At 70.3% G+C, this 230,686-nt stretch carries 181 protein-coding genes, 1 pseudogene and 1 riboswitch (2 of these 183 only partly in view); of the genes and pseudogenes, 85 read left to right on the forward strand and 97 right to left on the reverse strand.

Annotation, left to right across the window (positions count from 1 at the left end; genetic code table 11):
• Nucleotides 1-533 carry the final stretch of a 2-oxoacid:acceptor oxidoreductase family protein gene (locus tag H6693_07670; GenBank protein MCB9516057.1) on the forward strand. It extends 892 nt beyond the left edge of the window, so 533 of the gene's 1,425 nt are visible here — the last part of the coding sequence; the start codon falls outside the window, past its left edge; it ends in the stop codon at nucleotides 531-533.
• Nucleotides 534-682: 149 nt separating this feature from the next.
• Complete coding sequence (locus tag H6693_07675) at nucleotides 683-2,740, forward strand: (Fe-S)-binding protein (GenBank protein MCB9516058.1); 2,058 nt, start codon at nucleotides 683-685, stop codon at nucleotides 2,738-2,740.
• Between the two features lie 13 nt (nucleotides 2,741-2,753).
• Here the strand turns inward: H6693_07675 and H6693_07680 are convergent, their stop codons facing one another.
• On the reverse strand, nucleotides 2,754-3,446 hold the full coding sequence (locus tag H6693_07680; protein ID MCB9516059.1) for a VIT family protein: 693 nt from the start codon (nucleotides 3,444-3,446) through the stop codon (nucleotides 2,754-2,756).
• A 109-nt stretch (nucleotides 3,447-3,555) separates the two neighbouring features.
• Here H6693_07680 and H6693_07685 point away from each other — a divergent pair, with 109 nt between their 5' ends.
• Nucleotides 3,556-4,296, forward strand: a complete 741-nt coding sequence (locus H6693_07685) for a hypothetical protein (protein MCB9516060.1) — start codon at nucleotides 3,556-3,558, stop codon at nucleotides 4,294-4,296.
• On the opposite strand, the gene H6693_07690 is transcribed toward H6693_07685, so the two are convergent.
• The 4 genes from H6693_07690 to H6693_07705 form a co-directional block, all read right to left on the reverse strand.
• On the reverse strand, nucleotides 4,293-6,518 hold the full coding sequence (locus tag H6693_07690; GenBank protein MCB9516061.1) for a protein kinase: 2,226 nt from the start codon (nucleotides 6,516-6,518) through the stop codon (nucleotides 4,293-4,295). The genes H6693_07685 and H6693_07690 overlap by 4 nt on opposite strands.
• 5 nt (nucleotides 6,519-6,523) lie before the next feature.
• Nucleotides 6,524-6,967, reverse strand: coding sequence for a hypothetical protein (locus H6693_07695; GenBank protein ID MCB9516062.1), 444 nt, complete (start codon nucleotides 6,965-6,967; stop codon nucleotides 6,524-6,526).
• Between the two features lie 134 nt (nucleotides 6,968-7,101).
• Nucleotides 7,102-7,791, reverse strand: coding sequence for a response regulator transcription factor (locus H6693_07700; protein MCB9516063.1), 690 nt, complete (start codon nucleotides 7,789-7,791; stop codon nucleotides 7,102-7,104).
• Nucleotides 7,784-9,445: a HAMP domain-containing histidine kinase gene (locus tag H6693_07705; protein ID MCB9516064.1), complete on the reverse strand. Its 1,662-nt coding sequence runs from the start codon at nucleotides 9,443-9,445 to the stop codon at nucleotides 7,784-7,786. Before H6693_07705 ends, H6693_07700 begins: the two co-directional genes overlap by 8 nt.
• Before the next feature lie 216 nt (nucleotides 9,446-9,661).
• On the opposite strand from H6693_07705, the gene H6693_07710 reads away from it, so the two are divergent.
• From H6693_07710 to H6693_07725, 4 genes are all read left to right on the forward strand, one after another.
• Nucleotides 9,662-10,153, forward strand: a complete 492-nt coding sequence (locus H6693_07710) for a PDZ domain-containing protein (GenBank protein MCB9516065.1) — start codon at nucleotides 9,662-9,664, stop codon at nucleotides 10,151-10,153.
• Between the two features lie 129 nt (nucleotides 10,154-10,282).
• Nucleotides 10,283-11,044, forward strand: coding sequence for an SDR family oxidoreductase (locus H6693_07715; GenBank protein MCB9516066.1), 762 nt, complete (start codon nucleotides 10,283-10,285; stop codon nucleotides 11,042-11,044).
• 61 nt (nucleotides 11,045-11,105) lie between these two features.
• Entirely contained in the window at nucleotides 11,106-11,786 is a 681-nt protein-coding gene (locus H6693_07720; GenBank protein ID MCB9516067.1) for an OmpA family protein, read from the forward strand.
• Nucleotides 11,787-11,920: 134 nt separating this feature from the next.
• Complete coding sequence (locus tag H6693_07725; GenBank protein MCB9516068.1) at nucleotides 11,921-13,219, forward strand: hypothetical protein; 1,299 nt, start codon at nucleotides 11,921-11,923, stop codon at nucleotides 13,217-13,219.
• Here the strand turns inward: H6693_07725 and H6693_07730 are convergent.
• The 6 genes from H6693_07730 to H6693_07755 all read right to left on the reverse strand — a co-directional run bounded on the left by H6693_07730 (nucleotide 13,191) and on the right by H6693_07755 (nucleotide 21,314).
• A complete protein-coding gene (locus H6693_07730) occupies nucleotides 13,191-16,745 on the reverse strand; it encodes a hypothetical protein (GenBank protein ID MCB9516069.1) in 3,555 nt (1,184 codons plus the stop codon). The genes H6693_07725 and H6693_07730 overlap by 29 nt on opposite strands.
• Before the next feature lie 46 nt (nucleotides 16,746-16,791).
• Nucleotides 16,792-17,643, reverse strand: a complete 852-nt coding sequence (locus tag H6693_07735) for a glycosyltransferase family 2 protein (GenBank protein MCB9516070.1) — start codon at nucleotides 17,641-17,643, stop codon at nucleotides 16,792-16,794.
• Complete coding sequence (locus tag H6693_07740) at nucleotides 17,640-18,887, reverse strand: CDP-glycerol glycerophosphotransferase family protein (protein MCB9516071.1); 1,248 nt, start codon at nucleotides 18,885-18,887, stop codon at nucleotides 17,640-17,642. Before H6693_07740 ends, H6693_07735 begins: the two co-directional genes overlap by 4 nt.
• The gene (locus H6693_07745) at nucleotides 18,884-20,188 is read right to left on the reverse strand and encodes a lipopolysaccharide biosynthesis protein (protein ID MCB9516072.1); all 1,305 of its coding nucleotides are present in this window, start codon (nucleotides 20,186-20,188) and stop codon (nucleotides 18,884-18,886) included. Before H6693_07745 ends, H6693_07740 begins: the two co-directional genes overlap by 4 nt.
• A gap of 10 nt (nucleotides 20,189-20,198) precedes the next feature.
• On the reverse strand, nucleotides 20,199-20,918 hold the full coding sequence (locus H6693_07750; GenBank protein MCB9516073.1) for a phosphocholine cytidylyltransferase family protein: 720 nt from the start codon (nucleotides 20,916-20,918) through the stop codon (nucleotides 20,199-20,201).
• A gap of 66 nt (nucleotides 20,919-20,984) precedes the next feature.
• Nucleotides 20,985-21,314, reverse strand: a complete 330-nt coding sequence (locus tag H6693_07755) for a helix-turn-helix transcriptional regulator (GenBank protein MCB9516074.1) — start codon at nucleotides 21,312-21,314, stop codon at nucleotides 20,985-20,987.
• A 255-nt stretch (nucleotides 21,315-21,569) separates the two neighbouring features.
• On the opposite strand from H6693_07755, the gene H6693_07760 reads away from it, so the two are divergent.
• The 5 genes from H6693_07760 (at nucleotide 21,570) to H6693_07780 (ending at nucleotide 27,267) form a co-directional block, all read left to right on the forward strand.
• Nucleotides 21,570-23,612, forward strand: a complete 2,043-nt coding sequence (locus H6693_07760) for a chloride channel protein (GenBank protein ID MCB9516075.1) — start codon at nucleotides 21,570-21,572, stop codon at nucleotides 23,610-23,612.
• Nucleotides 23,613-23,715: 103 nt separating this feature from the next.
• Nucleotides 23,716-24,195: an Lrp/AsnC family transcriptional regulator gene (locus tag H6693_07765; GenBank protein ID MCB9516076.1), complete on the forward strand. Its 480-nt coding sequence runs from the start codon at nucleotides 23,716-23,718 to the stop codon at nucleotides 24,193-24,195.
• A 30-nt stretch (nucleotides 24,196-24,225) separates the two neighbouring features.
• Nucleotides 24,226-25,263, forward strand: a complete 1,038-nt coding sequence (locus tag H6693_07770) for a homoserine dehydrogenase (GenBank protein MCB9516077.1) — start codon at nucleotides 24,226-24,228, stop codon at nucleotides 25,261-25,263.
• The gene (locus H6693_07775) at nucleotides 25,260-26,279 is read left to right on the forward strand and encodes an aspartate-semialdehyde dehydrogenase (GenBank protein ID MCB9516078.1); all 1,020 of its coding nucleotides are present in this window, start codon (nucleotides 25,260-25,262) and stop codon (nucleotides 26,277-26,279) included. The genes H6693_07770 and H6693_07775 overlap by 4 nt, the downstream gene beginning before the upstream one ends.
• A gap of 7 nt (nucleotides 26,280-26,286) precedes the next feature.
• A complete protein-coding gene (locus H6693_07780; protein ID MCB9516079.1) occupies nucleotides 26,287-27,267 on the forward strand; it encodes an aspartate kinase in 981 nt (326 codons plus the stop codon).
• A 281-nt stretch (nucleotides 27,268-27,548) separates the two neighbouring features.
• Here H6693_07780 and H6693_07785 read toward each other — a convergent pair whose 3' ends face one another.
• From H6693_07785 to H6693_07810, 6 genes are all read right to left on the reverse strand, one after another.
• On the reverse strand, nucleotides 27,549-28,055 hold the full coding sequence (locus H6693_07785; protein MCB9516080.1) for a hypothetical protein: 507 nt from the start codon (nucleotides 28,053-28,055) through the stop codon (nucleotides 27,549-27,551).
• Between the two features lie 16 nt (nucleotides 28,056-28,071).
• Nucleotides 28,072-29,283, reverse strand: coding sequence for an HD domain-containing protein (locus tag H6693_07790; protein MCB9516081.1), 1,212 nt, complete (start codon nucleotides 29,281-29,283; stop codon nucleotides 28,072-28,074).
• A gap of 27 nt (nucleotides 29,284-29,310) precedes the next feature.
• Nucleotides 29,311-30,747: a type I glutamate--ammonia ligase gene (glnA, locus tag H6693_07795; GenBank protein ID MCB9516082.1), complete on the reverse strand. Its 1,437-nt coding sequence runs from the start codon at nucleotides 30,745-30,747 to the stop codon at nucleotides 29,311-29,313.
• 118 nt (nucleotides 30,748-30,865) lie between these two features.
• The gene (locus H6693_07800; GenBank protein ID MCB9516083.1) at nucleotides 30,866-31,252 is read right to left on the reverse strand and encodes a MotA/TolQ/ExbB proton channel family protein; all 387 of its coding nucleotides are present in this window, start codon (nucleotides 31,250-31,252) and stop codon (nucleotides 30,866-30,868) included.
• On the reverse strand, nucleotides 31,249-32,040 hold the full coding sequence (locus H6693_07805; protein ID MCB9516084.1) for a hypothetical protein: 792 nt from the start codon (nucleotides 32,038-32,040) through the stop codon (nucleotides 31,249-31,251). Before H6693_07805 ends, H6693_07800 begins: the two co-directional genes overlap by 4 nt.
• On the reverse strand, nucleotides 32,037-32,381 hold the full coding sequence (locus H6693_07810) for a helix-turn-helix transcriptional regulator (protein MCB9516085.1): 345 nt from the start codon (nucleotides 32,379-32,381) through the stop codon (nucleotides 32,037-32,039). Before H6693_07810 ends, H6693_07805 begins: the two co-directional genes overlap by 4 nt.
• Nucleotides 32,382-32,557: 176 nt before the next feature.
• On the opposite strand from H6693_07810, the pseudogene H6693_07815 reads away from it, so the two are divergent.
• Nucleotides 32,558-34,049: pseudogene (locus H6693_07815) on the forward strand (fumarate hydratase).
• Nucleotide 34,050: 1 nt separating this feature from the next.
• Nucleotides 34,051-35,010: a cysteine synthase family protein gene (locus tag H6693_07820; GenBank protein ID MCB9516086.1), complete on the forward strand. Its 960-nt coding sequence runs from the start codon at nucleotides 34,051-34,053 to the stop codon at nucleotides 35,008-35,010.
• Here H6693_07820 and ltaE read toward each other — a convergent pair.
• On the reverse strand, nucleotides 35,007-36,047 hold the full coding sequence (gene ltaE / locus H6693_07825; protein ID MCB9516087.1) for a low-specificity L-threonine aldolase: 1,041 nt from the start codon (nucleotides 36,045-36,047) through the stop codon (nucleotides 35,007-35,009). The two genes, H6693_07820 and ltaE, sit on opposite strands and share 4 nt — an antisense overlap.
• A 134-nt stretch (nucleotides 36,048-36,181) precedes the next feature.
• Here ltaE and ggt point away from each other — a divergent pair, with 134 nt between their 5' ends.
• A complete protein-coding gene (ggt, locus tag H6693_07830; GenBank protein MCB9516088.1) occupies nucleotides 36,182-37,963 on the forward strand; it encodes a gamma-glutamyltransferase in 1,782 nt (593 codons plus the stop codon).
• Nucleotides 37,964-38,107: 144 nt separating this feature from the next.
• Nucleotides 38,108-41,134, forward strand: coding sequence for a S8 family serine peptidase (locus tag H6693_07835; GenBank protein ID MCB9516089.1), 3,027 nt, complete (start codon nucleotides 38,108-38,110; stop codon nucleotides 41,132-41,134).
• A 66-nt stretch (nucleotides 41,135-41,200) separates the two neighbouring features.
• On the opposite strand, the gene ade is transcribed toward H6693_07835, so the two are convergent.
• A complete protein-coding gene (gene ade, locus H6693_07840) occupies nucleotides 41,201-42,913 on the reverse strand; it encodes an adenine deaminase (protein ID MCB9516090.1) in 1,713 nt (570 codons plus the stop codon).
• 87 nt (nucleotides 42,914-43,000) lie between these two features.
• On the opposite strand from ade, the gene H6693_07845 reads away from it, so the two are divergent.
• The 6 genes from H6693_07845 (at nucleotide 43,001) to H6693_07870 (ending at nucleotide 57,454) form a co-directional block, all read left to right on the forward strand.
• Nucleotides 43,001-44,413, forward strand: coding sequence for an aminotransferase class V-fold PLP-dependent enzyme (locus H6693_07845; GenBank protein ID MCB9516091.1), 1,413 nt, complete (start codon nucleotides 43,001-43,003; stop codon nucleotides 44,411-44,413).
• Nucleotides 44,414-44,715: 302 nt separating this feature from the next.
• A complete protein-coding gene (locus H6693_07850; GenBank protein MCB9516092.1) occupies nucleotides 44,716-48,621 on the forward strand; it encodes a hypothetical protein in 3,906 nt (1,301 codons plus the stop codon).
• 85 nt (nucleotides 48,622-48,706) lie between these two features.
• Nucleotides 48,707-53,134: a hypothetical protein gene (locus tag H6693_07855; protein ID MCB9516093.1), complete on the forward strand. Its 4,428-nt coding sequence runs from the start codon at nucleotides 48,707-48,709 to the stop codon at nucleotides 53,132-53,134.
• Between the two features lie 64 nt (nucleotides 53,135-53,198).
• The gene (locus H6693_07860) at nucleotides 53,199-53,975 is read left to right on the forward strand and encodes a hypothetical protein (protein MCB9516094.1); all 777 of its coding nucleotides are present in this window, start codon (nucleotides 53,199-53,201) and stop codon (nucleotides 53,973-53,975) included.
• An 89-nt stretch (nucleotides 53,976-54,064) separates the two neighbouring features.
• Nucleotides 54,065-55,186, forward strand: coding sequence for an aspartate--ammonia ligase (locus tag H6693_07865; GenBank protein MCB9516095.1), 1,122 nt, complete (start codon nucleotides 54,065-54,067; stop codon nucleotides 55,184-55,186).
• 297 nt (nucleotides 55,187-55,483) lie between these two features.
• Nucleotides 55,484-57,454 (forward strand): hypothetical protein, encoded by a 1,971-nt coding sequence (locus H6693_07870; GenBank protein MCB9516096.1) that lies wholly within the window; start codon nucleotides 55,484-55,486, stop codon nucleotides 57,452-57,454.
• Between the two features lie 78 nt (nucleotides 57,455-57,532).
• Here the strand turns inward: H6693_07870 and gatD are convergent, their stop codons facing one another.
• A complete protein-coding gene (gatD, locus tag H6693_07875) occupies nucleotides 57,533-58,963 on the reverse strand; it encodes a Glu-tRNA(Gln) amidotransferase subunit GatD (GenBank protein MCB9516097.1) in 1,431 nt (476 codons plus the stop codon).
• Complete coding sequence (gene gatE / locus H6693_07880; protein MCB9516098.1) at nucleotides 58,960-60,909, reverse strand: Glu-tRNA(Gln) amidotransferase subunit GatE; 1,950 nt, start codon at nucleotides 60,907-60,909, stop codon at nucleotides 58,960-58,962. Before gatE ends, gatD begins: the two co-directional genes overlap by 4 nt.
• A gap of 424 nt (nucleotides 60,910-61,333) precedes the next feature.
• Between gatE and H6693_07885 the strand changes: the two genes are divergently transcribed.
• The 5 genes from H6693_07885 (at nucleotide 61,334) to H6693_07905 (ending at nucleotide 65,937) form a co-directional block, all read left to right on the forward strand.
• Complete coding sequence (locus H6693_07885; protein MCB9516099.1) at nucleotides 61,334-62,206, forward strand: T9SS type A sorting domain-containing protein; 873 nt, start codon at nucleotides 61,334-61,336, stop codon at nucleotides 62,204-62,206.
• Between the two features lie 416 nt (nucleotides 62,207-62,622).
• Nucleotides 62,623-63,483, forward strand: a complete 861-nt coding sequence (locus H6693_07890) for an Omp28-related outer membrane protein (protein ID MCB9516100.1) — start codon at nucleotides 62,623-62,625, stop codon at nucleotides 63,481-63,483.
• Nucleotides 63,484-63,604: 121 nt separating this feature from the next.
• Complete coding sequence (locus tag H6693_07895) at nucleotides 63,605-64,399, forward strand: hypothetical protein (protein ID MCB9516101.1); 795 nt, start codon at nucleotides 63,605-63,607, stop codon at nucleotides 64,397-64,399.
• A gap of 59 nt (nucleotides 64,400-64,458) precedes the next feature.
• On the forward strand, nucleotides 64,459-64,833 hold the full coding sequence (locus H6693_07900; protein ID MCB9516102.1) for a dUTP diphosphatase: 375 nt from the start codon (nucleotides 64,459-64,461) through the stop codon (nucleotides 64,831-64,833).
• A 231-nt stretch (nucleotides 64,834-65,064) separates the two neighbouring features.
• Nucleotides 65,065-65,937, forward strand: a complete 873-nt coding sequence (locus H6693_07905; GenBank protein ID MCB9516103.1) for a hypothetical protein — start codon at nucleotides 65,065-65,067, stop codon at nucleotides 65,935-65,937.
• A gap of 6 nt (nucleotides 65,938-65,943) precedes the next feature.
• Here the strand turns inward: H6693_07905 and H6693_07910 are convergent, their stop codons facing one another.
• From H6693_07910 to H6693_07935, 6 genes are all read right to left on the reverse strand, one after another.
• On the reverse strand, nucleotides 65,944-67,635 hold the full coding sequence (locus H6693_07910; GenBank protein ID MCB9516104.1) for a hypothetical protein: 1,692 nt from the start codon (nucleotides 67,633-67,635) through the stop codon (nucleotides 65,944-65,946).
• An 816-nt stretch (nucleotides 67,636-68,451) separates the two neighbouring features.
• Nucleotides 68,452-70,068: a hypothetical protein gene (locus H6693_07915; GenBank protein ID MCB9516105.1), complete on the reverse strand. Its 1,617-nt coding sequence runs from the start codon at nucleotides 70,066-70,068 to the stop codon at nucleotides 68,452-68,454.
• Between the two features lie 168 nt (nucleotides 70,069-70,236).
• Nucleotides 70,237-71,643: a T9SS type A sorting domain-containing protein gene (locus tag H6693_07920; GenBank protein ID MCB9516106.1), complete on the reverse strand. Its 1,407-nt coding sequence runs from the start codon at nucleotides 71,641-71,643 to the stop codon at nucleotides 70,237-70,239.
• A gap of 47 nt (nucleotides 71,644-71,690) precedes the next feature.
• A complete protein-coding gene (locus tag H6693_07925) occupies nucleotides 71,691-73,241 on the reverse strand; it encodes a T9SS type A sorting domain-containing protein (GenBank protein ID MCB9516107.1) in 1,551 nt (516 codons plus the stop codon).
• A 71-nt stretch (nucleotides 73,242-73,312) separates the two neighbouring features.
• Entirely contained in the window at nucleotides 73,313-73,831 is a 519-nt protein-coding gene (locus H6693_07930) for a DUF456 domain-containing protein (GenBank protein ID MCB9516108.1), read from the reverse strand.
• Nucleotides 73,832-73,858: 27 nt separating this feature from the next.
• On the reverse strand, nucleotides 73,859-74,644 hold the full coding sequence (locus H6693_07935; protein ID MCB9516109.1) for a VOC family protein: 786 nt from the start codon (nucleotides 74,642-74,644) through the stop codon (nucleotides 73,859-73,861).
• A 126-nt stretch (nucleotides 74,645-74,770) separates the two neighbouring features.
• On the opposite strand from H6693_07935, the gene H6693_07940 reads away from it, so the two are divergent.
• The 3 genes from H6693_07940 to H6693_07950 all read left to right on the forward strand — a co-directional run bounded on the left by H6693_07940 (nucleotide 74,771) and on the right by H6693_07950 (nucleotide 78,469).
• A complete protein-coding gene (locus tag H6693_07940; protein ID MCB9516110.1) occupies nucleotides 74,771-75,208 on the forward strand; it encodes a thioesterase family protein in 438 nt (145 codons plus the stop codon).
• A gap of 139 nt (nucleotides 75,209-75,347) precedes the next feature.
• On the forward strand, nucleotides 75,348-77,336 hold the full coding sequence (locus H6693_07945; protein MCB9516111.1) for a TonB-dependent receptor: 1,989 nt from the start codon (nucleotides 75,348-75,350) through the stop codon (nucleotides 77,334-77,336).
• 35 nt (nucleotides 77,337-77,371) lie between these two features.
• A complete protein-coding gene (locus H6693_07950) occupies nucleotides 77,372-78,469 on the forward strand; it encodes an HmuY family protein (GenBank protein ID MCB9516112.1) in 1,098 nt (365 codons plus the stop codon).
• Nucleotides 78,470-78,837: 368 nt separating this feature from the next.
• Here H6693_07950 and H6693_07955 read toward each other — a convergent pair whose 3' ends face one another.
• A complete protein-coding gene (locus H6693_07955; GenBank protein MCB9516113.1) occupies nucleotides 78,838-79,386 on the reverse strand; it encodes a winged helix-turn-helix transcriptional regulator in 549 nt (182 codons plus the stop codon).
• A 123-nt stretch (nucleotides 79,387-79,509) separates the two neighbouring features.
• Between H6693_07955 and H6693_07960 the strand changes: the two genes are divergently transcribed.
• Complete coding sequence (locus H6693_07960) at nucleotides 79,510-79,890, forward strand: VOC family protein (GenBank protein MCB9516114.1); 381 nt, start codon at nucleotides 79,510-79,512, stop codon at nucleotides 79,888-79,890.
• Between the two features lie 78 nt (nucleotides 79,891-79,968).
• Here the strand turns inward: H6693_07960 and H6693_07965 are convergent, their stop codons facing one another.
• The 5 genes from H6693_07965 to H6693_07985 are packed head-to-tail and all read right to left on the reverse strand — an operon-like array spanning nucleotide 79,969 to nucleotide 83,829.
• The gene (locus tag H6693_07965; protein ID MCB9516115.1) at nucleotides 79,969-81,183 is read right to left on the reverse strand and encodes a DUF4384 domain-containing protein; all 1,215 of its coding nucleotides are present in this window, start codon (nucleotides 81,181-81,183) and stop codon (nucleotides 79,969-79,971) included.
• Nucleotides 81,184-81,199: 16 nt separating this feature from the next.
• Nucleotides 81,200-82,135 (reverse strand): hypothetical protein, encoded by a 936-nt coding sequence (locus tag H6693_07970; GenBank protein MCB9516116.1) that lies wholly within the window; start codon nucleotides 82,133-82,135, stop codon nucleotides 81,200-81,202.
• A 31-nt stretch (nucleotides 82,136-82,166) separates the two neighbouring features.
• Nucleotides 82,167-82,694: a hypothetical protein gene (locus H6693_07975; GenBank protein MCB9516117.1), complete on the reverse strand. Its 528-nt coding sequence runs from the start codon at nucleotides 82,692-82,694 to the stop codon at nucleotides 82,167-82,169.
• A 15-nt stretch (nucleotides 82,695-82,709) separates the two neighbouring features.
• The gene (locus H6693_07980; protein ID MCB9516118.1) at nucleotides 82,710-83,279 is read right to left on the reverse strand and encodes a hypothetical protein; all 570 of its coding nucleotides are present in this window, start codon (nucleotides 83,277-83,279) and stop codon (nucleotides 82,710-82,712) included.
• A complete protein-coding gene (locus tag H6693_07985; GenBank protein ID MCB9516119.1) occupies nucleotides 83,251-83,829 on the reverse strand; it encodes an RNA polymerase sigma factor in 579 nt (192 codons plus the stop codon). The genes H6693_07980 and H6693_07985 overlap by 29 nt, the downstream gene beginning before the upstream one ends.
• 346 nt (nucleotides 83,830-84,175) lie before the next feature.
• On the opposite strand from H6693_07985, the gene H6693_07990 reads away from it, so the two are divergent.
• From H6693_07990 to alr, 13 genes are all read left to right on the forward strand, one after another.
• Nucleotides 84,176-85,282 carry a hypothetical protein gene (locus tag H6693_07990; protein MCB9516120.1) on the forward strand — a complete coding sequence of 369 codons (1,107 nt, stop codon included), beginning with the start codon at nucleotides 84,176-84,178 and terminating at the stop codon, nucleotides 85,280-85,282.
• Nucleotides 85,283-85,486: 204 nt separating this feature from the next.
• Complete coding sequence (locus H6693_07995) at nucleotides 85,487-86,371, forward strand: 4Fe-4S dicluster domain-containing protein (GenBank protein MCB9516121.1); 885 nt, start codon at nucleotides 85,487-85,489, stop codon at nucleotides 86,369-86,371.
• Nucleotides 86,368-87,561: a Ni/Fe-hydrogenase cytochrome b subunit gene (hybB, locus tag H6693_08000; GenBank protein MCB9516122.1), complete on the forward strand. Its 1,194-nt coding sequence runs from the start codon at nucleotides 86,368-86,370 to the stop codon at nucleotides 87,559-87,561. The genes H6693_07995 and hybB overlap by 4 nt, the downstream gene beginning before the upstream one ends.
• A complete protein-coding gene (locus tag H6693_08005) occupies nucleotides 87,558-88,664 on the forward strand; it encodes a cytochrome c3 family protein (protein ID MCB9516123.1) in 1,107 nt (368 codons plus the stop codon). Before hybB ends, H6693_08005 begins: the two co-directional genes overlap by 4 nt.
• 147 nt (nucleotides 88,665-88,811) lie before the next feature.
• Complete coding sequence (locus H6693_08010; protein MCB9516124.1) at nucleotides 88,812-90,269, forward strand: HAMP domain-containing protein; 1,458 nt, start codon at nucleotides 88,812-88,814, stop codon at nucleotides 90,267-90,269.
• A complete protein-coding gene (locus tag H6693_08015; GenBank protein MCB9516125.1) occupies nucleotides 90,251-91,606 on the forward strand; it encodes a sigma-54-dependent Fis family transcriptional regulator in 1,356 nt (451 codons plus the stop codon). Before H6693_08010 ends, H6693_08015 begins: the two co-directional genes overlap by 19 nt.
• 114 nt (nucleotides 91,607-91,720) lie before the next feature.
• Nucleotides 91,721-92,221: a response regulator gene (locus H6693_08020; GenBank protein MCB9516126.1), complete on the forward strand. Its 501-nt coding sequence runs from the start codon at nucleotides 91,721-91,723 to the stop codon at nucleotides 92,219-92,221.
• 23 nt (nucleotides 92,222-92,244) lie between these two features.
• Nucleotides 92,245-93,144: a response regulator gene (locus H6693_08025; protein ID MCB9516127.1), complete on the forward strand. Its 900-nt coding sequence runs from the start codon at nucleotides 92,245-92,247 to the stop codon at nucleotides 93,142-93,144.
• A gap of 5 nt (nucleotides 93,145-93,149) precedes the next feature.
• Nucleotides 93,150-94,622: a BON domain-containing protein gene (locus H6693_08030; protein ID MCB9516128.1), complete on the forward strand. Its 1,473-nt coding sequence runs from the start codon at nucleotides 93,150-93,152 to the stop codon at nucleotides 94,620-94,622.
• Nucleotides 94,623-94,734: 112 nt separating this feature from the next.
• Complete coding sequence (locus H6693_08035) at nucleotides 94,735-95,253, forward strand: DUF309 domain-containing protein (GenBank protein MCB9516129.1); 519 nt, start codon at nucleotides 94,735-94,737, stop codon at nucleotides 95,251-95,253.
• A gap of 105 nt (nucleotides 95,254-95,358) precedes the next feature.
• Complete coding sequence (locus tag H6693_08040; protein ID MCB9516130.1) at nucleotides 95,359-95,715, forward strand: PilZ domain-containing protein; 357 nt, start codon at nucleotides 95,359-95,361, stop codon at nucleotides 95,713-95,715.
• Nucleotides 95,716-95,805: 90 nt separating this feature from the next.
• Nucleotides 95,806-96,975: an amidohydrolase gene (locus tag H6693_08045; protein ID MCB9516131.1), complete on the forward strand. Its 1,170-nt coding sequence runs from the start codon at nucleotides 95,806-95,808 to the stop codon at nucleotides 96,973-96,975.
• Nucleotides 96,972-98,135: an alanine racemase gene (gene alr, locus H6693_08050; protein MCB9516132.1), complete on the forward strand. Its 1,164-nt coding sequence runs from the start codon at nucleotides 96,972-96,974 to the stop codon at nucleotides 98,133-98,135. The genes H6693_08045 and alr overlap by 4 nt, the downstream gene beginning before the upstream one ends.
• On the opposite strand, the gene H6693_08055 is transcribed toward alr, so the two are convergent.
• The 15 genes from H6693_08055 to H6693_08125 form a co-directional block, all read right to left on the reverse strand.
• The gene (locus tag H6693_08055; GenBank protein ID MCB9516133.1) at nucleotides 98,132-99,565 is read right to left on the reverse strand and encodes a sodium:solute symporter family protein; all 1,434 of its coding nucleotides are present in this window, start codon (nucleotides 99,563-99,565) and stop codon (nucleotides 98,132-98,134) included. The two genes, alr and H6693_08055, sit on opposite strands and share 4 nt — an antisense overlap.
• A 1-nt stretch (nucleotide 99,566) precedes the next feature.
• Nucleotides 99,567-100,724 carry an alanine racemase gene (locus H6693_08060; protein MCB9516134.1) on the reverse strand — a complete coding sequence of 386 codons (1,158 nt, stop codon included), beginning with the start codon at nucleotides 100,722-100,724 and terminating at the stop codon, nucleotides 99,567-99,569.
• Nucleotides 100,721-101,197 (reverse strand): GNAT family N-acetyltransferase, encoded by a 477-nt coding sequence (locus tag H6693_08065; protein ID MCB9516135.1) that lies wholly within the window; start codon nucleotides 101,195-101,197, stop codon nucleotides 100,721-100,723. The genes H6693_08060 and H6693_08065 overlap by 4 nt, the downstream gene beginning before the upstream one ends.
• Before the next feature lie 378 nt (nucleotides 101,198-101,575).
• Nucleotides 101,576-103,021, reverse strand: coding sequence for a hypothetical protein (locus tag H6693_08070; protein MCB9516136.1), 1,446 nt, complete (start codon nucleotides 103,019-103,021; stop codon nucleotides 101,576-101,578).
• A 165-nt stretch (nucleotides 103,022-103,186) separates the two neighbouring features.
• Nucleotides 103,187-105,448, reverse strand: a complete 2,262-nt coding sequence (locus H6693_08075) for a hypothetical protein (protein ID MCB9516137.1) — start codon at nucleotides 105,446-105,448, stop codon at nucleotides 103,187-103,189.
• A 139-nt stretch (nucleotides 105,449-105,587) separates the two neighbouring features.
• Complete coding sequence (locus tag H6693_08080) at nucleotides 105,588-107,231, reverse strand: PQQ-binding-like beta-propeller repeat protein (protein ID MCB9516138.1); 1,644 nt, start codon at nucleotides 107,229-107,231, stop codon at nucleotides 105,588-105,590.
• A 168-nt stretch (nucleotides 107,232-107,399) separates the two neighbouring features.
• Nucleotides 107,400-108,164: a hypothetical protein gene (locus tag H6693_08085; protein MCB9516139.1), complete on the reverse strand. Its 765-nt coding sequence runs from the start codon at nucleotides 108,162-108,164 to the stop codon at nucleotides 107,400-107,402.
• Between the two features lie 159 nt (nucleotides 108,165-108,323).
• A complete protein-coding gene (locus tag H6693_08090; protein MCB9516140.1) occupies nucleotides 108,324-108,881 on the reverse strand; it encodes a hypothetical protein in 558 nt (185 codons plus the stop codon).
• 14 nt (nucleotides 108,882-108,895) lie between these two features.
• Nucleotides 108,896-110,311, reverse strand: coding sequence for a DUF2190 family protein (locus H6693_08095; GenBank protein MCB9516141.1), 1,416 nt, complete (start codon nucleotides 110,309-110,311; stop codon nucleotides 108,896-108,898).
• A 167-nt stretch (nucleotides 110,312-110,478) separates the two neighbouring features.
• A complete protein-coding gene (locus H6693_08100) occupies nucleotides 110,479-111,888 on the reverse strand; it encodes a DUF2190 family protein (protein MCB9516142.1) in 1,410 nt (469 codons plus the stop codon).
• A gap of 117 nt (nucleotides 111,889-112,005) precedes the next feature.
• Nucleotides 112,006-113,334, reverse strand: coding sequence for a YeeE/YedE family protein (locus tag H6693_08105; protein MCB9516143.1), 1,329 nt, complete (start codon nucleotides 113,332-113,334; stop codon nucleotides 112,006-112,008).
• A gap of 9 nt (nucleotides 113,335-113,343) precedes the next feature.
• The gene (locus H6693_08110; GenBank protein ID MCB9516144.1) at nucleotides 113,344-113,856 is read right to left on the reverse strand and encodes a YeeE/YedE family protein; all 513 of its coding nucleotides are present in this window, start codon (nucleotides 113,854-113,856) and stop codon (nucleotides 113,344-113,346) included.
• Complete coding sequence (locus H6693_08115) at nucleotides 113,853-116,108, reverse strand: cytochrome b/b6 domain-containing protein (protein ID MCB9516145.1); 2,256 nt, start codon at nucleotides 116,106-116,108, stop codon at nucleotides 113,853-113,855. The genes H6693_08110 and H6693_08115 overlap by 4 nt, the downstream gene beginning before the upstream one ends.
• Complete coding sequence (locus H6693_08120; protein MCB9516146.1) at nucleotides 116,105-117,523, reverse strand: tetrathionate reductase family octaheme c-type cytochrome; 1,419 nt, start codon at nucleotides 117,521-117,523, stop codon at nucleotides 116,105-116,107. Before H6693_08120 ends, H6693_08115 begins: the two co-directional genes overlap by 4 nt.
• 145 nt (nucleotides 117,524-117,668) lie before the next feature.
• Nucleotides 117,669-118,238 carry a sigma-70 family RNA polymerase sigma factor gene (locus H6693_08125; protein MCB9516147.1) on the reverse strand — a complete coding sequence of 190 codons (570 nt, stop codon included), beginning with the start codon at nucleotides 118,236-118,238 and terminating at the stop codon, nucleotides 117,669-117,671.
• A 106-nt stretch (nucleotides 118,239-118,344) separates the two neighbouring features.
• On the opposite strand from H6693_08125, the gene H6693_08130 reads away from it, so the two are divergent.
• The gene (locus H6693_08130) at nucleotides 118,345-119,826 is read left to right on the forward strand and encodes a hypothetical protein (protein MCB9516148.1); all 1,482 of its coding nucleotides are present in this window, start codon (nucleotides 118,345-118,347) and stop codon (nucleotides 119,824-119,826) included.
• Between the two features lie 16 nt (nucleotides 119,827-119,842).
• Nucleotides 119,843-121,315, forward strand: coding sequence for a hypothetical protein (locus H6693_08135; GenBank protein ID MCB9516149.1), 1,473 nt, complete (start codon nucleotides 119,843-119,845; stop codon nucleotides 121,313-121,315).
• On the opposite strand, the gene H6693_08140 is transcribed toward H6693_08135, so the two are convergent.
• The 4 genes from H6693_08140 to H6693_08155 all read right to left on the reverse strand — a co-directional run bounded on the left by H6693_08140 (nucleotide 121,312) and on the right by H6693_08155 (nucleotide 124,934).
• Entirely contained in the window at nucleotides 121,312-123,957 is a 2,646-nt protein-coding gene (locus H6693_08140) for a serine/threonine protein kinase (GenBank protein ID MCB9516150.1), read from the reverse strand. The two genes, H6693_08135 and H6693_08140, sit on opposite strands and share 4 nt — an antisense overlap.
• A gap of 69 nt (nucleotides 123,958-124,026) precedes the next feature.
• Entirely contained in the window at nucleotides 124,027-124,290 is a 264-nt protein-coding gene (locus H6693_08145) for a hypothetical protein (GenBank protein MCB9516151.1), read from the reverse strand.
• Between the two features lie 21 nt (nucleotides 124,291-124,311).
• Entirely contained in the window at nucleotides 124,312-124,533 is a 222-nt protein-coding gene (locus H6693_08150) for a helix-turn-helix transcriptional regulator (protein MCB9516152.1), read from the reverse strand.
• On the reverse strand, nucleotides 124,530-124,934 hold the full coding sequence (locus H6693_08155) for a hypothetical protein (protein MCB9516153.1): 405 nt from the start codon (nucleotides 124,932-124,934) through the stop codon (nucleotides 124,530-124,532). Before H6693_08155 ends, H6693_08150 begins: the two co-directional genes overlap by 4 nt.
• 169 nt (nucleotides 124,935-125,103) lie before the next feature.
• On the opposite strand from H6693_08155, the gene H6693_08160 reads away from it, so the two are divergent.
• Nucleotides 125,104-125,694, forward strand: a complete 591-nt coding sequence (locus H6693_08160) for a hypothetical protein (protein MCB9516154.1) — start codon at nucleotides 125,104-125,106, stop codon at nucleotides 125,692-125,694.
• Nucleotides 125,695-125,772: 78 nt separating this feature from the next.
• On the forward strand, nucleotides 125,773-126,513 hold the full coding sequence (locus H6693_08165; GenBank protein MCB9516155.1) for an HAD-IB family hydrolase: 741 nt from the start codon (nucleotides 125,773-125,775) through the stop codon (nucleotides 126,511-126,513).
• Between the two features lie 60 nt (nucleotides 126,514-126,573).
• Here H6693_08165 and H6693_08170 read toward each other — a convergent pair whose 3' ends face one another.
• From H6693_08170 to acs, 3 genes are all read right to left on the reverse strand, one after another.
• The gene (locus tag H6693_08170) at nucleotides 126,574-128,982 is read right to left on the reverse strand and encodes a hypothetical protein (protein ID MCB9516156.1); all 2,409 of its coding nucleotides are present in this window, start codon (nucleotides 128,980-128,982) and stop codon (nucleotides 126,574-126,576) included.
• A gap of 183 nt (nucleotides 128,983-129,165) precedes the next feature.
• On the reverse strand, nucleotides 129,166-130,698 hold the full coding sequence (locus tag H6693_08175; GenBank protein ID MCB9516157.1) for a T9SS type A sorting domain-containing protein: 1,533 nt from the start codon (nucleotides 130,696-130,698) through the stop codon (nucleotides 129,166-129,168).
• 255 nt (nucleotides 130,699-130,953) lie between these two features.
• On the reverse strand, nucleotides 130,954-132,963 hold the full coding sequence (gene acs / locus H6693_08180) for an acetate--CoA ligase (GenBank protein ID MCB9516158.1): 2,010 nt from the start codon (nucleotides 132,961-132,963) through the stop codon (nucleotides 130,954-130,956).
• A 215-nt stretch (nucleotides 132,964-133,178) separates the two neighbouring features.
• On the opposite strand from acs, the gene H6693_08185 reads away from it, so the two are divergent.
• Genes H6693_08185 through H6693_08195 form a run of 3 tightly spaced genes read left to right on the forward strand, consistent with a single transcriptional unit; the run spans nucleotide 133,179 to nucleotide 136,517 of the window.
• Entirely contained in the window at nucleotides 133,179-133,904 is a 726-nt protein-coding gene (locus H6693_08185; protein MCB9516159.1) for a nucleotide-binding protein, read from the forward strand.
• A gap of 30 nt (nucleotides 133,905-133,934) precedes the next feature.
• Nucleotides 133,935-135,131 (forward strand): hypothetical protein, encoded by a 1,197-nt coding sequence (locus H6693_08190; protein MCB9516160.1) that lies wholly within the window; start codon nucleotides 133,935-133,937, stop codon nucleotides 135,129-135,131.
• The gene (locus H6693_08195) at nucleotides 135,132-136,517 is read left to right on the forward strand and encodes a cation:proton antiporter (protein ID MCB9516161.1); all 1,386 of its coding nucleotides are present in this window, start codon (nucleotides 135,132-135,134) and stop codon (nucleotides 136,515-136,517) included. It abuts the gene before it with no gap.
• On the opposite strand, the gene H6693_08200 is transcribed toward H6693_08195, so the two are convergent.
• Nucleotides 136,514-139,117 carry a lamin tail domain-containing protein gene (locus H6693_08200; protein MCB9516162.1) on the reverse strand — a complete coding sequence of 868 codons (2,604 nt, stop codon included), beginning with the start codon at nucleotides 139,115-139,117 and terminating at the stop codon, nucleotides 136,514-136,516. The two genes, H6693_08195 and H6693_08200, sit on opposite strands and share 4 nt — an antisense overlap.
• Nucleotides 139,118-139,232: 115 nt before the next feature.
• Nucleotides 139,233-139,323, forward strand: a riboswitch (TPP riboswitch).
• A 75-nt stretch (nucleotides 139,324-139,398) separates the two neighbouring features.
• On the opposite strand from H6693_08200, the gene H6693_08205 reads away from it, so the two are divergent.
• The 3 genes from H6693_08205 to H6693_08215 are packed head-to-tail and all read left to right on the forward strand — an operon-like array spanning nucleotide 139,399 to nucleotide 144,058.
• Nucleotides 139,399-141,900: a TonB-dependent receptor gene (locus H6693_08205; GenBank protein ID MCB9516163.1), complete on the forward strand. Its 2,502-nt coding sequence runs from the start codon at nucleotides 139,399-139,401 to the stop codon at nucleotides 141,898-141,900.
• Nucleotides 141,901-141,958: 58 nt separating this feature from the next.
• A complete protein-coding gene (locus H6693_08210) occupies nucleotides 141,959-142,672 on the forward strand; it encodes a thiamine diphosphokinase (GenBank protein ID MCB9516164.1) in 714 nt (237 codons plus the stop codon).
• Nucleotides 142,673-142,678: 6 nt separating this feature from the next.
• On the forward strand, nucleotides 142,679-144,058 hold the full coding sequence (locus H6693_08215; protein ID MCB9516165.1) for a sodium:solute symporter family protein: 1,380 nt from the start codon (nucleotides 142,679-142,681) through the stop codon (nucleotides 144,056-144,058).
• Here the strand turns inward: H6693_08215 and H6693_08220 are convergent.
• Nucleotides 144,015-144,737, reverse strand: a complete 723-nt coding sequence (locus tag H6693_08220) for a hypothetical protein (protein ID MCB9516166.1) — start codon at nucleotides 144,735-144,737, stop codon at nucleotides 144,015-144,017. The genes H6693_08215 and H6693_08220 overlap by 44 nt on opposite strands.
• A gap of 67 nt (nucleotides 144,738-144,804) precedes the next feature.
• On the reverse strand, nucleotides 144,805-146,913 hold the full coding sequence (locus H6693_08225; GenBank protein MCB9516167.1) for a hypothetical protein: 2,109 nt from the start codon (nucleotides 146,911-146,913) through the stop codon (nucleotides 144,805-144,807).
• Nucleotides 146,914-147,088: 175 nt separating this feature from the next.
• On the opposite strand from H6693_08225, the gene H6693_08230 reads away from it, so the two are divergent.
• Nucleotides 147,089-147,523 (forward strand): transcriptional repressor, encoded by a 435-nt coding sequence (locus H6693_08230; protein MCB9516168.1) that lies wholly within the window; start codon nucleotides 147,089-147,091, stop codon nucleotides 147,521-147,523.
• Entirely contained in the window at nucleotides 147,520-148,128 is a 609-nt protein-coding gene (locus H6693_08235) for a peroxiredoxin (GenBank protein MCB9516169.1), read from the forward strand. Before H6693_08230 ends, H6693_08235 begins: the two co-directional genes overlap by 4 nt.
• 63 nt (nucleotides 148,129-148,191) lie before the next feature.
• Here H6693_08235 and H6693_08240 read toward each other — a convergent pair whose 3' ends face one another.
• From H6693_08240 to H6693_08250, 3 genes are all read right to left on the reverse strand, one after another.
• On the reverse strand, nucleotides 148,192-149,565 hold the full coding sequence (locus H6693_08240) for a hypothetical protein (GenBank protein ID MCB9516170.1): 1,374 nt from the start codon (nucleotides 149,563-149,565) through the stop codon (nucleotides 148,192-148,194).
• Nucleotides 149,566-149,585: 20 nt separating this feature from the next.
• Nucleotides 149,586-150,962, reverse strand: a complete 1,377-nt coding sequence (locus H6693_08245) for a right-handed parallel beta-helix repeat-containing protein (protein ID MCB9516171.1) — start codon at nucleotides 150,960-150,962, stop codon at nucleotides 149,586-149,588.
• A gap of 72 nt (nucleotides 150,963-151,034) precedes the next feature.
• Nucleotides 151,035-152,417 (reverse strand): right-handed parallel beta-helix repeat-containing protein, encoded by a 1,383-nt coding sequence (locus H6693_08250; protein MCB9516172.1) that lies wholly within the window; start codon nucleotides 152,415-152,417, stop codon nucleotides 151,035-151,037.
• 215 nt (nucleotides 152,418-152,632) lie between these two features.
• Here H6693_08250 and modA point away from each other — a divergent pair, with 215 nt between their 5' ends.
• From modA to H6693_08280, 6 genes are all read left to right on the forward strand, one after another.
• Entirely contained in the window at nucleotides 152,633-153,421 is a 789-nt protein-coding gene (modA, locus tag H6693_08255; protein ID MCB9516173.1) for a molybdate ABC transporter substrate-binding protein, read from the forward strand.
• Nucleotides 153,421-154,107, forward strand: a complete 687-nt coding sequence (gene modB, locus H6693_08260; GenBank protein MCB9516174.1) for a molybdate ABC transporter permease subunit — start codon at nucleotides 153,421-153,423, stop codon at nucleotides 154,105-154,107. Before modA ends, modB begins: the two co-directional genes overlap by 1 nt.
• Entirely contained in the window at nucleotides 154,107-154,799 is a 693-nt protein-coding gene (locus tag H6693_08265) for an ATP-binding cassette domain-containing protein (protein MCB9516175.1), read from the forward strand. The genes modB and H6693_08265 overlap by 1 nt, the downstream gene beginning before the upstream one ends.
• Before the next feature lie 87 nt (nucleotides 154,800-154,886).
• A complete protein-coding gene (locus H6693_08270) occupies nucleotides 154,887-156,542 on the forward strand; it encodes a phosphoenolpyruvate carboxykinase (ATP) (protein ID MCB9516176.1) in 1,656 nt (551 codons plus the stop codon).
• A 7-nt stretch (nucleotides 156,543-156,549) separates the two neighbouring features.
• Nucleotides 156,550-157,257: a hypothetical protein gene (locus H6693_08275; protein ID MCB9516177.1), complete on the forward strand. Its 708-nt coding sequence runs from the start codon at nucleotides 156,550-156,552 to the stop codon at nucleotides 157,255-157,257.
• A gap of 93 nt (nucleotides 157,258-157,350) precedes the next feature.
• On the forward strand, nucleotides 157,351-159,810 hold the full coding sequence (locus H6693_08280) for a M28 family peptidase (protein MCB9516178.1): 2,460 nt from the start codon (nucleotides 157,351-157,353) through the stop codon (nucleotides 159,808-159,810).
• A 71-nt stretch (nucleotides 159,811-159,881) separates the two neighbouring features.
• Here the strand turns inward: H6693_08280 and H6693_08285 are convergent, their stop codons facing one another.
• Nucleotides 159,882-160,784, reverse strand: a complete 903-nt coding sequence (locus H6693_08285; protein MCB9516179.1) for an HNH endonuclease — start codon at nucleotides 160,782-160,784, stop codon at nucleotides 159,882-159,884.
• Between the two features lie 411 nt (nucleotides 160,785-161,195).
• On the opposite strand from H6693_08285, the gene H6693_08290 reads away from it, so the two are divergent.
• From H6693_08290 to H6693_08300, 3 genes are all read left to right on the forward strand, one after another.
• Nucleotides 161,196-162,713 (forward strand): aldehyde dehydrogenase family protein, encoded by a 1,518-nt coding sequence (locus tag H6693_08290; GenBank protein MCB9516180.1) that lies wholly within the window; start codon nucleotides 161,196-161,198, stop codon nucleotides 162,711-162,713.
• 354 nt (nucleotides 162,714-163,067) lie between these two features.
• A complete protein-coding gene (locus tag H6693_08295) occupies nucleotides 163,068-163,730 on the forward strand; it encodes a hypothetical protein (GenBank protein ID MCB9516181.1) in 663 nt (220 codons plus the stop codon).
• 741 nt (nucleotides 163,731-164,471) lie between these two features.
• Nucleotides 164,472-165,137, forward strand: a complete 666-nt coding sequence (locus tag H6693_08300) for a hypothetical protein (GenBank protein MCB9516182.1) — start codon at nucleotides 164,472-164,474, stop codon at nucleotides 165,135-165,137.
• Between the two features lie 79 nt (nucleotides 165,138-165,216).
• Here the strand turns inward: H6693_08300 and H6693_08305 are convergent, their stop codons facing one another.
• The 4 genes from H6693_08305 to H6693_08320 are packed head-to-tail and all read right to left on the reverse strand — an operon-like array spanning nucleotide 165,217 to nucleotide 168,760.
• On the reverse strand, nucleotides 165,217-165,948 hold the full coding sequence (locus H6693_08305; GenBank protein MCB9516183.1) for a hypothetical protein: 732 nt from the start codon (nucleotides 165,946-165,948) through the stop codon (nucleotides 165,217-165,219).
• Between the two features lie 13 nt (nucleotides 165,949-165,961).
• Nucleotides 165,962-166,960, reverse strand: coding sequence for a 50S ribosome-binding GTPase (locus tag H6693_08310; GenBank protein ID MCB9516184.1), 999 nt, complete (start codon nucleotides 166,958-166,960; stop codon nucleotides 165,962-165,964).
• A gap of 51 nt (nucleotides 166,961-167,011) precedes the next feature.
• Complete coding sequence (locus tag H6693_08315) at nucleotides 167,012-167,779, reverse strand: 3-oxoacid CoA-transferase (GenBank protein MCB9516185.1); 768 nt, start codon at nucleotides 167,777-167,779, stop codon at nucleotides 167,012-167,014.
• Nucleotides 167,780-167,785: 6 nt separating this feature from the next.
• A complete protein-coding gene (locus H6693_08320; protein ID MCB9516186.1) occupies nucleotides 167,786-168,760 on the reverse strand; it encodes a CoA transferase subunit A in 975 nt (324 codons plus the stop codon).
• A 233-nt stretch (nucleotides 168,761-168,993) separates the two neighbouring features.
• Between H6693_08320 and H6693_08325 the strand changes: the two genes are divergently transcribed.
• Together H6693_08325 and gdhA are read left to right on the forward strand one after the other, a co-directional pair.
• Entirely contained in the window at nucleotides 168,994-170,415 is a 1,422-nt protein-coding gene (locus H6693_08325) for an O-acetylhomoserine aminocarboxypropyltransferase/cysteine synthase (protein ID MCB9516187.1), read from the forward strand.
• Between the two features lie 191 nt (nucleotides 170,416-170,606).
• Nucleotides 170,607-171,938 (forward strand): NADP-specific glutamate dehydrogenase, encoded by a 1,332-nt coding sequence (gene gdhA, locus H6693_08330; protein ID MCB9516188.1) that lies wholly within the window; start codon nucleotides 170,607-170,609, stop codon nucleotides 171,936-171,938.
• Nucleotides 171,939-172,013: 75 nt separating this feature from the next.
• On the opposite strand, the gene H6693_08335 is transcribed toward gdhA, so the two are convergent.
• Nucleotides 172,014-174,962, reverse strand: a complete 2,949-nt coding sequence (locus H6693_08335) for a histidine kinase (protein MCB9516189.1) — start codon at nucleotides 174,960-174,962, stop codon at nucleotides 172,014-172,016.
• Between the two features lie 107 nt (nucleotides 174,963-175,069).
• On the opposite strand from H6693_08335, the gene H6693_08340 reads away from it, so the two are divergent.
• The 4 genes from H6693_08340 to H6693_08355 all read left to right on the forward strand — a co-directional run bounded on the left by H6693_08340 (nucleotide 175,070) and on the right by H6693_08355 (nucleotide 179,072).
• Nucleotides 175,070-176,176 carry an IS1 family transposase gene (locus H6693_08340; protein ID MCB9516190.1) on the forward strand — a complete coding sequence of 369 codons (1,107 nt, stop codon included), beginning with the start codon at nucleotides 175,070-175,072 and terminating at the stop codon, nucleotides 176,174-176,176.
• A 118-nt stretch (nucleotides 176,177-176,294) separates the two neighbouring features.
• The gene (locus H6693_08345; protein ID MCB9516191.1) at nucleotides 176,295-177,011 is read left to right on the forward strand and encodes a cytidylate kinase-like family protein; all 717 of its coding nucleotides are present in this window, start codon (nucleotides 176,295-176,297) and stop codon (nucleotides 177,009-177,011) included.
• Nucleotides 177,012-177,097: 86 nt separating this feature from the next.
• Nucleotides 177,098-178,213 (forward strand): glycosyltransferase, encoded by a 1,116-nt coding sequence (locus H6693_08350; GenBank protein ID MCB9516192.1) that lies wholly within the window; start codon nucleotides 177,098-177,100, stop codon nucleotides 178,211-178,213.
• A gap of 4 nt (nucleotides 178,214-178,217) precedes the next feature.
• Nucleotides 178,218-179,072, forward strand: a complete 855-nt coding sequence (locus H6693_08355; protein ID MCB9516193.1) for a polysaccharide deacetylase family protein — start codon at nucleotides 178,218-178,220, stop codon at nucleotides 179,070-179,072.
• A 140-nt stretch (nucleotides 179,073-179,212) separates the two neighbouring features.
• On the opposite strand, the gene H6693_08360 is transcribed toward H6693_08355, so the two are convergent.
• From H6693_08360 to H6693_08370, 3 genes are all read right to left on the reverse strand, one after another.
• Nucleotides 179,213-181,558: a choice-of-anchor J domain-containing protein gene (locus tag H6693_08360; GenBank protein MCB9516194.1), complete on the reverse strand. Its 2,346-nt coding sequence runs from the start codon at nucleotides 181,556-181,558 to the stop codon at nucleotides 179,213-179,215.
• A gap of 160 nt (nucleotides 181,559-181,718) precedes the next feature.
• Nucleotides 181,719-183,845: a ferrous iron transport protein B gene (gene feoB / locus H6693_08365; GenBank protein MCB9516195.1), complete on the reverse strand. Its 2,127-nt coding sequence runs from the start codon at nucleotides 183,843-183,845 to the stop codon at nucleotides 181,719-181,721.
• A gap of 2 nt (nucleotides 183,846-183,847) precedes the next feature.
• Entirely contained in the window at nucleotides 183,848-184,624 is a 777-nt protein-coding gene (locus H6693_08370; GenBank protein MCB9516196.1) for a DtxR family transcriptional regulator, read from the reverse strand.
• A 157-nt stretch (nucleotides 184,625-184,781) separates the two neighbouring features.
• Here H6693_08370 and H6693_08375 point away from each other — a divergent pair, with 157 nt between their 5' ends.
• The 4 genes from H6693_08375 to H6693_08390 all read left to right on the forward strand — a co-directional run bounded on the left by H6693_08375 (nucleotide 184,782) and on the right by H6693_08390 (nucleotide 188,019).
• The gene (locus H6693_08375; protein ID MCB9516197.1) at nucleotides 184,782-185,084 is read left to right on the forward strand and encodes a hypothetical protein; all 303 of its coding nucleotides are present in this window, start codon (nucleotides 184,782-184,784) and stop codon (nucleotides 185,082-185,084) included.
• A gap of 83 nt (nucleotides 185,085-185,167) precedes the next feature.
• Complete coding sequence (locus H6693_08380; GenBank protein ID MCB9516198.1) at nucleotides 185,168-186,262, forward strand: hypothetical protein; 1,095 nt, start codon at nucleotides 185,168-185,170, stop codon at nucleotides 186,260-186,262.
• A 14-nt stretch (nucleotides 186,263-186,276) separates the two neighbouring features.
• Nucleotides 186,277-187,164: a zinc ABC transporter substrate-binding protein gene (locus tag H6693_08385; GenBank protein MCB9516199.1), complete on the forward strand. Its 888-nt coding sequence runs from the start codon at nucleotides 186,277-186,279 to the stop codon at nucleotides 187,162-187,164.
• A gap of 15 nt (nucleotides 187,165-187,179) precedes the next feature.
• Nucleotides 187,180-188,019 (forward strand): metal ABC transporter permease, encoded by an 840-nt coding sequence (locus H6693_08390; GenBank protein MCB9516200.1) that lies wholly within the window; start codon nucleotides 187,180-187,182, stop codon nucleotides 188,017-188,019.
• Here H6693_08390 and H6693_08395 read toward each other — a convergent pair.
• On the reverse strand, nucleotides 188,016-189,209 hold the full coding sequence (locus H6693_08395; GenBank protein MCB9516201.1) for a class I SAM-dependent rRNA methyltransferase: 1,194 nt from the start codon (nucleotides 189,207-189,209) through the stop codon (nucleotides 188,016-188,018). The two genes, H6693_08390 and H6693_08395, sit on opposite strands and share 4 nt — an antisense overlap.
• 160 nt (nucleotides 189,210-189,369) lie before the next feature.
• Between H6693_08395 and H6693_08400 the strand changes: the two genes are divergently transcribed.
• Nucleotides 189,370-189,969 (forward strand): hypothetical protein, encoded by a 600-nt coding sequence (locus tag H6693_08400; GenBank protein MCB9516202.1) that lies wholly within the window; start codon nucleotides 189,370-189,372, stop codon nucleotides 189,967-189,969.
• 53 nt (nucleotides 189,970-190,022) lie between these two features.
• Here H6693_08400 and H6693_08405 read toward each other — a convergent pair whose 3' ends face one another.
• Nucleotides 190,023-190,634 (reverse strand): superoxide dismutase, encoded by a 612-nt coding sequence (locus tag H6693_08405; protein ID MCB9516203.1) that lies wholly within the window; start codon nucleotides 190,632-190,634, stop codon nucleotides 190,023-190,025.
• Nucleotides 190,635-190,881: 247 nt separating this feature from the next.
• Between H6693_08405 and H6693_08410 the strand changes: the two genes are divergently transcribed.
• The 3 genes from H6693_08410 (at nucleotide 190,882) to H6693_08420 (ending at nucleotide 193,828) form a co-directional block, all read left to right on the forward strand.
• Complete coding sequence (locus tag H6693_08410) at nucleotides 190,882-191,787, forward strand: hypothetical protein (GenBank protein ID MCB9516204.1); 906 nt, start codon at nucleotides 190,882-190,884, stop codon at nucleotides 191,785-191,787.
• Nucleotides 191,788-191,994: 207 nt separating this feature from the next.
• Nucleotides 191,995-192,735, forward strand: coding sequence for a hypothetical protein (locus tag H6693_08415; protein MCB9516205.1), 741 nt, complete (start codon nucleotides 191,995-191,997; stop codon nucleotides 192,733-192,735).
• A 190-nt stretch (nucleotides 192,736-192,925) separates the two neighbouring features.
• Nucleotides 192,926-193,828 carry a hypothetical protein gene (locus H6693_08420; GenBank protein MCB9516206.1) on the forward strand — a complete coding sequence of 301 codons (903 nt, stop codon included), beginning with the start codon at nucleotides 192,926-192,928 and terminating at the stop codon, nucleotides 193,826-193,828.
• Here the strand turns inward: H6693_08420 and H6693_08425 are convergent.
• From H6693_08425 to H6693_08460, 8 genes are all read right to left on the reverse strand, one after another.
• Nucleotides 193,812-196,010 carry a butyrate kinase gene (locus H6693_08425; GenBank protein MCB9516207.1) on the reverse strand — a complete coding sequence of 733 codons (2,199 nt, stop codon included), beginning with the start codon at nucleotides 196,008-196,010 and terminating at the stop codon, nucleotides 193,812-193,814. The genes H6693_08420 and H6693_08425 overlap by 17 nt on opposite strands.
• A 147-nt stretch (nucleotides 196,011-196,157) precedes the next feature.
• A complete protein-coding gene (locus tag H6693_08430; protein MCB9516208.1) occupies nucleotides 196,158-198,440 on the reverse strand; it encodes a T9SS type A sorting domain-containing protein in 2,283 nt (760 codons plus the stop codon).
• 204 nt (nucleotides 198,441-198,644) lie between these two features.
• A complete protein-coding gene (locus H6693_08435; protein ID MCB9516209.1) occupies nucleotides 198,645-199,361 on the reverse strand; it encodes a hypothetical protein in 717 nt (238 codons plus the stop codon).
• Nucleotides 199,362-199,383: 22 nt separating this feature from the next.
• Nucleotides 199,384-200,061 carry a hypothetical protein gene (locus tag H6693_08440; protein ID MCB9516210.1) on the reverse strand — a complete coding sequence of 226 codons (678 nt, stop codon included), beginning with the start codon at nucleotides 200,059-200,061 and terminating at the stop codon, nucleotides 199,384-199,386.
• A 17-nt stretch (nucleotides 200,062-200,078) separates the two neighbouring features.
• A complete protein-coding gene (locus H6693_08445) occupies nucleotides 200,079-200,771 on the reverse strand; it encodes a hypothetical protein (GenBank protein ID MCB9516211.1) in 693 nt (230 codons plus the stop codon).
• The gene (locus H6693_08450; protein ID MCB9516212.1) at nucleotides 200,755-201,495 is read right to left on the reverse strand and encodes a hypothetical protein; all 741 of its coding nucleotides are present in this window, start codon (nucleotides 201,493-201,495) and stop codon (nucleotides 200,755-200,757) included. The genes H6693_08445 and H6693_08450 overlap by 17 nt, the downstream gene beginning before the upstream one ends.
• Nucleotides 201,467-201,679: a hypothetical protein gene (locus H6693_08455; GenBank protein ID MCB9516213.1), complete on the reverse strand. Its 213-nt coding sequence runs from the start codon at nucleotides 201,677-201,679 to the stop codon at nucleotides 201,467-201,469. Before H6693_08455 ends, H6693_08450 begins: the two co-directional genes overlap by 29 nt.
• Nucleotides 201,680-201,733: 54 nt before the next feature.
• The gene (locus tag H6693_08460) at nucleotides 201,734-203,146 is read right to left on the reverse strand and encodes a T9SS type A sorting domain-containing protein (protein ID MCB9516214.1); all 1,413 of its coding nucleotides are present in this window, start codon (nucleotides 203,144-203,146) and stop codon (nucleotides 201,734-201,736) included.
• A 185-nt stretch (nucleotides 203,147-203,331) separates the two neighbouring features.
• On the opposite strand from H6693_08460, the gene H6693_08465 reads away from it, so the two are divergent.
• From H6693_08465 to H6693_08475, 3 genes are all read left to right on the forward strand, one after another.
• Nucleotides 203,332-204,354 carry a type I glyceraldehyde-3-phosphate dehydrogenase gene (locus tag H6693_08465; protein ID MCB9516215.1) on the forward strand — a complete coding sequence of 341 codons (1,023 nt, stop codon included), beginning with the start codon at nucleotides 203,332-203,334 and terminating at the stop codon, nucleotides 204,352-204,354.
• Nucleotides 204,351-205,352 carry a type I glyceraldehyde-3-phosphate dehydrogenase gene (gene gap / locus H6693_08470; protein MCB9516216.1) on the forward strand — a complete coding sequence of 334 codons (1,002 nt, stop codon included), beginning with the start codon at nucleotides 204,351-204,353 and terminating at the stop codon, nucleotides 205,350-205,352. The genes H6693_08465 and gap overlap by 4 nt, the downstream gene beginning before the upstream one ends.
• Nucleotides 205,353-205,472: 120 nt before the next feature.
• On the forward strand, nucleotides 205,473-206,048 hold the full coding sequence (locus H6693_08475) for a hypothetical protein (protein ID MCB9516217.1): 576 nt from the start codon (nucleotides 205,473-205,475) through the stop codon (nucleotides 206,046-206,048).
• An 84-nt stretch (nucleotides 206,049-206,132) separates the two neighbouring features.
• Here H6693_08475 and H6693_08480 read toward each other — a convergent pair whose 3' ends face one another.
• Genes H6693_08480 through H6693_08495 form a run of 4 tightly spaced genes read right to left on the reverse strand, consistent with a single transcriptional unit; the run spans nucleotide 206,133 to nucleotide 209,279 of the window.
• Entirely contained in the window at nucleotides 206,133-207,761 is a 1,629-nt protein-coding gene (locus H6693_08480; GenBank protein MCB9516218.1) for a hypothetical protein, read from the reverse strand.
• Nucleotides 207,758-208,648, reverse strand: coding sequence for an ABC transporter ATP-binding protein (locus H6693_08485; protein ID MCB9516219.1), 891 nt, complete (start codon nucleotides 208,646-208,648; stop codon nucleotides 207,758-207,760). The genes H6693_08480 and H6693_08485 overlap by 4 nt, the downstream gene beginning before the upstream one ends.
• Nucleotides 208,645-209,007, reverse strand: a complete 363-nt coding sequence (locus H6693_08490) for a GntR family transcriptional regulator (GenBank protein MCB9516220.1) — start codon at nucleotides 209,005-209,007, stop codon at nucleotides 208,645-208,647. Before H6693_08490 ends, H6693_08485 begins: the two co-directional genes overlap by 4 nt.
• Before the next feature lie 56 nt (nucleotides 209,008-209,063).
• On the reverse strand, nucleotides 209,064-209,279 hold the full coding sequence (locus H6693_08495; GenBank protein MCB9516221.1) for a hypothetical protein: 216 nt from the start codon (nucleotides 209,277-209,279) through the stop codon (nucleotides 209,064-209,066).
• A gap of 226 nt (nucleotides 209,280-209,505) precedes the next feature.
• Between H6693_08495 and H6693_08500 the strand changes: the two genes are divergently transcribed.
• The 3 genes from H6693_08500 to H6693_08510 all read left to right on the forward strand — a co-directional run bounded on the left by H6693_08500 (nucleotide 209,506) and on the right by H6693_08510 (nucleotide 213,203).
• A complete protein-coding gene (locus tag H6693_08500; GenBank protein ID MCB9516222.1) occupies nucleotides 209,506-211,335 on the forward strand; it encodes a DUF4153 domain-containing protein in 1,830 nt (609 codons plus the stop codon).
• A gap of 132 nt (nucleotides 211,336-211,467) precedes the next feature.
• Complete coding sequence (locus tag H6693_08505; GenBank protein MCB9516223.1) at nucleotides 211,468-211,848, forward strand: hypothetical protein; 381 nt, start codon at nucleotides 211,468-211,470, stop codon at nucleotides 211,846-211,848.
• 5 nt (nucleotides 211,849-211,853) lie between these two features.
• Entirely contained in the window at nucleotides 211,854-213,203 is a 1,350-nt protein-coding gene (locus H6693_08510; GenBank protein ID MCB9516224.1) for a BNR-4 repeat-containing protein, read from the forward strand.
• 50 nt (nucleotides 213,204-213,253) lie between these two features.
• Here H6693_08510 and H6693_08515 read toward each other — a convergent pair whose 3' ends face one another.
• The 13 genes from H6693_08515 to H6693_08575 form a co-directional block, all read right to left on the reverse strand.
• Nucleotides 213,254-214,339: a hypothetical protein gene (locus H6693_08515; protein ID MCB9516225.1), complete on the reverse strand. Its 1,086-nt coding sequence runs from the start codon at nucleotides 214,337-214,339 to the stop codon at nucleotides 213,254-213,256.
• Nucleotides 214,340-214,366: 27 nt separating this feature from the next.
• Nucleotides 214,367-214,720 (reverse strand): P-II family nitrogen regulator, encoded by a 354-nt coding sequence (locus H6693_08520; protein MCB9516226.1) that lies wholly within the window; start codon nucleotides 214,718-214,720, stop codon nucleotides 214,367-214,369.
• Complete coding sequence (locus H6693_08525; protein ID MCB9516227.1) at nucleotides 214,717-218,631, reverse strand: efflux RND transporter permease subunit; 3,915 nt, start codon at nucleotides 218,629-218,631, stop codon at nucleotides 214,717-214,719. The genes H6693_08520 and H6693_08525 overlap by 4 nt, the downstream gene beginning before the upstream one ends.
• Nucleotides 218,628-220,589, reverse strand: a complete 1,962-nt coding sequence (locus H6693_08530) for an efflux RND transporter periplasmic adaptor subunit (protein ID MCB9516228.1) — start codon at nucleotides 220,587-220,589, stop codon at nucleotides 218,628-218,630. The genes H6693_08525 and H6693_08530 overlap by 4 nt, the downstream gene beginning before the upstream one ends.
• A complete protein-coding gene (locus H6693_08535) occupies nucleotides 220,586-221,878 on the reverse strand; it encodes a TolC family protein (GenBank protein MCB9516229.1) in 1,293 nt (430 codons plus the stop codon). The genes H6693_08530 and H6693_08535 overlap by 4 nt, the downstream gene beginning before the upstream one ends.
• Nucleotides 221,879-221,881: 3 nt before the next feature.
• Complete coding sequence (locus tag H6693_08540) at nucleotides 221,882-222,283, reverse strand: cupredoxin domain-containing protein (GenBank protein ID MCB9516230.1); 402 nt, start codon at nucleotides 222,281-222,283, stop codon at nucleotides 221,882-221,884.
• 12 nt (nucleotides 222,284-222,295) lie between these two features.
• Entirely contained in the window at nucleotides 222,296-224,596 is a 2,301-nt protein-coding gene (locus H6693_08545; GenBank protein MCB9516231.1) for a copper-translocating P-type ATPase, read from the reverse strand.
• A 1-nt stretch (nucleotide 224,597) separates the two neighbouring features.
• Nucleotides 224,598-225,089, reverse strand: coding sequence for a hypothetical protein (locus tag H6693_08550; protein ID MCB9516232.1), 492 nt, complete (start codon nucleotides 225,087-225,089; stop codon nucleotides 224,598-224,600).
• 173 nt (nucleotides 225,090-225,262) lie between these two features.
• Nucleotides 225,263-226,597, reverse strand: a complete 1,335-nt coding sequence (locus H6693_08555; protein ID MCB9516233.1) for a sigma-54-dependent Fis family transcriptional regulator — start codon at nucleotides 226,595-226,597, stop codon at nucleotides 225,263-225,265.
• Nucleotides 226,594-228,408: a sensor histidine kinase gene (locus tag H6693_08560; protein MCB9516234.1), complete on the reverse strand. Its 1,815-nt coding sequence runs from the start codon at nucleotides 228,406-228,408 to the stop codon at nucleotides 226,594-226,596. The genes H6693_08555 and H6693_08560 overlap by 4 nt, the downstream gene beginning before the upstream one ends.
• 3 nt (nucleotides 228,409-228,411) lie before the next feature.
• A complete protein-coding gene (locus tag H6693_08565; GenBank protein ID MCB9516235.1) occupies nucleotides 228,412-228,852 on the reverse strand; it encodes a DUF302 domain-containing protein in 441 nt (146 codons plus the stop codon).
• A 56-nt stretch (nucleotides 228,853-228,908) separates the two neighbouring features.
• Entirely contained in the window at nucleotides 228,909-229,193 is a 285-nt protein-coding gene (locus H6693_08570) for a hypothetical protein (GenBank protein ID MCB9516236.1), read from the reverse strand.
• Between the two features lie 88 nt (nucleotides 229,194-229,281).
• Nucleotides 229,282-230,686 carry the end of a T9SS type A sorting domain-containing protein gene (locus H6693_08575; GenBank protein ID MCB9516237.1) on the reverse strand. Its footprint extends 1,862 nt past the window's final position, so only the last 1,405 of its 3,267 coding nucleotides appear in the window; its start codon lies beyond the right edge, outside the window; it ends in the stop codon at nucleotides 229,282-229,284.

Below are 230,686 nucleotides of genomic sequence, written 5' to 3' on the forward strand. Positions count from 1 at the left end.
ACCCCAGCATCAAGCTGGCGGGCTTCGGCGGGCAGGGCATCCTGTCGGCCGGTGCGATGCTGGCCAACGCGGGCATGGAGCAGGGCTTCCACACGAGCTGGATTCCGAGCTACGGCCCGGAGATGCGCGGCGGCACGGCCTACTGCTTCGTGAACATCAGCGAGACGTCCATCGGCAGCCCCACGGTCTCGCACCCGGACGTGCTGATGGCCTTCAATCGCCCCAGCCTCGAGAAGTTCGAGCCGGATCTCCGCGCCGGCGCGCTGCTGCTCTACGACTCCACGATCATCGACATCGCGCCCCAGCGCGGCGACATCGAGGTGCTCGCGGTGCCGGCCACCAAGATGGCCGACGACCTCGGCAACACGCGCATGGCCAACACCATCATGGTGGGCGCCTACCTCGCCAAGACCGGGCTCATGAGCCTCGAAGCCCTGGAGCAAACCCTGCCCCTGGCTCTCAAGCGCAAGAACCTGGTGGACGCCAACCGCAAGGCCCTGGCCTCCGGCTTCGAGTTCGCGAAGAGCATGTAGACGGCCCAAGCCGCTCGATTTCACGCATATCCCGCCGGGGCCTCGGCCTTGGCGGGTTATTGTTGCACACCATGGAAATCTCGCTTGAGCACGGGCCTTGCTCACTATAGGGTTTCTTCTCGGACCCTGAATTCAGCGAAGGAGTGCCCATGCTGCCCGGTCAGTTCCCCACGAACCTGATCTTCGCCATCGTGCTGCTGGCGACCCTGGTCTTCTTCGTCTGGACCCTGCGCCGGCTCATCGCGATCCTGCGCCTGGGCAAGCCGGCCGAGCGCGGCGCGCGCTGGAGCGCCATCTTCGTCTACTTCTTCGGGCAGCGCAGCGTGCTCCGCGAGCCGGCGGGCCTGGGGCACTTCTTCATCTTCTGGGGCTTCATGATCCTGAGCCTCGGCACGCTGGAGACCTTCATCCGCGCCTTCGCCGGCGACTGGACCTACGAGCGCATCGTGGGCGCGGGGCTCTACCGCGTCTACGGCCTCATGCTCGATCTGCTCGGCATCGCGGTGCTGGTGGCCATCGCCGTGGGGCTCTTCCGCCGCTGGGTACTGAAGCCGAAGCGCCTGGAGAGCGACGACCCCGGCACCAAGAAGGACGCCACGCTCATCCTGAGCTGGATCGTCGCCCTGGTTCTGCTCATGTGGATCGGCCGCGGCGCCGAAGGACGGCTGCACTACCTGCGCCAGGTGGCGGGGACGATCCCCGGCCCGCCCAACTGGACCAGCGGCATGCAGTGGGCGCCGGTGAGCCAGGGCTTCGACCAGCTGCTGCGCGCGCGGGGGCAGCATGGGCTGGAGGTCATCATCGCGGCGAGCTGGTGGATCCACACGCTGCTGATCCTGGGCTTCCTGGCCTACATCCCCTACAGCAAGCACCTGCACATCCTGATGGCCGCGCCGAACATGATCCTGCGCCGGCCGCCGGACGCGCCGCGCGCCAGGCTCAGCACCATCGACTTCACGGATCAGTCCGCCACGAAGTTCGGCAAGGACGAGATGGCCGACCTCACGTGGAAGCAGATGCTCGACCACTACGCCTGCACCGAGTGCGGCCGCTGCCAGAACGAGTGCCCGGCCTACGCCACCGGTAAGCCGCTGAGCCCCTACATGATGGTGCACCACGTCAAGGAACACATCATGGCCAAGGGAGGCGCGCTGATCGGCACGGCGGACGGCGCGCTGCCCGAGGACGCGCCGGCCAAGGCCAAGGCGAGTCTCGTGGGCGACGTCTTCGGCATCGACGCCATCTGGTCCTGCACCACCTGCGGCGCCTGCGAGCAGGCCTGCCCGGTGTTCATCGAGCACATCCAGGAGATCGTGGACTACCGCCGCGGCCTCGTGATGATGCAGGGCGCCATGAGCCCCGAAGTCCAGCTCGCCATGAAGAACCTGGAGACGAACAGCAATCCCTGGCAGATCTCCCACACCGAGCGCGGCGCCTGGGCCGACGGCCTGGGAATCCCGACCTACGCCGAAAAACCCGACGCCGAGTACCTCTTCTACGTGGGCTGCATGGGCAGCTTCGACGACCGCAACAAGAAGATCAGCGTGGCGTTCGCCGAGCTGCTGAAGCAGGCCGGCGTGGACTTCGCCATATTGGGCCATAGTGAGAAGTGCTGCGGCGACCCGGCGCGGCGCATCGGCAACGAGTACCTGGGCGACATGCAGGTGCGCGCGAACGTGGAGCAGTTCAACGGGCTCGGCGTGAAGAAGATCCTCACCGCCTGCCCCCACTGCTTCAACACGCTCGCCCACGAGTATCCCGAGTTCGGCGGCGACTTCGAGGTGCATCACCACACGGAGTTCCTCGCCGAGCTGATCCGCGCGGGCAAGCTGAAGCCGGCGAAGACGCTGGCCGGCCAGACCGTCACCTATCACGACTCCTGCTACCTGGGACGTCACAACGGCAACTACGACGCCCCCCGCGAACTCCTCGAAGCCGCTGGCGCGAAGGTGATCGAGATGGAGCGCAGCCGCGAGAAGGGCTTCTGCTGCGGCGCCGGCGGCGGCCGCATGTGGATGGAGGAGACGCTCGGCACGCGCATCAACGAGAACCGCGCGGCGGAGGCCGTCGGCACGGGCGCGGGCACGATCGCCAGCGCCTGCCCCTTCTGCATGACGATGATGTCCGACGGCGTGAAGGCCCACGGGGCGGAGACGGCGACGAAGGATGTCGCTGAGCTGCTGGTGGGGGAAACGTCGGCGATCTAGCCGACGCTCCTCCTTACCCGAGTCCGCCGAAGGCCGTGCCCAGCGCGGCCGTCGCCGCCATCGCCAGGCTGCCCCAGAGCGTGACCCGCAGCGATCCCTTCGCCACGCCCGCACCGCCCGCGCGCGCCGCCATGCCGCCGAGAAGCGCCAGGCTCAGCAGTGAGGCCGCGGCCACGCTCGGGATCAGCGCCCGGCCCGTCGCGAAGCCTGCGATCGCCAGGGGCAGCGCGGCGCCCACGGCGAAGGTTGCCGCCGAGGCCAGCGCGGCCTGCAGGGGACGCGCGCTGTGGACCTCGGTCAGTCCCAGCTCGTCGCGTGCGTGGGCGCCGAGGGCGTCGTGCCGCGTGAGCTGCTCGGCCACCTCGCGGGACAGCTCCGGCGTGAGGCCGCGCTCCTCGTAGATCGCCGCCAGCTCCTTCAGCTCGAACTCGGGATCGGTCTCGAGCTCGAGCCGCTCCCGGGCCAGATCGGCTTTCTCGGTGTCGGACTGCGAGCTGACGGAAACGTACTCCCCCGCCGCCATGGACATCGCCCCGGCCACCAGACCCGCCAGCCCCGCCACCAACACCTCCCGGTGCCCCGCGCTGGCCGCGGCCACCCCCACCACCAGGCTCGCCGTGGAGACGATGCCGTCGTTGGCGCCCAGCACGGCGGCGCGGAGCCAGCCGATTCGCTCGGCGTAGTGACGTTCTCGGTGTGCGTCCATCCATCCCCTCCCGCCCCGTGGGCGCTATTTCTCAGAACCTGTGATATCCTTGACGCGCCGTTCCGGATCCCCCAGGATGCCCATTCCCGACAGCCAGGAGGCCACGCCGATGCGCCGCACCATGCCACGCACCCGTCTGCTCGTCATCGCCCTGTCGCTCGCCGCGCTCGCGGCCGTCTGCGCCTGCAACGATGATGGCCCCTCCGGGCCCGGCGCGCAGGACGAGCCCTTCGTCGTGACCTACACCTTCACGTCGGGTCCCAAGCCGGATGGCGACGGCATCACCTGGCCGCCTTCGCCCCCCGGCCTCATCGACGACACGCCCAGCAACACGAGCTACAGCACCGACGAGAGCGTGGTCTTCCTCAACGACATCGGCAACCCCGTCTACTTCAACGACTCCACGCTCCTGCCCGACGACGCCTCCGTGGGCAACGGCATCGTGGACGACTGCCTCTGGGGCAACCCGCGGCCGATCAACTTCCCCATCGTCGAGACCTTCCGCGTCGATCTCCCGACGCAGGTGGACAGCATCGCCTTCGACTTCGCCTGGGCGCTGGGCGGGGCCACCGTGACCGACTCGCTGGAGCTTGCGCTCAGCCCGAGTCTCGGCGGCGGCGAGGCCCAGGGCCTCATCGTCCGCCTGCCCGACACCTGGGACGCCGGCGCGCCCTACCAGAACTCCCTCGGCCGGTCGGGACATGTCGAGCTGTCGCTGGAGATTCTGGCCAATCAGTACGACGTCCATCTCACCGGCATCCGCTCGATCTTCGTCTTTCTCTCGCCCGTGAGCGACGAGGGCACGAACGGGGCCTTCGCCATCGACAACCTGACTCTCGCGAAGTTCTAGCACCGGTCCAGTCGCATGCGCGCCAGCAGCGCCGCGTAGCGCGGATGCCCGTGCAGCGGATCCAGGCGCGGGTGCACCTTGAGCAGCACGAGGGTCTGGTCGTGCTCGTCGAAGGCGCGCTCCAGCCAGTCCAGCGCGGTCTCCACCTCGCCCAGGCTCGCGTAGATCGACCCGATCCCGTAGGGCGAGATGTAGCGCTCGGCCCGCATGGCGAGGAGCTGCTCCAGGATCGCGAGGGCGTCGTCGCGGCGGCCCATGCGCGCGTAGACGTGCGCCAGCCCCGACGACGGATCCGGCGCCGCGCCCGCCGCGATCACGCGCCCGCGCGTGTACTCGGCGATCGCCTCCTCGTAGCGGCCGGAGAGCTCGAGCGCGCGGGCGAGGTCGGTGTGCCCGGCCAGGCTCTCGGCATCCATGGCGATGGCCGCGCGATAGTGCTCCATGGCCTCCTCGTAGCGCCGCGCGTAGAAGTAGACGTCCCCCACCGACGTGCGCAGGATCACCGAGCTTGGCTCCAGCTCGCGCGCGCGGTGGATCAGGGGCAGCGCCGCGTCGTGGCGGGCGAGCCCCGTCAGCAGCAGGGCGTACCAGCGGTGGGCCGTGGCGTAGTCCGGATTGGCGGCGATCGCCCGCTCGTAGGACGCCGCCGCGGCGTCCCAGTCCCAGTCCCAGTGGCGATGGATGAAGCCCAGCGAGGTGTGCAGCTCGGCCAGCTCGGGATCCACCGCCAGCCCCTGCTCGGCCGCCGACTTCGCGCGCGGATAGGCCTGCTCGGGCGGCAGCGCCTTCACGTTGCCGAGGACGCTGTAGCTGTCGGCCAGGCCGGCGAAGGCGCGCGCGTAGAGCGGGTCGAGGGCGAGGGCCTTCTCGAAGAAGCCGATCGCCGTCTTCATGCCATCGGCCGTCTTCCAGCGGTTCCAGACGAAACGCCCCTGCAGGTAGGCCTCGTGCGCCTCCGCGTTCTCGGTGTGGCCGCGGGCGAGGCGCGCGCGCTGCTCGCGGCTCAGCTCGAGCCGCAGGTTCTCGCCGATCTCGCGGGCGATCTCGTGCTCGATCGCGAGCAGGTCCGCCGCCGGGCGCTGGTAGTGGGCGCCCCAGAGGCGCGTGCCGTCGCGGGCGTCCACCAGCTCGGTGCGCACGATGAGCCGGTCGCGATGGCGGCGCAGCCGTCCCGCCAGCACGGCCCGCACGCCGAGGGACTGGCCCAGCTCGCGCAGATCGCCCCCGGCACGCGACGCGCGCAGCACCGTGCTGCTGGCCATGACGCGCAGGCCCGGCAGGCGGCAGAGGTTGTCGATCAGCGTGTCGGCGATGCCCTCGCTCAGGTACTCGGCGTCCTCGTCGTCGCTCTCGTTGACGAAGGGGAGCACGGCCAGCGAGTCCAGGGCCTCGGCCTCGGCCGTGGGCGCCTGCGCCAGCAGGTCGAGGATGGCCGCCGCATCCAGCGCGCGCCGAGCGGCGGACTTGTCGAGGCAGCTGGCGAGAATGCGCCGAAGCCCTGCCGGCAGCGACGGCGCCGGGGCGGGCGGGGCGTCGCGCAGGATGGCGCTCGTGGTCTCGGGGAGGGACGCCCCGCGAAAGGGGTGCGCGCCGGTGAGCATCTCCTGGAGCATGACGCCGAAGGCGAAGAGGTCCGCCGCCGCTCCCACCGCCTCCCCCCGCAGCTGCTCCGGGGCCATGTAGGCGGGCGTGCCGACGAGCGCGCCGGGCCGCGTGTGCGCGCTCTGGGTGCTGTCGTCGTCCGTGGGCGCGAGCTGCACCTTGGCCAGGCCGAAGTCGAGGATCTTCGCGCCGGCCGCCGTCACGAAGACGTTCTCCGGCTTCAGATCCCGGTGCACGATCCCTCGCGCGTGGCTGGCGGCGAGGCCGGCGGCCACGTCCCGCGCGATCGCCGACGCCCGCGCCGGCGGCAGGGCGCCCTCGCGCGCGAGCAGCGCGCGCAGCGTTTCGCCCTCTAGCAGCTCGGTGACGACGAAGGTCAGGTCCGCGTCCCGCCCCAGCTCGAAGATCGCGAGGATGTTCGGGTGCGACAGCGCCGCCACCGCCCGCGCCTCCTGCTCGAAGCGCGCGAGGGCGGCGGCGTCCGCGGCCAGCCCCTCGGGCAGGAGCTTGATCGCCACCTGCCGCCGGAGCCGCGTGTCCTCGGCGCGATAGACCTCGCCCATGCCTCCCGCGCCCAGGGCTTCGAGGATGCGGTAGTGCGACAGGCTCCGGCCGATCATGCCGCTCAGGCCAGCACGCCGCGGCGGCCCATCGCCCGCGCATAGAGCCAGAGCAGCACGCAGATCACGAAGATCACCAGGCTGAACATGGCCGGCCCGACGCCGCCCATTGCTTCGAGCCCATTCGTGAACCCGTAGCTGTAGATCGTGGTGATGATCATCGCGATCAGCGAGACCAGAAACACCGGCGTGGCCAGCCGCCGCGCGAGCAGCAGCAGCACCGAGCCCAGCAGGCCGCCCCAGACCGCGATGGCCCAGGTCGACACGGCCCAGGCGGGGAAGCCGTTGTAGTACTCCAGCTGCTCCGGAGTGAACTTGGCCATGTAGGCCTCGTTGCTGGTCTCGGTCATCAGGTAGTCGACCGAGCCCATGGCATTCCAGAACAGCGAGACGATGCCCACCACCCACAGGTGCCAGGGGCGGCGTCGGCCGGCTGCGCTTGCGCTCATCGGAGCCTCCACGGTGAGGGGTCGGGAGAAGGCCCGCGGCGCGGGCGTCCGTGGAGTCTAGCGAGCCGGCAAGCGCGGGCCAAGAGCAAGGGCGGTAGCACGCATTCCGAATCCGCGACTCCGGTATCGGAAGCCTACCCCGTGAACTTGTAACCCACGCGATGCACGGTGACGATCCAGCGCGGATCGGCCGGATCCTCCTCGAGCTTGGCGCGCAGCTTCGAGACGTGCATGTCCACCGTGCGCGTGATGGGCGCGGTGTCGTAGTCCCAGACCGCGTCGAGGATCTGCTGCCGGCTCAGCACCTGCCCGCTGTGGCGAAGGAAGTACTCCAGCAGGCGCAGCTCGCGCCGGCTCAGCTCCTGGGACTCGCCCGCCCGGCGCAGCGTGCCCGCCTCGAAGTCCACCTCCACGTCGCCGAAGCGCCGGCGCCCCAGCGCGCTCTCCGCGGGCTCGCCGCTCGACGCGCGGCGCAGCACCGCCTCCACCCGGGCCAGCAGCTCGGCGAAGCTGAAGGGCTTGGTGACGTAGTCGTCCGCCCCCAGCTTGAGCCCGAGCACCTTGTCCAGCTCCTGGCTGCGCGCGGTCAGCATGATGATCGGCAGCGCGCTCCCGGCCGCCCGCAGCTCCTTGCAGACGTCGAGGCCGCTCTTTCGCGGCAGCATGAGGTCGAGGATCATGAGATCCGGCGGCGCTTCCTCCACCGCCACCAGGGCGGCCTCGCCGTCCTCCGCGAGCTGGATCTTGTAGCCCTCGAAGCTGAAGCCGTCCATCAGCGCGGTGGCCATGGCGGGCTCGTCCTCAACGATCAGGATTCTAGGCATGCTCCTCCTTACGGGGCCCGGCGGCGCCCGTTTCCTTCCCCGCGCCTGCCAGCGGGAGACAGAGCGTGAAGACGCTGCCGGCGCCGGGCTCGCTCTCCACGCCCACCCGGCCGCCGTGGGCCTCGGCGATGTGCCGCACGATCGCCAGGCCCAGGCCGCTGCCCTTGACGTCGTGCACCAGTCCCTTGCTCACGCGGTGGAAGCGGTCGAAGATGCGCGCCAGCTCCTCGCGCGGAATGCCGATGCCGCGATCCCGCACGGCGATGCAGACCTCGTCGGCCGTGCGGCGCAGCGTCACGTCGATCTCGCGGCTGGCCCCCGAGTACTTGAGCGCGTTGTCGAGCAGGTTGCCCAGCGCCCGGCTCAGGGCTTCGGCGTCGGCGAGCAGCGGCTCGAGCGCGGCGTCGGGGCCCGCGTAGTTAACATCGAAGTCGCGGGCGGCGGGACGGCGGCGGAAGGTCTCCACCGCGGCCTCCACCACCGACTCGAGCTGGGTCGGCGCGAGCCGGTAGCTCTTGCGGCCGCTCTCGATGCGCGAGAAGTCGAGGATGTTCTCGATCAGCAGGGACAGCCGGCGCGACTCGGATTCGATCGTCTCGCCGTAGTGCCGCACCTGCTCCCCGCCCTGGACGCGCCCGCTGCGCAGCAGCTCGGCGTAGACGCGGATCGACGCCAGCGGCGTCCGCAGCTCGTGGCTGACGTTGGAGACGAAGTCGCTCTTCATCGCGCTGAGCCGCACGGCCCGCCGCGCGGCGCGCAGCGCGAAGAGCAGCCCGCCCATGAGCACGAGGGCGAGCGCGAGCGAGAGCGCCAGGTTCAGCGCGAAGTTCGTCCGCGCCCAGGCCTCCTCGGCGCGCACCGACTGAGCGAGGTAGAGCGTCCAGTCGGTGTAGAGGAAGGGCAGGGCACGGTGCACCGTCGAAGCCTCCACCACGCCGATGCTCCCCAGCACGGGGGTGCCGGCGCGGTCCGTCACCAGCACGCCGATGTCGCTCGACTCGCCGTTCGACTGGGGGAAGTAGGCGAAGAAGGCCTTGCGGACGATCTTCGGCAGCAGGCGCTGGCGCAGGAAGTCCTCGTCGACGATGAAGCCGGCGATCCCCACCAGGTCGCCGCGCTCGTTGGCGACGGGGTTGAGGACGATGCGGTTGGCCGGGTCGCCTTCGTCGACGCGCAAGGGGCCAGAGCCCTGCACGGTGCGCTGGGCGCCGCGCACCTGCCACGGCGCGCAGGCGAGGATGATGGCGAGGCTCTCGTCCGAGGAGGGCGGCGTGACCAAGCGCTGCTCGTCGGGGTGGTAGACCAGGAAGTTGCCGAACTCCGCCCGCGTGAAGTCCACGACGAAGAGCGTGCGCGTGCCTTCGAGCTCCTGGCTTCCCCAGCTGCCGGCCATCTTCTGCAGCCGGCCCTCGGTGAAGAGCTCGGCCGGCACGTTGAGCAGGCGCTCGGCCCGGCTGCGATAGTAGTACTCGTACTCGGTGCTGACGGCCTCGACGAAGTTGGTGAGGGTGGCCTGGCGGAGGACGTCGCCCGCCTCGCCCAGACGCCGCAGCCAGCGGTACTGAAGACCCAGCAACAGGATCAGCGGCGCCAGCACGGCCACCAGACCCAGCCAGAAGGCGGAGCTGCGGGCGATCTTGCGCAAGGTGTCCATCGGCCATCCCCTTCGATGGGGAAAAGCTAGCGGACGCGGGGGTCCGAGGGCGAGGACGATCGGCGGCGATTTTACAGACCGGATACAGCTTTGACAGCATTTTACCCCCCTCCTCACCCCTTTTACTCGACCCCGACGTACACTTCTCCCAGCAGCGGGCCGCGAGGAACCCCACACCGACGACGGCTCCCCACACCGCTACGAGAGGAGACTCCGATGCAGCGACTCGCCTTTACCGTGTTGCTGGTCCTGACGCTCTTCACCGCCGCCGTCTGGTACGCCCCCGCCTGGGCCGGGGAGTACGAGAAGTGCACGATGGACACGCAGGCCTGCCTCAACAAGATGACCGAGATGCTCAAGACCACCGGCTGGGTGGGCATCGAGTACGAGCCCCGCGAGGAGGGCGGCCTGGACGTGAAGCGCGTCGTCCCCGAGAGCCCCGCGGCGGCCGCCGGCCTCGAGCCCGGCGACCTGATCACCGCGATGTACGGGATCGAGTTCAAGAAGGGCAACGACGACAAGCTGAAGAAGGCCCGCAAGGACTTCGCGCCCGGACAGGAAGTTGTCTACACGGTGCTCCGTGACGGCGCGAACAAGACGATCACGCTGACGCTGGCGCCCATGCCCGCGGACGTCATGGCCCAGTGGATCGGCCGCCACATGATGGATCACGCGCAGGTGGCCGACGTGGCCTCCGCCAACCCCTAGCGCATTCATCCTGCCAATCCCGGCGAAGTGCCGCCCCGGCCGCCCCACGCGGCCGGGGCTTTTCTCGTTTGCGCCCGCTCGCCCGAGGCGTTATTCATGTAGACCCTCGACCGGACGGAGGAGCGGACCGTGGCCGCAGCCGAATGCAAGCGAGTCCTGATCACGGGAGCCTCCCGCGGCATCGGCCGGGCCTCGGCCGAGGCCTTTGCCGCGGCGGGACATCGCGTGGCCATCCACTACCAGCGCGCCGGCGACGCCGCCCGCGAGCTGGCGGAGCGCCTGCCCGGCGGGCCGCACCCCGTGGTGCAGGCGGACCTCGCCGACGCGAGCGCGGTCCTCGCCCTGGAGGAGATGGCGGCCGACGCGCTGGGCGGCCTGGACGTGCTCGTCAACAACGCCGGCATCTACGAGGAGCACCCGCCCCTCGCAACGCGCCCCGCCGACTGGCGGCGCGCCTGGGAGCGGACCCTGGCGGTGAACCTGATCGCGCCGGCGCTGCTCAGCCAGCTCGCCGCCCGGCGGATGGCCGCGGCAGGGGGCGGGCGGATCGTCAACGTGAGCAGCCGCGGCGCCTTCCGCGGCGAGCCGACCGCGCCGGCCTACGGCGCGAGCAAGGCCGGCCTCAACGCCTGCGGCCAGTCGCTGGCCAGGGCGCTGGCGCCGGCCGGCGTGCTGGTCTTCACCGTGGCCCCGGGCTGGGTGGAGACGGACATGGCCGCGGACTTCCTGGCGGGGCCCGAGGGCGCCGCCATCCGCGGGCAGAGCCCGCTGGACCGGGCCGCGAGCCCGGCCGAGATCGCCGCCGCCGTGCTGTGGCTCGGCACCGACGCGCCGGCCTATGCCACCGGTGGCATCGTGGACGTCAACGGGGCCTCCTACCTGCGCAGCTAGGGGCGGCGCAGAAGGGCCTCAGCCAGCGCGGGCGCTCCCGCGCGAGACCCGTGAGGTGATCATGAATCGCAGATTCGTCGGAGCCGTTCACATCGTGCTGCTCGCCGCGCTCATCGTGGGCCCGCTGGGCTGCGCCTCCATGTCGCGGCAGGAGAAGGGCGCCGCCATGGGCGGCACCGCGGGCGCCGTGATCGGCGGAGTCATCGGCAAGCAGCTGGGCAACACGGCCGCGGGCGCCATCATCGGCGCTGCGGTCGGCGGCGCGGCCGGCGCCTACATCGGCAACTACATGGACAAGCAGGCCGCCGAGATGGAGCGCGACCTCGAGGGCGCGAAGATCGAGCGGATCGGCGAGGGCATCAAGGTGACCTTCGACTCGGGCATCCTCTTCGCCGTGAACAAGGCCGACCTCAGCGCCCCCGCGCAGGAGAACCTGACCAAGCTCAGCGCGATCCTGCAGAAGTACGATGAGACGAACATCCTCATCGAGGGGCACACCGACTCCGACGGCACCGAGGAGTACAACCAGGCGCTGAGCGAGCGCCGCGCCGGCTCCGTGGCGGCCTTCCTGGCCGAGCACCAGGTGGCGTCCGGGCGCATGAGCCCGGTGGGCTACGGCGAGATCCAGCCCATCGCCAGCAACGACACGGCCGAGGGCAAGGCCGCGAACCGGCGCGTGGAGGTGGCGATCATGGCCAACGACAAGCTCAAGAAGGCCGCCGAGCAGCAGGTGGGCGGCTGATCGCTCCACCGGATCGAGATCGACCGCAGGGGTTCCGGCGCGCGCTGGAACCCCTTTTTGCTGCGAACGTATTCGATCCCGCCGGTGTCGAACCCGGTGGCTTCCCCGCCCACACCCTGCCAAGGAGACTCCCGATGCCCCTGCGCGAACGCCTGCCTGCGCTGACCCTGACGACGCTCGCGACCCTCGCCCTCGCCTTCCCCGCCGCCGCCTCGCCCTGGCGAGGCAGCGTGACGCAGGAGGACGGCGTCGAGGTGGTCCACAACCCCGCCGAGCCGTCGGGCGGCGAGAAGGCCCTCGCCCCCACCGAGCTCTGGCACCTGGGCGCCGACGAGGACGCCCCCGAGTCCGAGCTCTTCGGCATGATCACCAACATCCTCGTGGACGAGGACGGCAACAGCTACCTCCTCGACATGCAGCTGAACGAGATCCGCGTCTTCTCGCCCACCGGCGAGTACCTGCGCAGCCTCGGGCGCAATGGCGAGGGCCCGGGCGAGTTCAGAAACGGCATGCACGAGTTCTTCCTGCCCGAGGGCCGGATCGGCGTGGCCCAGATGATGCCCTCGCGCATCGCCGTGCTCGGCCGCGAGGGCGACGGCTTCGCCGACCTCACGATCCCCGGCCCCGCCGGCGCGGGCCTGCAGATGGTCAACGGCGCCAGGGGTGCCGGCGACCACTGCGTGCTGGCGCTCATGACGCCCATTCAGGGCGACGGCCGCTCGGAAACCCGACGCAGCCTCATCGCCGTGGCGCCGGACGGCGCGCTGAAGGCCACCTACAACGAGCTGTCCGAGTTCTTCGAGGGCGGCGGGATGCGCTTCAGCTTCGGCACCGGCGAGGGCGAGGACTTCACCGGACAGTGGGACGTTGATGGCGCCGGCCGCGTCTACACGGCGCCCATGTACGACCAGTATCTGCTCCGGGTCTACGCGCCGGACGGCAAGCTCATCCGCCGCGTGCTCACGGACTACGAGCACCTGAAGCGCACGAAGGACGAGATCGCGGAGATCGAGGAGCGGCAGGCGGGGCTGCCCGAGGGCTTCCCGCGGCCGGAGATCAACCCCTACCTCCGCGATGTGCGCGGGATCGTCGTGCGCCCGGACGGCAGCGTCTGGGTCGACAGCAGCCGGAACTCGCGGCGGCGCGAGGCCGGCGCGGTGGGTCCCTTCGACCGCTACGACCCCCAGGGCCGCTTCGTCGAGCGCGTCACCCTGAAGGCCGACTACGATCCCGAGCGCGACGACGTGGTCGTCGCCGGCGATCGCCTCTTCGTGATCAAGGAGGCCCAGATGACCTCCGGCACCTTCCAGGCGAGCTCCGGCGCCATGAACATGGTGATCACGATGGGTGGCGGCGACGAGGAGGACGAGGACGAGGAACTCGACCCCGCCCCCCTCTCGGTGATCAGCTACCGCCTGCCGGCGGGCTACTGACGAGCCAGAAGTCGCGCGGCGCGAGGCGCTCCACCACGGTGGGCGCCTCCGTCTGTGCGATCAGCGCCTCCAGCGACGTGAACTGCGCCTCCGGCCCGATCAGGAAGAACACGCCGTCGGGGCTCTTGGCCAGCGGCTCGCCCAGCCCCACCATCACGCGGCCGTAGATCGACGGGAAGCGCGCCAACAGCGTATCCGCCAGCCCGGGCTCGCCCGCCACCGCCAGCTGCGCCTCGCGGAAGGCTCGCACGCGGTCGGGGCCGAGGCCGTCGGCCAGATCCTCGGCCATCGCTTCGCCGCGCTGCTCGTAGGGACCGGCGGCGCGGCTCGAGTTGAACGCCACCGCCAGCGCGTAGCGCAGCAGGGCGGGATCCACGGTGCCGCTCTCGATCACGCCGGTGATGAAGCGCATCGTCTCGGCCACGTCGGGGCAGCGCTCGGCGTAGTAGCTCGCCATGCCGCTGCGCTCGCGATAGCGATAGCCGTTGCTGTAGGCCAGTCCCGCCGCCCAGGTGCGCATGAAGAGGCCGTGGCCGCCTCCGCCCGCGTAGACGTTCCCCGCCAGCGCATCGAGCACGTTGTCCCGCGAGGCGTCCCAGGGCTCGGCGCCCCGCGAGGTGAAGAGCAGCGTGCCGTTGCGCGTGTTCGCATTGAGCAGGCCGACGTAGACGGGCGGTGCCGCCAGGCCACGCCGCGCGGCCAGGCGCGCCTCCACGCGGCGCTCGCGCGAGGGGCGCTGCCGGATGGACGGCGCCGCGGCCAGCGTCTCGGTCCACGCGTTCAGCGCGGGCAGCAGGACCTCGCGCGAGGCGCTGCTGGAGATCAGGAAGACGCGCAGGTTGTCCTGGTGCAGCAGGGCCGCGAGCGTCTCGTTCAGGGCGTCCAGGGTCTCGGCGGGCGGCGTGAAGAGGCCAGCGCGCGCCGTCTCGCAGAGCTGTGCCCAGTCACCGGGCAGGCTGTCGTCCGGCAGGTCGGGCAGCAGGCCGCCGAGGGCCGCGAGCAGCTCCGTGGCCAGGGCCGTGGCCGCGTCGCTGGCACCGTTCGCCAGCACGGGCGGCGACGAGCAGCGCGCGGCCAGCGCGTCGCGGCTCTCGTTCGCCGCGGCCACCAGGGCGTCGACGAAGTCGTCCAGCGCCGCGCGGTCGGCGGCGTCGCCGGGGTCGGCGAGCAGCCACTTGAGGCGATAGATCTGCTCGATCTGCGTGAGGAAGCTGCCCGTGCTCAGGTAGAGCGGACTGTCCTGGAAGCGATAGGCCGACGCGGGGTCCTGCACCCAGGACTCCTCGCTGCCCTGCATCCGCGTGCGCAGCCCGCTGAACTCCTGGTCGACGAGATCGCGCAGCCGCGGCAGGTTCTCCGGCGCGAGGTAGGCGTGACGCAGCGTCGCGTCGAGCCAGGGCATCACGCGCGGCAGCTCCGCGCTGCCGGCGGTGACGCGCAGCACCAGCTCCACGCGATCGGCGAGCATGTTGCTGTCGAAGTAGGCCGCCAGCGAGGTCAGCTCGCGGCGGCGGCGCTCGAGCATCGCCTGCGCGCCCAGGAGCTCGCCGTCGAGCGTGAGACCCGTGCGGGTGAGCAGGTCGGGCAGGATCGGCAGCAGGTGCAGCCGCGACTCCGGGAGCACGTCGAGCCGGAAGGCCAGCCCGAGGGTGGCCGAGCTCATGTTCTCGAAGGTGGAGGCCACGAGAGGCGCGCCGCCGGCCAGCGCGAGTTCCTCGTAGTCCAGGTTGTCGTCCAGGGTGAGCGGCGGGTTCTTGACGAAGGCCGGAATCGCGTCGCCGGCGGCGTCGGCTTCGATCGCCGCGGTGGCGGCGTCGAAGTCGCGCTTGTAGTCGGCCAGGGCCGCCTGGGGCAGCGTCTGGCCGTAGCGCGCCTCGAGCTCGGCGGTGAAGGCCGCGAGACGGTCCGTCTTCTCCTGCTCGGCGGCGAGCAGCAGCGCGGGGTCGGGACGCACGCCGAGGCCGATGGGCAGCGCGTCGAGCAGCCCCCAGCGGTCGATGGCGTCGCGCCAGAGGTTCCGCTCCGTGTCGATGTCGCGCGCCAGCGCGTCGTAGAGGTTCTCGAGCACCAGCGACTTGTGGAAGCCGGGCTCGCGCTCCAGCAGGCCCAGCAGGTCCTGCCAGTAGCCCGCGCTGCCCTGACGGAAGCCGAACATCGGCGGACGGTCCAGGGCCTGCCGCGCGTCCTTGCGCCGCGCCTCGAGCCGGCTCGCCGCCTCGCGGTCGAAGGCCGCCAGGGCCGGATCTCCGTCCGCCCAGTCGTGCACCGTGCGCAGCTTGGCGAGGATGAGCTCGCGCAGCGCGGCGAGCTGGTCCAGGTCCAGGGTCTCGGGGTTGAGGCCGGCGAGGCCGATCATCACCGGGTTGCCGGGTTCGTCGCTGTGGTAGCCGTAGACGCTCGTCGCGCCCGTCTCCAGCTCGCGCGTCTCCGAGGCCACGAGGGCGTCGTAGAGCGGTGTGCCCGCGACGCCGGCGAAGGTGTCGAGGAAGAGCTCGAGCAGGCCGATCTCCTCCACGTCCAGATCCAGGGCCGCCGGCCAGGCGAAGAGCGCCTGCGCGGGGCTGGCGGCGTTTTCGCTGGCGTAGGGAACGACACGCAGCTCGCCGGGCGCGGCCGCCGGGGCCGGGGCGGGCAGCGCGTGGGAGTGGATGCCCGGCGTGTCGCTCGCGTCCGCGCCGGTCCAGACGCGGCCCAGGATGCCGTCCAGCCGCTCGAGGAACTCGAGCGGACTCATGGCGTCCGGCAGGCTGGCGATGATGCCCATGCCGCTCGGACGGTAGAACTCCTGGTGGAAGCAGCGCAGCTCCTTGGGCGTCATGTGGCGCATCGCCGCCGGGCGTCCGCCCGCGTTGTTGGCCTGCACGTGGTCGGCGCCGTAGAGCATCTCGGAGACGCCCGTCCACAGCGGATAGCTCGGGCCCTCGAAGGAGCTCACCATCTCGGTGAAGACCGTGCCCTTCTCCTCGAGGCTCAGCTCGCCCGTGCCGGCGTCCTCGCTCACCGCCACGTGGGCCACCTCGCGGCGGATCTCCTCGTCGCTGTAGTCGGGGTTGAGCAGCGCGTCCAGCCGCGCCTCCAGCGTGCGGTAGAAGCCCTCGGGGCCGGCCAGGGTGTTGAAGTGGTAGACGGTGTTCAGCTGGCTGGTCCAGGCGCTGCTGCTGCCGAGGGTCATCTCCTCCAGCGCCGCCACCGCGCGCCCCTTGGCGCCCTTGCCGAGCAGCAGGTGCTCGCAGGCGTGGGGCTCGCCCTGGTCGCTGTAGGGCAGGGTCTTCACCCACATGAAGCCCTGGGGCACGGACTGGATGTCCAGCAGGTCCACCAGGAAGCCGGTGCGCTCGTGGATGAGCCGCCCGCCCACCACGTGGCCGCCGGCCGCGTCGTAGAGATTGAGCAGCCGGAAGCCGCTCAGCGTCTGGCCCTCCTCGAGCCGGGCCAGCGCGGTGCCGCGTTCGCGACAGCCGCTCATGCCCAGCACCGCGCCGAGCGCGACGACGAGAACCGAGAGCGCAGCCAGATGATGCCGCATGGGGACTTCCTTTCGGGACGCCGGCCGGGCCGGCGGTGGATGTTCGTCACGGGCGCAGCCCCCGGTAGCCTTCCCAGCGGCCCCGCAGCGCCGCCAGGTAGAGACGGGCCCGCCCCCCCCGCCCACGCAGCGCCGACAGCAGCGCGCCGCCCAGCGCGCGCAGGAGCTGCTGCGCCACCAGGCGCCGCGGCAGCGCGTGCCGCCGCAGCACCTCCCCCATCCCGCGGCCATAGGCGCGGGCGCGGGCGAGGCCGGTGGCGTCGGCGAGGGCTGAGGGCGCCGGATGGACCACGTGCATCGCAGGATCGTAGACCAGCGCGCGGCCGGATTCCAGCAGGCGCAGAAGCAGGTCCGTCTCCTCGCCCGAGCCCCAGGGCGTGCCCGCGCCGGCCCCCAGGCGCTCGTCGAAGCCGCCCGCTGCCGTCACGGCGTCCCTGCGGAGGAAGAGGCCGATGGAGATGCCCTGACGCCACACCTGCAGACGGCGCAGCGGCCCCGGGGTTTCGGGCGAACCCGTGAGCAGCGGGCGGCCCGTCGGGTCGACGCCGCGCACGCAGAGCCCCGCCAGCTCCGGCGCCGCCGCCAGGCGCTGCGCGATGCGGGGCAGCAGCCCGTCGGGGTACCAGCAGTCGTCGTCGGGGAAGGCCACGATCTCCCCTCGCGCCGCCGCCAGGCCCGCGTTGCGCGCCCGCGACAGCCCGCGCTCGCAGCGCAGGTGCGCGATCGGCATCCGCGCGCTCCAGTCGGCGACGAGGGGCGCGAGACGCTCGTCCGGGTTCTGATCCACCAGCAGGACTTCCCAGTCGGGCTCGCCCTGCGCCGCGAGCGAGGCCAGGAAGCGCGCGGGCTCGTCCACGCGGCCCACGGTGGCGACGATCAGCGAGAAGCGGGGCGTCACGCGCGCGCCTCCGGGGCGAAGCGGCGGAGGATCTCGGCGGCGAGGCGGCCGGCGGCGTCGGCGTCGCGATGGCTGTGCCAGAGCGCGATGGCCTCGCGCCGCCGCGGGTCCGGCGCGTCCTCGGCGAGCGCGCGTTCCAGCGCGGCCAGGAGGCGCGGGAAGTCCGGCGCCTTCTCCCCCGGGGTGAGCGCGTCGTAGTCGCCGTAGAAGCTGCGGCTGTGGGCCTCGTAGTCGGCCTGGTCGAAGTTGAAGAACACGATGGGCCGGTCGAGCAGCAGGTAGTCGAAGTAGATCGACGAGTAGTCGGTGACCAGCACGTCGAAGAGCCCGAGCAGCGGGTAGAGGTCCGCCGCGGCCGGCAGGGCGACGAGGCGCGGGAGCGCGCCGAGGTCGGGCAGGCGCAGGACGTCGTTGCCGTGCAGCTTCACCACGACAGCGAGGTTTCGCGCCGCGCAGAACGCGTCCAGCGCGGGCCAGTCGATGGGCAGCGGCGCCGCCGTGCCGCGGCGTGCGTCGCGGTCCCGAAAGGTCGGCAGGTAGGCGACGAGCCGCCGCCCGTCGGCCTTGAGCCGGCTCAGCGCCGCGTGGGCCTCCGCGTCCCAGGGGCCGGGCGGCGCGTCGGCGAGGATCGCGTCGTTGCGCGGGAACCCGGTGACGGCCACGCGCTCCGCCGGCAGGCCGAAGGCGCCCGCCAGCAGCGCGGCGCAGCGCGGCGAGCTGGCCGGCATGAGGTCGAAGCGGTTGGCCATCCACGGGAAGCCGAGACGAAAGGCCAGGCGCTGCAGCGCGCTGCCGCCCGTGCCCCGCCGGATGAAGTGCTCCGGGTTCTCGATGTCCCGTTCGATTCGCTTGAGCGGAATGCCGTGCCAGAGGTTCACGAGCTTCGCGCCCCGCGTGAACCAGTAGTTGAGGTCGTTGGTGTAGACGTCGAAGACGCAGACCCCCGCCGCCAGCTGCGCGCGAATCCCGCGCAGGCTCCAGCCGTGCGCGGCGGGCAGGCCGGCCGCGCGCAGCGACGCCACGAGCCGGCGGTCCGCGCTGATCCAGGTGACGTCCACGCCCGCGGGCCGCGCCGCCACCAGATGGAGGAAGAGCCACTTGCTGTTGTCGGCGAAACGCCGTCCGTACCAGGAGCCGAAGACCCAGCGACGCGGATCGCGGCGCCCGAACCCCGACAGCAGCCACAGGCCGAGCAGCGGCGGACGGGCGAGCAGCTTGAGCGCGCGGCGCAGGGCGCGTCTCACGAGGACCTCCCCGCCAGCACGAAGGGGTCGAACCCCAGGCGCCGCCGCGCCGCCACGCGCAGCGCCAGACTCCAGACGACGAGCGCCGCGGTGGTGGCCACCGCGGCTCCCGGCAGTCCGAACCGCGGGATGAGCATCCCGTTCAGCAGCAGGTTCAGCGCCGCGGCGCCGGCCAGTAGCGAGGCGCTGAGCCGCTCGTGGCCGGTCAGGTTGAGCAGGCTGCCGGCGAGGCCCACGCTCGCCGCGGCAAGCTGACCGCCGCACAGGATCAGGAGCGGCAGGTAGGCGCGCGTGAACTCCGCGCCGAAGAAGCCCAGCACCACCTTCCCCGCGAGGGCAAAGCCCAGCGCGATGGCCAGCGCCGGCCAGAAGGTCCAGCGACTCGTCGCGGCGAGCAGGCGCGCCAGCTCCTCCCGTCGCCCGGTGGCGTGGAGCGCCGCGAGGCTGGGCGCGGCGGCGGCGTTCACCGCGAAGAGCGCGAAGCCCACCGTGGCCGCCGTGCGGCTGGCCGCGTTGTAGACGCCGACGGCGTCGTCGCCCAGCATGCTGCCCACGAGCAGCACGTCGGCCTGCGCCATCAGGTTCATGAAGACGAGAATCAACAGGAGCGGCGTGCCGACGCGCATCCACTCGCCCAGCAGGCCGGCGGCGCTCTCGCCGTCCGGCAGCGCGGCCCGCGAGCGGCGCAGCGCGAGGCCCTGGCCGAGCACGAGCAGGGCCATCGAACCCGCGAAGACGGCGAGCAGCTGACGCGCCGAGGGCCCTCCCGTCACGGCGAGCAGCGCCCCCGCGCTCAGGATCAGCAGCGCGTACTTGAGCAGGTTGGGCGGCGCCATGGCGAGCACCAGCCGTCCCTGGGTGCGGCCTTCCTGGGTGTGCAGGTTCATCATCGCGAAGACGGGCACCAGCCACGCGCCGGCCAGCCACGCCTCGCTGTACTGCCCCAGCGCGCCGGCCCGGGCCAGCGCGAGAATCGCCAGCGCGATCAGCAGGGACAGGCCGAGCGCCCAGCCGCACGCCTGCGCCAGGAAGCGGGCGTAGCGACGGCCCTCGCCCCGCTCGATGTAGGTGGGCAGGAAGCGCAGCGCCGCCGGCGTGAGCCCCAGGCCCGCGAGGTTCGCCAGCAGCAGCGACCAGGTGTGGACGTAGGCGAAGCGCCCGTAGCCAGACACGCCCAGCCAGCGGGCGAGGGCGAGCTGGCCGAGGTAGCCGAGCGCCGTGCCCGCCACCTGGACGGCGAAAACGGTGCCCGCGCCGCGCAGCAGGCGTCGGGCCAGGCTCGGCGGGGCGCCGGGAGTCATCTCGCGCGACTCAGCGATCCCAGTCCTCCAGCATGGCGTTGGCCTGATCCAGGTCGGCGGGGAAGTCCACTTCGATGCAGGCGGCCGGATCGACGTCCACCGCCATCAGCTCGAGACCACCCTGTACGGCCAGCTCGAGGCCGCGCTCGAAGTAGTCCGTGTCGCCACAGCGCTCCAGCCCGGCGACGAAGAGCGGCAGGTCGCGCCGGCGGCAGAAGTTCACGCCCACGGCCTCGCCCTCGCCGTCCCCACCAGGAAGGCGCTTGCCCAGGGCGAGAATGCGGCCGTCGGCGTCGCTCGTGAACTTCACTTCCTCGTCGCCCACGGCCTTGCGCTGCACGGCCATCGCGCTCGAGCCCGCGCCGCAGACCGCCTCGGCGATGCCGGGCGCGAGCACGACGTCGCCGTTGAGCCAGAGGACGTCGTCGTCCAGCTTGCGCAGCGCGCGCAGCAGGCTGCCGGCAGTGTTCTCGGTGGAAAAGTTCGGGTTGTAGACGAAGCCCAGCTCCGGGTGGCGCTCCATGATGAGGTCCTTCTTGTAGCCCACCACGGCGTAGACGTCGTGCACGCTGACCAGCGGCGCCAGCACCCGGAGCTGCTGCTCCATGATGCTGCGGCCGTTGACCAGGGGGATGAGGGGCTTGGGCAGTTCGCCGCCCCCCATGCGCGAGCCCATGCCCGCCGCGAGTATGACGACCTTCACGTTGCGCTCCCTTCCGTTGCGCGCCATTCGCGGCGCCCTCGGCGGCCGCGGCGCATTATCGCCACTCCCCCACGCACCCGCAAGCGCGCCGCCTCACGGCTCGAGCCCGCCCAGCCGGCCGCGCAGGTGCGCCTTCAGAGCGCGTTCGGCGGCGGTGAGCAGCGTCGGCAGCTGGGGATCGGCGAGCGCGTAGAAGACCCGGGTGCCGTCCTTGCGACGGGTGAGCAGGCCCTCGGCGGCCATGCGGCCGAGTTGACGGGACACGTGAGACTGCCCCAGCCCCGTCGCCGCGACGATCTCGAGCACGCTGAGTTCGCCCTCGGCGAGGACGTCGAGGATCTTCAGCCGCGCGGGCTCGGCGAGCAGACGGAAGTACGCCGCCAGCTCCTGGAGCGCGGACTCGGGGCGTGGGGTTGGGGCCATGGCACGTCACCGCGAAGGGTGCCGGGGAGGGGCGAACCCCTCCCCGGTTTTCTCTCACCATCTCCTGCGTGCATGCGGGAGACGTTCCCAGAGCCAACTATATGCGTCTCTCGCCATATTGTCAAGTAGGCATATTCGGCTCGCCGCGGCCGCCCCCGGGGCTGTGCTTGCGCAAATCCAGACCGGCTGCTAGCTTGGCCGCACCTTGCCGTCTGAGGGCCATTGCGCCCGCGTCCCCGGAAGGAAACCACCAGCATGTCGGGTTCGCGCGTCGAAAGAGTGCTCGGGGAGTTCCGTTCCCACGACTACCGGTACACCATCGTGCTGGCGCTTCTGATCGGCGTGCTGGGCGGCCTCGGCAATCTGGGCTTTCAGGCGCTCATCGACCTCTTCCGCCACATCTCCTGGGGCGGCGCCGACAACTTCACGACGCGCTTCGTGGCGGCGCCCGTCTGGCTGAAGCTCGGCGCGCCGACCCTGGCGGGCCTGATCGGCGGTCTCGTCATCTATTACTTCGCGCCGGAGGCCAAGGGGCACGGCGTGCCCGAGGTGATGAAGGCCGTGGCGCTCAAGGGCGGCGTGCTGCCGCGCAGCACCGTGCTGGGCAAGGCCGTGGCGAGCGCCATGTGCCTGGCGACGGGCGGCAGCGTCGGGCGAGAGGGTCCCATCGTGCAGATCGGCAGCGCGATGGGCTCGACCGTGGGGCGGCTGCTCAAGCTGAACACCCCGCGGATGCGCACGGTGGTGGCCTGCGGCGCGACGGCGGGCATCGCCGCCACCTTCAACGCCCCCATCGCTGGCGCGTTCTTCAGCGCGGAGGTCATCCTCGGCGACTTCGGCGTGGGCCAGTTCGCGCCCCTGGTGGCGTCGGCCGTGGTGGCGACGCTGGTCAGCCAGATCACCGCCGGCGGCAACGACCCGGCCTTCCACCTGCCGGAGAACCTGACGCTCAACGACGGCCGCGAGCTCATCCTCTACGCCCTGCTCGGCCTGGCGGCGGCCCTGGTCGCCGTGGGCTTCATGAAGGCGCTGCACTGGGCCGAGGACTTCTTCGACGGCCTGCCCATCTGGCCCCCGCTGCGGGTGACGCTGGGTGGGCTGGGCGTCGGCCTGGTGGGCATGGTCGCGCCCGAGGTGCTGGGCAACGGCTACGGATCGATCACCGCGGTCATGCACGGGGAGCTGCTGCTGGGCACCATGGGCCTGCTGCTGCTGGTGAAGGTCCTCGCCACCAGCACGACCCTGGGCTCGGGCAACTCGGGCGGCATCTTCGCGCCCAGCCTCTTCATGGGCGTCATGATGGGCGGCTTCCTCGGCCGCATCTTCCACGCCTGGTTCCCGGCCTGGACCGCCGCCCCGGGCGCCTACGCGCTGGTGGGCATGGGCGCGGTGGTGGGCGCGGCGATCCACGCGCCGATCACGGCCATCATCATGATCTTCGAGATGACCCGCGACTACGCGCTGATCCTGCCGCTCATGCTCTCGGTGGTGATCGCGACGCTCTTCAGCCAGAAGCTCCAGCGCCACTCCATCTACACCTTCAAGCTGGCGCGGCAGGGCATCGACCTGCTGCGGGGCAAGGACTTCAACGTCCTGCGCCGGCTCAAGGTCGGCGACGTGATGGACCGCCGCTACGACGCCATCGACCAGTGCACGCCGCTGATGGACGTCCTCGGCCACCTCGCCGCCAGCTCCCACCACGAGAGCCTGGTGCTCGACGGCGAAGGCCGCCTCACGGGCATCCTCACCGTGGACGAGGTGAAGCGCGCGCTGCCGCAGATCCAGCAGCTGGGCACCGTGCTCATCGCCCAGGACATGGCCCTGGACAGCCCGCCCACCCTGCGCAGCGACGACGACCTCGACTTCGCCATGCGCACCTTCGGCAAGCAGAACATCGAGGAGATCCCGGTGATGGACCCCGAGGATCCCAGCCGCCCCATCGGGCTCCTCGTGCGGCACGACGTGATCAAGGCCTACAACCGCGCCGTGCTCGAGGACAACCTCGCCGAGAGCGCGTCCAGCCGCATCCAGGCCTCCATGGGCGGGCGGCGCGTCACCGAGACCCTGGGCGGCTACGTCCTCGAGGAGATCGAGGCGCCGGTGTCCATGCGCGGTCGCAGCCTGGGCGAGCTGGACTTCCGCGGTCAGACCCGCTGCCAGGTCCTGCTCCTGCGCCGCAAGGGCGGCGACGGCGACGGCGCCTTCGAGTTGCCGGCCCGGGACACGGTGCTGGGCGAGGGGGACAACCTGCTGGTCTTCGGCAAGAGCGGGGACGTCCAGCGGGTCCGCAATCTCTGAGGCCGTTCGGCTCACCCCCCTCCACGGCTAGGATTCTTCGGCGATTCGGCCGGCTCACCTGCGAATCTTGCATTCGGCAGTACCTTCTCCTATTCTGACGCCCATGGAGACGGTCCGCATCGACGCCACCGACCGCAGGATCCTGGAGATCCTGCAAGGTGAGGGCAGGCTGCCCAACGCCCGCATCGCGGAGCGCGTGGGACTGAGCCCGCCCAGCGTGCTCGAACGCATCCGCAAGCTGGAGGAGAAGGGCGTCATCCGCGGCTACACGGCGCTGGTGGACGGCCGCCGGCTGGGCCTGCGCACGGAGGTCTACGTGGCCGTGGCGCTGAGCTTCCACCGGCAGGAGTGCATCGACGAGTTCCGCGAGGCGATCCTGAGCACCCCCCAGGTGCTCGAGTGCCATCACCTCACCGGCGAGGACGACTTCCTGCTCCGCGTGGTGGTCCCCGAGATCGAGGACTACGAGGACTTTCTCCTGCACACGCTCACGCGCATCGAGTGCGTGAGCAAGGTGAAGAGCGCCTTCGTGCTCTCCACCCTCAAGCGCGAGGCCCGGCTGCCCCTGCCGGAAAGCCCCTAGCCGGGGACGTCACCCATCGGGAGGTTGTGGATGCAGAGAATCGCCATGATCGGTTTCGGCAACGTGGGCCAGGGCCTGGCCGAGATCCTGCTGCGCAAGAAGGCCGAGCTGAAGCGGCAGCAGGGCTACAGCTTCGCGGTGGTGGCGGTGAGCGACGTCAAGCTGGGCTCGGTCTACCACCCGGACGGCCTGAACCTGCAGCGCCTGCTCGCGGCCCTGCGCGAGAAGGGCAGCCTCGAGGCCTACCGCGGCGCCGGTGTCGTCAAGGGCTGGGACGCGCTGCGCACCATCAAGGAGAGCAACGCCGACACCGTGGTGGAGCTGGCCTGGACCGACCTCGCCACCGGCCAGCCGGCCATCAAGCACTGCGAGGCGGCGCTGAAGGCCGGCAAGCACGTGGTGACGAGCAACAAGGGCCCGGCGGCGCTCGCCTACCCGAAGCTCTCCCGTCTCGCGGCGCGCCACGGGGCGCAGCTGCGCATCGAGGGCACGGTGATGAGCGGCACGCCCGTGCTCAACCTGGGCCTGCAGGACCTGGCCGGCAACCGCTTCGAGGCGGTGGAGGGCATCCTGAACGGCACCACCAACTACATCCTCAGCGAGATGGAAGCGGGCGCCGACTACGCCGCCGCGCTGGCCAAGGCGCAGTCGCTGGGCTACGCCGAGGCCGATCCCACGGGCGACGTGGAGGGCATCGACGCCGCGGGCAAGGTGGCCATCCTGGCCAACCTGCTCATGGGTGGCGCGCTCACCCCGGCGGACGTGAAGCGCAAGGGCATCACCAAGATCACCGCCGCCGACGTGGCCAAGGCCAAGGCCGACGGCAAGCGCTGGAAGCTGATCGGCAGCGTGAAGCGCAGCGCGAGCGGCGGCCTCGACGCCCGCGTGCAGCCCGTGGCCCTGCCGCTGAGCGATCCCCTGGCCGCGGTGATGGGCCCCACCAACGCCGTCTCCTTCACCACCGACCTGCTGGGCAAGGTCACCATGGTCGGCCCGGGCGCCGGCCGCGTGGAGACCGGATTCGCCATCCTGAGCGACCTGCTCGCCATCGATCGGAGCCGCGCATGAAGCAGTACACCTTTGGCGTCGTGGGAGCCCTGGGCAACGTGGGCACCGAGATGCGGAACATCCTGGAGACCAGCGAGCTGCCCATCGGCAAGCTCGTGCTGATGGACATCCCCGCCAACGCGGGCAAGACGGTCACCTGGCGCGGCCAGCCGCTGACCGTGGTCGCCGCGGAGCCGGACGCCTTCGCCGGCGTGGACATCGCCCTCTTCAGCGCGGGCGAGGCGGCGGCCAAGGCGCTGGCGCCCGAGGCCGTGAAGCGTGGCTGCATCTGCATCGACAACAGCACCGCCTTCCGCATGGACCCGGAGCACCCGCTGGTCATCCCCGAGGTGAACCCCCGGGCGCTCGACGCCCACCGCGGCATCGTAGCCAACCCGAACTGCTCCACCATCCAGATGCTCGTGGCGCTCAAGCCGCTGCACGCGGCCTACGGCATCCGCCGCGTCGTGGTGAGCACCTACCAGGCGGTGAGCGGCACGGGGCAGGCGGCCGTCGAGGAGCTGCACAACCAGGTGCGCGCCTTCGCGGCGGGCGAGCCGGCGCCGGTGGCCGTCTACCCGCACCAGATCGCGTTCAACGCCCTGCCCCACATCGACTCCTTCACCGAGAACGGGTACACGAAGGAGGAGATGAAGATGATCAACGAGACCGCGAAGATCCTCGACCCGGCGATCAAGGTGACGGCCACCACCGTCCGCATGCCGGTGGTCAACGGGCACAGCGAGAGCCTCAACGTGGAGTTCGCAAAGCCCTACGAGCTGTCGGAGCTGCGCAGCCTCCTGGAAAGGGCGCCGGGGGTGGTCGTGGAGGACGACCCCGCGGCCAACGTCTACCCGCTCGCCCTGCGCGCCAGCGGCAAGGACCCCGTCTACGTGGGGCGCCTGCGCCGGGACTTCAGCGTGGAGAACGGCCTGAACTTCTGGTGCGTCTCGGACAACCTCCGCAAGGGGGCGGCGCTGAACACCGTCCAGATCGCCGGCGAGCTGATCGCCCGCGACCTGGTGCGGATCCCCTAGGAGCGGCATGGCCGGGACGCGGCTGCTCAAGTTCGGCGGCACCAGCGTGCGGGACGACGCCGCCCGCCGCGCCGCCGTCGCCAAGGTGCGCGCCCGCGCGGCGGCCGGCCACCGCGTCGCCGTGGTGGTGAGCGCCATGGGCCGCGCCGGCGAGCCCTACGCCACCGACACGCTGATCGGCCTGCTGACGGCCCTCGGCGAGCCCGTCGCCCCCCGCGAACTGGACCTGGCCATGAGCGCGGGCGAGCTGCTGTCGGCCGCGCTCTTCGCCCACCTCCTCAGCCGTGAGGGACTCCCCGCCGAGGCCTTCACCGGCCAGCAGGCGGGCGTGCTCACCGACGGCCACGCCGGCGCGGCGGAGATCCTCGACGTGCGGCCGGCGCGCATCGAGGCCTGCCTCGCGGCGGGGCGCGTGGCGGTGGTGGCCGGCTTCCAGGGCGCGGACGCGTCGGGCGAGATCCGCACCCTCGGCCGCGGGGGCAGCGACACCAGCGCCGTGGCCCTGGGCGCGGCGCTGGGCGCCGACGAGGTGGAGATCTTCACCGACGTCCCCGGCGTCGCCACCTGCGACCCGCGCCGCGTCCCCGAGGCGCGCTTCCTCGCGGAGCTCGCCGCGCCGGTGATGCTGGCCATGGCCGAGGAGGGCAGCAAGGTCCTCCACCCGCGGGCCGTGCGGGCGAGCCAGCCCACGTCCACCGCGCTGCGGGTGCTGAGCACCTTCGACGACACGCCCGGCACCCTCGTCCACCACCGGCCGCTGGCGGGCGACGCACGTCCCGTGGCCCTGGCCCACAGCGAGGCGGCGTCCACGGTGTCGCTGATCCACGGCGGTCCGCTTGCCGCGCCCGTCGCGCTCGCGCTGCCCGGCGCCGAGGCGCTGACGTCGACCGCGGGGCCGGTGGGGGTCCAGCGCTGGCGGGTCCCCGAGGGCGCGCTGGACGCGGCCCTCCGGGTCCTCCACCGGGAGCTGGCTCTGCCCTCCGGCTAGGCCGTGCGCCGCCTCACTTTTTTGAGGCCCGGTGACGATTCCATCTTGCGTCTAGGGTTCCACGGAGCGATAGTGCGCGCGTTCGAACGCACCGGGGGAGTCCCGGCGTTCCTCTTCCCTCTACGCGGAGAGATTGCCAAATGGCTGGCAAGAAGAGCACCCCGAAGAAGTCGACCAAGTCGACCACCAAGAAGAAGTAACTTCGCGTGGCCGCTTGTCGGCCATCGAAGCGGTTAAGAGGGGAGGGACTGGTGCCCTCCCTGTTTCGTTTCAGGGGGGTGCTAGCGGACGGCGACGACCTGCGCGTGCGTGCTGTCTAGAGCACAGGCAACGCAGCGTATCGCCCACTCCCGGAGCTCAGCTTCGATACCGGTTTGGGGAGTATCCAGCGGGTACTGGCGGCTCGCCAGGGTGGAATCATCGCCTGTGTGGAAGTCGAACACCGCGGTCTCGCCACCATCCTGCCGAGTGATTCTGACCTCGAGCCGCCCGCGGACTGACCAGCCATGCGTGCGCTCGCGGTCGCGGATGCTCAAACCTCGTTGCATCCGAGGGGCGAACTTCCGCTCCTTTCCCTCCACGATCGAGTAGCTGCCGCTGACTTGCAGGAACCAGGCCGCGACACTCAGCGGCGCGTGCTCCCAAGGAGGGGGCAACGGCAGATCCTCGCCCGGGAGGATCATTGGCTTGATCGCGTCCCACGAGAAGGAGACTCCCCAGTCCTCCTGCGCGGTGGCCGCACCTGCCAGCAGACTCAGGGTCAACGTCAGCATCGCGATTCGCCCCATCGCGTCTTCCTTCCCGCTACAGCCCCAGCCAGGTCTCCGTGACGGCGCGCGCGCGATCGCGGTTCTCGGGATCGGTGTAGACGGCAAAGACCGTGTGGCTGGACTCCTTCTCCGCCAGCGCGCGCGCCAGGGTGGACAGCTCGTAGAGGTCCACGCGCTCGCCGTTCTTCCGCAGCACCGACAGCTCCACGCGCTTGAGGCGCGGCTCGCTGAAGGCGAGGACGTCCACCGGCATGTCCACCAGCAGCGCGCCCGGCCCGAAGCCGCAGCGCTCCGTCAGCAGCGCCTCCACCTCCTGCCGCCCCTGCGCGCCCACGGTCTCGGTCAGCGCGGCGCGCAGCTGCGCCTCGCCGCGGCTGGCCACGCTGAAGGCGGTCTTGTAGAGGTCGCGGTACTGGATCTTGTCGATGAGCTCGGCGCTCACCCCGCCGGCGACGCGCAGGCGGGCGAGCAGCTCGCCGTCGGTCATCTCGTACCAGCCCTCGATGCTGCTCACGGCCAGCTCCATGGCGCGCAGCAGCATGGTCTCGGCGATGCGCCCGGTCCGGTGGGCGTAGACGGCCGAGTACATGTGGTCGCGGGCGACCAGCATCTCCTCGATGGCGTCGATCCCCTTCTCCAGCAGGATCAGCCCGCCTATCCCCCGATCGGGCTTGAGCGTGTGCAGGATGCGGTAGAGGTCGATGTTCCCGTGCGCGATGCCGGTGAAGTAGCTGTCGCGGAGCAGGTAGTCGAGCTGGTCGGCGTCGATCGGCCCGTGGATCACGTGCTGGAGGATGGGATCGGGGTGGTCCCCCGTCACCAGGTCCCCCACCTCCTCCGGGTCCAGGCCGTAGCGGCGGAGCATCTCCGGGATCCAGCCCGCCCGCGGGAAGGTGTAGCGCGCCTGTCCGGTGATGAGGTTCCGCGTCAGCTCCATGTGGTCCTCGGGCAGGAGCGACTCGAGGGCGTGGCTGAAGGGCGTGTGGCCGACGTCGTGCAGCATGCCCGCCGCCTGGACCATCCACTTCTGCTCGGGCAGCAGGTCCAGCGTGTCGGCCATGAGGCCCGCCACGTGGCTGACGCCGATCACGTGGCAGGCGCGCGTGTGCGCCCCGCCCGGGTAGCTCAGGAAGCTCAGGCCGAGCTGCTTGATCCACTGCAGACGCTGCAGCTCGGGCAGCTCGAGCAGCGAGCTCTGCAGCTCGTTCAGCTCGATAAAGCCGTGGATGGGATCGTTGACGAACATGCCGCTCGCTTCCCGGCGCCCGCGCGCCTAGGCGTCGAAGTATAGCGAAATCTCGTAGGGATGCGGCCGGTTGCGCACCTCGTTGTACTCGTTCTCGATCTTGGTCTCGATCCAGGTGTCGATGAGCTCGCGGCTGAAGACGTCCCCGGCCAGCAGGAACTCGTGGTCGGCCCTCAGCGCCACCATCGCCTCGCGCAGGCTGGTGGGCAGGCTGCCGATCTTCTCGCGCTCGGCGGCGGGCAGGGAGAAGACGTTCACGTCGTAGGGCCCGAAGCCCATGGCCGTGGGATCGAGCTTGCGGCGGATGCCGTCGAGGCCCGCGAGCAGCTGCGCCGCCATGGCGAGGTAGGGGTTGCAGGTCGCGTCGGGCGGGCGGAACTCGATGCGCTTGGTGGCCGCCGTGTCCGCGTACTTGGGGATGCGCACCGACGCGCTGCGGTTCGCGAGGCCGAAGATCGTCCGCACCGGCGCCTCGAAGCCGGGCACCAGGCGCTTGTAGCTGTTGGTGCTGGGGTTCGTGAAGGCGAGCAGCGCCGGCGCGTGGGCCAGCAGCCCGCCGATGTAGTGCAGCGCCAGCGCGCTCAGCCCGGCGTAGCCCTTGGGGTCCCAGAACAGGTTGCGCTTGCCCCCCAGAAGCCGCTGGTGGAAGTGCATGCCGCTGCCCGCCTCGTTGTAGAGCGGCTTGGGCATGAAGGTGACGGTCTTGTGGTGCCGCGCCGCCACCATCTTGATCAGGTACTTCACGCGCAGCGTGGTGTCCGCCGCCTGGCGGATGGGCTGCTCGAGGATCTCGATCTCGCTCTGGCCCGGGCCGCCCACCTCGTGGTGGTGGTAGCGGACGGGAACCCCCGCCTCCTCGATGCGCGCCACCATCTCGGCGCGCAGGTTGTAGAGCTGGTCCAGCGGCGGGATCGCATGGTAGCCGCCCTGCCGGGGGATCTTGTGGCCCAGGTTGTTGTCGGGGCCGATGCCGCTGTTCCAGTCCGCCTCGGCGCTGTCGATGCGGTAGCTCGCCGTGTTGATGTCGTTCATGTAGGTGACGGCGTCGAAGATGTAGAACTCGAACTCCGGCGACCAGAGGCTCGCCGTCGCCACCCCCGTGCTCTTCATCAAGGCCTCGGCCTTGCCGAGGATCGCCCGCGGGTCGCGCGCGAAGGGCGCGCGCGTGTCGGCCTCGGCCGGCTGGGCGATCATGGAGAGCGTGGGGCGGTCCCAGAAGGGATCGCGCGTGGCGGTGTCCGGGTCGGGCAGGAGCACCATGTCCCCCGCCTCGAGGCGCTTGAAGCCGGGGACGCTGGAGCCGTCGAAGGCGATGCCCGCGCTGAAGAGCTCCGGCCCCACCTGGCTCAGCGGCACGCTGATGTGGTGCCAGCCCCCGTAGAGGTTCACGAACTTGAGGTCGATGACCTCGATCCCTTCCTTCTTCACCCGCGCGAGGACGCGCTCCACGGCTGTGGCGGGCATGGGTCTCCTTGCTCGAAATGCGGCGAGCCTTGGGGTTGGGCAGTCGGGGGATTCTGCCTGAGGGCGTGCGGGGATGCAAGCCCCCGGCCCGCGGCGGCGGACCGGGGGCGAGGGGAAGTCAGTGCGCCGCGCTCGCCGCCAGCAGGCGGCCGTGCCACGCGCGCAGGACGAGCCAGGCTAGCCCCGCCAGCAGCAGCAGGGTCATGCCGAAAAGCGTCGTCGTGAAGGACTCCGCGAAGCCCGCCGCCAGGAGCGCCGGCGACACCGCCTTCGCCGCGCGGATCACCTGCATCGCGTTGTAGATGCCCGTGCACTGACCGAGCACGCCCAGCACCGCGGCCACGGCGCCCCAGAAGAGGATCGTGTTGATGAGCCCCGCCGCGGACGGCCCGCTCTCGCCGGTGCCGAGCCGCCGCGCGGCACGGATCACCTGCACCAAGACGAGCGCAGTCAGCAGCAGCAGCGGCCACAGGTAGACCCCGCAGGCCAGCAGGAATTCTCTCATGGGTGTCTCCCTTCGTCGGTGTTCTCGTCCTCCGCCAGGATCCCCTGGAGCAGGAGGGCTTCGTGCATCTCCGCGGCGCGCACGCGCCGCTCGAGGATGAACCAGGCCAGACCCGCCAGCAGCGCGCAGACCTGCGCGACGATGGCGAGGGCCACGCCGGCCTGGAAGGCGTCGGCCATGCGGGGGCCCACCTGGCTCGGCTCGACGCGCCCGGCCCAGGCGCCGCGGCCCAGTTCGAGCCAGGCCCCCAGGCCGCCCAGGGCGAGCTGGGCGACGGCCAGGGCGGGCAGCGCGTTCAGTTCGCGCCGGAGCAGCCGAAGCTCGCGGGTGCCGCGCGTGAGGATCCGCCAGCCGTGGCGCAGGGCGAGCGCGAACGCGACGAGGGCGAGCGCCAGCACCGGCCAGAGGAAGGGGCCCCTCAGCGCGAAGAAGTCGCGCGTCAGCAGGAGTTGCCCGGCGGCCAGCGCGGCGAAGGCCAGCAGGCCCAGCAGCAGGCCGCGCTCCCAGAGGCTGCGCGTCTGGGCGGAGAGGCCGTCGAGGAGGCGGCGCAGCGGCCCGCCGTGGAGGGCCGCGAGGTCGGCGAGGGCGTCGTCCGAGAGCGCGTACTCGGTGCGGAGGCGGCGGAGCGCGGCCGCGTCGTCCAGGCCCTCGGCCAGGTAGTGGGCGTGGAGGTCCTCCAGGTCGCCGGCGATCTCCAGGAGCACACGGCTGCGCGCGGGCTGAGGCAGGTTGAGGCGGTCGGAGGCGTGGCGGAGGACGTCGCGGTAGCGGTGCAGAGTGGCGCTCATGACGCCCCCTCCAGGACGGCGAAGAGGTGTTCGGTGAAGCGGTGCCAGGCGGCGCGCTGGTCGTCCACGTGTCGGCGGCCCTTGCGGGTGAGTGTGTAGAGCTTGCGCTTGCCGCGAGGGCCCTCCTCGGACCAGCTGCCGCGCAGGAGGCCGTCGTGCTCGAGCTGGTGGAGAATCGGGTAGAGCGTGCCGTGCCGGAAGCGGAAGTAGCCCGCCCCCCGCCGCTCGATCTCCAGGGCGATCTCGTAGCCGTGGCGGGGGCCGTCCACGAGCGTGGCGAGGATCAGCGCCTCGTTGCAGCTGCGGCTCAGGGTCTGGGTCTCGAGGGCCTGGCGGGCCATGGCGTCTCACTTTGTCTAGAGGCTCGATATATCGACTGTCGATATATAGGCGGGGCGTCCGGCGAGGGCAAGGGGAATCGCCGGGAACCGGGGCCGGGACCTGTCATTGAAGGCCGGACGCCGCTGCCGTATATTGGCGCCGTGGTCCGCGGCGCGGACCGGGAAGCGAGGCCAGCATGAAGACGATTCCCGACCTGGAGGCACAGGTCCTGGAGCTGATCCGCCGGGCGAGCACGAAGCTGCCGGTGGACGTCACCGCCGCCCTGGGCGCCGGCCGCGCCCGCGAGAAGGCCGGCTCGGCCGCCGCGGCCACCCTGGACACGATCCTGGAGAACGTCGATCTGGCCGCGCAGGCCTCGACGCCCATCTGCCAGGACACGGGCACGCCGGTGTTCTTCGTCAAGCACCCCTGGGACTTCCCCCAGCGGCCCATGATCGAGGCGGTGAAGGCCGCCGTGAAGACGGCCACCGAGAAGAACTACCTCCGCCCCAACGCCGTGGACCCCGTGACCGGGGCCAACAGCGGCAACAACACGGGCACGCACTTCCCCAGCTTCTACTTCGAGCAGTGGGACGCGCCGGGCGTCCGCTTCGATCTGCTGCTCAAGGGCGGCGGCAGCGAGAACCAGAGCGCGCAGTACAGCCTGCCCCACGCGGGGCTGAAGGCCGGGCGCGACATGGAGGGCGTGAAGCGCGTCATCCTGGACGCGGTGGTGAACGCCCAGGGCCAGGGCTGCGGGCCGGCGATCCTCGGCGTCTGCATCGGCGGCGACCGCGCCAGCGGCTACGCCATGGCCAAGGCGCAGCTGCTGCGTCCGCTGGAGGACGCCAGCGACGACCCCACCCTCGCCGCCATGGAGGCCGAGATCACCGAGAAGGCCAACGGCCTCGGCGTGGGCCCCATGGGCTTCGGCGGCGAGACCACGGTGCTGGCCACCAAGATCACCAAGGCGCACCGCGTGCCGGCGAGTTACTACGTGTCCGTGAACTACATGTGCTGGGCCTCGCGGCAGGCCGGCATGACCTACGAGAACGGGGAGATGCGCCATGATTGACCTGGCCACACCCATCGACGAGGCGGCCATCCGCGCCCTCAAGGTCGGCGACGTGGTGTCGATTTCGGGCACCGTGGTCACGGCGCGCGACGCCGCCCACAAGTACATGGTCGAGACCTGGATCGAGGCCGAGCCCTTCCCCGAGAGCGAGGACGGCAAGCTGCGCCAGACCCTCGGGAAGGTGCTGAAGGGCGGCGTGATCTACCACTGCGGCCCCGTGGTGCACCAGGACGAGGACGGCAAGTGGCACTTCGTGGCCGCCGGCCCCACCACCTCGAGCCGCGAGGAGCCCTACGCGCACAAGGTCATCAAAGCCCTGGGCGTGCGCGCGGTGATCGGCAAGGGCGGCATGGGCCCGAAGACGCTCGAGGCCTGCCGCGAGCACGGGGCCGTCTACCTGCACGCCGTGGGCGGGGCCGCGAGTCTGATCGCCCAGCGGGTGCAGGAGGTGGAGGACGTCTACAAGACCGAGTTCGGCCTGCCCGAGGCGTTCTGGCGGATCCGCGTGGAGGACTTCCAGTGCGTGGTGACCATGGACAGCCACGGCGAGAGCCTGCATGCGCAGGTGCTGGCCGACAGCCGCGCGCGCTTCAACGAGATCTACGGGCTGTAGGATGATCGTCGACAACATCCTGCAGGCCGTGGGCAACACCCCCGTGGTTCGCCTGAATCGCGTGGGCGACACGCTGCCCGCCGGCACCACGCTCTACGGCAAGTGCGAGTTCCTCAACCCGGGCGGCTCGCTCAAGGACCGCATCGCCGTGCGCATGGTCGAGCGCCTGGAGCGCGAGGGCGTGCTCAAGCCGGGCGCGACCATCGTGGAACCCACCAGCGGCAACACGGGCATCGGCCTGGCCATGACCGCGGCGGTGAAGGGCTACCAGATGGTCGTCACCATCGCCCAGAAGATCAGCGAGGAAAAGGAGATCATCCTCGAGGCGCTGGGCGCGGAGGTGCACCGCTCCGACGACGACTCCGCCCCCCACACCGACCCCCGCAGCCAGTACGGCAAGGCCGCCTGGCTGGTGGAGCAGCGCCCTGGCGCGGTGATGCCCAACCAGTACAAGAACCCCGAGAACGCCGCCACGCACTATGCCAGCACGGCGGCCGAGATCTGGGACGACTTCGGCGAGCGCCTCGACGCCATGGTGGTGGGCGTGGGGACGGGCGGGAGCATCATGGGCATGGCCCGCTACCTGCGCGAGCGGAACCCCAAGATCCTGATCGTGGGCGTCGAGCCTGTGGGCTCCCTGCTCGGCGGCGGCAGCCAGACCAGCCCCTACCACGTCGAGGGCATCGGCTACGACTGGATCCCCGACATCTTCGACGCCAAGGTGGCCGACCGCTTCCTCTCCGTGCACGACCGCGACAGCTTCCGCATGGCGCGGCGGCTCATCCGCGAGGAGGGCCTGCTGGTGGGCGGCAGTTCGGGCACGGTGGTGCACGCCATGGTGGAGGTGGCGCGCACGCTGCCGCCGGGGTCTACGGTCTGCGGCATCCTGGCCGACGGCATCCGCAACTACCTGCGCAAGTTCCCCGACGACGCCTGGCTGGCGCGGAGGGACCTGCTCTAGTCCTCCGCCACCGCCTCGGCGAGCAGCGCGAGGGCGCGGTCCATGTCGGCCATGCTCAGGCCGAAGTGCGTCACCATGCGCAGACGGCGACCCTTCTCGCCGAGGAAGAACAGGCCGCGCTGCTTGCAGCGGCGCACCAGCTCCTCGGCCGTGAGACCCTTCCGCGTGATGTCGAAGTAGACGATGTTCGTCCGCACCCGCGCCGGCTCGGTGCTGAGTCCTTCGATGGCGACGATCCCCTCGGCCAGCCGCTTCGCCATGGCGTGGTCGTCGGCGAGGCGCTCGACGCGGTGGTCCAGCGCGTAGAGCCCCGCCGCCGCCAGGACGCCCGCCTGCCGCATGCCGCCGCCGAGCTGCTTGCGCAGCCGGTGCGCCCGCTTGATGAACTCCTTGCAGCCGCAGATCAGCGAACCCACGGGCGCGCCGAGCCCCTTGGACAGGCAGAACGACAGCGAGTCGGCCGTGGCCGCGAGGTCACGCACCTTCACGCCCTCGGCCTCGGCCGCGTTGAAGATGCGCGCGCCGTCCAGGTGCAGCTTCAGGCCGCGCTTCTCGCAGAGCGCGCCCACGGCGTCCAGGTAGCCCAGGCCGATGGGGCTGCCCCAGCAGCGGTTGTGCGTGTTCTCCAGGCAGAGCAGGCGCGTGCGGGGAAAGTGGCTGTCGTCGGGACGGATCGCCGCCTCGATGCGCTCCAGGTCCAGCGTGCCGTCCGGGTGGTTGGGCAGCGTGTGCGGGTGCAGCCCGCCCACCGCCGCGCTCGAGCCCGCCTCGTAGACGAAGATGTGCGCGCTGTCGCCCACGATGAACTCGTCCCCCCGCTGGCAGTGCGTCAGCAGGCTGATCAAGTTTGCCTGCGACCCGCTCGGCACGAAGAGCGCCGCCTCCTTGCCCGTGAGCTGCGCGGCGCGGTCCTGCAGCGCGTTGACGGTGGGGTCCTCGCCGAAGACGTCGTCGCCCAGGGGCGCGTGGGCCATGGCCTCGCGCATGGGCTCGTCGGGCAGGGTGAAGGTGTCGCTGCGCAGCTCGATCGTGTTCATCGGGGTGGAACCTCCCAGGCTTCCGGCGGTTGACGGGCGAGTGTAGCGAGCCGCGGCGGCGGAGGAAAGCCCCTGGCTCCGGCGATGCCGCTCCGCTAGACTGGGGCGGAACCGACCCCAGCCCTGGAGCATCCATGACCCTGGCCACCGCCTTCGCCCTAGCCGCCGCCCTCTGGACCGGCGGCGACACGCCCCCCGACAGCCTGCAGGTCATCCGCACCCTTCCGGCCGCGGACAAAGCGGCGTTGACCACCGACACGGCCATGGTCGCGGCCGCCCACCCCCTGGCCAGCGAGGCCGGCCGCCGCGCCCTGGCCGCCGGCGGCAACTTCGCCGACGCGGCCGTGGCCGTGCAGGCCATGCTCGCCGTGGTGGAGCCCGAGAGCAGCGGCCCCGGCGGCGGCTGCTTCCTGCTCTTCCACGACATGGCCACCGACAGCCTCTACGCCATCGACGGCCGCGAGGAGGCCCCCGCCTGGTTCCGCGCGAGCATGTTCGTCAACGAGCATGGCCAGCCCGTGGACGACATCATGACCGGCGGCATGCCGGTGGGCGTCCCCGGCACGCTGGCGGCGATGGCGCTCCTGCACCAGGACTTCGGCCGGCTGCCCTTCGCGGAACTCATGGAAGCGGCCATCGCCGTGGCCGACACGGGCTTTCCCGTGCCGCCGGACATGGCCCGGGGCATCGTCAGCGAGGCCGACCGCCTCGCCCGCTTCGACGCCAGCGTGGACCTCTACTTCCACCCCGACGGCACGCCCTATCGCGAGGGTGAGACCTTCCGCAACCCCGACCTCGCCAAGACGCTGCGCCTCTGGGCCGACGACCCCGCCGCCCAGTTCTTCTACCGCGGCGAGCTGGGCCTCGCCATGTCCGGCGTCGTCGGGAGCAACAGCTTCCGCAAGGGCCGGCTCCGCATCAGCGACCTCGCCAACTACAAGGCGCTCTATCGCGAGCCCATCCTCGGCAGCTTCCGCGGCCACACGCTCGCGGTGATGCCCCCGCCCACCAGCGGCGGCATTGCCCTGCTCGAGATGCTCGGGCTCTACGCCACACAGCCGAAGCTTGGCGGCGACCCGCACGACGCCGCCACGCTGATCCCCCACCTGGACCGCCTCGCCCGCGCCTCGCGCACCGCCTACGCCGATCGCGACAGGTGGCTCGGCGACCCGGACTGGAGCCCCGAGATCCCCATGCGCGCGCTCTGCAGCCCCGAGTGGGTGGCCTCTCGCGCGCCCGCGGCCTTCGCGCCCGACGCGGATCTCACCCTGGCCGCAGACCCCGGCGACCTGGCGCGGCACACGACGCACTTCTCGATCGTCGACGCAGACGGCAGCATGCTCGCCTGCACCAGCACCATCGAGACGATCTTCGGCTGCGCCCAGGTGGTGCCAGGCTACGGCTTCCCGCTCAACAACGAGCTGACCGACTTCAACTGGATCGCCGCCGAGGACGACCCCGCCCCCAACGATCCCCAGACCGGCCGCACGACCCGCGCCAGCAGCCTCAACTACCCGCAGAGCCAGGGCGGCAAGCGTCCGCGCAGCAGCATGTGCCCGGTGATCGTCTACGGCGCGGACGGCCGCCCGGCCATGGCGCTGGGCTCGCCCGGCGGCTCGCGGATCATCGGCACCGTCGCCGACGTGCTGCTCGGCGTACTCGAGTTCGACCTCGACCTGCAGGACGCGGTGGACTTCCCCCGCCTGCACTGCCGCAACCAGCCGGTGGAGCTGGAGACCTTCGGCTGGAATCGCGACGTCGTCGCCGACTCGCTCGCCGCGCGCGGCTGGACCGTGGCGCCGCTCGCCTACTGGCCGCTGCTGCAGGGCGACGTCAACGCCGTGCGCGTGCTGAAGGACGGCAGGCGACAGGGCGTCAGCGATCCGCGACACGACGGCGGCCCGGCGGGGTACTGATCGGCGACATCGCCCTGTCGCCGACCGTTTACATAATGTTTTCTCCTTGAGTCCGCGCGACCGGCGTGTCAGTACGGAGGTGATGCCACACTCCCATGCTGCCGGATCGCTCGTGCGTCTCGTCTGAACTCAAGGAGGAAGATCATGCGAAGTCACTGCAGAGCGAGACTGCTTACACTGCCCATCGCGCTGGTCCTGCTGCTGCTCGGAGTGCTTTCCGCCTGGGCGGCGGACATCACGCCTGCGCTCCAGACCCGGTTGCTCGAACGCGCCGACGACGATGCCGTCAGCGTGCTCGCGATAATGAGCGACCAGGCCGACCTTCAGGGCCTCGACCGCCATCTCCGCCAGACCGAGGCAACGCGCGCGGAGCGGCACGAGGCGGTGGTCAAGGCGCTTCAAGCGTCGGCGTCGAGCCAGGCGGATCTGCTGCGCGCGCTCGAAGACGGGATCGCCCGCGGCAGCGTGGGCGGCTACACGAGCTACTGGATCACCAATGCGGTGGTGATCGAGGCGACGAAGGCCGAGGTCATCGCGCTGAGCGGGCGCGCGGACATCGCCAGCCTCGATCTCAACTTCCAGCCGGAGCTCATCGAGCCTTCCCTCGAGCCCATGCTTGACAACGGGCTCAACGACCGCGACACGATCGAGCACAACATCGAGACCACCCGGGCGGACGAGGTCTGGAACACCTTCGGCGTCACCGGGGCGGGAGCGCTCGTGGCCAATCTCGACACGGGCGTCATGGGCACGCACCCCTACCTGGACGAGAAGTGGCGCGGCTACGGCGGCGCGCACCCGGCCAGCGAGTGCTGGCTGGACCTGCTGCAGAACCCTTCGTCCACGCCCGAGGACTGCAACTCGGACTACGGCCACGGCACCGTCACCATGGGGCTGATGGTGGGTCAGTCGGGCACGCACTACATCGGCATGGCGCCCGACGCGCAGTGGATCGCCTGCCAGGGCATCGGGTCGAGCTACTGCCCCGGCTACCAGTACAGCTTCGACAACACGATCCTCGCCGCCTACCAGTGGTTCGCGGATCCGGACGGCAACCCCGCCACGGTGGACGACGTCCCCGACGTCGTGAACAACTCCTGGCGCCTGACCCTGGACTGCTATCAGGCTTGGTCAGGAGCGATCTACGGCGCCGAGTACGCCGGCGTGGTCACCATCTGGGGCGCGGGCAACGAGGGCTTCGCCAACAACGTGCCCGTGTGGAACTCGGTCGGCTCTCCCGCCGAGATCCCCTACACGCAGACCAGCATGTTCGCGGTCGGCGCGGTGAAGACCTGGATCGACGAGTGGAACGACGGCATCTTCCCCCACCCGATCTGGGTGCAGTGGGCCGCGCCCCAGCAGGGCTCGAGCCGCGGGCCCAGCAACTGCAGCTGGGCCAGCGGCGGGCTGGAGATCAAGCCCGAGGTGGTGGCGCCAGGCGCGGGGATGGTGTCGAGCAAGGCCAACGGCGGCGTCGGCTGGGCGGGCTCGGGCACGTCGCTGGCGTCCCCGCACGCCGCCGGCGTGATCGCGCTCATGCGCAGCGCGAACCCGGACATCCTCGTGGACACGGCGCGGCAGATCATCATCGATACGGCGCGCGACGAGGGAGATCCCGTGGGTGAGGACAACACCTACGGCTATGGCTTCATCGACGCCTACGAGGCCGTCCGGCTGGCGAAGCCGCTTCCTGGACCTTCGCTGAACAGCCCGGCCAATCACGCCGTCTTCTTCGCCCCGACGAACGTCACCTTGAGCTGGGCGCCCCTCACGGACGCCATGGCCTACCACGTCCAGATCTCGCGCAACGCGGCGTTCACCGATCTCGTCTACAACTGGAGCAACTGGACCACGTCCTACACCTTCACCGATCCGGACGACGGCCTCTACTACTGGCGTGTTCGCGCCTACAACGACTACAACATCGCCGGCGAGTGGTCGCTGGTCCGGGACTTCAGCGTGATCACCATCGTCTCCTGCCCGGTGCTGTTCAGCCACGACGGCAACGGCTACCGGGAGGAGAACCCGCTGCTGACGGCCTGCGAGGCGTCGAACTACCAGGACGACGTGGAGGACTACTACCTCGTCGAGCACGCCAGCCCCGACGGCGCGGGCACGCTGCGCTTCGAGCTGCGCGAGCTCGAGGACGAGATCACCCGTCTTCAGGGACTCGAGCTGCTGGTCGTGGATGCCGAGGCCGGCGCGCAGGTCTCCTGCAGCGTCGACGGCCGCGTGTCCAGCTATCGCGCCACGGTGTCCCCGCTCTCCGCGGTGGATCACCAGGGCAGCGACGTGCTCGCGGCCCTCGCGGAGGCGGATGGCAGGCGCGTCCACTACGAGGGGCCCGGCAGCATCACGCTGCAGTTCGCGGCGGAAGGATCGGCGCTCGGCTTCAACTTCACCGGCGACCGCAAGCCGGACTGTCCGATCGAGCGCGGCGAGGACGGGCCCGTCATCGTCACCCAGGATCTTCGCGTCGAGCAGCTCGACGCCAACGGCAACTGGGTTGATCTGGGCCAGCTGCCGACGCGGGAGCACCTGACTCAGGAAACCGTGCTGCTCGCCCCCGTGGACGGACAGCTGACGGTTCGGCTGAGCTGGAAGCACAACTACGAGGCGGATCAGGTCATCGGCTTCGTGCCCACGGAGCGGGCGCCGCGTGTCGCTGCGCTCGCGGTGGACGCAGCGAACTTCCGCCCCGTGGACAGCGCCCGGGCGCGGGCGTGGAGTCAGGTCAGCGCCGAGCGTCCGCTGCTGCTGCTCAAGGGCGACGTCCTCGCGTTCAGCTTCGCCGACGCCACGCGGCCGGCGGAGGGCTGGGAGCGTCACTACGTGCTGCACGCCGCGGGCCGCTACGCCCCGGATCCCGACGCCGAGAAGCGCGCGAGCGCCTTCGGCAGTTCGCTCGGGGACAACTTCCCGAACCCCTTCAACCCCTCGACCACCATCAGCTACCAGCTGCCGTCCGCGCAGCGGGTGACGCTGGCCGTCTACGACGAGTCCGGCCGCCTGGTCCGCTCCCTCGTGAGCGCCACGCAGGCCGCGGGCCCGCACGAGGTGGTCTGGGATGGCCGCGACAACCGCGGCAGCAAGGTGAGCAGCGGCATCTACTTCTACCGTCTCGGCACCGACAACCAGGTGCTTTCGCGCAAGATGACGCTGGTCAAGTAAACCGCTCCGCTTCGCGGGCAAGGGGAGGAGCGTCGGCTCCTCCCCTTTCTTCACAGTCCAGCCGCGTCAGAACTGAAGCGCCACCGCCTCGAAGCGCTCCACGTCCACCAGGCCCAGATCCGTGAGCTTGAGCTTGGGGATCACCGGCAGCGCCATGAAGCTCAGCGTCATGAAGGGCTCGGGCAGCGTGCAGCCGAGTGCGCGGGCGGCCTCGGCGAGCGCGGCCAGGCCCTCGGCGGTCTCCTCGATGGGCGCGTCGCTCATCAGTCCCCCCACGGGCAGGGGCAGCGCCGCGAGCAGCTGGCCCGACCCGTCCACGGCCAGCTTGCCGCCGCCGAGCTTCCGCATCGCCGCCACGGCCGCCTCCATGGCGGCGTCCGACGCCCCCAGCACGATCAGGTTGTGCGAGTCGTGCGCCACGGTGCTGGCCAGCGCGCCGCGCGCGAGCCCGAAGCCGCGCACGAAGCCCAGGCCCACGTTGCCCGTGCCGCGGTGCCGTTCGATCACCGCCAGCTTCAGCAGGTCGCCGGCCGGGTCGGCAACCAGCTCGCCGCCCTCGCGCCGCGGCGACTCCAGCGCTTCGCCGGTGAGGAGCTGATCCCCCTGGGCGACGATCACGCGCACCCGCTCGCCGCCCCGGTCCGGGATCGCGAAGGGGTGCGCGGCCACCGCGCCCAGGTTCATGCCGCCCGGCGGCGGCTTGGGACCCGCGGCCGGTTCGCGCAGCAGCGCGCCGTCCTCGGCCACGAGCCGCCCGGCGTGGTAGACGCGCCGCGCGCGGAAGCCCTTCAGATCGTCCAGGAGCACCAGGTCCGCGAGGCGGCCGGGCGCGATCGCGCCGCGATCGCCGAAGCCGAAGTGGTCGGCGGCGTTCAGCGTGGCCATCTGCAGGGCGGTCATGGCGTCGAGGCCTTCGGCCACGCAGCGGCGCAGGAGATGGTCGACGTGGCCTTCATGCAACAGGTCGCTGGGGGTGCGGTCGTCGCTGCAGAGCAGCCAGCGGCGGCTGTTGGCGGGCGTGACGCCCCGCAGCAGCGCGGCCAGGTTGCGCGCGCTGGAACCCTCGCGGATCATCACCACCATGCCGAGGGCCAGCTTGGCCTTGGCCTCCGCGAGCGTGGTGCACTCGTGGTCGGTCTGGATGCCGGCGGCAGCATAGGCCGCCAGGTCGCGGCCGGCGAGTCCGGGCGCGTGGCCGTCCACGGGGCGGCCCTCGGCGGCGGCGAGCTTGGCCAGGACCTCGGGGTCACGGTGGATCACGCCGGGGAAGTTCATCATCTCGGCAAGGCCGAGGATGCCGTCCTCCTCCAGCAGCTTGCGCACCCCCGACGCGCCGATCGATGCTCCGGCCGTCTCGAGATGCGTGGCCGGCACACAGCTCGGCGCCATGACCTCGAGGCGCAGGGGCAGGCCCCAGGCGGCCTGGAGCATCCAGCGCACGCCGGCCGCGCCGTGGACGTTCGCGATCTCGTGGGGATCCACCACCGCCGTGCCCGTGCCGCGCGGCACCACCGCCCGCGCGAACTGCCGCGGCGTGGCCATGCTGCTCTCCACGTGGATGTGCGCGTCGATGAAGGCCGGCGCCAGCACGCCCCTCAGCGCGTGGGTCTCGCGGCCCTCGTAGCCCTCGCCCAGGGCGGCGATGCGGCCGTCCACGATGGCCACGTCGGCGGCCTCGACCCTGCCCGAGAGCACGTTGGCCACGCGCGCGCCGCGCAGGACCAGGTCGGCGGGTTCGTCCCCGCGGGCCACCGCGATGCGGCGGGCGAGGTGATCCATGCTTTCCCCTTTCAATTCAGGCGGACGCTGACTAGAATCCACCCATCGAGGCTAATCCCACGCCCCCCAAAGGACAAGAGTGTGCCGATGAATCCCGTCGAACAGCGCGAACTGGAGGCCACCCTGCCGCCCATCCTGGGCTCGACCCATCCGGTGCCCCTGCTCGACGGCCGCACGGTGGACGGCATCTACTTCGACAACGCCGCCTCCACCAAGCCCTTCGCCGAGGTGAGCGAGTTCGTCAAGTCCATCGAGCCCTACTACTCGAACATCCACCGCGGGACGGGCTTCGACTCGATCTACTGCACGCACCTCTACGAGGAGGCGCGCAAGATCATCCTCGCCTTCGTGGGCGGCAAGCCCGGCAAGCAGATCGTGATCCCGGTGCGCAACACGACCGAGGGGCTCAACCTGCTGGCCATGACCGTGGACTTCGACCGCGAGCGCGACGTGGTCATCACCAGCATCCTCGAGCACCACAGCAACGACCTGCCCTGGCGCGGCAAGGCCAAGGTCGAGTACCTGCCCGCCGACGCCGGCGGCCAGCTCGATCTGGACTACCTGGAGTCGCTGCTGGTGAAGCACGCCGGTGCGGTGAAGCTGGTGTCGGTGACCGGCGCGAGCAACGTGGTGGGCACCGTGACGCCCATCCATGCCATCGCCCGGCTGGCGCACGCGCACGGCGCGGAGATCTGCGTCGACGCGGCGCAGCTGCTCCCCCACCGCCGGGTGAACATGCTGCCCGAGGACGACCCCGGCCACCTGGACTACCTCGTCTTCAGCGCACACAAGCTGAATTCGCCCTACGGCGAGGGCGCGGTGATCGGCGACTACAGCCACTTCCAGGCGGCGGCGCCCTACCTGCAGGGCGGCGGGACGGTCTACTCGGTCGGTCTCGATCACGTGATCTGGGCGGATCCGCCGGACAAGCAGGAGGCCGGCACGCCGAACATCTTCGGCATGCTGGCCATGGCCAAGGCGCTGCAGATCATGGACCGCTTCGGCATGGACCGCCTCGTGGCCCACGAGCGGCACCTGACGAAGCGGCTGCTGGAGGGCATCCGCGAGATTCCGCGCATCGCCGTCTACGGCATGAACGACCCGGACGACCTGGACGAGCGCCTCGGCGTGGTGAGCTTCACCGTCGCCGGGCTGCACCACGCGCTGGTGGCGGCCATCCTCAGCTACGAGGGCGGCATCTGCGTGCGCAACGGCTGCTTCTGCGCGCACCCGTTGATCAAGCACCTCCTCAACGTGACGCCCGAGCAGGAGGCGGACTTCGAGGCCGCGATCCGGGCGGGCGACCGCAGCGCAGTACCCGGCGCCGTGCGCGCGAGCATCGGACTGCACAACCGGCTCTGGGAAGTGGACCACCTGCTCGAGCAGCTGCGCGTGATCGCCGACGAGAAGTGGCAGGGCGACTACGAGCTGGACAGCCGCAGCGGGGAGTTCCGCCCCCGCGGCTACCGCTTCGACTTCGGCGGGCTGCCGCGCTTCTAGCCGGGGCGCACCCCATCAACTGAAACATTGTGGCGGGGAAACGTCGTTAACCCGTCGCGCGAGGCCGCGTCGTTTCGTGGCGCGGCCCATCGCAACCCGTTGTCTCCCATTTCATTGCGCGGCCCCCTTCCGGCTATTTGGACTATCAGTTGTAGACTGTCACGCACATGAGACAGCGCGCTGTCGCCCATATTGTAAATGTGTCTCGGATCGGTTACACTCGACGCGTCGAGCCCCGGCCGGCCCTGCGCGGCGTGGGTGGGCGTCGACACCGCCGTGAACATCCGCATCGGGGGGTCACCATGTTCGAGCGCATGCGCGCCTCGGTCGTCCTCGTCCTCAGCCTCCTCCTCCTCACCCTCAGCCTGTCGAGCCACGCCGCCGTGATCACGGTGCCGGGCGACTACGTCACGGTCCAGGAGGCCGTGGACGCGGCCGCGCCGGGCGACACCGTGGACGTCGCCGCCGGCAGCTACGAGGAGCAGGTGGTGATCGCCAAGGATCTGCTGCTCCGCGGCGCGGGCGCCGGCAGCACGGTGCTGCTCTCCCCCGTCAGCCTGACGGCCTTCTTCAACTCCGGCAGCGACGACAACTACCCCGTCCTCTATATCCACGACGCCACCGTGCAGGTGGCCGGCCTCACCATCGACGGCGCCGGCCGCGGCAACGGCAACAGCCGCTTCATGGGCGTCGCGTTCTGGAACGCCGGCGGTAGCGTGGCGGCCGCGGCCATCACCGGCGTGCGCGAGACGCCCTTCAGCGGCGCGCAGCACGGCCTCGGGCTCTACGCGGGCAACGACAGCGGCGGGCCCTACAGCCTGACCCTCAGCGACCTCACGGTGGACGACTATCAGAAGAACGGCGTCACCCTGACCGGCGCGGGCCTCGGCGTCGCGCTCAGCAACGTGAGCTGCGCGGGCGCCGGCGTGACCAACGTCATCGCCCAGAACGGCATCGAAATCGCCGACGGCGCCGGCGGCACGCTCACGGGCTGCAGCGTGAGCGGGCACCACTGGGATGGGGCGAGCTGGACGTCCACGGGCCTGCTGCTCGTCGCCGCCGCTCCCACCACCGTCACGGGCCTGGACGCCAGCGTGGACCAGGTCTGCGTCTACGCCTACGACAGCGACCTGAGCCTGGACGCCAGCACCATCCTGCACACGGGCGCCGATCCCGCCTACGACGGCATCACCGCCTGGAACAGCACCGAGTTCTCCAAGCGCGGCGGCCCGCGGGTGCAGCCGTCGCCGCTGAGCGCGCTCACGCCGGCCGGCGGCCGCGCGCTCATGACCGTCGCGGTGACGAACAGCACGATCACCGGCCAGAACCGCCCCGGCGCCTGGGGCGTGGACGCCTACGTGGAAGAGGACGCGCTCGACCTGGACGTCCACGGCTGCACGATCACCGGCTTCGAGACGGGCTGCTGGCTCGAGGAGGCCGGCGGAGCGCTCGACGCCGACTGCACGGACAACCGCATCAGCGGGAACGACGTCGGCGGCATGTGGTCCAACGCCACGAGCCCCGTCGACGCGCGCCAGGTCTGGTGGGGCAGCCATCTCGGCCCCTACCACGCGGCCAACAACCCCGACGGCCTCGGCGACGCGGTGGAGGGCAACGTGCTCTTCACGCCCTGGCTGGGCATGGGCACGCTCGGCCCGCTCCCGGCCAGCAGCGGCCCCATCAACTGCAGCGGCAGCGTGACCCTGGCCTTCCACTACGCCCCCGACGCCGACACGCCGGCGCTGCGCGGCTACGAGATCACCGTCGACTCCGACTTCCGCCTGGGCTTCGGCGAGGCGGACATCGTCGAGGGCGGCGCGCTGGCTTCGGTGGGCGACCCCACCTTCTTCGACATCGTGGACAACCTGGACGGCACCTTCACCGTCTCCGGCGCGATCCTCGGCGCCACCGGCGGCCTCACCGACCCCGGCGACCTCTTCAGCGTCACCTTCCACGGCCAGGCCACGGGCCAGGGCGTGGTGACGATCCCGCACTACAAGCTGCGCGACCTGATGAACGCCGACATCTACGCCACGCTGGCCGACGCCACCGTGGACGTGGACTGCACGCCGCCCGACGTGCCCGCGCTTTTCGCCGAGCCCGGCTACACGCAGGGCACCGAGAACACGCTGGACTGGTCGGACCAGAGCGCGAGCGGCGCGGTCGAGTACCTCGTGCAGCGCGCCACCGACGCGGGCTTCGGCACGGGCCTCGCCGACAGCGGCTGGATCCCCGGTCTCAGCTTCACCTTCACGGGCCTCGCCGACGCCCAGCTCTACCACTACCGCGTGCGGACCCGCGACGCGCTGGCCAACGAGTCCAACTGGTCGGCGGCGGAGTCGTCCACCCAGGACGACACCAAGCCAGTCAGCAGCGCCGGCCCGCTCTCGACCTACCAGGGCGCGCTGAGCTTCAACGTCCCCTACACCGCCTCGGATGCGACCAGCGGCCTCGCCCAGGTCGAGCTCTTCGTGGACGTGGACGGCGGCGGCTACGCCTCGGCGGGCGTCTACACCGCGAGCCCCATCGCCTTCACGGCGGGCGGCGACGGCGTGTACAGCTTCTACACCGTGGCCGCGGACAACGTCGGCAACGTGGAGGACACGCCCGGCGGCGCGGATACCAGCACCACCGTGGACACCACCGCGCCGGCGGGGACCTTCGTCATCAACAGCGGCCTGGCCTTCACGAACAACCTCGCCGTCAACCTGAACAACGCGATCACCGACGCCCACCCGCCCCTCGAGATGCGCTTCAGCAACGACGACGTCACCTACAGCGCCTGGGAGCCCTACCAGAGCTCGAAGGCCTGGACGCTGGCCGCCGGCGGCGACGGTCCCCGCGTGGTCTACGCGCAGTTCCGCGACGTGGTGGGCAACGTCTTCCCGACGCAGGATCAGATCGTCTACGACGCCACCGCGCCCGGCCCGGCGGCGGGCCTGAGCGTGCTGCGCGGCCATCAGCAGGTGGAGCTGACCTGGACCGACCCCGGCGACGGCGACCTGGAGGGCGTCGAGATCTACCGCGGCATGTGGCACGACGCCGCGAACGCCTCCGCCTACCCGGAGTACGACGACCTTCCCGACGACGTCCTGCCCACCCGCCCGGCGAGCCGCGCCGCCGCCGTGGCCAGCCCCGAGTGGGTGCTGGCGGGCAGCGTGTCCGCCGGCGTGGGAACCTTCGTCGACGCCTGGGCGCCCCGCGGCTACTACTACTATGAGGTGTTCCCGCGCGACGCGGCCTTCAACTTCGGCCCGCCGCTGGCCCAGAACGCCGGCCCCGTGGCGAACTACTGGCTCGGCGACATCGCCGACGCGGGCACGGGCGACGGCTTCTACGACGGCCTGGTCAACCTCACCGACATCACCGTCATGGGCGCGAGCTTCGGCGTCTGCGAAGGCGACGGCGCCTACAACAACGAGGCGGACATCGGTCCCACCGACAGCGGCCTGCCCGACGGCATCCCCGTCACCGACAGCTGCGTGGACTTCGAGGACCTCATCCTCTTCGCCATCAACTACGGCCAGGTGGCGCCGCTCAGCGCGCCGCCGGCGCTCGCCGAGACGGTCCAGCTCAGCTGGTATCGCCTCGATGACGGGATCTGGGGCCTCGGCCTCCTCGCCCCCAACCACGCGCTCAAGGGCATCCGCCTGAGCGCGGCGTTGCCGGACGGGGTCGTCCCCCGGATCGAAGCGGGGGCGGCGCTCGCCGCGCAGGGCCCCAGCTTCTTCGCGAACATCGATGCCAACGGCATCGACGTGAGCCTCGTGATCCTCGGTACGGATCGCGCGTTTGCCGCCGACGGCGAACTCCTGCGCGTGATCCTGCCGGCGGGCGTCGAGCCCGGAGCGGTCTCCATCGATGCGCGTTCGCTCGCGAACACGCCGCTGGAGCTCGCGCTGGATGACGAGGTGATTCCCGACCTGCCTCAGTCCTATCGCCTGGGCCAGAACTTCCCGAACCCCTTCAACCCGAAGACGCGGATCGACTTTGATCTGCCGTCGCCCCAGCCGACGCGGGTGGCGATCTTCGGCGCCGACGGACGTCTCGTCCAGGTCCTCCTGGATCGGGCCATGCCGGCGGGCTACCACTCCGTGATCTGGGACGGGCGCGACGCCAACGGGGGGCAGGTCGCATCGGGGGTCTACTTCTTCCGCGTGCAGGCTGGGCCGCTCGACGAGACCCGCAAGATGCTGCTGCTGAAGTAGCGCCTCCAAGGCCCCGGGCCGCTCGACGGTCCGGGGCCTTCTGCTTTCGATCGCAACAACAACTCAAGCGTGGGGGGGAACACGGATGACACGACGCGTAGCGGTGGCCTTGGCCATCCTGGTCCTGGGCGCGCTGCCGGCACTGGCGGCCACCATCACGGTACCGGGTGATCAGCCCACGATTCAGGACGCCATCACGGCGGCCAGCGCCGGCGACATCATCGCGGTGGATGCGGGCACCTACCAGGAGCAACTCTACATCGACAAGACCGTCGACCTGGTGGGCGCTGGCGCGGGCGTGTGCACGATCGAGGCGCCGGACGCCGTCGATCGCAGCACCTACACCGTGACCCAGTGGAACGGCGCCGTGCGGACCGTCGACGCGGTCGTCGGCGTCAACGGCGCGGGGACGGTGAACATCTCCGGCTTCACCGTGGACGGGCGCGACACCGGCCCCGACAACTTCTACGGCATCCACTACTTCGACACGAGCGGCGCGATCACCGCCTGCACCGTCAGCGGCATCACCTACCCCGCCGCGCCGGGCGCCCAGCGCGTGGTCAGCATCGTGGCCGCGCACAGCGACGGCACGCCGATCGTCGTCGACGTGAGCGGCAACCAGCTCCCGGACTTCCAGAAGGGCGGCATCCTGGTGATGGGCCCCGACTGCAGCTTCACCGTGAACGGCAACACCGTGATGGACGTGGCGACGGGCGACATCGCCGGCAACGGCATCCAGCTCGCCTACGGCGCCAGCGGCAGCACCGCGGGCAACGTGGTGCAGGGCGTCGGCTACACGGGCTCGAGCTGGGCCGGCACGGGCATCCTGCTCTTCGAAAGCGGCGACGTCAGCATGGACGGCGACGAGGTCTTCGATTGCCAGAGCGGCGTCAACTACTCCGACTGGCGCTGGGTCTACAGCCATCCGGTGCCCGTCAACATCCAGATGGACAGCCTGAACCTGCACGACAACGAGTGGTCGCTGGGCGCGCAGCTCAGCGGCGACGAGAGCGACCTCAACATCGACATCACCGGCTGCACGATCACGGGCAGCGCGGCCGACGGCCTCGACCTCTTCGGCACCGACGCCTGGACCGGCTACTACACCGGCTGGCAGAACGGCGATCTCGTGGCGACCGTCACCGACTGCGTGATCTCCGGCACGGCCGCCGGCTACGACGGCCTCTGGACCGGCGACTTCTCCGGCAACACGAACAACGCCAGCGTGACCGTGCGGAACACGTCCTTCGTGGACAACGGCAATTCGGGGATCAACAACGACTTCCCCACCGCCGCCGTCGACGCGCGCGAGTGCTTCTGGAACAGCGCGACCGGCCCCGTGGACGGCGGCCCCGCGCCCCTGCTGCCGCGCGCCACGCGCCCGCGGGTCGCGCCCATCGGCGTGGACCTGCCGCGGAACGCGCCGGTCGTCGAGGTGCTGGCGGAAGCCGGCGACCGCGCGGCGGAGACCTTCTTCGGCAGCGTCATGGTCTCGCCCTTCCTCGCCCTGCCTCCGGGGACGACCCCGATGACCTGGGGCGTCGCGCCGGGCGCGACCATCCAGGCCGCGATCGACGCGGCCGCGCCGCTGGACGTCATCGACGTGGCGGCCGGCACCTATCCCGAGCAGCTGCACATCACCACCGACGATCTCACCATCACGGGCGCGGGCGCCGGCCTCACGATCGTGCAGGCCTTCGCCGGCATGCCGGCCTTCTTCACCACCGGCGCCTACGACAACTACCCGCTTGTCTTCGTCGACGGCGCCACGGGCGCAGCGCTCAGCGCGCTGACCCTCGACGGCGCCGGCCTCGGCAACAGCAACAACCGCTTCGTCGGCCTCGGCTTCTGGAACGGCGGCGGCTCGCTGAGCGACGCCGAAGTGCTCAACGTCATGGACACGCCGTTCAGCGGCACGCAGCACGGCGTGGGCGTCTACTCGGCCAACGACACCGGCGGCCCCTACACGATCGCCCTGAGCAACGTCCAGGTGCTGGACTTCCAGAAGACCGGCGTTGCGCTCACCGGCGCGGGACTCACGGTGGACCTCGATGACGTCACCACGGTGGGTCAGGGGCCCACGAACGTCACCGCGCAGAACGGCATCCAGATCAGCGGCGGCGCTGGCGGCACGGTGGACAACTGCGCCATCAGCGACATCGCCTGGACCGGCGGCACCTGGACGGCCACGGGCTTCCTGCTCGATGGCGCCGCGACGGTGACCGCCAGCGGCGTCGACATCGACAACTGCCAGACCAGCGTCTACTGGATCGACACCGACGGCAGCTACGGCGACGCCACGATCTCGAACCCCATCGGCGACGCCTACTACGCGTACAGCACGGCGCCCGACCGCGCGAGCGGCCAGGTGAAGGTGCTGCCGCAGCCGGTGGAAGGCCTGGACTTCGCGAGCGGCGACCGGGCCAGCGTGACGGCGACCGTGAGCAACTGCGTCGTCACGGGCACGGGCCTGACCGACAGCTGGGGCGTGAGCGCGTTCAGCGATCTGGACGGTCCCATCGACTTCACGGTGACGGGCTGCACGATCACGAACTGGGACTGGGGCGTCGTGGTCTACGATTTCGACGCCACGCTCGACCCGGTGATCACGTCGCAGATCCACGGCAACACGATCAGCGGCAACACCAGCTACGGCGCCTTCGCCTACACGGCCAACGCGCAGGACGCCACCGACAACTGGTGGGGCGCCGCCTCCGGCCCCTACCATCCCACGCTCAATCCTCTCGGCCTCGGCAACGCCGTGAGCGACAACGTGGCCTTCGAGCCCTACGCCGGCCAGGTGGTCTTCGGGATCGCGGCCAGCGACAACGGCCCGATGAACTGCAGTGAGTCGAGCGCGCTGACCTTCAGCTACACGCCCGACGCGCTCACGCCGGCCATGCGGGGCTACTCGCTGCGCATTCCGATCACCGCGGCCGCGACCTTCGACAGCACCAGCTTCGTCCCCAACCCGGCGCTCTATCCCACGGGCCCGGGCAGCGCTCCCAGCTTCTTCGACGTGAGCCTGGCCCCCGGCGGCACGGCTTACACGGTCGACTACAGCATCCTGGGCACGACGCCGGGCATCCTCGCTCCGGTGAACCTGTTCACGCTCACCGTGGACGGCGCCACCGACGGCACGGCGGTCATCGGCGCGGACTCCTGCTCCGTGCGCGACCTGAGCAACCAGCCCATCGGCGCGGACTGCTCGGCCAGCCAGAGCATCGTGGTGGACTGCACGTCGCCGGCCTCGGTGACGGGCATCACCGCCGCCCCCGGCCACCAGAAGGTCGAGCTGAGCTGGACCAACCCCGGTGACGCCGACCTGGCGGGCACGGAGATCTGGCGCGCGCTGTCCCACGACGCGGGCCTCGCCTCGACCTATCCCGAATACGGGAGCGAGGCGGGGAACATCGAGCCCACGCGTCCCGCGGACCGCGACGGCGCGGACGCCAGCGCCGAGTGGACGCTGGTCCACACCGCTCTGGCCGGCGAGACGAGCTGGACCGATCCCGTCGCCGACCGCGGCATCTACTACTACGAGCTCTTCGCGGTGGACACGGCGAGCAACATCGGCCCGCTGGCCCCGGCCAACGACCGCGCCACGAACTACTGGCTCGGCGACGTGAACCCCACCGTCACCGGCGACGGCGACGTGGACCTGGTGGACATCACCGTGCTCGGCGCCGCCTACGGCACGGCCTCCGGCGGGCTCGGCTACGACAACACCTGCGACGTCGGCCCCACGGACAGCGCCCTCGGCGACGGCATCCCGCTGCCCGACAACCTGGTCGGCTTCGAGGACCTGATGATCTTCGCGCAGAACTACGACAACGTCGCACCGCGGCCCGTGCAGGGCAGCGACATCGCGCTGCTCAGCTGGTTCCGGCAGGAGGACGGCGCCTGGGCGCTCGCCCTCACCGAGCCCTGCGCGAACCTGAAGGCCCTGCGCCTCAGCACCAGCCTGCCGGACGGCGTGTCGGCCACGGTGAGCGAAGGTAGCCTGCTCGGCCAGCAGGCGGGTCCCGTCTTCCTGCGCCAGCTGGACGGCGAGTCGCTCGACGTCAGCCTCGCGCTCATGGGACGTGGCCTCGCCGTCGCGGGACGGGGCGTGCTGTTCACGGTGCGCCTGGAGGGCGACGCGCAGCCGGTCGACCTGGAGCTGACCGTGCGCGACACCCGGAACGCCGCTCTCGACTTCACGCTGAGCGACACCTCGGTGGCCGAGCTGCCGTCGAGCTACCGCCTGGTGGGCAACTTCCCGAACCCGTTCAACCCGAAGACCAGCATCGCCTTCGATCTGCCCGAGGCGCAGTTCGTGTCGCTGTCGGTCTTCAGCGCCGACGGGCGCCTCATCCGCACCCTCGTGGACCGGCGAATGGACGCGGGACATCAGGTGGTCACCTGGGCGGGCCGTGACGCGAACGGCGCCCCGGTGGCCTCGGGCATCTACTTCGCGCGCATCGAGGCGGGTCCGCTCGCGGCGACCCACAAGATGCTGCTGATGAAGTAGGGCGGATCGCGCTATACTTGTACGCAGGGGGGCTCCGGCCCCCCTGCCTTTATCGGAGGTCACCATGCGACGCCTGCTCCTCGCGCTGCTCCTCCTCGCGCTGGCCTCCCCCGCCGGCGCCGCGGTCACCCTGCGCTGGTCGCCGGCCGACTCGACGGTGTCCACGGGTGACGGCGCGCGGCTGTCGGTCATGCTCGACGACGTGGTGGACGTCCGCACCATCGAGCTGCGCGTGAGCTACGACCCCACGCTGCTCGCCAGCGTGCACGGCGCCCCTGGCGCGCTGTTCAGCGGCGCCGGCTGCTCGCTCTTTCCCGACTTCGACGACTCCACGCCCGGCGAGTGGTATGGCGGTGTCGTCACCCTCGGCTCGACCTGCTGGGTGACCGGCCCCGGCGAGCTCTACCACTGGGACTTCGACACGCTCGCTCCCGGCACCTGCCCCATCGGCACGGTGATGGTGCGGCTCTACGATCCCTTGGCGAACGCGATCGCGGACGTCACGCTGCCCGCCACGACCGTCCTCGTGGGCGAGGGCACGGCGGCGCCGCCGCCCGCGGCGCCCGGGCTCAGGCTCGGCATCGCCCCCAACCCCTTCAATCCGCGTTGCCGTCTCAGCCTCGGCGCCTCCGCGCCGGGTCCCGCGCGCCTCGAGCTCTTCGACCTCGCCGGGCGGCGGCTCGCCCTGGCCTGGACGGGCGTGCTGGGCGAGGGCGTCCATACGCTGGACTGGACCGCCGCCGACGCCGAGGGGCGCCCCCTCGCCAGCGGGGTCTACCTCTTCCGTCTCACCGACGCCGCCGGGCGCAGCGCCACGCTCCGGGCCACCCTCCTCAAGTAGCCCCCCTCTTGCGCGGGCCGAGTGGCCCTGCTAGCTTAGTGGTGTTTCGGCTCCGATTTACCCATTACCCGCGCCCAGGATGGATGGCCATGGCAGACAAGACCGCAGACCTCGCCGGACCCGGCGTCAGCACCTACGAGGAAGTCGCCAAGGCGCTGCCCACCGACTACAGCTCGGTGCTCAGCCCCAAGGAGACGCAGAAGGCTCTCTACGCGGTGAAGCGCGCCATCGAGGACGGCCTGGCGCGCGAGCTCAACCTGATGCTGGTCCAGTGCCCGCTGATCGTCGACAAGCACAGCGGCATGAACGACTACCTGGACCGCGACGGCTCGCGCACCCCCGTGGACTTCCTGGCCGGGCTCGGGCTCGACAAGCGCATCGAGGCGCAGGTGGTGCAGGCGGCCACCAAGTGGAAGCGCTTCGCGCTGAAGCAGTACGGCTGTCAGCCGGGCGAGGGCATCAACACCGACATGCGCGCCGTGCGCAAGGACTACTTCCTCGACCACGACCACAGCAGCTACGTGGATCAGTGGGACTGGGAGCGTGTGATCACGGCCGAAGAGCGCAACCTCGACTTCCTGACCGGCGTCGTGAAGAAGATCTGGAAGGTGCTCGTGGAGGCCGAGGAACTGGCCCACGACATGTTCCCCGCCCTGAACAAGTTCGAGAAGATGCCGCGCGAGCTGGTCTTCCTGCACGCCGAGGAGATCCTCGAGCGCTACCCCGACCTGCCGCGCAAGCAGCGGGAGACGCGGATCATCCAGGAGCATCCGGCGATCTTCATCTACGGCATCGGGCACACGCTCGACGACGGCTACCCCCACGAGATGCGCGCCGCCGACTACGACGACTGGGTCACGCCGTCCGTCGTCAAGAACGGCAAGCAGATGCACGGCCTCAACGGCGACATCCTGGTGTGGAACAAGGTGACGAAGCGGCGCCACGAGCTGAGCAGCATGGGCGTGCGCGTCACGAAGGACACCCTGCGCCAGCAGCTCAAGATCACGGGGCAGGAGGACTTCCTCAACATGCCCTACCACAAGATGATCCTGAACGACGAGATCCCGCTCAGCATCGGCGGCGGCATCGGCCAGAGCCGCGTCTACAGCTACATCCTCAAGAAGGCCGCCCTCGGCGAGGTGAGCGTGACGATCTGGCCCGAGCAGCTGCACTCCATCTGCGCGGAGCGCAACATTCACCTGCTGCGCTAGACCGTCATCGGTTCGCGAACACGAATCCCCTCCGCTCGACTTCACACTGCGTGAGGCGCTCGCGGAGGGGATTCGTGTTCACGGACCGGCGCGGCCTCGGGCGAGCGCAAGGCGTTCTGACGTCTACACGGCCACGCCACGCGGAATGGCGCAGCAGGTGGGCGCCCGCCTGTCGAGCGCCGCGGCGCCATTAGGACAACGCCGTCGGCTGGCGGCGCGGCGATGCGCCCGCCAACAGCGATTGCTTGACCCTGGCGGCGCCGGCTTCTAGGATCGGCCGATCGGAAGGAGCCGATCATGAAGCGAGCCCTGCCCCTCCTCGCCGTCCTCGCGCTCGTGGCCAGCGCCCTCCCGGCCGCCGCCTACACTCCGGAGGAGACGAGCTACCTTCGGCGTCACGTCGTGCTGGTCGACGGCCGCGGACGCCCCCTCGATCCGGCCACCGGAAGGCGACTCGACGCGCCCGGTTCGACGCTGACCTTCGAGAGCCATCTGGACAGCCTGCTGGGCAACATTCGCCGGCAGGGGGAGTCCGGCCACCGCGACGTGCTGCTTTTCGTCCACGGCGGCCTGAACAGCTTCGACGGATCGCGCGAACGGGCCCTGCGCGTGGGCCCGGCCATGGAGGAGGCAGGCTACCAGCCGCTCTTCCTGATCTGGTCTTCCAACCTCCTGGTCGGCCTCAAGGATCAGGCTGCCCGCGCGCGCAACGACGTCCACGTCAACCCCGTCCTGAACGGACTCTACTTCGTGTCGTTGCTGCCCAGCGTCGTCGTTCGCGGCGTCGGGCGCATGCCCGAAGTCTATCCGCTGCAGCTCTCCGAGGACTTGTCGACCATGTCCTCCACGTTCTTCACCTGGCAGACGGACGTGAGGCGAATCTACGAAGCGGCCATGGAGGACGCGAAGCGCGGCGAGGCGGACCGCCTGGAGATGTCCTGGCCCATCGACGACAGACCCGGCAAGGTGCGGATGTTCGGTCGCGGCGCGCTGTGGGCGCGCACCTTTCCCCTGCGCATCGTCACGTCGCCGTTCATCACGGAGCTGGGAGCGAGCGCCTGGCACAGCATGCGATCGCGGTCCCAGGCCATGTTCCGCCGCCCGGATGAGTTCACCTATCAGAAGGGCGACTCGAGCGGGTTGCGGCGCTACGACGGCGGCGGCGGCGGAGGCCTCACACGTTACGTCAACGCCTTCGCGGACTCCCTCGCCTCCGCGCGCCAGCAGGGGCGCGACTACTCGCTGACCCTGGTGGGGCACAGCATGGGCACGATCATCATCAGCGAGGTGCTGCGCCGCTGGCCCGAGCTGCCCTACTCGCGGATCATCTTCATGGCGGCGGCCTGTTCGATCCGCGAGGCCGAGGTGGGCTTGATCCCCGCGCTGCGCCGCAATCACTCGCTGGAGTTCTACAACCTCAGCCTTCACCCGGAGGCCGAGTCACGCGAGATGAACTACGGCGATCTCCCCCACCGCGGCACGCTGCTCACCTGGATCGACAACTTCTACAGCACGCGGGAGAGCTTTCCCGATCGCACGCTGGGCCGATGGAACAACATCGCGCTGGCCACTTCCATCTTTCCCGACGACGTGCGCGGCCAGGTCCATCTCAAGGCCTTCGGTCTCGGCCGCAACCCTTCTCCCCGGCCTGACGACAGGCTCCTGCCCTACGCGCCAGGGTATCCCGGCCCGCAGCGCCACGGTGACTTCAGCGATTACGCCTTCTGGTCGGACGACTTTCTCGCGCCGGAAGGGCGCAGGACGACCTCGAGTCCCCGCGCCTGGCGCCTCGCCACGCGGGCCGGATTGCAGCGCTGCTACCGCGAGGGCGACTGGGGCTGGATGGGTGAGCTGGGCGTCGGCGCGCGCGTCGACCAGGGGCTGACGGTGGCCCTCACCGGGCGCATGGCGCTCGGCAGCAGCGGCTATCCCGAGCCTCCGCTGCCCACCGCCGGCGAGAGCAGCTGGCGCAGCCTCGGCCTGAACTTCGACTACGAGAACAAGCGGATCAGCTCCGACACCTTCGTCGGCTGGGGACGCCGCGGCTGGAAGGACGGCGGCGAGAGCCGGCACTGGAACTGCCTGGTCATCGCCCCGGCGGAGAGCTACGTGCATCCCCTGTTCGGGTCCCTGGCCGCGCAGCTGGGGCTGGGCTACCGCTTCGTGTGGATGGAAGGTCGCCACGGCTTCCGCGAACACGGCCAGAGCGGCTGGACCTACCGCCTCGCGCTGCAGCTCGGCAGCCGCGGTCCGGCCTGGAGCCCTTGATCAGCGCGGCCCGTCATCCTTCCGCGAGTGCCTCACGAAGTGTGAAGCGAGCGAGAGGGCACCGGGTCCCCAAGCGTGTCACTTGCGATGGTCGCGCACGAAGGCGTCCAGCTCTGGCAGCCCGCCCTGGAAGACGAGGTAGCCGTCGTGGGGCTCGCGCTCGGTGATGTCGTCGGCCACCGGCGTCGTCATGATGCCGCGCAGGGTCTCCAGGTCGTCCGTCTGCCCCAGCGCCCAACCCAGCTTCATGTAGGCCACCTCGGGCAGCATGTTGGCCAGCGGCACGACGCCCATCTCCATGATCTCGCGACCGGTCTCGTAGACGTACATCTGCACGTAGCCCCAGAGCGTCTGCACCGTCATGAAGACGGCCACGCCGGCCTCGCGCGCGCGCTTCAGCGCGGGATAGACGGGGCGGTTCACGTGGCCGAGGCCCGTCCCCGCGATCACGATCCCCCTGTAGCCATGGTCGATGAGGCTGTCGAAGACGTCCGACTTCATGCCCGGATAGTAGTAGACCAGGGCGACGCGCTCGTCGAAGACGGGCGTCGCGCGGAAGTTCGCCAGCGCCGCCTCGCTCGCCGCGGGATCGCGCCCCTCCACGCGCGTGCGGAAGCGGCGCGGGTGGTAGTCGCGGCGCAGCGGCGTCACGCCCTCGCGGCTGACCGTGGCGAGCGGCGTGTCGCTGAGCGTGCGGAAGGTGCTGCGGTAGCTGGAGTGCATCTTGCGGACGCGCGTGCCGCGGTGCAGCAGGCCGTACTGGTCGCTGGTGGGCCCGAACATGCAGACCATCACCTCGGCGATGTCCCCCTGCCCCGCCGTCAGCGCCGCATGGATCAGGTTGAGCGCCGCGTCCGAGCTGGGGCGGTCGCTGCTGCGCTGGCTGCCCACCATCACGATGGGCACCGGCGGGTTCTGCAGCATGAAGCTCAGCACCGCCGCCGTGTGGTGCATGGTGTCCGTGCCGTGGCCGATGACGATGCCGTCCACGCCGCTTCGAATCGCCGCCTCCACGGCGCGCGCCGTGCCGATCCACTGCTCGGGACCCATGTTCTCGCTGAAGACGCCGTAGAGCTTCTCGGTGTCCAGGTTGCAGACGTCCGCCAGCTCGGGCACCGAGCCGTAGAGCTCGCCCGGCGTGAAGGCCGGGATCACCGCGCCCGTGCGGTAGTCGAGGCGGCTGGCGATGGTCCCACCCGTCCCGAAGAGCTTGACGTAGGGCTTGCCCGCGTCGTGCGGAAAGGCCTGCTCGGGGATCTTGTAGTGGGCCTCCTTGCGGCCGGTCTCGTGCAGCGCGGTGACCGTGTCCACGTGCAGGCCCACGTTGTAGCCGCTGGCCAGCTTGAGGACGAGATGCTCGGCGTCGGCCGTCTCGCTGCGCGGCAGGATCGTGCCCTGGTAGGTGCCCTGGGTCGTCTCCGCGTCGACGACGCTCCACACGCCGACGCCGTGGGTCTCCAGCAGCGCGCGGCCCGGGCCGCGGTAACCCTTGAAGCGATCGTCGCTCATCGGGCCTCCTTTTCGGTCCGGTTCCGGGACCCGGCTTCGGACGCCCGGGCGTCCAGCAGGGCCGCCACGCGCAGGCCGGGGCAGGTGGCCCCCAGCCGCTCGCGCAGGCGTCCGAGGCGGTAGCGTCGCAGGGCCGCGCTCGCGAGCGGACGCGCCGGCGCCGGCAGGGAGGCCAGCGCGGCGTCCACGCGTTCGCGCAGCGTCTCCTCGCCCAGGGGCGGCGGCGGCACGGGACGCTCCCGCCCCTCGCTGCGGGCCCAGCGGGCCAGGGCGGGACGGTCGGCCTCGCGCGGCGCGCGCGCGATGAACTCGGGCAGCCAGTCCAGGGACCCGGCCTCCCGGGCGCGAGCGAGGCGCAGGCCGCCGCGCTCGAGCGAACGCCAGTGCGAGGTCAGCAGGATCGCCAGGCGGCGCCGCGCCGCGGGGTCCAGCGGAGTCGCGAGCGCGAGGAAGTCCTCGGCGCGCTCCTGCCGCAGCAGCTGGCCGACGAGCTCGTCGCCAAGGCCGGCGGCCTCCAGCTTCGCCGACAGGTCCCAGGGCCGGGCGGGCAGGCTGGCGCGCAGGTCGTTCCAGCGCTGGATGGGCAGCGGCAGCGGCGGCAGGTCGGTGTCGGGGTACATGCGGTCGGGGCCGGGCAGGACGCGCTCGAAGCGCGTGGTGCCGTCGGGCTGGGCCTGGCGCGTTTCGCTGGGGACGCCGCACAGCGCCTCCTGTGCGCGCAGCTCGATCTCGCCGAGGGCGGTCTCGAGGTCGCGGGCGCCGCCCCAGACCATCAGGATCGGCGCCTCTTCCGGCGCGCCGAGGAGCTGGCGGACGCGCTGCCACTCGCTCCAGGTGGGGCCGTCGTCCAGCTGTTCGCTGGAGACCAGATTCGGGTTGCGGTCGAGGCAGGCCACCACGCGGACGCGGTCGCGGAACTCGCCGAGGAAGCGCACGCCAGGCTGCAGCTCGCGGCGCAGCACGCCCTCGAAGCCGGGCATGGCGATGGCCCCGAGCTTGTCGCCGCGGGCGAGGGCCTTCTGGACCGGGCGGTACTGGCAGCTCTTGAAGAGGCCCGTCACCTCGCCCTGCAGCCCGTGGTAGCCCACCGCGGGCAGGCCGCGCGCGAGCAGCGCGTCGCGGATCTCGAGGAGACCCCTCTGCCGCAGCGCCTCGTTGTGCACCAGCCGGCCGATGGCGGGGATGCGCGAGACGCCCTTGATCTCGATGCGGGTGCCGCCGCGGACGCTGACGTTCACGTCCTGCCGCGCCGCGCCCGCCCCCCGGCGCACCTTGCCGGTGGCGCGGGTCAGGCGCCGCACCACCTGGGCGCAGGCCTCCACCTCGGCCGGCGTGCGCAGGTCCGGCCCGGTGACGACCTCGATGAGGGGCATCCCCAGGCGATCCGTGCGGTAGACGCGCAGGTGCCCGCGGTCCAGCAGCTCGCGTGAGGAGTCCTCCTCGATGCTGAGCTGCAGCACGCTCACGGGGCGTCCCTCCACCCGGATCTCGCCCTGCACTCCGAGGATCGCCGTGCGCTGGAACCCCGTGGGGATGGACCCGTCCAGGTACTGCTTGCGGATCACGTGCACCTCGCCCACCGGCTGCAGGCCGAGGAGCAGCGTGATCTCCATGGCGATGTCCAGCGCCTCGCGGTCCATCTCGAAGGGCGGGGCGTCGTCCATCTCGTAGGTGCAGACGCTCTCCTTGTTGAGGCGGTAGAGGATCTCCTTGCGCGTCTTGAACTCCATGAGCGCGGTGCCGTCGTACTCGCCGAGCTCGGAGAGGGTGGGCCGCATGTGGCGGAGGATCTCGGCGTCGAAGGCGCCGGTGTAGCGCCCGGCCGGGCAGCGGCAGAAGAGCTTGCGGCGGGTCAGCAGCTGCTGGTGGACCTCCAGGCCGGCCACCAGGCCCAGGTCGGCATAGTCCTGGGCCGACAGCTCGCCGTACTCGGGGAGATGGGGCATCGCGCGCTCCGGGACGGGGTTAGGGACGGATGCCGAGGAAGGTACAGGAGCCGGCCCGGCTTTTCCAGCCCCGGAGAGGCGCTTTGACGCCGCCGGGGAAGTAAACGGACTTCACATTCCCGCCTAAAGCCGCTACAATTGTCCTGTTTGATCAAACCCGGCGGGGGCAGTGCCCTGTCGGTTTTCTCTGTCCCGGACGCGCGAGCTCCGGGGCGGCCCTCACCACTGTCGACAGGGGGATTCCATGCACCACAAGATCAAGATCGGAGTGGCATTGCTCATGCTGCTCTGCGCGAGCACGGCCTGGGGCGTGCAGCGCGCCGTGCTGGTAGAGCTGTTCACCAACGCTGGCTGACCCTACTGCCCGGCTGCGGACGCAGCCTTCGAGAACCTCGACGCCGCCTACGGCGACGACCTGCTGACCATGGTCTCTTGGCACGTTTACTGGCCCGGCTACGATCCCTTCTGGTACTACAACACTCCCGACTGCCAGGGGCGGATCGACTTCTACAACGTCTCCGGCGTGCCCTTCTTCAGGACCGATGGCTGGCTCCCTTCCAACGCCAGCACGCTGCCCCTCCACTTCGACTACGAGACCGCCATCGACACGCCCGTGAGCATGACGATCACCGGCCTCTTCGACACCAACACGGGGCACCTGGACTTCAACGTGACGGCCAGCACCGGCGAGGCGCTGCCCACCGGCAGCTACCGTCTCTACGTGACGCTCACGGAGACGGACCTCTACTTCGCCGGCTCCAACGGCGTGACGAACCACCCGAACACCATGCGTGACTGCTTCCCGGACTACAACGGAACGGTGGCCAACTTCACCGGCGGCTTCCCGCAGACGGTGAACTACGCCGGCAGCACCGACCTCGACCCGACCTTCGACTGGGACAAGTGCCGCCTGGTCGCCTGGGTCCAGGACACATCCGGCCAGAAGAAGGTGCAGCAGTCCATCGCGAAGTTCGTCACCGATATGGGCGACCTGACCGCCGTGGACAGCGCGCTGCCCGAGGCCATGCTCCTGGGTCAGAGCTACCCGAACCCCTTCAACCCCAGCACGACGATCCCGCTCAACGTGAAGCGGGCCGGCGCGGCGCGCCTGGACATCGTGGGCGCGGACGGCCGCCTGGTGCGCACGCTGCTCCAGGGCGACCTGCCCACGGGCACGCGGAACGTCACCTGGGACGGCACCGACGCCGAGGGCGTCGGCGTGGCCTCGGGCGTCTACCTCGCCCGGCTCCACAGCGCCGACGGCGTGCAGAGCAAGCGTCTGATTCTCATGAAGTAGAGCGCTCGCAAGGTCTTTGCCTCGCTTCGCACTGCGTGAGGCGCCCGGCCAAAGACCTCGCTCGCCAGCATGGCAGTAGCAGAAGGGGGAGCCTGACGGCTCCCCCTTTTCGTGTGAGCGTGGGCGCTACAATTCCGGGGTGACTTGTCCTGAATTATCGGCTATCCTTTGGGGGCTCGACTCGCCCCTTGGGCGCACAACCACCCACCTGGGAGGATCTCTCCATGAGACTCATGCGAATGACCGGACTCGCGCTGGCGCTGCTCGTGCTGGCCGGTGTGAGCGTCGCGGCGGACCGCAACGTCCTGCTCGAGCTCTACACCAACTGTGGCTGACCCGGCTGCCCGACCTCGGACGAGGCCGTTGATGAGTTCATCAACCTGCATCCCGACGACGTCGTTTCCATCCAGTATCACATGAGCTGGCCGGGCTACGACCCCTTCTACAACTACAACATCGCCGACAACAACGCGCGCCGCGGCTTCTACGCCGTCAACGCCGTTCCCGACATCTTCGTCGACGGTGTCTACGAGACCAACTTCCCGCCCTTCGCCCAGTACTACGACAGCCGTATCGTCGTGCCCACGAGCGTGACAGTGGACATCACGGGTGACTACGACAACGTCAGCGGGGCGATCAGCGTCACCGCCACCTCCACCACCGACGCGGCGCTGCCCGGTGGCACCGTGCAGTACCGCCTCTTCGTGGCCCTGGTAGAGGACAACTGCGTTTACGTGGGATCGAACGGCGTGATCGTCCACCGCCACGTGCTGCGCGACTTCGCGCCCAGCGCCTACGGCACCGTGGTCACCTTCGCCGGCGACCTGCCGCAGTCGGCCTCCGTGGACGCCAGCTTCACCATGGATTCGAGCTTCGAGGAGTCCGAGTGCATGATCGTCGCCTGGCTGCAGGAAGCGATCAGCAAGGAGGTCTACAACGCGTCCTGGGTGCACGTCACCGATATGGGCGACCTGACCGCCGTGGACAGCGCGCTGCCCGAGGCCATGCTCCTGGGCCAGTGCTACCCGAACCCCTTCAACCCCAGCACGACGATCCCGCTCAACGTGAAGCGGGCCGGCGCGGCGCGCCTGGACATCGTGGGCGCGGACGGCCGACTGGTGCGCACGCTGCTCCAGGGCGACCTGCCCGCGGGCACGCGGAACGTCACCTGGGACGGCACCGACGCCGAGGGCATCGGCGTGGCCTCGGGCGTCTACCTCGCCCGGCTCCACAGCGCCGACGGCGTGCAGAGCAAGCGGGTGGTCCTCCTCAAGTAGGACACTCGCCAGCGGAGCAGAAGCAGACGGGGGAGCCGCAAGGCTCCCCCTTTTCGTCGCCGGCCGCAAGGACTGCGTGACGGCGGCGCGGGGCCCTGCTACCCTGCCCGCGGAGGTAGCCGTGGCCAGCATCAAGCTCTCCCCGTTCAGCATGTGGCTCCTGGCGCTGGTGTTCACCGCGATGGGGCTGGTGGTCCAGCGGAGAACCGGCGAGAGGATGCCGCTCGAGCTGGACACCCCGTGGCAGGGGCGGAACGTCAGCACCGTGCTCGCCCGGAACCACGTCGGGCCGGGCGGCCAGCGCCTGGTCGTCGAGGGCGTGGATCCGGACTGGACCGGCACCGTGATCTGGCGCCGCTACGGCGGGGGTGGCGAGTACCGCCGGGAGAGTCTGCGCAACCTGGGGAGCATGCTGTCGGGCGAGCTGTCGCCGCAGCCCCGGGGCAGCGCGCTGGAGTACCGCGTGGAGGTGGAGGCCCAGGGCGGGAAGCTGCTGCGGCTTCCCGAGCGCGGGACCGTCATCACGCGCTACAAGGGCGCGATCCCGCTCTGGGTGAGCCTACCCCACCTGCTCCTGCTCTACCTGGGGCTCTTCCTGGGTGTCCGGGCCGGCCTGGAGGCGCTGGCACTGGGCTCCGGCTCGCACACGCTCGCAGGCGTGGCGCTGATCTGCTTCCTCTTCGGGGGCCTGCTCTTCGGCCCGCTGATGAAGGTGAACGCCTACGGCATCCTCTGGAAGGGCCCGCCGCTGGGCCTGGACAGCACCGACACGAAGACCCTCGTGCTCGTGCTGGCCTGGCTGGCGCCGGTGATCCTGCGTGCGCGGGGGCGTCGCGCGCGGCGCTGGATCGTCCTCGCGGCCGTGCTCAGCGTGATCGCCTTCCTGATTCCCCACAGCGTCTTCGGCGTGTCCTGACGCGCTGCCAATCGATTGGAGGGAGAGCCGTGACCGACAGGCTCGAGGAAATCTTCGCCATGCAGCGGGAGCTGAACCGCTACACCTTCGAGCAGAACGCGCTGGGGGAGGGCTACGACGCCATCGCCGGCAACCGCGACCTGCAGAACACCTGGCTGCGCAACTACGCCCTGGCCATGAGCCAGGAGCTGTCCGAACTGGTGGACTCCACCAACTGGAAATGGTGGCGCACCAAGGTGGACCTCTTCGACGAGCAGAACATCAAGGTGGAGCTGGTGGACATCCTCCACTTCTGGGTGAGCGCCTGCCAGGTGATGGGGCTGAGCGCCGAGGACGTCCACCGCATGTACATGCAGAAGAACGCCGTCAACCGGAAGCGGCAGGACAGCGGCTACCTGAAGAAGGACGAGGCCGACAACCGCGGCATCGGCTAGCGGAGCAGCCCCCGGGCGGGGCGGCCGGCGTTCCCTGTGACTTCCCACAGTGCCTGGCAGGGTCGCAGCGTGGCCCGTGGCGCACCCCTGGCTGGCTGTGCGTAGCTTCAATCACCACATTCCCAACCGGTTGCGGTCGACTGCAACAAGCGTGCGACCCTGGCGAGTCTCCGGGGGATCTGCTAGAATAATGGCGCTCCTCACTTCCCCACTCCACGCCGGGAGCGTGCCATGCGTCGCCTAGTTCTGACACTCGCCATCCTGCTCTTGCCGTCCCTCTCCTTCGCCGCCGTGGGCTACTCGATCGACATCAACCCCGCCCAGAGCGCGCTCGTCATCATCTTCCTGAACCAGTCCTTCCCCGGGACGATGGACGGCACCCTGCACTGCACGGTGGATCCGGGCTTCGAGGACGGCGCCACGGCCGTGATCTCCGACTTCAACGCCACGGTGACCGACATCAACTCGATCTTCGTGACGCTGCGGAACATCACGCTCACCAGCGACCCGCTCCTGCCCAACAGCGGCAGCATCGTGGACGCCACGCCCGGCGACGGCCACGTCAACCTGAACCAGGTGCTCCACCTGACCATGGACGCCACCTACGACCCGATCTTCGGCGCCGACGTGCCCTTCACCACGAACACCGAGCTCTGCATCGGCAGCACCACGTTCTGCGGCGGCGCGGCGGACGGCAGCGGGAACATCGACACCAACGCCCTCTTCTTCCAGATCCTCGCCACGGGCGTGATCCCGGGCGCCGAGAACCCCACCGGCGAGGACATCCCCTTCCGCCTGGTGCTGCGCGGCCTGGGCACGCAGGACGACGTCTCCGTGGAGACGCCCCTCGACGCGCCCCTCGCCCTCAACGTGTGGCCGAACCCCTCGGCCGACACGGTGGCCTTCGCCAGCAGCTCGCCGGCTCCCCTCGCCGTCGCGATCTACGACGTGGCCGGCCGCCACATCGTCTCGCTGAGCGGCGCCGACCGCGTGGACTGGGACGGCCGCGACGCCGCCGGGCAGCGCGCCGGCGCGGGCGTCTACCTGGCTCGCTATCGCAGCGGGGAGATCGAGGGCGCGGCCAAGGTGCTGATGCTGCGCTAGGGGCGCCTACTTGAGCAGCACGAGCTTCGTCTCCGTGAGCTGGCCGGCCGCCATCAGGCGCGCCAGGTAGACGCCGCTGGCGGCCTGCCGACCCCTGGCATCTCGGCCATCCCAGGTGGCCGCGTGCCGTCCGGCGGGCCGGCGCTCGTGGACCAGGCCGGCGACGCGACGTCCCGCCAAATCGTAGATCGCGAGATCCACCGCCGACGCCTCGGCCAGCACGAACTCCAGCTCCGTGGACGGATTGAACGGATTGGGATGTGCGGAGAGACGCCGCGCGGCGGCCGGCACGTCGACGACGGCCGTCCGCAAGAGCATCCAGTCCTCGCCGGGCAGGCGGCCGTGGAGCCGGTAGGTCACCGCCCCGCCGGCGGCCAGCGCCGGGCTGGCATCGGCGGCGGCGTAGCGCCCCTCCCCCTCATCTTGCCAGGGCACATCCCACGACGCGCCGTCCCGCGCGCCCTCGAGCCGGAACTGGCCCTCCGCCGAGGCTTGCCAGGTCAACGTCACCAGCCCGAGGCTTGCGGCGGCCCTGAAGCTGGCAAGGAAGACCGGCGTGTCGCCGCAGCCGGGCCCGAGCCCCCCGATGAGGGCACCGCAGTCGTTGCCCTCGGGCAGGCAGGGTGAGCCGGGCGCGAGGCGGTAGTCCCGCGTCGGGTGATAGCAGAAGAACGGGTCGGCCGAGAAGTTGCCGTTGACGCCCCCCTGACCCGCCAACGCGCCGATCCAGAGCGGATTGAACGGATCGCTGTACAGGTCGCAGCACAGCGCCGTGGCAGCGGCGTTTTCGGTGATGACCGGAGCGCTGCCATAGTGATAGGCGATGATGCAGTGGTCCAGGGTGATGTCGCCATCTCTCACGTAGATCGCGCCGGGTCCGCCGTTCTCCACCAGGGTCGTGCGCTCCAGGACGATGCTGCCGCCCGAGCCCAGCGCCCCACCGTAGGCCCGGCCTCCAGCAGCGCCGTACTGCTCGGCACTGTTGCCATAGAACAGGCAATCGCGAATCACCGGACTGCAGTCGCCGAAGTACGCGCCGCCGCCTACGGCCCAGGGGCAGCACTCTCCCGTCGAACTCCCCGCGAACACATGGTTGTTCGCGAAGACCACGCGCTCCAGGACGGGTGACGACTCGAAGGCCGCAAGACCCGCCCCCAATCCATTCCAGCCGTCCCAGGTGTGTCCGGCCTCGTTGTCGACAAACTGGACGTCCGACAGCCGGGCATTGCTGCGCTTGAGGTACATCCCGCCCCCGGCACCGCCGCCGTAGTTTGCGCTACTGCAGTCCGACAGCGTGACGTTGCGGAAGGTGGGCGAAGCGTCCTCGCAGTAGATGCCACCGCCCAGCGACGCGCCGCAGCGCGAGATGGTGAAGCCATCCACAAGGCTGGTGCTGTCCTCGCCGGACGTGAAGCTCAGACCCTGTCCGCTGCGCTCCCCATCGATGATCGTCGCCTCGCTGCCCGCCTCGGAGGTGAGCACGAGATTGACGCCATGGAAATCGAGGTTCTTGTTTCCCGCGCCGGTGTAGGTCCCCGGCAGCGCAAGCACGGTGTCACCCGATGCCGCCGCGTCGATGGCCGCTTGCAGCGTGGGATACTCGCCGAGGCCGTCGGCCTGGACGGTGAGAGTCGCGGCCCGAACGTCTGTAGCGCTGACGCAGCAAAGGGAAATTAGCAGGCAGGCGACTCTGGCCACGGCTTCCCTCCCGGTGCTCACCACGTATCAGTATAGCAGTTGGGAGGCGGGGCGTCAGGGAAGATCTGCCGTCAATGCGTGCGCAGGGTCCCCTGGGTTGGGGAAGTGGACACTGCGGCGGTCCCTTGGGGCGCCTTCTTGACCAGCAACATCGGGCCCAACCCCAATCAACCACCAAACCGCTAGTGGGCGTTGGGCCCGATCCAGGAGTCCCCGTTGCCGTGGAGTTGGCGCGGATAGACGGGGACAAGGTCGCCGCCAAGCCCGTCCGCAATCAAGCCAAGCCAAGACCGGCCGACCGGCGCGCCGGTCACCCAGAACTGCAACGTGTAGATTCCGCCCGGGACCGATCCGAGGTCAAACTGGTCCACAAGGACCCCTGCGTCGGAGTAGAGCCGCAGCTGGAGAGCACGCTTCGCATCGACCCGAAGATACGCGTTTGGCGGCGTAGGGCCAAGAGGCCAAGGGTGAGACGGCATGCAGAGCGACGCGTGCGCATCTCGACTGACTCCAGCCTGGGGAGGCTTGATGTGGTCAGTCAGGCTGGGCAGATCGAAGGACCTGACCACGAGGCCATGACCTGGCCCAGTCATGACTCGAAGCGGGGTGAAGGTGCGGCCAGCGCGTGATGGCTGGTCGTTGGCTCGCACAGGTTCCCCCGCCCGCGCGGAGACGGAGTCGAACAGGCACAACAGTCCCAGCGTTGTACTGAGCACAACTGCCATCTGTCGCATCGCACTCCCCTAATCCCAGCCAACGTGTCGCACCCCCCAGAGGGTCACCAGGGAACGACTTCTCCAGCTCTCGGGGCTCGCCTCACTTCACCAACAGCATAGGCCTGGCCGTCGCGCCAGCAGGCACCTCCAGGCGGTAGAAGTACATGCCGGACGGCATTGCCTGCCCCGCGGCGTCGAGTCCATCCCAGCGCACGGCGTGGGACCCGGCAGAGTAGGCCTGCCCGTCTGTCAGCGTGGTGACAAGACGCCCGGTCACGTCGAGGACGATCAGGCGGATAGTAGCCGGCGCGTCCATGCTGAATGGGATCGTCGTGCTGGGGTTGAAGGGGTTGGGGTAGTTGGCGCCGAGCATCGGGTATGGTGGCGAGGCTTCTTCAACACCTGTCAACGTGCAGCCCAACCCGAAGGCGCCCATCTGCACGCCGCAGTCGTTGTTCCCCGGCAGGCAGGGAGACAGACTCGCCACGGTGAGGTCCTCCCCCTCGGCAACGCAGAAGAGCGGATCCTGGGAGATGTTCCCGTCGAGACCTGTCTGATCGGTCAGGTCACCGCCGTAGTTCCACGGGGTGTTGCCGTACACGTCACAGCAACTCAGGTCGATGTCGGCGCCGTGGTTCGAGTAAATGCCGACGCCACCGGGGTTGTAGGCCAGAAGGCTGCCCTGGATGGCCAGCAGTCCACCCCAGTTGGCGCACACCGCGCTCCCTGCACCGCCAGAGGCCAGATTGCCGCGAAAGCTGCATCCCATGACGGTGCTGACCGGACCCTGGTTTGGGGCCTCACCGATGTAGATTGCCCCGCCAGCCGCCGCCGCATTCTCCACGAATGCACAATCGACGATCGAAGTGCCGTAGTCCCACAGGAGACAGACGGCCCCGCCCACGCCATCCGTGCTGTTGCCGACAAACAGGCAGCGATTCAACGTCACGCCTCCACCGCGTACAGCCCCGCCGTAGTGACCTGAATGATTGTCGACGAAGGTGCAGTCCTCGAAGACCGTTCCACCGGAGCAATGCGCCGCTCCCCCTTGGAATCCTGCCGCGTTGCCAACGAAGCCCACATTCCGGAAAGCTACCGTCGAGTTGCAGACCTCCACCCCGCCACCGCAAAAACCGGTGTTTCCCACGAACTCCACGTCCTCAAACTCAGCGGTACTTCCATTACATACCATCGCACCCCCGCCGTAGTCTGAGGTGCTGCAGCCCCTGATCGAGACACCCTTGACCAGCGGCGATCCCCAATTGATCGAGAGCCCGCCCGTGTAGTTGGCCTGGCAATCCTCGATCACAAGATCCAGGAGCGAGGGGTCCGACTCGCAGCGAATCCCCGCCCCTTTGCTCTCGTCGATGGAGAGTCCATTGCGGATTGTGAACCCTTGCAACACAGCTGCCCGGCTTTCACCGTTCCCAAAGTACGCGCCGCGCCCTTCGAACTCGCAGTCAATGATCGTCTCCTCTGGCCCCCCGGCGCCGATCAGGCAGAGGTCCTTCCCCTGAAAGTCGAGGTTCTTGTTCCCCTCGCCCGTGTAGGTCCCCGGCATGGCCAGGACAGTGTCCCCAACGGCCGCCGCATCTATGGCAGTCTGCAAGGTGGGGTACTCGCCCAGCCCATCCGCTTGCACCCTTAGCGTCGCGGCCTGCGCCTGGCCCGGCAGCAGCGCGGCGAGGAGGGCGATAGCGAGCCAGCTGCGCAGCATCACGGCGCCTCCCTCACTTCACAAGCAGCATCGGCCTGGCGGCCGTCTCTCCCGGCTTCTCCAGCCGGGTAGGCTGGGAGCGTGAGGCCGTCAGCGATGCTGGACTCGAACCGGCAACGCCACCAGGCAGGCGCAAGCGTCGAGGTGCTCCTTTGCAGCATCAGATCCTCACTTCAGCAACATCAGCTTGCCCTGCGTGGAGCGCTCTCCCGCCTGCACACGGTAGAGGTACACGCCACTAGGTAGTAGGCGTCCGGAGTCGTCCGTGCCGTCCCACGCGATGCGGACTTCACCGGCAGACTTGGGCACATCCGCGAGCAGCGTGCGCGCGAGTCGGCCCGCGAAGTCGTGAATCTGTAGAGTGACCCGTTCATCGGATGCCAGGACAAAGCGAATCTCCGTCCGAGGATTGAAGGGATTGGGATGGCAGGTCGATCGCAATCCCATCGGGCCGACCGGTTCGCCCGCATCGACGACCTCGCACCCCTGACCATGAGCGCCCATTAGCACGCCACAGCCGTTGTTGTCAGGCAGGCAGGGCGAACCGGCCTCCAACTCGTACGAGTATTCGGGGTCGTTGATCGCTCCGCAGAAGACAGGATCCTCCGAGATGTTGCCGAAGAGCCCGGTCAGATCGTTCAATTCTCCCCCGTACTCCCCAAGTTCGTTCCCGTAGACATCGTTGCACTCAATACCGGGAACTTGGCCGATGCCATTCCACGAGACGCCCGCCAAACCGCCATTGCGGGCGATCAGGTTTCGCCGCAACAGGGTCGGGCCGGTGTAGGTGAGCATGACAGCGCTGGCCAATGAGCCGGTATGCCGCGAGTCCGCGATCGTGTTCCCGACCATTGTCAAGGTCGACGATTCGACATGGACCGCATATGCCCACCCTCTCGAGAATGTGCAGTTGGTTACTGCGAGGCTCCCGCCCTCACAGAAGATGTCGCCCGCGTTCGATTCGAAGCGGCAGTCTTTCAGGCTTACGGTGCCCGGATAGTAGGCCGCCAGGGCTCCACCTGGGCCATAGCTGACATTCTCGCGAAAGAGCACGCGGACGAGGTCCGGAGATGACCCGCCCTCAAAGTACATTCCTCCTCCCCCGCCAATGTCGGATACATTGCCGATGAACGCGACATCGATGAAGAGGGGAGAACTGCTCTGGCACGCCACCGCCCCGCCGACGGACCAGAACTGTCCGGCGACGTTCTCCCGGAAGACGACATCGGCCACCACGGGAGAGGACCCCGCCAAGGCGACCATCGCCCCACCCTCTAGCGGCGAGTAGCAATGCAGGAAGGTGAAGCCTTCCAGGCGCGAAGCCCGGCTCACTCCGCCGGTGTAGTTGATTCCGTCGCGGGAGAACTCCCCGTCGATGACAGTTGAATCGGGCCCAGCTGCGGCGCGCAACACGAGGTCGTGCTCGGGCATGAAGAGGTGGGTATTCCCGGTGCCGCTATAGGTACCCGGCGCCACCAGCACCGTGTCGCCCGCGGATGCAGCGTCGATGGCCGCCTGGATCGTGGCCTGATCTGCTGGCACGTGGATCGTGGCGGCTGCGGCAGGCAGCGCCACCAGGAGAACAACAAGCGCAACTGAGCATCGGCGCATAGTCAGACTCCTCACTTCACCAGCAGCATCGGCCTGGCCGTGGCCCCAGCTGGCGTCTCTAGGCGGTAGAGGTAGACGCCTGACGGCATCGCCCTCCCAACACCATCCCGCCCGGCCCAAAGCAGCTCATGGCGACCGGCCGGGTAGTCCTGCTCGCGAGCCAGGGTTGTCACGAGGCGCCCGGTCACATCGAGGACCGACACGCTGACGGTTGCCGGTGCATCCAGGCTGAAGGGGATCGTCGTGCTGGGGTTGAAGGGGTTGGGGTAGTTGGCGCCGAGCATCGGGTATGGTGGCGAGGCTTCTTCAACACCTGTCCACGTGCAGCCCATCCCGAAGGCGCCTATCTGCACGCTGCAGTCGTTGCCCCCGGGAAGGCAGGGTGAGCCTTCTGCTAGCGTGAAGTTCCTGTCATCGAAGTCACAGAAGAGCGGATTCTCACTGATGTTTCCGTAGAGACCCGTCTGGTCGCTCAATTCACCGCCGACATTTCCACCTTCATTGCCGAAGACGTCTGAGCAGGACATCGCTACGCTAGCCCCGTTGATCCCGTGGAGCCCGCTTCCGCCAGCGTTGAACGCGATCACGCACATCTCCGCGACCGTGGTGCTGTCTCCGGCCACGGATAGCCCTGCGCCAAGGGCAGAGAAGTTTTCAACAATTGTGCTGGCCACAATCCTCGGCGAAGACTTGAAGCAGGAGATTCCGCCGCCGTACTGAGTTGCGGAGTTGCTACTGATGAGACACTGGGAGACGACGGCGTCCCCGCCAAACTGGCATCGGATCGCCCCGCCACCCAACTCCGCGACATTGTCCAAAAACATGGTCTCACTTATGGTCGTACCCGTAGCATCCCTTATCCAGAGCCCGGCACCCAAATCGGCACTCCCTCCATTGATCGAGCAACCTTGGATCTTGGAACCTTGGTCGTGGTCAAGGTAAAAGGCCCCTCCCAATCCGCCTGTGTTCCCTTCGAACCCACAGTCGAGGACATGCACAGTAGACGAGAGGCCGCCAATGGCACCGCCCCAGATGGCTTCGTTGCCGATGAACTCACAGTCGCGGATCAGTGGCGCGGCCATGTAGCACATCAGCGCCCCGCCCAGGTAGTAACTGGCGACATCTGTTGCAGTGTTGTTCAGGAAGATGCAGCGTTCAATGGTCGGGCTTGAGCCCTCACAGTAGACGGCACCACCGAGTTGCATCCCCTCTCGGACTGTCACACAGGACAGAACTGCGCTTTCGTCTTCGCCAGAGTCGAATGTGAATCCACGTGCCGGACTGCGTACCTCCGCCTGACAGTCGATGATACAGGTCGCGGGATCGCTGTCCTCCGAGGTCACGGTAATGCCCTTGCCAAGGTAGCTGACGTTCACATTGCCGCCGCCCATGTACACCCCAGGCGCAAGAAGCACGGTGTCTCCAGGCAACGCTGCGTCGACGCCCGCCTGGATAGTCGGGTAGTCGCCGAGGCCGTCGGCCTGGACGGTGAGAGTCGCGGCCTGGGCTGCGCCGGCGGCAATGGCGCCGAAGGCAATTAACAGGCAGGCGACTCTGGCCACGGCTTCCCTCCCGGTGCTCACCACGTATCAGTATAGCAGTTGGGAGGCGGGGCGTCAGGGGAGATCGGCTATCAATGCGTGCGCAGGACGATCCACGCGGCGATGCCCATGCCGATGGACATCTTGAACAGCGACGCGAGCAGCTTGCCCAGGAAGGCGCCCCAGCCGGCGCGCAGCGCGCCCTGGTCCACCTTGCGCGCGTGCCAGGCCTCCAGCGCCACCGCGCCGGCGGCCGCGCCGAGGAAGGCCCCCACCAGCGTTCCGAGCAGCGGGATCACCGCCGACCCGAGCATCGCGCCGACGATCCCGCCCACGAACGCGCCGCCCACGCCCCACCACGACGCGCCGAAGCGCCGCGCCATCGCCGAGCCCAGCAGCGCCTCCACCACCTCGCCGAGCACCGCCGCCGCGAGCATCAGCACCAGCGCCAGCCAGCCGATGGACTGGAACCCGCCGATCCACGCCGCCAGCAGCGCGAGGCCGATCATGATGAAGTTCCCCGGCACGCCCAGGGGGACGAGCAGCAGGCAGACCACGAGCCCCAGATCGAGCCCGATCAGGCCGACGATCCGCAGCACGTCCTGCCACATGCCCGTCCCCCCTGCGTTCGCGCGGCGCTAGGCGCCGGTCAGGGTGATGGCGCCGAAGACCGCGCCCTGGGGATCCTGGATCACCGAGAAGCGTCCGACCTTGGGGATGTCCTGCGGCGGCACGATCAGCTTGGCGCCGGTCTCGCCCGCCGTCTTGGCGAAGTCGTCCACGGCCGCGACGGCGAAGTAGAGCATCCAGTTCGGCGGGACCGGGCCCATTTCGGGACCGATGGCCATCATGCCGGCCACCGAGCGATCGCCCTGCGTGAACTCGGTGTACTTCATGCCCGGCACGTTGCTGGTCTTCGCGCCCCAGTCGAAGAGGCCGCGGTAGAAGGCCTCGGCGGCGTCGGTGTCGGTGGTCATGAGCTCGTTCCAGCACAGCGACACCGGCTCGTTCAGCACCTGCGCGCCGATGTGCTGCTTCGGCTGCCACAGGTTCAGCACCGCGCCCGTGGGATCCTGCAGGGTGGCCATGCGGCCGAACTCCATGACGTCCATGGGCGCGAGCAGCAGCTTGCCGCCGAGGGACGTCACCTTGGCCGCGCTGGCGTCCAGGTCCGCAACGCTCACGTAGCTGCCCCAGTGCGGCGGGATGCCCTGCTGGCGCATCTGCTCGTTCAGCGTGTAGAGCGCGCCGAGGTGGCGGTCGCCGACCATCAGCATGGTGTAGACCGCGTCCGGGCCCATGGGGTCGTCGCGATGCTTCCAGCCGCAGAGCGGGAGGTAGAACTTCTTGGCGGCGTCGCCGTCGCTGGTGGCCAGCTCGACCCAGCAGAAGGTGCCGGGCGCGTGGCTGTCGTGTGTCGACATTCGTGGCTCCTGTGCGTTGGAGGGGAGGGTCAGTCTACCCGCCAGCGCCGGGCGAGGCAAGCCGGCCCGGCCTTGCCGCCGGCCCCTGCGCATGCTTGACTGGGGCATCCCGACCCGGAGGTCGCCATGCCCCGCCTTCAGCTCCAGCCGCTCGCCGCCTACGACTTCCACTGCGAGCTCACCGTGCGCACCACCGACCTCAACTACGGCGGGCACCTGGGCAACGACCGCCTGCTGGCCCTGGTCCACGAGGCGCGCGTGGCCTTTCTCGCCGCGGCCGGTCTCAGCGAGCTGGACGCCGGCGGCGCCAGCCTGATCATGGCCGACGCGGCGGTCGTCTACCAGGGCGAGGCCTTTGCCGGGGACGTCCTCCGCTTCGACATGGCCGCCCGCGAGCCCGGCCGTCTGGGCTTCCGGCTCTGCACGCGGGTCACGCGAGTCGGCGACCGCGCCCCCGTCGCTATAGTTGAGACGGGGCTCGTCTGCTTCGACTACCGCGCGCGCGAGGCGCGTCCCCTAGCTCCCGCCCTACGCGCGCTTTGCGTGCCCGCCGGCGGTGAGTGAGGCCAGCAGTTTCGGGTTTTCGAAATCACATTTTCGCCGATTCAGACCGGAATTGTGACAGCCCAGTGACAACCGCCAAACGCCATTAACATAGATTCCTGCCGCGGTTCTCCGATTTACCCTCCCGCGGCAGGTGACCATGAACGCGCGACGCTGGCTCCCCGTCCTCCTCACGCTGCTTCCCGCCACCGCCCTCGCGGCCAACGCCGACGGCGACTCGCTGCCGGCCCCGTCGCCCACGCGGTCCGACTACGTGGCCCTGGACGACAGCACCTACATCCCCATGTACCAGCTCGACACGGTGGTGGTCACGGGCTCGCGCACGGAGCAGCGCCTGGCGGACGTGACCGTGGCCACCGAGCTCATCCAGCGCGAGGATCTCGAGCGCTCCGGCGCCGTGGACCTGGCCGACTTCCTCGACAAGCAGGCCGGCGTGGTGGTGAGCCACAGCATCTTCGGCAGCGGCGTGCAGCTGCAGGGCCTGGGCAGCGAGTACGTGCTGGTGCTGGTGGACGGCGAGCGCGTCCTCGGCCGCAAGGGCGGCGTGATCGACCTGTCGCGCTACGCCACGGACAACATCGAGCGCATCGAGGTGGTCAAGGGCAACCAGTCGGCGCTCTACGGCGCGGACGCCATCGGCGGCGTGATCAACATCATCACCCGTGGCAGCCGCCACCCGCTGGAGATGGACTTCCACGGCGACTTCGGCGAGGGCGGCAACCGCGACCTGGGCGCGAGTCTCGGCTACCGCGGCAAGGCCTGGACCAGCCGCTTCACCGGCAGCTGGGACGAGGCCGACCCCTACGACATCAACACGGCCGACCCCGAGACCAGCGTCGACGGCTTCAAGGAGTTGAGCTTCGCCAACCACAGCGAGTGGCAGCTCGGCGAGCGCAGCAAGTTCAAGGGGCAGGCGAGTTACATCTCCCGCGATCAGAACGGCATCGACGGCGGCACCACCGCCTCGCCCGCCGTCTTCGATCGCAGCAACAGCACCGAGGTCTTCAGCGTCTCGATGGGCCCGGACATCCACGCCGCCAGCGGCAACCGCACCCGCGCCAGCCTGCAGTTCAGCTTCTACCTGGACCAGTACCTCGAAGACCAGCGCCTCTCCAACGAACTGGACCAGTACCAGGAGACGCGCCAGCGCCTGCTGCACGGCTCCGCGCAGCACGACCGCCTGCTGCCGGCGCGCAACCTGCTCTCCACGGGCGTCGAGGCCTTCCAGGAGTGGATCGAGACCGAGCGCCTCGAAGACGGCCAGAGCGACCGCGAGCGCCTCGGCGTCTTCCTGCAGGACCAGTGGGAACACGGCGACCGCGGCCAGTTCAAGCTCATCGGCGGCCTGCGCATGGACTACGACTCGCAGTTCGGCTCGCACTTCACGCCGAAGCTCAGCCTCCGCCGCGACCTCACCGAGTCGCTGATCCTGCGCGGCGGCGTGGGCGAAGGCTTCCGCGCCCCCGACTTCAAGGAGCTCTACGTCTACTTCGCGCACCCGGCCGTGGGCTACGTGGTCTACGGCAACCCGGACCTGGAGCCCGAGGTCAGCCGCAGCGCGAACCTCGGCCTCGAGTGGCGCAGCAACCAGGGCTTCTGGTTCTCGGTGAACGGCTTCTATCACGACTTCGACAATCTCATCCAGGGCCTGATCACCGACGAGCTCGTCGGCGGCCTGAACAAGGCCGTCTACGTGAACGTCGCGCGCGCCACGATCCGCGGCGCCGAGGCGACGCTGCGCCTTCGCCCGCTGCCGCCGCTCGAGTGCGAGCTCAGCTACGCCTTCCTCGACAGCCGCGATCAGGACACGGGGTCCATCCTCGACGGCCGCCCCCGCCACCGCGGCACCGTGAACCTGGACTATCGCTTCGTGCGCCTGGACGCCGACCTCTCCCTGCGCGCCTCGCTCGTGGGCTCGCGCGCCTTCACGGAGGAGACCAGCGGCGTCGAGACCACCAAGGCCGATCCCTACGCCCTGCTCGACCTGCGCCTGCGCAAGAACCTGGGCACGCACCTGGGTCTGTCGTTCGGGATGAACAACGTCACCGACGCCGGCGACCACGACTACCTGCGGGTCCCGCCGCGACGTCTCTTCGCGGGATTCCACATTCGTCGCAACCACTCGTGAACGCTAGACCTCACCACCTCCGAAAGGAGCCACCGATGAAGCTCGTCCGCCTGTTGCCGCTTCTCCTGATGCTCACCGTGCTGAGCATGGGCTGCAGCGACGACTCGCTCGGCCCCACGGGCGACAACAACAACACCAACCCCGCGATCACCACCACCGACAACGGCGATGGCACCTTCACCACCGTCGTCGACGCCGGCTATCTCGACGCTGACCACTACGTCTACCTGAGCTTCGCCACGGGCGAGGAGACGACGCCGGACACGCCCGAGAACAGCGCGGACTGGGACATGGCCTTCAAGTTCGCCAACATCCTCGTGAACGGCGGCGCCAACGGCACCGGCGGCGTGGGCATCGTGGCCTACGACGACGCCGGTTTCGCCGCCCTCACCGCCGCGCCCAACGCGGTCTATCTCACCGACAGCGGCGAGGACGACCCCGGCCAGTGCTTCAACACCGGCCAGGGCTGGTACACGTACAGCGGCCCGCCCGACCACGACTTCAGCATCAACGCCGATCGCTACTACGTCCTGCGCCTGACCGACGGCAGCTACATCAAGTTCCAGATGACGGCCTTCGTCGACGGCGCCGGCACGCCCGGCTACCCCACCTTCACCTGGGCGCCCATCGCGGGCGACTTCCCGGTGATGACGGCCCAGGTCGGCAACATCGAGTACCAGACCCTCGTGGCGGCCACGTCGCCGAGCGCGTGGGTCTACTTCAGCTTCGGCAGCGGCCTCGAGGCGACGCCCGCGAACCCGGCCGACTCCGACGAGTACGACCTGGCCTTCAGCTACGCGAGCGTCGCGCTCAATGGCGGCGCCAACGGCACGGGCGGCGTCGAGGTCATGGCCATGGACGACGCCGGCTATGACGCCCTCACCCAGGCCCCGGCCGGCAGCTACGCCACCGACGGCGCCAGCGACCTCGCCTTCGACGTCGCCGGCGGCTGGTACACTTACAGCGGCCCGCCCGACCACATCTTCAGCATCAACCCGGACCGCTACTACGTGGTTCACGCGGTCGACGGCAACTACTACAAGCTGCGCATGACGACCTTCCGCAACCCCGCGGGCGACGCCGGCTACCCCGGCTTCGAGTGGGACATGGTGGATCCTCCCCTGCAGCCCTAGCGCCGCAGCGCGACCCACCGACAAGATCTGCGCCCCGGCCCGTTGGGTCGGGGCGTTTTCGTGGCCCGATCCGCCCCCGGGGGCGGGTCGAGTCGCGTGGCCACCGCGCTGCCGAGCCCTGCGCGCACCCCCGACCAGCTACGACATTCGCCGCGCTCCCCCCTTGACGGCAGGCCCAGAATACTATACATTTGATCCATGCGCAAGACCCGAGAGGCCCCTCTGTCCGCAATGGTGCGCGGCCCGAACCCCGCCGGCGGGACCGAGCGGCGCCGGCTGCCGGAGAATCAAGACCCGGCGGGCCTACTCGCCCCCGGGGGCGGAGTGGGGAAGCGGCGCGACCCGCCCCCGGGGGCGTGTTCGTGCTGCTAGCGCGCGAGCGCCCGCAGCAGCGCACGGAGCCCCGGCCGCAGGGCTTCGGCGCGCCGCGCCAGCGCGTAGCTCACGGCCGGCGGGTGCCCCGCGCTCACGTGACGGCTGATCAGCCCCGCGGCCACGAGCTGCTTCAGCGCGAGCGTCAGCGCGCGCGGGTTGACGCCGCCGAGAGCGGCGGCGAGCGCAGCGAAACGCGCCTCGCCCGCCGCGAGAGCCGCGATCAGGGGGAGGGTCCACTTGCGCGTCAGGACGTCCACCTGGCCCGCGGGCTCCGCGACGGACAGCAGTGACGCGGCCGCGGCGGCCATCGGCCTGCCCGCGGGCGTGAGCACGTACTCGGGTCGCAGCGGGTGGCCGTGCCCGCCATGGCGTGCCAGCCAGCCCCCGTCGATGAGCGCGTCGAGATTGTCGCGAAGCGGCTGCGCGCTCACGCCCACGCCGCGCTGCAGCTCGACGAAGCGCGCCCCGCCCCGCGCGTGCAGCGCCGCCAGCAGTGGCAGCGCCCAGCGGCGGTGGCAAAGGGTGACGAGCCTCTGGGGCACGGGCTTGGGGTAGGGCACGTGATCGCTTTCCGCTTGACCTTGTTTTTATAGCTGCTATACTAATCCTACACCTCACCGAGCATCCCGCCAAGGGAAAACCCCTCGCCAAGGAGATCCGAGACCATGAGCGCAGCCATCCGCTACAAGGGCGACGTGACGCTGTCCTTCGGCGTCACCAGCCTCGACGCCGCCATCGACTGGTACCAGCAGGTGCTGGGCTTCACCCTGCTCTACCGTCTCGACGACATGGGCTGGTGCGAGCTGCAGGGCCCCGACAAGAACATCACCGTGGGTCTCGGGGTGCGGGAGGAAGTGAAGCCCGGCGGCGGGTCCGTTCCCGTCTGGGGCGTGCTCGACATCGCCGAGGCGCGCGCTGCGCTCGAGGCCAGGCAGGTGCGCTTCGACGGCGACACCGTGGAGATCCCGAACATGGTGAAGCTCGCCACCTTCTTCGATCCCGACGGCAACGCCATGATGCTCGTCGAGAGCCTGCCGAAGGCCTGACCTGCCCCGATCAAAACAGCCCCCGTCCAGCAGGACGAGGGCTGTTCGCTTCTGCCGCTGACTAGCGCGGCGGCAGGACTAACGGCGCTTGGGGCGCGAGTCCGGCTTCTGCTCGGGCTTGCTCGCGGGCTTGGACTCCTGCTTGCGCTCCTGGCGCTGCTCGGGCTTCGCCTGCGGCTTGGGCTCCGGCTTCGACTCGGGCTTGGCCTTGGGACGCGACTCCTCGCGCGGCTTCTCGGGCCGGGCCTTGGGCTTGGACTCCTCGCGCGGCTTGTCGGGGCGCGCGCTGGGACGGTCGCCCTTGCGGCTGGTCCGGGTGCTCGTCCGGTCCTCGTTGCGGCTGGGGCGGTCATCCACGCGGATGTCCCCGCGCGAGCTGGGCACCCGCGGCGGACGCACCACGCTCGGCGCCCGGGTGGGCTTGCCGCTGCGGGGCTCGTCGCGCAGGGCGACCGGCGGCCGCGTGGGCTTGCTGCGCACGAAGTCGCTGGGCTTGTACACCTCGTGGACGCTCTTCCAGCGCTCCCGCGGCCCGTGGTCGCTCACCCGATACCAGTGGTCGTAGGACGGCCGGTGGCCCCAGTGATACCAGCGCGCGGAGCACCAGTGGTTGTTCCAGTGCCAGTCGAACCACAGGTGGACGCTCACGTAGGGATCCCAGTACGGGTCCCAGTAGCGCTCGGGATACCAGTCGTAGACGAGATAGCGCGGGTAGGGCACCTGCTCGCGAGTGTAGAAGTAGGCGACGTCGCTGGCATAGCCCTCGGGCTCGCGGCCCTCGCCGTTCCAGGTGAGCTGCTCGTTGATCTCCCAGATCGCGTCGCTGGGGTCGCCCGTGATGCGCAGCCCGAGTCCGGCCGGCTTGTTCCAGTTGGACGTGTCCGGCTCCAGCACCGAGAGCTGCAGCGGGTAGCGCGAGGCCACGCCCACCACGTACTCGATGCCCTTGGGTCCGTCCACGACCAGGTCGTAGCCGGCGTTCTGCGCAGGGATGCTCAGCACGCGGCCGCCCGGCACCCACTGCGTGTCGCCGTAGCGCGGGTAGAGAAGGTTCACCTCCCCCATGCTGTCCACGTTGTAGATGGCCACGTAGGCGTCCGCGCTGGTGCGGAACTCGATCTGCAGGCGCTGGCCGTCGCGGTAGACGGCGCCGTCCTCGTGGTCGAGCCAGACGTCCATCTCCACCGGATCGGCGGGCGGCGCGTCGTGCGGAGTCACCGTGGCGGCCAGGGTCGGCCCCGCGCCCAGGAGCGCGGTGACCAGTGCGAGTGTCAGTGTCTTGGTGGCGGTCATGGCAGCACCTCCTTGCCTATCGGCTCTCGCCGGCGCTGCCGGCGACGGAACCGCGCTGCCCGCGGCTCCCGAGTGTTTTCTTGGCGATCGCCCCGGCGCCACGCGGCGACTTGGCGAGGGTGGCGGAGCGGCCGCCGGTGCCGCCGGCGATCACGTCCAGTTCGGGATTGCCCTCGGCGGGCTGGTAAACCCAGTCCAGCACGACGTAGTCGTAGCCCAGCTCACGCACGCGGAAAGCGGCGAAGTGGTTGTCCCAGGTCCAGACCAGGTAGGCGTGGCCCTGGGCCAGCGCCACCTCGTCGGCGTGATCCGTGGTCCAGCCGCCCTCGGGCGCCCAGCCGATCTCGCCGAGGCTGGACACCCAGCCGGCGTCCTGCAGGTCGGTGCCGTAGACGTCCTGGCCGATCATCACGTCGGTGCTCTGCATGGCGTAGTGGTCGCCGGCCCAGAACAGGTACATGTCGGCGTAGGGATCGTCCCAGGGCAGCGTCATCTGCGTCGTGCCGTAGGCCGAGAAGTCCACGCCGGCGAGGCTGTCGTAGTCCTCGACCGTCACGATGCCGTGGGGCCGCGGGGTGTCGAAGACCGTCTCGTAGCTCAGTTCGCTTTCGCGCCCGCGCCAGTCGTAGGCGGCCACCGCGTAGAAGTAGGTGATGCCGTTGCTCACCCGCTCGTCGAGGTAGCCGTTGTCCACGCTGTAGCCGATGCGCGAGTAGGGCCCGTCGGCGTGCAGGCTGCGGTAGACGCTGTAGCCGGACAGGTCCGCGTCGTGGACGTCGTCCCAGTACAGCGCGATCTCGCCGTCGCCGGTCACGGAGTACACCCCCGACGGCGCCGGCAGCCGGTCGTAGGATCCGGTGACGTGCCCCGAGCGGCAGCCGCCGAGCAGGGGGAGCAGGATCAGGCCCGTCACGGCGATCCAGGTTCTGTTCAGTGGACGTCTCGTACGCATGGCGACGACCTCCTTTCCCCGGTGGGTCATGCTAGCCGCGCCCCCGCGACCGTGCTTTGGCGTCCGGACCGGGCGCGGGCGGCGCATTCTGCTCCCGCTCCTGCCGGATCTCCTTGATCAACTCCTTGAGCCGCGTGCTCCAGCGCTTCTCGAAGAGCTCGAAGCGCGCCTGCTGTTCCACGCTGAGCAGCGGGAAGGCGCGGCCGCGGAAATCCGTCTCGTTCTGCTGGAGGCGCTCGTCGATGCCGCGCATGTCCAGCATGACGCTGCGGATCCGCGGGGCGTTGCCCGTGCTGTCCTTGACCAGCTCCTCGAGCGTGCGCTCGAGGCCGCGGCGCTGGTGCTTCAGCTTGCCGCGCACCCGGTCGTAATCCTCGAAGACGGGCACGAAGCTCTGGGCCGTCCGCTCGTCGAGACCCAGGTCCCGCACCAGCTCCCAGGACTTCACGCTGCGGATGCGCTCCCGCACTTCCTCCCGCCCCAGCTCGCCGTCGGCCAGCGCCGGCAGCGCCGCCGTCAGTGCGCTCAGGGCGATGAGGATGAATCCGAGTCTCCGCATGGTGTACCTCCCCGCTCAGCCGTTCAGGCCTTCGAGGCGCGCGTAGAGCTCGTCCAGCTCCGCGGCCGTGAGATCCTCGAGCATCAGGTCCTCGTCGGGAGCCTGCGCGGCTTCCTCGTCGACGACCGCGTTCACCGTGCCGGCGTCCGCCAGCAGGTCCGCCCGCAGTTCGCTGCGGCTGGCCGCCTGCATGCGCGCCAGCCAGGTCGCGCCGTCGGTGGGACGCGGCCCGCGATCCATCCACCAGCCCAGGGCCGCCACCAGGAGCAGCAGCGCGGCCACGCCGCCCCAGGCGGGACGCGGCGCGAAGAGGGAGCGGCGCGGGGCGGGCGCTTCGTCCAGCGCGCGACGCACCCGCGCGTGCAGCCCGTGCCAGTAGTCCTCGTCGGGCTCGGGGGCGCGGTAGGCGTCCAGCGTGCCCAGCGTGTCTCGCAGGGACTCCAGCTCCGCCGCGCAGCCCTCGCAGTGCGCGAGATGCTCGGCCAGCGCCTCGCGGAGCTGCGGGCCGAGGCGGCCCTCGAGGGCGTCGAGCAGTCCCTGACGCCAGGAGGGGCAGCTAGCTGGGGTCGTCGAGCGCGTCTTCATGGTCACTCAGCTCCCGTTTGAGCTTCTGCAGCGCTTGAAAGTAGTTGGCTCTCACGCCGCCCTCGCTGCGGTCCAGCGCCGCGGCGATCTCCGCGTAGGCCAGTCCCTCGCGATGCCGCAGCAGGAACACCGCCCGCTGCTTCGGCGGCAGCGCGGCCACGGCGGCCTCGATGCGCGCCGCGAGGTCCTTGCGCGCCAGGTCCTCGGCCGGCCGGCCCCGTCCCGAGCGCAGGCTGCGGACCACGTCGCCCAGGGCCACCAGCGGATGCCGCCGCGACGAGCGCAGGCGGCTGAGACAGAGGTTCACCGCGATGCGATGCAGCCAGGTGCCGAACTGCGAACGGAACTGGAAGCTCGCCAGCGAGCGGAAGGCCTTGATGAAGGTCTCCTGCGTGACGTCGTCCGCCGCGTCCGCGTCGCCCAGCATCCCCAGGGCCAGTCGATGGATCCGTCGCTCGTGGCGCTGCATCAGTACGTCGAAGGTCCATCGCTCACCGTCCAGGAAGCGCCGCGCGAGTTCGTGATCGTCCATGTCCTCGTAACGGCTCACCATCGTTCTCCGGTGACTTGGACGCCGGCGGCGCCCTGGCGTTTAAGCCGCGAGACGGTCTCCTGGATCCCGCGCGGCTCTCACCCGCAAGCCGTTGTCCTGAAGCGGCTTGCGGACGAGACTCACGGGGCCCGCCGGGCGGGCGCGGACGGACCCGGGGAGTATGCGGTCTGGCGGGGCATCGCTCAACTGCGGAAGGCCGGGGCCGGGCGGCGCAGTCTGCACACGGGGACCTGCGCCCGTCCTTCCCGAGCGCGGCGCAGGGCGGCGCCCCCTGGAGGGCATGCCCCTTGCCCCCGCGCAATCGTAGGCGACCGACCCCCCATCGAGCACACGGAGGCATCCCATGGCGCCCAGCGACAGCAAGCGGCAGGTTTGGATCATCCCGGAGGACGCCGCGCCAGTCCTCCCCCAGGAGACGGGCCCCGAGGCGCCCGGGCACCGGCTGCAGGCCGCGCCGCTCGTGGCCCGCCGTCGCAAGCCCGAACCCAGGCCGCTGCGGCTCCTGGCGCGCGCCTACGGACTGGGGCCGGCGGGCACGCTGCTCGGCCGCTCCACCCTGCAGGACCAGATCGGCGCCGTCCTCGCCCTGGCGGCCGGGGTCGTCTGGCTCGTGCTGCAACTGCCCCCGGTCGCGGCGCACGTGGCCGCCGGGCTGCGGCTGACCGTGAGCGCGGTCAGCGCGCTGATCTTCCTGCTGGCCTGGTGCCGCGAGCTGCGTCTGGCCGCGGGCGACCGGCGTTTCCTGCCCGAGAAGCTGCCGGGCTGGATGCGCAGCATGCCGGCCGTGGCGGGGCTCGGCCTGCTCGTGCCGGGACTCGGCCTCATGGTGGCCGGGCGGGTGCGTCGCGCGGCGCTGGCCCTGCTGGGCGCGGGGCTCACCGTTCACGCGCTGGTGGCGCTGGGAGGCTTCATGCGCTTCCAGGGCGTGGATCTCGGCCTGCGGGCCCGCACGCCCCTGCCGCTCTCCATGGAATTGTGGCTGGGAGGGACCGTGGTCGCCGCGGCCTTCGGCCTGCTCTTCTGGGTGGGTACTGCCCTGGACGGGGCGCGCCTGCTCGGCGCCGCCGAGCGCCGACCGCGGACCATCCCGGCCGACCGCTACGGACTCGCGCTGCTCTTCGCGCTGGCCATCTTCGGCGCCGGCTTCCGGCCCGCGGAGTTCGCCCGCGACCTGGACTCGCTCTCCACGGCGCTCGAGGGACGCGGGTTCCGTCACCTGCCGCTCGCCCTGGACCTCGCCGCGCTGCGCCTGGACGCGGGACGTCCCGAGTACGCCTTCCACGCGGCGTCGCTGGCCGAGTCCACCGACCGGGACGTCCTCGCCGCCGCCCTGCGCTACGACGTTCGCGAGCGCTGGCAGGCCTGCGCCACCCTCTTCGACCGGCAGCCAAGGACCCACACCTCCATGGATCTGCGCGTGGGTCTGATCGGGCCGGAGCTCCCCCGCTAGCACCCTTCACGAAGAAAGCGTTTGCTCACTCCGCCGAAGGCGCCGCGAAATCTCGCGGCGCCTCTTCTAGTTAGCAGCTTTTCAAGCACTTAGAGATAGGTTCAAGATCTTGACATTCTTCCCGTTGTGAATATCTTCACATAGGACAACATTGTCCTAAACTCGGCAATGTCCTTGCACCCACCTCTCGACGGAGGTGCCGCCATGACCCAAGATCGACGCGACTTCCTGAAGACACTGGGGCTCGTGGGACTGGGCGGCGCCCTGCCGTCCGGCGCGCTGGCGAGCCACGCCACCCGCTCGCACGACCAGGACGTGGGCGTCCTCGTCGACAGCACCTACTGCGTGGGCTGTCGCAAGTGCGAGTGGGCCTGCCGCGACAGCAACGGCATGGACAACCTGCCCATCGAGGACTACGCGAACGCGGGCACGCTGCCCGGCGCCCGTCGCCCCGACGCCGGCCTCCACACCGTGGTGAACGCTTACCCCAACCCGGACGGCGAGAACCCGCGCTTCGTCAAGTTCCAGTGCATGCACTGCCTGGAGCCGGCCTGCGCCTCCGCGTGCATCGTCGGCGCGCTGAAGAAGACCGACGGCGGCCCCGTGCACTACGACGCGTCCAAGTGCATCGGCTGCCGCTACTGCATGGTGGCCTGCCCCTTCCAGATCCCCACCTACGAGTACGACCGCGCCCTCGCGCCCCGCGTCATGAAGTGCACGCTCTGCTTCGAGCGCACCATGGAGCGCGGCGAGCGCCCGGCCTGCGTGAGCATCTGCCCCGAAGGCTGCCTGATCTACGGCACGCGGGAAGAGCTGCTGGACTACGCGCGCGCGCGCATCGCCCAGAAGCCCGAGCGCTACCACGATCACATCTACGGCGAGCACGAGGCGGGCGGCACCAGCTGGCTCTACCTCGCCGCCGCGCCGCTCACGACGCTGGGCTTTCCCGAGCTGGAGGACGTCGCGCCCGGCCACTACACCGAGCGGGTGCAGCACGGCGTCTTCAAGAACTTCTTCCCGCCGCTGGCGCTCTACGCGCTGCTGGGCGGGATCATGTGGCTCAACAAACGGCAAGGAGGCGAGGAATGAGCGACCATCCCTCGCGACCGCTCTTCTACCCCCTGCGCACCCGCGGGATGCTGATCACCCTGGCCGTGATGGCCGTCGGCGCCTTCTTCGGGGCGAAGCGTTTCCTGGTGGGCATCGGCAGCGTCACCAATCTGAACGACCAGTACCCCTGGGGCCTGTGGATCGGCTTCGACGTGGCGACCGGCGTGGCCCTGGCGGCCGGCGGGTTCACCACGGCGGCGCTGGTCTACATCTTCGGGAAGGAGCGCTTCCACGCCGTGATCCGGCCGGCGCTGCTGACGGCGGCGCTGGGCTACACCTTCGTCGTGCTGGGGCTGCTGGCCGATCTCGGGCGCTACTGGGCCGTCTGGCATCCGATCCTGCCCTCCATGTGGCAGGGCAACTCGGTGCTCTTCGAGGTGGGCATGTGCGTCATGATCTACCTCTCGGTGCTCTACGTGGAGTTCGCGCCCATCGTCCTCGAGCGCCTGCGGGAGGTGGTTTCGCCCCGCGGCCGCGCGCGCCGCATGGTGGACGGGCTCAAGGCCCTGCTGGACCGCGTGCTCTTCCTGTTCATCATCGCCGGCGTGGTGCTGTCCTGCCTGCACCAGTCGTCGCTCGGCAACCTCATGGTGATCGCGCCGAGCAAGGTGCACCCGCTCTGGTGGACGCCCATCCTGCCCCTGCTCTTCCTGCTCTCGGCCTTCGCGGTGGGGCTGTCCATGGCGATCTTCGAGTCGCTGCTCGCGTCCAAGGGCTTCCGCCGCGCGCCCGAGATGGACGTGCTCGCGCCCCTGGCGCGCGTGGCCGCCCCGCTGATCGCGCTCTACCTGGCCTTCAAGCTGGGCGACCTGACGCTGCGCGAAGCCTGGCACTACGCCTTCGTCCCCGGCGGCACGGCGCTGGCCTTCTGGATCGAGATCCTCGGCGGCCTCGTGCTGCCCATCGCCATCTTCGTCAACAGGCGCCTGCGCAGCGATCCGCGCTGGCTGCTGCTGGGTTCGGCGGCCATGGTCCTGGGCGTGGCGCTGAACCGGATCAACGTCTTCATCGTCGCCTATCACCCGCCCTACGCGGAGCATGCCTACCTGCCGTCCTTCGGCGAGTTCGCCGTGTCGGCGGGGCTGGTGGCGACCTTCATCTTCATCTATCGCCTGGCGGTGACCTACCTGCCCGTGATGCCCGTGAACGAAGAGGAGACGCACGCATGAACGCCGCCCGCACGCTCGTGATCGCACTCGCCGCGCTCGTCCTGACCGCGGCGGGCGCAGTGGCCGCCCCGGACTGCACGAAGTGCCACACCTGCGCCGCGCCGACCATGGAGCAGCCCTGCCTCAGCGACTGCCCGCGCGAGGGCGGGCATCAGCCGACCTACAAGGACTTCACCGAGATGGCGCTGCCCGACAGCTGCATCCTGGATCAGCTCGTGGACCGCTACGAGCCGGTGGTGTTCAACCACGCCAAGCACGCCAAGATGTCCGGCATGGGCGGCGCCAGCTGCCGGCTCTGCCACCACGCCAACGAAGAGGGCTGGGTGGGCAACTGCTTCGGCTGCCATCCGGCGCACCTGTCCGGGCGGCAGGTGGGCGTCCCCGATCTCAAGACGGCCTATCACCGCCAGTGCATGTTCTGTCACCGGGACTGGAGCCACGAGACCAACTGCGAGATCTGCCACGCCCCGCGCGGCAGCGGATCGCCGTCGGCCATGCCGCCCAAGAAGACCCTGGACGCCATGCACAGCTTCCGCCACCGCGAAGAGCCCAAGGTGGTGAACTTCAAGACCAGCTACGATCCGGCGCCCTACGTGGCCTTCGACCACAAGACGCACACCGAGACCTACGGGCTCAGCTGCATGGACTGCCACAGCAACGACACGTGCACCTCTTGCCACGACACCGACGGCACCCGCTTCTCGCCGCGCCTGCACGAGTACAGCAACCTGAACATCTGCACGCAGTGCCACAACGTGGGCCGCTGCAGCACCTGCCACGCGCAGGAGAAGGGGCGCAAGTTCGATCACAAGCTCACGGGGATGCCCCTCAAGCACTACCACAAGGGCCTGAGCTGCGAGCGCTGCCACGAGGACAAGCTCACGCACGGCTACATGCCCCGGGAGTGCAACGGCTGCCACGGCGAGTGGGGGCGCGACGACTTCGACGCCACGGGGTTCAACCACGCCGCGAAGGTCGGGGTGGATCTGCGCGAGTTCCACGAAGGTCTGGTCTGCTCCGACTGCCACGCGGGCAGCGACTACGGAACGACGCCCGTCTGCAGCAGCTGCCACGACGACAAGTCGCCCCGCGATCTCCGCTGATCGCCACTCCAGAGGGACGATTCGCCCCCGCCGGCCGTCGGCGGGGGCTTTTGCATGCCTGAACCGGGGCATTCGGGAACACGGCGGGCCGCGAGGCGTTAGCCCCCCCGCGACGCCCGGCGCCGCCAACCCGGACAGGTTCAGGCCATGCGTCTGCTATTCAAGACCTTCGCGTTCATCTTCGTCGGCATTCTCGCCCTCCTCACCCTGAACGGCGCGCTCATGGTCCGCCGTGAGATGCGCCTCTTCGACGGGGACATGCGCGGCGACGCCCTCCTGCTCGGCCACGCCATGGAGCAGCTCGTGCAGGACGCCTGGCGCAGCAGCGGCGAGTCGCGCATGCTCGAGCTGGTCGACGCCGCCAATCGCGATCAGACCAAGGTGCGCATCCGCTGGGTCTGGCTCGACGTCCCCGCCGGCACGCCGCAATCCCCGCAGCTGGGCGCCAGCGACCTCGCGGCGCTCCGCGGCGGCCAGGACGTGTCGATCAAGCAGCCCGCCGCCGGCGACGGCCACCGCCTCACCTATGTCCCCGTCGAGGTCGGCGACCGCCACGGCGCCCTCGAGCTGCGCGAATCGCTCGGCCCCCTGCGCGCCTACACGCATGAGACCGTCCTCCGCGTCACGCTGCTCGCGGCGATCATGGCGCTGCTGGTGCTGGTGCTGATGTGGATCTTCGGCCTGAAGTTCGTGGGCCGTCCGCTGGCCGCTCTGATGGACAAGATCCGCCGCACGGGCGGCGGCGACTTCGGCGGCGACGTCCACCTGCGCGGCCACGACGAGCTCGCCCGCCTGGGCGAGGCCCTGAACACCATGTCCGCCCGGCTCGACGGCGCGCATGCCGCGCTGATCCAGGAGACCGAGGCGCGGATCGAGGCGCTCGAGCACCTGCGGCACACCGAACGTCTGGCCAAGATCGGACACCTCGCCTCGGGCATCGCCCACGAGCTGGGCACGCCGCTCAACGTGGTGGCCGGCCGGGCCAAGCTCATCGCCATGGACGCTCTCGAACCCGCGGAGGCGCGCGAGTCGGCGGCCACCATCGGCGCGCAGGCCGAGCGCATGACGGCGATCATCCGCCAGCTGCTCGACTTCGCCCGGCGCAGCCCCTCCCAGCGGACGCGCGGCGATCTGGAGGGCGTCGCGCGGCAGTCCCTCGACCTGCTGCGCTCGGCCGCCCAGAAGGCCCGCGTGTCGCTCGACCTCGACGTCGACGACGCGCTGCCCCAGGTGGAGATCGACGCCACGCAGATGCAGCAGGTGCTGATCAACCTCATCATGAACGGCATCCAGGCCATGCCGGACGGCGGCCGGCTCACCGTCCGCCTCGGTCGCCGCGAGGCCGGTCAACCCCCGCGCGACTGCGCCGTGGTGGAGGTCGTCGATCAGGGCCAGGGCATCGACGCCGAGCACCTCAAGCTCATCTTCGACCCGTTCTTCACCACCAAGGACGTGGGCAAGGGCACCGGACTCGGTCTCTCCATCACCCACGGGATCGTGGCGGAGCACGGCGGCTGGATCGGCGTGGAGAGCAAGCCCGGGGCGGGCAGCCGGTTCAGCGTCTTCCTGCCGGCCGAGGAGGCGACATGCACGGCAGACTCCTGATCGTGGACGACGAGCGCAGCATGCTCGACCTGCTGCGCGACGACCTGGGCCGCCGCGGCTTCCGCACCCACTGCGCGGAGAGCGCCGAGGCGGCGCTCGACCTGCTCGAGAGCGAGGACGTCGACGTCGTGCTCACCGACATGCACCTGCCCCAGCTCGACGGCATCGCCTTCTGCCGCCATCTCGCCGACAGCGGCCGCGAGCTGCCCGTGATCGTGATGACGGGCTTCGGCAGCATCGACGCCGCCGTGTCCGCCATGCGGGCCGGCGCCTACGACTTCATCACCAAGCCGGTCAGCCTGGACATCCTCGCCCTCGCCCTCGAGCGCGCCGTGGAGCGCCGCCGGCTGACCGAGCAGGTGAAGCGTCTCAGCGAGTCGGAGCGCGGCGAGCCGGGACGGGAGACGCTCATCGGCGAGAGCCCGGTGATGCGGCGCCTGCGCGCGCTGGTGGCGCGCGTGGCCGAGACCGAGGCGACGGTGCTCGTCACCGGAGAGAGCGGCACCGGCAAGGAGCTGGTGGCGCGGATGCTCCACGAGCGGAGCCACCGCGCGCGCGGTCCCTTCCAGGCCGTCAACTGCGCCGCGCTGCCGGGCGCGCTGATGGAGAGCGAGCTCTTCGGCCATCGTCCCGGCGCCTTCACCGACGCGCGCGCGCCGCGCGCCGGCCTCTTCCAGCAGGCGTCCGGAGGTACGCTCTTTCTCGACGAGGTGGGCGAACTCCCCGCCGAACTCCAGCCCAAGCTGCTGCGCGCGCTCGAGACGCGGCGCATCCGCCCGCTCGGCGCCGAGCGCGAGCTGGAGGTGGACGTCCGCCTGGTGGCCGCCACCAACAGCGACCTGGAGGCCGCCGTCGCCGCGGGCCGCTTTCGCGAGGACCTCTACTACCGGCTGAACGTGATCCGCGTCGAGGTGCCGCCCCTGCGCGAGCGCGGCGCGGACATCCTGCTCCTCGCGCGGCACTTCGCCGCGCAGTTCGCCCGGGCGGCGGGCAGGCCGGCGGCCGATCTCGCGCCCGCCGCCGCCCGGCGCCTGCTGGAGCACGGCTGGCCCGGGAACGTGCGCGAGCTGCGCAACGGCATCGAGCGCGCGGTGGCGCTCGCCGACGGCGAGAGCCTCACCGTGGGCGACCTACCCGCCGCGCTGCGAAGCCCCCAGGCCACGCCGGGCCTGCCCGAGCCCGAGCGCCTCCTGCCGCTGGCGACGGTGGAGCGCCGTTACATCGCCCAGGTGCTCGAGATCACCAAGGGCAACCGCAGCGCCGCCGCGCGCATCCTCGGTCTGGACCGCAAGACGCTCTGGCGCAAGCTGGGCGCGGCCACGCCGAGCGAGCACTGAATCGGGGCAGGACGCCCCAGCGGGGCAAGTCGCCCCACCGCTCCAGGCCCATAACCCACGCAGTGTCAACGGTTCGTCGTGGCACGCCGGCTGCCTAGGCCGGGGTGACGCGGCGTGCTGCCCGCGGGGAACCCCGGCGGCCAGCTCGCCCACGCGAAGGAGGACATCATGGTGAACGCCGTCCAACCCGCCGGATTCAAGTCCCCGCAGGCCGAGCCGGGGCTCCGCACCGAGCCCCCCGTGGTCCTCGTGGCCGAGGACGACGCCGCCATGCGCACGCTGCTCGGCCGCGTCCTGCGCACGGCGGGCTACGACGTGCTCGAGTGCCGCGACGGCTGGGAGCTGCTCGACGTCATGGACGCGTCGCTGCCCGACACGGCGCGCGCCCGGGTCGACCTGGTCATCACCGACAACCGCATGCCGGGCATCACCGGCCTCGACCTGCTCGCGCTGGGCCAGGCGACGCGCGACTTCCCGCCGACCATCCTGATCACTGCCTTCGGCGACGTCGACACCCACGCCGAGGCGCGCGCCAGCGGCGCGGTCTGCGTCTTCGACAAGCCCTTCGATCTGGATCGCCTGCTCGACCGGGTGAAGTCCGTCGTCCCCCTCTAGCCCGCAGCGGAAAGGAACGCACCATGTCCGACGCAGCAACCACAGCCACAGCACCCGCTCGGCGGCCCCACCTGCTCCTCGCCGACGACGACTACGAGATGCGCAAGCTCCTGCGCTGGTCCCTCGAGCACGCGGGCTACCGGGTGACGGAGTGCCCGGACGGCCACACCCTGCTGAAGAAGCTCGAGGCCGAGACGGGCGGCGGCGACGGCGAGCGCTACGATCTCATCGTCACCGACGTCCGGATGCCCGGGGTGACGGGCACCGAGGCCCTGCGCCAGGGCTGGCTCCGCGGCGACTGGCCGCCGGTGATCCTGATCACCGCCTTCCCCGATCCCGAGCTGCGCGAGCGCGCGCTGCGGCTGGGCGCGCAGGCTGTGCTCGCCAAACCCTTCGACGTGGACCTGCTCGTCGCCCTGGCCGGCCGGATCCTGCCCGCCCGGTCCCTCGCCCGCGCCGACGACGCCCAGGGCGCCGCCCCCCCCACCCCCGCGGAACCGCGCCTCCCCTTCCCCGTGGAGATCACTTGCCGGCACGGCTCGCTGGCCGCGCCGCTGCGCGACTACATCCACGAGGCGGCGGCGCGCTTCGCCGACTGCGGCGGACAGATCCGCGACCTGAGCGTGGTCGTCGACGAAACGCGGCCCGACGAACACCGCAGGCGCCAGTTCCGCGTGAGCCTGCGCGTCCGCAGCGACGCCGGCAACATCGCCGTCAGCCTCGACGCCGACCGCGCCGGCGCGCATCCGAATCCCTATCTCACCCTGCACGCGGCCTTCAGCACGGCCTGGCATCGCCTGCAGCGTCGCCTGGAGCGGCGCGCGAACGGCAAGCCCGCGCCCGCCGGAGCGCGCGTGCGGCGCGCGAGGGAACAGCTGGCCAGCGCGGCCGCCGGGCCCTTCGCGCCGCTGCGAAAGGAGTAGCAGCCATGAAGCACGTCAACCGAGCCGTCGAGAGCCTGCTGATCCTCGCCCTGTCCGCGACGCCCGCGCTGGCCGCCGTGCGATCGGAGTCCTCGATGAGCATCCCCGACGACCAGATCACCGGCGCCATCGAGACGGAGCTCCTGGTCAACGACGCCGTGCCGGCCGAGGACATCAACGTGATGACGCGCGACGGCATCGTCACCCTGGACGGCAGCGTGAACAACCTGCTGGCCCGCGAGCGCGCGTCCGAGGTGGCCGAGAGCATCAAGGGCGTACGCGCGGTGGTGGACGAGATCGAGGTCAAGCCCGTGCCCCGCAGCGACCTCGAGATCCAGGGCGACGTGACCGCGGCCTTCGCCAGCGACCCGCTCACGCGGGACGACGGCATCGCCGTGAGCGTCCACGACGGGCACGTGACCCTCGACGGCCGCGGCGACTCCTTCGCCAAGCAGCGGCTCGTCACCGAGATCGCCGAGGGGGTGCGCGGCGTGAAGAGCGTGGAGAACGACATCACCGTGGAGCTGGAGCACGAGCGGCCCGACGCGGACATCGCCACCGAGATCCGCGCGCTGCTGCGCGACGACGTCCGCATCGACCCGGGCGCGGTGGGCGTCGCCGTGAAGGATGGCAAGGTCACGCTCAGCGGCGACGTCAGCAGCGCCTGGGAGCGCACGCTGGCCAAGCGCAAGGCCTGGGTGGCGGGCGTGCGGGCCGTGGACGTCTCCGGGCTGGAGATCGCCTGGTGGCGCGCGGACGATTCGCTCCGGCAGGACGCGGAGACGGCGGACCTGAGCGACGCGGACATCGACCGCGCCGTCGCCGGCGTGCTGGCCCAGGATCCCCGCGTCCAGGCCTTCGACGTGATCGCGGACGCGAGCTACGGCACCGTCACGCTGACCGGCGAGGTGGACAACCTCAAGGCCAAGCAGGCGGCGGCCGAAGACGCGCAGAACACCATCGGCGTCTGGCGCGTCGAGAACCACCTCCGCGTCCGGCCCGACAGCGCCTTCAGCGATGCGGAGCTCGTGACCCGCGTCTACGACGCCCTGGGCCGCGACCCCTTCGTGGGCTGGCACGACATCAGCGTCGCCGCCACGAACGGCACGGTGCGGCTCTACGGCGACGTGGACACCGACTTCGAGAAGCGCGAGGCCACGGACGTGGCCTACCGCGTGGGCGGCGTGCTGGCGGTGGACAACGCGCTCAACGTGAGCGCCGAACAGCCGCTCAAGAGCGACACGGCCATCCGCGACGACGTGGAGTCGCAGCTCTACTGGGATGCCGCGGTGAACGGCGGCGAGGTCCAGGTGAGCGTGGATGGCGGGGCCGTCACCCTGACCGGCGCGGTGGACACCTGGTACGAGTACACCCAGGCCGCCCAGGACGCCTACGAGGGCGGGGCGACCTCGGTCCGCAACGATCTCCAGGTGCGGAGCACCCCCGCGAAGGGCGCGCCGCTCGCGACGAATTCCTGACCCCCTGCAAGCCACGGCGGGGCGGGCGGCGACGGCCGCCCGCCCCCTGCGTTCCGCCGTGGACGCCCCCGCGCCTCCCCGCTATGCTGGCGGCTCGAAAGGAGCCGCGCGCATGGCCGATCCCCCGCGCTACACCGACCGCCCGCTGCCGCGCTACCGGCACCTGCTCGGACGCACGCCGCATCCGGTTCGGCATCCCGACGGACACTCCTACGGCGTCACGCCGCCCCTGCCGACCCCCATCCGGGGCGACGACTGGCAGGGCAACGAGGAGTTCCTCTACGGGATCGACCTCTTCAACCTGGGCTTCTGGTGGGAGAGTCACGAGGCGCTGGAGGGGCTCTGGCACGTCAGCGGCCGGCGCTCGCCGGTGGGGCACTGCCTCCAGACCGTGATCCAGTGCGCGGCGGCCCACCTGCAGGCGGAGCTGGGACGCGCGCGCGGCGGCGAGGCCCTGCTGCGCCGGGCGCGGGTCCACGCCGCCTCGGCCGGCGAGACCCGCCTGGGCCTCGACCTGGATGCGCTGCTGCGCGGCACCCGCGACTTCGTCCACGATCCGACCGGACCCGCCGCCCGCCTGCGGCTCGCCTGGCCAGACGGCGGCGAGGCCGACCCTTCGCGCGCAAGTTAGGGCTCAACTCCGCGCCGACGGTTGCCGATACGTCCCTGCAAGGGAGCGACCCCAGGGAGGGAACCCGGGGCTCGCCCGCTCAGCGCCACCTCTGGGAGGCAGATCATGGAAAACCGCCGCAAGTACGCGCGCAAGCTCATGTTCGACATGCTGCCGGTGTCGATCGCCGGCCTTGGCGACTGCATCGGCTACCTCGTGGACCTCACGCCGGCCGGCCTGATGCTGCGCTCCACCTGCCCGGTGGAGCCCGGCACCCGCTACGTCATCCAGGTCGAGCTGCGCGAGCCCGTGGACGGCCGCGAGACGCTCGAGATCGACGGCGAGTGCGTCTGGTGCCGGCGCGCCCCGGTGATGAACGGCTTCAACGCGGGCTTCCAGCTCGCGGACGACAGCGCCAACAGCAAGCGGTTGATCGAAGCGCTCAGCCGACCGCCGGTGCCTCTGCCCGACGACGAGGACTGACCCTCGACGCAGTCCGAACTGGCCGCAGCGCGCTGGGCGTGCTAGGGTGCCCAGGTTCGCCGTTGATTCCGTCTTCAGCCGTCTGGATCGATGTCCTCTCCGCCCGCAGAACTGCTAGCGCTCCGTCACCGCCTGCATCGCCTGGCGGAGCGGTCCGGTGAGGAGCGACGGACCGCCGACGCGGTGCGCGAGTTCCTGTCCCGGCAGTCTCCCGGTCGGATCGAAGCCGATCTCGGCGGCCACGGCGTGGCGGCCGTGTGGGACGGCCCGTCGCCCGGGCCCACGGTGCTCCTGCGCGCGGATCTCGACGCCCTCCCCCTCCCCGAATCGCTGGCGCTCCCCCACGGGTCGCTGACCGAAGGCGTCGCCCACAAGTGCGGCCACGACGGACACATGGCCATGCTGGCCGGCGTCGGCGTCGCCCTCGCGCAGCGCCCGCCCGCGCGTGGGCGCGCCGTGCTGCTCTTCCAGCCGGCGGAGGAGACGGGGGCCGGCGCGCGAGCCGTCCTCGACGACCCCCGCTTCGCCGCCATCGCGCCCGACCGGGTGCTGGCGCTGCACAACCTCCCGGGCTTTCCCACGGGCAGCGTGCTCCTGCGCGACGGGGTCTTCGCGAGCGCGTCCCGCGGCCTCGCCGTGACCCTGCGCGGCGTGACGTCCCACGCGGCCGAACCCGCCGCAGGTCGCAGTCCCGCGCTCGCCGTCGCGCAGCTCATCGCCGACTGGAGCGCCGCCCCGCAGCTGCACAGCGCGCTCGCGGAGGCCGCCCAGGTGACGGTGATCCACGCCCGCGTGGGCGAGCGCGCCTTCGGCACGAGCCCGGGCGAGGGCTGCGTCATGGCGACGCTCCGCGCCCACGAGACGGCCGTCATCGAGCGCCTGGCCGCTCACTGCGAGGAGCGCGCGCGGGGGCTCGCCACGGCCCACGGCCTCGAGATCCAGGTGGACTGGGTCGAGCCCTTTCCCGCCACCTGCTGCGATCCCGGCACCAACGCGGTGCTGGAAGCGGTGGCCCGGGAGCGAGGGCTCGTCGTGCGGCGCCTCGAGCATCCCTTCCCGTGGTCGGAGGACTTCGGCCACTTCACAGCCGTCGCGCCCGGCGCGCTCTTCGGGCTGGGGGCCGGGCCGGAGCAGCCCGCCCTGCACCATCCCCGTTACGACTTCCCCGACGCCCTGCTGGCCATCGGACCGCCGCTTCTCGAGGCCGCGCTGCGCCGTCTGCTCGCCCTGGACAAACCCGCCACGGGGGGAACCCCGTGAGCGATGGCGGCGTCACCTCCTCGTGGATCACCTTGCGCGCCGGCGCGCTCGAGGGCAACCTGCGCTGGCTGCGGCGACGGCTCGGCAGCCAGACGCAGCTCTGCTCCGTCGTCAAGGGCAACGCCTACGGCCATGGCATCGAGACCTACGTGCCGCTGGCCGAGCGCTGCGGCGTGCGGCAGTTCGCGGTCTTCTCCGCCCGGGAAGCCCAGCGCGTGCACGCCTGCTCCGGCAAGCGCAGCGAGATCATGATCATGGGCGACCTGCCGGACGCCGCCGTGGACTGGGCCGTCGCCGAGGGCGTGTCCTTCTTCGTCTTCGATCTCAGCCGCCTGGACGCCGCCCTGCAGGCGGCCCGGCGCGTGGGACGGGCGGCGCGCGTCCACCTGGAGGTGGAGACCGGCCTCAATCGCACGGGGCTCTCCGCGCGCTCCCTCGGCCGGGCGCTGGAGCGCATCGCGGCGCATCCCGAACAGCTGCGGCTCGACGGCGTCTGCTCGCACCTGGCCGGCGCGGAGTCGTCCACCAACCACTACCGCATCCAGCGGCAGCTCGCCGTCTTCCGGCAGCGCGTGGAGCAGGTGCGCGCGTCGGGGCAGGCGGACTTTCGCCGCCACGTCGCCTGCTCGGCCGCGGCGCTCCTGCGCCCGGAGACGCGTCTGGACATGGCGCGCGTGGGCATCGCCCAGTTCGGCTACTGGCCCAGCGAGGAGGTGCGCCTGGGCGTCCTCGGGGCGCGGCAGCGCAAGCGGCCCGTGCTGCGACGGCTGCTGACCTGGCGCAGCCGCGTCATCAACGTGAAGCGCGTGCCGAGCGGCGAGTTCATCGGCTACGGGCACCACAGCCAGGCGCTGCACACGATGCGCGTGGCCGCCGTCCCTGTGGGCTATGCCGACGGCTTCCCTCGCGACCTGGGCAACCGGGGGCGCGTGCTGGTCCACGGCGAGCCCTGCCACGTGATCGGCGCCGTGAACATGAGCATTCTGCTGGTGGACGTGTCCTACCTCGCCGGGGTCCGCAACGGTGACGAGGTGGTGCTCATCGGCCACCAGGGTGAGCGGGAGATCACGGTGGGCGCCTTCGGCGAGATGTTCCACGCCCTCAACTACGAGGTGCTCCTGCGGCTCTCCGCGGACATCCCCCGCATCGTCGTCGACTAGGCGGCGGCCGGACGCAGGCGCCGCGTCAGCACCATCGACGCGAAGGCCACCGTCGCGACCAGCACCCCGAACACGGCGGGATCGAAGGTCTCGGCCCAGGGTGTGAAGCGGTAGGCGAAGGTAACCGCGATCGCGATCAGCATGGTCGTGAGGATCATGCGGGTGAGTCCCGGCGAGCGCTCCTTCGAGAAGACCCCCACCACCACCGGCACGATGATCGCCGGCGCCCACAGGTGATAGGTGAAGAGCAGCAGACTGATGATGTCCGGCCACAGCACGGCGATCGCCGTGGCCGCGATGCCGAGCCCCGCCGAGCACCAGCGCGCCAGGCGGAGGATCCGGCCGTCGCCCTTGTCCTCCCAGCCCAGCTGGTGCTCGAAGAGGTCCTTCACGAAGATGGCCGTGGACGAGTTCAGCGCGCTGTCGGCCGAGGACATGACCGCGCTGAGCAGTGCGGCGATCAGGATCGCGCCGATGATCGGGTTGTTCAGGTCCTTCACGACCACCGGCAGGGCCTGCTGCGCGGTGATGTCGCCGTGCCACATGCGGCCGTAGAGCGCGATGACGAAGATGATCACCGGGAAGGTGAGCATGAGGAAGCCGCCCACCCCGGCGATGCCCAGCTTGGTATCGCGGATGCTCCGCCCCACGCAGTAGCGAGTGGCGTAGCCAGGGGCGAAGGTCTCGCCGAAGAGAAAGGCCAGGAAGGTGGTCACCAGGAAGAGCCAGCCCTTGCCGCCCTCGGGGCTGAAGAAGCCGTCGGGCACGGTGGTGGTGATCGTCCCCCAGTTGGCGCTCAGCTCGGGTAGGCAGATGGCCGCCGTGACCAGAAAGCCGATGTACAGCACCACGAACTGGATGATGTCGGTGTAGATCACGGCCATCAGGCCGCCGGCGGTGCTGTAGATCACCACCATGGCCCCACCCACGATGATGGCCCAGCGCAGCACCTGCACGTTGTCGGCGAAGTTGGGCAGCAGCGTGGACAGCACCGTGCCGAAGGCCGCCATCTGCGCCGCGATGATGAAGACGCTGAAGAGCAGCGACACGACCAGCACCACGAAGCGCGGCCCCTCGCCGAAGCGGTGGCCGAAGTAGCCGGCCACCGTGTAGAGCTCCGCCCTGCGGAAGTGCGGGGCGACGAAGAGCCCCGAAAAGAGGAAGTGCAGGTAGCCGGCCGTGGAGACCAGCACCATGAGCAGGCCCCACTCGTAGGTCTTGCCCACGGCGCCGATGGAGTAGCCACCGCCGATCACCGTGGCGCCCATGGTGGCGAAGAGCATCCACCACGGCACGTTGCGCCCGGCGAGCAGGAAGTCGTCCGCCTCGCCGATCTTGCGGGCCTTGAGCGTGCCCTTGACGAAGATGAAGCCCAGATAGGCGGCGATGATGCCTAGGCGCAGCAGCTCGCTTCCGCTGTAGCCGAACACGCTAGCTCAGCAGCCCGTCGAGGACGCTGGGGACGCGCTCGGCGTGGCTCCCGTCGTCGTGCGCGGCCATGAACGCGCCCAGCGGCGGCACGAGCACCTTCTCCATGTAGCGGTTCGTCATGAGGCGCAGGGTGGCGCCGTAGTTGGGACGGAAGCGGATGGACTGCCCCACCTCCAGCTCGCCGGGGCTGCCGCCCACGTTCACGACGGTGAGATCGCTCGTGGCGCCGGCCAGCACGTGCCCCGGCGCGATGGGTGTGAGCCCCTGCACCTCGGTGTCGAGCTGGCCGAGGGTCACAATGGCGCGCTGCCCCCGCTGGCCCGGGCTGATCTCGTCCTCCGTCTGGAGGCTCTCGAAGGGCGTGACCGCCGACAGCTCGCCCACCGGGACCAGGCTCTTCTCGCGGAGTTCCACGATCTCGGCCTCCACCGTGATCGCGTCGCTCCGGAATCCCGGCAGCGTGCCGCCGTTCACCAGATCCGTCCCCAGGAACACCGCCTCGCCGATGCGGAAGTGGTTGATGCTCTTCGGCAGCGTCTTCGACTGCAGCAGCGGCAGCACCACGCTGGTGCCGGCCGAGATCAGCGGCAGCTCGTGCTCGAACTTCAGCTCCAGCAGTTCGCGGTAGAGGATGAGCTGCATGAACTGGTCGATGTTGGGCACCGTGCCCGACAGGCAGCCCAGGTTCGCGCCGATCCCGAGCACCTCGATGTTCTCGAGCTCGAACACCCGCCGGTAGAATCCCACCAGCGCCCCAGGCAGCACGCCCTCGCGCAGATCGCCCAGCTCGATCATGATGATCACGCCGTGCCGCTTGTCCCGCGTCGCCGCCTCGGCGTTCAACGCCTCGATGGTGGCGATCTCGCTGTTCAAGGTGACGTCCGACACGGCCACGATCTCGCCGATGGCCGACATGTGCGGCAGGCGCAGGTACCAGGTCTCGAACTCGGTCTTCAGTTCGCGCGCCGCCGTCAGGTTCGCGATGCGCGAGTCGGCGATCGACCGCACGCCGAGCGCGCCGAGCGCCTGCAGGGACTCCGAGTGGCCGCAGAGCACCTTGGTGACCAGCGACCAGCTCGCCCCGTGCTCGGCCATCAGCGTGTTGACGCGGCCGATGTTGTGCTGCAGCGCTTCCAGGTCGATCAGGACGCGATTCATGGCGTGTACCGCATCTCGGCGTACTTCGTGCTGAAGCCGATGCGCTCGTAGAGCCGCTTGGCGGGATTGTCGTACTCCACGTGCAGCTTGACCGCGCCGTCCAGGCCGCCGCACGCCTCCTCGATGATGCGCCGGCCGAGGCCCTGGCCGCGCAGGTCCGGACGCACCGTGACGAAGAGCAGCAGATGCTCGGGCACGTAGCCGCCCATGCCCGTCGAGAGCATGAGCAGCGCGCCGGCCAGCCCGTCCCCCTGCTCCGCCAGCATCAGGAAGCCGCCCTTGCCCGGCTCGGCGCTGAAGGCGTAGTCCAGGGCGCGCTCCACGTCGGGGATGCTGTCGTGGTAGGGCTTCATCGTCTCGTGGAAGAAGCGCGCGAGCTGCGCACGGCCGGCCCAGGCGGGCAGATCGCCCTCCCGGTCCACGCGATGGAGGGTGGCCGCGCCTGGCGGCGTGGCGGCGCTGGGGCGTGTCATGGCGGTCGTCCTTTCCCCGTGGAGTGGAGCGGGAGTGCGCGTCGAGCCCTGCGGCAGGCCGGGGCATGCCAAGGACCCTGCCTGACCTGGGCCGGCAGGTTCCGTGCGCGAGCGAATCCACAAAGGGGGAGAGGCGGAGTCGGAGACTCCCCAGACGCAGATTGCACACACTTTCCGATCGGGGGCTCGCGAGCGCGGGCCCGTCCCACTTCGATTGTGTGAGGCGTTAACCGTAACAAGACATCCGCGCGCTGGCAAGGCCGGTTTCGAAAAGATGTGCGGGCGATGCGCCGCCGCACGGGTCCGAAAACGAAGGTCCCCCCCGGCGTTGGTCGAACCGGGGGGGACGTTGCGCGCGATGCGCTGCGGGCGGGCCCGCTAGAAGCTGACGGTCTCCAGCGCCTCGTGACGGCCGTTGACCAGCGCCACGAGGCCCTCCGCGATGCCCTGCATCTCCTCGGCCTGGGCCGAGAGCTCCTCGGACGCGCTGGCCGACTCCTCCGCGTTGGCGGCATTGTCCTGCACCACGTGCTCGATCTGCGAGAAGGTCCGGCGGATGAGATCGATGCCCGTGGCCTGCTCCTGCGACGAGGCCGCGATGTCCGAGACGAGCGCCTGCACGGTCTGCGTCGCGCTGGCCACCTCGGCGAAGCGGGTCGACGTGCTGTCCACCAGCTCGGAACCCCGGCGCACGGTGCTCCCCGTGCCCTCGATCAGCGTCGCCGTCTCGCGGGCGGCGTCGGCCGCGCGCATGGAGAGCGTGCGCACCTCGTCGGCCACGACCGAGAAGCCCGCCCCGGCCTCGCCGGCGCGCGCGGCCTCGACGGCCGCGTTGAGGGCCAGGAGGTTGGTCTGGAAGGCGATGTCGTCGATGGTCTTCACGATCCGCGCCGTCCGCTCGCTGGCGGCGGCGATCTCGTGCATGGACTCGAGCAGCTCGGCCATCGTGGCGCTGGCCGACTCCACCACGCGGTTCGCCTCTTCCACGCTCCCCTTGGCGTGGTCGGCGTTGGCCGCGTTCTGGCTGGTCATCGCGGAGATCTCGGTGAGCGACGCGGTGGTCTCCTGCAGCGAGCTCGCCTGGGTGGACGCGCCGTCGGCGAGCTGCATGCTCGCCGAGGCCACCTGGCGCGACGCCATCCTGACCTGTGCCGTCGCGCTGTTCATGCCCGTGGCGGCGCCGCGGATCTTGCGCGTGATGCTCAGCTCGATGACATAGGCGCTGAGGCAGAGCAGCAGGATCGCGATCACCACGCTGACCACGCCGGTCAGCACGCTGCGCCGGGCCACCAGCGCATTGGCGGCCTCCTCGGCGTCGACGAGCTCCTGCTCGGCCAGGGTGACGACCTTGTCGATGGCGGCGCGGTGCTCGCCATACAGCGCGCGCAGGGTGTCCAGCGACTCCTCGGCGCGGGCGGCATCGCCCCGGTTCACTGCGGGAATCATGGTTTCCTTGGCCTCGCGGTAGAACGCGAGGGCCGGCGCGGTGGAGGCTTCGAGCAGGCCCGTCTTCATGGCGCCGTCGGGGAGCACGGCGGCCCAGTGGTCGTGGCGCCGCAGGTACTCCGCCTCGCGCTCGCCGAGGTCGGCGACGATGGCGTCCCGCTCGGGGCCGGCCGGGACGTCGAGCAGCTCGTGACACAGCAGGTAGCTCTCGATGATGTACTCCGGCGGCGGCAGGATGTCCGCGACCAGGTCCTTGCCCTGCACGATGGCGGTGTAGTGAGGTCCGCCCACTCGCGCACGCTGGATGGTGTCCCAGCCCACCCCCGCAAAGACCACGTAGCCGACCAGGCTCAGGGCCAGCAGGCTGTACAGCTTCAATCGCAAACTCATCCCAGGCCTCACAGGTTGGGGTCCACGTCCATTCGGATCCTGGTATCGGCTGGATTTCGAGCGATCTTTATGGAATTGTCACCATGTCGTTCCTCGGAACGAAAAGGGGGAGGCAGCAGGCTGCCTCCCCCCGTGAGTCAATATCCGTAACTGCTAGCGCAGCAAGGTCATACGGCCCACCTGCGCGCTGCCGAGAGCCTCGAAGCGATACAGGTAGACGCCCGCGCTCATGGCGTGCCCGCGGGAGTCGGTGCCGTCCCAGACCACGTGGTGGTCCCCCGCGCCCGTCTCGCCCGAGACCAGGGTGCGCACGCGGCGACCGGCGAGGTCGAAGACCTCGAGGTTCACCTGCGCCGCCCGCGGCATGACGAAGCTCAAGGTCGTCTGCGCGCCGAAGGGGTTGGGCTGGTTGCCGAGCAGCTGGGGACGGCCGAAGATCGGCGCATCCGCCACGCCCGTGCTGGTCTGGATCTCGAAGTTCGTGTTCGAGATGTCGAAGAAGACGTTGTCGGCCGCCTCCACCTTCACGCGCGCCGTGGTCGTGACGACCGCCGGGGCGTTCACCTGCTCGACGCCATCGTTCGGCGTGTTGCTGGCCAGCGTGTAAGGCCAGGTCACGCCGCCGTCCACGGACAGCAGGATGTTGACGTTCGCGCAGCTCACCGGCGCCGCGGTGGTGCCGGCCACGTCCCAGGTGACGGTCTGCAGCGCGCCTGCGCTCCAGGTGACGGCCGTGTTCGGATCGGTCACCAGGAAGGGGCCGGAGCTGGCCACGGTGAAGGCGAGGTTGTCGTAGTTCACGCCCACGCCGCCGGCCTGCACGTCGCGCACGGTGACGCGGAAGTTGAGGCTGCGGGTGTAGGTGGGCAGCAGCTCGCCGATCGTGTGCACGTTGTTCAGCAGGTCGCTCTGCTTCGGGAAGGTGCGGGTCGGGCTCGTCACCGGGTCGAAGGAGCGGAAGATCGGCGCGTTGCCGCTCGGCGCGTTGGGGTGTCCGGCGGCGCCGAGGTCGGCCTCCTCCCAGCAGTAGTAGGCGGTGCCGGTGGTCGTCGCCGTGGCGGTGAGCGCGAAGGGCGTGCTCAGCGGAATCGCGAAGCCGCCGGTGCCGGCGTCGACGGTCGGCTCGATGGCGCCGGTGGCCGTGGTCACCGGGCAGCCGTTGCCCGCGCCGAAGTTCGTGTAGTTGACGATCTCCTGGATGCTGACCCAGTGGAAGTAGTCGTCGCTGTGGGTCTGCAGGTTCTGCGAACCGCAGATGCCCGCGTAGGCCATGATCGTGGAACCGCTGCCCGGCTCGTAGGCCGTGGCCGCGTTGCGGTTGCCGCCCGCGCAGGAGCCGGCGTTGCCGTTGAAGGTGTGGTTGCCGGCGTACTGGTGCCCCATCTCGTGGGCCACGTAGTCGATGTAGAAGGGATCGCCGATGGGCGCGGGCAGGCCCGTCACGCCGCGCGCCTTGAGGCCCGCGCGGCAGATCACGGCCAGGCCGGCGATGCCGCCGCCGCCCGTGGAGAACACGTGGCCGATGTCGTAGTTGGCCGTGCCGATCACCGCGTCCAGGTTCGCCTGGTTCTGGCCCAGCATCGTGCTGCCGTTGTTGTTCGTGTAGGGGTCGGTGCCGCTGTTGGTGTAGACCACGAGGTCGTTGTTGGCCACCAGCGTCATGTGGATCGAGACCTCGCGCTCGTAGACCTCGTTCACGCGGTTCATGGCCGTCACGATGGCCGCCATGCCCGCGGCGACGGTGCCGCCGTGGTAGGCCGTGTACTCGCCCGTCGCCGCCACCACGGTGCGGTAGGTGCGTAGCTGCGTGCCGGAGCGATCGCCGCCCTGGCCGTTCTCGCCGAGCACGTCGGGCGTGAGCTCGGGATCCCGCTCCACCGTGCAGTCGAAGCTGCGGTCGGAGCTGAAGTCGTGCTTGTAGTAGCTCTGGTAGTGGGCGGTGTCGTCGCGCTGCCAGGGATCGATGTAGAAGGAGCCGTTCGGCGAAACCACCATGCCGTGGAAGCCGGTGGGCGTGAGGTCGAAGCGGCCGGTGGCGGCGGGGTCGTCCACGCCGCGGCCCCAGTAGGTCGTCAGCTCGGGGAACTTCGCGGCCAGCTCGGGCGCCATGATCGGCGACTCCGCGATGGCGAAGCGCTGCGTGCCGCCGTAGGGCATGGGCAGTTCGATCTCGATGCTCTGTCCGCTCTCGCGCGCGGGCGCGAGCTCGAGCTGCGCGCGCAGGGCATTCAGGTCGACGCTCACGGTGCGCGCGCGATCGGGGACGATCTGACGCTCCCCGGTCTGCAGGATCGTGGAGGGCGCGACGTCGGACCAGAGGTCCGCGGCCGTCGCGATCCCGGGCGCTGCGCCAGCGAGCAGGCAGAGGGCCAGCGCGGCGCCGGCCAGATGACGGAGTGACGTGGGCAGTCTCATCGTGGGCAACCTCCCGGTTGGGCTCGTCGAGGAAGAGGGGCGGGGGCGGGTGCGCCGCCAGGCACAATCATACCACGAGTGCCCCTGCCGCCTGCCAGTGCGCAGTGCTGTTGAGGAGTGGCGGCTCCTGAACGCGCAATTAGTAGCGTCCGCGAATCGCGCTCATGCTGCTCGGCGCGACGGCCGTGGCATGCGCCGCGGTCGCGACGCCACGCGGTCCATTGGCCAGGGGAATCACGGGCTCGACGTTGCCCCCGTCGGAGAGATTGGCGCGCAGGATCTGGTAGAGGCCCTGGGACCAGTAGAGCTTTCCGTCGCCCGGTCCGAGCGCGATGCCGAGCAGGGTGGAGCCGGCGGTGGCCAGAGGGGTGAGCTGGCTGCTGTTCACGTCGTAGCGGAAGATCTCGTAGGCGCTGCTGTCGGCGATGTAGAGCAGGCCGGTGGCGCTGTCCATGGCGAGCGCGTCGGGGTTGGTGAGACCCGCGATGTTCAGCGTTTCGCAGCCGGTGCCGTCGAGGTTCGACCGCTGCAGGGCGGCGCCGGCGGTCCAGTAGAGCTTGCCGTTCGCGGCGTCGAGCGCGAGGCCGGTGGGAAAGGACGGCACGCAGCTCGGGTTGAGGTCCTGCACCGACGCCCCCTCGTAGTCCGCGCGATAGAGCGAGGAGTTCGTGACCCAGTAGAGCAGATCGGCGTCGGTGTCGAGCGCGATGGCCTCCGCCGTCCCCGAGAAGTCCGAGGTCACGCGGCGGAAGTCGCTGCCGTCCTCGTTCACGCGGAAGATGTGCGCGCCGTCGGCCCAGAACAGAACGCCGGCTTCAGGGTCGCGCTCCAGGTCGCTGGGCGTCCCCATGTAGGCGTGGGTGAGCGTCTTGCCGCCCACGAGCGGATCGGTGCGGTAGAACGCGCGATCGCCGTTGTGCCACCAGGTGAAGGTGCCGGTGACGGGATCGGCCGCCACGCCCCAGGGCCCGTAGTTCTCGCCGTTGATGACCTGTGTGAGATCGCTGCCGTCGAGGTTCATGCGGTACATGCGGCCGGCGATGTAGTCGCTGACGAAGAACAGCCGGTCGGCCGTCGTGTCCACGGCGATGTCGCGCAGGTTGAAGAAGCCCTGGTTGGACGCGAGCACGACGAGGTTCGCTCCGTCTTCGTCCGTGCGGACCACGCGCTCGGTGCCGTCCTCGGTCCAGAAGATCCAGCCGTGCCCGGGATGGACGGCGAGGCTCAGCGGGTTGTAGAGGCCGCTGGCGAGCGTGTCCACCGCGCCGCCGCCGAGTCCGGTCGCGAGGACCGCCTCCGCGGTGGCGTCCGCCCAGAAAAGCCGCCCGGTCGAGGGGTCCACCGCCACGCCGGTGGGCTCCGGCAGATCGCCGTAGAGGGACTCGGGCGAGCTGCCGTCCAGGTTCGCACGGGAGAGCGTGTGCAGGGTCTGGGCGGTCCAGTAGATCTTGCCGTTCACCGTGTCCAGCGCGATGTAGCTCGGCAGCGGCGTGCTGAGCAGGACCTCGGGGTTTGTGCCGCCGTCCAGGTCGGCCCGCGCGAGCTGGTTGCGGCTGCGGTCGGCCCAGTAGACCTTGCGCGCCGCCGCGTCGATGGCCAAATGCTGCGCGCTCTCCATGACGAAGTGCGCGAGGGTGACGGTGTCGCTGCCATCGGTGTTGGAGCGCTGGATGGCGTCCTCGCCGGCCTCGACCCAGAAGAGGTAGTCCGCCCGCGCGGGCGAAACGATGAGCGCGAGGACGACGAGCAGGAGCGCGGAACGCGCGGAGAGGCGTCGGGGCACCGTGGACCTCCGGGTGAGGGCGTGAGGGTGCCGGGAAGTCTAGCAGTTGCCGGGAGGCGGAAACAGTGCGTTTCCCTACGGACGCCGAGGAGAGGGGCACGGGGGAGACGCTGCTCCCCCGTGCCCCTCTCGTCCGTCGCAGTGATGCAGCGCTGCGGCGGCGTGCCGCTAGTAGTCGCCGAAGTCGTTCGGGTCCGTGCTCGCCGCGACCTCCGCCGCATCGGAGACGCCGTCGTTGTCGGTGTCGCTGTCGTAGGGATTCGTCCAGGCGACGTAGAGCTCCTGATAGTCGTTCAGGGTGTCGCCGTCGGTGTCGAGACCGGCCAGCGTGGTGGAGTCGGGGACGTTGAGGATCACGAAGGAGTACTGGTCGGGGTTGCAGAGCACGTCCGGCCAGAGACCCGTGAAGCCCACCTGGAAGTCGAGGATGTCGTCGCCCACGATGTCGGTGGGCGTGGTGGCCAGGTCCTTCACCACCAGCTTGTAGTCGCCCACCGCGCTCACGGCGTCCTTGGCGTAGAGGTAGGTGTTGCCGTAGTCGCTGCCCACGGACCAACCGCCCTGCAGCGCGGTCTGCCCGAGGGAGACGCCGTACCAGACGTGGAAGTAGACGTCGGTGAGCGTGAAGGTGCCGCTGAAGGGGCCCGTGGGACCGTAGTCGAAGACGACGAAGCGGTCGCAGTGGGTGTGCTCGTCCCGCGTGGGCAGCGCCTTCTGCATCGTACCGTAGTCGTGCAGCGGATTGCCGTCGGCGCGCAGGTAGTACAGGTCGTCGATGTCGTCGGTGCTCCCGAGGCCGCCGCCGTAGGCGTTGATCCCGCCCTGCGGGGTCAGCGGCGCGGTGGGATCGTCGCCGCTTCCACTGCAGGCCTGCAGCCCCACGGCCACGATCAGCGCCATCGCGCCGATTCCCAGAGCTTTCTTCGCGTTCATGTCCTGCTCCTCTCGTGTTGCGATCGCCCGCAGGCCGAGCCCGTGCGGCTGCAGGGCGGCGGCCTCGGCCTTGGATCTGGAGAGGTTGGACGGAGAAGTTGGAGCGATTACGGGCCGCGCCGACAGAAAGGCGGGGGACCCTCGCCCCCCGCCTCGAAGCTACTTCAGCAGGATGCCCTTCTGCCGGGCGCTGTCCGGCCCGGCGTCGAGACGGAACAGGTAGACGCCGCTCGCGGCCGGCGCGCCGGCGTCGTCCCGGCCGTCCCAGCTGCGCGAGTGGTGGCCGGCCGGCAGGGGACCGTCCTCCAGCACGCGCACGCGCGCGCCACGCAGATCGTAGACGACGAGCCGCACCTGCCGCGGCGAGGGCAGGTCGAAGTCCAGGCGCGTGTTCGGGTTGAAGGGGTTGGGCACGCCCGCGCGCAGCCGGAAGGCCAGCGCCTCGGCCGGCGGGTCGTCGTCCACGCCCACGGCGAAGCTCTCGCTCTCCCAGAAGCCGCCGAGGACGGCAAGGGGCCCGCCGTGCAGGGCGCCGGCGTCGGGTTGCCCGGCCGTGCCGCCCAGCGAGAACTGTCCGCCGGCCAGCGGCGTGGCGCCGCCGCCGTCCACCGTGCTCCAGGTGAGATCGTAGGGACCGCCGGACTGCCCCCAGGCAGCGCTCGCCGCCAGCACGAGCAGGCCTATCGGGCCGAGGGCCAGGAAGATCGTGCGTCTCATGATCTGTGCTCCTCTCAGCGCAGGGAGATGAAGACAGGGACGGTGCCGCCCGACGCCGACGCCAGGGCGGTGCCGATGGTCGGCGCGCCTTCCGCGACGACCATGCCGTTCAGGGACTCGGTCCGCAGGGGACGCGCGGCGCCGGTCGCGTCCGCGGTCAGCCGCGCGCCCTTGGCGATGCTCGCGCCGGGCGCCACGCGGACCTCCGCCACCCCGAGCACGACCAGGGCGACGTAGTCGCCCGCCCGCGCCGGGCCGTCCGCGCTCTGCAGCGACCTGGCTCCCTCGTCCTCCTTGCCCGGAGCCAGGTCGAAGACCATGCGGCCCGTCACCACGCCCACCAGGCCGTCGGCGCCGCCGCTGGCGCGGCGCACCTGCACCAGCCGTTCCGTGCCGCCGGGCACGGGAGGGGTCAGGCCGTCGGCGACCACGAGGTCGCCACGTTCCAGGACGTCAGGTCCGGTCACCGAGGCGATCAGGGTTTGCGCGCTGGCGAAGACGTTGCCGGCCGAGATGTTGTCGACGGTGTAGAGCGCCCACTCCCCGGAGGCGTTGGCAGTGTTGGGCCAGAGCCCGTAGTAGCTCACGCCGGGGTTGGGAGGAATGTAGAGGCCGTAGTGGGGAAAGCCGAAGCTGGTGTGCCCGACTTGCACGCCGTCGTCCCCGGTCTGGATGACCTCGATGCCGTCGGTCGACGAATTGCCGACGCGCAGGCCGCCGGTGGACGGGACCGTCAGCCGCAGTCCATCCGCGTAGAGATGCCAGCCGGCGATGTGGTAGGCGTCGGCGTCGACGGTCGTGTAATAGGTCCAGGCGCGGTAGGTTCCGCCGGTGGCGAAGCCGATGAAGGGCCAGCCGTCGGGATCCGAGGTCTCCACGTACATGCCGCCGTAGGTGCCGGGACCGGCCTGCGCGCGCACGCCGAACTTCTCGTTGCCGGTGATCTGCCCGCTGCGCCCGATGCCGACGAACCCGTTGGCCTCGTCCGTGTAGACGTTCGGCATGCCCAGCGCGTAGGGCGTGGGCGTCAGCTCCTGGCGGGGCGCAAGCAGTGTGTAGCCGCCGCCTCCGGATGGGCGGACCGAGATCTCGAGCCAGCGCGCACCGCTCCCGAAGGCGAGCGTGCCGAAGTCGAGACGCACCGTGAAGCGTCCGTCGGCGACGTTCACGCCGGCCAGGTTCGCGGTCGAACCGATCTGCGCGCCGCCGGCCGAGGCATCGTAGAGCGAGAGCTGCAGGTCGTACTGGCCGCTGGCGGGCAGTCCCTCGTCCATCAGGCGTCCCTGATAGGTGAAGGCCGTGCCCACGGGCGCGCCGAGCGCCGGGACGGCGAGGGTGAGCAGCAGGACCGTCAGGAGCTGCAGCGGAAGGGACTTGCGAGGACGCCGCAGCGGTGGAGCCACGCGGCGCAGGGTGGACGTGAAGGCCATGGCAGGATCTCCCATCGTTGTCGAGTCGTCTGGGGTTGAGCGAGATAAGGCACGATTCTCTACCGCAAGACCGGAGGCGAGGGCGCAAAGTTCTCGGCCTTCGGCGGCGCAGCCGCCTCGCGCGCGGCCAGGCCGAGTCGAGATCGGTGAGCCCAGGGGCGATGTCATCAGCGCAGGGAGACGAAGACGGGGACCGTGCCGCCCGACGCCGACGCCAGGGCGGTCCCGACCGTCGGTGCGCCTTCCGCGACGAGCATTCCGTCCAGCGTCGCGGTGCGCAGAGGTCGCGCCGCGCCGCTGGCGTCCGCGGTCAGCCGCTCGCCCCTGGCGATGCTCGCGCCAGCCGCCACGCGCACGTCCGCCACGCCTTGCACGACGAGGGAGACGAAGTCGCCGGCCCGCGCGGGCCCGTCGGCGCTCTGCAGCACCTGCTCGCCTTCAGCCTCTTTGCCCGGCGCGGTGGCGAGCACGAGACGCCCGGCCACCACGCCCGCCAGGCCCTGGGCCCCAGCCGTGGCGCGGCGCACCGTGACCATCCGGGTGACGCCCCCCTCCAGGGGAGCCACGACGCCATCGGCGACGACCACGTCGCCCACCTCGAGCGCCTCCCCCCCGGTCACGCTGGCGACGAGCGTCTGCGCCGCGGCGAGGAGGTTGCCGGCGAAGAGGTTGTCCGTGGTGTACAGCGCGTAGTTGCCCGAAGCGTTCGCGGTGTAGACGAGGAGCGCGATGTTCGACACCCCGGGGGACGGAACGTAGAGGCCGTAGAACGGAAAGCCGATGGACCCGCCCACCTGCATGCCGTCATCTCCCGTGTGCATGATCTGGATGCCGTCGTTGGTCGTATCCCCGACGCGCAGGCCACCGGAGGTCGGCACCGTCACCCGGGTCCCGGACACGTTCAGGTGCCAGCCGGCGAGATGGAAATTGTCGAGATCGGTCGTCGAGCAGTAGGTCCACGCCCGGGCCACGCCAGCCGTGGCATAGCCATAGAAGGGCAGACCGCTGACGTCGGAGGTCTCCGTGTACATTCCACCATAGAAGCCGGCGCCGGTCTGGGCGCGAATGCCGAAGACCTCCGCACCCGTGAGGGGATTCGATCGGCCGATACCCACGAAACCCTGGAGCTCGTTGGTGTAGACGTTCGGCATGCCCAGCGCGTAGGGCGTGGGTGTCAGCTCCTGGCGGGGCGCGAGCAGCGTGTAGGCGCCGCCGCCGGACGGGCGGACGTAAATCTCGAGCCAGCGACCGCCGCTCCCGAAGGCGAGCGTGCCGAAGTCGAGCTGAACGGTGAAGCGTCCGTCGGTGACGTTCGCGCCGCCGAGCAGGACCGTCGAACCGATCTGCGCGCCGCCGCCGGCGGCGTCGAAGAGCTTGAACTGGAGGTCGTAGGAGCCACTGGCCGGCAGCCCCTCGTCCATCAGGCGTCCCTGATAGGTGAAGGCCGTGCCCACGGGCGCGCCGAGCGCCGGGACGGCGAGGATCAGCATCGACACTGCGAAGAACCACGACAGCATGCACTCGCGAGCCCGCCGCTCTGGCGAACGCGCACCGTGCGAGGGGGGCATGAAGTTCATGGCGGAGTCTCCCTTCTGTCTCGACGCCGTCGAGACGGTGCCAAGGAAGACGCAATTATACCGAGAAATTGGACGGATTTCCGCTGGGATTTGCGATGAATTCCCGGCCGCGGCCGATCAGCCGCAGCCCCCCTTCACCACCGCGCGCTTCGTGAGCTTGACCTTGTGCTCGAACTGGGCCGCGGCGGGCGTCTCCGCCACCCCGGCGGCCGAATGGCCCGGCGACTCCGGATTGGCCGAGAGATAGCAGTCGAAAGGCAGCTTACGGTAGCTGATCTCCGGCCGCGCGGAGTCGCAGCAGTCCCCCACCGAGCGGAAGAACGTGAAGGCCAGCGACTCGGGCTCGCGCGGCCCCTCCTTGGCCTCGGCCAGGCAGGGCAGGGGCGGGAAGGCCGTGAGCCAGCCGTTGATGCCGCCCTCCACGATGTAGACGTTCTGCACGCCCTGCCCCACCAGCAGCCGCCAGCCGTCCGTGGCCACGGCCTCGTCGTTGGAGAGGGTGAACACGGCCGTGTTGGCCGGCAGCGCGCGCAGCGGTCCCACGACCGCCGGGTCGCGGAGGTCGTCGAGGCTCAGGTTCACGGCGTGCCTGGGGTGGAACAGGTTGAAGTGCGCCTCGCTGCGCAGATCGATGATCCGGGTGTAGACGCCCGTGTCGTGCACGAGCTCCGCCACCTCCAACGGGCTGGCATAGACGGCCCGCGTCTCGAGCTTGTCCTCGTTGTTCGAGGCCACCAGCTCCCAGCGACGGTCCGCGCCGGGCTGTCCGCGCAGCGCGGCCACGCCCGCCACGGCGAGCAGCGCGATGCCGAAGGCCCAGGCCGCCGGCCGCTTGGGGTAGAAGCGCAGGGACTGGGCCGGAATGCCCCGCCCGAAGTGTCCCTCCAGCAGCTCGGCCAGCAGGAACATGAAGAGCGCCATCGCCACCACGCCCAGCATGACGACGCCCGCATCCACGTGGAAGAGCTCGGGCAGCGTGAAGCGGCCCAGGTCCGAGCTGTTCCAGAACGCCTCGAAGCGGCCGACCGTCTCGCCGAAGGCGAAGATGCCGAGGACTACACCCGTGAGAAAGAAGAGGCCGTCGATCTTGAGCGTCGAGCTGGCCACCACCGAGGTGCCCGGGCAGAAGCCGCCGATGATGAAGCCCACCCCCATGATCAGCCCGCCCACGATCCCCGGCCACAGGTGCGTGGGATTCACGTAGACGCGCTCGAAGTCGAGCCAGCCCATGGCCGTGCTGAGGAAGATCAGCGCGCCGGCCACCACGATGCCGGTGAACATCACCTTGAGGACGGTCATGTCCCGCAGGTAGAACTGCCCCGCCAGCTTGCGCGAGTCGCCGAAGCCGGACATCTCCAGCGCAGCGCCGAAACCCATGCCGATGAGCAGGGGCGTCAGGATCGAGACGAGGCTGCCCCAGTCGCCGGTCAGGTTGAGCGGTGCCATGTCGCCCTCCTAGTTCCAGAGCCTGCGCACCGAGCGCGCGAAGAGATAGCCGCCGGCGAAGACCGCGAACATGAAGGCCCAGGAGCCCACCGAGAGCACCGCGCCCCCGCTGAGGGCCTGGCCCGATGTGCAGCCCCGGGCCATGCGCGCGCCGTAGCCCATGATCGCGCCGCCGACCAGCGCCATGGCCAGCCGCGTCCCGTTGCCGATGGACGGTCCCTTGCGGATCTCCGGCTTCACGCGCCCGAAGACGAGCCCCGAGGCCAGGCCGCCGAGCAGCGTGCCCAGGAGCATGAGCACCGAGGGGTCGCTCAGCGGGTTGCGCGAACCGCCGGCGTTCTGCGCGAAGTAGGCCACGCGGTCCACGTGGGCGGGCGCGACCGCGTCCACCACGGAGACCTGCACGCGGTTCAGCGCACCCGAGGCCCCCAGCCCGCCTCCCGTGAGGAAGAAGGCCAGGAAGAGCACGATGCCCAGCAGGGTGCCGCCGAGGTAGGGATTCACGTAGGGCTTGGCCTTCACGATTCGACCTCCTCCAGTTCGAGCGTCTCCCAGCCGCCGACCATGGCGCGCACGTTGGACGTGAGCGTCGCTCCCGTCGTGGTCAGATAGACGTGCGCCACGAGGAAGCTCAGGAAGAGCCAGGAGCCCAGGTTGTGGATCGGCGCGATCACGGCCAGGCCCAGCTCCGGGCTGAGCAGGCTCGGCCAGAGTCCCGCGATCCAGAGCAGGATGCCCGTCAGCACCTGCAGGGGAAAGAGCACGTTGAGCAGCCCGACGTAGGTGAGCTGCTGCAGCGGATTCAGCTTCTTCTCGCGGCTCTTCGCGCTGGGGTGGGCCGCACCCGCGAAGATGCCCCGCGTGTAGTAGAGCGCCTGCAGCGCCACGCGCCTGAAGAGCCCCTCGGGCTGCGGCAGGAACTGACGGATCTCCCCCGTGCTCACGTGATAGAAGAGCGAGAGTCCCGCGTTGAGGATCAGCAGCCCGGCCATCACGTTGTGCACGAGGATGGCCAGCGAGAAGCCCAGCGGCGCGAAGCCCTGCGGGCTGTGGATCTCGAGGCCCGTGAGGAGCAGCAGCGCGATGCTGCCGGCCATCGTCCAGTGCCAGATCCGCTCGTAGAGCCCGTACATGTACACGCGCGGTCCCGCCGGATGCGCCGCCGTGGCGCCGCGGCCGTTGCTGCCGCGCGCCCGCATCAGGGCGTGGGCGAGCACGCCGAGCACGGTCAGCGCGAACAGCGTGAGGCCGACGATCTCGCTCCAGGGCCGCCGGTCGTGGCCGAGCACGTAGGTGTCGCCCGCCTCCTTGCCGCCGCCCGCGGTGACGAGCAGGCTGTCCCCCCGCGCCTCGAGGCTGCGGCCGCCGAGCACCGCCGCGGCGTCGGCGCTGAGCGTGGGCTCCACGCCCCCGGGCAGCGGCGCCGTGGTGAGCAGCACGGGCTCGTTGAAGCGGGAGTCGGCCGCGTGGCAGCTGGCGCAGGTGGAGGCCGTCCACTGGCCGCGCACCACGTCGTGGTGGATCGCGTGGGCGTCGACCGTGCCTCGGATGCGCGGCGACGCGACGCCCAGCGCCTCCAGCCGCGACCTGATCAGCGCCTCGCCCGCCGCGTCGAGGCTGAGCTCGCCGCCGCTGAGCAGGCCGTCGCCGTCGCGGTCGAGCGCGGCGAGCAGGTCGCGATGGTAGTGGCCGTGCGCGTCGACGAAGGCGGCCTTGACCGTGGCCCAGGGCACGGGCGCGGCGTCGTCGCCCGCGACCCACTCCCAGCGCGCCACGAGATTGAAGGGCGCGAACTGGCGGCGGCCGTCCCGCTGCACGCGCCCGAGGAAGGGACGGTAGCCCGCGAGGTACCAGGTGCTCGGCGCGCGGAACTCCGCGCCGACCACCCCGCGGAACTCCATGCGCGGGCCGCCGTCCTCCGTGACGACGGTGCGGTCCATCGCCGAGAGGGCCGGCGCGAGCAGCCGCGGCACGTGGCAGGTCTCGCAGGCCAGCGCCTCCAGGTGGCGCTCGGCGTAGGGCAGGCCCGCGTGCGCCTTGCCGGCCTCGTGGCAGTCGGTGCAGACCGCCGCCTGCAGCAGGTGATCGGGCTGCTCGAGGTAGGCGCTGATGCTGAGGGTGCGCGGGTCGTCCTTGAGGTGGACGAGCTCGCGCTTCACGAAGCGCGACTTCTTGGGGCTGTTGGCGGCGAAGTGACAGTCCGAGCAGTGCAGGCCGCGCGAGGCGTGCAGGTCCCAGGGGCGGCTGAGCGACGCCTTGTCGCGCAGGTTGAGCAGCGAGGACGACACCGCCTGCGGCGAGTAGACCTCGCCGGTGAGGAGGGTCTTGCCCACGGGGCCGTGTTCGTCGCCGGCGAGCAGGGCCTCGGGCAGCTCGAGATAGTCGCCGCCCTCGTGGACGAGCCCGTGGCAGCGCCCGCAGTTCATGTTGGCCGGCGGCGCCATGGGCATGAGCACGCGGCCGGCGGCGTCCGTCGACAGCGTGGCCACGCGCGCGCGGTCGCCGGGGAGGTGGCAGGTGAGGCAGTCCACGTCCACCGTACCCTGGTGATGCGAACTCCGCGCGCGGATGTAGGCGGTGTCATGGCAGGCGCCGCAGGTGCGTTCGGTCGAGAAGCTCGGATCGGCGCCGGACAGCGGGCGGCCGTTCGCGTCGAGGAGTTGCAGCGCCGGGTGCATGGTGTTCACCGGCAACGGCGTCTCCTCGGCCGCGCGCGCGGCGCCGACGCTCATCGCCGCCAGCAGGGCGGCCGCGATCAGGCGGGTCGTCTTCACTGGACTTCACCTCCCGTGGCCATGGGATCCGCGTCGTAGCCGAGCGCGGCCCAGTCCAGCCGGCCGGCGACGTCGTGGCAGTCGCGGCACTGCAGCGCCTTCTCGGCGGGCTGCACCATGTGCGAGAGCGGCCAGTACATGCGCGTGTCGGCAAAGTCGTACTCGCCGCTGAAGCTGAGGCCGACGTTCTCGGCCCCCATGGCCAGGGCCTTGGCCCAGTCGAACTCGTGCCAGTAGCCGCCCGCGCCCGAGGTGACCGGCGGCAGCAGGCGCTGCGACACCGCGTCGTAGGGCTGCTTGGCGTCGTGCACCTTGAAGGGCCAGATCTTGGCCGTGGGATCCTGCCGGTCGCCGCGGGGGGCGTTGAGGTCGGTGGGGCCGTCGCTGCGGATCGAATCGCCCACCAGGTAGCGGTTCACCGTGAGGTTGAACCAGCGGTACTGGGGCTTCACCGCCGTCTCGTAGACGAACTCGCCCTTGATCTTGAGGTAGTGGTGCGTGTCGTCCTGGCGCGAGTCGTCGCCGGCCTTGGACCAGTCCCAGGTCATCTTGGTGGGGATCTCGTTGGCGAAGGACGGGATGTGGCAGGTCTGGCACGCCACGCGCGCGGTGTGGGCGTTCAGCCGCCCGTCGCGGTGGGGTTCGGCCGGGTGGCAGTCCTCGCAGCCGATCCCGCCCCGGTGGTCGACGCTCACCGAGAAGGCCTTGCCCTTGATGCGATGGCCGTCGCCGCCGTGGCAGTCGATGCAGAGCATGCCCAGACGGCCCATGTGGACGTCCACGCTCTCGTCCGGGTTGTCCAGGCTCGAGTCCAGGTCGCCGTGCTTCACGCCCAGACCGCCGCCGCCGTAGTTGTGGCAGCCGCCGCAGTTGTCGCGCTGCGGGAAGCCCACGCTCCTGGCCGCCGCGAGCAGGTCCACCCCCGTGGCGGGCTCGCCGGCCTCGCCCTTCAGATAGCCGCCGCTGCGGTCGTGGCAGACCAGGCAGTCCACGTTCAGCGGATCGGCGAAGTCGAAGCCCGCGTCCCGCCAGCCGTAGCCCGCGTGGCAGCGCGTGCAGGAGGCCCAGTTGCCCTGGATGCCGATGCAGAAGTTGTTCAGCAGGTTCTTCTTGCCGATGAGGATCGCCTGACCGGTGGCGTCGGTGATGCGATCGCCCGTCCACTGGAAGTGCGCCGTGGGCATGACCTCGCGGGCCGCGTCCTCGTGGCACTCGAGGCAGGCACGGGTGACGTCGCGGCCCGAGGCGAAGGGCTCGTCGAAGTAGGCGCTGTGGTCCAGGTGGGCCCGGTGGGCCTGAAGTCGCGCCATGGGGTCCTCCGCGCGGTCGCGGCAGGACAGGAAGAGCAGCAGCAGGACCGCGGCGAGCGACAGGATCAGGGCGAGTCGGGCGCGGGGTGAAGGGCGTCTGGACATTCGGCCTCCTCGGACGCCGTGCGCGCGCCGAGGGGTTGGCGGCGGGCGTCCTACGCCCTGCCAATATCGACCAGATTACCGGGAAATCAAGGCTTGGAACTCTGATGAATTGCGTAAGCTACAGGGTTAATCGCATTTACCCGCGCTAGCCCGCCTCGGCGTCTTCGAGCCAGGTGAGCAGGAGTGAGCGCGCCTTGCGCCAGTCGCGCTTGACGGTGCGGTCGGTGACGTTCAGGGCGCCGGCGGTCTCGTCCACGGACAGCCCGCCGAAGAAGCGCAGCTCCACCACCTGGGCGAGGCGCGGGCTGAGGGCTTCGAGGCGGTCCAGGGCCTGATCCAGGGCCAGCACCTCGAGCACCTGCGACCCCGTGCCGGCGCGCTCCTCGTCGAGGGTGACGTGCGCCTGCCCGCCGCCGCGCTTGGCCGCCAGGCGACGCCGCGCGTGGTCCACCAGGATCTGCCGCATCGCCCGCGACGCCACCGACAGGAAGTGCACCCGGTTCTCCCAGTCGCCGCTGCCGGCCAGGCGCAGGTAGGCCTCGTTGACCATGCCGGTGGTGCTGAGCGTGGCGCCCCCCCGCCCGCGCAGGTGCGCGCTGGCGATGCGGCGCAGGTCGGGGTAGACGAGCGCGTAGAGCGTCTCCCGCGCGGCGGAATCGCCGGCGCCCACGGCGGCGAGCAGGCGCGTGATCTCGGGCTGGGGGGACGGGGACACGGCTCCTCCGGATCGGGGTGGACCCAGTATACCGTGTCGCGACCGGCGCTGTCCCCTTCGAGACGGCTTTCGCGTGGCTCCCGGCAACCGCTCCCGGAGGTCACCGATGACGTTCCGCTCTCTCGCCGTCGCCGCCCTGCTCGCCCTGACGCCCCTGCCCGCCCGCGCGCTCCAGCCCGTGGACGACTTCGACGTGGGCGATTTCGACTTCTACGCCGCCGACGGCGCGCTCTGGGAGCAGGTCCACGTCCCCAACTACCTCTCCCACGCGATCTGGATGGAGCGCAGCGTGCTGCTCAACCCCGTGGGCGGACCGATCCGCGCGCGCACGCAGGCGGGGCCGTCGACCCACGACCGGGCGCTCTACGTGAACGGCGAGACGAGCACGTCGTCCTGCATCGTCGGCTGGGACTGGGGCGTGGCCTACGATCTGACGCTGGGCGGGACCCTGGATCGCGTCGAGCTCGACGTCATGGCTGCCGCCCCCGGCACGCGCATCGACCTGCGGCTCCAGGACGGCACCGACCTGTTCGGCTGGACCAAGTACGCCAGCGGCGGCCCGGAGACGATCGTCTGGGAGCTGGACCAGCTCACCGGCAGCACGGTGCAGCCCGAGGCCGCGACCGGCATGGGGCTGCAGATCTGGGCGTCGTCGGCCGCGACCATCGTCTCGGACTTCCGCTTCCACCGCAGCGGCGCGGGCGCGGTGAACTTCGTGCCGGTCTTCGTGGCCACGCAGGTGCCGCCCCTGCCGTCGCCGCCGCTCGCCTGGCAGGTCCGGGACCTCTTCAGCAGCCCGCTCTACCAGGCCGAGATCGTCATCGCCGACGCCGACGCCGGCTACACGCCCGTCGTCCTGGGCCAGTGGCAGCAGTGGCAGGCCCAGGGCGGCTGGCTGGGCGCCGCCGACTTCCGCTGGGATCCCTCCTCGCCGTGGGCCGACACGCAGCTCGCCTTGAGCTTCCGCTTCCAGGACATCGGGAGCATGAGCGCTGTCGCCTATCCGCCGGACCCCGTCCTCACGGCCGACGGCATCCTGCTGGAGTTCCCCGTCCGCGTGCGCCAGGACGGGCAGGTGATCGGCACGGCCCTGCAGCGCTACCAGTTCGACGTCCCGATCAATCAGGGCCTCCAGTTCGCGGAGGTCACCGGGCCGCGCTCGGGCCCGCTGACCGACTGGACGCAGGAGTTCGCCGTCAGCTTCCGCCTCGTGCGCACCGGCGACTTCTCCCACAACTTCCCCTTCCTCGGCATCACCTCGCTGACCGACTGGGCGCCGGGGCTGCTCACCGCCGCGCCGGCCGGCGAGCCGAGCGCCGATGACCTGCTGAGGCTCCACGCCGAGCCCGCGGTCACCCGCGCCGGCACCCGGGTGCTGGCCAGCCGACCCTTCGCCGCCGGGGCGACGCTGACGGTGCACGACGTCACCGGACGCCGCGTGGCGGACCTGCCGCTTTCCGCCGGCGCCGCGAGCGCCAGCTGGGACGGCCGCGACGCGGCGGGCCGGCCCACGGCCTCCGGCGTCTACTTCCTTCGTCTCACCGACGCACGCGGGACGGCCAGCGCCCGCGTGCTGCGCCTGCGCTAGCCCTCGGAGGTCACTCATGCTTCGCCGTCTCCACACCGTCGCCGTCGCGCTCACGCTCGCGCTGCCTCTGCAGGCCCACGCGCTGCAGCCGCTGGACGACTTCGACTCCGGTCCCTTCGACTACACCGCCGCCGACGGCTTCACCGCCCACGACGTCTACATCCCGAACTCCCCGTCCCACGCCATCGACGACACCCGCCGCGTCTACCTGGATCCCGTGGGCGGAACGGTGAGCGCGCGCACGGTCTACGCCGGTTCATCGTACGACCGCGCCCTCGACGTCGGCGTCGCGGGCGATGGCTACTGCACCCTGCAGTACCACTGGGGCTACCCGCTCGACCTCACGCTGGGCGGGCAGGTGGACCGCATCGAGCTGGAGATGCTCGGCTCGGCGCCCGGCGCGACGGTGCACCTGCACATCACCGACGCCGATCACCTGGGCTCCTGGGAGCTGACGACCACTGGCGGCGAGGAAACGCTGATCTGGGACTACGCGGACGTGGCCGGCAGCGGCGTGGATCTCGACGCTGTCACCGGCATCGCCCTGGAGTTCAGCCCGGCGCCGCAGCACTATCTCGTCGGGGCCTGCCGCTTCCACGCCAGCGGCTGGCACCCCGTCGACCTGGTGGAGGAGTTCGTCGCGACGCAGGTGCCCCCCTACCCCGGTCCGCCGCTCGGCTGGCAGGTCTGGGAGCAGTTCGGCCAGCCGCTGTATCTCACCGAGTTGATCATCGACGGGGCGGTCAGCGACTCAGGGCACCTGCCCACGCTTGCCGGCGAGTGGGAGCAGTGGCCGGCCGGCGGCGGCTGGGCCGGCGCCATCGCGCTCTACTGGGACCCCGCCGTACCCTGGACCAACACGGACTTCTCGCTGCGCTTCCGCTACAGCGCCGTGGACGCTCTCGTCCCCGAGGCCTATCCCCCGGATCCGATCCTCACCGCGGAAGGCGCGGTCCTGGACTATCCCCTGCGCCTCGGCGTCGAGGGCCAGGCCGCCGGTGTGTCGATGCAGCGGCTGCAGTTCGACATCCCTGGTGGACAGGGCCTGCAGCTCGAGGACATGACCGTCGTCCACGGCCGCAGCTGGACGCCGGAGTTCACCGTGAACTTTCGCCTCGGGCAGGGCGGGGACATCGACTTCTCCGCGCCCTTCCTGGTGATCGGCGCGCTTGCCGACTGGGAACCGGGCACGCTGACCGCGGTCCCCGACCCGGACGATCGCGCGCCCCGCTCTCTGCGCGCCATGCCCGCCGTGACGCGCGCGGGCACGGAGATCCTCCCGGCGCGACCCTTCGCCGCCGGCGCGCGGCTGACGGTGCACGACGTCACCGGACGCCGCGTCGCCACCCTGCCCACCCGCCCGGGCGCCGCGAGCGCCAGCTGGGACGGCCGCGACGCCGAGGGCCGGCCCACGGCCTCCGGCGTCTACTTCCTCCGCCTCACCGACGCGCGCGGAACGGCCAGCGCCCGCGTGCTGCGCCTGCGCTAGCGCGCGGCGCCGAGGGAGTCCAGGGCAGCGCGCAGCGTCGGGAGCTGCGCCTGCCCGCGCGCGTCGTCCGCGTTTTCGGGCAGCTCGAAGACGGCGATCGCGCTGCGGTAGAGCGCGGCGGCGGTGGACGTCTCGCCGATCAGCGCGCGATCCCTGGCCAGCTCGACCATCCGCCGGGCCACGATGGGCGACGAGTCCCCGAACGCGGTCGCGTAGATGCCGAGCGCCTGTTCGCGCAGCGCGGCGGCGTCGGCGTGGCGGCCCTGGACGTCGCGCAGGTCGGCCCGCGTTCTGAGGATGGCGCCATGGTAGACGCTCTCCAGCCCGAGCTGGCGTTCGGACATGGCCACGACCACGTCGCTGAGCGAGTCCGCCTTGGCCAGCCGGCCCGCGTCCGTGTAAGCGCCCACCAGGTTGTCGAGCACCCAGATCACGCGCGGGTGCTCCGCGTCCACGTTCGCGCGCCAGATCGCCACCGAGCGCAGGAACTGCGACTCCGCCTCGTCGAAGCGCCCGAGGCGGTCGTAGAGCTGCCCCAGCGCATTGTGGCGCTCGGCGAGATCCACGTTGCTCGAGTCGAAGGCCGCTTCGGCGACGGCCAGGCCGCGGGTCATGAGCGACTCGGCTTCGTCCAGCCGCCCCTGGCGCATGCGGACGTCCCCGAGATTCGTGAGGTAGGTCGACAGGCTCGGGTGCGTCGAGTCGCCCGCGGCGCGGTGGGTCTCGACGGCGCGCGTGAAGAGGACCGCCGCCTCGTCGAGGCGCCCCATCTGGGAGAGCGCGGCGCCCAGGTCGTTCGACGCCGACGCGATCCACTCCGGCTCGGGCCGCGGGTTCGCTTCGTGGATCTCGAGCACGGTGCCCATCGCGACCTCGGCCTCGGGGAAACGCCCCTGCTGGATCAGGGTGGCGCCGAGAACGCTCGTCGGCTCGGCCACCGACACGCTGCGCGGTCCTCGCGCCGCCGCGAAGATGCGGATGGCCTCACGCGCCGCGGCCTCGGCCTCGTCGAGCTCGCCACGGTCGCTGCGCAGCCCGGCCAGTTCGGTGAGCGCCTCGGCGTACTCGGGGCTCTCCGGGCCGAAGCGGTCGAGCCGACTCTCGACGGCCGATTCGATCATCCGCAGCGCGTCGTCGTAGCGGCCGAGCCAGCGGTAGGACGTGGACATGGTCAGCTGCAGCGACGAGCGCACGTCCGGCGCGCCCTTCAGCTCGCGCTCGATGCGCGCGGCGCCCGCGTCCAGCAGTTCGCGCGCGGTGACGTCGCGCCCGTGGGAGACCTCCGGGCTCGCCTCCTCGAAGAGTTCGCTGAGGAAACCCGTCACCCGGCGCAGGGTCTCGGCCTCGCGCGCCGACGCGGACTCGGCCGCCAGCGCGCGGCCCAGATTGCGCTCCGCGCGCGCGTAGAGCAGGCCGATCCAGACCGCGCCGGTCAGGATGGCCAGCACGATGAGGCTGGTGAGCGTGACGGCCAGCCGGTGCCGCTTGACGAACTTGCGCAGCCGGTAAGCGCGCGAGGCGGGCCGCGCCGAGACGGGCTCCGACGCCAGGTGCCGCTCGAGGTCGAGGCGCAACGCCTCGGACGAGGGGTAGCGCTCCGCGGGGTCCTTCTCCAGCGCGCGGGCGACGATGGTGTCCAGGTCGCCCTGCAGCCGCCGTCGCAGCGCGGCCGGCGCGCAGCTTCGCGCCGCGGCGGCGGGGTCGTCGTCCTCGACCGCGCGGCTCGGCGGCAGCGGCGTGTCCTCGAGCACCGCACGCAGCATGGCGGCGGGATCCGTCCGCCGCCCGTGGGGACGCTTGCCGCAGAGCAGCTCGTAGAGCAGCACGCCGAGGGCGTAGACGTCGGCGGCGATGTTGGTGGGCTCGCCGCGGAGCTGCTCGGGCGCCGCGAAGCCCGGCGTGAGGAAGCGCTGCTCGGCCACGGTGGACTCGGCGTCGCCCAGCAACTTCGCGATGCCGAAGTCGAGCAGCTTCACCACGCCGTCGGCGGTGACGAGCACGTTGCCCGGCTTGATGTCCCGGTGCACCACGAGATTGCGATGGGCGTAGCGGACGGCGCGGCAGACGGTGTCGAAGAGCGCGAGCCGTGCCTCGACGTCGAGGCGCTGGGCGTCGCAGTAGTCGGTGATGGGCTCGCCCTCCACCAGCTCCATGGCGAAGTAGGGCGCGCCGTCCTCGGTGACGCCCCCGTCGTGGAGCGTGGCGATGTTGGGATGCCTGAGCCGCGCCAGGATCTGCCGCTCGTGGCGAAGGCGGCGGGCGTTGTCCTCGCCCAGGCGCTCGGCGGGCAGCAGCTTGAGGGCCACGCGCTGCTCGTACTCGCCGTCCGCGCGCTCGGCCAGCAGGACCTCGCCCATGCCGCCGCGACCCAGCAGGCCCAGCACACGGTAGGGGCCGATGCGCCGTCCCGCCGGTGTCGTGGCCGCGGGGGCGTCGAGGATCGCGTCGGCCAGGGAGTCGAGGCCGTCGTCGAGGATGCCGCGGCGCGTGGCGGCGTCGGCGGCCAGCAGGCGCTCGAGCTCGGCGCGGAAGGCGGGGTCGTCCCCGGCGAGCGCGTCGAGGCGCGCCGGCCGGTCGGCGGCGGAGAGGTCGAGGAGCTCGTCCAGCGCCTGCTCCAGACGCTGCCAGCGCAGAGGGTCCACGGTCCACCTCGCGGGCCACGGGGTGGCAGGACTCTAGCGAAGGGCCGCCCAGGAGGTCAAACCGGCGGCTCAGTCCCTGATGTGGAGTCCCAGGACCTCGCCGTCCTCCCGGCGGATGCGCACCACCTTGAGCTCGCGCGCGGTCTGGAGGTTCGACATCTGGTCGGAGAGCAGCGTGCGACGTCCCGTGGGCAGGCCCACGGTCACCAGCCAGAACTCGCCCGTGGGGTCGAGCTCGATCTCCTCCAGGGTGATGGCCGCGTGGACTTCCGTGGGCAGGATCTCCTTCACGAACTCCGTGGCCAGCTTCGCCGCGTCCTTGATGTGCAGCATGGCAGTCCTCCGATGGAGTGGCTACGGCTCCCCGTCGCGCCAGGTGAAGACCTCCTCCACCCCCCGCTCGAAGCAGCGGGCGATGCGGAAAGCCAGCGCCAGACTGGGGCCGTAGCGGCCGGCCTCGAGGGCGAGGATCGTCTGGCGGGTGACGCCGCAGCGCGCGGCCAGCTCCTGCTGGGTCATCTCGCCGTGCTCGAAACGGAGCCGTCGGATGCAATTACCGATGGGCGGCGCGCTCATTCGGAGAGATCCCAGGCACGGGGGACGAGCACGAGGACCGCGAGCGCCCGGACGAGCAGCGCCGCGACCAGGGCGCCTTCGACGATCAGGGGCAGGACTTCGATGTCCACGGTGCCCTCCCCCGCCAGCCACTGCCGCGCCCAGAAGGCCGAGCAAAGCACGACCATCGTGAGGTAGGACGCGCCGAAGCCGAGGACCGTGGCCCGGCGCGCGACGTGCCGCTCGCGCTCGTCTCCGACCTCACCGCGAAAGAGCAGCGGCGTGAGCCCCACCGGGGCGAGCAGGGCGAAGGCCGCGAGCGCCACCTTCGGTCCAGCGGTTGCGAGAAAGATCAGGTAGGCGGCGACCGCGGCGAGGGTCACGACGAGCTGGTAGAGGGCTGACTTCTGCTGGATCGACATGGCGTCTCTCCTGAAGGGGTCTCAAGGCCGAGCGTGGCAGCGCAACTGAATGTATACTTTTTCATGCTCCATGTAAAGCATTTCTTTCGTTCGATGCGCTGCAGGGGCGGCGAGGTTCCCTCGCCGGGAGCTGGGATGTACCCTGGAGGCCCACAGGAGGGTGGCACCGATGAAGGAAATTTCTCAGCACGAGTTCTTCGTGAAGCTGGCCGTGGTGCTCATCCCGCTGGTTTACGCCTACCTGTGGATTCTCATCCGCGCCGCCATGCGCAGGGAGTACCTGTTGTCAGGGATCGCGCTCGAACGGATGGATATTGAGCGAGGAGCGAAGCCCGTGGCGGAGTTCCAGAGTTCCAACTGGGCGGTCAACGCGAACCAGGTCCGCGGATATTCCGCCACCACGGTGGCCGTCGTGATGCTCGTGGTGGCGTTCCTCCTCGAGAAGGACCTCTCCCCGTGGACGGACCGCTACCTCAAGCTGCTGGTGGTTATCGTCGGCGTCTCGAGCATCGCCTACACCTTCAGCCTGCAGTTCTGGAACTGTGCACTCGACCGCTGCCCCGAGCCCGCCTGGCTGCTGCGGCAACGGCGACGCGCCACGGTGCTCCAGGTTCTTGGCTGGCACGGGCTCTACCTCAGCGTCGCGCTCTGCGTCGCGCTCGCGGTGACCTGGTGCGGCCTGCTCCTCAGCCTGGGGGGTGCCGTCGGCCTGATCCTCACGGTCGAATCCAAGTCCCATCGCAGGGCGCCCGCGGGCTGACCGGCCAGGCCGCGCCACCCCGCGCGAGGTGTTCACCGCCGGCGCTGGTCTGGATCATGCTTGCCCTGAACGTGATTCGTGGCATTCCTGTGCGCGTGGACGCCTTCGTACTCCTGCTGGAGTCGTCCATCCCGGGATTCGTCCGCAAGGAGCACGACACTGCCTGAGTCGCTTCGCCGCCTGGCCCTCTTCGACCTCGACGGCACCCTGATCGCCGGCTCCTCCGAGCGCCGCTTCCTGCGCTGGCTGCTGGAGCAGGGCGAGCTCCGCCCGTGGCCCGTGCTGCGGGCGCTGGGGGTGGCGCTGTGGCGCCTGCCCCGGGGACGCACGGCCGCCTTCAAGGCCAACAAGGCCATCTACCGCGGGCAGCCCGCCGCCTGGATGGAGGAGCTCGCGGAGCGCTTCGTGGGCGAGGAGCTGCGCTGGCGGCTGCGGCAGCCGCTGCTGGACCGGCTGGAGGCGCACCGCGACGAGGGGCTCGAGATCGCGCTGCTGTCGGGGACGCCGGAGTTCCTGCTCGGTCCACTGGCGCGCGCGCTGGGGGTCGAGATCGCCGTCGGGACCCCGATGGCCAGGCTCCTGGGCAAGTTGACGGGAAGCCTCGCGGGACCCCATCCCTACGGCGCAGCCAAGGCCGAGATCGTCCGTGAGCGCTTCCCCGCCGAGGACTGGGACCTGGAGGCGTCCTACGCCTACGCCGACCACGCGAGCGACCTGGAGATGCTCGCGCTCTTCGGGCATCCGCACCTGGTGAACCCGTCGCGGCGGCTGCTGGCGCGCGCGAAGGGCGAGGGTCTGGACGTCGACCTGGTCGACTAGTGCAGCGCGAAGGGGCGCCGATCGGCTCCCCCTCGTCGTCCATGCCGTGGGAGACTCCGCCTACTTCAGCAAAGTCACGCGCTGGGACTCGCGGTGGCCATCCGCCTCGAAGCGTACGAGGTAGACTCCGCTCGGCAGCGCCTCGCCGCGATCCCCACGGCCGTCCCAGATCTGCAGGTGCCGGCCAGCGGGCCACTCCCCCTCGAGCAGTGAGCGCTGCAGGCGCCCCTGGGCATCGTAGACGCGCAACGACACGTGCGCCCGGGTCGCCAGGTCGAAGCGCAGCGTGGTCGCGGGGTTGAAGGGGTTGGGACTCGCGGGCTGCAGGCGGGTCAGTGCGGGAGTGGTGCCGTCGGTGGCGCCTGTCACGTCCTGCGGGCCGAGCAGCGCGAAGTCGCTCGGATTCGCGTGCACGTCCACGGCCGCCACCTTGTACCAGAGGCCTCCCTCGGCGGACCAGCCGGCGTCGAACCACGTCGTATCGGCCGGCGCGCCGAGCAGCGACGAGGCGTCGGCGGGGAAGTCGGGCTGCGTGCCGCGGTACACGGCGTAGTGCGACAGGTCCGCCTCGACATTGGGAGCCCAGGTCAGCGTCAGGCCCTGCGGCGAGTAGACGGCATCCCCCATCAGGTCGAGCGGCGCCGCGGGCGCGAGGTTGTCGACGGAGTGGCCCGTGGCCGTCGGCGAGATCCAGTAGGCGCTGCCCGTGCCGTGGGCGATCACCTGGAAGGCGTGCTCGGCCGGATCCGTGCCCGTCGAGTCGTACCAGGTGGGGACGGTACGGGCGTAGCCGGGCAGGCCGTAGGCGTCCACGACGTCGACGAGCTCCCAGTAGAGCTCGCGGTCGCCGCCTGGCTCGCTCCGGACCGGGGCCGCGTCCGGTGCGGGAGGTGCAAAGGTGCGCGCGAGCCAGTCGGCGTCTGGCTGCCGCGCGGCCGGCACGCCGGGCAGCGCGCGCCACAGGGAGTAGCGGTCGATCTCCTCGGCGGGCCAGGGATCGAGACGGCTAGCGTCCCAGGCGAGGATGAGCGCGCCGCCCTGATCGCCGGGGACGTCGGTCGCGGCGGCAATGGTGGCCGACGGGTAGCCCCAGTAGCCGTTGCGCTCGATGCGCTGGGCGGCGACGCCGCGGGCGGCCTGGCTGTAGTTGCTCCATGCGGCGAGCAGACCGCCGGCCCCGTCGCTCGTCAGGCCCGTAGAGAATGCAAGGCCGCCTTCGCGGGTCAAGGGAATGCCGTCCCAGTTCCAGCGGCGCTGGCCCAGCGAGTCGATGCGCTGCAGGTACAGATCATAGCTGCTGCCGGCACGCGAATCCCGGAAGACGATGATCGCGCCGCCGGTACCGTCTGCCACCAGGCCGGTGGTCACGCTCTGGACTGGCAGGTCGCAGACGGGAATCCCGTTGGCCGCGAAGACGGGGCTCATCAGGTAGGTCACGCGCTGGCAGTAGACGTCGTAGGTTCCGCTGCGCGGGTCGTCCCAGGCAACGATGGCGCCAGACTCGTCCGCGACGATCTGCGGTGGGCCCTGGTAGCCGGACTGGGTGCAGATGGCCGTTCCGTTGGTGGCTCCAAGGACGGCGCCGTCGCCGGTGACGCGGGCCGCGTAGATGTCATCGTTGCCGTTGCGGCTGTCCAGCCAGGCGGCGTACAGGCCGCCCTGTCCGTCGCTGCAGGCGACGGGGAGGTACTGCGTCGCGTTGCCGGTCGTCAGCTGGAGCGGGACGCCACCGAGCCAGTCGGCGCTGCCGGCGGCGTTCAGCGCGTGGACGACGATGTCACCGGAGAAGTCGAATTGCCCGTCTTCGTAGACGAAGAAGGCGCCACCCCCTGCGCGCGGGACGACGGAGACAAAGCGCTGGTCGCTCGACGCATCGCTCACGACCACACCGGAGATGGGCCATCCCAGTCCCCCGGGAAGCAGCTTCATCGCGGCGATGTCGGCGTCCTCGTAGGTGAAGTCGACGTAGACCCAGCTTGCCATCGCGCCGCCGTCGTCGGTGGCGACCAACGCCAGCTGATAGTGGTAGCCGTAGCTGCTGCCGAATCCCAGCCCGTCGGTGGGCCACAAGAGCGTGCCGTCCCCGCTCAGGTGCTGGCTGGTGATCCAGTACTCCCCGACGTCCTCGACCACCCAGGCGACGTAGGCCCCGCCCTCCCCGTCTGGAGCGAGCGAACACTCGACGATTTCCCAGTCGAGCGGCGCCGCGACCGTGATCCCCTCCACTGCCCAGAGGCGCTCGCCGTAGGCGTCGAGACGCTGCGCGAAGAGGTGGGACCGGCCGTCGCGAGCATCGAGCCACGCGACGATCATGCCGCCGGCTCCGTCGGGGGTCACCGAGACGCCGGTCTGCCAGCGCGGCGTGGGGTCGACGTCGAGCCCGTTCGGCTGCCAGGCGGCCCTGGCGCCCGGGGCGATGGCAAGAAGGCTGAGGGTACAGAGCACCACGCGAACACCGAAGCGCTCCATGGCGGTCTCCTGGGGCTGAGGGGGAAGGGACCGGCAATCCAGGCTGCGTCACCCGGATTATACCACCTGCCGCGGATCCGCTGATAGAGGGTCCGCTAGCTCGGTGAATCGGTCGCGGCGGCGGCAGGTCCCCGCATAGGGCGAGGCCCTGGACGTCAATTCGGTCGACGAGCTCGCCTCGCCTCAGCGCAGCAGCACCATGCGCTGCCGCGCGCTGTATCGCGGCGCTTCCATCCGCACGAAGTAGACGCCGCTGGCCGCCTCATGGCCGGCGTCGTTCTGCCCCCGCCAGTCCACGTGGTGATCTCCGGCGGGCAGCTCGGTATCGAGTAGCACGGCCACGCTACGGCCCGACGCGTCGTAGACGGTCAGTGCCACCTTGCCCGGAGCCGCCAGCGTGAACGCCAGCGTGACCTTGGGGTTGAAGGGGTTCGGGAAGGGGGCGGCCAGCGCCGTCGCCGCGGGGGGCGCGGGCGCGTCGGTGATCGTGCACCCTTCCCCGTAGGCGCCGATCTGCACGCCGCAGGCGTTGTTGGCGGGCAGGCAGGGGGACAGGCCGGCCACGCTGAAGTCGCCGGCGTCGACGTCGCAGAAGTAGGGATTGGCCTCGAAGTCTCCGTCGACACCGATGAGATCGGGGCAAGCCCCGCCGAACTGCGGCGCCCAGTTGTCCCAGAAGAGGCAGCAGTTCGCGTCGGGGATGCCGTCGGCGACGTCACAGTGGATCGCGTAGCCACTGGTCGTGCCGGCGAGGACGCAGTCCGTCAGCGTCACGGCGCCGGCGCCGTAGACGTCCAGGGTCCCGCCCTGGTACAGCCCCTCCTCGGGCTCCGCGCCGTTGCCGTGGAAGGTGCAGCGCAGGAACTCCGCGCCGCCGCCGCTGCAGCTCACGGCCCCGCCGCGGCCGGGACCGCTGCCGTAGACCGTGTGGACATGCTCGGCGAGGTTGTTCGCGAAGAGGCACTCCTCGAAGCTCGGGCTGTGGCCGGCCCCCAGGTAGATCGCTCCCCCCCAACCCGGCTTGTCGACGACGTCGTCGGTGGCGGCACTGGGGGCGACATTGTCGACGAATTGGCAGCGCGTGAAGGTGGCGTTGGAGCCGCCGTAGACGGCTCCGCCCCGACGGGCGTAGTTCGCTTCGAAGAGGACGTTCTCGAAGCTCGGCGCGCCGCCACCCTCGATGCACACGGCGCCGCCAGCGGCGGCTTCGTTGCTGCGGAACACGCAGTCGAACACCTGGGGCGCGCCGCCGAACGTGACGCGAAGACCAGCGCCGAAGGCGTCGTTGGGATAGCCGATATAGCCGTGATTGTCCTCGAACAGCAGCTCGCGCAGCGTCGGCGAACTGCCATCGCAGAGGATGGCGCCCCCGTAGTAGGAGACCTTCGCGCCGGTCAGGGTGAATCCCTGGACGAGTGTCCCGGGGCCCTCGCCTTGATCCAGGAGCATCAGCCGGTGGTTGCTCACGCTCCCGTCGAGAATCGTCTGTGCCGCCCCACCCTCGCCGATGAGGGCAACTGCGCGGCCATGGAAGTTCAGGTTGTCGTTGCCCGTACCGCTGTAGGTGCCGGGCGCTACCAGCACGGTGTCGCCAACGGCGCTGGCGTCCAGGCCGGCCTGGATCGTGGAATACTGACCCGGCACATGGAGTACAGCCGCCCCTGCCAGGACAGGGAAAAGCAGAATCACGAGGATGGACGTTGCGCGTCTGAACATGGGGACCTCCCGGCTGGTATCGGTTGCCTGCGTACCAGTGCGACCCTGAGACTGCGCGATGGGGAGGGAGGGGAGGCCAGGGCGAGTCTCGCCCAACAAGTATAGCAGGGGTCGGATCCGGGAGCCACGGAAAGCTGGGACGGGGCATTACGAGACGGGGGAGCCTGAAGCTCCCCCGTCTTCACGATACATCGATCCGGCGCATGTCCGGCTCGCGCGCCTTCGAAGCGGCGCGCGAGAGGACACACGCTCGCGTCACTTCATTTCCGCGATCAGGCTCTCCACCACGCTGGGGTCGGCCAGCGTCGAGACGTCCCCGATCTGATCCGGCGCGCCCTCGGCGATCTTGCGCAGGATGCGGCGCATGATCTTGCCCGAGCGGGTCTTCGGCAGGCCCGGCGCCCAGTGGATCACGTCCGGCGCGGCGATGGGACCGATCTCCTTGCGGACGTGCCCCACCAGCTCCTTCTTGAGCTCCTCCGTGTACTCCTCGCCCACGTTCAGGGTCACGTAGGCGTAGATGCCCTGGCCCTTGATCTCGTGCGGGAAGCCCACGACGGCGGCCTCGGCCACCTTGGGATGGCTGACGAGCGCGCTCTCCACCTCGGCCGTGCCCATGCGGTGGCCGGAGACGTTGATCACGTCGTCCACGCGTCCGGTGATCCAGTAGTAGCCGTCCTCGTCGCGGCGGCAGCCGTCACCGGTCATGTACATGCCCTTGTAGGCGGAGAAGTAGGTCTCGAAGAAGCGCTTGTGGTCGCCGTAGACCGTCCGCATCATGCCCGGCCAGGGGTGCTTGATGCAGAGGTTGCCCGCGCCGGCGCCCTGGATCTCCTTGCCCTCGGGGTCGACCAGCACGGGCTGGACGCCGAAGAAGGGCAGCGTGGCGCTGCCGGGCTTCAGGTCGATCGCGCCGGCCAGCGGAGTGATCAGGATGCCGCCGGTCTCGGTCTGCCACCACGTGTCAACTATCGGACAGCGTCTCTCACCGACGACCTCGTAGTACCAGCGCCAGGCCTCGGGGTTGATGGGCTCGCCCACCGTGCCCAGGATGCGCAGGCTGCTGCGGTCGTACTTCTTGGGCCACGAATCGCCCTCGCGCATGCAGGCGCGGATGGCGGTGGGCGCCGTGTAGAAGATCGTGACCTTGTACTTCTCCACGACCTGCCAGAAGCGGCCGAAGTCGGGATAGCTGGGCACGCCCTCGAACATGATCGTGTTCGCGCCGTTCGCCAGCGGGCCGTAGACGATGTAGCTGTGCCCGGTCACCCAGCCGATGTCCGCGGTGCACCAGTAGACGTCGTCGTCGTGGTAGTCGAAGACCAGCTCGTGGGTCAGCGAGGCGTAGACCAGATAGCCGCCCGTGGTGTGCAGCACGCCCTTGGGCTTGCCGGTGGAGCCGCTGGTGTAGAGGATGAAGAGCGGATCCTCGGCGTCCATCCACACGGGCGCGCAGTCGTCGCTGGCGGCGGCCATCTCGTCGTGCCACCACACGTCACGGCCGGACTTCATCGGCACGTCGGTGTTGGTGCGGTTGTAGACGATGCAGGTCTCGATGCTCGGGGTGCCCTTCATGGCGTCGTCGGCCGCGCCCTTCAGCGGGACGATCTTCGTGCCACGATAGCTGGCGTCGGTGGTGATCAGCACCTTGCAGGAGCTGTCGTTGATGCGGTCCTTCAGGCTGTCCGCGCTGAAGCCGCCGAAGACGATGCTGTGGATCGCGCCGATGCGCGTGCAGGCCAGCATGGCGATGGCCAGCTCGGGCACCATGGGCATGTAGATGCAGACGCGGTCGCCCTTGGTCACGCCCTTCGCCTTGAGCACGTTGGCGAACTTCTTCACCTCGGTGAGCAGGGTCGAGTAGGTGTACTTGCGCGCGTCGCCGTGCTCGCCTTCCCAGATGATCGAGGTCTTGTCGCCCCGGCCGGCCTCGACGTGGCGGTCGAGGCAGTTGTAGCTGACGTTGAGCTTGCCCCCGATGAACCACTTGATGTCGGGTGTGTCGAACTCCCACTGCAGGACCTTGTCCCACTTCTTGTGCCAGGTGATGCGCTCGGCGATCTCCCCCCAGAAGCCCTCGGGGTCCGCGACGGACTTCTTGTACATCGCCTCGTACTTCGCCTTGTCGATGAGCGCGTGCTCCCGCACCTTCGCCGGAACGGGATAGATCTTTTCGAGGGTCGTGTCTGCCACGGTTCCGCTCCTCCTGAATCCGGGGTTGAGCCAGCGGAGCCGTCGCCGTCCGAGGGCGGCGGGCGCGGGCATGTGCTGTGGCCGAGTTCGATAAGGGGACCGGCATGTCCAGTTACCGTTCCACGATACTATGGAAGGGGAGATAACGCCAGTGCCGGGACCCTGATTCCCGAGGGCCTCGCCAGATTCCCTGGCGCGAGGGCCCCCGCCTTGCTACTCTGCCCAGACACGCAACGGCGCCCCTTCGCCCGGCGCGCCCAACCTGCTGCCCGAACAGGAGATCCGAGATGCGACGCAGCCTCCTTCCCGCCCTCCGCAGCGCCCTGTCGCTGGGCCTTCTGGCTCTTGCCGTCACCGCCCTGGCCGCCAGCGGCGAGATCGCGGGCAAGGTCGTGGAGACCATGAACACCGACAGCTACACCTACGTCCACGTGAAGGGCGCCGGCGGCGAGGCCTGGGCCGCCGCCCCCCGCTTCGAGGTCAAGGTGGGCGACGAGGTGGCCTTCTCCACCGCCATGCCCATGAAGGATTTCAAGAGCGAGACGCTGAAGCGCACCTTCGACGTGGTCTACTTCACCGGCGAGATCCGCAAGCTGGACGGCAGCGCGCCCGCGCCCTCCCAGATGGCGAACCCCCAGGGCGGCGCCGCGGCCACGCCCAGGTCCCCGCACACCTCCGCGGCCGGCGGCGAGGCCGTGAAGGCCATCGCGCCGCCCAAGGGCGGCATGGCCATCGCCAGCCTGGTGTCCGCGCCTGGCGACTTCGCCGGCAAGCGCGTGACCGTCAAGGGCAAGGTGGTCAAGTTCAACGCGAACATCATGGGCAAGAACTGGCTGCACCTGCGCGACGGCTCCGCGTCCAACGGCGCCGACGACATCTGCATCACCAGCGCCGACGTCGCGAAGGTGGGCGACGTGGTGGTGGCCACCGGCGTCGTCAGCACGAACAAGGACTTCGGCTCCGGCTATCGCTACGACGTCATGATCGAAGAGGCCTCGATCGCCGCGCCCTAGCACGACACGTCAGCCCTCCGGGGGTCCCGCTTGAAGATCCTGCTGGCGCTGATTCTCTTCCTGCTCTTGGGACTCGGCGCCGCGCCTCGGATCCAGGGACGACTGCCTTTTTCTCGCCGCTTCATGCTCGTGGGCGGCGAGTTTCTGTTGCTGGGCTGGGCGCTGGGCGAGCAGGGCCTGGGCTTCCTCGACCGGTCGACGCTGGCCGACCTCGAACCGCTGCTCATCCTGGGGCTGGGCTGGATCGGCCTGCTGGTGGGCCTGCAGTTCGAGGGGACCTTGCTGCGCCGCTTCCCGGTCGCCTTCTACGGCGCGGCGCTGGGGCAGGGACTCGTCACGCTGGGCCTGCTGGCCGTCCCCCTCTACCTGCTGCTCGGGCACTTCTTCGGCGCGGGGCCGGGAACCGCCGGCGCCGCCCTCTTCCTGGCGGCGGCCGGATCCGACAGCAGCCAGCACGTCCTCACCCTCGCCCTGCGCGAGCGCCGGCGCACGCCCCACGTGCCCGACCACCTCTTCCGCTTCTGCGCCGAGGTGGACACGCTGATCCCCCTCGTGGCCATCGCGCTGCTCGCCGGTCTGCTGCACCAGCGCGCGCTCCTGGGGGCGGAGCAGGCGGACGCCCTGGCCGCCCTGCGCTGGCTCGGTCTCTCCACCCTGCTCGGCCTCGCCCTGGGCGTCCTGCTCACGCTGCTCCTCAAGGGCGCCAGGCGCCCCGACCACCACCTGCTGGCGCTGCTGGGCTTCCTCGCGCTGTCCGGCGGTCTCGCGCGGGTGCTCGGCCAGCCACCGCTCTACGTGAACTTCGTGGCCGGGGTGCTCACGGTGAACCTGCTCGGCCACCGCGACGACACCTGGCAACTCGCCGCGGCCAGCGAGCGCCCCTTCTACACGATCTTCCTGCTGCTGGTGGGCGCGGGCTGGCACCTGGGGTCGCGCTGGGCGCTGCCGCTCGGCCTCGCCTTCTTCCTGCTGCGCCTGGGGGGCAAGTTCGTCGGCATGGCCCTCGCCGGCCGGCTGGCCCTGGGCCGCGGCGTGCTGCCGGCGCGGGCGGGCCTCGCGCTCAGCGGACAGAGCGGCGTGTCGGTGGCGATGGTCGCGTCCTTCCTCTCCCTCGAACGCAGCACCCTGGCCGACGCCTCCACCACCGTGCTCCTCGTGGGCTTCCTGCTCTCGGCGCTGGCCGCGCCCTGGCTCACGCTGCGCGGTCTCTCCCGGGAGGGCGCCTGAATGCCGCGGCGGCTCGTGCTCATCGGACTGCTCGTGCTGCTGGCCTGGCTGGCCGAGCGCGCGCTGCTGCCGATGCAGAGCGCGTCGCTGGGGCGCGAGAGCGTCGCCCTGGGCTTCCTGCTGCTCAGCGCCTTCCTGCTGGGCGAGATGGCCCCGCCCCTGCGGCTTCCGCGCATCTCCGGCTACCTGCTCGCGGGCGTGCTCTTCGGGCCGGACGCCCTCGGCCTGGTGGGCGCCGACAGCCTCGAGCGCCTCAAGGTGATCGACAGCCTCGCCCTCACCTTCATCGCCCTCAGCGCCGGCGGCGAGCTGTCGCTGGGGGAGCTTCGGCGTGGTCGTCGCCTGCTGGGCTGGGGGCTCGCCACGCAGCTGACGCTGATCTTCCTCGTCAGCGGCCTGCTGGTGGTGGCCGCGAGTCCGCTCTTCGCCTTCACGCGCGACCTCGGCCCCGCCCAGCTCTGGGTGATGGCCGCGCTGCTGGGCGCCATCGCCACCGCGCGCTCGCCCGCCAGCGCCATCGCGATCATCAAGGAGACCAAGTCGCAGGGCCCCTTCACCGAGGCGGCGCTGGGACTGACGGTGGCCATGGACATCCTGTCGATCGTGCTCTTCGCCGTGGTGCTCAGCGTGGGCGGCGCGCTGCTCTCCGGCGGCCCGCTGGACCTGGCCACCCTGGGCGGCCTGCTGCTCGAGCTGGGCAGCAGCCTGGCCCTGGGCGCGCTGCTGGGCGCGGCGCTCGCGGCGTGGCTGCGCCGCGTGAGCAGCCACCACCTGATCACGCTCTTCCTGGTGGCGATCGTGGTCAGCGAGGCCAGCCACGCGCTGGCGCACTGGCTGGACGTGAGCGTCGGCGCCAGCTTCCACCTGGAGCCCATGCTCATCTGCATCGCGATGGGCTTCGTGGTGCGCAACTTCAGCGCGCACGGCCAGGGCGACGCCTTCCTCGAGGCCATCGAGCGCGGCGGCCTCACCGTCTACGCGCTCTTCTTCGCGCTGGCGGGCGCCGCCCTGGACCTGGGCAGCCTGCGCAGCACCTGGATGCTGGCGGTGCTGCTCGTCGCGATCCGTTTCGCGTCGATCCAGGGGAGCAGCTGGCTGGGCGCGCGCCTGGCGGGGGCGCCCGCGACCACGCGACGCAATCTGGGGCTGACCTTCGTCACCCAGGCCGGCGTGAGCCTCGGCCTGGCGCGGGCGCTGGCCGCGCGCTTCCCCGACTGGGGCCCGGCCGTGGCGACGCTCGCCGTGGCCTCGATCAGCCTCAACCAGCTGCTGGGGCCGGTGCTCTTCAAGCGCGCGCTGGACAACGTGGGCGAGGCCGGCGCGGCCGCGCAGCCCGCCCCGGCGCGGCCGCGGCGGCACGTCGCGCCGGCCAGGGTCGTCGACTAGGGCGCGCCCACGTCCTCGGTGACGCCCACCGCCCGCAGCCAGTCGTCCGTGAACGCCTCGGCCAGATAGCTGAACAGCGCCGGCGAGTCGATGGACAGGCCCAGCTCCCGGTTGTAGCGGTTGGCCGTCTCGCTGCCGTTGGCGCTGCCCACGTGGCACCAGTGCGCGCCGCCCGCGCGAACGAGGAGCATCTTGTTGTGGATGGGCGCGTCCCTCCCCGGACGGTCCCCGGGCAGCGTGCCGAGCGCCACCGTGAAGTCGAGCCCCTCCTCGGCCGCCAGCGCGTTGAAGCGATCGCGGGTGAGGCGGCTCTTCGCGCCGCCTTCGTCGCCACCCGCGCCGCTCAGCAGGATGCGCACGCGCGCCCCGCGCCGCGCAGCCTCCACGCAGGCGACGAGCCGCGGGTTGGGCGAGCGATTCTCGCCGTAGCCCCACCAGGCGCGCTCGTACTGCTGCTGCACCAGCACCAGGTCGCCCTGGCCGGCGGCGTTGATGTGCCCCAGATAGCCGCGGTCGGGCCGCAGCGCGTTGTCGGGCGACTGGCTCAGCTCGAAGCGCGCGCGCAGGCGCTCGCTGAAGGGCGCGGGCTGCACGGGCTGATAGCTGTCGCGATCCTCACCGGGACGCGGATCGCGCTCGTCGAGTCCCTCGCGCGGCACGTAGAGCACGACGTCCCGCTGCCGGTTCGGATCGAAGTCGGCCTCCCAGATGGCCACGGCCCGCTCCACGACGCAGGGCGCGTCGGTGATGAGCATCGCGCCCCGCGAGCCGCTGGTGCCGTTCGCCTTGTCGTCGTCCGGCACGCTGCTCTGCGTGAAGTTGTCGCTGCTCACCAGCACGCGCCGCCGATCGGCGATGACGAACTTCTGGTGGCAGTGGTTGTAGCGGTCGGGGATGTCCGCGTCCATGCCGGTGTGGCGGGGGTCGTCGCCGTTGCGCCAGAAGTAGACGTGCCCTCGCCCCGACGGATGCGCGCTGAGGCGGTGCGCGATGGCGCGGACCACGTCGTAGGTGCCGCCGCGGGCGCCGTAGACCTCGCCGTCGAGCAGGATCGTCACGCGCACGCCGCGCTCCATCGCGGCCACTAGCTCGTCGGCCAGGCCCGCGTGCGTGAACAGGTAGATCTCGATCTCGAGGGACTCGGTGGCCGAGCGCAGGAAGTCGCGCACGCCCTGGTAGCTGTTGTCCGGCGAGAGCAGCGCCGTGACCTCCGCCTCGCCCTCGCAGCGGGCCGTGTCGAGGAACAGGTCGCGGTCCCAGCCAGGGAAGGCGACGCTCAGGCCCAGGTCGGGGTCGTCGGGATCGGTGATCCAGTCGGCGGCGCTGTCCGTGTCCAGGCGCAGGCCGCGCTCGAGGCTGCGCTTGCGCCAGAGCACCTGCCCCTCCTCGGGCACGTAGTCGTTGAAGCGGAAGGGACCGGTGGCCGGCCCGGTCCAGCCCGGCTGCGCCTCCGCCCAGCCGGCCTCCCAGACCACCGCGTCCACCACGCGGCCGCGGTCGTCGAGCAGCAGCAGCTCGTCGCCGGCGTTGTCCAGCACCAGGGCGCTGTCGCCCGGCGTGGGCGCGCGGTCGAAGGACAGGTCCGGCGCGAAGCCGAACTCCCAGGTGAAGCGCTCGAAGCCGCGGGCCACGTGGATCCGTCCGCCCGCGGCGAGACTCGTCCCCGCGGGGAAGCGCCAGACGCCCTCGTTGTCGGTCACCGACCAGCCGTCCAGCGACTGTCGCCGGTCGCCCGTGTTGACCACCGCGAAGGACTCGCCCGCCTCGCCTTCGGTGACGCCCGCCGGGCCCACGGGGTCGTAGCAGATCTCGTCCAGCAGGAGATGCGCCCGCGGCGCCTTGCCCGGCAGGCCGCCCACCTTGCCCTCGCTGACGCGGCCGCGGAAGGCCAGCTCGCGATCGGGCGGGCGCACGCCCCGGGCGCCGCCCTCCTCGCGCAGCCAGTCCTCGGACGAGCGCGGGCGCAGGTTCCAGTGCTCGCCGCGCTGGGCCCAGATGCCGCGCAGGCCGGGCAGGCGCTCGCCCTCGCGCAGCGGTGGCTGGTTGCCGTCGTTCATCTCGACGCCCAGCGTGTCGCCGTCCTCGGTCACGCGGGCGAGCCAGGGCACGCCGTTGGGGTCGCGGAAGATCTCCGCCACGCTGAGCTCGGAGAGCTCCACCAGGCGGTTGCGCCAGCGCTCGGGCGCGGCCAGCAGCTCGGCCGCGGTGGCCGGCCAGCTGCGCTGCTGCTGCAGTCCAGCCTCCCGCAGGGGGAGGACGTCCGTGAGCGGGTCGTCCACGTCGAGGGCGGGGCCGTCGCGGTCGGCGGCGAGCCGACCGCGCAGCGCCACCAGATCGCCCAGTTCGGCCAGGTGCTCGCCGCTCTCCACCCGCAGGCCGGGCAGGTCGCGTCCCTCGGGATCGGCGAAATAGAGATCGCTGAAGAAGTCCCCCACCAGCACGCCGCGGAGGTCCAGCGGCGCCGCCGCGCCGAGGCTGTCGGCCTGCAGCAGGGTGACGAGCGCGGGCCAGTCCATCGGGGCCGAGGCCCGGGCGCCGGCGGCGCCGAGGCAGAGGGCGCCGAGCGCGAGGGCGCGGGCGAGCGTGAAGCGCGGGTGCATCGCAGACCTCCTGTGAGCGATGGCCAGGGCGGCACGACTCTAGCCTGCCGCACCCGCCACCACAAGTCCGGGGCGGCTTGACAGCCCGTCGACGGACTCCTAGGATGGGGTCGCAAGATTCCGTTGGGGGTGGCCACCGGCCTGAGATCAAACCCCTCGAACCTGATCCGGATCACACCGGCGTAGGGAAACGGGCGTTGATCGCATGCGCGGGGCGCCTTCGGGTGCCCCGTTTCGCGTCCGGGAGTCTTGTCGACGCCACGCAGACACCGGAGGCAGTCATGACCTCGATCCGCACGCTCGCACTTGCCATTCTTCTCGTCCTCGGCGCGGCCGGTTCCGCCGCGGCGCTGCCCGCGCTGGAGGGCCGGCTCGTGGACGCCGGCACGGGCGACGCCGTCGCCGGCGCCACCGTGCTCATGCCGGCCCGCGAACTGCGCCTGGAGACCGACGCCGAGGGCCGCTTCACGCTCCCCGACCCGCCGGCGGAGCCCTTCACGCTCGTCTTCAGCCACCTGGCCTACGAGCCCAGGGTGATGGTGCTGGAGCTGTCCAGCTTCCCCGACGCGACGCTCACCGTGGAACTCGAGCCCACCTACTACAGCGGCGAGAAGGTGGTGGTGAGCGCGTCGCGCTACAGCCCGGACGTCCACCTCAGCCAGACCAACCTCACCGCCGAGGAGGTGCAGGCCCGCAGCGCCGAGAAGGACCTGCCGCTCCTGCTCGAAACCACTCCCGGCCTCTACGCCAGCCAGGACGCGGGCAACGGCGTGGGCTACACCTACCTCAAGCTGCGCGGCTTCGACCAGAAGCGCATCGGCGTGATGATCAACGGCATCCCGCTCAACGACCCCGAGGACCACCAGGTCTACTGGGTGGACATGCCGGACCTGGCCGGATCGCTGGAGGACGTGCAGGTGCAGCGCGGCGTGACCAACTCCCTGGGCGGCATGAGCGCGATCGCGGGCTCGGTGAATCTCGTCACCGACGTCCTGGGCCCCGAGCCCGGCGGGCAGTTCAGCGTGGCCGCGGGCAGCTTCGGCACCGCCAAGCAGAGCCTCGGCTGGCAGAGCGGCCTGCTGGGCGGGCGCTTCGCCACCGGCCTGCGCATCAGCCACCTCGCCAGCGACGGCTACCGCGACCGCTCCGGCACCGATCAGTGGGGCGCGTTCTGGAGCGGGCGCTTCCTGACGCCGCACAGCGCGACGCAGATGAACGTCTACACGGGCCGCGAGCTCACGCACCAGGCCTGGTACGGCCTCAGCGACGACGAGCGCGTCGCCGACCGCCGCGCGAACCCCGAGACCTACGCCAACGCCGTGGACGACTTCTCGCAGCCGCACTACGAGCTGCACCACCGCTGGGACCTGCGCGCGAACCTGCAGCTCGAGTCCAGCCTCTACTGGATCCACGGCGAGGGCTTCTACGAGAACTTCAAGCAGGATGCCGACCCGGTGGCCTACTCGCTGGACACCTTCCTCGGCCTGCCCGACTCGGTGCCGGTGGATCTCGTCCGCCGCAAGTGGGTGGACAAGGATCAGCGCGGCTTCCTGACCCACGCCACCTGGCAGAAGGGCCCGAGCCGCGCCATCTTCGGCGGCGACTTCTACGACTTCCATTCGCATCACTGGGGCGACCTGCAGCTGGTGGAGGGCTTCGGCACGGCCACGGCCATCGGCCTGCCGCACTACCACGACTACACCGGCGACAAGCGGGCCTGGTCCGCCTACGTCAACGAGCAGTTCGCGCTGGGCCTGGGCTTCACCGCGCTGGCCGACCTGCACTTCACGCACAAGAGCTACGACTTCTTCCAGCAGGCCACCGGCAACTTCCAGGGCGCGCTGCGCAACCGCTACAAGGTGAGCTACGACTTCTTCGACCCCAAGGGCGGCCTCCACTGGAAGGCGCCGGGGCGGCCCTGGGGCGGCGAGCTGGGCGTCTACGGCCACTTCGGCCTGGCGCATCGCGAGCCGGCCGACGCCGAGATGTTCGACGCCTGGGTCGACGGCACCGACCTCGGCGCCCGGCCCCTCTTCGCCACTGCCACGCCGATCTACGACGTGAACGGTCTCGCCTACATCTACTGGACCGACCCGCAGGTCGAGGCCGAGTCCGTGCGGGACTACGAGCTCGGCCTGAGCTGGCGCGGCGACGGCCTGAGCCTGTCGCTGGACGGCTACCTCATGGAGTTCGAGAACGAGATCGTCGACTACGGCCAGCTGAACGCGGACGGTCAGGGCGTGCGCGGCAACGCCGAGCAGACCCTGCACCGCGGCGTCGAGCTGGGGCTCACGGCCGATCTCGACGCCCTGCTCGGCGACGACGCCCTGGCCGGCCACCAGGTCCTCGACGTCGCCTTCGCGCGCAGCTGGGACCAGTTCGAGCGCTTCATCCTGCACGAGTTCGACGGCACCCGCCGCAACTACGGCGGCAATCCCATCGCCGGCGCGCCGACCTACCTCGGCACCTTCGGCCTCGACTCCGACTGGGGCCCCCTGCGCTCGCGGCTCAGCCTGCGCGCGGTGGGCCGGCAGCAGCTCGACAACAGCGGCATCGAAGCGCGCAGCATCGATCCCTACCAGGTGATGGACGTCGCCCTCACGCTCGACCCCGCCCAGCTCGGCCTCGCCGCGCTGGAGGGCACGACGGTGGAGCTGCAGCTCTACAACGCGCTGGACGTGGAGTACGCCACCTGGGGCTACTACGACCCGTACGGGGCGGGCAACTACGTCGTGCCCGCCGCCAAGAGCCACTTCCTGCTGGGGGTGCGCCACGCCTTCTGATCCGCGGCATCCGGCGAACATCGCGCGCCTGCTCTTCCCCAGGCAGGGCCGGCGCGCGGTGGTCCTCTGCGACGGCCCCGCGCCGCCCTACGCCGTCCTCGCGCACTGGCTGGAGGACGCGGACTGCTTCGTCTGCGCCGACGCGGCGGGCCGGCCCTACGACCGGCTGCCGCGGCCGCCGGATCTCGTCATCGGCGACTTCGATTCGCTGCACCGCGACCCGTCGGCGTCGATCATCGAGGCGCCGGACGCGCACGTGCCCACCGGCGACGACCAGAACGTCGGCGAGCACCCGGCCCTCGTGGACGGCCTGCCCGCGCTCCACGTGCCGGAGCAGGAGAGCACCGATTCGGAGAAGGCGCTGCTCTGGGCGCTCAAGAACTTCTACGCCGAGGGCGTGCTGCTGGGCGCCACCGGCGCGCGGATCGACCACAGCTTCTTCAACGTCTCCCTGCTCGAGCGCTTCGCCACGCGCATGGCGCTGTGCATCGCGGACGAGTACAGCGTCAACATCCGCCTCGCCCCGCACTCGTACACGCACTGGGAGCTGCCCACGGGCACCGGCTTCTCGGTGGTGCCGCTGAGCAGCCCGGTACAGGAGGTCAGCCTGGACGGCGCGGCCTACCCCCTCCACGACGCGCCCCTCGCCCCCGGCGGCCCCAACGCGGTGTCCAACCGCGTGGTGGATCCCCCGCTCCGCGTGCGCGTGGGCGACGGCTCGCTCCTGCTCAGCGTCTCGCTGCTGCGCGACCGCGATCGCCGCTGGGACTGACGGCGCGTGACCTCCGCCGCCCTGGCCATCTACGCGCTCTTCCTCGCCTACACGGTGTGGCGGCTGCTGCGGCCCGGCGTCGAGAGCGAGAGCGAGTACCTGCTCGCCAGCCGCTCGCTCACGCTGCCCGCCTTCGTGGCCACCACGGTCTCGACCTGGTACGGCGGCATCCTGGGCGTCGGCGAGTACAGCTACGACTACGGGCTGTCGAACTGGCTCGTCTTCGGCGTGCCCTACTATCTCTACGCGCTCGTGTTCGCGCTCTTCCTGGCCGGCCGCGCGCGGCGCTCGCCCGCCCACACGATCCCCGATCAGCTCCGCGCGCGCTATGGTCCCGCCGTGGCGCTGGTGGGCAGCGCCGTGCTCTTCGTGATGACGGCCCCGGCGGCCTACGTCCTCGCGCTCGGCGTGCTCCTCGGACAGCTCACGGGCCTCCCGCTCGTCCCCGCCCTGCTGCTCGGGACCGTGGCGAGCGTGGCCTACGTGTGGCGCGGCGGGCTGCGCGGGGTGGTCTTCACCGACAAGGTTCAGTTCGCGCTCATGTTCCTGGGCTTCATCGTGCTGCTGCCGACGGCCGCGGTGAAGCTGGGCGGCTTCGGCTGGCTCCGCGCCCACCTTCCGCCGGGACATCTGAGCCCCGGCGGCGGCCAGGGCGTGCAGGCGATCCTCGTCTGGTACTTCATCGCCAGCGCGACGCTCGTGGAGCCGGCGTTCTACCAGCGCTGCTTCGCCGCGCGCGACGAGCGCACGGCCCGCCGCGGGCTGCTGCTCTCCATCCTGTTCTGGATCGTCTTCGACTTCATGACCACCTTCAGCGGCCTCTACGCGCGCGCCGCGCTGCCGGGCCTGGCCGCGGCGGGCGGTCCCGGAGCCGAGGCCGCCTACCCGGCGCTCGCGGCGGCGCTGCTGCCGCCGGCGGCGCTGGCGCTCTTCATGGTGGGCCTGCTGGCGACGGTGATGAGCACCATCGACAGCTACGCCTTCCTCGCCGCCGTGACCTTCGGCCGGGACATCCTCTGGCGCCTGGGCGGCGCGCGCGGCGACTCCAACCGCTTCAGCCGGCTGGGCCTCGTGGTGACGGCGCTGGTGAGCGTGGCGCTGGCGCTGTGGCGGGAGTCCATCGTGGGACTCTGGCACGACCTGGGCAGCGTGGGCACGCCGGTGCTGCTCTTTCCCCTGGCGCTCAGCTTCGGGGCGCGGCGGCCGCGGCGGGGCTGGATCCTGGCGTCGATGCTGCTGGGCGGAGGCGTGAGCCTGGCCTGGGTGATGGCCGAGCGCGCCACGGGCGCCTACCCGCTGGGGCTGCGGCCGATCTTTCCGGGGTTGGCGCTCAGCGCCCTGCTCAGCGGACTGGCGCTGTGGCGGCGGGAAGCTCCGCCTGCGTGAGCTCGATGCGCCCCTCGCTCCAGTTCTCGGGACGCTTCCAGAAGGGCAGGCTCTGGGCGAGGAAGTCCTCGGCGGCGCGGGCGACGGCGGCGTCGAGCGGGTCCGGCTCGCCGGGGCGCGGGGCCCAGCTGGCGAAGCCTTCGCGCAGCGCCAGCCAGGAGCCGGGAAAGCTCACGCGCGCGCGGCTGTCGTAGGACCGGATCTCCAGACCCAGCGGATTCTCTTCGAGCACGAAGCGCAGGTCGACGTCGCAGCTCCGGGTGTCGGCGTTGCCGTTCTCCGTGACCAGCACCAGGCGCTGCACCTCGACGCGCAGGCGCAGCGGCGGCACGCCCGTCCAGCCGCGCGTGTTGAAACCGAACTGCGAGAAGGTGCGGGCGAGGACGTCCGCCAAGCGCGGCGCGGGATCGCGATAGGGCAGCGGGCGCAGGGCCTGGGCGCCGGACAGGCCCTCGGCGCTGATGCGCCAGATCACGGGGCTGAAGCTGCCCAGGCGCTCGCCCGTCGGCAGCTCCACCCTGTCCACCGCGAGCGGCGGCAGCGACGCGGCGCGCTCGAGGTACTCGAGGCGCAGCAGGCTGAGCGCGGCCGGGTCGAGACGCATCTCACCGCCGGCGGGCCCGCAGGCCAGCGGCAGGAGTGCGATCAGGACCAGGGGGAGGAATCGTGGTCGGCGCACGGCTGTCATGCCCTGATTATCGCGGATTCCGCGGGCCGGCGCCAGCGCCGGCTCGCGGCCCGGGGCGTCACCGCGCGACCGCGAGGCGGCGAAGCAGGGGACCCGCGCTGGCGTCCCAGTTGCCCTTGAGGACGTTCGTGCCCCCGTTGAAGCCCAGGTAGCTGTACTTGCCGTAGTGCGGGACCTTGCTGGCGATCGCCGCGAGTTCGGAGGGGTTGTCGGCGAGGACGGCCATGAAGCCGCCGTCCGTGCCGCGCTTGCCGGTGTAGACCAGCGCGTGGTGCTCCGGCTCGAAGCGCTGCCCCTGGAACACCGTGAAGAAGGGCGTCGTCTGCAGACCCTCGGGCGCATCGCGGAAGGGCGGCGGCGAGCTGCCCAGCCAGATCAACGTGCGCGCCGCGTTCAGGGTGTCCGCGGGGGCGCTGGCGGCGACCACGTGCGGCGCGCCCTCCACGAAGGCGGCCGCGAAGGCGCGGCAGGCCTCGGCCAGTTCGGGCGCAAGGCCGTCCTGGAGGACGAAGAGCGGGTGCTCGTCGGCCATCACCAGGCTCAGCGTGGCCTCCATCTCCTCCTCGTCGAGCCTCCGGAACACGTGGTAGTCCGGGTCGACGGCGAGGCTGCTGGGCGGCGAGTCGAGCCGGCGCTCGAAGGCCAGCTTGGCCGCGGCGGTCTGGACGGTGAAGTCCACGGGACCCGCGGCGGTGTTGACGCGCAGCGGCACGCTGAGGATGAGCGGCTCGCCCGCGGCCTGCAGCAGCTCGCCGCGGAGCAGCCAGGCGGAACCGTCCTCCTGGGTCACGGTCACGTCGCCGAGCGCCAGCTGGGCGGCGCCCGCGCGATCGATCCACTGCGCGCGCTCGTCCTCCAGCGCGTCGGGGGCGAGGGCGCCCTCGGCCTCGACCGCGCGGAAGAAGTCGGACCAGGTGGCCGTCCCCCACTGGTGCTCGTCGATCACGTGGCGCAGCGCGGCGCGGAAGGCCGGGCGGCCCACGCGCTCCTCCAGCATGTGGAAGACGAACATGCTCTTGCCGTAGCCCACCGCGCGCGTGGCGGCGTCATGGCGGCTGACGAACTCGCGCAGGGGGAAGTCGCGGTCGTCGCGCGTGTAGCGCGTGTAGTCCTTGAGCGTGTTCTTGCGGTACTGGCGCGCGGCCTCGGCCGACTCCAGCTCCTTGTAGAGGTAGTCGGCGCAGTAGACCGTCAGGCCCTCGCACCAGTTGCCGCCCTCGCCGATGAAGACCGAGTTGCCCCACCAGTTGTGGGCGATCTCGTGGCCGAGGCTCGTGGCCTTGATGAAGGGCAGGCGCAGCACCTGCTGGCCGAGCAGCGTCCACGACGGCATGCCGTAGCCGGTGGGAAAGAAGTTCTCCACCACGGCGAACTTGCTGAAGGGGTAGGGCGTGAGGAAGTCCTCGTAGAGGTCCAGGTAGCCCTCGCAGGAGTCCAGGTAGCCCGCGGCCAGGCTGGAGTCCTCGGGGAAGAAGTAGGTCTCGACCAGCGTGTCGCCGTGCTGCCGGCTGTCCACGCGGAAGCGGTTCGCCACCAGGGTGACGCCGTCGCTCGGGTTCGTGGCGTTCCAGACCGACTCGCGCTGTCCGCCCGCCGTGAAGTCCCGGATCAGCGCGCCCTGGGTGAGGCTCGTCCAGCCCGCGGGCAGCACGGCCGTCACCCGGTGGCCGCACATGATCTCCTCGGCGGCATCGCCGCGGTCGACCAGGGGGTACCAGCCGGCGCCGGCCGCCAGGTAGACGCCCTCCTCGCCCACCGTCGCCCGGATCTCCGCGCCCACCTTCTCGCGACCGAAGACGGTGCCGCTCACGTCCTGGAAGACGCGTCCGTCCATGCGGATCACCCAGAGCTCACGGGGCGCGACCGTGTCCAGCGCCCGCCAGCGGCGCAGGCCCTCGGCGGGGTGGTCGGGGTCGTCGGCCAGGGGCTCGAGGCGCAGGCTGGCGTCTTCGAGCGAGGGCTCGAGATCGGCATGAAGGTAGAAGTCGAACTGCCGCACGGGGGCGACGAGCCGCAGGCTGTCCACGCCGGTGACGGTGTGGCCCGCCGGATCCAGGTGGACGCGGATCGCGTGCAGCCTGGCGGCGGGGGCATCCGCGCGGACGGCTTGCGGCGCGGCGCAGGCAACGGCGGCGGCGATGGCGAACGGGAAGAGCAGACGCTTCATGGCGGACCTCGGGCGGTTGCGGGAACCTGGGCAGCCTAGCCCAGGGCGTGCCCCGCGGGAAAGTCCCTTGTGGGGACTGGGTTCCCGGGAGTTGGAAAGCCTCTTTTCCCCAGCTGCGAATCGTTCTCGTTTTGGGCTTGTATTTCGGTCGAACTTCTCTATTTTGCCGGCCAAAGTGAGAAAGGTTCCGATCGAGATGCGGCACACACGGCAGCGACGCGCCATCCTCCAGTTCCTCCGGGGCACCCGGACGCACCCCACCGCGGAGCAGACCCACGCGGAGCTGCGCAAGGAACTGCCCACGCTGAGCCTGGGGACGGTCTACCGCAACCTGGGCAAGCTCGTGGAGGAGGGCCTGGTGCGGGAGCTTCGACCGGGCGTGCGCGGGGCGGGCAGCCGCTACGACGCGGCGCTCGAGGCGCATCACCACTTCTTCTGCACGCGCTGCGGAAAGGTGGAGGACGTGTACCCCGGCCTTCCGTCCACCGTGAAGGAGGCCATGATCCGCAGCATCGACCGGGACGTGAGCGAATTCAGACTGCAGTTCTTCGGCATCTGCGAGGACTGCGCGCATCGAGCCAACGAGAGACGTGAGGTGAACGAGAGATGATCGAGCAGCAGCTGCCCGTCCGGGTGGGCCAGGAGGCCCCGGACTTCAAGGCCGTCGCCGTGATGGCGGACAACTCCTTCAACGAGAGCTTCAAGCTCAGCGACTACAAGGGCAAGTACGTGGTCTTGTTCTTCTACCCGCTGGACTTCACCTTCGTGTGCCCCACGGAGATCATCGAGTTCAACCGCAAGCTCGACAAGTTCAAGGCGAAGGGCGTCGAGGTGATCGGCGTGTCCATCGACAGCCAGTTCAGCCACTGGGCCTGGAAGAACACCCCGGTGGAGCTGGGCGGGATCGGCAACATCCAGTACCCGCTGGTGGCCGACATCAACAAGACCGTCAGCCGGGACTACGGCGTCCTGCTCGAGGGGGGCGTCGCCCTGCGCGGCACCTTCCTGATCGACCGCGAGGGCGTGCTGCAGCACGCCACCGTCAACAACCTGGGGCTGGGCCGCAACGTCGACGAGACGCTGCGCATGGTCGACGCCCTGCAGCACCTGGAGCAGTACGGCGAGGTCTGCCCCGCGGGCTGGACCGAGGGCGAGGAGGCCATGAAGCCCACCTCGACCGGCGTGGCCGAGTACCTGGCCAAGCACGGACGTTAGCGCAGCAAGGAAGCACGCGAGACGAGCCCGCCCGGCAGCGCCGGGCGGGCTTTGTGCTGGGGATCAGTACAGCGCCTTCACCGCGCCGAAGCTCGCGTCCTCGACGGCCAGCAGCTCGCAGCCCACGTCGAGGGCACCCATGGTCCCGCAGCCGTTGACCGCCGCCACGCAGGGCGAGTTGGCATGCAGCGTGAAGTCGCCCCCGGCCGGGTCGCAGAAGAGCGGATCGGCGTCGATGTTGCCCCCGACCCCCAGCCAGCTCTCCGCATAGCCCGCCCAGCCGTGCTGGAAGTTCGAGCAGCGCAGGCTCAGAGTGGACGACGGCGTCGAGTAGAGCGCGGACTGCTGACCCGATGGATCCGCGACGATCACGCGCTCCACGACGGCGCGCATGGAGCTGCTGTTCCCCATCAGCCCCAGCGCGTAGAAGGCCCCGTTGCCCCAGAGGGTCACGTCGGAGACGTGGGCCGCGGCTCCCCGCAGAATGAGCGTTCGGTCGCCCCCCGCGTTGTTCGCCAGGACACAGCGGCTGACGACCAGCTCGGCATACGGCTGCCCGGCCGGAGTGTCGGAACTGAGGCTCAGGGGCGAAGCGTCCTCGACGTCGTGGATCGCGCAGTCCTCCACCACCACGGGCTGGCCAACGGTCGAGCTGACCACCACGCCCGCCCGCGGGTCCCCCTCGAACACCGTACCGCTCATCTCCAGGCCGCCGCCCTCCACCCAGAGCGCTCCACCCGTGTTGCCCCGGAACGTGCAGTCCACCACGCGCTGCGGCCAGGGCCGGCTCGTCCCCGCGAGCGCGACAATGTGGGCCTGGCCCGCGCCCCCGACGTTGCCCGTCAGCGTGCAGCCCAGCAGCAGGCAGGTCGTCGACATGCCGTGCACTGCGGCAGCGAAGTCGTCGCTGCTGTTGCCAGCGAAGACGCAGTCGCGGAACTTCAGCTCGCCCGCGTGGTCGGCGGACACGGCGCCGCCCGCCGTCTCTGCGTGGCAGTTCTCGAAGCGGCAGTGGTCGAAGTGGACGGCCGCCCCTTGCTTGCAGCGCACAGCTCCGCCGAAGGGACCTTCGGAGCCCGCCCCCCCGGCGTAGCCGTTGCGGATCGTGAGGCTCTTGACCCGGGCCCAGTCGTCGAAGTCCTGCAGGGTGAAGGCGCGGTGGGGCGCCCCGGGCGACCCCTCGCAGTCGATGACGCAGCGCGCAGCGCTGCCGGAGGCCGAGCGCAGCGTCACGCTGCGGAAAAAGATGAAGTCCCGATTGCCCTCCCCGGTGAAGACGCCGTCGCCCAGCACGATCTCGTCGCCGTCGGAGGCCGCGAGCATGGCCTCCCAGATCGTGGGAACGTCGCCGCTCCCGTCGGGCTGAACCGTCCAGGTCGCTGCATCCGCCATCGGCGCGACCAGGAACAGCAGGCCAATCACCAGCAGCTGTCTCACGCTCCACCTCCCAGGTTCGATCAGTACAGCGCCTTCACCGCGCCGAAGCTCGCGTCCTCCACGCCGGTGGTGCCGCAGCCCAGGTCGTAGAGGCCCATCGTACCGCAGTCGTTGTTGACGCCGAGACAGGGCGAGCTGGCGTGCAGCGTGAACTCGCCCGCCTCCGGGTCGCAGAACATGGGATCGGCGTCGATGTTGCCATCGTTGCCCAGCCAGTCGGCCGCGCAGCCCGACCAGCCGCCGTGGAAGTCCGTGCAGTGGACGGCATAGGTCGCGCTGGCATAGCAGCCCAGGGCCTCCGTGGACGACCCACCGGCCACGATCACCCGCTCCACCAGAGATCCCACGCCGTAGTCGCTGGACACGGGGCCGTGGAGCTTCAGGGCATGGGGCGCGTCATTGCCCCAGAACGTGAGGTCGTGAATGTGCGACGGCACGCCGACGGCGAAGAGCGTGCCGTCGCCGCCGGCGTTGCCAGCGAAGAGGCAGCGCCTGACCGTGACCAGATCCTCCGCGTGCGCGCCCGTGAGGTGCCAGATTCGCAAGGCGGCACCATTCGTGTTTCCTTCGAACACGCAATCCTGCACGAGCATGATGTGGTAGGCGTTCACGAGGATGTCCACGCCGCCCCGCGAGTTGCCCGCGAAGCGGCAGCCGACCACGTCCGCGGTGCCGATCACGTAGAGCCCGGCGCCCCCGTTGTCGACGAAGTCGCAGTCTTCCACGAGGTAGTGCTGCGCCGCGAGCCAATCCCAGAGCATCAGCGCCGCCGCGTCGGTGTCGCCGGCCTGGTTGCCCAGGAAACTGCAGCGCCGAACGACCATCCCCGCCCCCGAACCGCCGACACCCGCCCCGGAAAGCGCGGAAACGTTGCCGACGAACGCGCAGTCCTCCAGGGTCAGCGTGCCGCACTGGTCGTAGCCCACGGCGCCGCCGCGGCTGGAGGAGTGGCACTGTTCGAAGCGACAGTTCGAGAAGCTCACGTCGACGTCCTGCTCGCAGAACACCGCCGCGCCGTAGCCGTCGCCGGCGCCGCTGCCTTCGAGATAGCCGTTGCGGAAGGTGATGCCTTCGATGGACGTCCCCGTGTGTCCGGCCGCGATGTGCAGCGCGCGGTGCGGGTCGCCCGCCGCCCCGTCGCAATCGATGACGCAGCTCGCCGGGTCGCCCGACTGGGAGCGCAGCGTCAGGGGTTGGTACAGGAGGATGTCGCGGTTGCCGTCGCCCGTGAACACGCCGTCGGCGAGCTCGATCACGTCGCCGGGCGCGCTGCCCAGCACCGCGGCCCAGAGCGTCGGGAAGTCGCCGCTGCCATCCGCTTGCAGCACCCAGGTGGCCGCGGCGGCGGGGCCGGCGAGCAGCGCCAGCGCGCAGATCAGCATCAGCAGTTTGTTCACGTGCACCACTCCATGCGTGAAACGCCCGACGCGCTCAATTATAGCACGCCGGGCGTCGGTCGGAAAGCGGTCTCAGTACAGCGCCTTGATCGCGCTGAAGCTCGCGTCGTCCACGCCGGTGCTGCCGCAACCCACGTCGTAGGCGCCCATGGTGCCGCAGCCGCTGTTGATCGCGTAGCAAGGCGAGCTGGCGTGCAGCGTGAAGTCGCCGGCCGCCGGGTCGCAGAACATGGGATCGGCGTCGATGTTGCCCTCCACGCCCAGCCAGTCGGCCGCGCAGCCCGTCCAGCCGCCGACGAGATCGGAGCAGTGGATGGCGAACGGGTGGGGGTCGTCCTCGCAGTGGATGACTTCGGTTGCCGCGCCCGGCTCGATGATCACCCGCTCGAGCAGCCCGGCCCAGTCGAACGAGAACGATGATTCCGCACGCAGGAAGACCGTCTGCGGCGCCTGGTTGCCCCAGAACGTGCAGTCGGCGATCCAGCCGGGGACGTTCCACAGCCGCACGGTACTGCTGCCCCCGGAGTTCTCCGCGAACAGGCAGCGGAACACCTTGACGCCAGGTGTTTGATCGTCCGGAATGAAGGCGGAGAGCTCCAGGGCGCAGCCCCCTGTGTTCGACGCGAACACGCTGTCTTCGATCAGGCCACTGACGAGCCCTCCATACAGTCGAGCGCCCCCCTGCGCATTGCGAAGGAACTGGCAGCGGCGGATGACGCAGGGGCTCGAGCCGACGTACAGCCCGCCCACGCCATTGTCCAGGAACTCGCAGTCCTCCACCCTTGCGATCGTGTTCGGGTGCTCGAGCTCTAGGTAGACCGCCGCGCCGTTGCCGTCGAGTATCTCCGTGGACTCCACCCGGCACTGCCGCATCGCGAACTCGCCAGCGTAGGCGGCGCCCACCGCGCCGCCGTCGTCTCCGCTCGCACAGGCGACGAAATCGCACCCCTCCACGAGGAAGTCGGCACATCGGTCCTCGCCGATGGCGCCGCCCACGTGGAAGGCCGTGCAGTTCTCGAACCGGCAGTCGAAGAAGGCCGCCGCGCTCGCCTCCGCGCAGAGCACTGCGCCGCCCCAGCCATCCTCGAGGTTCGAGCCGTCCGCGTAGCCGTTGCGGAAGCCGATGCCCTCGATCGTCACCGAGGCCTGGGCGCCGCGCAGCGCCAGCGCGCGATGGGGCTCGGCCGCGTTGCCCTCGCAGTCGATCACGCAGGCCGCGGGGTCGCCGGATTGCGACCGCAGCGTCAGCGCCTGACCGACCTCGATGTCGCGGTTGCCATCGCCGGCGAAGACGCCGTTGCCGAGCTCGATCACGTCGCCCGCGGCGGCGCCGGCCACGGCGTCGAGCAGGGTCGGGAAGTCGCCGCTGCCGTCCGGCAGGACAAGCCAAGTGGTCGCGATCGCCGGGGAGAGTGTGAGGACGATGAGCCCAATGGACAGTAGCAGAACCTTCATGCCGTTCCCTCCTGCGCTTGTTGTGATTGACACCCTTGGCAGGGGGCAGGGGGCAGGGGAAGGCGTAGGCAATGTGTGCTGACTCGCCACCGCCTGCAAACCGATTCCTCGACACCGGTTCCCGGCGAGATTCAAGCGAGTCCCGCGCTTTCCGCCATTGATCGCCCGGAACCGAGCCTCTAGGCTCACGACCGTCACCGGCAGGAGGCCGCCCGATGCTCCCACGACGCCCCACGCTTGCCCTGCTCGTCGCGCTGCTCAGCCTCGCCGGCTGCGGCCGGCGGCAGCCGCCGGCGTTGCACTTCTACGCCGCGGCGAGCCTGACCGACGCCGTGAACGAGCTCGTGGCCGACTGGGAGGCCGAGGGCGGCGCGCCGGCCGTGGTTCCCGTCTTCGCGAGCAGCTCGACCCTGGCCCGGCAGATCCGCGAAGGCGCGCCGGCGGCGCTCTTCCTCAGCGCGAACGAGCAGTGGATGGACTACCTCGTCCGCGAGACCCAGCGCGTGCGCTCGGACAGCCGCCTCGACCTGCTTTCCAACCGCCTGGTGCTGGTGGCGCCGCCCGGCAACCCCGCCGGGATCCAGGGGCCGGCGGACCTCGCCCACAAGCTCCACGGCCTCGCGCTCGGCGACCCGGACCACGTGCCGGCGGGCATCTACGCCGCCGCCTGGCTCAAGCAGGCCGGCCTCTGGGACAAGGTCCGCGGCGAGCTGCGTCCCGCCAAGGACGTGCGCGCCGCGCTGGCCTACGTGGAGAAGGGCGAGGTGGACGCCGGGCTCGTCTACTTCACCGACGCGCGCGTGGGCAACGTGGAGGTGCTGGCCGTCCTCGACGACAGCCTCGCGCCGCCCATCCGCTACCCGCTGGCGCTGATCGAGCCCGCAGGCGGTGGCGAGCTGCCCCCGGGGGCGATGAGCTTCTACCGCTGGCTTCGCAGCGAGCAGGCGGCGGACGTGTTCCGCCGCCACGGCTTCCTGCCGGTGGCCGTCCGGGACGGCGGCTGATGCTCGAGCCACCCAGCCCCGCCGAGTGGCAGGCCCTGGCGCTGTCGCTGCGGGTCAGTCTCGCGGCCACGCTCGCCGCGCTGCCGGCGGGCGTGCTGCTTGCCGCCTGGCTGGCGCGCGGGCGGAGCCGTCTGCGCTGGCTGGTGGACGCCCTCGTCCAGATCCCCTTGGTGCTCCCGCCGCTGGTCACGGGCTACCTGCTGCTGCTGCTCTTCGGACGCCGCGGCCCGCTGGGCCGGCTGCTCGCGCCCTTCGGGCTGGAGTTCGCCTTCGACTGGAAGGGCGCGGCCCTGGCCGCCGCGGTGGTGTCCTTCCCGCTGCTCGTGCGGGCGGCGCGGGTGGCCTTCGAGGGCGTCGACCCGCGGCTGCCCCTGGCCGCGCGGAGCCTCGGCGCGGGCCGGCTGGACGCCTTCTTCACCGTCACCCTGCCGCTGGCCCGGCGCGGACTCCTGGCGGGCCTGCTGCTGTCCTTCACGCGCGGCTTCGGCGAGTTCGGGGCGACGATCGTGCTGGCCAGCAACATCCCGGGCCGCACGCGCACCGTGCCGCTGGCCATCTACTCGCTGATCCAGGGCGAGGGCGGTGAGGCGGCCGCGGGACGTCTGGTGCTCGTCTGCGTGGCGGTGAGCCTGGTCGCCATGGTGGCCGTGCAGCTGCTGCAGCCGCGCCGCGGCGGGAGCGCGTGATGCTCGCCCTGGACCTCGGCTTCGAACGCGCCGCCTTTCGCCTTGAGCTCGCTCTCTCCCTCGACTCGAAGGTCTGCGCCATCGTGGGCCCCAACGGCAGCGGCAAGACGACCCTGCTGGACCTGGTGGCGGGGCTGGCGCGACCGTCGCGGGGCCGGATCGCGCTCGACGGCGAGACGCTCGTCGACACGGCCCGCGGCATCGATCTGCCGCCCGAGCATCGGCGCGTGGGCTACGTCTTCCAGGACGGCGCGCTGTTCCCTCACCTGGACGTCGCCGCCAACCTGCGCTATGGCCGGCGCCGGCGGGGCGACGGCGGGCCGGGCATCCCCGAGGTCGTCGAGGTGCTCGGCCTCGGCGACCTGCTGGCGCGGCGAGTGCACGCCCTCTCCGGCGGCGAGCGGCGCCGCGTGGCCCTGGGTCGCGCCCTGCTCAGCGCGCCGCGGCTGCTGCTCCTCGACGAGCCGCTGGCCGGCCTGGACGTGGAGGTCCAGCGCCGTGTCCTTCCCTACCTGGCCCGCACGGTGGAGGCCTTCGGCCTGCCCATGCTCTACGTCTCCCACTCCTCCCGCGAGCTGCTGGCCCTCGCCGAGCAGGCCGTGCTGCTGGCCGGAGGCCGCGTGGTGGCCACGGGAACCCCCGCCGCGCTCTTCGCCGAGGATGGCCCCGCCGGGTCGCTCGCGCTCTATTGACGGTCCAGGAACAAAGTCCTACTGTGGGCCGAACCGCGGCGGCCCCCGAGGCGCGCCCGCCTTCGTGACCGTGCAAGGAGATGGGACATGACATTCCAGGAGAAGCTCGCCGCTTTGCTCAAGGAGCGCGGCCAGGCCGTCCACCACAACATCCCCCGGGCCAAGCTGATCCGGGCCGCTCTCGACAACCACGAGGCCGTGGCCGCCGCCTGCGGCGCGCTCGTCACCTGGACGCCCCCCGAGTCCACGGGCCGCAGCCCCAAGGACACCATGGTGGTGCGCCGTCCCGAGAGCGAGGCGAGCATCGACTGGAGCGCGGCGAACAACATCCCGCTGGATCCGGAGACCATGGACATGGTCCTCGAGGACGCGCTCGCCGCCTTCAAGCGCCTGCCCCGCGTCTACGCGGTGGACCGCCTGGTGGGCGCCGACCCGGCCTACACGCTGCCCGTCAACATGGTGAGCAGCCACGCGCTGCACTCGGTCTTCGCCGACAACATGTTCCGCCCCTGGGACGAGAAGGCCGTGTCCCAGAGCATCTTCAAGGAGCGCCCCTTCACGCTGATCGCGCTGCCCTACGAGAAGCTCGATCCCAAGCGCTACGAGGGCCGCCTGCGCGTGGACCCGAAGCTCGGCCACACCAGCACCATGCTGGTCGCCATGGACTTCGACCGCCGCATCGGCGTGGTCTACGGCTCGGCCTACTGCGGCAGCTGCAAGAAGCTCATCTTCACGGTGATGAACTACGTCCTGCCGCCCGAGGGCATCCTGCCGCTGCACTGCAGCGCCAACGAGGGGCCGAAGGGGGACAGCGCGCTGCTGCTCGGCCTGTCCGGCACCGGCAAGACCACCCTCTCGGCCGACCCAACCCGCGCCCTGCTGGGCGACGACGAGCACGGCTGGAGCGACACCGGCATCGCCAACTTCGAGAACGGCTGCTACGCCAAGCTGATCGATCTCAACCCGGCCAAGGAGCCCGAGATCTACAAGGCCTGCTTCCACCAGGCCGAGCCAGAGCAACATGGGGCTGTAATCGAGAACACCATGATGTGGCCCGACGGCAGCTTCGATCTCTACGACGACCGCCTCACGCCCAACAGCCGCGGCAGCTACCCGCTCTCCTACCTGAGCAACATCAAGCCCAGCTCGATGGCGGGACATCCGAAGACCATCCTCTTCCTCACGGCCGACGCCAACGGCGTCATCCCGCCGGTGAGCAAGCTCACCCGCGAGCAGGCCATGCTCTGGTTCCTCATGGGCTACACCAGCAAGCTGGCCGGCACCGAGACCGGCATCGTCGACCCCGTGAGCACCTTCTCGCGCTTCTTCGGCGCGCCCTTCATGCCCCGCAACCCGGACGACTACGCGTCCATGCTGGGCAAGAAGATGGACGAGCACGGCACCAGCGTCTTCCTGGTGAACACCGGCTGGTCGGGCGGCGCCTACGGCGAGGGGCACCGCATGGACCTGCCCCTGACCCGCCGCATGGTCAACGCCGCGCTGGCGGGCGAGCTGGACGGCGTGGACTACGACGCGGATCCCGTCTTCAAGGTGCTCGTGCCGAAGACCTGCCCCGGCGTCGAGGACACCGCCATGCTCAAGCCCGTGAACACCTGGAAGGACAAGCAGGCCTTCACGGCTCGCGCGCAGAAGCTGGCGGGCGAGTTCGCCGCCCACTTCGACAAGGCCTACGGGGACAAGGGCATCGACCCGGCCGTCGCCGCGGCCTGCCCCGGGAAGTAGGTCCACCGTGGCCCGCTCCGCTCGCCGCGCCGTCGCGATCGCCGTCGCCGCCCTGCTCGGGGCGATGGCGGCCGCGCCGGCGTGGGCGCGGGACGGACGCGAGGACCTCCGCGCGCCGAGCGATCCCCTCCGCTCGAGTCTGGCGCTCGGCTTCGGCGTCCTCAGCCTCGACAACGACGCCCTCGCCGAGTTCTTCAGCCAGCGCGAGCTCAACCTCTGGAGCCTGCGCTACGACTACCGCGTCTGGGGGCCGTTCCGCCTCGGCGCGCGCGTCGACGCCAGCCAGAAGAGCCGGCGGGCGATGGACGTCTCCCTGGGCAGCGAGGCCTACCCGGTCCGCTACACCTTCAGCGCCTTCACGGCCTTCGGCGAGCTTCTGCTGCGCACCCAGCTGCCGCAGGTCGGTCCGCTGCGGCCCCACGTGTCGGCGGGGCTGCTGCTGAGCCGCATCCACGCCGAGAGCAGCGGTTACAGCAACGGCTACGACGCCGATTGGCAGGGCTACAGCCCCGCCACCGAGATCGTGAAATACGGCCACGGCTGGCGGGCGGGCCTCGGCCTGCGCCTGCCGATCTGGGCCAACGTGCAGCTGGTGGCCGAAGCCAGCCGGCAGGAGCTCGACGTCTACGACGCCCCCGCCGACCACGATCCCCCCGTCGGCCGCTGGGACCACAGCGGGCAGGCCCTGAGCCTCGGCCTGCAGCAGCGCTTCTAGTCCCTCGCTTGTCCCCTTCCGGCCCTCCTGGTATGATTTGCGGGTCGACGCACGCCCGGCCAAGACGGCCGCCCGGCCGCCCAAGGAGTCCCCATGCGCATCTCCCTTCGTCTTGCGATCCCCGCTCTCCTCTGCCTCCTGCTGCCCGCGCTCGCCGCCGCCCAGGCCGGCACCGGCAAGGCCCTCGTCCAGCTCCAGCTCTCCGAGACCGCCGGCCGCGCCGCGGCGGAGCGGGACCTGCTCCTCGTCGCCGAGCTGCCCGCCGGTGACGGCTACCTGGCCTTCCTCGACGCCGCCGACCGCGCCAGCCTCGGCGCCCAGGTCCGCGTGCTCGACGCGCTCGACGACGGCAGCCGCGAGTACCTGATCCAGTTCGAGCACGCCGACGGCGCCCACGCCGCCCTGCCCGATCCGCGCGGCCTGCGCGTGCTCCACGAGGGGACGAACTACCGCGTCGTCAGCCTGCCCGCGGGCGAACTGGCCGCCACGCCGAGCTGCCTGCCCGACGTGATGCGCGTCTTCCGGCGGCCGCTCCGCTTCGTGCGCAGCCCCTGGGCGGAGCCTGCGCCCCTGCGCGACGTGGACCCCGTGATCGTCGACATGGTCGCCGGCGTGGCGCAGTCCGAGCTGGAGGCCACGGTGCAGACCCTGCAGGACTTCGGCACGCGCCACAGCCAGTACGCCGGCGGCGCCACGGCCTCCCAGTGGATCCGCGATCAGTTCCTCAGCTACGGCTACACGGACGTCAGCTTCCACGACTACAACAGCTGGAACGACAACGTCGTCTGCGTGAAGCCCGGCATGGTCTACCCCGACCGCTACGTGGTGATCGGCGGCCACTACGATTCGATCAACTACAGCGACTACACCAACGCCCCCGGGGCCGACGACAACGCCACCGGCACCACGGGTGTCCTGCAGGCGGCCAAGGCCTTCGCCGACCATCAGTTCGAGTACAGCACCATCTTCATCGCCTTCAGCGGCGAGGAGCAGGGGCTCGTGGGCAGCGACGCCTGGGCCGCCGACGCGGCCGCCGCTGGCATGGACATCGTCGGCATGCTCAACCTGGACATGCTCTGCTACCGGGCTTCGGGCGACGCCGAGGACCTGGACATCATCAGCAATACGTCGAGCACGCCGCTGGCGGACCTGGCCTACGCCACCATCGCGACCTACGTCCCCGAGCTGGCCGCGGTGGAGGGCTACCTCACCAGCGGCAGCAGCGATCACGCCTCCTTCTGGGGCAACGGCTATCGCGCCATCTTCTTCTTCGAGGACAGCAACGCGTACAGCCCCTACATCCACACCGCGAGCGACGTCGTCGGCACCAGCGCCAACAACTTCGGCTTCATGCTGAAGAACGTGCGCGCCGCCGTGGCCACGCTCGGCGCCATGGCGCGGCCCTTCCACATTGCGATCCAGCACACGCCGCTCGGCCACAGCGAGGGGCTTGGCCCCTTCGCCGTGAGCGCCCTGATCCAGGCGACGGAACCGCTGGACGCGCCCGCCCTTCAGCTCCACTACCGCGTGAATGGCGGCAGCTTCGCCGGCGTCCCGCTCAGCCCCACCGGCCAGCCCGACGAGTACGGCGCCACGATCCCCGGCCAGGCGCCGGGCTCGCTGATCGAGTACTACCTGAGCGCGGCCGACCAGGCCGGCTACAGCGCCACGGCCCCCGACGGCGCTCCCGCCGAAACCTACGGCTTCCGCAACGGCGTCACGCCCGTGCTCCGCGACGACGTGGAGGCCGACCTCGGCTGGACCCTCGGCGCGCCAGGCGACAACGCCACCACCGGCCTATGGATTCGCGCCGATCCCGTCGGCACCTCCTATCAGCCCGAGTTCGACCACACGCCGGACCCCGGTTCGATCTGTTTCGTGACCGGCAATGGCGCCCCCGGGGGCAACGCCGGCGATGAGGACGTGGACGGCGGCCAAACGACCCTGCTCTCGCCGATCTTCGACCTCGCGGGCGCCACCTGGGCCGGCCTGTCCTACTGGCGCTGGTACACGGACGAGACCTCCCACGACGACGACTTCGTCGTGGACATCTCGAACAACGGCGGCCTCACCTGGACCACCCTCGAGATCGTCGGCGACAGCGCCTACCCCTGGGTGAAGGCGGAGTTCGACGACCTCGCGGCCATCCTGCCGCTCACCGACCAGATGCGGCTTCGCTTCATCGCGAGCGACACGGGCTCCGGCAGCCTCGTCGAAGCGCTGATCGACGACCTCGAAATCGTGGCCGTGACCGGCGACCTCACCGCCGCCGACCCCACGACGCCTCTGCCAACCGCCGCCATCGCCGCCTATCCGAACCCCTTCAACCCCAAGACGCGCTTGCGGCTCTCGCTCCCGGACGCCGGCCACGCCGAGCTGGCGATCGTGGACGCCCAGGGCGCGCACGTCGCGACGTTGCTCCAGGCTCACGCCAGCGCCGGCCCGCTCGAACTGCTCTGGGACGCCACCGGCCAGCCCAGTGGCCTCTACTTCGCGCGCTTGAGCGTCGACGGTCGGCCGGTCGCGACCCAGAAGCTCACGCTGCTCAAGTAGCGACGCGCGGGCGCAGCTCCGCCCCGCCCGGCGACCCCGTGTCGCCGGGCTTTTTCGTGCAGCGGCGTCAGTCAGGGCGAGCCGCGCGCGCTCGCCCCGGCGACGACCGTCCGCGCGAGGCCGCGCGCGTGATGGAGCTGATGGCAGGCGCTGCAGAGCGTGATCAGGTTGCTCGGGTCGTTCGTGCCGCCGTTCGCGCGGGGCTTCCGGTGGTGCACTTCGAGGTATCGCGTGCTCGTGCAGCCTGGACCCTGGCAGCGGTGGCCGTCACGGGCGAGGATCTTCCGCCGCAGTGCCGGCGTGAGCGTGCGCGGCAGGTCGCCCCCGGGGGCGGGGAGCTCGCCACGGTTGGTGACGTAGGCCTGCGCCCCGCAGTCCGGACAGCGGCGAATGATCACGGTGGCGGCCTGCTTCACCCGCCCCCGGGGGCGGGCGGCGAGCGCCGCGAGCACCAGCTCTTCCCTCGGGTCGAGCTGGCCGTCCTTGCGGAGCGCTTCGATCAGCGCTTCCCAGCGCGCGTACTGCTCCGGCGTGAAGTTCAGCGTGACGCGCAGCGGCGCGGCGGCCTCGGCCTCCTCGCGGCGCGCTTCGGGCTCGCCCGCCGCGAACAGCGCCGGAGGATCCTGGCGCTTCCTTGGCGGCCGCGGCCGACTCGCCTTCACCTTCCGCTCGAGCGCCCGGCGGCCGAGGCGCTTGGCATCGCTCAACCAGAGGGTCTCGTTCGCGGGAGTCGCCACGGACACGAGCTCCCGCGCCTTGGTCCAGGGCAGCTCGCCGGCCTCGACGGCACGCCGCGTCTCCGGTAGGCGCTCCAGGGCGCCCGCCATGCGCACGAAGGCCGAGAGCTTGCGCTCGGAGAAGCCCAGGGCGTCTCGCCCGTAGGCATGGATCGAGGAGTAGCCCAGCTCGCGGTAGAGCTGTCCTTCCATGATAGAAGCGAAGGAGAGCAGCGCGCCCTTCTCGAGGCGCTGCAATCGCTGAAGTTCAGTCGTCAGAGCCCGGTGCAGTCGCCGGGCGCGGTCGGCTCGAGTCTCCATGATGAAAGTCCCAGGAAAGTGCAGCGGGAGGCTTGCGATGGATACCAATGTATAGTATCCTATGAAGGCCGTCAAGGGCGGCAAGGCAGATAGTCGAGAGAATCTTCCCGCGGCAGCTCCCACCCGCCCCCGGGGGCGAGCGAGACCAGGAGGTCCGATAGCGCAGCAGCACCGAGCGCCGCCGCTGAACAACCCGCCCCCGGGGGCGGGTGCCGGCAAGCCCCCGAGCCGCGCCCGGGCCCCATTGACGCCCCTCGCCTTTTGGCCATAATTGGCCGCGCTTTGTGCGACCTTGGCCACGCGATGGGTCTTCATCGGGGCCTGCCATGAACCACAGGGGGATGAGCGATGAAGGACTTCATGCGCGCGCTGAAGTTGCAGGACGTGAACTCGGGCGCCAGCACCCGCGAGTGGATCGCCAAGCCCGGCGGGGGCGAGCTCGAAGTCTTCAGCCCGGGCGACGGCAGCAAGATCGGCGTGGTCATGCAGGCATCCGCCGCCGACTACGATGTGGTGGCCAGCGCTGCCGTGGAGGCTTTCAAGGAGTGGCGCTTGGTGCCCGCGCCCCAGCGCGGTCTGATCGTGCGCGAGTTCGCGAACGCGTTCCGCGAGTACAAGGAGCCGCTCGGCAAGCTCGTCAGCTACGAGATGGGCAAGATCTACACCGAGGGCCTCGGTGAGGTGCAGGAGATGATCGACGTCGCGGACTACGCCGTCGGCCTTTCGCGCACCATCGGCGGTCCGACCCTGCCCAGCGAACGCGCGGGGCACCGCCTCATGGAACAGTGGCATCCGCTGGGTCCCATCGGCGTGGTGACGGCCTTCAACTTCCCCGTGGCCGTGTGGGCCTGGAACTCCATGCTGGCCGCCATCTGCGGCGACACGGTCATCTGGAAGCCCTCGAGCAAGACTCCGCTCACGGCCGTCGCGATCCAGCACATCTGCAACGAGGTGACGAAGGCGCACGACCTGCCCTCCATCTTCAACCTGGTCGTGGGCCGTGGCTCCCAGGTCGGCGAGGTCATGATCAACGACCGTCGCCTCCCTCTCATCAGCGCCACGGGTTCGACCGCCATGGGCCGCCACATCGGCGAGGCCTGCGCGAAGCGGCTCGGGCGCAGCCTGCTGGAACTGGGCGGCAACAACGCCGTCATCGTTGACGAGACCGCCGATCTCGACATGGCCTTCAACGGTGTCGTCTTCGGCGCGGTGGGCACCGCCGGGCAGCGTTGCACGAGCACGCGGCGCCTCTTCCTGCACGAGTCCATCGCGGACGGGTTCCTCGACCGGCTCGTGGCGGCCTACAAGCGCGTGCCCATCGGCGACCCGCTGGATCCGAAGACCCTCATGGGCCCGCTGATCGACGAGGGCGCGGTGAAGGACATGATGAACGCTCTCGGTCAGGCGAAGGCCCAGGGCGGCAAGGTGCTCGTGGGCGGCGAGCGGGTGGATCGGCCCGGTCACTACGTTCAGCCCACCATCGTGCAGGGCCCTCGCGACATGGCGATCGTGCGCGAGGAGACCTTCGCGCCGATCCTCTACGTCTTCACCTTCTCGGACATCGACGAGGTGCTCGAGCAGCACAACAGCGTGGACCAGGGGCTGTCGAGCAGCATCTTCAGCCGGGACTTCCTGAACGTCGAGCGCTTCCTCGGTCCGGCCGGCAGCGACTGCGGCATCGCCAACGTGAACGCCGGCACGAGCGGCGCGGAGATCGGCGGAGCCTTCGGCGGCGAGAAGGAGACCGGTGGTGGACGCGAGTCCGGCAGCGACAGCTGGAAGATCTACATGCGACGGCAGACGAACACCATCAACTCCAGCCGCTCGATGCCGCTGGCGCAGGGCGTGCAGTTCGATCTCGAATAGGGTCGGAGTTCCCGATCCGCTCTCATCACGGCCCCCGCGCACATCCGCCGGGGGCCGTTTTCGCGCCAGCAGGACGCGGCTTAGCGCACGCCGATAACCCGCCATTCCCATCCTGATAGCAGGTTTGAAATCTCAAACGCTGCAGGGAGTTGAAGCGCCTCGCGTCCGATGGAGAAGATGTGCGATACGGCCCGAATTTCGAGGATTCGCTATTGATCCAGCGCGATTGCCAATGGTACAATTGCCCTCGCATCCGAAAGGTGGGGTCTGGGGTGTCTTGGTTTCCTACACTTGCTGTTTGCCCAAGCCTCCGTGCCCTGCTCGTAGATTGAGACAACCCTCTGGAGGAACAACATGCTCAAGAAGGTAATGTTCGCTCTCGCCCTCATGGCGATCGCCTCCTACGCCGGCGCCATGACGCTGACCGCCGATGGTTTCACCGCTCAGGGTACCCCGGGCACCCCGGCGACCCACGATCGTCTGGGCCTCGTGAACGACGGTAGCTTCGAGTTCGGCGAGTGCGACCTGGGCTCCGCCTGGACCTGCACCACCAACACGACCTGTGCCTGGATCCTCGATCCCATCGCCGTCTGGGGCTACCCCGCGTACGATGGTGTGCTGGTTGCCTGGCTGGGTGGCTTCTGCGGCACCCCGAACAGCAACAGCTTCTGCCAGGATCTGTTCATCGATGGCATGTACCTGGACTGGTACTGGATGGGCTATGTCAACAGCGGCTGCGGCACCGTGTACGTCAGCGTGGACGGTACCTACGTCTTCACGCACACCATGCTGCTGTCCGAGCACACCTACGGCACCTGGAACACCGCTTCCAGCTACTGGGGTGCGATCGACCTGAACGCGTACTGCGGCACGACCGTCAACCTCTGCCTCGAGGAGACGGACTGCGGCGACGGCGCGAACAACGACAACATGCTCGTTGACTACGTCACGCTGGACACGGCGTGCGGCGTCGCGACCGAGGATGCCTCGATCTCGACGGTGAAGGCCCTGTACTAGTCTCCAGAGGTTGCGGCGCGTGACGCGGCGCTGGCCGGCCTCTCGCGCGTTCTGCGTATCCTACCACCGTTCCTCATTGGGTCGGTTGCTGCGGGCCTTCACGTGGGTGTTCGTGGGAACAACAGCTCAGGTTTCCTCGCCCTCATGCGTCGCCTGCCGCTGACTGACCGCCGATGTTCACCGCACACCGATCGTCTGGCCCGAACGACGGTAGCTTCATCGCGTGACTCCGACCCGACCGTGCATCATCCATCGCCGTCGGGCACCGCGCGATGGTGTTTGCCGCTGTTGCACGCAACTTCGCGATCGTCATCATGCCCTGGTCTGAGGCTATCGCGGCGCGGCACCTGGGGCCCCTTCCGGCACTGGACCGCTTCCAGCTACGGCGATCACGTGGCGACCGTCAACTCCCGAGGACGCGGAACACGCAGCGTTACGCCGCTGAGTGGCGTCGCACCGGAGACGGTGAGGCCCACAGTCTCGACTAGGTCTCTGCCTTTGGCGCCGCGGTCTTCGGACCGCGGCGCTTTTCTTTGGGCCAAGCCGGCCGCTCCTCCGCCAACGCGTGGCGGTTCAAGGGCTTCTGCGCCGATGCATCCCTATTGAATCCCAGAAATCCCACATGCTACAATTGTTCCCACATCGATTGGTGGGTCGCCTGGTTTGCGTGCCTGCCTGCGAGGAGCGCTTCACGACCTGGTCGGCCCCGCGTTGGTTTGACTGTCTTCGTGGAGGAACAACATGCTCAAGAAGGTAGTGTTCGCGTTCGCGCTGTTGGCGATGGCGTCCTATGCCGGCGCCATGACGCTGACCGCCGATGGTTTCACCGCTCAGGGTACCCCGGGCACCCCGGCGACCCACGATCGTCTGGGCCTCGTGAACGACGGTAGCTTCGAGTTCGGCGAGTGCGACCTGGGCTCCGCCTGGACCTGCACCACCAACACGACCTGTGCCTGGATCCTCGATCCCATCGCCGTCTGGGGCTACCCCGCGTACGATGGCGTGCTGGTTGCCTGGCTGGGTGGCTTCTGCGGCACCCCGAACAGCAACAGCTTCTGCCAGGATCTGTTCATCGACGGCCACAACCTGGACTGGTACTGGATGGGCTACGTCAACAGCGGCTGCGGCACCGTGTACGTCAGCGTGGACGGTACCTACGTCTTCACGCACACCCTGCTGCTGTCCGAGCACACCTACGGCACCTGGAACACCGCTTCCAGCTACTGGGGTGGCGTTGACCTGACCGCGTACTGCGGCATGACCGTGAATCTCTGCTTCGAGGAGACGGACTGCGGCGACGGCGCGAACAACGACAACATGCTCGTTGACTACGTCACGCTGGACACGTCCTGCGACATCATCGCGACCGAGGATGCCTCGATCTCGACCGTGAAGGCTCTCTACTAGTCATTGGAGTGCTTGGCACGAAACGCCGCGGCGCAGGCCGCGGCGTTTTTGTTGCCCCCGGCCGAGGCGAGGCGCGCTGCTAGATCCCGAAGCGCAGCGTGACAGCCGCGAAGGGGCCGTTGCCGTCGCCGAAGTCCAGGCCGTCGATGAGATCGCGCTCGCCCTTCAGTGTCCAGTCGCCGCTGGTGAGCTCGTAGCCGCCCTCGACGAGGATCCCCACCCAGCGCGCCAGGCGCAGGTCGATCCCCGCGTGCGGCCGCGCGAGCAGGAAGACCCGGTCGCCGCGCAGGTGGACGTTGATGATGCCCGTCCCCGCATCCGTGCGCTCCACCAGCACGCTGCTCGAACCTGCGCCCAGCGACAGGCCGCCCTCCACGAAGACGCGCCGGTGCAGGGGCAGGATCCCCTTCACGCCGAACCAGCCCGCGCCGCGCGTGAAGCGGCTGAGGTCGTCGCCACGCTCGGACTCGCCCCCGCCACCGTAGCCGCCGCCCCCCAGCGCCACGAAGAGCCGGTCGCCGGAGTGCACGCTGTACCAGCCCTGTCCGCCCCAGTAGAGCGACTTCTCGGGCAAGGCGAGCAGACCGGCGGCCTCGAGCGCGGCGTTCACGTCGTCGAGGTCGCGCTTGAACCACTGCATGCTGGGGCCGCCGCCGGTCCCGGTGCCGTCCAGCAGGTCGTCGTGGTACTCCTCCTCCTGCCAGAAGGCGTCGAAGTCCTTCTGGAGATCGTCCTGGGACGGCGTCTGGGCCATCGCCCCCGCGGTCAGCGCGAACGACAGGGCGGCGGCGAGAATCAGGCTGCGGCGCATGGGTCGACTCTCCTCACTTGAGGTGGATCTCGAGGACGTCCCCGTCGGCCACGGGGTGGGCGCGGTCGACGGTCTGCCCGTCGAACTTGCCCGAACCCCATAGCTTCGCCGAGGCGAAACGTTCCACGAACTCGCGATGGACCTTGGCGGCCACGTCCAGGACCGTGGCGCCCTCGGGCAGCAGGTAGGGCGCGTCCATGGCCGCCGGCTTCCCCGGCACCTTCGTGTAGACGCGCGCCAGGCGCAACGCGGCGAAGACCGTGTGCGCGAAGTTGTCGAGGCCAGTGCCGGCCTTCACGGACACCAGCACGCGCGGCCAGCGGCCGCCGATCAGCTCCGTGAGGAACTCCAGGTTGACGGGCGCGTCCTGGTGGTCCGCCTTCGTGGCCACCAGCAGGGTGGGCCGCTGGTTCTCGGCGCGCAGCGTGTCCTCGCTGTCGACGCGATCCACCAGGTTGAGGCCGCGCTCCTCGAAGCCCTCGGCGATGGTCTCCACCATCTCGCAGCAGTCGGGCGCCGAGAGGTCGGCCAGCACGAGGATCAGGTCCGCGGCGCGCGCCTGGTCCAGCAGCCACGACTCCAGCGGGCGCTGCATGACCGGCGGCGTGTCCACCAGCTCGAGCTGGACGTCCTCCCAGCGCATCATGCCGGGCTGGGGCAGCGTGGTGGTGAAGGGGTAGTCGCCGATGGCCGGCTCGGCGCCGGTGAGCGCCGCCAGCAGGCTGCTCTTGCCCGCGTTGGGCGCGCCCACCATGAGCACCTGGGGCGAATCGCCATGGGGCAGGAAGTAGGGATTGAAGCCCTTGCCCTTGCCGCTGGCCTTGGCCTGCTCCACCTGCTCGAGCAGGGCGGAGAGCTTCTTGTTCAGCTCGGCACGCGTCTTGTCGGTGCCCTTGTGGTGGGGCATGATCGCCATCATCTCGCGGAGATGGGCGATCTTCTCCTGCGGATCGCGGGCCGCTTTGAAGCGCTCCTCGGCCTTGTGATAGTGCTGCGGCAGGTTGGTGGGCACGGGCGTCTCCGGATGCGGGGACGGCGCGCGCCGCCGTCCCCGGGCCGGAGTCTAGATGTAGAGGTGCTCGGGGTCAATCTCCTCGCGGAGCACCCGCAGCTCCTCGTCGGTGGGCGGCGCGTTCTCCTCCACGTGCGCGGGGATCACGAGTTCGAAGCCCGTGGCGGCGACGACCTCGTCCACCGTGACGCCCGGATTGACGGCCAGCAGCATCATGCGCTTGCTCGTCTCCTCGTACCCCAGCGTGGCCAGGTTGGTGACCACGCGGTAGGGCCCCGAGCCGGGGAAGAGCCCGGCCTCCTCGCGCGCGCCGGGTCCGGACAGGTAGCCCGGCGTGGTGACGAAGTCCAGCGTCGGGATGAAACGCTGCGGCTCGTGACGCATGATCGCGATGGTGTGCCAGCAGAAGCTGCCCACGTCGTTGCCGCCGCCGCTGCCCGGCAGGCGCACCTTCGGATGCTCGTAGTCGCCGATCACCGTGGAGTTGAGGTTGCCGTACATGTCGATCTGCGCGCCGCCCAGGAAGCCGTAGGTGACGAAACCCCGCGCGGCCGTCTCCATGACGTCGCAGATGCCCGTGGCCACCAGGGCGCGGTAGAAGGTCTTCGACTCCCCCACGCCGCGCGGCAGGTACTCGAGGCTGGAGCCGATGCCCCCGAACTCGAAGACGCTCACGAGGTCGGGCGCGTAGAGGCGCTTGGCCAGCGCCGCGGCCAGCATGGGCACGCCGGTGCCGATGAAGGCGCTGGAGCGGTCCTCCATCACGCGGGCGGAGAGGCAGATCAGCAGCTCGGTGCCGTTGTAGCGTTCGTCGGTCATGGCGGCTTACCTCCCCACCGCGAGCTTGCGCAGCGCGTCCTGCCGGGCCTTTCCGCCCACCTGCTCGAGGTAGGCGGCGTGAGTGTCCACCTGATGGATCGTGCGGTCGAGGTAGGCCGCCGTGGTCTCGGGCTTCTTCGCGGCCTCGAGCCACTCCATGATGAGCGGCTCGTCGCGCCCGTAGAGGTAGGGCATCTCGCCGGGATGGCTGCCGAAGGGCGCGTGCACCACCGCGTCCACGAAGAAGTAGGGGATCACGTTCCGCTCGGGATAGCGGCGGATCGTGTCGGTGTCGACGATCTCCTCGGCGCTGATCAGCACCTTCTTGCTGGCGCGGGCGATCTCGAGGGCGAAGCCGCTGATGCCGTCGAGCTGGCAGTTGCCGTAACGGTCGGCGCGATGGACGTGGATCACGGCGCAGTCCACCACCAGCGCCGGCAGCAGCATCACCCTGCCGTTGCCGAAGGGATCCTCGGCCACCTTGCCCGCGGAGCGCGTGAAGGTATCCGTGCCCAGCATGCTCTTGATCGGCAGGAAGGGCACGCCCATGGCCGCCGCCTTGAAACGCCAGGCGATGCCCGCGTTGCTCCACTCCACCAGTTCGAGCCCGCCCTTCTCCACCGCGCGGCGCAGGACATTGGAGAGACCGTGCACCTCGTAGGCGTTGTAGGTGATGTCCATGGCGTCCACGAGCCCGGACGCGACGAGGAAGTCCACGTCCTGCAGGCCCTGGCCCACCAGCCGCAGGTGCTTCGGCCCCTGGCGGACGATCTCGCGCACGATGCTCAGCGGCGCGCGACAGGTGCCGTAGAGCTCGAAGCCGATGTAGTCGCCCTCGGCGACGCAGCGGCGCACGGCCTCCCGCTCGTCCACGAGCTTGTCCTCGAGCGCCATGGACTTGTGCTCGCGATTCCAGCGGCGCAGACCGTCCAGGTCCGGCGTCTGCAGAAGTCGTCCGCGCCCGCTCTCCAGTACCTTCATGCCGCCTCCGGGCCCCCGGCCCACGAATTCAGGACAGATTCATCTTGCATACTGCCCAAGTGAACCCCCAGCGTCAAGGCCGGGGGTGCGACCCACGGCGTTAGGGAAATCCTCCGTTTTCCTTCAATTGTTCGCGATCTTGGAGGAATGGCCGCAGTTTCGATCTCGCGGGCTTGTTCTTGCCGAACTCATCTGGTTTACTGATGCAGGACCCCGAACCGCCGGAGGCGCGCATGAGCACCAGCACCACCCCCGATCTCAGCCAGTACTCCCCGGGCGTGCAGGACTACGTCCGCCGGGCGCAGGCCCTCGTCGCCGAGCGGGACGAGGCGCTCCGCCGCATGCGGAACTGCCGCTTCGACACCCTGGCGGTGCACGGCCTCTACACCATGCAGGAGGCGCTGGATCGCAATCAGGGCAGCATCATCGAGCCGGTCTACCAGTCCACCAGCGAGCACTACGCCAGCGCCGACGCCATGGAGGCCGCGCTGGCCTACCTGGTCCCGACCTGGTGCTACGCGCGCATCGCCAACCCCACGACCTACTACCTCGAGTGGATGCTCGCGCTGCTGGAGGGCTACGGCACGGGGCTCGAGACGAACGCGGTGGTCACGTCGAGCGGCATGGCCGCCATCATGACGGCCGTGGACCCCTTCCTCGTCAAGCGCACGAGCGACCCCGCCGAGCGGATGAACTTCGTGTCCAGCTGCCACGTCTACGGCGGCACCTTCCAGCAGTTCTCGATCCGCCGCGATCGGGACCGCGGCCACGAGGTGCGCTGGGTGAGCGACGTCATGAACATCGACGCCTGGGCCGCCCGCATCGACGCCGACACGCGCTTCCTCTACGTCGAACTGCCCAGCAACCCCACGATCAGCTTCGTGGACCTGGAGTCGCTGGCGAAGCTCGCCCACGCGCACGGCATCCCGCTCATCGTGGACGCCACCGTGGCCACGCCGGCGCTGATGCGTCCGCTGGCCCACGGCGCGGACATCGTGGTGCACTCGGTGTCCAAGAGCATGACCAGCAGCGGCATGGGCGTGGGCGGCGTGCTGGTGGCGCGCAAGGACATCGTCAGCAACATCGACAACCCGGAGATGAAGGCGGACTTCGCCAGCTGGGTGAAGTTCCTGCCCTATCGCGACAACGGCCCCAGCATGAACCCCATGCAGGCGATGCTGGTGCTCAACGACCTGCGCACCCTGCGCAGCAAGATGGACCTGGTCAGCCGCAACAGCCAGACCGTCGCCGAGTACCTCGCCGCCCACCCCAAGGTGGAGCGCGTGGACTATCTCGGCCTCCCGGACAACCCCAAGCACGCCGTGGCGAGCAAGTACATGACGCTCGTGGACGCGGAGCTGGACAACGGCGGCGCGCCCGTGAATCGATACGGACATCTCTTGAGCTTCCGCGTGAAGGGCGGCGGCGAGGCGACGCGGCGCGTCTTCGACGCCTTCACCATGATCTGGCGCGCGACGGACCTGGGCCGCATCAAGTCCGTGGCCACCATCCCCGCCATCAGCACCCATCAGCAGCAGGGCGAGGAGGCGCGGGCCATGGCCGACGTCCCCCCCAACCTGATCCGCCTGAACGTTGGCGGGGAGCACCCGGACGACATCATCGCCGATCTGGAACGGGGGCTGAGGAAGGCGTAAATCGTTGTGTTTTTGACGCTTGGCTGGCGGCGCCGCAGTCCCTCGAATCCGGATCTACTACTCTTGCATAACCGGGTGCCAGCGTGTTTCTTCCTTGAGTTCCCGGGGGCCGAACGCGGTTCCGCAAACGACCTCTACTCTAGCCTATGCGTTAACCAAAGGAGTACGCGATGTCCGTCGATCAGCACGTGATGTCCGTCGAGCGCTTCATGGAAGGCGTCATCGCCAAGAACCCCGAGCAGAAGGAGTTCCACCAGGCCGTTCGCGAGGTCGTGGAGTCTGTCTGGGACTTCGTTCAGGAGAACCCGCAGTACCGGGAAGCCAAGATCCTCGAGCGCATGGTCGAGCCCGAGCGTGTGCTCATGTTCCGCGTCCCCTGGCTCGACGACAAGGGCGAGGTCCAGGTCAACCGCGGCTTCCGCATCGAGATGAGCAGCGCCATCGGTCCCTACAAGGGCGGCCTGCGCTTCCACCCCACCGTCAACCTGGGCATCCTGAAGTTCCTGGCCTTCGAGCAGGTCTTCAAGAACAGCCTGACGACCCTGCCCATGGGCGGCGGCAAGGGCGGCTCCGACTTCGATCCCAAGGGCAAGAGCGACAACGAAGTGATGCGCTTCTGCCAGAGCTTCATGACCGAGCTCAGCCGTCACATCGGCCCGGACACCGACGTCCCCGCGGGCGACATCGGCGTGGGCGGCCGTGAGATCGGCTTCCTCTACGGCCAGTACAAGCGCATCCGCAACGAGTTCACGGGCGTTCTGACCGGCAAGGGCCTCAACTGGGGCGGCAGCCTGATTCGCCCGGAGGCCACCGGCTACGGCCAGGTCTACTTCGCCGAGGAGATGCTGAACCGCGTGGGCGACAGCATCAAGGGCAAGACCTGCACGGTGTCCGGCTCCGGCAACGTGGCCCAGTACGCCACCGAGAAGGTGCTGCAGCTCGGCGGCAAGGTGGTCACCGCGTCCGACAGCGGCGGCTTCATCCACGATCCGGACGGGATCACCCCGGAGAAGCTCGCCTACATCATGCACCTCAAGAACGTGAAGCGCGGCCGCATCAGCGAGTACGCCGAGAAGTACGGCGTCAAGTACTACGCCGGCCAGCGTCCCTGGGGCATCAAGTGCGACGTGGCCCTGCCCAGCGCCACGCAGAACGAGGTCAACGCCGACGAGGCCAAGACCCTCATCGACAACGGCTGCATCTGCGTCTCCGAGGGCGCCAACATGCCGAGCACGCCCGAGGCGATCGACGTCTACCAGAAGGCCAAGATCCTCTACGGTCTGGGCAAGGCGGCCAACGCCGGCGGCGTGGCCACCAGCGGTCTGGAGATGAGCCAGAACAGCATGCGCCTCAGCTGGACGCGCGAGGAAGTGGATCAGCGCCTGCACAAGATCATGCGCGACATCCACGCGGCCTGCGTCGAGCACGGCACCGAGGGCAAGTGGGTCAACTACGTGAAGGGCGCGAACATCGCGGGCTTCATCAAGGTGGCCGACGCCATGCTGGACCAGGGCCTGGTGTAAGCCGCGAGGCGACATCGATCCTGACGATGACGGGCGGGGCGCCGAGGCGTCCCGCCCTTTCTCGTGCCCTGCGGCCTAGGGCTCCAGCACCACGCCGCGTCCATGGCGCCCATCGAGATACACCGCCAGCGGACGCTCGAGCCGCAGATGCCGCAGGAAGCCCGTCTCCTCGGCCACCGGCTGCTCCAGCAGCCAGTCCCAGTTGACCAGCGCGCCCGCCTTGCCCTCGTGGGCCGTGAAGTAGCCCACCTCGAAGCTGGTCAGGTTGTGGAAGAAATGGCTGCCCTGGCTGGGCTCCACGGCGATGTCGGCCATGCCAGTCTCCACGATCACCCGCGCCCAGCTGATGTCCGCCCAGGCCACGGGGATGCCGAGCCAGCGGTCGCGCGAGCCCCAGCGCCCCGGCCCGAGCAGCAGGTAGTTGCGTTCCTCGGCGGCCAGCTTCTCGTTGAGGGCGCGGATCTCGCGCGCCACGTCCGGCGTGCGGCCGCGGTCGAAGCGGTCGGGGTGGACGAAGATCAGGTCGCGCACGCCCTCCACCGCCCCGTTGCCCATCACGGCGTCCGAGCGGATGATCGTGCGGCCGCCCTCGGCGAGGCGGGCGTCGATGTCGATCTCCTCGCGCCCAACCACCAGCGGACGAATCTGCAGCAGGGCGAACTCGGCGGGCGCGCCCCCGCCGCCGGGCTGGGCCGCGAACTCGATCTCCACCGGCGAGGCCATCCCCCGGCTGCCGAGGCCCAGCAGCTCGCCGAGCAGCGCGGGCAGCGGGAAGCGGTCGGTCTTCAGCACGCCGGCCATGGTGATGAGCCGCACGCCGGGCCGGGAGATGCCGTCGTAGACCGCGTCGTTGTCGGCCATGTATGTGGACGCCACCATGCCCAGCGTGCCGTCGCGCTCGGCGCGGTCGAGATCCTGACGCACGAGGCCGGCGTTGCCGTCGGTGCTGGCGAAGGTGTCCGGCTGGCTGAGATCCAGCGCCCAGAACTCCCGCTGACTGCTCCTCAGGATGTCCGCCGTGCTCCCGAACTGCGGCAGCTTGCGCGGGTGCGCAGGGGAAAACCAGAGGCTCCGCTCGCCCTCCACCACGCCCTTGCCGAGGCCGAGCACGACGGTCGCCGAACCCTCCTCGGGCTTCTCGCCGAACACCGGGTAGAAGTTGTAGGACTGCGCCACCCCCGCGATGGTGGGGTAGAGCAGATCGTCGTGCCGCTCGCCCACCACGCGCTGGACGATCACCGCCATCTTCTCTTCCTCGATGCGGTTGGGCGTGCCGCGCAGGTAGGCCTTCGCGCCGGCGAAGTAGGTGGAGGCGTAGATCAGCTTCACGGCGTGGCAGAGCTGGTCCAGGCGGACGTCGTCGTCGGGATGGTTGTTGCAGAGCATGTGGCTCGTGTAGACGCCCGCGAAGGGCTGGTGCTGGCTGTCCTCCAGCAGGCTCGACGAGCGCACGGCCAGCGGGTAGTGAACCTCCTCGAGGAAGGCCGTCAGGTCGTCGCGCACCTCGAGCGGCAGGCGCGCGCGGACGAAGAGCTCGGCCACCTCGGCGTCGTCCCTGGCGGCCAGCGCGCGGGACAGCAGCCCGTTCTCCTCCATGAACTGGTCGAAGACGCCCGTCGCCAGCACCGCGCTCTCCGGCACGGTGATCCGCACGCTGGGATAGCGCTCGCGGAAGTCGTAGCGCGAGAGCAGGGCGTCGACGAAGGCCAGGCCACGCCCCTTGCCGCCCAGCGAGCCCGCGCCGATGCGCACGAAGCTGCTGCTGGTGTCGAAGTGCTGGCGGGAGAAGTCGGCCACCCGGCCCCGGGCCATCAGCTTGCGGTACTCGCTCAGCGTGGCGCGCAGGTAGTCGCGCAGCTCTTCGTTGTCGGCGAACTCGCTCACCTTCACCGGACGGATCCGCAGCGCCAGCTCGAACTCGGTGCGGGCCATGAACCAGTTGGAGAAGTGGTTGCGTCGGGCGTGGTAGCGGATGCAGTCGCCGGGCACCTCCTTGAGCAGTCGCGACATGGCCGTGAGATCGCTGGCGCGTCCCACCACGCTGCCGTTGGGCAGCGTGAAGACGAAGTCGCCGAAGCCGAGGTTGGCCTTCATGAAGCCGCGCAGATCCGCGAGCAGGGTGGGCGAGCCCTTGTGCAGGAAGCCCACGCCCAGCGCGTAGGCCTCCTGGGCGCGGTTCTCGTCCGAGGACTGGAGCAGCACCGGCAGGTCCGGGTCCGCGTGACGCACCCCGCGGATGAACTCCACCCCCGCGCGCGGGTCGAGCACGCCCTCGCGCTCGAAGCCGGCGTCGGTGATGACGCAGAGCATGTAGTCGGCGAAGAGGTCGTAGAGCCGCTGGGCCTCCTCGAAGTTCTCCGCCAGCAGGATCTTCGGCCGCGCGCGCATGCGCAGGAGCTTGTCCATGAGGTCGATGCCGTCGGCCATGAGCCCCTGGGTCTGGCGCATCAGCTCCGTGTAGATCATGGGCAGGTAGCTGGAGTAGAAGCGCACCGAGTTCTCCACCAGCAGCATGCAGCGGACCTGGCCCTCGAAGGCGTCGCCGGCGGCGTTCACCGAGTCCTCGATGCACTTGATGATGGCCAGCAGGATGCGCGCGTCCCCGCGCCAGGCGAAGACGCGGTCGATGTCGGGCTTGAGCTCCTGCTCCCCGAGGATCGCCAGCTCGCGGGTGTTGTAGACCAGCAGCACCACGGGGATGTCCGGGCGCGCCAGCTTGGCCCGGCGGCCGAAGTCGCGAACGGCCATGTCGCCGAGCCGGGTCATGGTGATGACCAGATCGAAGCGCTGGTCCCTCAGCCGCGCCAGGGCCTCCTCGCCCGAGGAGACGCGCGTGACCAGCGGCGCGTAGCTCAGGTTGAGCTGAGCGTACTCGCTGAGCAGGAGTTCGGTGAGCCGCCCGTCCTGCTCGATCACGAATGAGTCGTAGAGGCTCGAGACCAGGAGGATGTCCCGGATGCGGAAGGGCATGAGCCGATCGAAGCCGGCGAAGCTGAAGGCGCTGGGCAGGGTGTCCCGCGGCATGTGGACCTCCGGAAGGGCCCCCATCCTAGTCTGCACGCCCGCCGGGGGAAAGGTCTACCTTGTGCCGCCGATGTTGTAGCTGGCCCGGGTCCTGCCGGGGCCAGGCCATGAACAAGCCCACGATTCTCCGCCAGAGCTGGCAGCCGCCCTTCTGCCCCAATCCCAACTGCAAGTACCACCGGATCTTGGACGGCCGCTGGCCCTTCAAACGCCAGGGCGTCTACTACCGGGCCGTCAAGCCGCACTGCATCCAGCGTTTCCAGTGCACCGACTGCAGGCGCTCCTTCAGTACCCAGACCTTCTCGACCCGCTACTGGCTCAAGCGGCCGGACGTCCTGCCCAGGCTCTTCATGAAGACCGTCGGCGGCATGGCCAATCGGCAGATCGCCCGGGATCTGGGTGTGGCGCCGAGTACCGTGGATCGCCAGCTGGCTCGATTGGGGAGGCACTGCCTGCTCTACCAAACCAGGCTCCTCGAGCGCTGTAGACCGCGGGGAGCCGTTGTAGTCGACGGCTTCGAGACCTTCGAGTACAGCCAGTACTTCCCCTTCCACCACAACCTGGCCGTCGAGGCCGAGAGCAGCTTCGCCTTCGGCTTCACCGACAGCCCGCTCCGCCGAAAGGGTCGAATGCGCTCGGATCAGAAGAAGCGCCGCGCGGAACTCGAGGAGCGCTGGGGAAGACCCGACCGGAAGGCCGTGGAGAAGGGCGTTCGCGAGCTGCTGCGGATCGTCTGCCGGGGTTTGGATCGGCTGGAACTCCGCAGCGACGACCACCCGGCCTACCCGCGGGCCATGCTGCCGCTGAAGGTGAGGTTTGCGCACCACATCACGCCCTCGACGGCGCGCCGGGACGCCGACAACGACCTCTTCGAAGTCAATCTGCTGGACCTGCTGATCCGCCACAGCAGCGCGAACCACCGGCGGGAGACGATCGCCTGGTCAAAGCGGCGGAACGCCTCAGCACTGCGGCTTTGGATCCTGGTAGTCTGGCGGAATTGCGTGAAGCGTCGGCACGAGAAGGGGCCGCCGGTGAGCCCGGCGATGCTGAAGGGGCTGACCGACCGCTTGCTGCGTGTGCCGGAGATCCTATCGGAGCGGTTGTTCAGGACCCGGATCGAGCTGCCGGCGAGTTGGGCTACGACCTACGCCGGCGAGGACGAGACACCGGCGCTGGGCGTCAATCGGCGGCACTCGCTTGCGTACGCGGCCTAGGGTGGAAGATGCAGTCGGTGAGAGCATCGGCCTTGAGCAGATACAGAATCCGCGGCACAAGGTACCGCTTGCCAGCGTCCGAAGCCAGGCTAGACTGGGAGATGGCGGAGGTGCGGTGATGCGGAGCTACCGGACTCCCGACCTGGACAAGATCGTCGGGCGCCATCTGCAGAGCTGGGAGCTGCGCCGGGAGGTGAGCCAGCGCCGCCGCCGCGAGCAGGGCACGGACGCGGCCCAGCTCGGGCCTTACCTGAGCGTCAGCCGCCTGCCCTACGCCGGCGGCGACGCGGTCGCCGCCCGGGCGGCCCAGCTGCTGGGCTGGGAGCTCTTCGACCGGGAGATCGTCGATCACATCGCCCGCGACGCCAGGGTGCTCGGCAAGTTCGTCGCCAGCCTCGACGAGCACAGCCGCAGCGCCATGGACGACCTCATCCAGACCACCCTCGACACTAGCTCCCTGGGCAACGTCGGCTACCTGCGCCACCTCAAGCGCGTGCTGCTCACGCTGGCGCTGCACGGGAACGCGGTCATCGTGGGGCGCGGGGCGAACTTCATCCTGCCGCCGTCGGCGGGCCTGCGTGTCATGGTGACGGCCCCGCCCGGGCACCGCCTGGCCGCGCTGGGGCGTCACCAGGGCCTGGAGCCCCGCGAGGCCGCGCGGGCGCTGCGCGAGCTGGATCAGCGCCGCCGTGACTTCCTGCGCACCCACTTCCTCCAGGCGGGGCAGGAGCTGGACCACTACGATCTGATCGTCAACATGGAGCAGATGGACACGGAGCACGCCGCCACGCTGATCGTGGACGCCTTCTACACCCTCGACCGCCGCGCGGGCTGACCCGCGGCATTTTCGTTGCAGGCTCGCCGCTCGCGGCTACACTGGGGCGGCCCGCGGCCGTCCCGCCGCGGCGGGACGGGACCCGCATGATCCGCATCCTCCACGTCATCACCCAGCTCGATCGGGGCGGCGCCGAACGCCAGCTGCTCGCGCTCGTCCGCGGGCTGCCGGCCGGCCGCTTCGAACAGGAGGTGGTCGCGCTGAAGGCGGGCGGCGCGCTGGCGCCGGCCTTCCAGGAGGCAGGCTGCGCCGTGCGCGCGCTGGACCGGCGCGATCACGGCGGGCCCATCGGCCAGTTCCTGGCGCTCGCGCGGCTGCTGCGGCGGCGCCCGCCGGACATCCTCCAGACCTGGCTCGTGAAGGCGAACCACGTGGGGCGCCTGGCGGCCTGCCTGAGCGGCCAGACGCCGGTGCTGGCCACCCTGCGCGACATGGGCTATCAGGTGGGTCCCGGCGACGCCCTGCTGGAGCGCCTGCTGGCGGCGGGGACGTCACGGGTCATCCACAACTCCGTACAGGGGCGAAACGCCTACCTGGCGCGGGTGCACGACCCCGGCCGCGCGTGGCAGCTGCTGCTGCCCAACGGCGTGGACGCCGAGCGCTACCGCCCGGACCCCGCGGCCAGGGAGCGCGTCCGGGCCGCGCTGGGCGTGGGGCCGGACGATCCGGTGGTGATCATGGTGGCCAGGCTCCACCCCATAAAAGATCCGCGACTTTTTCTGGCGGTGGGACGAAAAGTGCGTCAGAATCTGCCTGCTGCTCGGTTTTGGCTGGTGGGAGACGGCGACCTGGGGCCCGACCTGCGACGGTGGCTCGCCACCGAACCGGACCCCGGTCTCTGGATGGCAGGCGACAGGGACGACGTCCCCGCGCTGCTCGCCGCCGCGGATCTGGCGCTGCTCACCAGCCGAAGCGAAGGCCTCTCCAACATGATCCTGGAGTCCATGGCCGTCGGTCTGCCCGTGCTGGCGACGGCCGCCGGGGGCAATGCCGAGCTCGTCCGCGAGGGCGAAACCGGTCAGCTGCTGCCAAGCCGCGATCCCGACGCGATCGCCGAGCGGGTGGAACAGCTCTTGCAAAATCCAGGGCTTGCCAGAGAGCTGGGCAAGGCGGGCCGACGGAGGGTGGAAACGGATTTCTCCCTCGCTCTCCTGGCCGAGCGAAGCATCGGCATCTACGAGCGACTGATCGAGGGAGCCTAGCAGCATGCCTCAGGACATCCGTGGCGACGGTGGCCGCGAGCCGGTCATCGCCTTCTTCCGCAACGACGACGTCAACGAGCTGACGCCGGAGCTGATCGCGCTCAGCGAGCTCTTCTTCGCGGCGGAGATCCCGATCATCCACGCGGTGGAGCCGGGGAACGTCACCGACGACTGCGTCGACTGGCTGCTCGAGAAGAAGGCGCAGCACGGCCGGCTGCTCGAGATCATGCAGCACGGCTACAACCACACCAAGCACTACGACGGGGAGTTCGGCGGCAAGCGCGGTTACCGCGAGCAGTACGAGGACCTCAAGCGCGGACAGGACATCATGGACGCGCGCTTCGGCGACCAGTGGTTCTCGGCGATGAACTTTCCCTACGGTCCCTACAACCAGGACGCCATCCGCGCGGTGGACGCCCTGGGCTACAAGGTCTTCAACGGGCACTACAATCCGCGCCGCTCACGCCGCCTCTTCTACGCCCTCGGCCGCCTGATGGGCAAGGGGCAGATCATGAATCGCCACATCAGCCACCACCTGGAGATCTACCCGGGGACGAGCACCTTCACCATCGACATGGCGATCACCTACATCGACAGCTACTACGGCCACTACGGCAGCCAGGAGTGCACGTTCTTCTCCGTCGACGAGCTCATGCAGCGCTTCGAGGAGGCCAAGCGGCACATCAACGCCATCGGTTGGCTGCTGCATCACCGCTACCACAACAGCGAGGCCAGCCTGCGCCTGGTGCAGGACACCATCGACGCGGTCCGCAAGAGCGACCCGGCCATCGAGTTCTGGAACTTCGAGGAGATCCACGCGGCCTACGCGCCCGGGGCGTCGGTGCGGCGAGCCGGATGAGGCGCTAGCGACCGCCGTCCTGCTCTCTGCCACGCAAGCGAGACTTGTGTCCGGGTCGCGCCCCTCTGCTCTGCCACGCAAGCGAGACTTGTGTCCGGGTCGCGCCCCTTCGAAGCGGGGCGCGAGAGGACACAAGCTCGCTACTTCAGGAGCACCATCTTCCCCGTCACCTGACCGGCCGGGCCGGCGACGCGCAGCAGGTAGAGACCGCTGCTGGCGCTCGCGCCGCGGTCGTCGAGTCCGTCCCAGCGCAGACGCTGCGTGCCCGCCTCCAGCCAGCCATCCGCCAGCGTGCGCACTCGCCGCCCCGACGCGTCGTAGACGAGCACGTGCCAGAGCCCGGCCTGGGGCAGGGTGAAGGCGATCTCGGTGCTGGGATTGAAGGGATTGGGGCGGTTGCCCAGGAGGCGCAGCGCGAGCGGCGCGGCCTCGGGCTGCTCTTCGGTGGCGGTGAGGTCCATCAGCACGATCAGCGAGTCGTTCTCGCTGGTGGTGTAGCCGAGTTCGGTGTTGCTGACGTCCCGCACCTTCTCCAGCGTGAAGGTCAGCGGCGAGACGCCCGTGGCCACGCCCCTGAAGATCAGGCGCGCCAGTTCGCCGACCTCGCCGCGCGTGCCGTCGAGGAAGGCCATTGAGAAGTGGGCCACCGTGCTGTCGCTTGCCGTGTAGTCGAAGAAGTAGTCGGTGAGGCCGGAGCTGCCGATCCAGTCGCCGGGCTCGATGCCCTGCAGTTCCACCAGGCTCTCGTCGAAATCGATGACCACGTCGACGCCCTTCACCGGGATCTGGCTGGGGTCGATCACCACCTGCAGCGTGCACAGCTCGCCGGGGTAGAAGCTGCAGACCGACGGCTCGATGCGAAGCTGGCCCACCAGGTCGTTCAGGCGGCCGCCGCTCGCCTGCCAGATGCGGCGGCTGTTCGCGTCCTGCAGGAAGACGGTCGCGTTCATGTTGCGGCGGATCCAGAAGGACTCGGGGGTGATCACGGTGCTGAAGGTCTGGATGCCCGTCTCGGGCTGAACCGGCAGCCCCGACAGATCCACGGGGAAGATCCGCCGCAGCGCCTGGTTGTGGACGTTGTGCCCGTTCCCGCCGGCGAAGTAGATGCTGTCCTCGGTGACGGCCACCTGCAGCCGGTAGTCGCCCGCCGGGTCCAGGGGCTCGATCAGGTCGAGGCAGGTCACCAGCGTGGAGTCCGCCGGGCGCCAGTGCAGGCCGATCAGCCCGGGGCTGAGCACCGCCTTGCGTGCGTCGAAGGGCTCGATGTAGTCGGGCGGGTTGGTGGAATAGCCCGCGTCCACGATGCCGTCCACCCAGAAGTGCGGCGTGTAGTCCGCCCCGTAGTCCAGGATCAGCGTGTGATTCTGGATGACGTTCTGCAGGTACATGATGTCGCCGCCGTTGGGCCACCAGGTGTGGCAGCGGATCATGGCCACGGAGTCGCCCTGGCTGGGCAGCCAGTCGTCGAAGCCGTACTCGATGGGCGCGCAGTAGCTGCAGCCCGCGTTCGTGTGGATCCAGCCCAGCGGCGTGTGGCGCTGCGTGTAGCTGTTGCAGACCCGGTCGAGGACGTTGTCCTCGGGGTGCTCCTCGCTGGCGAGCTGCGCCTCGGCGTGCAGGCGGTAGTAGTTGCCCGCCGCGACCAGGAAGTCGGGAAAGCTGACGTCCTGCCCCTCGCCGATCTCCAGGTGCAGCGACTGCGTCTCCTGGTAGACGAGCGCGCCGGACTCCTCGATCTGGAGGACCAGGTCGAAGTCCTCGGCGTTCGTGCCCCGGTTGAGCACGTGCACCTGCGGCTGGAGCGGGTCGCCATCGCCGAACTGCGCGTCGCCGGGAGCAAGCGTGGCCAGCACCAGGTCGTGGTCGAAGGGTTCGTAGACGCGCACGTCGTCGATGTACCAGTTGTCGGCGTAGGTGCCCTGGTAGCGGAAGCAGACGTAGACCGTGTCCTCGCCCGCGTAGGCGCTCAGGTCGACCACCTCGGGGTCGCTGGCGAAGCCGTCGATGGCGTGGTTGGCGGGCGTCCAGTCCACGAGCATCGTGAACTCGGCGGGATCGGTCTGGCTGGTGGTGCTGACGCCGATGTAGTGGTGCTCGCCGTAACCCGGCCAGTACTGCTGCTGCTCGTAGAACTCGAGGTAGGCCGAGGCGAAGGCCGAGAAGTCGAGCGCCGGCGTGACCAGGTACTCGTCCTGGGGCGAGCCCTGGGGGCCGTAGCGCACGTAGGCGGAGAAGTCGCCCGAATGGACGTAGTTGCTCGTCGCCTCCCACGTGTTGCTGCTGCCCAGCTGGATGATCGCCCATCCCGTCGGCGGCACGCCGGCCTCGAAGCTCTCCTGGAGCAGATCCGTGCGCGGGAAGTTCGGCACGGGGCCGTGGGCGGGATCGGGATTCTGTGAGAAGGCCTCGTGGGCCAGTGAAGGCGCTGCCCCAACTGCGAGGAGCAGGGCCGTGACAAGCGCGTGAAGGGCAAGCCCGTTCCGCATCGTCAAGCCTCCCGCAGGCATCCTGCCAGTTCCGGTATACGTGGCCAGTGACCGGTCGATTATAGCAGATGAAGCGCAGGTATAGGGAGAATGTCGTTTACCGATTCCTCCCTTTTCGCGATATGTCATCTACGGGCGACACTCGCGGCAGGGCGCCGCGCTAGGAGAGCAGCCGCGAACCCAGCTGGAAGATGATGAGCGACAAGAGGTAGGCCATCCCCGTCAGGCCCAGCCACTGCGCGGCGGCGAAGGCCCAGCGCCCCGACTCCCGCCGGGAGATCGCGAAGGTGGCCATGCAGGGCGTGGCCAGCAGCGCGAAGACGAGGATGGACAGCCCCTGCAGCGGGCTGTAGTGGCGCGTGAGCGCCTGGCGAAGTCCCGCCGAGCTCTCGTCCACCTCGCCCATGGAGAAGATGATCCCGAGCTGCGCGACGAAGACCTCCTTCGCCGCGAAGGCGCCGAGGAAGGCCGTGTTGATGCGCCAGTCGAAGCCCAGCGGGGCCATCACCGGCTGGATCGCGCGGCCGATGCGCCCGGCCAGGGAGTACTCCAGCGCCTCCGCCGCGCGCGCCGCGGCGAGTTCGCTCTGCCCCATCGAGGCCGCCGCCCCGCTCGTGTCCACCCGGAAGCTCGCCGGCCGGGGAAAGCTCATCAGGAACCAGAGCAGCACCGAGATGCCGAGGATGATCGTCCCCGCCTTGCGCAGGTACATCCACGCGCGCTGCCAGACGTGGATGCCGATGCTGCGCGTCGTCGGCCGCCGGTAGGGCGGCAGCTCCATGACGAAGGGCGTCGCCAGCCCCGCCAGCACGCTGCGGCTGAGGATCCGCGCCACCACGAGCCCCAGCAGCAGGCCGAGCAGGTAGAGCCCGAAGAGCACCGGCGTGTGCCAGGCCCGCGGGAAGAACGCGGGAATGAGCAGCAGGTAGATGGGCAGACGCGCGCCGCAGGAGATGAAAGGCAGGATCATCATGGTCACGAGACGGTCGCGCCGGCTGGGCAGCGCCCGCGTGGCCATGATGGCCGGCACCGTGCATCCGAAGCCGATGAGCATGGGGATGAAGCTCTTCCCGTGCAGGCCGAAGCGGTGCATCACCCGGTCCATGATGAAGGCGGCCCGCGCCATGTAGCCCGTGTCCTCGAGCAGGCTGATGCCGAGGAAGAGCAGCACGATGTTCGGCAGGAAGACGAGCACGCCGCCCACGCCGCCGATCACCCCGTCCACCAGCAGGCTCCGCAGCCAGCCGCCGTGGCCGACCGGCCAGGCGCCGCTGACGACGCCGGAGAGCCAGCCGAAGGCCGCGTCGATCCCGTCCATCAGCGGCGCGCCCAGGGTGAAGGTGAGCCAGAAGAGGCCGTACATGAAGAACAGGAAGATGGGCAGGCCCAGCAGGCGATGGGTGAGAACGGCGTCGATGCGCTCGCTCTCGGTCACGCGGTCCACGCGCGCCGGGCGCCGGGTGACCTCGCGCGCGAGGCCGGCCGCGAAGCCGTAGCGCCGGTCGGCGATGAGCACCGCGGCCGTGTCCTTGTACTTCCGCTGCAGGCGCTCGTTCACGCCGTTCAGGTGCTCGCGCAGGGCGTCGCGGTCGGGGACGCGCGCCTCCACGGCGGCGAGCACTTCCATGTCGCCTTCCAGCAGCTTGATCGCCGCGTAGCGCAGGGGGAAGCGCAGGTCGTCCAGCCCGGACACCCAGTCCTGCAGCAGCTCGATCTCGCGCTCCAGGTCGTCGCCGTAGTCCACGCGGGGCGAGCGCGCGGGGCGGGCCGCGGCGTCCCGCAGCCTTTGCTTCAGCGCGTCGATGCCCCCGCCCCGGTGCCCCACCGTCTCGGCCACCACGGCCCCGGTGAGTTCGCCGAGGCGGGTCAGGTCCAGGCGCTGGCCCTGGGAGTGGGCCACGTCGGACATGTTCAGCACGAGCGCCAAGTTGACCTCCAGCTCCATGAGCTGCACGGCCAGGTGGAGGTTGCGCTCGAGATTGGAGCTGTCGACGACGTCCACCACCACGTCCGGGCGTTCGTCGAGCAGGAAGCGGCGGGCGACGCGCTCCTCGTCGCTGCGGGCGTTGAGGCTGTAGGTGCCGGGCAGGTCCACGACGTTCATCGGCCCGCCCACGCCGCGCAGACGCCCCCACTTCTTCTCCACCGTCACGCCGGGGTAGTTGCCCACGTGCTGGTGGCCGCCGGTGAGGCGGTTGAAGAGGCTGGTCTTGCCCGAGTTGGGGTTGCCCGCCAGGGCCACCGTCAGCTCGCGATTGCGCAGGAGTTCGCTGGGGATGCCCGCCATGTTCAGACCCGCTCCACGCCGATGGTCGCCGCCTCTGCCTTGCGCAGCGACAGGTGAAAGCCCTTCAGCTTGATGTCGATGGGATCGCCCAGCGGCGCCACGCGGTGCAGCGCGACCTCCACGCCGGGCAGCAGGCCCAGGTCCAGCAGGCGCTGCCGGATTTCCGTGGCCGCGCGGACGTTCACCACCCGGCCGCGCTGGCCGGGCTGCAGACGGTCGAGCGTGGTCACCTCGGCGTCGCGGCTGAAGAGGCCGACGGCATCCGGGCCGAAGCCCTCCAGGCAGGCGCCGCTTCGGCAGGACAGCGGCACGCCCCCCTGCCCGTTCAGCTCACGGCGGCCCGCGTCGTAACAGTCCTTGAAGCGCTGCACGAGCCCGTCGCCCGCGCGCGGACAGCCGTGCAGGAACTCCACGAAGCCCGCCAGCCGATCCAGCGTCTCCAGGCTGATGACGTGCTCGATCGAGCAGGCGTCGCGACCCGCCGTCTCGCGGCTCACGCCCAGGATCTCCGTGAAGAAGCGCGTGATGAACTCGTGCCGCTGCAGCACCCGATTGGCCAGCTCGTGGCCGGACTCGGTGAGCGTGGCCGTCTCCCGCGCGCGGTAGTCGATGAGCCCCTCGGCGGCCAGGCGCCGCAGCGCGCCGGTGACGCTGGCCATGCGCACGCCCTTGGCCCGGGCGATGTCCTTGGCCCGCGCCTCGCCCTTTTCCTGCACGAGCTGCAGGATGATCTCGAGGTAGTCTTCGAGGCTTTCGCCGAGGTCGCCAATGTGGGCCATCTTGCCGTCCGGTGAGGGGTTCGAGGCGCTGCGAGAGGGAACTTAGCCCAAGCTAACTCGGAGGACAAGCCCCGAAATTCGCCTGTTTGCTGATTTCTTTTCCGGGTTCAGGGAGGGGCCGCTTGCCCGGCGCGCCCGGGATGACTACCCTGCGGCCATGCTCGAAGCGCGCCAACGTCGCGGGGGCCTCGCCCTCGCCCTGCTCCTGCTGCTGTCCCTGTGGCTGGCGGGGCAGGGCACCCACGACCTGCTGGTGCATGCCGGCCCGCCGGAACACGGCGAGAGCGGTCACCACGCCACCTGCTGGCTCTTCCACGGCTTCCAGGTCATGGACGCCGTGCCGCCGGTGCTCGTCGCGCCGCTGAGCGCGCCCCGCGAGGTCCTGCCCGAGGACGCCACCCCGCGCCTCGCGGCGCTGCCCCTCTCCCGCCCCAGCACCCGGGGCCCTCCCACCGCCTGACCCGATTCCACGCCAGACATCACGCCCCGCCGGCCCCGCCGGTGGATGGCACCTGCGCGCACCCTGTGGTCACGGGAGGTCCCATGTCCATCCAGGCCCGCGGCGTCGCCCTTGCGGCGCTGCTGCTGCTCGCTCCGTGCGTTCGCGCCGGAGTCGTCAATCCGAAGCTTTCGGTCATCGGTCAGCCGCAGTTCACGATCAGCGACGAGGAGGGTCCCGACAGGGGACGCGTCCGCCTCGACGTGGGCGAGACCGAAATCGTCGTCGAGGACTATCTCAATCCATACGCCCGCGGCAGCTTCACCTTCGCCTACGCCGAGGAAGGGCTCGAGCTGGAGGAGGGTTACGTCGAAGTGCTCCGCGGCGTCCCGCTCGGCCTCGCCCTCAAGCTGGGCAAGCACCGGCTGGAGTTCGGCAAGCTGAACACCCAGCATCCCCACTCCCTGCCCTTCGCCGAGCGTTTCGGCTTGCTGGCCGCGTTCCTGCCGGGCGAGGAGTCGCTCAACGATACGGGCCTGCAGGCGTCGTTGCGCCTGCCCGCGCCGGGCGAGCTGTCGGTGGTCGCGACCGCCGAACTGCTCCAGGGCGACAGCTTCCGCCGCGGGCTCGACGAGGTCGAGGAGGAGACCGAGTCCCGTCCGGCCGTGCTCGCCCGCCTCAGCGCCTTCTCGCTGCTGGGAGAGCGGTCGGGACTGGAACTCGGTCTGTCGGCCACCGAGGGCACCAACAACGTGGCGGCGGGGACCCGCACGCGGGTGCTCGGCGCCGACGCCAAGGCCAAGCTCTGGCGCGGCGAACGCGCCTACCTCCTGCTGCAGGCCGAGGCGATGGCGCTACACCGCGAGGACGCCAGCCTGGATCCCGACACCGGCCACTACGCCCACGACACCGTGGATCCCTGGGGCTGGTACGCCTTCGCCGACTACAACTTCGCGCTGCGCTGGAACCTCGGGGCGTCGTTCGAGCGCTTCCAGCAGGACGACGCCAACAAGGACTGGAACGCGTCCGTGGGCCTCTTCGGCGGCTTCGCCGTGATGGAGGAGACCACGCTGCTGCGCCTCGACTGGCGTCGCGTGCAGCCCGCCACGTCGCCGGGTGAGGAATCGCACGACGCGGTGAACACCCTCACCCTTCGCATCATCTACTCCATGGGGCCGCACAAGGCCCACCAGTTCTAGACGGGAGGAACAGCATGAACACGAACCGACTCCGCGGCCTCCTGCTGGGGCTGCTCGCTCTCGCGCTGGCGACGCCGGCGGCGGCCAAGCTTCGCGTGGTGGCTTCCACCACCGATCTCGGCTCCATCGCCGCCAGCGTGGGCGGCGACCAGGTGGAGGTGGCCGCGATCGCGCGGCCCGGCAGCGACCCCCACCGCGTGGAGGTGTTGCCTTCCTACATGGTGCGGGTGTCCAGGGCGCAGCTCTACCTGAAGGTGGGGCTGTCGCTGGATCAGTGGGCCGATCAGATCATCGACGGCTCGCGCAGCGGCAAGCTCACGGTGCTGGACTGCTCGGCGCACGTCTCACCGCTCGAGGTCCCCACGACGCGGGTGGACGCCCGCCAGGGAGACGTCCACCCCAACGGCAACCCGCACTACTGGCTCGACCCGCACAACGAGGGCCTCGTGGCGCTGGACATCGCCGAGGCGCTGGCCCGTCTCGACCCCGCGCACGCCGGCGACTACCGCGCCCGCGCCACGGCCTTCGCCGCCGACTGCGAGGCCGCGCGCGCCGACGGCATCGCCCGCCTGGCGTCGCTGCCCACGCGGCAGATCCTCACCTACCACGCCTCGTGGATCTACTTCACCGACGCCATGGGCCTCAGCGTGCCCGCGCACGTGGAGCCGGTGCCGGGCATTCCGCCCACGGCCGGCCACCTGCAGGAGCTGGTGACGCTCATCCAGCGGCAGGGCATCCGCGTGCTGCTGCAGGAGCCCTACTACTCCGACGACGCCCCCGCCTTCCTCGCCCGGCAGACGCCGCTCCGCGTCGCCAAGGTCTCGCCGTCCTGCGACGACGTGACTCCGGGCAGCACCCTGGACCACTTCCGCGCGGTGGTGTCGGCCATCGCCGGCGACTAGCCAGGAGGAGCCAGCATGCTCGAGATCATGAGCCTTCCCTTCTTCCGCACGGCCCTCCTCGCCTGCTTCCTGCTGGCCGGCATCCACGCCTACCTGGGCTTTCACGTGGTGCGCCGGGGCGTGATCTTCGTCGATCTCGCCCTGGCGCAGATGGCCGCGCTGGGCGTGGCGGTGGCCGTGATGCTGGGCCGCCACGAGCATCCCGTCGAGACCTACGCCATGGCGCTGGGCATGACCCTGGTGGGCGCCGCCTGCTTCGCCTGGCTGCGGACGCAGGCGCGGCGGCAGGTGCCGCTGGAGGCCTTCATCGGGATCGTCTTCGCCACGGCGCAGGCGGCGGTCTTCCTGACGCTGGAGAAGAGCCCCGCCGGCCCCGAGCACCTGAAGGAGACGCTGGTCGGCGCGCTGTTCACCGTCGACCCGCGGCACATCACCAAGACGGCCGTGCTCTACGCGGCGATCGGCGTCGCGCACTGGCTCCTGCGCCGGCCCTTCTTCGAGATCACGAGCGCGCCGGAGGACGCCCGCCGCCGCGGCCGCTCGCTGTTCTGGTGGGACTTCCTGTTCTATGCGCTCTTCGGCGTGGTGGTGACGTCCAGCGTGCAGATCGCGGGGGTGCTGCTGGTCTTCGGGCTGCTGGTGATCCCCGCGGTGGCCGGACTGATGGCGAGCGAGCGCACGGGCCGCGCGCTGGCCGTGGGCTGGACCTTCGCCTTCGCCGCCTGCTTGCTCGGCCTGATGGGTTCGGTGCGCTTCGACCTGCCCGCCGCGCCCAGCGTGCTCGTCGCGCTGTCGACGCTGCTGGTGCTGCTGGGCGTCGCGCTGAGCCGCCGCGGCGCGGCGCGCGGCGCCTAGTCCAGCTGCAGGCCGAGCACCTTGAGGTAGCGCGTCTCGGGCATGCCGGGCAGCTCCGGGTGATCGCCGCCCTGCCCGCCGGTGTAGATCACGCGGGCCTGGCGTCCGGCCTTGCCCACGGCGCGCAGCACGCGCCCGCGCCAGACACGCTCCTCCACCGGGTAGGTGCAAGAGCAGGTGAGGAGGATGCCCCCCGGCGCCACGCGGCCCGCCGCGCGCCGGTTGAGATGCTCGTAGGCGCCGAGGGCTGACTCGGCCTCGTCGCGCTCCTTCGCGAGGGCCGGCGGGTCGAGCACCACCAGGTCCCACTGGCCGTGCGGCCAGCCGGGACCGCCCTTGCCCGGGCGCATGAGCTCGAGCGCCTGGAAGCGGCAGCGCTCGCGGAGGCGGTTGGCGTCGGCGCTGGCCCGGGCGAGCGCGAGGGCGGGCTCGGAGCGATCGAGGCCCAGCACCTGGCTCGCGCCCCCCGCGGCGGCCTGCAGCGCGAAGCCGCCGCTGTGGCAGAAGATGTCCAGCACGCGCCGTCCCCGCGCCACGCCGCGCAGCCAGGCGCGGTTGTCGCGCTGGTCCCAGAACCAGCCGCCCTTGAGGCCGCCCACCGGATCGAGCACGAAGCGCAGGCCGCCCTCCTCGGCCCAGGCGGGGTCGGGGATCTCGCCCAGCAGCTCGGGCTCCTCGCGCGGGAGCTTCTCCTTGCGGCGCACGGAGCCGTCGCGGCGCAGGATCAGCCCGCGCACGCCGGGGACGGCCTCGAGCGCGGCCACCAGCGCGGGCGCGTGCGCCTCGCTGACGGCGCTGGCAAGCTGCGCCACCAGCAGGGGTCCGTAGCGGTCCACGGTGAGGCCGGGCAGGCCGTCGGACTCGCCGTAGATCAGCCGGTAGTTGGGCGAGCCGCCGTAGAGCAGCTCGCGCAGCGCCAGCGCCTTGCCCACGGCCTCGCCCACGTGCTCGCGATAGTCCACCGCGCGCCGGGAGAAGAGCCGCGCGCGGATGAGCGACGCGGGGTTCCACAGCGCCGATCCGAGTTGCTGCCCGCGGTCGTCCACGAGAATGACACTGTCACCTGCCCGAAGGCCACCGGGGGCACGGTGGATCTCGGCGTCGTAGGCCCAGCAGTGGCCGCGGCGCAGGCGCCGCTCCTCGCCGGGCTTGAGCGTGACCACGGGGAGCGACGAGGTCGTCTTGGGCATTGCACTCCGTCCTGGGATGGAACCGGCGCCGAGCATAGGGCGGGCGAGCCGCGATCGGCAATAGCCCTCCGCCACGCGCTTCAATCCTCAGCGCGAATCTGCTAGAATGGACGAGGAAGCAGGCCGGGCCGTCCCCAGGACTCCCCGTGGAGCACCGGCCATGACACGACTCCTCGCGATCCTTCTCGCCCTCAGCGCGCCCCTCGCCGCCCAGGCGGCCGAGCTTCGCGTGCCCGGAGACTTCTGCCGCATCCAGCAGGCGCTCGACGCCGCCGCGCCCGGGGACACGGTGCGCGTGGCCGCGGGCATCTACGCGGGGCCCGGCAACCGGGCGCTCGACACCCGCGGCAAGGCGCTCACCCTGCTCGGCGCCGGGCCCGGCGCCACGGTGCTGGATTGCGAGGGAGCGTCGCGCGGCTTTCTGCTGCGCGGCGAGGCCGGCACGCGCTGTCTCGTCCGCGGCTTCACCGTGCTGCGCGGCGCCGCCGAACGGGGCGCGGGCGCGCTCTGCGAGGGGGCGTCGCCGCGCTTCGAGAGCTGCCAGTTCCTCGACTGCGAGGCGGACTACGGCGGCGGGCTGGCCGTCACCTGGGAGGCGACGCCGCGCCTGCGCGCCTGCGTGTTCAAGGGGAACCGGGCGCGGCTTGGCGGCGGGGACGTCTACGTGGTGGGCGGCGAACTGCTGCTGCGCGACTGCCGCGCAGGGGACGTGCTCGCGCTCGCGGGCGCGCGGCTGCGTCGGATCGACAGCCCTCAATGAAAACGGGGCCCCGGGAGAGGGGCCCCGCGTCAACCTTCGGGAATGGTGTCGGCTTATTTCGCTGCGTCGAAACGCTTCGCTACTTCGCTCCAGTTGACAACGTTCCACCAGGCGCCGATGTAGTCCGGTCGCCGGTTCTGGTAGTGAAGGTAGTAGGCGTGCTCCCAGACATCGAGGCCGAGGATGGGCGTACCCGAGCCGTCCATGAGCGGGTTGTCCTGGTTCGGCGTGCTGCTCACCGCGAGCTTGCCGCCGGCCACGGACAGCCACGCCCAGCCCGAGCCGAAGCGCGTGGCCGCGGCGGTGCCGAACTGCTCCTTGAACTTGTCGAAGGAGCCGAAGGCCGCGTCGATGGCCTTGGCCAGCGCGCCGTCGGGAGCGCCGCCGCCCTTGCCGCTCATCACCGTCCAGAAGAGGCTGTGGTTCCAGTGGCCGCCGCCGTTGTTGCGCACCGCCGTGCGCTGGGCCTCGGGCACGTCGCCGAGATGGGCGAGCAGGGTGTCCAGGGGCTTGTCCGCGGAGGCGCCGCCGGCGGCCTCGAGGGCCTTGTTCAGATTGGCGACGTAGCCGGCGTGGTGCTTGTCGTGATGGATCTCCATCGTCCGCGCGTCGATGTGCGGCTCGAGAGCACCGAAGTCGTAGGGTAGATCAGGAAGCTTGTGCATCGTCTTCATCTCCTTCCACGGAATCCCAATGCAGGTCCTTGGTCTTGGGGACCAAGGTAGTCCAATTTCGACGCGGGTCAAGAACCCCGCAAATCTTAACGAGTTAGGAGATTTCAGGAGCGACAGATCCGCTTGCGGGCCGTGCGATTCGGGTGACAAAAACAGGCCCGAGCGGCGAATCCGGCCCGACCGCGTGGACATGTTGTTGAGGACGCGCTAGACTCGAATCGTGGGAGGGAGGGGCACAATGAAAATGAAGCTGATGTTCGCCGCGATTCTGTCGCTTGTAACGGCGGCGCCCGCACTCGGCGTCTGCACGCCGACGGTTGTGGGCCTCTACGGGGAGCCGCAGGCCATCCTGTGTTCGATCGATTCGGACATCTACACCACAACTAGTGTCTACCTCATCCTGACCCGGGACTGGCAGTCGCCGCCCCTGGAGTCGCTTGCGCTGGATCTGGTGGGCTGGCCGGGCGATGGGGAAGCGATCGTCACGACGGTCTGGGAGCACGCGCCGGTGTCGGGAGCTCCGGGCAGCACGATGACCTGGTCCTGGCCCGAAGGGCTCAGCGGCGGCCCCGTGCTGCTGCTGGGGCGGATCGACGTCTTCCCGCTCATCCAGGACTGGCCAGGCGAGAACTGGTTCGTGCGGACGGAGATCCAGTCGATCCAGGACGTCTACCAACAGACGCCGCCGCACGCCGGTCTCGAGTTCGTCTTCAACTGCGCGGGAAGTGTCGACTGCAATTGTGTTTGGGACCTCTCCCTGTACAACGCACCAGATCTCGAACTGGCCGGCTTCTCGCCCGGACCGGGCGACGTGGTGTCAGGAAGCTTCGAATTGAGCTTCCACGTGCGGAGCCTGCTCTGCGACAACTACGGTGGCGGGGAGCAGCTGCCCTATACCGGCAGTGTACTGGTGAACGACGAGCTCGTCGCCGAACTCGCGGGTGACGAGAGTGGCATCGAGCAACTTACGCTCAGCACAGGGGACTTACCGGGGGGCTCATCTTTCACCGTGCGCGTGCTGCTGGACAACGGCGCCAGCACAGAGGCCCAGCTGGAGTACACGGTGGGCACGAGTACGGGCGTTCCGGATCCGCCCACGGCGAACGACGCCAGGAGCTTCTCCGCGATCAAGGCGCTCTACTGATGCAGCGGATGTGATGGCCGGAGTGGGGACGTGGAGGAGATCATGAAATGCGCGGCTTTGCTCGCCGCCGTCTTGCTGGCGGCCTGGCCTGTTCCAGGGCATGCCTGGTGCGGGAACTCGACGGTCGGCATCTACGCGGAAAACGCTGGCGTGCTGTGCAACGCGGACAGCGATTCCTCGGATGAACTCACCCTCTACCTGCTCCTGATGAGGCGCCAGGCGACGCCGCTGCGTGAGCTCCGGATCCTGATGACCGGCTGGCCCGACGGTGGCGACGCCCAGATCGATGCCGACTGGATTCACGAACCTGCTACCGGCGAGCTTGGCGGAACCCTCGTCTGGGAATGGCCCGAGGGCGTGGACACTGCGCCGATGCTCTTGCTCGGCACCATCCACGTGTCCCCACCGAACGGCCTCTGGCCGGGCTGGGACTGGCTCGTGAACGTCGAGACGGAGAGCCTGCTGGACATCTACCAGCAGTCGACCCCCGTCGGGCCGACGCACTTCGTCTTCAACTGCACGGGCGTCGACGGCAACTGCGACTGCTCGCCGGTCGACCACGAGCCCGAGTCGACCGCCGCCATCGAGGTCGAGGGAGTTTCCCCGGGTCCTGGAGCGATCGTGGGCGGAACCTTCGACCTGAGCTTCCACGTGTGGAGCCGCTGGTGCGACGGCTACGGAGGCTGGGAGCTCCCCTACACCGGCAGCGTGCTGGCGAACGACGAGCTCGTCGCCGAACTCGCGGGTGACGAGAGCGGCATCGAACAGCTCACCCTCGACACCGGCGACCTGCCCTCGGGGTCCATCCTCAGCGTGCGGGTGCTGCTGGACAACGGCGCCAGCACCCAGGCGCAGCTCGATTACGTCGTGGACACGAGCACCGGCGTCCCCGACCCGCCGACGGCGGATGGCGAGATGAGCGTTTCCGCGATCAAGGCGCGCTACTGAACGGCGGGAGTGATGAGCAGGTCGTCACAGGGAATCGTGGTCGAGCTGCTGGCGACAGCGGTCCGTGCGGCGATCGTCAGCCCTGCGAGGCCCCGTCCGATCGACGGGGTGGGCCTCTGCACCCAAGGACTCGAGTGCGGGTGGCCATGACGTCGCCGTCGATCGAGACTCTACGCGTGGGAGGTGGCAAATGACAGTCAAGCTGGGGCTCGCCGTACTACTGGTCGTCGCCTCGTTCACGGTCGCGCACGGAGCCTGTGGCAGCGCCGTGGTCGGACTCTTCGGGGATGATCAAGCAGTTCTCTGCCAGGCCAACACCGCGCTGTACAGCACGACGACGGTGTACCTGTTCCTGTTCTCATCCGCCTCGGCACCGCTGCGTTCGGTCGAGGTGAACCTCGCTGGCTGGCCCAGCGGCGAGGGGGGGCTGATCACCCCCCACTGGGAGCACTTCCCCGATTCGGGCGATCTGGGCAGCACCCTCCGCTGGGAATGGCCGGAGGGCCTGGACGATGCGCTGTCTCTCTTCCTGGGCTCCATCGACATCTTCGTGCTCGAAGAGGGCTGGCCTGGCCAAGACTGGATCGTGGACGCGGAGATCCAGTCGATCGAGGACATCTACCACCAGATTCCGCCACACAGAGATCTGCAGTTCGTGTTCAACTGCACGGGACAGGTCGAGTGCGAGTGTGGCTGGGGCTTTCCGGCCTACAATGAGCCGAGCATCGAGGCTTCGAGCTTCTCCCCGGCGCCGGGGGCCTCCGTGGCAGGCAGCTTCGCCTTCAATTTCCACGTGATGAGCGTGCTCTGCGAGCCCTATGGCGGACAGCAATCGCTCCCTTACACCGGTAGCCTACTTGTGAACGACGAGCTCGTCGCCGATCTGGCCGGCAATGGCAGCGGGGAACAGCTGCTCACCCTCGACACGGGTGACCTGCCGGCAGGGTCGACGATGAGCGTGCGCGTGCTGCTGGACAACGGCGCCAGCACCCAGGCGCAGCTCGATTACGTCGTGGACACAAACACCGGCGTCCCCGACCCGCCGACGGCGGATGGCGAGATGAGCGTTTCCGCGATCAAGTCCCGCTATTGACCCGCTCCGCGCGGCCCTGGAAGTAGAGCCGCAGGCTGAGCGCCAGGCTGGACAGCTTGGTGAGCGCCGTGTCGCCCCGGCTGGTGAGGACGACGGGAATCTCGCAGCCCACGATCACGCCGGCCGCGTTGAGACCGCTCGACACCGTGAGCGACTTGTAGACGGCGTTGCCCGCGTCGATGCCCGGCATGATCAGGATGTCCGCCGTCCCGCGGATCTCGCCGTGGTAGCCCTTCTCCTCGGCGATGGCCGCGTCGACGGCCACGTCGAAGCTGAGTGGGCCTTCCACCAGGCAGTCCTTGCGCTCGGCGAAGCCGCGCGCGATCTCGGCCGCCTCCACGCTGCTCTCGATGCGCGGATTGACCTTCTCGATGGCGCTGATCACGGCCACCTTGGGGCGGGGCAGGTTCAGGCTGCGGGCCACCACCAGGGCGTTCTCGAGGATGCGTCGCTTCTTGTCCTGGTCGGGATCGACGTTGATGCCCGCGTCGCTCAGCAGCAGCAGCTTGCCCTGCTCCGAGCGCTGGAAGACGGCCACGTGGCTGAACAGCGCGCCTTCGTGCAGCCGTCCCCGCTCCTTCAGCCAGCGGAAGACGGGGGCCAGCAGCTCCTCGGTCTTCACGGAGCCCTTCATCAGCACCTGGCAGCGATCTTCGGCGTAGAGCTCGAGGCAGCGGGCGACGGGATCGTCGGCCTCGACCAGCTCGAAGTCGCCGCGGCGCAGGTCGAGGCCCACCTTGGCGGCCATCTTGCGCGTGGCGGTGATGTCCCCCACCAACATGAAGCGGGCGATCTTGAACTCGCCCTCCTCGGTGGCGCGGCGCGCGGCCTCGAGGGCGTCGTCGTTGTCCGAACCGGCGATGGCGATGGTGGGCAGGAAGTGTCGATTGACCTGGCTGCGTGTGGCCTGGATCAGCTCCTCGAGGCTGCGGATCGGGCTGCCCGGCCGCCGCCGCATCACGGGCTTCCTGAAGACGGGCTGATCCATGAGACGGTTCTCGTACTGGCGGTAGGCCGCCAGCATGTCGCGCTCCTCTTCATAGCGTCGCAGACTGTCGGGCTCGAGCAGCGCGCGGGCCATGCCGGCCGCCAGGCTCTCCTGCTCCACTGATCCAGGCAGCCGCACCACCGGCAGCAGCCCGCCCACGCGCTCCTCGATCCGGTCCGCCAGTTCGCGGCTGCGCGACAGCCCGCCCGTGATGACCACGTAGTCGGGCCGTCCCCAGCCCGCCGCGCAGGACAGGATGCCCTCGCTGATCTTCTGCGCGAAGAAGCGCAGCAGCAGGTTGATCTTGTCGGCCTGCGCGCGCGTGGCGCCGTGCTCCCTGAAGTCGAGGAGCGTCTTGAAGTCGTTCGTGCCGGCCAGCGAGAGCAGTCCGCCCTCGCGAAAGACGCCGCGGCTCAGTTCGTCCAGCGCGACGTGATGCCCTTCCAGCGCCAGCAGCAGATCGTGGATGGGCAGCGCGCCGCTGCGGTTCATGGACGGCAACCCGCTGAACGCGTTGATCACCCGCACGGCCTTGCCCCGGTGGAAGCGGATCACCGAGATGCCCCCGCCCAGGTGCGCGCTCACCACGCTGGCCTCGTCCGGATCGATGCCGAACTCCCAGGCGCTCAGCCGCAGCACGGCGCGATGGTTGAGGTAGTGCGCCGCCGTGCCGTCCGTCTTGAACTCCCGGAGGCCCGTCATGCGGCTTTCGATCTCCACCTCGTCGATCATGGGCGGGTCGGTGATAACGACAGGTGTCCCGCGGGCACAGCGCTCCCTGAGCGCCAGCGCGATGGGCACGCCGAGGCTGGACGCATGCTTCAGCCGGGGGTGAGCCAGGTCCTCGAGCAGGGCGTCGCTGATGGGATAGACCCCGCTGGGCACCGGCTTCAGGACGCCTCCTCGCGAGGCGATGCCGTCGAGGCGGCTCAGATCGATCCCGGTCTGGGCCAGCCAGCCGCGGATCAGCTCGGCGCGGCTCTCGGGGCTGTCCTCCTGGTCCGGGTCGAGGTGCACCTCGAAGTCCGCACGCTTTTCGATGCCCTCGAAGTAGGCGACCTTCGTGGAGGTGGAGCCGGGATTGATGACGAGAATGCGGTAGCCGGCCTCCGCCAAGCGCTCGGCCAGCGGCGCGCCCAGGAGCCGCCGGAAGATCTCCAGCGGCGGCATCTTGCGCAGTAACAGGGTCTTCACGCCCTCAAGGTAGCCAGGACCGGGCCACCCGCAATAGAGGAAAGGCCCGACGGAGATCCGCCGGGCCCTGTGCAGACGAGAGATGGCCCTGCGCCCCTTCCCGCGAGCGACTTCGAAGTGGAGTCGAGCGGGAAGGGGCGCGGGGACTTACTTGAGGAGCAGCATCTTCTTCGTCTCGCTGAACTGCCCCGCGTCCAGGCGATAGAAGTAGACGCCGCTGCCCACCGGGCGGCCCGCCGCGTCGGTGCCGTTCCAGACCACCTGCTGCGAGCCGGCGGGCATCATGCCGTCGGCCAGCGTCACGACGTACTGACCGGTGGCGGCGTAGACGTCCAGGCGGACATCGGCGGCCTCGGGCAGCGCGAAGCTGATCGTGGTCTTCGGGTTGAACGGGTTCGGATGGTTCTGGCCCAGGGCGAAGGCGTTGGGCGCAGTGTCATCCACCGGCGTGAGGTCGGTGAGGACGTCCACCTGATCGATCACGGCGAAGCGGTTGAAGTTGGTCACCGTCACGGTGATGTAGGTGTCCGGCAGCGCGTCCACGAGGGCGACCACGGCCGTGCCGCTGATGTCGCAGGTCGCCGCGCCGAGGAAACGGCCGGCGTCGCTCAGGCCCACGAGGGCGCCGGGCTCGGCCATCACGGTGAAGGTGGTGGCGTCGCCCAGGATCTGCGCGTCATGGGTCACGGTCATCGCCGTCGGCGTGTCCGTGCGCACGCGCAGGGTCGGATCGCCGAAGACCGTCCAGCACTTGTACTCGGTCTGACCGGTGGTGCCGTACTCGTCCATCATCTGGCAGGAGCCGTTGAAGCAGAGCGCGCCGAAGCTGCGCTTCGCGCCGGCGATCATCAGGTCGATGACCTCGTCCTGCGCGCTCATGGGCGGCGCCCAGCTCTGGTTGATGGTGGAGCCGTAGAAGCCCACGGCGCCCGTCGGCTCGCCGTTGTGGCTGGCGCGCAGCCAGGCCTCGGCGAAGCAGGTCGTGGTCATGAACTCGCCGTTCACGCAGGCCACGCTGACGATGAAGGGCAGCATGTTGTCGTTCACCAGCGCGTTCACGTTCGTGTTGCTGAAGCCGGAGGTCGTCCACGCCGTCGTGCTGCCGTGGCCGGTGTAGTTCATGATGCCGCGGCCGGCGTTGACGGCGGTGGTCACGCGCGCGGCGTTGGCGCCGTTGGTGTCGTAGATCTGGTCGACTTCGTCGTAGGTGAAGTTCAGGAGCTTCTGGCGGATGACGTCCTGGTGCTGCCAGTCGGCCTCGCCGTCGTCACCGATGCCCGAGCCCTGGGACGAGCCGAGGCCCGTGCCCTTGTGGTACCAGGCCGCGCCGGCCTGGGCGTCGCGCTCGTACTCGATGAACTTGGTGATCTGGAGGGTCACCTCGGCCGTGGTGGTCGCGCTCAGACGGCCGATGAAGCCCTCGGGATAGCTGTCCGTGCCGGCCAGCAGCGCCAGGGACGGATCCGACGCGCCGCCGCTCCAGGTGATGTAAGGCACCTGCGGGCCGTCGCCCACCAGCAGCACGTAGCAGAGGTCGTCGTTGTCGTACATGCCCTGCACGTAGGTCTTCAGGGCCGCGCCCGTGGCGCCGGCCTCGGAGACGGGGATCATCGTGGTCTTGATGCCCATCTGGTTCTTCCAGTCCACGAAGGGCTGCATGGCGCCCATGAAGGCGTCGTAGGCGATGACCAGCAGGCATCCGCCCTCGGGCACGCTGCTGTAGCGGTCGCCGTCGGCTCCGAGCTCGGCGTAGTTGAGGTAGTGGTCCCGATAGATGCGCTCGAAGTCGGCGACGCGGGTCGACGGCCGGTGCGTGAGGACGTTGGTCTTGCCCGGACCCGCGGCGGACACTTCCACCGTGAGATCCGTGTAGACGCGCAGCGTGTGGCTCGCGGCGTTGTACTGGAAGGGGTTCACCTCGACCACCAGGCCGCGCGTGTCGCGCATGATGTAGGGCTCGTCCAGCATGGCCGGCTTCGCGGGATACCAGTCGTTCGACGCGTAGAAGGCGTCGAAGTTGTGGCGGACCAGCGCGGGGTCGACGTTGCGGGTCAGGTTGCCCTTGGACGGGGCCACGTCGATGCCCGGCAGATCCACGTAGTTCGCGCCCACGATCCGCAGCTGCATCGCGGCGTCGTCGGGGATGACGATGGACTCGCGCAGCGTCGGCAGCTCCGGCAGGCCGGCGTCGAGGTGCTTCGCGCGACGGCCCAGGTCGACGGTGCTGTACTCACGGCCGCCGATCCACACCGACTCGAGGTCGAAGGCGTTGACGCCGTAGTGGATCACGGTGCGCTCCGGCGTCGCCTGGAGCACCTGGATGTCGTAGAGGTCCTCACCGTTCTGGAGGACCACCTGCTGACTGGCGAGAGCAGCGCCGGCCACGGTCAGGAGGAGCGCGAGGCTGAGCAGCGTTGACAGACGTTTCATTCCAACCCCCGGGGGCAAGTGCGTGGGTACCGGGCGCCGAGCCGTCATGGCGGCGAAACGGCGCGACGGGCAGTCGCGAGGAAAGTCAGAGTCTATCAGATATCGGGGTGGACGACAACCGAAGACTGAGGCAGGACAGGGACTTACGAGAAAGCGCCGGGCATTGTCCGCCCGGCGCCCCTGAAATAATCGTGCAAAGTGCGGCTACTCCTTGGGTCCGTGCAGCACCCGGTCCATGTAGAGCACCTTGATCAGGCTGAGCGCGGCGTCCTCGGTGCTCTTCACGGTGACGATGTCCACCCAGCGCCAGAGCCGCCACTCGGTGGTCCCGGCGACCGTGATCGGCACGCAGTAGAGCATCAGGCGGTCCTGGACATCCCAGGCCGTGATGTTGTTCGAGCCCTGGATCGCCGACTTGAGCGTCACGAAGATGTGGGTCTCATAGGGCCTTGTCCGCGCGCCGTCCGGACAGATCACCCCATCCACCAAGTCGCCGGCCGCGTTCGCCCACAGGGCATTGGCAGTCAGCTGGAGGGAGATGCTCTTGATGCCGGGGTAGTCGTGCCCGGCGCCGTCTGACCCTGCATTCCCCGCGAACATGTGCCCCATGCATGCGAGCTCGGCCGCGCGGTCGAGATAGTCGGGCAGGGTGGGTCCGCCGGAGACGTCGGCAAAGATGAAGCGGTACTCCCCATGGGCCAGGCCATCAGAGGCAAGCGGCTCGCCGTCGTAGAGCAGGGCTTCATAGCCGTCGATGTCCAGGGCTTCGATGGCGAGCTCGAAGTTGTGCGCCAGGTTGTCCTCGCTGTCGTTCGCCAGGTAGTCGGGGCCGTCGGGCGGCGTCAGTGTGTGCTTGGCGTCCTCGGAGCAGCCGACGGCGAGAAGGGCAACGAGCAGGGCGGCGGCGGCACGATGAATCATCTGTTTCACTCGGATTCTCCCCTCAGTAAAGCGCCTTGATCGCGCCGAAGCTGTCGCTCTCCGACTTCCCGGTGACGACGTCCCGCCACTTCCACAGCCGCCAGCGCGGCGCGTCGGGCGAGCCCGTCGGAATGCAGGTGAAGAGGGCGCGGTCGTTCACAAGCCAGGCGTTGATGTTGTTGGAGCCCTGGATGGCGGACTTCAGCGTGATGAGGATGTGCGTGTCCATGGCCAACTGCTGCGTACCCTCGGGGCAGGCGTCGGCCTCGACGCTGTCCGCCACGCTTTGCCAGGGGCTGAGCTTGACCAGGTCCAGCTGGATCGCCTTGATGCCCGGGTAGACCTTGCCGGAGAGGTCCTGCCCGGGGAGGCCGGCGAACATCGTCACGACTCGCTGGAGCTCGCGGGCGTAGTTGTCGTCCGCGACGGGGAGGTTCGGATCGGCGCTGCTCCGGTCGTAGTAGAACATGAAGGGCGCGTAGACCTGGCCATCCGCAGCCGGCATCACGCCGTCGTAGAGGATGCTGTCGCGGTACTCGGCCAGGTCCATGAACTCCCAGGCCGTGATCAGGTTGTCGATCAGGTTGTCGGGGCTGTCGTAAGCGAGATAAGTCGGTTCCAGGTCCTGTGGGACCGGCATTGGGTCGCTGAGCAGGCTGTTGCATCCCCCCAGCGCCCCCGCCAGGGCGACCGCCAGCATTGCCCATCGAACTCGCATCACAGCGTCTTCGGGGGAATGGGATACAGCGCCTTCATCTGCCCCCAGGTAGGCTGCGCGCTGCCGGGGATCGCGAAGTCGCCCCAGCGGAGGAGTCGCCAGTGTGGCCCGCCGTAGGCGACCGTGGGCGCGCAGGTCATCAGGCCGCGGGACGAAAACGCCCAGCTCAGCTCGCCGTCGTCGGTGGCTTCTTTGAACGTGAGCACACCCTCGACCAGGTACTCGCGCCGCACGGCATCGGGTGGGCAGTCGTCGCAGTCCGCGGCCGGTTCCCAGTCGCCGAAGGGCGTGAAGCTCAGGTCGATCGACTTCACCCCGGGCAGGCTGTCACTCGGAAGTCCGGAGAGGAGCCAGGCAGCTCTCTGGATTTCCAGATCATAGGTGTCGCAATCGGGGAGCTCCGGATCGTCGCTCTGGTCGTACCAGAAGCCATACGGCTCGTGGACCCTGCCGTCCGAGCAGAGATTCGTGCCGTCGTAGAGCACGCTGTCGCGGTACTCCGCCAGATCCAACCCCTCCCAGCAGCGCTCGAGGTTGGCGATCACGGCGTCCGGGCTGTCGTAGGCGACGTAGGCCAGGGCAGGACCCGGGTCGCCCATCGTCCTGGCGCTCTCTCCGCAGCCCACCAGCAACCCCATCGCGAGTGCCGCCAGCGCGCAGGCCGCGATCCCGCGCTCAGTTGGGTGACGCATAGCACCTCCGAACGAAGCTGAGTGTGACCAGTTCCGTGTTGCCGGGGCCGCCCCCTTCCGGAGGATGCTGGATCCGCAGGTTGCGATCGTCCCACTTCCAGAGTCTCCAGCGCGGCTGGCCTTCCACGGACACCGGCACGGCGTAGATTCCCGTCGGCCGGGTGGCCGCGAGCGCGATGACCGTGCTGCCGGCGATGAGATCCTCCAGCGTGATCACGACCTGCGTGTCGAGGGTGACACGCAGGCAACCCTTGGGCGTGCGGTCGCCGTCCACCGTGGAGGCCTCCACGAACTCCCAGGCATCGCGCGCCGCCAGCGTGGCCTCGATCTTCACCACGCCGGGGAACACCATGCCCGAGTCGTCCTTGCCCTCGCCGCCACCGAACAGGCAGTCGGCGAAGACGAGTTCCTCCGCGCGTCCCCAGAAGGACGGAAGTCCCGGCAGGTCGGGATCGAAGTAGAAGGCGAAGGGCGCGGCGATCACGCTTTCCTCGGCCGTGCGCTCCCCGTTGTAGAGCAGCGCCGCGTAGCCGGCACGGTCGCGGGCCTCCCAGGCCGTGGCCAGGTTGGCGACGAGGTTGTCGGCCGAGTCGAGCGGAAGGTAGGCGGGGCCTGGATCCGCGCCGGCCTTCGTCGGGTTGTCCGAGCCGCAGCCGGCCAGTGACGCCAACGCGAGCGCGGCGAGCGCGAAGCGCTCAATCCTGCGACGAAACTTCGGCCACATCGTCGTCACCCTGGGTTCGGACGCGGCGCAGGTAGGCCACCAGGCTCGCCCCCGCCGCGAAGCCGCTGGCAAACAGGGTCACGATGTCCACCGCTCGCGCCTCGCGGCCGAGGATGATCGCAGCGCCAAAGATGGCCACCGTGAGCGAGACGAGCAACGCCGCCCCAGCCAGCTTCTTCTTCATGACTAGAAACTAGCACAAACGAGTCTGGAAATCCCAGGAAAACGCAAATGGGCGCTACTTGAGCACGATGAGCTTGCGTCCCGCCACACCGTCGGGGCTGCGCAGACGGGCCAGGTAGACGCCGCTGGCCATGCGCCGCCCGTCGTCGTCGCGGCCGTCCCAGCGCGCCCGATGCTCCCCCGCCGGCAGGACGGCGGCGGTGAGCACCCGCACCCGGCGGCCGGAGGCGTCGAGGATCTCCAGGCGCACGGGCCCGGCGTCGGCGAGGGAGAAGCTCAGCAAGGTGCTGGGATTGAAGGGATTGGGCCAGGCGTCGAGCGCCGGTCCGGGGGCGGGGGGCGGCGCGACGCCGGTGGCCCCCATGTGCAGCCGCACGGGCACCAGCACGTCGCCCAGCGGGTCGTTGGAACTGAAGCGGAGGGTGGCGTCGAGGTCGTAGTCCGGCGAGACGCCCGTGGCGTCCACCGTGACCAGCAGGGTGTCCACCTCGCCGCCGGGCAGGTCGCCGCCCAGGATCGAGAGGCTCAGCCAGTCCACGGGGCGGTGGATCGTGAACGCCGTGCTGCTGGTGTCCTCGCAGGCACCGTCCACGTCGGCCACGCGGAGCAGGCAGTCCGCGGACAGGGGCCCTTCCGTCACCCAGTCGAAGGGGATTCCGGCGGGCTGGCTGCGGGCCAGCGCCTCCCAGTTCTGGCCGCCGTCGCGGCTCAGATCCAGGTCGACGTAGTAGAGCGTGCCCCAGCTGGTCCAGCGCACCTGGTGCGTCTCGCCGACGGCGTAGATCTCCCCGCCGTTGGGCTCGAGGATGTCCACGCCCGCGCCCCAGGGGCCGAGCAGCGTGAGCTTGCCGGGAAGGACGTGCGGCTCGCCGCCGTAGCCGTCGCCGGTCAGGGTCCAGGGCACGAGGATGTTCGCGTAGAAGGACGCGTCGAAGGCCACGGTGATCGTGGCGCTGGCGGACTCGCCACCGTAGATGTTCCCCCAGGGCCCGTTGGGATCGGACCAGGTGACCATGGCGCCGTCGCCCGTGCTGTAGTCGCTGACGAGAATGCCCCCGCTCCCCCCCACGAAGTGGGTGGAGCTGATCACGTTGCAGCCGGGCGGGAAGTCCAGCGTGATCCCGCTGATCCACTCGTAGTCGATGCTGCCGTTGGTCACCGTCAGCAGGTAGACCTGGGTGCCGCCGGGCGGGTAGTCCTGGGGATCGCTGACGAAGGTGCTGCCATCGATGCTGCGGCCGCTGAGGTAGGGATCCTCCACCGACACGCTCCAGCTCAGCGGGCTGCCGGCGTCGCCCAGGTTGCCGACGTGCACGGGCAGCACGGCCACGCCGCCAGGCGAGAGAGCGACCTCAAGCTCGGAGGGCTGAACGTCGATGACAGGTTGGGCCGATACGGGCAGAGCCGCCAGCGCCATGCACAGCGCCAGCGGCCCGCGCCCGAGCCGGGCCGGGATCCGGATCTTCATCCACGTCGTCCTTTCAGGCTGGGGAACGCGGATGCAGGTGTAGCAGCAAAGTATAGCACTCGCGGGGCCCTGGGGCCACGGAACCTTCAATAGACGTTGCGGGTACGGGTCCCAGCCGCTACGTTGGCGACACCCGCCGACCGAGCGGGACCGCGAGCCATCTCTCGAAGACAGCGAGGTCTGCAATGTCACTGCGCGTCGGAATCATGGGCTTCGGCCGGATCGGCCGCAATCTCTTCCGACAGGCCGTCGAGCGTGAGGACTTCGAGATCGTCGCCATCAGCGACCTCGGCACGCCGGAAGCGATGGCCTACCTGCTCAACTTCGACACCATCTACGGGCGCTTTCCGGAAGAAGTCACCCTCGACGGGAAGTACCTGGCCGCCGGTCGCCAGCGCGCGCGGCTGCTGAAGGGCGTCGCGCCCGAGGACATGCCCTGGGATGCCTACAACGTGGACGTGGTCGTGGACTCCACCGGCGTCTACCGCAAGCGCTCGCAGCTCGAAGGACACCTGCGCTCCGGCGCGCACCGGGTGATCCTCACGACGCCGGCGCTGGACAGCATCGATCGCACGGTCGTGCACGGCGTCAACGAGCAGAGCCTGCGCCCGGAGGACCGCATCGTCTCCTGCGCCAGCAGCACCACCCACGCGCTGGCCCTCATGCTCAAGGTGCTGGACGAGGCCTTCGGCGTGGAGCGGGCCATGATGACCACCGTCCACGCCTACTCCAGCGACCAGAAGCTGTCGGACACCATCACGCCCAACCTGCGCCGCAGCCGCAGCGCCGCCGAGAACCTGATCCCCAACTGGACCTGGTCCCCTGGCGTGGTGGAGAAGATGATGCCCCACCTGAAGGGCAAGATCGACGGCATCGCCGTCAACGTCCCCGTGCCCAACGGCTCGAACCTGGACCTCAGCGCGCAGCTGCGCGGCGCGCCCGACCGGGACGCGGTCAACGCCGCGCTCCGCGACGCGGCCGGCGGCGCGCTGAACCGCTATCTCGAGTATGCCACCGAGCCCATCGTCTCCAGCGACGTCATCGGCAACGACCACTCGGCGGTCTTCGACTCCCTCGCCACGCTCGCCCTGCCCGGCGGCCTGGTGAAGACCATCACCTGGTACGACAACGGCTGGGGCTACGCGGCGCGAATCATCGACACGGCGCTGACCCTCGGCGCCTTCGCGGTGGAGGAGGTGCAGCGATGAGAATCGCCATCAACGGCTTCGGCCGCATCGGACGCAGCGTCTTCCGCATCCTCAACGGCATGCAGGGCGTGGAGGTCGTGGCCATCAACGACATCACCGACAACGACGCCCTGGCCTACCTGCTCAAGCACGACACGGTGATGGGCCCCTTCCCCGGCACGATCGCGGTGGAGGGCGACACGCTGCGGACCCGTCACCAGGTCGTCAAGATGACCGAGATCCCGAACCCCGCCGAGCTGCCCTGGGGCGAACTGGGCGTGGACTTCGTGATCGAGTCCACGGGCCGCTTCCGCAAGCGCAGCGAGATCGAGCAGCACCTGTCCGCCGGCGCGCGCAAGGTGGTGCTCACCGTGCCCGCCAAGGACGAGATCGACTGCACGGTGGTGCTGGGCGTCAACGAGGGCGACCTCAAGCCCGAGCACAAGATCGTCTCCAACGCGAGCTGCACCACGAACTGCCTCGCGCCCATGGCCAAGGTGCTGCACGAGAACTTCGAGATCGTCAGCGGCGTGATGACCACGGTGCACGCCTACACCAACGACCAGCGCCTGGCGGACGTCCCCCACAGCGACTGGCGGCGCAGCCGCGCGGCGGCGGAGAACATCATCCCCACCACCACGGGCGCGGCCAAGGCCGTGGGCAAGGTGCTGCCCGCGCTGGCCGGCAAGCTCGACGGCATGGCCATGCGCGTGCCCATCCCCGACGGCTCGATCGTGGACCTGGTCGCGGTGCTCAAGGAGAAGGTGACGGCCCAGGAGATCAACGCGGCGATGCGCGCGGCGGCCAAGAGCGAGGGGCTCAAGCGCATCCTCAAGTACTCGGAAGATCCCATCGTCTCCAGCGACATCGTGGGCGACCCGCACTCGTCGATCTTCGACGCGCCCTTCACGCGCGTGGTGGACGGCCACTTCGCCAAGACCATGTCCTGGTACGACAACGAGTGGGGCTACTCGAACCGCGTGGTCGACCTGCTCGGCCTGCTCTCGACCATGAACTGATCCCGGCACCCCTGCACAGCGTAGCGAGACCCGCCGTTCACCGCGGCGGGTCTTCGTTCAAGCGGGCCCGCCGTCATGCCGATACCCTCCTGGACCCCCGTCCCCGGCCAGGAGGCCCCCGTGACCACGACCGCCGACGCCCAGATCGCCTCGCGCAAGCAGCTGGACGACTTCGCCACGCGCGCCTGCCAGGCCCTGATCGCCGGCCTGGACAGCCGCCTGCCCCAGCCGCTCGCGCTACTCGAGGCCTCTCTCGAGGACGACGACCCCGCCGCCCTCGCGGCCCACTTCGCGCCGCCCAGCGCCCGCGTGGACCTGCGTGCCGGCGACCTGGACGGCGCGCCCTTCACCTGCCTGCTCGACCAGCGCGCGGCGCACCTGCTGGCCGGCGGCCTGGTGCCCGTGCTGGACGAGGACCTCTGCGTCATGATCCAGAACGGCGACTCGAGCGACGAGCTCAAGGGCGCCCTGGACACCCTCGCCGAGGCCGTGAAGGACGCCCTGGGCGCCGCGCTCGAGGGCCTGGGCATCGGCAGCGAGTTCAGCGTGGAGCGCGCGCGCTTCGGCGGCGCCCTGCTGAACGCGGAAGCGGAGAACGCGACGCGCCTCCGCGGGCTCTTCGAGTACCGGGGCGTGCGGCTCCTGCTCCTGGTGGAGCTGCCCGACGCCGTGCTCGAGCGCCTCGGCGCCGCCTGACCCCTGCGAAAAGGGGCGCCGGCCTCGCCGACGCCCCGCCAGCCGCACGCGCCCACTCCCCGCGAGGGGCGCGCCGCTGAAGACTCAGAAGCAGACGTCCCCCGACCCCCGCGACGGCAGCAGCTCCGCCCGCCGGTAGCTCCCGAGGACGAGCATCCAGGCGCCCGCCAGCAGCAGCAGCGCCAGTGCCCAGCGCACCGCCGCGCCGCCGGGAATCGCCTGCACGGCCAGCGCGCAGAGCTCCGGCCACACCTCGTCGGGCACCGCTCTCCCCCCGATGGCCACGAAGAGCACCAGGTGCGCGATCAGCAGCACGGCCAGGATGATGCCGAAGACCGCACGCCGCCGCCGATCGGAGATCTCCGCGCGGAAGAGGCGCAGGAAGGGCGCGACGAGCAGGAGCGACACGGCGAAGGGCAGCAGGAGCAGCGCCGGCAGCGCGGGCGGAGCCACCGGCCCCGCGGCCACGGCCCGCGCGAGCTGGGCCTCCGCGAAGTCCCGGGGCGCGCCGGCGGGCACGTCGTAGGGCCAGTAGAGCCGAGGGCGCGCACCCCGCAGCAGGGGCGCGCTGCGCGGCGGACTGCCGTCGGGAAGCGCGGGCACCCGGCCGTCCCAGGCGACGCGCGCGAGTCCGGGCGCGGACTCCACGTGGAAGACGCCGTCCTGCTCCACCAGCCGCGGTACGTCCTGCCGCGCGAGGAATCCATGCCCCGCCACGGCGCCGATCCCGTAGCCCGCCAGGGGTGAGAGCAGGCTCGGCAGCATGAGGATCAGGAGCGTGCGGCTCGGCCCGATCGGGAGCGCCATCAGATGCCCCAGCTTCATCAGGGGCCCGGCGAGCATCGCGAAGAACATGTAGACGGTGATCGGCCCCAGCGCATAGCGGAGGACCTCCAGCACGGGGAAGCCGCCCGAGAGCGCCACGCCGAACAAGCCCATGAACACCACCCCGACACCGAAGGCGAAACGGTTCTTCGCCGTCTGTCGGAGCAGGGTCCTGGCCAGCAGCCAGCCGTGGCCCCCGCGCGACTGCGATGGCGCGGACCGCGCCGGCGTCCGGGCGGGCTGGAGCGCGGCGTCCGCAAGGAGCAGCGAGGGCGGCAGGCGGCGTCGCACGACGTCCAGGGCCAGGGCCGCGCCGGCCAACATCAGTAGGATCGTCCAGTGGGCGGGCAGCGGCACGATGAGGAGAAGCAGCACGGCCAGCGCGGCGAGGACGTCCAGCGGCCAGGCGAGGCGGCGGGCGGGCGGTTCCAGGGTCCGGCCGCTGGTCAGCTCGCGAAGGCCGACGAAGAGCAAGAGGCAGGCGATCAGCTCCGCGACGATCGGGAGCCCGAGCGGGGCGGCCGCGATCCGCCCCCGGGTCTCGTGCTGGACGAACGCGATGCCCACGGCCGAGAGGCCGAGCGCAAGGCCGAGGACGAGCGCCCCGGCCAGGAACTGGGTCAGCAGGTGGGCCGCCCAGATCCTCCCCGCGCCAATGGGCAGCGTGAGTCCCCAGGGATGGCCCCGCCGGCTGCGGCGCTCGCCGAGGAAGAGCATGGCCAGCAGCAGCCAGCCGAGAGCGAGCAGGGACTCGTCCGGCAGCGCCCGGCGTGTCGCCGCGTTCCAGGTGATCAGGCCGAGGGCCGTCGCGCCCACGGAGGCCGCGACCACGAGCAGCCGCGGCAGCCGCCGCAGGGTGTCGTGCGATCGGATCAGGGTCGCGATCATGACCGCCCTCCCACGAGCTCCACGAACATCTCCTCGAGCGGCAGGCCGGAGGCGCGCACGGCGCCGTCGCCGAGCCCCGCGCTCACCGCGGCCCGCGCCGCCTCCGGCTCGAGCTGGAAGACCGCGTGCAGGCTCTCGCCCACGCGCCGCGCCGCGAGGCAGCCCGGCAGGCCCTGCAGGGCCGCGGGCTCGTGACGTCCCGCCGGCAACAGCACCAGCGAGAAGCTCTCGCGCAGGGCGTCCAGCGGCTGGTCGATCAGCACCCGCGCGCCGTGAAGCATGAGCACGCGGTCGGCGAGGCGCTCCACGTCGCCCATGTGGTGCGAGGAGAAGAGGATCGTCGAGCCCGACTCGTTGAGCAGCTGGATCGCCGTCTCCAGGAACTCCCGGCGCACGGCGGGGTCGAGGCCGCCGGCGGGCTCGTCGAGGACGAGCAGCGGCGGCCGGTGCGCCACGGCACAGAGCAGCGCCACCTGCCGCGCCTGTCCCTTGCTGAGCTGCTTGATGCGCGCGCCGCCGTCGAGGCCGAAGCGGCGGAACAGGTCGGCGGCGAGGGCGTCGTCCCAGTCGGGGAAGAGGCCGCGGTGAAGGCGCAGCACCTCGTCCACGCGCAGGAACTCGGGCAGCACCTGGTCCTCGGCCACGAAACCGACCCGGCGCTTCACGGCGAGGGGATCCTGCCGCGGATCCACGTCGAAGACGCGCAGCGCGCCCGCCTGCGGCGCGAGCAGGCCGAGCGCCAGGCGGAGCAGGGTTGTCTTGCCCGCGCCGTTGGCGCCGAGCAGCCCCACCACCTCGCCGGGCTCGACCGTGAAGCTCACGTCCTCCAGCACCGGCTGGCCCTTGCGGTAGGCGCGCGTGACGCCGTCGAACACCACGATGCTCATGACTGCCCCTCCGTCGGGTCGTCGCCGGCGGGGTCGTCCTCCGCCGCCAGCAGTTCGCTGAAGAGTTCGAGCGCCCGCGCGGGCGCGATGCCGAGCTGCCGGGCCACCGTGGCCGTGGGCGCGAGGGCGTCGCGGAGCTGGTCCAGGCGGCGCGCCTCGGACTCCTCCGCCGCCTGGGCGCGCACCACCAGGGGGCGTCCCGGACGGCGCTCCACCACGCCCTCGCGCTCGAGGTAGCTGTAGGCCTTGCTCACGGTCATGGGATTCACGCCCAGCTCGGTGGAGAGCGAGCGGGTGGAGGGCAGCTCGTCGCCGGGCTGGAGCAGTCCGCTGGCCACGTGGAACTTCACCTGGTCCATCAGCTGCCGGTAGACCGGCACCCCGCTGCGCGGGTCCACCACGACGAGCAGGCCGCTCACCGCGGGGCCACCACGCCGTGGTCCAGGGCGTGTTCCACCAGGCCGAGGGCGACGTCCGTCAGGATCCGCGCCACCCGCACCCGCTGGAGGATGTCGGCGCGATAGCTCTGCAGCAGCGCGCCCCCGCGCTCGGCGCGCGGCCCTCCCACGATGGCGGCGGCGCCCAGCAGGAGTCCCGTCAGGATGAGGGCGGGGATTCGCGATCGTCTCATGGTCCACCTCGTCGCTGGCCCGGCGGGGCCGGGCACCCATCTGCATTAGCTACCTAATACACCTCCAGTCTAGGGCGCCCTAGTGTATATGTCAAGTGATACGCTCGGGTTTCTTGCACTTTTTTGTAACGTATTCAGAAGCAAGCCCTTGGCGTTCCACGAAGATTTCAGGTGATTGAAACGGCGTCCCCCGCCATACTGATGGGAACCCCGGCGGGAGGTGCCCGTGGCCCCGAGACTCCCCTCCGTCCAGCTCATCGCCAGCGACGCCGCCCTCAGCGCGCGCCGCTTCCCCGAGGTGCTGGCCGCGGCGCTGGTCGCCGCGGTGGCCGCGGTCCTGCTGGTGGACGGCCCCGGCGCCGAGCGCGGGCTCGTCCGCCTCCTGCTCGCGGCGCAGCTGGGCATCCCCTTCTTCCTGCTCCTCGTCCTGAGCGCCGAGCGCCTGGGCCGCGAGGGACGCCCCACGGCCGGGATCGTCCTGCGCCTGCTGGGCGTCGCCGCGCTGGTGAGCTACGGCCTGTCCCTGCCGGCGCGCGTCGATGGCGTGCCCATCGTCCGCTGGGTCCAGCTCAACGTGGCGCTGCACCTGGCCGTGAGCGCCCTGCCGCTGCTGGGGCTCGCCGGCGAGAACGCGTTCTGGCAGTTCAACCGGCTGCTCGCCCAGCGGATGGCGGCGGGTCTCGTCTTCGCCGGCGTGCTGATGGCCGGACTGAGCATCGCGCTGCTCGCGCTGGACAAGCTCTTCGGTGTGCCCGTGGACGGCGAGCTCTACCCGCGGCTCTACGTCGTGATCGGGTTCGTCTTCACCACCTGGTACTTCCTGGGCGGCGTGCCGGCCGAGCCGCTGGCGCTGGAGTCGCTCGAGGAGTTCCCCGGACTGTTGCGCATCCTCGGCCAGTACATCCTCGCGCCGCTGGTGGCCGTCTACCTGAGCCTGCTCACGGCCTACCTCGTCAAGGTGCTGGCCACGACCCAGTGGCCCAGCGGCTGGATCGGCTGGCTGGTCTCGAGCGTGGGCGCGGCGGGGCTCCTGTCGCTGGCGCTCCTGCGCCCGCTGGCCGAGCGGCAGCGCTGGGTGCGCGTCTACGCGCGGCTCTACTTCCTGCTGCTGCTGCCGGCGGTGGTCATGCTGCTGATGTCGGCCGCCAAGCGCATCGGCCAGTACGGGCTCACCGAGAACCGCTACTTCCTGGTGCTGCTGGGCCTCTGGCTCGGCGCGGTGGCGCTGGCGGGCGCGCTGGGGCGCCTGCGCAGCCTGCGCCCCCTGCCGCTGACCCTCTGCGTGCTGGCCCTCGCCTCGAGCCTGGGACCCTGGGGCGCCTTCGCGATGAGCGAGCGCAGTCAGCGCGCCCGACTCGAAGGGCTGCTCGCCGCCGGCGGAATGATCGTGGACGGACGGCTGGCCCTCGCCGCGATCCCCCCGGGCGAGGACGCGCGCCGGGAGATCAGCGCGACGCTCCACTACCTCGTGGACACCCACGGCGTCCGGTCCCTCGACCCTCTCGTGGACGATACCCTCCGCGACGCGCTGCGCGAGCAGGCCGCAACCGGGCGGCCGGACCGCCAGGACACCCCCGCCCTCTGCCGCACGGTGATGGCGCGGCTGGACCTGGAGTATCGCGAGGACTGGCGCTACGCGGGCGGCGGCGCCGTCGCGCACTTCGTCTCCCGCGAGCGGGGCGGCGAGGCGGTGGACGTGCGCGGCTACGCCTGGTGCACGGACGTCAACCTGGGCGAGGGCCAGCCCACGGCGGACTTCAGCGCGGGCGGACGGTCCGGACGGCTCGCGCTGCGGCGGGATCGCGTGCTGCTCAGCGTGGATGGTGTGGAGCGTCTGGCCTTCGACCTCGCCGCGCTGCGCGCGTCACTGGGCGGGCCCGGCGGGCGGCCGGGCCAGAGCGCACCCGCCGCCGACCTCAGGATGGCGAGCGAGGGTGACGGCTGGCGGGCCCTGCTCCTGCTCGACCAGCTCTCCTGGCGCCAGGATGGCGATTCGCTGCGCGGACAGGAAGTCGCGGGCCAGCTGCTGCTCGCGCCGCCCGACACCGGACCCTAGCCAAGCCCTAAAGCTGCCGAGAAACGAGGAAATCGCGCCAGTCCGTCCGCAGAGCCCGGGTCAACGGGATTGACTTGCTGCCGGTCGGCCGCCTCGGTAGAGTTGAAGACCCATGCGAAGAGGTGCCCAGCGATGGTTCGCTTCGAGGTCCACAGCGCCCTGAACCTGGTGGTCGCGACGTTCACCGGTGAGGTCTCCGCGCAGGACATCTTCGGATTCTTCGAACGCATGCAGGGCGACCCCCTGTACCAACCCAGCATGAATGGTGTCGTCGACATGCGCGCCGCGATCACCCAGCTCGTCAGCGAGGAGGTGCGCGCGCTCGCGGAGTTCGCCGTGGAGGGGGGCTTCAAGCAGGGCAGGTGGGCGCTGCTGGTGACCGATCCCAAGGCCACCGCCTTCTCCATGCTCTACCGGCAAGGGGTGGGCGAGCACTATCCGGTGCAGGTCTTCTCCTCCGTGGATGGCGCGTCGGCCTATCTGGGCCAGAACCTCGCCGCGCTCCTGGGCTAGCGCGCGTGCGGCGGCTGATCCGATTCCCCCTGGCCGCCCTCACGCTCTCACTCGCCTGCGCGGCCGGCCCCCGCGCGCCCTTCACGGTGCCGCCCGACGGACAGCCGGCGGCACTGGTTCCCGACGCGGCCCTGCCGGCGCCCACGGCGATCGCCTTCGACAGCCACAATCGCCCCTACGTCATGAACGCGCGTGATCCCGAGCGCTACGGGATCGTCAGCACGCTCGAGGACGGACGCTGGGTCGACCGACCCTGCCTCGACGCGCTACGCGCCAAGAGCCCCGGCTTCGCGCGGCCCGGAAAGCGCGTGCCCCATGCGATGGGCGAACTGGTGCTGGACGACGACGACGCCCTCTACGTCACCCTCGACGGGGTGCTGCTCTACTCCACCGACCGCGGCGAGCACTTCCGCGCCTACCCGCTGCCCTCGCGCGCGTCGAGCCTCGAGCTGCGCGTGGGCCCGGGGCCCTTCGCGGGGCCGCCTGCCATCGCCGTCGTCACCGAGCCCCGCGGCACGCCGGGGGTGCGCTGGGGCAAGCTGTCGACGCTCGCCGTGATCCTGCCGGAGAAGACCGGCGACGGACTCCGCCTGGGCGAGCCGGTGCACATCACCGACCGCTGCCTGGTCGCGGGCAGCGGCGGGCACTCGGGGGGGACGTCCTTCGCGGTGACGCGGGACGGCCTCACGCATCTGGTCTGGGCGGAGATGCCCGATAGCGTGGATGGCCAGCTGGCGGTCGCAGGCAATCCCACCTACGTGGGTACGGTGGACCGCCGCACGCGCCGGCTCGTGACGCGCCGCCATCTGGTGAACGCCGAACCCAAGGTCCCCGACGTGCACTCCCGCCCCACCATTGCCCAGGACAGCGCGGGCTACCTGCACGTGATCGCCGGCGCGCACGGTCAGCCCTTCACCTACCTGCGCTCGCTCGCGCCCAACGACATCGAGGGCGGCTGGACCGCGGCCCTGCCCATGGCCGAGCGGCAGACCTACGCCTCCCTCGTCTGCGACGCCGGCGACCGCCTGCACTCCGTCTTCCGGCAGTGGCTGCCCGAGGCGACGCTCGGCTACCAGTCCAAGGCCGCCGCGGCGGAGACCTGGAGCCCCTCGCGAACGCTGGTCTTCGGCGCGCTGGAGCGCGGCAAGTCCGACTACGGGATCTTCTACCAGCGTCTGGCGGTGGACCGGCGCGGCAACCTCTACCTCGCCTTCACCTTCTGGGAGACCCACACGGAGAACGCGGGGGTCTATCCCGAGGCGCTGGCCGTGTCCACCGACCGCGGCAAGAGCTGGCGCCTGGCGGCCACGGCCGGCATGGCCGAGATGATCGCCCGGCCGTGGCCCCAGCGCTAGCGGGCCCGCAGGATCCCGGCTGATCGTCAGGATCGCTGGTCGGCCGGTTTCTAATGATTCGACGCCGGCTCGGCCCGGAGTTCGAGCACGCGCAGCGTGCCGCGGCCGTCGATCAACAGCCCCACCCGGCCCGCTGGTAGCGCTGGTGTGTGACCGTGTGCCACCGTCTCGCTGCCGAGGAATCCCTTGACATGCGATCCGACGCTCGAAACGGCGAGGGTCACCTCGCCCTGGCCGCGGGTCCCACGTCCCTCGTCGAGCACCTCAAAGCCGTCACCGCGACGCACGCTCAGGCGCGAGGCGGCACCCACCAACGCGAAGGCTCCGTAGGAACCCTCGTCGTGAAAGTGGTGCAGCACGCCCACCGTCCCCACGAAGTCCGTGGGGTCGAAGGCGGCCTCCACCTGGACGTCCGCGAACTCGCCCGGCAGCAGCAGGAAGGCGAGGCCGTCCGCGCGCAGCGCCAGGCCCGCGGCTGTCTCCCCCGTGGCGGTCTCGGCCGTGATCACGCCGGCCCCGGCGATCACGGTCACGGCATCGTTCAGACTCGCCGCGTCGCCCGGCTCGGGCGACCAGCGCAGACCGCCCCCGGGCACCCGGGTGAGGGGAACACGCCGAGGCTCGGAGGCGGCGGGCGCGCTCGGCGGTTCCGGCTTCGTCTCTCCCGGTGCGGTCACCGCCGCGCCGTAGCGGTAGACGAGCGTACCGCCCCGGTCCGCAGTGAAGCCGACGAGAGCGACGACGGCGAGTCCCAGGCCCAGCTTGCCGGCCACTCCGACCCGCGGGTGGATCCTGGTGCCGACACGGGGCCACAAGAGGACGAGACGCAGGAGCGCCATCGCGCCGGCCGCCGCCACAGTCCACAGGGCCAGGTTCGCATGTCGGGCCAGCGCGGCCTGGACGTCGGGGGAGACGAGCCCCAGGCCGTCGCCCGCGGCGCGTCCCGTCAGAAAGGCGGCGCCCGACCCCACCGCACCCAGGATCCACAGCAGGCTCGCGGTGCGATCCAGCCAGCCGTGATGCGTCAAGCGGAGCGCAACGAACTCCACGGCGAGGGCCGTCAGCAGCAGCGCGATGGGGAAGTGAATGACGGCTGGATGTGCATTGGGCAGAGAAGACACGGTGAGAACTGGCATTGCTTGGGTCCTCCGTTGTGAAGCGCTCTAGGGCCGGCGGCCGGCGAGGGCCTCCGGACCGCTCTGGCCCGTACGTATCTTGACCAGGTGCTCCACCGACGACACGGCCACGAGACCGTCCCCCGCCTCGCCCGTCCTGGCCAGGCGGGCGATCAGATCCACGGCGCGTTCCGCATCGTCGTCCCGGCAGATGATTTCGATCTTCACGCTGCGGCTGTAGCGCTCGATGAGCACCGGACTGAATCGTAGTTCGCGGGGATCCGCGAGCATGCCTAGGGCCTGCACGGGGATCACCGTCATCGCGTCGAAGCCCTCGGCTTCCAGGGCATGGACCACCGGATCGAGACACTCCGGCCGCAGGTAAGCCTTGATCTCCTTCATGCATCGCTCCCTTCGTGGGGCATCCGGGGCGCGGTGGCCGCGGACTTCAAGCGCAGCTCGGCGATCATGCTGTAGAGCACCGGCACCGTGAACACCGACAGCAGCACGGCCACCATGCCCCCGAAGGACGGGATCGCCATGGGCACCATGATGTCCGCGCCGCGCCCCGTGGACGTGAGCACGGGCACCAGGGCCAGGATCGTGGTCCCCGCGGTCATCAGCGCCGGACGGATGCGCCGCTGCGCGCCCGCCAGCACGGCGGCGCGCACCGCTTCCCGCGAGGTCGGCCGATCGCGCTCGAAAACCTGGCCGATGTAGGTGGCCATGATCACGCCGTCGTCTGAGGCGATGCCGAAGAGCGCCAGGAAGCCCACCCAGACGGCCACGCTCAGGTTGATGGTGTGCATGCGGAAGAGCTCGCGCAGGCCCACGCCCAGCACGCTGACGTCCATGAACCACGGCTGGGCGTAGAGCCAGAGCATCAGGAAGCCGCCGGCCCAGGCGATGCCGATGCCCGAGAAGACCAGGGCCGTGGTGGAGACCGAGCGGAACTGCAGGTAGAGGATCGTGAAGATGATGGCCAGCGCCAGCGGCAGCACCACCGCCAGCTTCTTGGCCGCGCGCACCTGGTTCTGGTAGCTGCCCGCGAAGGTGAAGCTCACACCGGCCGGGATCACCAGCTCGCCGCTGGCGATCCTGGCGTTCAGGGTGTCGCGGGCCTGCCGGACCACGTCCACCTCGGCGTTGCCGGGCATCATGTCGAAGAGCACGTAGCCCGTCAGGAAGGTGTCCTCGCTCTTGATGACCTGCGGGCCGCGCACCGTGCGGATCCGCGCGAGCTGCTCAAGCGGGATCTGGCTCCCGCCGGGCGCCGCCACGAGGATGCGTCCCAGGCTCTCGATGCTGTCGCGCAGCTCGCGGTGGTAGCGCACGCGCACGGGGTAGCGCTCGCGGCCCTCCACGGTGGTGGTGATGCGCTTGCCGCCCACGGCCACCTCGATCACGTCCTGCACCCGCTGCAGCGGGATCCCATAACGGGCGATGGCCTCGCGGTCGATCTCGATCTCGATGTAGGGCTTGCCCACGATGCGGTCGGCGAAGACGCTGGCCGGCTCGATGCTGGGCACCTGCTTGAGGAGGCGCTCGAGGTCGAGTCCCACCTGCTCGATCGTCTCGAGATCGGGCCCCTTGACCTTGATGCCCATGGGCGCGCGCATGCCGCTCTGCAGCATGACGATGCGCGTGGCGATGGGCTGCAGCTTCGGCGCCGAGGTGGTGCCGGGGATCGTGGCCGCCGCGAGGATCGCGTCCCAGATGTCGTCCGGGCTCTGGATGCCGGCCCAGGCCTCGCGTCCCTCGTTCAGCGCCGGGTCGAGCGCGGGCCGCCAGAGGCGGAAGGGAAGGCCGTGGCGGTCCGGGATCAGGCGGCCCGCCTCGTCGCGCTCGAAGCGGCCGCGCACGCGGTACGGCTCGCCGTCGGGCGCCGGCACCGGGGCGCCGTCCGGATCGCGGAAGAAGTCGTCCTCGCCGCCGTCGTAGCGGAAGGTCAGCGCGTGGCCACCCTTGTCCGCCAGGTACTTCGGCCGGTAGTTGATCACGGTCTCGATCATGGAGATCGGCGCGGGATCCAGCGGGCTGTCCGCGCGTCCCAGCTTGCCGACGGCCGTCTCGACCTCGGGGATGGCGTCGATGCCCATGTCCTGCTTGCTCAGCACGTCCTGCACCTCGCCGATGGAGGCGTGGGGCATGGTGGTCGGCATGAGCAGGTAGGAGCCTTCGTCCAGCGGCGGCATGAACTCCTGGCCGAGGCCGGGGAAGGCGTGGGCGAGAGACGTCACCGGTCCCCAGTGCCGCATGGGGCGCGGCACCCAGCCGAAGACGCGGTCGAAGCCCAGCCAGATCGTCCCCCCGAGCAGCATGAGGGCGACGGGCAGCGCCAGGAAGGCCGCCTTGTGGTCGAGGCACCAGGCCAGCATGCGGCCGTAAAAGCGCTGCAGAGCGAAGAGCATGAGCATCAGGCTACCGACGAGCAGCGCCACGAAGAGGGCGTTCATCAGCAGGCCGCGCTCGGGCCCCAGGGGCTCCCAGTGCCCAGCCAGCAGGAGGCCGACCACCAGCACCGCGAAGCCGTTGGCCGCCAGCGGCGTGTGCCGTCGCCAGCGCTCGGGCACCCGCTTCGCCAGCAGGTGGTAGACGCCGATCAGGGCGATCACGGCGCCGATCCACCAGGGCAGCAGGAACGCGAGCACCAGGCCCGCGGCCACGAGAACGACGAGGCCGGCCCGCCGCAGGCGCGCTTTGCCGATCCGCGCGGTGAACAGCACCTCGGCGAAGGGCGGGATCACCACCAGCGCGACGATCACCGAGGACACCAGCGCGAAGGTCTTGGTGAAGGCCAGCGGCTTGAAGAGCTTGCCCTCGGCGGCCTGCATGGTGAAGACGGGCAGGAAGCTCACGACCGTCGTGGAGACCGCGGTCAGGACGGCGCTGCCCACCTCGCTGGAGGCGCGGAAGATGACGGCCATGGGATGCTCGTCCGGCCTTCGCTCCGCCAGCCCTCGCACGATGTTCTCGCTCACCACGATGCCCATGTCCACCATGGTGCCGATGGCGATGGCGATGCCGCTCAGCGCCACGATGTTGGCGTCCACACCGAACTGCTTCATGGCGATGAAGCTCATCAGCACGGCCAGGGGCAGGAGCCCCGCGATCAGTAGCGAGCTGCGCAGGTGCATGAGCAGGAGGATCACCACCACGATCGTGACCAGGATCTCCTCCAGCAGCGCCGTGTTCAGCGTGCCCAGGGTCTCGTAGATCAGCCCCGTGCGGTCGTAGAAGGGCACGATGCGCACCTGGCTGACGGTGCCGTCCGCCAGGGTCTTGCGCGGCAGCCCCGGCGCGATCTCGGCGATCTTCTCCTTCACGGCCTGGATGGTGGCGAGCGGGTTCTCGCCGTAGCGCACCACCACCACGCCGCCGACGGCCTCGGCGCCGGCCTTGTCCAGCGCGCCGCGGCGCAGGGCGGGTCCCTCGGTCAGCGTGGCCACGTTCTTCACGTAGATGGGCACGCCGTCCACGGCCTTGATCACCGAGCTGCCGATGTCGCCCAGGGTCTTGATGAAGCCGATGCCGCGGATCACGTACTCGGCACGGTTGATCTCGATGCTGCGCGCGCCCACGTCGAGGTTGGCCATCTTGACGGCGCCGAAGACCTCCTCGAGGCTCACGCCGTAGGCGCGCAGGGCGTCCGGATCCACGTCCACCTGGTACTCGCGCACGAAGCCGCCCACCGAGGCCACCTCGCTCACCCCGCGCGCGCCCATGAGCGCGTAGCGCACGTGCCAGTCCTGGATGCTGCGCAGCTCGTCGAGGTCCCAGCCGCCGGTGGGGTTGCCGTCCGCGTCCTGCCCCTCCAGCGTGTACCAGAAGACCTGGCCGAGGGCTGTGGCGTCCGGGCCCAGCGCCGGTTGCACGCCCGGGGGCAGCGTGCCCTCGGGCAGGCTGTTCAGCTTCTCGAGCAGGCGCGAGCGCGACCAGTAGAACTCCACGTGTTCGTCGAAGATCACGTAGATGGTCGAGAAGCCGAACATGGAGTAGCTGCGTACGGTCTTCACGCCGGGCAGTCCGAGCAGCGACACCGTGAGCGGGTAGCCCACCTGGTCCTCGATGTCCTGCGGCGAGCGCCCCGGCCAGCGAGTGAACACGATCTGCTGGTTCTCGCCGATGTCGGGGATGGCGTCCACGGCCACGGGATCCCGGGGGATTCCCCCGAGGTGCCAGTCGAAGGGCGCCACCATCACGCCCCAGGCGATCATCAGCAGCGTGAAGAGCAGCACCAGCAGCTTGTTCTGCAGGCAGAAGGCGATGATCCGGTCGACGAAGGACCGGGCGGGAAGATCGATGCGGCTCACGGCGTGACCTCGCCGCCCAGCGTCTCCTCGAGGGTCCCGCACTTGAACATGGCCGAGCCGAAGTAGGGATTCTCCGTGCCCTTCGTCTCCTGCACCCAGTCGGCGCCCGCGTTGTCGAAGGCCATGGGGCAGTGGTAGACGAGCACCGGCGCCCCCTTCGCCCGACCGAAGCGCTTCGCTGCGTCCAGCATGGCGGCGGTGAGGTCGGGCAGGGCGGCGCGCGCCGCCTCCAGGTCGGCGCGGCCCGCAAGCGCGGCGGCGGCCTCGCGCAGCGGCGCCAGCAGCTCCATCCAGGCGGCATGGGTGTCGGGCGCCAGCGATTCCATGTCCACGGCCTTCAGCGCCGCGCCCAGGCGGCCGGCGGCCGCGCGGGCGGCGGCGGCGTCATCCCGGCTCAGCGCCGTGTGGACGTCGAAGTAGGCCCGGTAGACCCCCTCGAGCTGCCCCAGAAAGGCGGCGTCGGTCGAGATGGCCGGTGCACTCTCGCTATACCCTTCCGGGCTATACCCTTCCGGGTCGGCGCTCATCAGGCTGGGCTTGGCGAGGATCTGCAGCGCGCTGTCGATCTTGAAGTTTCCGCGCACCACCACGCGCTCGCCCTCGGCGAGCCCCGACTCCACCACGTAGTCGTCGCCCGCGCGCGGGCCGAGCACCACCTCGCGCCCGCCGTAGACGCCCGGGCGGTCCGGATCGGCCACGTAGACCACCGCGCGCCGGCCCGTGACGAGCGGCGCCGTGGCGGGAATCACGAGGGGCGGCCGGACGGCGGCGGACTCCTCGCCCACGTAGCCCAGCGACTCCACGGGCACGAGCGGCATGCCGCAGACGTCGCAGGTGCCGGGACCGTCCTTGATCACCTCGGGGTGCATGGGGCTGATCCACTTGCCGATCAGGTCGGCGTCGTAGACCTGGCCCGACGCGGTGAGGCGCGCCTGCACCCGGCCGTGCACGTACATGCCCGGCTTGAGGCGGCCGTCCGGGTTGGCCACATTCACGCGCAGCCGCACCGTGCGCGAAGGCTCGTCCAGCACCGGATCGATGAAGATGATCCGCCCGCGGAACACCTCGCCCGGCCAGGCCTCGGTCTCGAAGTCCACCGGCTCGCCGTAGCGCAGCCAGGGCAGGTCGGCCTCGTAGGCCTGCAGGTTCACCCAGACCTGCGAGAGGTCGGCGATGGTGTAGATCGGCGTGCCGGTGTCGACGTAGTTGCCCTCCACCGCGTTCTTGTGGATCACGATGCCGCCCACCGGCGCGAGGATGGTGACGTGGTCGTCCACCGTCTGCCGCTTCTCCAGCGACGCGATCTGCCCGTCGCTGAGCCCGAGCAGGGCGAGCTTGTCGCGCGCGGCGCGCACGGTGGCGTCGGCGCGGCGGCGGGCCTCGGCGGGCTGCTCCACCCGGGCGGCGGCCAGGGCCTGCAACAGCTCCTCCTGGGCCGCGATGAGCGACGGGCTGTAGAGATCCACCAGGTGGTCGCCCGGCTCCACGCGGATGCCGGTGAAGTCCACGTAGAGGCGGTCCAGCCGTCCCGGCACCCAGGCCGAGATGCGGCGGATCCGCGTCTCGTCGTACTCCACGTGCCCCACCAGGCGCACCTCGCGCGCCGCGTAGCGCCGCTCCACCGGCGCGGTGGCCACCTCGGCGAGCTTCTCGGCGCGGGGCGAGAGCTTGATCTCGCGCGGGCCGAGGGCCTCGCCCCCGTCCTCCTCGCCGACGGGAATCAGATCCATGCCGCAGATGGGGCACTGGCCCGGCCCCAGCTGACGGATCTGCGGATGCATGGAGCAGGTGTACCAGGTCTCCGCGGCCGGCTTGCCCGCGTCCGCCGTCGCGGCGGGCGCCTGGTCGTGGCCCCCGCCGCGCACGAGCGCGCCCAGCGCGAAGGCGGCGACGAGGAGGACGAGGAGCATCAGACCCTGGCGGCGAGTCAGGCGCCGCAGCGGTGAACGTGCACTCATGGCGTGGTCCTTGGCGTGGGTTCTCCGGTCAGCTGTTCGATGTCCGCCAGCGCGAGGGCCCGATCGGCGCGCGCCCGCTCGAGGTTCAGACGGAACTCGAGCAGCAGGCGCTCGGCGTCCACCAGGCCGTCGAAGCCGGCGCCGCCGGCGCGGAAGGCCTCCTCCGTGGCGGCCAGGGACTGCCGGGCCTGGGGAATGAGCTCGCCGTCGTAGAGCGCGATCTTGCGCGCGGCGTCGCGGTGGTCGTAGAGCGCGCTCTCGAGGCGCGCGTCGAGGCGGTTCAGCAGATCCTGCCGGGATGCCTCCGCGGCCAGCCGTCGCGACGCGGCCTCCCGGCGCCCGGCGGCCACCTTGCCGCGCCAGAGCGGCAGGCTGAGGGCGATGCCCCCCACCACCGGATCCTTGCCGCTGTCGGCCACGTCGGGCATGACGGCGGGATCCGTGCGGATGCGCTCCACGCTCAGCGTGATCGACGGCCAGCCCGCCTTGCCGGCCAGCGACTCGGCCGCGCGCTGGCGTTCCACCTCGGCGGCCAGGGCCAGCAGCTCGGGGTGATCCGCGCCCAGCCGCTGGCGGAGGCTGTCGGCGTCCAGCGCGACCTCCATCGCCGGCAGCGCGTCCGGCCAGGGCAGGGGCTCGCCCTCGGGCCGGCCCAGGCTCGCGTTCAGCGCGGCCGTGAGCGGCCGGCGGCGATCCTCGAGGCCGCGCAGGCGATCCTGCAGCTTGCCCCGTTCCACCTGGACGCGGATCAGCGTCGAGTAGTCCGCGGCCCCCGTGCGGTAGCGCGAGCGCACGACGCCCTCCAGCCGGTCCAGCAGCGAGACGTTCTCCTCGGTCACCTGGATCGCGCGGTGCAGGTAGGCCAGCTCGACGTAGGCGCCCTTCACGGCGCGGACGATGCCCCGCCGCACGCCCTCGCGGCGCGCCCCGGCGGCCCGGGCGCCGGCCGACGCGGCCTCGCCCTGCAGGCCGAGGGTGCCGAACCAGGGCAGTGACTGGCGCAGGCCCAGGCGGTCGCGCTGGGGACCCACGCGCGTCTCCACCGGGGTGAAGAAGTAGCCGTAGCTGAGCACGGGATCGGGCAGGGCGCCCGCGCCGGCGGCCGCCTCGCGGGCGGCGCTCCAGCGCTGGTCGGCGGCGGCCAGCTCGGGGCTGTTCGCCTCGGCGAAGGCCAGGTAGTCGTCCAGGGTGGGCGCGTCGGGCAGCGCCGGCTGGGCCGGGGCGGGCGACGCGGCAAGACCGAGCAGCAGTGCCGCGGCGGCCCAGCGGCCGCGCTTCAGCCTGTCCATCCCCTAGCCCTCCCCGTCGGCGGCGTCGGCGTCACGGACCACGATGCGGCCCTTGAGCATGCCCATGCCGCAGGCGAAGTCGAAGGTGCCGGTCTCGTCCGGCTGGATCTCCACCTCGGTGGTCTCGAAGGCAGGCAGGAAGACGTTGCGGCCGAAGCCGTCGAGGATCACGCGCTCCGAGCAGGGGTCCTCCTCCTCGCGCTGGAACTCCAGCACAGCCGGCAGCCCGGCGCGCAGCGTGATGACCTCGGGGTCGTAGCCGCGCTCGACGCGAATGCGCACGCGCTGTACGCCGCCGTCGGCCGTGGCCAACGCGGTCTGCTCGCGCCGGCCGAAGAAGAAGACCGCCGTGCCGGCGATGAGCGCGAGGCCGGCGATCGTCACGAGGATCTGGAGGGCATCCATGGCGTCATCTCCTCACTGGATGGCCTGGAAACGCTGGAGCCGGAGGCTGTTGCTCACCACCGACACCGAGGACATGGCCATGGCCGCCGAGGCGATCACCGGCGACAGCACGAGGCCGAAGACGGGGTAGAGCGCGCCCATGGCGATGGGCACGCCCAGCACGTTGTAGACGAAGGCCCAGAACAGGTTCTGCTTGATGGTCCGCATCGTGGCGCGGCTGAGCGACAGCGCGCGCAGCGCGGCGCGCAGATCGCCGTGGACGAGGGTGAGATCCGAGGCCTCCATGGCCACGTCGGTGCCGGTGCCGATGGCGATGCCCAGGTCCGCCTGCGCGAGGGCCGGCGCATCGTTGAGGCCGTCGCCGACCATGGCCACCCGCTCGCCCTTCTTCTGCAGTGCGGCGATGTGCGCGGCCTTGTCCGCGGGGAGCAGCTCGGCCTCCACCGCGTCCGCGCCCACCGCCTTCGCCACGGCCTCGCCGGTGCGCCGGTTGTCGCCGGTGAGCAGGATCACGCGCAGGCCCATGGCGCGCAGCGCGGCCACGGCGTCCGCCGAACCCTCCTTGAGCGGATCGGCCACGGCCAGCGCGCCCAGGTAGTCCCCGTCGGCGGCCAGGTGCACGACGGTCTGGCCCTCCGCCTCCAGGGCAGCCGCGCGCTCGCGGCCCCCCCGCAGCGCGGCGGCGTCCACGCCCTCCTCCTCCAGCCAGCTGAGACGGCCGAGGCGCAGCAGGCGGCCCTCCAGGCGGCCGCTCACGCCCTGACCCACTGCCGCGTCGAAGTCCGCGATCCGGGGCAGGTCGAGCGCGTGCTTCCTGGCCGCGTCGCGGAAGGCCTCCGCGAGCGGATGCTCGCTGTCCGCCTCCAGGGCCGCCGCCTGTCGCAGGAGCGCGCCCTCGCTCTGGCCCGCGGCCGGCAGCAGCTGTCGCAGGCGGGGCTTGCCCTCGGTGAGGGTGCCGGTCTTGTCGAGGACGATCGCGTCCAGATGCTGCGCGCGCTCGAGGCTCTCGCCGCCCTTGATGAGCACGCCCAGCTCCGCGCCGCGCCCCGTGCCGGCCATGATGGCCGTGGGCGTGGCGAGACCCAGCGCGCAGGGGCAGGCGATGATCAATGTGGTGATGAAGGCCGTCAGCGCGTGCAGGAAGCGCGGGTCCGGACCGAGGTCGAACCACAGCACGAAGGCCGCCATGGCCAGCATCATGACCACGGGGACGAAGACGCCCGCGATGCGGTCGGCCAGGCGCTGGATCGGCGCCTTGGAGCCCTGGGCCTCCTCCACGAGCCGGATGATCTGGGCGAGCATCGTGTCGCGGCCGACCTGGGTCAGCTCCACCTCGATGCTCCCCCGCTGGTTCAGCGTGGCGCCGACGACCCTGTCCCCCTCGACCTTCTCCACGGGGACGGGCTCGCCGGTGAGCATGGACTCATCCACGAGGGTGCGACCAGCGACCACGCGGCCGTCGGCGGGGATCTTCTCGCCGGGTCGGACGCGCACGCGGTCCCCGGCCTGGAGCGCATCCACCGGAACGTCGCGCTCGGCGCCGTCCTCCAGACGGTGGGCGACGCGCGCGGCGAGATCCATGAGCTTGCGCATGGCCGCGGAGCTCTGCCCGCGGGCCCGCGCCTCGAGCAGGCGCCCCAGCAGGATCAGCGCGGCGATGATCGCCGCGGTGTCGAAGTAGACGTCCTGCCCTGCGAAGCGGCCCGTGAGCAGCGGGACCAGCGTGGCCACCGCGCTATACGCGAAGGCCGCGCCGGTGCCCAGGGCCACGAGGGTGTTCATGTCGGCGCGCCGGTGGCGCAGCGCCGCCCAGGCGCCGGTGAAGAACTCGCGGCCGGCCCAGCCGAGCACGAGGAGCGTCAGGGCGAGCTGGACGAGCCGCAGGCCCGTCTCCGGCAGCGCGCGCAGGCCGGGCAGGTGGCCGGCGAAGCCCAGCAGGAAGACCAGGGCCGCCGACGGAATCGCCACCGCGAGACGGCGTCTGACGCTCGCCAGCTCCCGGTCGCGCGTGGCCTGCTCGCGATCCCTCTCCTCCACCGCGGGGGCGTCCGGCGCCGGGATGTCGAGCCCGTAGCCCTGCTCCTCGACGGCGTGCACGAGCGCGTCCTCGCTCACCTTCGCCGGGTCGTAGCGAAGCTGCACCTTCGAGCTGGCGAAGTTCACGCTCGCCTCGGCCACGCCGGGCACCGCCGCCAGGCTGCGCTCCACGGTCAGAGCGCAGCTGGCGCAGTGCATGCCGGTCACGGGAAGCTGGCGGAGCTGCAGACCGTCTTCCCGTGCGCGGGGAGTCGCCTTGCTGCCCTGGACGCTCATGCTAGTTCTGCTCCGTCGCCGCGTGCGTGGTGGAGCTCTTCACCGGCTCCTTGTCGGCCTGCTTGGTCGGCACGGGGATGGGCGACAGCTTCATCCCGCAGACGGGGCACTTGTCCTGATCCTTCGCCATGGGCATGACGATGGGGTCCATCGGGCAGCCCACGAGCTCGGTGGAATCGAGCGCCTTGCGCTGCTCGGCGGTCATGGGCTTCAGGTGCATGCCGCAGATCGGGCAGTCCTGCGTGGGGTCCGCGCTGACCACCTCGGCGTGCATGGGGCAGGTGTAGAGGCTGTCGGCGGTGTAGACCTTCATCATCGTGGCCTTGGGCATGGTGCCCTTCTGCATGTCGCCGGACTGCATCTGGCCGTGCTGCATGTGGCCCTTGTTCATGGGCTGCGTGTCGGCTTCGCCCGCGATCACGGGGATCGCCACGAGCAGCGCCACGGCGATGGCGGCCAGTCCGAGCAGGGTGAGGGGAGTCTTCGCGCGCATGGATGTCTCCTTTCGAGTCCCGGCATCCCGCCGGGGTCGTGGGGGCCACCGCATCCGGCGTGCCAGCGGGGCGCGAGTGTCAAGCTGTTTTATTTCAATGGATTAAATAGCGTCGTGCCCGGGGGAAGGCCCCCGGGATTGAAAGCCCGTTTCAACGGGATTGAAAGGATCTTTCAATCCTCGCGCAGGCCGTAGTCCGCGATCTTCTTGCGCAGGGTGGGCCGGCTGATGCCCAGCACGGCGCAGGCGCGGCCCTGATTCCAGCCGCAGGCGTCGAGTACGCGGCGGATGTGCTCGGCCTCCACCTCCGCCAGGCTGCGCTGCCAGTCTCCGGCAGGAGTCGGCGCGATCGGCGCGGCGTCGGCCGCCAGGTCGAGCACCAGGGATTCGCCCGGACTCGCCATGATGCCCGCCTGCAGCCTGTTCTCCAGCTCGCGGACGTTGCCCGGCCAGTCGTGCGCCTCCAGCTGCGCGAGCGTGGCGCGCGAGACCTTGCTCACCCGCCGGTGGAAACGCGCGTTGTAGAGCGCGAGGAAGTGCTCCACCAGCAGCGGGATGTCCTCCCTGCGCTCGCGCAGCGGCGGCACGACGATCTCCACCACCCGCAGGCGGAAGTAGAGGTCCTCGCGGAAGCTGCCGTCGGCGACGCGGGCCTCGAGGTCGCGGTGCGTCGCGGCGATGGGCACCGCGCGGAAGGGCAGGCTGCGGTTGCCCCCCACCCGCTGGAACTCCCTTTCCTGCAGCACGCGCAGGAGCTTGGCCTGCAGGTCGAGGGGAAGGTCGCCGATCTCGTCGAGAAAGAGGACGCCCGCGCCCGCCAGCTCGAGCCGCCCCTCGCGCCGGGACGACGCCCCGGTGAAGGCGCCGCGCTCGTGGCCGAAGAGCTCGCTCTCGAGCAAGGTCGGCACCAGCGCGCTGCAGTTCACCGCCACGAAGGGCGCCTCGGGCGCGATGGCCCGGTGCAGCGCGCGCGCCACCAGCTCCTTGCCCGTGCCGCTCTCGCCGCGGATGAGCACGCTGGCCCGTCCGCGCGCCGCGCGCCCGATGGCCTTGTGCAGCTCGAGGATCGCGCGGCTCTTGCCGATGATGCGGTGCGGCGGGCCGCTGTCGGCGCCGCCCGCGTCCAGGGCGGGCGGGCCCGCCGCGCGGCGCTGGGCGAGGGCGGCGTCGAGCACGGCGTCCAGGGCGTCCACGTCCAGCGGCTTGCGCACGTAGTCCACCGCGCCGGCCTGGATCGCCAGCGCCGCCTTCTCCATGTCGTCGTGGCCGGTGATCATGATCACCGGCGCCAGCGGCGGCTCGAGCTGCATGCGCTCGAGCAGGTCGAGGCCCTCGCCGTCCGGCAGCTTGAGATCGAGGATCACCGCGTCGGGGCCGACCTCCCGCCAGAGCGCCTCGCCCGCGGCCAGGTCGCCGGCCTGGTGCACCCTGAAGCCGCGTCCGGCGAGGTGCAGCTCGAGGCTGCGGCGGATGGCGCGGTCGTCGTCGATGATGAGCAGCTGGGTCACGGCGTGCCTCCGGGCGCGGGGCCGTCTTCGGGAATCAGGATGCGGACGCGCGTGCCTTGGCCCTCGTCGGACTCCACCGCGAGACGGCCGCCGTGCAGGTCGACGATCCGCTTCACCACGCTCATGCCCAGGCCCACGCCCTCCTCGCGCGTCGTGAAGAAGGGGTCGAAGAGCCGCTCGCGCACGGCCGGCGGCATGCCGCGGCCGCGGTCGGTCACCTCGAGCACGAGACCGTCCGGATCGCGCGTGAGGCGCAGCTGGACGCGCCCGTCGGCCGGCGCCGCCTGCGCGGCGTTCACCACGAGGTTGACCAGCGCCCGGGCGAGCAACTCGCGATCGCCGAGGAAGCGCAGAGGCAGCGCGGGCAGCGCGGTCTCCAGGCGCACGCCGCAGTCGGTCAGGGCCGCCGCGCTGGCCTCGTCCACCTGCTGCGCCAGTTCGGCGGCCACCACCAGGCCCGGCATCGCCGTGACCGGCCGGCTGTAGTCCAGGAGTTCGCCCAGCATGCGCTCGAGCCGCTCACCCTGCTCGCGGGCGAGGGCGAGCTGCTCGGCCTGCACGGCGTCGAGTTGCGCGCCGCGCGCGAGGCTGGAGAGGTTCATCTTCACGGCGGCCAGCGGATTGCGCATCTCGTGGACGAGCCCGCCGGCCAGCAACCCCAGCTCCGCCTGCTGCTCGGCGCGGGCCAGCTCGCGTCCGCTGCGCGCCAGCGCCTCGCGGCTGCGGGCGAGGGCGGCGACCATCTCGGTGAAGCGGTCCCCGAGCCCCCCGATCTCGCCCGGCCCACGGGGTAGCGATGGCACGGCCAGATCCCCGGCGGCCACGCGTTCGCTGGCCTCGGCCAGCGCCACCAAGGGACGCGAAAGCCGCCGCGACACCGCCACGGCCAGGAGCAGCGCCACCAGCAGCGCCGCCAGGGCCAGCAGGGCGATCTGCCGCGCCAGCCGACGCAGGGGCGCGAAGGCCTCGGTCGTGCCGATCTCCGCCATGAGCGCCCACTGCTGGCGGGGCAGCCACTCCCAGGCGCCGAGGACGTCCTCGCCCAGCACGCCGCGATAGACCGCGCTGCCGCTGGTCCCCGCGAGCGCGGCGTGCACGCCCACGGTGGGCATCTTGTGCGTGAGCGCGGGCGGGTGGTGCATGTTGCGCGAGGGCGTGAGCATGGTGCTGTCCGCGCCGACGAGGTAGGTCTCGCCGGTCCGGCCGAGGCCGGTGCTGTCGGCGAGGATCGGCTGGATGGTCTGCCCGGGGCGCATCACCGCCAGCAGCGCGCCCCAGGGACGTCCGCGAACGCTGATCGGCACGGCCAGGTGCATCACCGGGTCGCCCGCGGGGTCGAGCGCCACGGGGCCGAGCGCCGGCTCGCCGGTGGCCGCGGCCTCGCGCAGGGAAGGCAGCTGGCCGAGCGCGGCGTGGTCGGGTCGCGTGGCGCCGGCCTGCGCGACGACGTCGCCCGCCGCGTCCAGCAGCAGGCAGCGGCGATAGGCGCCCTGGCGGCTGAGCAGCAGCTCCAGACGCGCGCGCAGGGCGGCGCTGTCGGCGGGGGCGCGGGCGAGCTGCTCCTCGACGAGCGTGTCGAGCAGACGCATGTCGGCGAGGCGCTCGTCGAACCAGCTCTCGAGACGCGCCCGGCGCTCCCGCGCCACCCCCCGCATGTGCGCCATGGCCTCGGCCTCGAGGGCCTGACGCGCGCGCACGTAGGCGAGCGCGCCCACGGCCGCGGCGGTGAGCAGGCTGAGCACGGCGAGGGACAGGAAGAGGCGCCAGCCGAAGGCGCCGAGGAAGGGCGTTGGCCGGGGCGGGGACGCCACCGGCTAGGCCTCGTTCCCCAGGGCCTGCAGCACGCGCGCGAGGCGCTCGTTCACCTGCGCGGCGATGGGACCGAGCGCGGGGTTCTCGATCACGCCCATGAGGCTGGCGATGTCCATGATCCCGATGCGGGTGTGAACGCTGCGGCTGGACTCGGTCGGGTCGGGCGGCAGTTCGCGCAGGGTGACGTTGCAGGGCAGCAGCAGGCCAATGTCCGTCTCGGCCACCATCGCCCCGTGGGCCAGGGGCGGATTGCAGGCGCCGAGGATGACCTGCGCGGGCACCTCCTCGCCGAGCTTCGCGCGCAGGGTGGCCTGCACGTCGATCTCGGTGAGGATGCCGAAGCCCTCGGCCTTCAGCGCCGCCTCGGCGCGCGGGCGCCAGTCGGCCACGCTGCCGGGCAGGTCGAGGAAGAGACCGTAGCTGTTGCGGGTGGTGGTGGTCATCGTCGCTCCTTGTCGCGCCGCCGGCGCTATCGACCGTAGAAGTCGATGCGGCAGCCTCAGCCGTCCCACATGCGATCGTAGTCGTCCAGGCGCCGGGCGATGAAGTCCTCGGCCGCCTCGCGCGCGGGCCAGGCCCGCAGGAGGATCTCGCCCTGGTTGCTCGTCTCCTCCACCAGCCAGCGTTCCCCGCAGCTGAAGAGCCGCACCGGCGCGCCGCCAAGGACGGGCTCCTCGCGCAGCAGCGCGCAGCCTTCGCGGAGGGTGGATTGCGCGGCCGGGTCGACGAGCCGGGGGTTGCCGGTGTCGTCGAGCTGGGCGAGCAGGGTGTCGAGGGCGCTCATGGTCGGGTTCCTCCGAGCGGCAGCCTAGCGGATCGCGGCCGCTTTGTACACGTGTACAAAACGGCGGCGCGGGGTTCCCGGCAAGGGATCAGCGCAGGAGCACCAGGCGCTTGGATTGGGTGTGCCCCGCCGCCGAGAAGCGCAGCAGATAGACCCCGCTGGCCTGGTCGGCGCCGTCCCAGGTCAGGTCGTGAGCGCCGCCTCCGAAGCGCCGGTCGGCCAGCGTGGCGACGCGCCGACCAGCCAGGTCAAAGACCTCCACGCGCACTCGCCCGGGGGCCGCCAGCGAGAACGGCACGGTGACCTTCGGGTTGAAGGGATTCGGGTGCGGCTTGAACAGGCGCGTGGCGAAGGCCGGCGGCACGGTCACGGTGAGGGCCCGCAGCAGCTGCCAGGTCTCGCCGGGCTCGCGGCCCTCCAGCGTGTAGACGAACCCGCCCCCGGGGGCGAGTTGTGGCGAGACGTCGCGGGCGGCGTAGACGCCCTCGCCGGTCGCGGTCCAGGGGACGTCCCAGGTAGTCTCGCCCACCGCCGCCGTGAGGCGGAACTCGCCGAGGCTGGCCTGCCACGTCAGATCCACAGCGCCGGCTGCGGGAGTGGCCGTGAAGCTGGAGAGGAGCACGGGGGTGTTGTCGCATCCCTCGCCGAAGGCGCCGATCAGCACGCCGCAGTCGTTGTTGGCGGGTAGGCAGGGGGAGTCGGGCATCAACCTGAAGTCACCGGCGTCGGGATTGCAGAATCGCGGATCCAAGGACACGTTTCCATTGGCACCCAGTTGGCCCGCCACGCATCCCGCCCAAGCGTCTTCTCCCTCCACGAACAAGTCGCAGCAGTCCAGCAGCGGGGATTCCTCCGCACAGCCGATGACGGCGCCCTGCCCCGAACCCCAGATGAGGCACTTCGAAATGATCGGTAGCAAGCTGTAGGAGTTCGTAAAGATCGCCGACCCGCTACCTTGAGCATCGTTGGCCACAAAGGTGAGATGGGTCAGCTCCACGTCTGCCAGTGTAAGATGCAGCGCGCCGCCGTCGCCTCCACTGTGATTGCGAACGAAGACACAGGACTGGATTGGAGCTGGAGTCACCCCAATGAGGACCCAGCTCAAGTACGCTGCGCCTCCGCTGTAAACAGCGTGATTCTCCTCGAAGTGACAGCGCTGGAAGTCTGGGTCGGAGAGATGTGCATAGACCGCACCACCATCATTCGCGGAGTTCATCGCGAATCGACAATCGAAGAAGCTCGCGCTGACGTTCGGGATCGAGATTGCACCCCCCGACTGCCCGCAGCTGTTGCCCTCGAACACACAGTGCCTGAATCGCGGATGGGTCCCGTAGTTGCCCATGGAGATCGCACCGCCCGAACCAGTCGCAGTGTTGCCGATGAACCGGCAGTGTTGCACCGTGAGCTTGGCGCTCTGTGCGACCATCGCTCCACCACTGCCCACGACATGGCCGTTCAGGAAGGTCAGACCCTCGACAAGCGTCTCCTCATCG

Source organism: Candidatus Latescibacterota bacterium (assembly GCA_020633725.1).
Lineage (GTDB): Bacteria > Krumholzibacteriota > Krumholzibacteriia > JACNKJ01 > JACNKJ01 > VGXI01.

Excerpts from the sequence above, each read along its gene's own strand:
- H6693_08320 (MCB9516186.1), bottom strand. The coding sequence starts at position 168,760 with ATGAAGGTACTGGAGAGCGGGCGCGGACGACTTCTGCAGACGCCGGAC.
- H6693_08375 (MCB9516197.1), top strand. The coding sequence starts at position 184,782 with ATGCTCGAAGCGCGCCAACGTCGCGGGGGCCTCGCCCTCGCCCTGCTC.
- H6693_07745 (MCB9516072.1), bottom strand. The coding sequence starts at position 20,188 with ATGACTCCCGGCGCCCCGCCGAGCCTGGCCCGACGCCTGCTGCGCGGC.
- H6693_08015 (MCB9516125.1), top strand. The coding sequence starts at position 90,251 with ATGCACGGCAGACTCCTGATCGTGGACGACGAGCGCAGCATGCTCGAC.
- H6693_08380 (MCB9516198.1), top strand. The coding sequence starts at position 185,168 with ATGTCCATCCAGGCCCGCGGCGTCGCCCTTGCGGCGCTGCTGCTGCTC.
- H6693_08410 (MCB9516204.1), top strand. The coding sequence starts at position 190,882 with ATGAAAATGAAGCTGATGTTCGCCGCGATTCTGTCGCTTGTAACGGCG.
- H6693_07790 (MCB9516081.1), bottom strand. The coding sequence starts at position 29,283 with ATGTTCGTCAACGATCCCATCCACGGCTTTATCGAGCTGAACGAGCTG.
- H6693_07975 (MCB9516117.1), bottom strand. The coding sequence starts at position 82,694 with ATGCGGAGACTCGGATTCATCCTCATCGCCCTGAGCGCACTGACGGCG.
- ade (MCB9516090.1), bottom strand. The coding sequence starts at position 42,913 with ATGGATCACCTCGCCCGCCGCATCGCGGTGGCCCGCGGGGACGAACCC.
- H6693_07980 (MCB9516118.1), bottom strand. The coding sequence starts at position 83,279 with ATGAAGACGCGCTCGACGACCCCAGCTAGCTGCCCCTCCTGGCGTCAG.
- H6693_08085 (MCB9516139.1), bottom strand. The coding sequence starts at position 108,164 with ATGAACGCGAAGAAAGCTCTGGGAATCGGCGCGATGGCGCTGATCGTG.
- H6693_08265 (MCB9516175.1), top strand. The coding sequence starts at position 154,107 with ATGCTCGCCCTGGACCTCGGCTTCGAACGCGCCGCCTTTCGCCTTGAG.
- H6693_08095 (MCB9516141.1), bottom strand. The coding sequence starts at position 110,311 with ATGGCCTTCACGTCCACCCTGCGCCGCGTGGCTCCACCGCTGCGGCGT.
- H6693_08370 (MCB9516196.1), bottom strand. The coding sequence starts at position 184,624 with ATGGCCCACATTGGCGACCTCGGCGAAAGCCTCGAAGACTACCTCGAG.
- H6693_08435 (MCB9516209.1), bottom strand. The coding sequence starts at position 199,361 with ATGATTCATCGTGCCGCCGCCGCCCTGCTCGTTGCCCTTCTCGCCGTC.
- H6693_07820 (MCB9516086.1), top strand. The coding sequence starts at position 34,051 with ATGATCGTCGACAACATCCTGCAGGCCGTGGGCAACACCCCCGTGGTT.
- H6693_08535 (MCB9516229.1), bottom strand. The coding sequence starts at position 221,878 with ATGGACAGGCTGAAGCGCGGCCGCTGGGCCGCCGCGGCACTGCTGCTC.
- H6693_08390 (MCB9516200.1), top strand. The coding sequence starts at position 187,180 with ATGCTCGAGATCATGAGCCTTCCCTTCTTCCGCACGGCCCTCCTCGCC.
- H6693_07705 (MCB9516064.1), bottom strand. The coding sequence starts at position 9,445 with ATGGACACCTTGCGCAAGATCGCCCGCAGCTCCGCCTTCTGGCTGGGT.
- H6693_08145 (MCB9516151.1), bottom strand. The coding sequence starts at position 124,290 with ATGCTGCACATCAAGGACGCGGCGAAGCTGGCCACGGAGTTCGTGAAG.
- H6693_07770 (MCB9516077.1), top strand. The coding sequence starts at position 24,226 with ATGCAGAGAATCGCCATGATCGGTTTCGGCAACGTGGGCCAGGGCCTG.
- H6693_07760 (MCB9516075.1), top strand. The coding sequence starts at position 21,570 with ATGTCGGGTTCGCGCGTCGAAAGAGTGCTCGGGGAGTTCCGTTCCCAC.
- H6693_07675 (MCB9516058.1), top strand. The coding sequence starts at position 683 with ATGCTGCCCGGTCAGTTCCCCACGAACCTGATCTTCGCCATCGTGCTG.
- H6693_07965 (MCB9516115.1), bottom strand. The coding sequence starts at position 81,183 with ATGACCGCCACCAAGACACTGACACTCGCACTGGTCACCGCGCTCCTG.
- H6693_08035 (MCB9516129.1), top strand. The coding sequence starts at position 94,735 with ATGGCCGATCCCCCGCGCTACACCGACCGCCCGCTGCCGCGCTACCGG.
- H6693_08565 (MCB9516235.1), bottom strand. The coding sequence starts at position 228,852 with ATGACCACCACCACCCGCAACAGCTACGGTCTCTTCCTCGACCTGCCC.
- H6693_08450 (MCB9516212.1), bottom strand. The coding sequence starts at position 201,495 with ATGTGGCCGAAGTTTCGTCGCAGGATTGAGCGCTTCGCGCTCGCCGCG.
- H6693_07945 (MCB9516111.1), top strand. The coding sequence starts at position 75,348 with ATGAACGCGCGACGCTGGCTCCCCGTCCTCCTCACGCTGCTTCCCGCC.
- H6693_07935 (MCB9516109.1), bottom strand. The coding sequence starts at position 74,644 with ATGTCGACACACGACAGCCACGCGCCCGGCACCTTCTGCTGGGTCGAG.
- H6693_08345 (MCB9516191.1), top strand. The coding sequence starts at position 176,295 with ATGCGGAGCTACCGGACTCCCGACCTGGACAAGATCGTCGGGCGCCAT.
- H6693_07780 (MCB9516079.1), top strand. The coding sequence starts at position 26,287 with ATGGCCGGGACGCGGCTGCTCAAGTTCGGCGGCACCAGCGTGCGGGAC.
- H6693_08175 (MCB9516157.1), bottom strand. The coding sequence starts at position 130,698 with ATGTTCAGACGCGCAACGTCCATCCTCGTGATTCTGCTTTTCCCTGTC.
- H6693_08395 (MCB9516201.1), bottom strand. The coding sequence starts at position 189,209 with ATGCCCAAGACGACCTCGTCGCTCCCCGTGGTCACGCTCAAGCCCGGC.
- H6693_08485 (MCB9516219.1), bottom strand. The coding sequence starts at position 208,648 with ATGAGCATCGTGGTGTTCGACGGCGTCACGCGCGCCTACCGCAAGGGC.
- H6693_08225 (MCB9516167.1), bottom strand. The coding sequence starts at position 146,913 with ATGAAGCGTCTGCTCTTCCCGTTCGCCATCGCCGCCGCCGTTGCCTGC.
- H6693_08235 (MCB9516169.1), top strand. The coding sequence starts at position 147,520 with ATGATCGAGCAGCAGCTGCCCGTCCGGGTGGGCCAGGAGGCCCCGGAC.
- H6693_08455 (MCB9516213.1), bottom strand. The coding sequence starts at position 201,679 with ATGAAGAAGAAGCTGGCTGGGGCGGCGTTGCTCGTCTCGCTCACGGTG.
- H6693_08405 (MCB9516203.1), bottom strand. The coding sequence starts at position 190,634 with ATGCACAAGCTTCCTGATCTACCCTACGACTTCGGTGCTCTCGAGCCG.
- H6693_08155 (MCB9516153.1), bottom strand. The coding sequence starts at position 124,934 with ATGTCGATCCAGCAGAAGTCAGCCCTCTACCAGCTCGTCGTGACCCTC.
- acs (MCB9516158.1), bottom strand. The coding sequence starts at position 132,963 with ATGCCCGCGCCCGCCGCCCTCGGACGGCGACGGCTCCGCTGGCTCAAC.
- H6693_07960 (MCB9516114.1), top strand. The coding sequence starts at position 79,510 with ATGAGCGCAGCCATCCGCTACAAGGGCGACGTGACGCTGTCCTTCGGC.
- H6693_07850 (MCB9516092.1), top strand. The coding sequence starts at position 44,716 with ATGTTCGAGCGCATGCGCGCCTCGGTCGTCCTCGTCCTCAGCCTCCTC.
- H6693_07870 (MCB9516096.1), top strand. The coding sequence starts at position 55,484 with ATGAAGCGAGCCCTGCCCCTCCTCGCCGTCCTCGCGCTCGTGGCCAGC.
- H6693_08445 (MCB9516211.1), bottom strand. The coding sequence starts at position 200,771 with ATGCGTCACCCAACTGAGCGCGGGATCGCGGCCTGCGCGCTGGCGGCA.
- H6693_08250 (MCB9516172.1), bottom strand. The coding sequence starts at position 152,417 with ATGAAGGTTCTGCTACTGTCCATTGGGCTCATCGTCCTCACACTCTCC.
- H6693_07695 (MCB9516062.1), bottom strand. The coding sequence starts at position 6,967 with ATGAGCGCAAGCGCAGCCGGCCGACGCCGCCCCTGGCACCTGTGGGTG.
- H6693_08010 (MCB9516124.1), top strand. The coding sequence starts at position 88,812 with ATGCGTCTGCTATTCAAGACCTTCGCGTTCATCTTCGTCGGCATTCTC.
- H6693_08160 (MCB9516154.1), top strand. The coding sequence starts at position 125,104 with ATGAAGGAAATTTCTCAGCACGAGTTCTTCGTGAAGCTGGCCGTGGTG.
- H6693_08005 (MCB9516123.1), top strand. The coding sequence starts at position 87,558 with ATGAACGCCGCCCGCACGCTCGTGATCGCACTCGCCGCGCTCGTCCTG.
- H6693_07995 (MCB9516121.1), top strand. The coding sequence starts at position 85,487 with ATGACCCAAGATCGACGCGACTTCCTGAAGACACTGGGGCTCGTGGGA.
- H6693_07775 (MCB9516078.1), top strand. The coding sequence starts at position 25,260 with ATGAAGCAGTACACCTTTGGCGTCGTGGGAGCCCTGGGCAACGTGGGC.
- H6693_07860 (MCB9516094.1), top strand. The coding sequence starts at position 53,199 with ATGCGACGCCTGCTCCTCGCGCTGCTCCTCCTCGCGCTGGCCTCCCCC.
- H6693_07900 (MCB9516102.1), top strand. The coding sequence starts at position 64,459 with ATGCAGCGGGAGCTGAACCGCTACACCTTCGAGCAGAACGCGCTGGGG.
- H6693_07730 (MCB9516069.1), bottom strand. The coding sequence starts at position 16,745 with ATGCGGCATCATCTGGCTGCGCTCTCGGTTCTCGTCGTCGCGCTCGGC.
- H6693_07915 (MCB9516105.1), bottom strand. The coding sequence starts at position 70,068 with ATGCTGCGCAGCTGGCTCGCTATCGCCCTCCTCGCCGCGCTGCTGCCG.
- H6693_08290 (MCB9516180.1), top strand. The coding sequence starts at position 161,196 with ATGAAGGACTTCATGCGCGCGCTGAAGTTGCAGGACGTGAACTCGGGC.
- H6693_08075 (MCB9516137.1), bottom strand. The coding sequence starts at position 105,448 with ATGAGACTGCCCACGTCACTCCGTCATCTGGCCGGCGCCGCGCTGGCC.
- H6693_08350 (MCB9516192.1), top strand. The coding sequence starts at position 177,098 with ATGATCCGCATCCTCCACGTCATCACCCAGCTCGATCGGGGCGGCGCC.
- H6693_07930 (MCB9516108.1), bottom strand. The coding sequence starts at position 73,831 with ATGTGGCAGGACGTGCTGCGGATCGTCGGCCTGATCGGGCTCGATCTG.
- H6693_08135 (MCB9516149.1), top strand. The coding sequence starts at position 119,843 with ATGCTTCGCCGTCTCCACACCGTCGCCGTCGCGCTCACGCTCGCGCTG.
- H6693_07765 (MCB9516076.1), top strand. The coding sequence starts at position 23,716 with ATGGAGACGGTCCGCATCGACGCCACCGACCGCAGGATCCTGGAGATC.
- H6693_08520 (MCB9516226.1), bottom strand. The coding sequence starts at position 214,720 with ATGAAGGAGATCAAGGCTTACCTGCGGCCGGAGTGTCTCGATCCGGTG.
- H6693_08420 (MCB9516206.1), top strand. The coding sequence starts at position 192,926 with ATGACAGTCAAGCTGGGGCTCGCCGTACTACTGGTCGTCGCCTCGTTC.
- H6693_07835 (MCB9516089.1), top strand. The coding sequence starts at position 38,108 with ATGCGAAGTCACTGCAGAGCGAGACTGCTTACACTGCCCATCGCGCTG.
- ggt (MCB9516088.1), top strand. The coding sequence starts at position 36,182 with ATGACCCTGGCCACCGCCTTCGCCCTAGCCGCCGCCCTCTGGACCGGC.
- H6693_08460 (MCB9516214.1), bottom strand. The coding sequence starts at position 203,146 with ATGAAGATCCGGATCCCGGCCCGGCTCGGGCGCGGGCCGCTGGCGCTG.
- H6693_08480 (MCB9516218.1), bottom strand. The coding sequence starts at position 207,761 with ATGATCGCGACCCTGATCCGATCGCACGACACCCTGCGGCGGCTGCCG.
- H6693_08195 (MCB9516161.1), top strand. The coding sequence starts at position 135,132 with ATGCCGCGGCGGCTCGTGCTCATCGGACTGCTCGTGCTGCTGGCCTGG.
- H6693_08515 (MCB9516225.1), bottom strand. The coding sequence starts at position 214,339 with ATGCCAGTTCTCACCGTGTCTTCTCTGCCCAATGCACATCCAGCCGTC.
- H6693_08280 (MCB9516178.1), top strand. The coding sequence starts at position 157,351 with ATGCGCATCTCCCTTCGTCTTGCGATCCCCGCTCTCCTCTGCCTCCTG.
- modB (MCB9516174.1), top strand. The coding sequence starts at position 153,421 with ATGCTCGAGCCACCCAGCCCCGCCGAGTGGCAGGCCCTGGCGCTGTCG.
- H6693_08340 (MCB9516190.1), top strand. The coding sequence starts at position 175,070 with ATGAACAAGCCCACGATTCTCCGCCAGAGCTGGCAGCCGCCCTTCTGC.
- gap (MCB9516216.1), top strand. The coding sequence starts at position 204,351 with ATGAGAATCGCCATCAACGGCTTCGGCCGCATCGGACGCAGCGTCTTC.
- gdhA (MCB9516188.1), top strand. The coding sequence starts at position 170,607 with ATGTCCGTCGAGCGCTTCATGGAAGGCGTCATCGCCAAGAACCCCGAG.
- H6693_07885 (MCB9516099.1), top strand. The coding sequence starts at position 61,334 with ATGGTCTCTTGGCACGTTTACTGGCCCGGCTACGATCCCTTCTGGTAC.
- modA (MCB9516173.1), top strand. The coding sequence starts at position 152,633 with ATGCTCCCACGACGCCCCACGCTTGCCCTGCTCGTCGCGCTGCTCAGC.
- H6693_07685 (MCB9516060.1), top strand. The coding sequence starts at position 3,556 with ATGCGCCGCACCATGCCACGCACCCGTCTGCTCGTCATCGCCCTGTCG.
- H6693_08025 (MCB9516127.1), top strand. The coding sequence starts at position 92,245 with ATGTCCGACGCAGCAACCACAGCCACAGCACCCGCTCGGCGGCCCCAC.
- H6693_07755 (MCB9516074.1), bottom strand. The coding sequence starts at position 21,314 with ATGGCCCCAACCCCACGCCCCGAGTCCGCGCTCCAGGAGCTGGCGGCG.
- H6693_08440 (MCB9516210.1), bottom strand. The coding sequence starts at position 200,061 with ATGCTGGCGGTCGCCCTGGCGGGGGCGCTGGGGGGATGCAACAGCCTG.
- H6693_08295 (MCB9516181.1), top strand. The coding sequence starts at position 163,068 with ATGCTCAAGAAGGTAATGTTCGCTCTCGCCCTCATGGCGATCGCCTCC.
- H6693_07720 (MCB9516067.1), top strand. The coding sequence starts at position 11,106 with ATGAATCGCAGATTCGTCGGAGCCGTTCACATCGTGCTGCTCGCCGCG.
- H6693_08360 (MCB9516194.1), bottom strand. The coding sequence starts at position 181,558 with ATGCGGAACGGGCTTGCCCTTCACGCGCTTGTCACGGCCCTGCTCCTC.
- H6693_08100 (MCB9516142.1), bottom strand. The coding sequence starts at position 111,888 with ATGAACTTCATGCCCCCCTCGCACGGTGCGCGTTCGCCAGAGCGGCGG.
- feoB (MCB9516195.1), bottom strand. The coding sequence starts at position 183,845 with ATGGCGGGCATCCCCAGCGAACTCCTGCGCAATCGCGAGCTGACGGTG.
- H6693_07890 (MCB9516100.1), top strand. The coding sequence starts at position 62,623 with ATGAGCTGGCCGGGCTACGACCCCTTCTACAACTACAACATCGCCGAC.
- H6693_08060 (MCB9516134.1), bottom strand. The coding sequence starts at position 100,724 with ATGAATCGCGTCCTGATCGACCTGGAAGCGCTGCAGCACAACATCGGC.
- H6693_07940 (MCB9516110.1), top strand. The coding sequence starts at position 74,771 with ATGCCCCGCCTTCAGCTCCAGCCGCTCGCCGCCTACGACTTCCACTGC.
- H6693_07785 (MCB9516080.1), bottom strand. The coding sequence starts at position 28,055 with ATGGGGCGAATCGCGATGCTGACGTTGACCCTGAGTCTGCTGGCAGGT.
- H6693_08105 (MCB9516143.1), bottom strand. The coding sequence starts at position 113,334 with ATGGCACCGCTCAACCTGACCGGCGACTGGGGCAGCCTCGTCTCGATC.
- H6693_08400 (MCB9516202.1), top strand. The coding sequence starts at position 189,370 with ATGACACGACTCCTCGCGATCCTTCTCGCCCTCAGCGCGCCCCTCGCC.
- H6693_08045 (MCB9516131.1), top strand. The coding sequence starts at position 95,806 with ATGTCCTCTCCGCCCGCAGAACTGCTAGCGCTCCGTCACCGCCTGCAT.
- H6693_08325 (MCB9516187.1), top strand. The coding sequence starts at position 168,994 with ATGAGCACCAGCACCACCCCCGATCTCAGCCAGTACTCCCCGGGCGTG.
- hybB (MCB9516122.1), top strand. The coding sequence starts at position 86,368 with ATGAGCGACCATCCCTCGCGACCGCTCTTCTACCCCCTGCGCACCCGC.
- H6693_07865 (MCB9516095.1), top strand. The coding sequence starts at position 54,065 with ATGGCAGACAAGACCGCAGACCTCGCCGGACCCGGCGTCAGCACCTAC.
- H6693_08200 (MCB9516162.1), bottom strand. The coding sequence starts at position 139,117 with ATGCACCCGCGCTTCACGCTCGCCCGCGCCCTCGCGCTCGGCGCCCTC.
- H6693_08120 (MCB9516146.1), bottom strand. The coding sequence starts at position 117,523 with ATGTCCAGACGCCCTTCACCCCGCGCCCGACTCGCCCTGATCCTGTCG.
- gatE (MCB9516098.1), bottom strand. The coding sequence starts at position 60,909 with ATGCCCCATCTCCCCGAGTACGGCGAGCTGTCGGCCCAGGACTATGCC.
- H6693_07990 (MCB9516120.1), top strand. The coding sequence starts at position 84,176 with ATGGCGCCCAGCGACAGCAAGCGGCAGGTTTGGATCATCCCGGAGGAC.
- H6693_07700 (MCB9516063.1), bottom strand. The coding sequence starts at position 7,791 with ATGCCTAGAATCCTGATCGTTGAGGACGAGCCCGCCATGGCCACCGCG.
- H6693_08090 (MCB9516140.1), bottom strand. The coding sequence starts at position 108,881 with ATGAGACGCACGATCTTCCTGGCCCTCGGCCCGATAGGCCTGCTCGTG.
- H6693_08490 (MCB9516220.1), bottom strand. The coding sequence starts at position 209,007 with ATGGACCAGGTGAAGTTCCACGTGGCCAGCGGACTGCTCCAGCCCGGC.
- H6693_08040 (MCB9516130.1), top strand. The coding sequence starts at position 95,359 with ATGGAAAACCGCCGCAAGTACGCGCGCAAGCTCATGTTCGACATGCTG.
- H6693_07725 (MCB9516068.1), top strand. The coding sequence starts at position 11,921 with ATGCCCCTGCGCGAACGCCTGCCTGCGCTGACCCTGACGACGCTCGCG.
- H6693_08545 (MCB9516231.1), bottom strand. The coding sequence starts at position 224,596 with ATGAGCGTCCAGGGCAGCAAGGCGACTCCCCGCGCACGGGAAGACGGT.
- H6693_08270 (MCB9516176.1), top strand. The coding sequence starts at position 154,887 with ATGACATTCCAGGAGAAGCTCGCCGCTTTGCTCAAGGAGCGCGGCCAG.
- H6693_08430 (MCB9516208.1), bottom strand. The coding sequence starts at position 198,440 with ATGAAACGTCTGTCAACGCTGCTCAGCCTCGCGCTCCTCCTGACCGTG.
- H6693_07970 (MCB9516116.1), bottom strand. The coding sequence starts at position 82,135 with ATGCGTACGAGACGTCCACTGAACAGAACCTGGATCGCCGTGACGGGC.
- H6693_08465 (MCB9516215.1), top strand. The coding sequence starts at position 203,332 with ATGTCACTGCGCGTCGGAATCATGGGCTTCGGCCGGATCGGCCGCAAT.
- H6693_08550 (MCB9516232.1), bottom strand. The coding sequence starts at position 225,089 with ATGCGCGCGAAGACTCCCCTCACCCTGCTCGGACTGGCCGCCATCGCC.
- H6693_08355 (MCB9516193.1), top strand. The coding sequence starts at position 178,218 with ATGCCTCAGGACATCCGTGGCGACGGTGGCCGCGAGCCGGTCATCGCC.
- H6693_08185 (MCB9516159.1), top strand. The coding sequence starts at position 133,179 with ATGCGACGCAGCCTCCTTCCCGCCCTCCGCAGCGCCCTGTCGCTGGGC.
- H6693_08130 (MCB9516148.1), top strand. The coding sequence starts at position 118,345 with ATGACGTTCCGCTCTCTCGCCGTCGCCGCCCTGCTCGCCCTGACGCCC.
- H6693_07810 (MCB9516085.1), bottom strand. The coding sequence starts at position 32,381 with ATGGCCCGCCAGGCCCTCGAGACCCAGACCCTGAGCCGCAGCTGCAAC.
- H6693_07750 (MCB9516073.1), bottom strand. The coding sequence starts at position 20,918 with ATGGCGCGCAACGGAAGGGAGCGCAACGTGAAGGTCGTCATACTCGCG.
- ltaE (MCB9516087.1), bottom strand. The coding sequence starts at position 36,047 with ATGAACACGATCGAGCTGCGCAGCGACACCTTCACCCTGCCCGACGAG.
- H6693_07690 (MCB9516061.1), bottom strand. The coding sequence starts at position 6,518 with ATGATCGGCCGGAGCCTGTCGCACTACCGCATCCTCGAAGCCCTGGGC.
- H6693_08540 (MCB9516230.1), bottom strand. The coding sequence starts at position 222,283 with ATGGATGCCCTCCAGATCCTCGTGACGATCGCCGGCCTCGCGCTCATC.
- H6693_07855 (MCB9516093.1), top strand. The coding sequence starts at position 48,707 with ATGACACGACGCGTAGCGGTGGCCTTGGCCATCCTGGTCCTGGGCGCG.
- H6693_08415 (MCB9516205.1), top strand. The coding sequence starts at position 191,995 with ATGAGGCGCCAGGCGACGCCGCTGCGTGAGCTCCGGATCCTGATGACC.
- H6693_07905 (MCB9516103.1), top strand. The coding sequence starts at position 65,065 with ATGCGTCGCCTAGTTCTGACACTCGCCATCCTGCTCTTGCCGTCCCTC.
- H6693_08065 (MCB9516135.1), bottom strand. The coding sequence starts at position 101,197 with ATGACACGCCCCAGCGCCGCCACGCCGCCAGGCGCGGCCACCCTCCAT.
- H6693_08495 (MCB9516221.1), bottom strand. The coding sequence starts at position 209,279 with ATGAGACGATCGCGAATCCCCGCCCTCATCCTGACGGGACTCCTGCTG.
- H6693_08505 (MCB9516223.1), top strand. The coding sequence starts at position 211,468 with ATGGTTCGCTTCGAGGTCCACAGCGCCCTGAACCTGGTGGTCGCGACG.
- H6693_08030 (MCB9516128.1), top strand. The coding sequence starts at position 93,150 with ATGAAGCACGTCAACCGAGCCGTCGAGAGCCTGCTGATCCTCGCCCTG.
- H6693_08150 (MCB9516152.1), bottom strand. The coding sequence starts at position 124,533 with ATGAGCGCGCCGCCCATCGGTAATTGCATCCGACGGCTCCGTTTCGAG.
- H6693_07680 (MCB9516059.1), bottom strand. The coding sequence starts at position 3,446 with ATGGACGCACACCGAGAACGTCACTACGCCGAGCGAATCGGCTGGCTC.
- H6693_08335 (MCB9516189.1), bottom strand. The coding sequence starts at position 174,962 with ATGCCGCGGGACACCCTGCCCAGCGCCTTCAGCTTCGCCGGCTTCGAT.
- H6693_08570 (MCB9516236.1), bottom strand. The coding sequence starts at position 229,193 with ATGAGCGCCCTCGACACCCTGCTCGCCCAGCTCGACGACACCGGCAAC.
- H6693_07800 (MCB9516083.1), bottom strand. The coding sequence starts at position 31,252 with ATGAGAGAATTCCTGCTGGCCTGCGGGGTCTACCTGTGGCCGCTGCTG.
- H6693_08530 (MCB9516228.1), bottom strand. The coding sequence starts at position 220,589 with ATGAGTGCACGTTCACCGCTGCGGCGCCTGACTCGCCGCCAGGGTCTG.
- H6693_08305 (MCB9516183.1), bottom strand. The coding sequence starts at position 165,948 with ATGCGCCGCAGCCTGATTCTCGCCGCCGCCCTGTCGTTCGCGCTGACC.
- H6693_07950 (MCB9516112.1), top strand. The coding sequence starts at position 77,372 with ATGAAGCTCGTCCGCCTGTTGCCGCTTCTCCTGATGCTCACCGTGCTG.
- H6693_08385 (MCB9516199.1), top strand. The coding sequence starts at position 186,277 with ATGAACACGAACCGACTCCGCGGCCTCCTGCTGGGGCTGCTCGCTCTC.
- glnA (MCB9516082.1), bottom strand. The coding sequence starts at position 30,747 with ATGCCCGCCACAGCCGTGGAGCGCGTCCTCGCGCGGGTGAAGAAGGAA.
- H6693_07710 (MCB9516065.1), top strand. The coding sequence starts at position 9,662 with ATGCAGCGACTCGCCTTTACCGTGTTGCTGGTCCTGACGCTCTTCACC.
- gatD (MCB9516097.1), bottom strand. The coding sequence starts at position 58,963 with ATGAGCGACGATCGCTTCAAGGGTTACCGCGGCCCGGGCCGCGCGCTG.
- H6693_08315 (MCB9516185.1), bottom strand. The coding sequence starts at position 167,779 with ATGACCGACGAACGCTACAACGGCACCGAGCTGCTGATCTGCCTCTCC.
- H6693_08170 (MCB9516156.1), bottom strand. The coding sequence starts at position 128,982 with ATGGAGCGCTTCGGTGTTCGCGTGGTGCTCTGTACCCTCAGCCTTCTT.
- H6693_08205 (MCB9516163.1), top strand. The coding sequence starts at position 139,399 with ATGACCTCGATCCGCACGCTCGCACTTGCCATTCTTCTCGTCCTCGGC.
- H6693_07845 (MCB9516091.1), top strand. The coding sequence starts at position 43,001 with ATGAATCCCGTCGAACAGCGCGAACTGGAGGCCACCCTGCCGCCCATC.
- H6693_07805 (MCB9516084.1), bottom strand. The coding sequence starts at position 32,040 with ATGAGCGCCACTCTGCACCGCTACCGCGACGTCCTCCGCCACGCCTCC.
- H6693_08300 (MCB9516182.1), top strand. The coding sequence starts at position 164,472 with ATGCTCAAGAAGGTAGTGTTCGCGTTCGCGCTGTTGGCGATGGCGTCC.